At 46.1% G+C, this 230,686-nt stretch carries 206 protein-coding genes and 1 pseudogene (2 of these 207 only partly in view); 109 read left to right on the top strand and 98 right to left on the bottom strand.

Translation table 11 applies throughout. The features are described 5' to 3' along the window. The 10 genes in view from FCU94_RS13095 to FCU94_RS13140 are tightly spaced (at most 2 nt apart) and all read left to right on the top strand, a layout consistent with a single transcriptional unit that may run on beyond the window. Window positions 1-217, top strand: the end of a protein-coding gene (locus FCU94_RS13095; protein ID WP_176288961.1) for an ATPase. Its footprint begins 245 nt before the window's first position; the window shows 217 of its 462 coding nt (coding positions 246-462); its start codon lies beyond the left edge, outside the window; it ends in the stop codon at window positions 215-217. Between the two features lie 2 nt (window positions 218-219). Next, window positions 220-1,413 (top strand): AAA family ATPase, encoded by a 1,194-nt coding sequence (locus FCU94_RS13100; RefSeq protein WP_176288962.1) that lies wholly within the window; start codon window positions 220-222, stop codon window positions 1,411-1,413. Next, window positions 1,410-2,675, top strand: coding sequence for a CpaF family protein (locus FCU94_RS13105; RefSeq protein WP_176288963.1), 1,266 nt, complete (start codon window positions 1,410-1,412; stop codon window positions 2,673-2,675). The genes FCU94_RS13100 and FCU94_RS13105 overlap by 4 nt, the downstream gene beginning before the upstream one ends. Next, the gene (locus FCU94_RS13110; protein WP_176288964.1) at window positions 2,672-3,586 is read left to right on the top strand and encodes a type II secretion system F family protein; all 915 of its coding nucleotides are present in this window, start codon (window positions 2,672-2,674) and stop codon (window positions 3,584-3,586) included. Before FCU94_RS13105 ends, FCU94_RS13110 begins: the two co-directional genes overlap by 4 nt. After that, the gene (locus FCU94_RS13115; RefSeq protein WP_176288965.1) at window positions 3,586-4,449 is read left to right on the top strand and encodes a type II secretion system F family protein; all 864 of its coding nucleotides are present in this window, start codon (window positions 3,586-3,588) and stop codon (window positions 4,447-4,449) included. The genes FCU94_RS13110 and FCU94_RS13115 overlap by 1 nt, the downstream gene beginning before the upstream one ends. Continuing rightward, window positions 4,449-5,567: a tetratricopeptide repeat protein gene (locus FCU94_RS13120; protein ID WP_176288966.1), complete on the top strand. Its 1,119-nt coding sequence runs from the start codon at window positions 4,449-4,451 to the stop codon at window positions 5,565-5,567. Before FCU94_RS13115 ends, FCU94_RS13120 begins: the two co-directional genes overlap by 1 nt. Continuing rightward, window positions 5,564-6,094 (top strand): TadE/TadG family type IV pilus assembly protein, encoded by a 531-nt coding sequence (locus tag FCU94_RS13125; protein WP_176288967.1) that lies wholly within the window; start codon window positions 5,564-5,566, stop codon window positions 6,092-6,094. The genes FCU94_RS13120 and FCU94_RS13125 overlap by 4 nt, the downstream gene beginning before the upstream one ends. After that, a complete protein-coding gene (gene tadF, locus FCU94_RS13130) occupies window positions 6,084-6,668 on the top strand; it encodes a tight adherence pilus pseudopilin TadF (protein ID WP_176288968.1) in 585 nt (194 codons plus the stop codon). The genes FCU94_RS13125 and tadF overlap by 11 nt, the downstream gene beginning before the upstream one ends. A gap of 1 nt (window position 6,669) precedes the next feature. Beyond that, the gene (locus FCU94_RS13135) at window positions 6,670-8,001 is read left to right on the top strand and encodes a pilus assembly protein TadG (protein ID WP_176288969.1); all 1,332 of its coding nucleotides are present in this window, start codon (window positions 6,670-6,672) and stop codon (window positions 7,999-8,001) included. Between the two features lies 1 nt (window position 8,002). After that, window positions 8,003-8,569, top strand: coding sequence for an OmpA family protein (locus FCU94_RS13140; RefSeq protein WP_176288970.1), 567 nt, complete (start codon window positions 8,003-8,005; stop codon window positions 8,567-8,569). A 98-nt stretch (window positions 8,570-8,667) separates the two neighbouring features. Here the strand turns inward: FCU94_RS13140 and FCU94_RS13145 are convergent, their stop codons facing one another. Further along, complete coding sequence (locus FCU94_RS13145) at window positions 8,668-9,378, bottom strand: TetR/AcrR family transcriptional regulator (RefSeq protein ID WP_176288971.1); 711 nt, start codon at window positions 9,376-9,378, stop codon at window positions 8,668-8,670. A 177-nt stretch (window positions 9,379-9,555) separates the two neighbouring features. Here FCU94_RS13145 and FCU94_RS13150 point away from each other — a divergent pair, with 177 nt between their 5' ends. From FCU94_RS13150 to FCU94_RS13190, 9 genes are all read left to right on the top strand, one after another. After that, complete coding sequence (locus FCU94_RS13150; protein WP_176288972.1) at window positions 9,556-10,632, top strand: efflux RND transporter periplasmic adaptor subunit; 1,077 nt, start codon at window positions 9,556-9,558, stop codon at window positions 10,630-10,632. Window position 10,633: 1 nt separating this feature from the next. Beyond that, window positions 10,634-11,689 carry an efflux RND transporter periplasmic adaptor subunit gene (locus FCU94_RS13155; protein WP_441351744.1) on the top strand — a complete coding sequence of 352 codons (1,056 nt, stop codon included), beginning with the start codon at window positions 10,634-10,636 and terminating at the stop codon, window positions 11,687-11,689. Next, window positions 11,686-14,745: an efflux RND transporter permease subunit gene (locus tag FCU94_RS13160; protein WP_176288973.1), complete on the top strand. Its 3,060-nt coding sequence runs from the start codon at window positions 11,686-11,688 to the stop codon at window positions 14,743-14,745. The genes FCU94_RS13155 and FCU94_RS13160 overlap by 4 nt, the downstream gene beginning before the upstream one ends. 623 nt (window positions 14,746-15,368) lie before the next feature. Next, the gene (locus FCU94_RS13165; RefSeq protein ID WP_176288974.1) at window positions 15,369-16,109 is read left to right on the top strand and encodes an SDR family oxidoreductase; all 741 of its coding nucleotides are present in this window, start codon (window positions 15,369-15,371) and stop codon (window positions 16,107-16,109) included. A gap of 11 nt (window positions 16,110-16,120) precedes the next feature. Next, on the top strand, window positions 16,121-17,329 hold the full coding sequence (locus FCU94_RS13170) for an acetyl-CoA C-acetyltransferase (RefSeq protein WP_176288975.1): 1,209 nt from the start codon (window positions 16,121-16,123) through the stop codon (window positions 17,327-17,329). A gap of 35 nt (window positions 17,330-17,364) precedes the next feature. Next, window positions 17,365-17,712 carry a phasin family protein gene (locus tag FCU94_RS13175; protein WP_176288976.1) on the top strand — a complete coding sequence of 116 codons (348 nt, stop codon included), beginning with the start codon at window positions 17,365-17,367 and terminating at the stop codon, window positions 17,710-17,712. A 56-nt stretch (window positions 17,713-17,768) separates the two neighbouring features. Then, a complete protein-coding gene (gene phaC, locus FCU94_RS13180; protein WP_176288977.1) occupies window positions 17,769-19,544 on the top strand; it encodes a class I poly(R)-hydroxyalkanoic acid synthase in 1,776 nt (591 codons plus the stop codon). Window positions 19,545-19,665: 121 nt separating this feature from the next. Continuing rightward, window positions 19,666-20,364, top strand: a complete 699-nt coding sequence (locus tag FCU94_RS13185; protein WP_176288978.1) for an aspartate/glutamate racemase family protein — start codon at window positions 19,666-19,668, stop codon at window positions 20,362-20,364. Beyond that, the gene (locus tag FCU94_RS13190; RefSeq protein ID WP_176288979.1) at window positions 20,357-21,529 is read left to right on the top strand and encodes an MFS transporter; all 1,173 of its coding nucleotides are present in this window, start codon (window positions 20,357-20,359) and stop codon (window positions 21,527-21,529) included. Before FCU94_RS13185 ends, FCU94_RS13190 begins: the two co-directional genes overlap by 8 nt. A 57-nt stretch (window positions 21,530-21,586) precedes the next feature. Here FCU94_RS13190 and FCU94_RS13195 read toward each other — a convergent pair whose 3' ends face one another. Genes FCU94_RS13195 through moeA form a run of 4 tightly spaced genes read right to left on the bottom strand, consistent with a single transcriptional unit; the run spans window position 21,587 to window position 24,754 of the window. After that, on the bottom strand, window positions 21,587-22,420 hold the full coding sequence (locus FCU94_RS13195) for a sulfurtransferase (RefSeq protein ID WP_176288980.1): 834 nt from the start codon (window positions 22,418-22,420) through the stop codon (window positions 21,587-21,589). Between the two features lie 17 nt (window positions 22,421-22,437). Further along, window positions 22,438-22,740, bottom strand: a complete 303-nt coding sequence (locus FCU94_RS13200) for a hypothetical protein (protein WP_176288981.1) — start codon at window positions 22,738-22,740, stop codon at window positions 22,438-22,440. Window positions 22,741-22,756: 16 nt separating this feature from the next. Beyond that, a complete protein-coding gene (gene moeB, locus FCU94_RS13205; protein ID WP_176289189.1) occupies window positions 22,757-23,509 on the bottom strand; it encodes a molybdopterin-synthase adenylyltransferase MoeB in 753 nt (250 codons plus the stop codon). A gap of 9 nt (window positions 23,510-23,518) precedes the next feature. Next, the gene (moeA, locus tag FCU94_RS13210) at window positions 23,519-24,754 is read right to left on the bottom strand and encodes a molybdopterin molybdotransferase MoeA (protein WP_176288982.1); all 1,236 of its coding nucleotides are present in this window, start codon (window positions 24,752-24,754) and stop codon (window positions 23,519-23,521) included. Between the two features lie 156 nt (window positions 24,755-24,910). Between moeA and folE the strand changes: the two genes are divergently transcribed. Together folE and dbpA are read left to right on the top strand one after the other, a co-directional pair. Beyond that, on the top strand, window positions 24,911-25,564 hold the full coding sequence (gene folE / locus FCU94_RS13215; RefSeq protein ID WP_176288983.1) for a GTP cyclohydrolase I FolE: 654 nt from the start codon (window positions 24,911-24,913) through the stop codon (window positions 25,562-25,564). 105 nt (window positions 25,565-25,669) lie between these two features. Then, on the top strand, window positions 25,670-27,046 hold the full coding sequence (gene dbpA, locus FCU94_RS13220; protein ID WP_176288984.1) for an ATP-dependent RNA helicase DbpA: 1,377 nt from the start codon (window positions 25,670-25,672) through the stop codon (window positions 27,044-27,046). Between the two features lie 51 nt (window positions 27,047-27,097). Here the strand turns inward: dbpA and msrB are convergent, their stop codons facing one another. Together msrB and FCU94_RS13230 are read right to left on the bottom strand one after the other, a co-directional pair. After that, window positions 27,098-28,231 (bottom strand): peptide-methionine (R)-S-oxide reductase MsrB, encoded by a 1,134-nt coding sequence (msrB, locus tag FCU94_RS13225; RefSeq protein WP_176288985.1) that lies wholly within the window; start codon window positions 28,229-28,231, stop codon window positions 27,098-27,100. Between the two features lie 148 nt (window positions 28,232-28,379). After that, window positions 28,380-29,582 (bottom strand): aromatic amino acid transport family protein, encoded by a 1,203-nt coding sequence (locus FCU94_RS13230; protein ID WP_176289190.1) that lies wholly within the window; start codon window positions 29,580-29,582, stop codon window positions 28,380-28,382. 566 nt (window positions 29,583-30,148) lie between these two features. On the opposite strand from FCU94_RS13230, the gene FCU94_RS13235 reads away from it, so the two are divergent. From FCU94_RS13235 to FCU94_RS13250, 4 genes are all read left to right on the top strand, one after another. Beyond that, the gene (locus tag FCU94_RS13235; RefSeq protein ID WP_176288986.1) at window positions 30,149-30,727 is read left to right on the top strand and encodes an acyl carrier protein phosphodiesterase; all 579 of its coding nucleotides are present in this window, start codon (window positions 30,149-30,151) and stop codon (window positions 30,725-30,727) included. 32 nt (window positions 30,728-30,759) lie between these two features. Next, on the top strand, window positions 30,760-32,019 hold the full coding sequence (locus FCU94_RS13240) for a DEAD/DEAH box helicase (protein ID WP_176288987.1): 1,260 nt from the start codon (window positions 30,760-30,762) through the stop codon (window positions 32,017-32,019). 59 nt (window positions 32,020-32,078) lie between these two features. Further along, window positions 32,079-32,588: a GNAT family N-acetyltransferase gene (locus FCU94_RS13245; RefSeq protein WP_176288988.1), complete on the top strand. Its 510-nt coding sequence runs from the start codon at window positions 32,079-32,081 to the stop codon at window positions 32,586-32,588. 155 nt (window positions 32,589-32,743) lie between these two features. Further along, complete coding sequence (locus tag FCU94_RS13250; protein WP_176288989.1) at window positions 32,744-33,517, top strand: substrate-binding periplasmic protein; 774 nt, start codon at window positions 32,744-32,746, stop codon at window positions 33,515-33,517. A gap of 51 nt (window positions 33,518-33,568) precedes the next feature. Here FCU94_RS13250 and FCU94_RS13255 read toward each other — a convergent pair whose 3' ends face one another. After that, the gene (locus FCU94_RS13255) at window positions 33,569-34,696 is read right to left on the bottom strand and encodes an acyl-CoA desaturase (protein ID WP_176288990.1); all 1,128 of its coding nucleotides are present in this window, start codon (window positions 34,694-34,696) and stop codon (window positions 33,569-33,571) included. A 269-nt stretch (window positions 34,697-34,965) separates the two neighbouring features. Here FCU94_RS13255 and FCU94_RS13260 point away from each other — a divergent pair, with 269 nt between their 5' ends. The 3 genes from FCU94_RS13260 to FCU94_RS13270 all read left to right on the top strand — a co-directional run bounded on the left by FCU94_RS13260 (window position 34,966) and on the right by FCU94_RS13270 (window position 39,901). After that, entirely contained in the window at window positions 34,966-35,526 is a 561-nt protein-coding gene (locus tag FCU94_RS13260; protein WP_176288991.1) for a GNAT family N-acetyltransferase, read from the top strand. Window positions 35,527-35,621: 95 nt separating this feature from the next. Continuing rightward, entirely contained in the window at window positions 35,622-36,737 is a 1,116-nt protein-coding gene (locus FCU94_RS13265) for an efflux RND transporter periplasmic adaptor subunit (RefSeq protein ID WP_176288992.1), read from the top strand. An 11-nt stretch (window positions 36,738-36,748) separates the two neighbouring features. Next, window positions 36,749-39,901, top strand: a complete 3,153-nt coding sequence (locus tag FCU94_RS13270) for an efflux RND transporter permease subunit (protein WP_176288993.1) — start codon at window positions 36,749-36,751, stop codon at window positions 39,899-39,901. Window positions 39,902-39,959: 58 nt separating this feature from the next. Here the strand turns inward: FCU94_RS13270 and FCU94_RS13275 are convergent, their stop codons facing one another. Beyond that, entirely contained in the window at window positions 39,960-41,720 is a 1,761-nt protein-coding gene (locus FCU94_RS13275; RefSeq protein WP_176288994.1) for a methyl-accepting chemotaxis protein, read from the bottom strand. Window positions 41,721-41,868: 148 nt separating this feature from the next. Between FCU94_RS13275 and FCU94_RS13280 the strand changes: the two genes are divergently transcribed. Continuing rightward, window positions 41,869-42,483: a beta-phosphoglucomutase family hydrolase gene (locus tag FCU94_RS13280; protein ID WP_255199269.1), complete on the top strand. Its 615-nt coding sequence runs from the start codon at window positions 41,869-41,871 to the stop codon at window positions 42,481-42,483. Between the two features lie 15 nt (window positions 42,484-42,498). Here FCU94_RS13280 and FCU94_RS13285 read toward each other — a convergent pair whose 3' ends face one another. Together FCU94_RS13285 and FCU94_RS13290 are read right to left on the bottom strand one after the other, a co-directional pair. Continuing rightward, entirely contained in the window at window positions 42,499-43,803 is a 1,305-nt protein-coding gene (locus FCU94_RS13285; protein ID WP_176288995.1) for an inosine/guanosine kinase, read from the bottom strand. A 111-nt stretch (window positions 43,804-43,914) separates the two neighbouring features. Then, the gene (locus FCU94_RS13290) at window positions 43,915-44,385 is read right to left on the bottom strand and encodes a CreA family protein (RefSeq protein WP_176288996.1); all 471 of its coding nucleotides are present in this window, start codon (window positions 44,383-44,385) and stop codon (window positions 43,915-43,917) included. 156 nt (window positions 44,386-44,541) lie between these two features. Here FCU94_RS13290 and FCU94_RS13295 point away from each other — a divergent pair, with 156 nt between their 5' ends. Both FCU94_RS13295 and FCU94_RS13300 read left to right on the top strand, forming a co-directional pair. Continuing rightward, complete coding sequence (locus FCU94_RS13295; protein ID WP_176288997.1) at window positions 44,542-45,045, top strand: flavodoxin; 504 nt, start codon at window positions 44,542-44,544, stop codon at window positions 45,043-45,045. 160 nt (window positions 45,046-45,205) lie between these two features. Next, on the top strand, window positions 45,206-45,886 hold the full coding sequence (locus FCU94_RS13300; protein ID WP_176288998.1) for an HAD-IA family hydrolase: 681 nt from the start codon (window positions 45,206-45,208) through the stop codon (window positions 45,884-45,886). 438 nt (window positions 45,887-46,324) lie between these two features. Here the strand turns inward: FCU94_RS13300 and FCU94_RS13305 are convergent, their stop codons facing one another. Beyond that, a complete protein-coding gene (locus tag FCU94_RS13305; protein WP_176288999.1) occupies window positions 46,325-46,780 on the bottom strand; it encodes a methylglyoxal synthase in 456 nt (151 codons plus the stop codon). 12 nt (window positions 46,781-46,792) lie between these two features. Beyond that, the gene (gene torT / locus FCU94_RS13310; protein ID WP_176289000.1) at window positions 46,793-47,806 is read right to left on the bottom strand and encodes a TMAO reductase system periplasmic protein TorT; all 1,014 of its coding nucleotides are present in this window, start codon (window positions 47,804-47,806) and stop codon (window positions 46,793-46,795) included. Window positions 47,807-47,886: 80 nt separating this feature from the next. On the opposite strand from torT, the gene torS reads away from it, so the two are divergent. Both torS and FCU94_RS13320 read left to right on the top strand, forming a co-directional pair. Beyond that, window positions 47,887-50,793, top strand: a complete 2,907-nt coding sequence (torS, locus tag FCU94_RS13315) for a TMAO reductase system sensor histidine kinase/response regulator TorS (protein WP_176289001.1) — start codon at window positions 47,887-47,889, stop codon at window positions 50,791-50,793. After that, a complete protein-coding gene (locus tag FCU94_RS13320; protein WP_176289002.1) occupies window positions 50,790-51,311 on the top strand; it encodes a GNAT family N-acetyltransferase in 522 nt (173 codons plus the stop codon). The genes torS and FCU94_RS13320 overlap by 4 nt, the downstream gene beginning before the upstream one ends. 90 nt (window positions 51,312-51,401) lie before the next feature. Here FCU94_RS13320 and FCU94_RS13325 read toward each other — a convergent pair whose 3' ends face one another. Then, window positions 51,402-52,550 carry an iron-containing alcohol dehydrogenase gene (locus FCU94_RS13325; protein WP_176289192.1) on the bottom strand — a complete coding sequence of 383 codons (1,149 nt, stop codon included), beginning with the start codon at window positions 52,548-52,550 and terminating at the stop codon, window positions 51,402-51,404. A gap of 133 nt (window positions 52,551-52,683) precedes the next feature. Between FCU94_RS13325 and FCU94_RS13330 the strand changes: the two genes are divergently transcribed. Beyond that, window positions 52,684-53,571, top strand: a complete 888-nt coding sequence (locus FCU94_RS13330) for an AraC family transcriptional regulator (protein WP_176289003.1) — start codon at window positions 52,684-52,686, stop codon at window positions 53,569-53,571. 374 nt (window positions 53,572-53,945) lie between these two features. Next, window positions 53,946-57,089 carry a chitinase C-terminal domain-containing protein gene (locus tag FCU94_RS13335; protein ID WP_176289004.1) on the top strand — a complete coding sequence of 1,048 codons (3,144 nt, stop codon included), beginning with the start codon at window positions 53,946-53,948 and terminating at the stop codon, window positions 57,087-57,089. 65 nt (window positions 57,090-57,154) lie between these two features. On the opposite strand, the gene glgC is transcribed toward FCU94_RS13335, so the two are convergent. From glgC to fruB, 5 genes are all read right to left on the bottom strand, one after another. Beyond that, window positions 57,155-58,369, bottom strand: a complete 1,215-nt coding sequence (glgC, locus tag FCU94_RS13340) for a glucose-1-phosphate adenylyltransferase (RefSeq protein WP_176289005.1) — start codon at window positions 58,367-58,369, stop codon at window positions 57,155-57,157. Window positions 58,370-58,523: 154 nt separating this feature from the next. Further along, window positions 58,524-60,425: a sensor domain-containing diguanylate cyclase gene (locus FCU94_RS13345; RefSeq protein ID WP_176289006.1), complete on the bottom strand. Its 1,902-nt coding sequence runs from the start codon at window positions 60,423-60,425 to the stop codon at window positions 58,524-58,526. 197 nt (window positions 60,426-60,622) lie between these two features. Then, window positions 60,623-62,362 carry a PTS fructose transporter subunit IIBC gene (fruA, locus tag FCU94_RS13350; protein ID WP_176289007.1) on the bottom strand — a complete coding sequence of 580 codons (1,740 nt, stop codon included), beginning with the start codon at window positions 62,360-62,362 and terminating at the stop codon, window positions 60,623-60,625. 19 nt (window positions 62,363-62,381) lie between these two features. Continuing rightward, window positions 62,382-63,356: a 1-phosphofructokinase gene (gene pfkB / locus FCU94_RS13355; RefSeq protein WP_176289008.1), complete on the bottom strand. Its 975-nt coding sequence runs from the start codon at window positions 63,354-63,356 to the stop codon at window positions 62,382-62,384. A gap of 9 nt (window positions 63,357-63,365) precedes the next feature. Beyond that, a complete protein-coding gene (gene fruB / locus FCU94_RS13360; protein ID WP_176289009.1) occupies window positions 63,366-64,502 on the bottom strand; it encodes a fused PTS fructose transporter subunit IIA/HPr protein in 1,137 nt (378 codons plus the stop codon). Between the two features lie 345 nt (window positions 64,503-64,847). Between fruB and cra the strand changes: the two genes are divergently transcribed. Continuing rightward, entirely contained in the window at window positions 64,848-65,825 is a 978-nt protein-coding gene (gene cra, locus FCU94_RS13365) for a catabolite repressor/activator (protein WP_255199270.1), read from the top strand. 41 nt (window positions 65,826-65,866) lie between these two features. On the opposite strand, the gene FCU94_RS13370 is transcribed toward cra, so the two are convergent. After that, entirely contained in the window at window positions 65,867-66,385 is a 519-nt protein-coding gene (locus FCU94_RS13370) for a hypothetical protein (protein WP_176289011.1), read from the bottom strand. Window positions 66,386-66,479: 94 nt separating this feature from the next. Then, window positions 66,480-66,848 carry a YgiW/YdeI family stress tolerance OB fold protein gene (locus tag FCU94_RS13375; protein ID WP_176289012.1) on the bottom strand — a complete coding sequence of 123 codons (369 nt, stop codon included), beginning with the start codon at window positions 66,846-66,848 and terminating at the stop codon, window positions 66,480-66,482. A 156-nt stretch (window positions 66,849-67,004) separates the two neighbouring features. On the opposite strand from FCU94_RS13375, the gene FCU94_RS13380 reads away from it, so the two are divergent. From FCU94_RS13380 to modC, 4 genes are read left to right on the top strand one after another with little or no spacing between them, the layout of a single operon-like run. Beyond that, entirely contained in the window at window positions 67,005-68,459 is a 1,455-nt protein-coding gene (locus FCU94_RS13380) for a cobyric acid synthase (RefSeq protein WP_176289013.1), read from the top strand. Beyond that, a complete protein-coding gene (modA, locus tag FCU94_RS13385) occupies window positions 68,459-69,238 on the top strand; it encodes a molybdate ABC transporter substrate-binding protein (RefSeq protein WP_176289014.1) in 780 nt (259 codons plus the stop codon). The genes FCU94_RS13380 and modA overlap by 1 nt, the downstream gene beginning before the upstream one ends. Next, window positions 69,238-69,933, top strand: coding sequence for a molybdate ABC transporter permease subunit (gene modB, locus FCU94_RS13390; RefSeq protein ID WP_176289015.1), 696 nt, complete (start codon window positions 69,238-69,240; stop codon window positions 69,931-69,933). The genes modA and modB overlap by 1 nt, the downstream gene beginning before the upstream one ends. Further along, complete coding sequence (gene modC / locus FCU94_RS13395; RefSeq protein WP_176289016.1) at window positions 69,926-71,041, top strand: molybdenum ABC transporter ATP-binding protein ModC; 1,116 nt, start codon at window positions 69,926-69,928, stop codon at window positions 71,039-71,041. The genes modB and modC overlap by 8 nt, the downstream gene beginning before the upstream one ends. A gap of 34 nt (window positions 71,042-71,075) precedes the next feature. On the opposite strand, the gene FCU94_RS13400 is transcribed toward modC, so the two are convergent. After that, the gene (locus FCU94_RS13400; protein ID WP_176289017.1) at window positions 71,076-71,513 is read right to left on the bottom strand and encodes a DUF3069 domain-containing protein; all 438 of its coding nucleotides are present in this window, start codon (window positions 71,511-71,513) and stop codon (window positions 71,076-71,078) included. A 215-nt stretch (window positions 71,514-71,728) separates the two neighbouring features. Here FCU94_RS13400 and FCU94_RS13405 point away from each other — a divergent pair, with 215 nt between their 5' ends. Continuing rightward, on the top strand, window positions 71,729-72,655 hold the full coding sequence (locus tag FCU94_RS13405) for a GGDEF domain-containing response regulator (protein WP_176289018.1): 927 nt from the start codon (window positions 71,729-71,731) through the stop codon (window positions 72,653-72,655). 29 nt (window positions 72,656-72,684) lie between these two features. Here FCU94_RS13405 and FCU94_RS13410 read toward each other — a convergent pair whose 3' ends face one another. After that, window positions 72,685-73,920 (bottom strand): GGDEF domain-containing protein, encoded by a 1,236-nt coding sequence (locus FCU94_RS13410; protein WP_176289019.1) that lies wholly within the window; start codon window positions 73,918-73,920, stop codon window positions 72,685-72,687. A gap of 232 nt (window positions 73,921-74,152) precedes the next feature. Between FCU94_RS13410 and FCU94_RS13415 the strand changes: the two genes are divergently transcribed. From FCU94_RS13415 to FCU94_RS13460, 10 genes are all read left to right on the top strand, one after another. After that, window positions 74,153-74,518 carry a late competence development ComFB family protein gene (locus tag FCU94_RS13415; protein WP_176289020.1) on the top strand — a complete coding sequence of 122 codons (366 nt, stop codon included), beginning with the start codon at window positions 74,153-74,155 and terminating at the stop codon, window positions 74,516-74,518. A 16-nt stretch (window positions 74,519-74,534) separates the two neighbouring features. Then, window positions 74,535-74,813: an HlyU family transcriptional regulator gene (locus FCU94_RS13420; protein WP_176289021.1), complete on the top strand. Its 279-nt coding sequence runs from the start codon at window positions 74,535-74,537 to the stop codon at window positions 74,811-74,813. A 299-nt stretch (window positions 74,814-75,112) separates the two neighbouring features. Beyond that, a complete protein-coding gene (locus FCU94_RS13425; RefSeq protein WP_176289022.1) occupies window positions 75,113-76,663 on the top strand; it encodes a Re/Si-specific NAD(P)(+) transhydrogenase subunit alpha in 1,551 nt (516 codons plus the stop codon). Window positions 76,664-76,676: 13 nt separating this feature from the next. Next, the gene (pntB, locus tag FCU94_RS13430; protein ID WP_176289023.1) at window positions 76,677-78,053 is read left to right on the top strand and encodes a Re/Si-specific NAD(P)(+) transhydrogenase subunit beta; all 1,377 of its coding nucleotides are present in this window, start codon (window positions 76,677-76,679) and stop codon (window positions 78,051-78,053) included. Between the two features lie 141 nt (window positions 78,054-78,194). Then, on the top strand, window positions 78,195-79,658 hold the full coding sequence (vxrA, locus tag FCU94_RS13435; RefSeq protein WP_176289193.1) for a sensor histidine kinase VxrA: 1,464 nt from the start codon (window positions 78,195-78,197) through the stop codon (window positions 79,656-79,658). Next, window positions 79,633-80,292, top strand: coding sequence for a response regulator transcription factor VxrB (gene vxrB, locus FCU94_RS13440; protein ID WP_176289024.1), 660 nt, complete (start codon window positions 79,633-79,635; stop codon window positions 80,290-80,292). The genes vxrA and vxrB overlap by 26 nt, the downstream gene beginning before the upstream one ends. Then, window positions 80,292-81,170 (top strand): DUF2861 family protein, encoded by an 879-nt coding sequence (locus FCU94_RS13445; RefSeq protein ID WP_176289025.1) that lies wholly within the window; start codon window positions 80,292-80,294, stop codon window positions 81,168-81,170. The genes vxrB and FCU94_RS13445 overlap by 1 nt, the downstream gene beginning before the upstream one ends. Before the next feature lie 60 nt (window positions 81,171-81,230). Further along, window positions 81,231-82,439, top strand: coding sequence for a conjugal transfer protein TraF (locus FCU94_RS13450; RefSeq protein WP_176289026.1), 1,209 nt, complete (start codon window positions 81,231-81,233; stop codon window positions 82,437-82,439). Between the two features lie 77 nt (window positions 82,440-82,516). Continuing rightward, the gene (locus FCU94_RS13455) at window positions 82,517-82,669 is read left to right on the top strand and encodes a YoaH family protein (protein WP_176289027.1); all 153 of its coding nucleotides are present in this window, start codon (window positions 82,517-82,519) and stop codon (window positions 82,667-82,669) included. Window positions 82,670-83,206: 537 nt separating this feature from the next. Beyond that, on the top strand, window positions 83,207-83,671 hold the full coding sequence (locus FCU94_RS13460; protein ID WP_176289028.1) for an ASCH domain-containing protein: 465 nt from the start codon (window positions 83,207-83,209) through the stop codon (window positions 83,669-83,671). Between the two features lie 15 nt (window positions 83,672-83,686). On the opposite strand, the gene FCU94_RS13465 is transcribed toward FCU94_RS13460, so the two are convergent. The 3 genes from FCU94_RS13465 to FCU94_RS13475 all read right to left on the bottom strand — a co-directional run bounded on the left by FCU94_RS13465 (window position 83,687) and on the right by FCU94_RS13475 (window position 85,082). Continuing rightward, window positions 83,687-83,971, bottom strand: coding sequence for a hypothetical protein (locus FCU94_RS13465; protein ID WP_176288828.1), 285 nt, complete (start codon window positions 83,969-83,971; stop codon window positions 83,687-83,689). 416 nt (window positions 83,972-84,387) lie between these two features. Continuing rightward, window positions 84,388-84,699, bottom strand: a complete 312-nt coding sequence (gene yciH, locus FCU94_RS13470) for a stress response translation initiation inhibitor YciH (RefSeq protein WP_176289029.1) — start codon at window positions 84,697-84,699, stop codon at window positions 84,388-84,390. Between the two features lie 5 nt (window positions 84,700-84,704). Beyond that, window positions 84,705-85,082 carry a DUF3319 domain-containing protein gene (locus tag FCU94_RS13475; protein ID WP_176289030.1) on the bottom strand — a complete coding sequence of 126 codons (378 nt, stop codon included), beginning with the start codon at window positions 85,080-85,082 and terminating at the stop codon, window positions 84,705-84,707. Between the two features lie 98 nt (window positions 85,083-85,180). Here FCU94_RS13475 and FCU94_RS13480 point away from each other — a divergent pair, with 98 nt between their 5' ends. Then, window positions 85,181-86,137 (top strand): tyrosine-type recombinase/integrase, encoded by a 957-nt coding sequence (locus tag FCU94_RS13480; protein ID WP_176289031.1) that lies wholly within the window; start codon window positions 85,181-85,183, stop codon window positions 86,135-86,137. Here the strand turns inward: FCU94_RS13480 and FCU94_RS13485 are convergent. Then, window positions 86,134-87,126 (bottom strand): D-alanine--D-alanine ligase, encoded by a 993-nt coding sequence (locus FCU94_RS13485; RefSeq protein ID WP_176289032.1) that lies wholly within the window; start codon window positions 87,124-87,126, stop codon window positions 86,134-86,136. The two genes, FCU94_RS13480 and FCU94_RS13485, sit on opposite strands and share 4 nt — an antisense overlap. A gap of 151 nt (window positions 87,127-87,277) precedes the next feature. After that, window positions 87,278-87,844 (bottom strand): SPOR domain-containing protein, encoded by a 567-nt coding sequence (locus FCU94_RS13490; protein WP_176289033.1) that lies wholly within the window; start codon window positions 87,842-87,844, stop codon window positions 87,278-87,280. Window positions 87,845-88,062: 218 nt separating this feature from the next. Between FCU94_RS13490 and FCU94_RS13495 the strand changes: the two genes are divergently transcribed. Beyond that, entirely contained in the window at window positions 88,063-90,747 is a 2,685-nt protein-coding gene (locus tag FCU94_RS13495; protein WP_176289034.1) for a bifunctional acetate--CoA ligase family protein/GNAT family N-acetyltransferase, read from the top strand. Window positions 90,748-90,779: 32 nt separating this feature from the next. Here the strand turns inward: FCU94_RS13495 and FCU94_RS13500 are convergent, their stop codons facing one another. Beyond that, window positions 90,780-91,676 (bottom strand): LysR family transcriptional regulator, encoded by an 897-nt coding sequence (locus FCU94_RS13500; RefSeq protein WP_176289035.1) that lies wholly within the window; start codon window positions 91,674-91,676, stop codon window positions 90,780-90,782. A 246-nt stretch (window positions 91,677-91,922) separates the two neighbouring features. Between FCU94_RS13500 and FCU94_RS13505 the strand changes: the two genes are divergently transcribed. Then, complete coding sequence (locus FCU94_RS13505; protein WP_176289036.1) at window positions 91,923-94,061, top strand: TonB-dependent hemoglobin/transferrin/lactoferrin family receptor; 2,139 nt, start codon at window positions 91,923-91,925, stop codon at window positions 94,059-94,061. Between the two features lie 446 nt (window positions 94,062-94,507). On the opposite strand, the gene FCU94_RS13510 is transcribed toward FCU94_RS13505, so the two are convergent. From FCU94_RS13510 to FCU94_RS13525, 4 genes are all read right to left on the bottom strand, one after another. Next, entirely contained in the window at window positions 94,508-94,759 is a 252-nt protein-coding gene (locus FCU94_RS13510) for a hypothetical protein (protein WP_176289037.1), read from the bottom strand. After that, a complete protein-coding gene (locus tag FCU94_RS13515) occupies window positions 94,746-96,467 on the bottom strand; it encodes an SgrR family transcriptional regulator (RefSeq protein WP_176289038.1) in 1,722 nt (573 codons plus the stop codon). The genes FCU94_RS13510 and FCU94_RS13515 overlap by 14 nt, the downstream gene beginning before the upstream one ends. A 76-nt stretch (window positions 96,468-96,543) precedes the next feature. After that, complete coding sequence (locus FCU94_RS13520; protein WP_176289039.1) at window positions 96,544-96,777, bottom strand: DUF3389 domain-containing protein; 234 nt, start codon at window positions 96,775-96,777, stop codon at window positions 96,544-96,546. Then, entirely contained in the window at window positions 96,774-97,217 is a 444-nt protein-coding gene (locus FCU94_RS13525; RefSeq protein WP_176289040.1) for a hotdog fold thioesterase, read from the bottom strand. Before FCU94_RS13525 ends, FCU94_RS13520 begins: the two co-directional genes overlap by 4 nt. 88 nt (window positions 97,218-97,305) lie before the next feature. Here FCU94_RS13525 and FCU94_RS13530 point away from each other — a divergent pair, with 88 nt between their 5' ends. Beyond that, entirely contained in the window at window positions 97,306-98,091 is a 786-nt protein-coding gene (locus tag FCU94_RS13530) for a M48 family metallopeptidase (RefSeq protein ID WP_176289041.1), read from the top strand. A gap of 222 nt (window positions 98,092-98,313) precedes the next feature. After that, on the top strand, window positions 98,314-100,092 hold the full coding sequence (locus FCU94_RS13535) for a choice-of-anchor I family protein (RefSeq protein ID WP_176289042.1): 1,779 nt from the start codon (window positions 98,314-98,316) through the stop codon (window positions 100,090-100,092). Window positions 100,093-100,223: 131 nt separating this feature from the next. Here the strand turns inward: FCU94_RS13535 and FCU94_RS13540 are convergent, their stop codons facing one another. Continuing rightward, the gene (locus tag FCU94_RS13540; RefSeq protein ID WP_176289043.1) at window positions 100,224-101,306 is read right to left on the bottom strand and encodes a site-2 protease family protein; all 1,083 of its coding nucleotides are present in this window, start codon (window positions 101,304-101,306) and stop codon (window positions 100,224-100,226) included. A gap of 264 nt (window positions 101,307-101,570) precedes the next feature. Here FCU94_RS13540 and FCU94_RS13545 point away from each other — a divergent pair, with 264 nt between their 5' ends. Beyond that, entirely contained in the window at window positions 101,571-102,128 is a 558-nt protein-coding gene (locus tag FCU94_RS13545) for a PhnA domain-containing protein (protein ID WP_176289044.1), read from the top strand. A gap of 59 nt (window positions 102,129-102,187) precedes the next feature. On the opposite strand, the gene pulA is transcribed toward FCU94_RS13545, so the two are convergent. From pulA to FCU94_RS13565, 4 genes are all read right to left on the bottom strand, one after another. Next, on the bottom strand, window positions 102,188-108,229 hold the full coding sequence (gene pulA / locus FCU94_RS13550; protein ID WP_176289045.1) for a pullulanase-type alpha-1,6-glucosidase: 6,042 nt from the start codon (window positions 108,227-108,229) through the stop codon (window positions 102,188-102,190). Window positions 108,230-108,642: 413 nt separating this feature from the next. Beyond that, entirely contained in the window at window positions 108,643-108,834 is a 192-nt protein-coding gene (locus FCU94_RS13555; RefSeq protein ID WP_176289046.1) for a hypothetical protein, read from the bottom strand. A 289-nt stretch (window positions 108,835-109,123) separates the two neighbouring features. After that, a complete protein-coding gene (locus tag FCU94_RS13560) occupies window positions 109,124-110,077 on the bottom strand; it encodes a TerC/Alx family metal homeostasis membrane protein (protein ID WP_176289047.1) in 954 nt (317 codons plus the stop codon). Window positions 110,078-110,528: 451 nt separating this feature from the next. Further along, the gene (locus FCU94_RS13565; protein ID WP_176289048.1) at window positions 110,529-112,280 is read right to left on the bottom strand and encodes a bifunctional metallophosphatase/5'-nucleotidase; all 1,752 of its coding nucleotides are present in this window, start codon (window positions 112,278-112,280) and stop codon (window positions 110,529-110,531) included. A 230-nt stretch (window positions 112,281-112,510) separates the two neighbouring features. On the opposite strand from FCU94_RS13565, the gene FCU94_RS13570 reads away from it, so the two are divergent. Next, window positions 112,511-114,142, top strand: a complete 1,632-nt coding sequence (locus tag FCU94_RS13570; protein ID WP_176289049.1) for an ATP-dependent endonuclease — start codon at window positions 112,511-112,513, stop codon at window positions 114,140-114,142. Between the two features lie 122 nt (window positions 114,143-114,264). On the opposite strand, the gene FCU94_RS13575 is transcribed toward FCU94_RS13570, so the two are convergent. Beyond that, the gene (locus tag FCU94_RS13575; RefSeq protein ID WP_176289050.1) at window positions 114,265-114,750 is read right to left on the bottom strand and encodes a DUF1097 domain-containing protein; all 486 of its coding nucleotides are present in this window, start codon (window positions 114,748-114,750) and stop codon (window positions 114,265-114,267) included. A 177-nt stretch (window positions 114,751-114,927) separates the two neighbouring features. After that, entirely contained in the window at window positions 114,928-115,833 is a 906-nt protein-coding gene (locus FCU94_RS13580) for a LysR substrate-binding domain-containing protein (RefSeq protein ID WP_176289051.1), read from the bottom strand. Window positions 115,834-116,090: 257 nt separating this feature from the next. Between FCU94_RS13580 and focA the strand changes: the two genes are divergently transcribed. Continuing rightward, window positions 116,091-117,533 (top strand): formate transporter FocA, encoded by a 1,443-nt coding sequence (gene focA / locus FCU94_RS13585; protein ID WP_176289052.1) that lies wholly within the window; start codon window positions 116,091-116,093, stop codon window positions 117,531-117,533. A gap of 94 nt (window positions 117,534-117,627) precedes the next feature. Here the strand turns inward: focA and FCU94_RS13590 are convergent, their stop codons facing one another. From FCU94_RS13590 to FCU94_RS13600, 3 genes are all read right to left on the bottom strand, one after another. Further along, window positions 117,628-118,197 (bottom strand): YceI family protein, encoded by a 570-nt coding sequence (locus FCU94_RS13590; RefSeq protein WP_176289053.1) that lies wholly within the window; start codon window positions 118,195-118,197, stop codon window positions 117,628-117,630. Continuing rightward, window positions 118,194-118,733 (bottom strand): cytochrome b, encoded by a 540-nt coding sequence (locus FCU94_RS13595; RefSeq protein ID WP_176289054.1) that lies wholly within the window; start codon window positions 118,731-118,733, stop codon window positions 118,194-118,196. The genes FCU94_RS13590 and FCU94_RS13595 overlap by 4 nt, the downstream gene beginning before the upstream one ends. Window positions 118,734-118,873: 140 nt before the next feature. After that, the gene (locus FCU94_RS13600) at window positions 118,874-119,122 is read right to left on the bottom strand and encodes a DUF2164 domain-containing protein (RefSeq protein WP_176289055.1); all 249 of its coding nucleotides are present in this window, start codon (window positions 119,120-119,122) and stop codon (window positions 118,874-118,876) included. Window positions 119,123-119,225: 103 nt separating this feature from the next. On the opposite strand from FCU94_RS13600, the gene FCU94_RS13605 reads away from it, so the two are divergent. From FCU94_RS13605 to dcuC, 4 genes are all read left to right on the top strand, one after another. Further along, entirely contained in the window at window positions 119,226-119,861 is a 636-nt protein-coding gene (locus FCU94_RS13605; protein WP_176289194.1) for a hypothetical protein, read from the top strand. A gap of 69 nt (window positions 119,862-119,930) precedes the next feature. After that, window positions 119,931-120,719 carry a lipase family protein gene (locus FCU94_RS13610; protein WP_176289056.1) on the top strand — a complete coding sequence of 263 codons (789 nt, stop codon included), beginning with the start codon at window positions 119,931-119,933 and terminating at the stop codon, window positions 120,717-120,719. Between the two features lie 245 nt (window positions 120,720-120,964). Further along, window positions 120,965-121,786: an EAL domain-containing protein gene (locus FCU94_RS13615; RefSeq protein ID WP_176289057.1), complete on the top strand. Its 822-nt coding sequence runs from the start codon at window positions 120,965-120,967 to the stop codon at window positions 121,784-121,786. A gap of 256 nt (window positions 121,787-122,042) precedes the next feature. Continuing rightward, window positions 122,043-123,410 carry an anaerobic C4-dicarboxylate transporter DcuC gene (gene dcuC / locus FCU94_RS13620; protein ID WP_176289058.1) on the top strand — a complete coding sequence of 456 codons (1,368 nt, stop codon included), beginning with the start codon at window positions 122,043-122,045 and terminating at the stop codon, window positions 123,408-123,410. A 48-nt stretch (window positions 123,411-123,458) separates the two neighbouring features. Here the strand turns inward: dcuC and FCU94_RS13625 are convergent, their stop codons facing one another. Together FCU94_RS13625 and narQ are read right to left on the bottom strand one after the other, a co-directional pair. Beyond that, window positions 123,459-124,091 (bottom strand): response regulator, encoded by a 633-nt coding sequence (locus FCU94_RS13625; protein WP_176289059.1) that lies wholly within the window; start codon window positions 124,089-124,091, stop codon window positions 123,459-123,461. Further along, the gene (gene narQ / locus FCU94_RS13630) at window positions 124,078-125,811 is read right to left on the bottom strand and encodes a nitrate/nitrite two-component system sensor histidine kinase NarQ (protein WP_176289195.1); all 1,734 of its coding nucleotides are present in this window, start codon (window positions 125,809-125,811) and stop codon (window positions 124,078-124,080) included. Before narQ ends, FCU94_RS13625 begins: the two co-directional genes overlap by 14 nt. 229 nt (window positions 125,812-126,040) lie before the next feature. On the opposite strand from narQ, the gene napF reads away from it, so the two are divergent. The 6 genes from napF to FCU94_RS13660 all read left to right on the top strand — a co-directional run bounded on the left by napF (window position 126,041) and on the right by FCU94_RS13660 (window position 130,615). Further along, entirely contained in the window at window positions 126,041-126,523 is a 483-nt protein-coding gene (gene napF, locus FCU94_RS13635; protein WP_176289060.1) for a ferredoxin-type protein NapF, read from the top strand. Window positions 126,524-126,537: 14 nt separating this feature from the next. Beyond that, complete coding sequence (locus FCU94_RS13640; protein ID WP_176289061.1) at window positions 126,538-126,849, top strand: chaperone NapD; 312 nt, start codon at window positions 126,538-126,540, stop codon at window positions 126,847-126,849. After that, window positions 126,846-129,335, top strand: a complete 2,490-nt coding sequence (napA, locus tag FCU94_RS13645) for a periplasmic nitrate reductase subunit alpha (RefSeq protein WP_176289062.1) — start codon at window positions 126,846-126,848, stop codon at window positions 129,333-129,335. The genes FCU94_RS13640 and napA overlap by 4 nt, the downstream gene beginning before the upstream one ends. Before the next feature lie 71 nt (window positions 129,336-129,406). Beyond that, entirely contained in the window at window positions 129,407-129,862 is a 456-nt protein-coding gene (locus tag FCU94_RS13650) for a nitrate reductase cytochrome c-type subunit (protein WP_176289063.1), read from the top strand. A 29-nt stretch (window positions 129,863-129,891) separates the two neighbouring features. Next, window positions 129,892-130,470 (top strand): NapC/NirT family cytochrome c, encoded by a 579-nt coding sequence (locus FCU94_RS13655; protein WP_176289064.1) that lies wholly within the window; start codon window positions 129,892-129,894, stop codon window positions 130,468-130,470. Window positions 130,471-130,480: 10 nt separating this feature from the next. Further along, on the top strand, window positions 130,481-130,615 hold the full coding sequence (locus FCU94_RS13660) for a TIGR02808 family protein (RefSeq protein ID WP_176289065.1): 135 nt from the start codon (window positions 130,481-130,483) through the stop codon (window positions 130,613-130,615). A gap of 68 nt (window positions 130,616-130,683) precedes the next feature. Here the strand turns inward: FCU94_RS13660 and galE are convergent, their stop codons facing one another. After that, on the bottom strand, window positions 130,684-131,703 hold the full coding sequence (gene galE, locus FCU94_RS13665; protein ID WP_176289066.1) for a UDP-glucose 4-epimerase GalE: 1,020 nt from the start codon (window positions 131,701-131,703) through the stop codon (window positions 130,684-130,686). 262 nt (window positions 131,704-131,965) lie between these two features. Between galE and FCU94_RS13670 the strand changes: the two genes are divergently transcribed. Genes FCU94_RS13670 through FCU94_RS13680 form a run of 3 tightly spaced genes read left to right on the top strand, consistent with a single transcriptional unit; the run spans window position 131,966 to window position 134,354 of the window. Further along, window positions 131,966-132,721, top strand: a complete 756-nt coding sequence (locus FCU94_RS13670) for a 5-oxoprolinase subunit PxpA (RefSeq protein ID WP_176289067.1) — start codon at window positions 131,966-131,968, stop codon at window positions 132,719-132,721. Next, window positions 132,718-133,425, top strand: coding sequence for a 5-oxoprolinase subunit B family protein (locus tag FCU94_RS13675; RefSeq protein ID WP_176289068.1), 708 nt, complete (start codon window positions 132,718-132,720; stop codon window positions 133,423-133,425). Before FCU94_RS13670 ends, FCU94_RS13675 begins: the two co-directional genes overlap by 4 nt. Beyond that, window positions 133,422-134,354 carry a biotin-dependent carboxyltransferase family protein gene (locus FCU94_RS13680; RefSeq protein WP_176289069.1) on the top strand — a complete coding sequence of 311 codons (933 nt, stop codon included), beginning with the start codon at window positions 133,422-133,424 and terminating at the stop codon, window positions 134,352-134,354. The genes FCU94_RS13675 and FCU94_RS13680 overlap by 4 nt, the downstream gene beginning before the upstream one ends. A gap of 53 nt (window positions 134,355-134,407) precedes the next feature. Here the strand turns inward: FCU94_RS13680 and FCU94_RS13685 are convergent, their stop codons facing one another. The 3 genes from FCU94_RS13685 to FCU94_RS13695 all read right to left on the bottom strand — a co-directional run bounded on the left by FCU94_RS13685 (window position 134,408) and on the right by FCU94_RS13695 (window position 139,250). Next, entirely contained in the window at window positions 134,408-135,847 is a 1,440-nt protein-coding gene (locus FCU94_RS13685) for an FAD-dependent oxidoreductase (protein WP_176289196.1), read from the bottom strand. Between the two features lie 287 nt (window positions 135,848-136,134). After that, entirely contained in the window at window positions 136,135-138,576 is a 2,442-nt protein-coding gene (locus FCU94_RS13690) for an ABC transporter permease (RefSeq protein WP_176289070.1), read from the bottom strand. Then, window positions 138,576-139,250, bottom strand: a complete 675-nt coding sequence (locus FCU94_RS13695; protein WP_176289071.1) for an ABC transporter ATP-binding protein — start codon at window positions 139,248-139,250, stop codon at window positions 138,576-138,578. Before FCU94_RS13695 ends, FCU94_RS13690 begins: the two co-directional genes overlap by 1 nt. Here FCU94_RS13695 and tesA point away from each other — a divergent pair. The 5 genes from tesA (at window position 139,249) to FCU94_RS13720 (ending at window position 145,576) form a co-directional block, all read left to right on the top strand. Next, on the top strand, window positions 139,249-139,848 hold the full coding sequence (gene tesA, locus FCU94_RS13700) for a multifunctional acyl-CoA thioesterase I/protease I/lysophospholipase L1 (RefSeq protein ID WP_176289072.1): 600 nt from the start codon (window positions 139,249-139,251) through the stop codon (window positions 139,846-139,848). The genes FCU94_RS13695 and tesA overlap by 2 nt on opposite strands. Before the next feature lie 75 nt (window positions 139,849-139,923). Further along, the gene (fabV, locus tag FCU94_RS13705) at window positions 139,924-141,114 is read left to right on the top strand and encodes an enoyl-ACP reductase FabV (protein ID WP_176289073.1); all 1,191 of its coding nucleotides are present in this window, start codon (window positions 139,924-139,926) and stop codon (window positions 141,112-141,114) included. A 226-nt stretch (window positions 141,115-141,340) separates the two neighbouring features. Beyond that, complete coding sequence (locus FCU94_RS13710; RefSeq protein ID WP_176289074.1) at window positions 141,341-143,251, top strand: sensor domain-containing phosphodiesterase; 1,911 nt, start codon at window positions 141,341-141,343, stop codon at window positions 143,249-143,251. A 79-nt stretch (window positions 143,252-143,330) separates the two neighbouring features. Next, window positions 143,331-144,983 carry an ABC-ATPase domain-containing protein gene (locus tag FCU94_RS13715; protein WP_176289075.1) on the top strand — a complete coding sequence of 551 codons (1,653 nt, stop codon included), beginning with the start codon at window positions 143,331-143,333 and terminating at the stop codon, window positions 144,981-144,983. Between the two features lie 62 nt (window positions 144,984-145,045). Further along, window positions 145,046-145,576: a GNAT family N-acetyltransferase gene (locus tag FCU94_RS13720; RefSeq protein ID WP_176289197.1), complete on the top strand. Its 531-nt coding sequence runs from the start codon at window positions 145,046-145,048 to the stop codon at window positions 145,574-145,576. A 9-nt stretch (window positions 145,577-145,585) separates the two neighbouring features. Here the strand turns inward: FCU94_RS13720 and FCU94_RS13725 are convergent, their stop codons facing one another. Beyond that, window positions 145,586-146,200 carry a DNA-J related domain-containing protein gene (locus FCU94_RS13725; protein ID WP_176289076.1) on the bottom strand — a complete coding sequence of 205 codons (615 nt, stop codon included), beginning with the start codon at window positions 146,198-146,200 and terminating at the stop codon, window positions 145,586-145,588. A 119-nt stretch (window positions 146,201-146,319) separates the two neighbouring features. Beyond that, on the bottom strand, window positions 146,320-147,159 hold the full coding sequence (locus FCU94_RS13730) for an isopenicillin N synthase family dioxygenase (RefSeq protein ID WP_176289077.1): 840 nt from the start codon (window positions 147,157-147,159) through the stop codon (window positions 146,320-146,322). A gap of 233 nt (window positions 147,160-147,392) precedes the next feature. On the opposite strand from FCU94_RS13730, the gene FCU94_RS13735 reads away from it, so the two are divergent. Further along, window positions 147,393-147,998 (top strand): DUF2238 domain-containing protein, encoded by a 606-nt coding sequence (locus FCU94_RS13735; RefSeq protein ID WP_176289078.1) that lies wholly within the window; start codon window positions 147,393-147,395, stop codon window positions 147,996-147,998. On the opposite strand, the gene cutA is transcribed toward FCU94_RS13735, so the two are convergent. Together cutA and helD are read right to left on the bottom strand one after the other, a co-directional pair. Then, a complete protein-coding gene (gene cutA / locus FCU94_RS13740) occupies window positions 147,962-148,282 on the bottom strand; it encodes a divalent-cation tolerance protein CutA (protein ID WP_176289079.1) in 321 nt (106 codons plus the stop codon). The genes FCU94_RS13735 and cutA overlap by 37 nt on opposite strands. 11 nt (window positions 148,283-148,293) lie before the next feature. After that, window positions 148,294-150,351 carry a DNA helicase IV gene (gene helD, locus FCU94_RS13745; RefSeq protein WP_176289080.1) on the bottom strand — a complete coding sequence of 686 codons (2,058 nt, stop codon included), beginning with the start codon at window positions 150,349-150,351 and terminating at the stop codon, window positions 148,294-148,296. A gap of 243 nt (window positions 150,352-150,594) precedes the next feature. On the opposite strand from helD, the gene yccS reads away from it, so the two are divergent. The 4 genes from yccS (at window position 150,595) to FCU94_RS13765 (ending at window position 154,809) form a co-directional block, all read left to right on the top strand. After that, entirely contained in the window at window positions 150,595-152,760 is a 2,166-nt protein-coding gene (yccS, locus tag FCU94_RS13750) for a YccS family putative transporter (RefSeq protein ID WP_176289081.1), read from the top strand. Window positions 152,761-152,893: 133 nt separating this feature from the next. Then, window positions 152,894-153,118, top strand: coding sequence for a hypothetical protein (locus FCU94_RS13755; RefSeq protein WP_176288829.1), 225 nt, complete (start codon window positions 152,894-152,896; stop codon window positions 153,116-153,118). A gap of 55 nt (window positions 153,119-153,173) precedes the next feature. Beyond that, complete coding sequence (locus FCU94_RS13760; protein WP_176289082.1) at window positions 153,174-153,458, top strand: hypothetical protein; 285 nt, start codon at window positions 153,174-153,176, stop codon at window positions 153,456-153,458. 91 nt (window positions 153,459-153,549) lie between these two features. Next, the gene (locus tag FCU94_RS13765) at window positions 153,550-154,809 is read left to right on the top strand and encodes a hydroxymethylglutaryl-CoA reductase (protein WP_176289198.1); all 1,260 of its coding nucleotides are present in this window, start codon (window positions 153,550-153,552) and stop codon (window positions 154,807-154,809) included. 32 nt (window positions 154,810-154,841) lie between these two features. On the opposite strand, the gene luxQ is transcribed toward FCU94_RS13765, so the two are convergent. The 6 genes from luxQ to FCU94_RS19315 all read right to left on the bottom strand — a co-directional run bounded on the left by luxQ (window position 154,842) and on the right by FCU94_RS19315 (window position 161,039). Next, window positions 154,842-157,388 carry a quorum-sensing autoinducer 2 sensor kinase/phosphatase LuxQ gene (luxQ, locus tag FCU94_RS13770; protein ID WP_176289083.1) on the bottom strand — a complete coding sequence of 849 codons (2,547 nt, stop codon included), beginning with the start codon at window positions 157,386-157,388 and terminating at the stop codon, window positions 154,842-154,844. Window positions 157,389-157,396: 8 nt separating this feature from the next. Beyond that, window positions 157,397-158,494: a substrate-binding domain-containing protein gene (locus FCU94_RS13775; protein WP_176289084.1), complete on the bottom strand. Its 1,098-nt coding sequence runs from the start codon at window positions 158,492-158,494 to the stop codon at window positions 157,397-157,399. A 138-nt stretch (window positions 158,495-158,632) separates the two neighbouring features. Then, window positions 158,633-159,790, bottom strand: coding sequence for a conjugal transfer protein TraF (gene traF, locus FCU94_RS13780; protein ID WP_176289085.1), 1,158 nt, complete (start codon window positions 159,788-159,790; stop codon window positions 158,633-158,635). 66 nt (window positions 159,791-159,856) lie between these two features. After that, the gene (locus tag FCU94_RS13785; protein ID WP_176289086.1) at window positions 159,857-160,165 is read right to left on the bottom strand and encodes a GIY-YIG nuclease family protein; all 309 of its coding nucleotides are present in this window, start codon (window positions 160,163-160,165) and stop codon (window positions 159,857-159,859) included. Continuing rightward, complete coding sequence (locus FCU94_RS13790) at window positions 160,165-160,812, bottom strand: YceH family protein (RefSeq protein ID WP_176289087.1); 648 nt, start codon at window positions 160,810-160,812, stop codon at window positions 160,165-160,167. Before FCU94_RS13790 ends, FCU94_RS13785 begins: the two co-directional genes overlap by 1 nt. Window positions 160,813-160,847: 35 nt before the next feature. Beyond that, window positions 160,848-161,039 (bottom strand): hypothetical protein, encoded by a 192-nt coding sequence (locus tag FCU94_RS19315; RefSeq protein ID WP_255199272.1) that lies wholly within the window; start codon window positions 161,037-161,039, stop codon window positions 160,848-160,850. Between the two features lie 184 nt (window positions 161,040-161,223). Between FCU94_RS19315 and FCU94_RS13795 the strand changes: the two genes are divergently transcribed. After that, window positions 161,224-161,541: a DUF496 family protein gene (locus FCU94_RS13795; RefSeq protein ID WP_176289088.1), complete on the top strand. Its 318-nt coding sequence runs from the start codon at window positions 161,224-161,226 to the stop codon at window positions 161,539-161,541. 293 nt (window positions 161,542-161,834) lie between these two features. Beyond that, complete coding sequence (locus FCU94_RS13800; RefSeq protein ID WP_176289089.1) at window positions 161,835-162,080, top strand: YgjV family protein; 246 nt, start codon at window positions 161,835-161,837, stop codon at window positions 162,078-162,080. A gap of 61 nt (window positions 162,081-162,141) precedes the next feature. Here the strand turns inward: FCU94_RS13800 and FCU94_RS13805 are convergent, their stop codons facing one another. Beyond that, window positions 162,142-163,293: an HD-GYP domain-containing protein gene (locus FCU94_RS13805; RefSeq protein WP_176289090.1), complete on the bottom strand. Its 1,152-nt coding sequence runs from the start codon at window positions 163,291-163,293 to the stop codon at window positions 162,142-162,144. A gap of 289 nt (window positions 163,294-163,582) precedes the next feature. After that, window positions 163,583-164,200, bottom strand: a complete 618-nt coding sequence (locus FCU94_RS13810; protein ID WP_176289091.1) for an OmpA family protein — start codon at window positions 164,198-164,200, stop codon at window positions 163,583-163,585. 250 nt (window positions 164,201-164,450) lie between these two features. On the opposite strand from FCU94_RS13810, the gene FCU94_RS13815 reads away from it, so the two are divergent. Together FCU94_RS13815 and FCU94_RS13820 are read left to right on the top strand one after the other, a co-directional pair. Further along, on the top strand, window positions 164,451-165,071 hold the full coding sequence (locus tag FCU94_RS13815) for a thiol:disulfide interchange protein DsbA/DsbL (RefSeq protein WP_176289092.1): 621 nt from the start codon (window positions 164,451-164,453) through the stop codon (window positions 165,069-165,071). 16 nt (window positions 165,072-165,087) lie between these two features. After that, window positions 165,088-165,561: an FKBP-type peptidyl-prolyl cis-trans isomerase gene (locus FCU94_RS13820; protein WP_176289093.1), complete on the top strand. Its 474-nt coding sequence runs from the start codon at window positions 165,088-165,090 to the stop codon at window positions 165,559-165,561. A 36-nt stretch (window positions 165,562-165,597) separates the two neighbouring features. Here the strand turns inward: FCU94_RS13820 and FCU94_RS13825 are convergent, their stop codons facing one another. The 5 genes from FCU94_RS13825 to nrdD all read right to left on the bottom strand — a co-directional run bounded on the left by FCU94_RS13825 (window position 165,598) and on the right by nrdD (window position 170,990). Further along, entirely contained in the window at window positions 165,598-165,999 is a 402-nt protein-coding gene (locus FCU94_RS13825) for an NUDIX hydrolase (RefSeq protein ID WP_176289094.1), read from the bottom strand. A gap of 231 nt (window positions 166,000-166,230) precedes the next feature. Then, complete coding sequence (locus FCU94_RS13830; RefSeq protein ID WP_176289095.1) at window positions 166,231-166,905, bottom strand: ATP-dependent zinc protease family protein; 675 nt, start codon at window positions 166,903-166,905, stop codon at window positions 166,231-166,233. Window positions 166,906-166,969: 64 nt separating this feature from the next. After that, on the bottom strand, window positions 166,970-168,151 hold the full coding sequence (locus FCU94_RS13835; RefSeq protein WP_176289096.1) for an amino acid aminotransferase: 1,182 nt from the start codon (window positions 168,149-168,151) through the stop codon (window positions 166,970-166,972). Window positions 168,152-168,326: 175 nt separating this feature from the next. Then, window positions 168,327-168,794 carry an anaerobic ribonucleoside-triphosphate reductase-activating protein gene (gene nrdG / locus FCU94_RS13840; protein WP_176289097.1) on the bottom strand — a complete coding sequence of 156 codons (468 nt, stop codon included), beginning with the start codon at window positions 168,792-168,794 and terminating at the stop codon, window positions 168,327-168,329. 75 nt (window positions 168,795-168,869) lie between these two features. After that, window positions 168,870-170,990: an anaerobic ribonucleoside-triphosphate reductase gene (nrdD, locus tag FCU94_RS13845; protein WP_176289098.1), complete on the bottom strand. Its 2,121-nt coding sequence runs from the start codon at window positions 170,988-170,990 to the stop codon at window positions 168,870-168,872. Window positions 170,991-171,282: 292 nt separating this feature from the next. On the opposite strand from nrdD, the gene FCU94_RS13850 reads away from it, so the two are divergent. Further along, window positions 171,283-172,170: an endonuclease/exonuclease/phosphatase family protein gene (locus FCU94_RS13850; protein WP_176289099.1), complete on the top strand. Its 888-nt coding sequence runs from the start codon at window positions 171,283-171,285 to the stop codon at window positions 172,168-172,170. A gap of 34 nt (window positions 172,171-172,204) precedes the next feature. Here the strand turns inward: FCU94_RS13850 and FCU94_RS13855 are convergent, their stop codons facing one another. Genes FCU94_RS13855 through FCU94_RS13875 form a run of 5 tightly spaced genes read right to left on the bottom strand, consistent with a single transcriptional unit; the run spans window position 172,205 to window position 177,639 of the window. After that, the gene (locus FCU94_RS13855; RefSeq protein WP_176289100.1) at window positions 172,205-175,354 is read right to left on the bottom strand and encodes an efflux RND transporter permease subunit; all 3,150 of its coding nucleotides are present in this window, start codon (window positions 175,352-175,354) and stop codon (window positions 172,205-172,207) included. 2 nt (window positions 175,355-175,356) lie between these two features. Then, window positions 175,357-176,361, bottom strand: a complete 1,005-nt coding sequence (locus FCU94_RS13860; RefSeq protein ID WP_176289101.1) for an efflux RND transporter periplasmic adaptor subunit — start codon at window positions 176,359-176,361, stop codon at window positions 175,357-175,359. A gap of 42 nt (window positions 176,362-176,403) precedes the next feature. Further along, a complete protein-coding gene (locus FCU94_RS13865; protein WP_176289102.1) occupies window positions 176,404-176,862 on the bottom strand; it encodes a YeeE/YedE family protein in 459 nt (152 codons plus the stop codon). An 18-nt stretch (window positions 176,863-176,880) separates the two neighbouring features. After that, complete coding sequence (locus FCU94_RS13870; RefSeq protein ID WP_176289103.1) at window positions 176,881-177,300, bottom strand: YeeE/YedE family protein; 420 nt, start codon at window positions 177,298-177,300, stop codon at window positions 176,881-176,883. Window positions 177,301-177,327: 27 nt separating this feature from the next. Further along, the gene (locus tag FCU94_RS13875) at window positions 177,328-177,639 is read right to left on the bottom strand and encodes an ArsR/SmtB family transcription factor (protein ID WP_176289104.1); all 312 of its coding nucleotides are present in this window, start codon (window positions 177,637-177,639) and stop codon (window positions 177,328-177,330) included. A gap of 164 nt (window positions 177,640-177,803) precedes the next feature. Here FCU94_RS13875 and FCU94_RS13880 point away from each other — a divergent pair, with 164 nt between their 5' ends. The 6 genes from FCU94_RS13880 (at window position 177,804) to FCU94_RS13905 (ending at window position 184,229) form a co-directional block, all read left to right on the top strand. Continuing rightward, window positions 177,804-177,989, top strand: a complete 186-nt coding sequence (locus tag FCU94_RS13880) for a YgaP family membrane protein (protein WP_176289105.1) — start codon at window positions 177,804-177,806, stop codon at window positions 177,987-177,989. A gap of 11 nt (window positions 177,990-178,000) precedes the next feature. Continuing rightward, entirely contained in the window at window positions 178,001-179,704 is a 1,704-nt protein-coding gene (locus FCU94_RS13885; RefSeq protein ID WP_176289106.1) for an FAD-dependent oxidoreductase, read from the top strand. A gap of 190 nt (window positions 179,705-179,894) precedes the next feature. Beyond that, a complete protein-coding gene (locus FCU94_RS13890; protein WP_176289107.1) occupies window positions 179,895-180,422 on the top strand; it encodes a hypothetical protein in 528 nt (175 codons plus the stop codon). A 117-nt stretch (window positions 180,423-180,539) separates the two neighbouring features. Then, window positions 180,540-180,722, top strand: a complete 183-nt coding sequence (locus tag FCU94_RS13895) for a hypothetical protein (protein WP_176289108.1) — start codon at window positions 180,540-180,542, stop codon at window positions 180,720-180,722. Between the two features lie 393 nt (window positions 180,723-181,115). Further along, window positions 181,116-181,364, top strand: a complete 249-nt coding sequence (locus tag FCU94_RS13900; protein WP_176289109.1) for a hypothetical protein — start codon at window positions 181,116-181,118, stop codon at window positions 181,362-181,364. 108 nt (window positions 181,365-181,472) lie between these two features. Then, on the top strand, window positions 181,473-184,229 hold the full coding sequence (locus FCU94_RS13905; RefSeq protein WP_176289110.1) for an immune inhibitor A domain-containing protein: 2,757 nt from the start codon (window positions 181,473-181,475) through the stop codon (window positions 184,227-184,229). A gap of 71 nt (window positions 184,230-184,300) precedes the next feature. Here the strand turns inward: FCU94_RS13905 and FCU94_RS13910 are convergent, their stop codons facing one another. Continuing rightward, window positions 184,301-185,740, bottom strand: coding sequence for an aerolysin family beta-barrel pore-forming toxin (locus FCU94_RS13910; RefSeq protein ID WP_176289111.1), 1,440 nt, complete (start codon window positions 185,738-185,740; stop codon window positions 184,301-184,303). Window positions 185,741-186,156: 416 nt separating this feature from the next. Here FCU94_RS13910 and FCU94_RS13915 point away from each other — a divergent pair, with 416 nt between their 5' ends. Then, window positions 186,157-187,401 (top strand): SGNH/GDSL hydrolase family protein, encoded by a 1,245-nt coding sequence (locus FCU94_RS13915; protein WP_176289112.1) that lies wholly within the window; start codon window positions 186,157-186,159, stop codon window positions 187,399-187,401. A 76-nt stretch (window positions 187,402-187,477) separates the two neighbouring features. Here FCU94_RS13915 and FCU94_RS13920 read toward each other — a convergent pair whose 3' ends face one another. Beyond that, entirely contained in the window at window positions 187,478-187,897 is a 420-nt protein-coding gene (locus tag FCU94_RS13920; protein ID WP_176289113.1) for a VOC family protein, read from the bottom strand. A gap of 76 nt (window positions 187,898-187,973) precedes the next feature. Next, window positions 187,974-189,170: a benzoate/H(+) symporter BenE family transporter gene (locus tag FCU94_RS13925; protein ID WP_176289114.1), complete on the bottom strand. Its 1,197-nt coding sequence runs from the start codon at window positions 189,168-189,170 to the stop codon at window positions 187,974-187,976. An 89-nt stretch (window positions 189,171-189,259) separates the two neighbouring features. Between FCU94_RS13925 and FCU94_RS13930 the strand changes: the two genes are divergently transcribed. Then, window positions 189,260-189,820, top strand: a complete 561-nt coding sequence (locus tag FCU94_RS13930) for a helix-turn-helix domain-containing protein (protein WP_176289115.1) — start codon at window positions 189,260-189,262, stop codon at window positions 189,818-189,820. 215 nt (window positions 189,821-190,035) lie between these two features. Here the strand turns inward: FCU94_RS13930 and trpS are convergent, their stop codons facing one another. The 4 genes from trpS to FCU94_RS13950 all read right to left on the bottom strand — a co-directional run bounded on the left by trpS (window position 190,036) and on the right by FCU94_RS13950 (window position 192,975). Continuing rightward, window positions 190,036-191,058: a tryptophan--tRNA ligase gene (trpS, locus tag FCU94_RS13935; RefSeq protein ID WP_176289116.1), complete on the bottom strand. Its 1,023-nt coding sequence runs from the start codon at window positions 191,056-191,058 to the stop codon at window positions 190,036-190,038. Window positions 191,059-191,357: 299 nt separating this feature from the next. Next, complete coding sequence (locus FCU94_RS13940; RefSeq protein ID WP_176289117.1) at window positions 191,358-191,702, bottom strand: YajD family HNH nuclease; 345 nt, start codon at window positions 191,700-191,702, stop codon at window positions 191,358-191,360. 121 nt (window positions 191,703-191,823) lie between these two features. Then, window positions 191,824-192,417 (bottom strand): DJ-1/PfpI family protein, encoded by a 594-nt coding sequence (locus FCU94_RS13945; protein ID WP_176289118.1) that lies wholly within the window; start codon window positions 192,415-192,417, stop codon window positions 191,824-191,826. A gap of 234 nt (window positions 192,418-192,651) precedes the next feature. Further along, a complete protein-coding gene (locus FCU94_RS13950; protein ID WP_176289119.1) occupies window positions 192,652-192,975 on the bottom strand; it encodes a Fis family transcriptional regulator in 324 nt (107 codons plus the stop codon). 157 nt (window positions 192,976-193,132) lie between these two features. Here FCU94_RS13950 and FCU94_RS13955 point away from each other — a divergent pair, with 157 nt between their 5' ends. After that, entirely contained in the window at window positions 193,133-193,471 is a 339-nt protein-coding gene (locus FCU94_RS13955; RefSeq protein ID WP_176289120.1) for a cytosolic protein, read from the top strand. Window positions 193,472-193,768: 297 nt separating this feature from the next. Here FCU94_RS13955 and FCU94_RS13960 read toward each other — a convergent pair whose 3' ends face one another. After that, window positions 193,769-194,755 carry a YARHG domain-containing protein gene (locus tag FCU94_RS13960; RefSeq protein ID WP_176289121.1) on the bottom strand — a complete coding sequence of 329 codons (987 nt, stop codon included), beginning with the start codon at window positions 194,753-194,755 and terminating at the stop codon, window positions 193,769-193,771. A gap of 241 nt (window positions 194,756-194,996) precedes the next feature. Then, window positions 194,997-195,407 carry a hypothetical protein gene (locus FCU94_RS13965; RefSeq protein ID WP_176289122.1) on the bottom strand — a complete coding sequence of 137 codons (411 nt, stop codon included), beginning with the start codon at window positions 195,405-195,407 and terminating at the stop codon, window positions 194,997-194,999. Window positions 195,408-196,065: 658 nt separating this feature from the next. Between FCU94_RS13965 and FCU94_RS13970 the strand changes: the two are divergent. After that, window positions 196,066-196,248 (top strand): annotated as a pseudogene (locus FCU94_RS13970) (transposase); the annotation flags it as partial. A gap of 535 nt (window positions 196,249-196,783) precedes the next feature. On the opposite strand, the gene FCU94_RS13975 reads toward FCU94_RS13970, so the two are convergent. The 3 genes from FCU94_RS13975 to FCU94_RS13985 all read right to left on the bottom strand — a co-directional run bounded on the left by FCU94_RS13975 (window position 196,784) and on the right by FCU94_RS13985 (window position 200,708). Next, on the bottom strand, window positions 196,784-197,977 hold the full coding sequence (locus tag FCU94_RS13975) for an acetate/propionate family kinase (protein ID WP_176289123.1): 1,194 nt from the start codon (window positions 197,975-197,977) through the stop codon (window positions 196,784-196,786). 359 nt (window positions 197,978-198,336) lie between these two features. Then, complete coding sequence (locus FCU94_RS13980) at window positions 198,337-198,627, bottom strand: DUF2218 domain-containing protein (protein WP_176289124.1); 291 nt, start codon at window positions 198,625-198,627, stop codon at window positions 198,337-198,339. A gap of 83 nt (window positions 198,628-198,710) precedes the next feature. After that, a complete protein-coding gene (locus FCU94_RS13985) occupies window positions 198,711-200,708 on the bottom strand; it encodes a TonB-dependent siderophore receptor (RefSeq protein WP_176289199.1) in 1,998 nt (665 codons plus the stop codon). Between the two features lie 82 nt (window positions 200,709-200,790). Between FCU94_RS13985 and FCU94_RS13990 the strand changes: the two genes are divergently transcribed. Together FCU94_RS13990 and cueR are read left to right on the top strand one after the other, a co-directional pair. Beyond that, window positions 200,791-201,798 (top strand): helix-turn-helix domain-containing protein, encoded by a 1,008-nt coding sequence (locus tag FCU94_RS13990; protein ID WP_255199273.1) that lies wholly within the window; start codon window positions 200,791-200,793, stop codon window positions 201,796-201,798. 44 nt (window positions 201,799-201,842) lie between these two features. Next, entirely contained in the window at window positions 201,843-202,229 is a 387-nt protein-coding gene (gene cueR / locus FCU94_RS13995) for a Cu(I)-responsive transcriptional regulator (RefSeq protein ID WP_176289125.1), read from the top strand. A 67-nt stretch (window positions 202,230-202,296) separates the two neighbouring features. Here the strand turns inward: cueR and vctC are convergent, their stop codons facing one another. The 5 genes from vctC to FCU94_RS14020 all read right to left on the bottom strand — a co-directional run bounded on the left by vctC (window position 202,297) and on the right by FCU94_RS14020 (window position 206,568). Further along, the gene (gene vctC / locus FCU94_RS14000) at window positions 202,297-203,052 is read right to left on the bottom strand and encodes an iron chelate ABC transporter ATP-binding protein VctC (protein WP_176289126.1); all 756 of its coding nucleotides are present in this window, start codon (window positions 203,050-203,052) and stop codon (window positions 202,297-202,299) included. Between the two features lie 7 nt (window positions 203,053-203,059). Then, a complete protein-coding gene (vctG, locus tag FCU94_RS14005) occupies window positions 203,060-204,010 on the bottom strand; it encodes an iron chelate uptake ABC transporter permease subunit VctG (protein ID WP_176289127.1) in 951 nt (316 codons plus the stop codon). Further along, on the bottom strand, window positions 203,994-204,932 hold the full coding sequence (gene vctD, locus FCU94_RS14010) for an iron chelate uptake ABC transporter permease subunit VctD (protein WP_176289128.1): 939 nt from the start codon (window positions 204,930-204,932) through the stop codon (window positions 203,994-203,996). The genes vctG and vctD overlap by 17 nt, the downstream gene beginning before the upstream one ends. Before the next feature lie 75 nt (window positions 204,933-205,007). Beyond that, on the bottom strand, window positions 205,008-205,919 hold the full coding sequence (locus FCU94_RS14015) for a siderophore ABC transporter substrate-binding protein (protein ID WP_176289129.1): 912 nt from the start codon (window positions 205,917-205,919) through the stop codon (window positions 205,008-205,010). Between the two features lie 196 nt (window positions 205,920-206,115). Beyond that, a complete protein-coding gene (locus FCU94_RS14020; RefSeq protein WP_176289130.1) occupies window positions 206,116-206,568 on the bottom strand; it encodes an RNA-binding S4 domain-containing protein in 453 nt (150 codons plus the stop codon). A gap of 101 nt (window positions 206,569-206,669) precedes the next feature. On the opposite strand from FCU94_RS14020, the gene FCU94_RS14025 reads away from it, so the two are divergent. The 3 genes from FCU94_RS14025 (at window position 206,670) to FCU94_RS14035 (ending at window position 210,861) form a co-directional block, all read left to right on the top strand. Then, window positions 206,670-207,476 (top strand): substrate-binding periplasmic protein, encoded by an 807-nt coding sequence (locus tag FCU94_RS14025; RefSeq protein ID WP_176289131.1) that lies wholly within the window; start codon window positions 206,670-206,672, stop codon window positions 207,474-207,476. A gap of 173 nt (window positions 207,477-207,649) precedes the next feature. Then, on the top strand, window positions 207,650-209,416 hold the full coding sequence (locus FCU94_RS14030; protein WP_176289132.1) for a sensor domain-containing phosphodiesterase: 1,767 nt from the start codon (window positions 207,650-207,652) through the stop codon (window positions 209,414-209,416). A 233-nt stretch (window positions 209,417-209,649) separates the two neighbouring features. Continuing rightward, a complete protein-coding gene (locus tag FCU94_RS14035; protein ID WP_176289133.1) occupies window positions 209,650-210,861 on the top strand; it encodes an insulinase family protein in 1,212 nt (403 codons plus the stop codon). A gap of 34 nt (window positions 210,862-210,895) precedes the next feature. Here FCU94_RS14035 and yejF read toward each other — a convergent pair whose 3' ends face one another. From yejF to FCU94_RS14070, 7 genes are all read right to left on the bottom strand, one after another. Next, the gene (yejF, locus tag FCU94_RS14040) at window positions 210,896-212,488 is read right to left on the bottom strand and encodes a microcin C ABC transporter ATP-binding protein YejF (RefSeq protein ID WP_176289134.1); all 1,593 of its coding nucleotides are present in this window, start codon (window positions 212,486-212,488) and stop codon (window positions 210,896-210,898) included. Further along, window positions 212,485-213,531, bottom strand: coding sequence for an ABC transporter permease (locus FCU94_RS14045; protein WP_176289135.1), 1,047 nt, complete (start codon window positions 213,529-213,531; stop codon window positions 212,485-212,487). The genes yejF and FCU94_RS14045 overlap by 4 nt, the downstream gene beginning before the upstream one ends. Then, entirely contained in the window at window positions 213,531-214,619 is a 1,089-nt protein-coding gene (locus FCU94_RS14050; RefSeq protein WP_176289136.1) for a microcin C ABC transporter permease YejB, read from the bottom strand. Before FCU94_RS14050 ends, FCU94_RS14045 begins: the two co-directional genes overlap by 1 nt. 12 nt (window positions 214,620-214,631) lie before the next feature. Next, entirely contained in the window at window positions 214,632-216,428 is a 1,797-nt protein-coding gene (locus tag FCU94_RS14055) for an extracellular solute-binding protein (protein ID WP_255199280.1), read from the bottom strand. Window positions 216,429-216,636: 208 nt separating this feature from the next. Then, window positions 216,637-217,155, bottom strand: coding sequence for an NUDIX hydrolase (locus FCU94_RS14060; protein ID WP_176289138.1), 519 nt, complete (start codon window positions 217,153-217,155; stop codon window positions 216,637-216,639). A 74-nt stretch (window positions 217,156-217,229) separates the two neighbouring features. Beyond that, complete coding sequence (locus FCU94_RS14065) at window positions 217,230-218,867, bottom strand: methyl-accepting chemotaxis protein (RefSeq protein ID WP_176289139.1); 1,638 nt, start codon at window positions 218,865-218,867, stop codon at window positions 217,230-217,232. 195 nt (window positions 218,868-219,062) lie between these two features. Continuing rightward, window positions 219,063-219,536, bottom strand: a complete 474-nt coding sequence (locus FCU94_RS14070; RefSeq protein ID WP_176289140.1) for a GNAT family N-acetyltransferase — start codon at window positions 219,534-219,536, stop codon at window positions 219,063-219,065. A gap of 158 nt (window positions 219,537-219,694) precedes the next feature. Here FCU94_RS14070 and FCU94_RS14075 point away from each other — a divergent pair, with 158 nt between their 5' ends. Next, the gene (locus tag FCU94_RS14075; protein ID WP_217906445.1) at window positions 219,695-220,693 is read left to right on the top strand and encodes a 2-hydroxyacid dehydrogenase; all 999 of its coding nucleotides are present in this window, start codon (window positions 219,695-219,697) and stop codon (window positions 220,691-220,693) included. A gap of 51 nt (window positions 220,694-220,744) precedes the next feature. On the opposite strand, the gene FCU94_RS14080 is transcribed toward FCU94_RS14075, so the two are convergent. Then, complete coding sequence (locus FCU94_RS14080) at window positions 220,745-223,105, bottom strand: Lon protease family protein (protein WP_176289141.1); 2,361 nt, start codon at window positions 223,103-223,105, stop codon at window positions 220,745-220,747. A gap of 203 nt (window positions 223,106-223,308) precedes the next feature. Between FCU94_RS14080 and FCU94_RS14085 the strand changes: the two genes are divergently transcribed. Both FCU94_RS14085 and FCU94_RS14090 read left to right on the top strand, forming a co-directional pair. Then, window positions 223,309-223,803, top strand: a complete 495-nt coding sequence (locus FCU94_RS14085) for a hypothetical protein (protein WP_176289142.1) — start codon at window positions 223,309-223,311, stop codon at window positions 223,801-223,803. A 12-nt stretch (window positions 223,804-223,815) separates the two neighbouring features. Further along, on the top strand, window positions 223,816-225,438 hold the full coding sequence (locus FCU94_RS14090; RefSeq protein ID WP_176289143.1) for an ABC transporter ATP-binding protein: 1,623 nt from the start codon (window positions 223,816-223,818) through the stop codon (window positions 225,436-225,438). A gap of 72 nt (window positions 225,439-225,510) precedes the next feature. On the opposite strand, the gene FCU94_RS14095 is transcribed toward FCU94_RS14090, so the two are convergent. Beyond that, complete coding sequence (locus FCU94_RS14095; protein ID WP_176289144.1) at window positions 225,511-226,107, bottom strand: outer membrane protein; 597 nt, start codon at window positions 226,105-226,107, stop codon at window positions 225,511-225,513. 273 nt (window positions 226,108-226,380) lie between these two features. On the opposite strand from FCU94_RS14095, the gene FCU94_RS14100 reads away from it, so the two are divergent. Then, window positions 226,381-227,217 carry a winged helix-turn-helix domain-containing protein gene (locus FCU94_RS14100; RefSeq protein WP_176289145.1) on the top strand — a complete coding sequence of 279 codons (837 nt, stop codon included), beginning with the start codon at window positions 226,381-226,383 and terminating at the stop codon, window positions 227,215-227,217. Continuing rightward, window positions 227,201-227,686: a hypothetical protein gene (locus tag FCU94_RS14105; RefSeq protein ID WP_176289146.1), complete on the top strand. Its 486-nt coding sequence runs from the start codon at window positions 227,201-227,203 to the stop codon at window positions 227,684-227,686. The genes FCU94_RS14100 and FCU94_RS14105 overlap by 17 nt, the downstream gene beginning before the upstream one ends. 16 nt (window positions 227,687-227,702) lie before the next feature. On the opposite strand, the gene FCU94_RS14110 is transcribed toward FCU94_RS14105, so the two are convergent. Further along, window positions 227,703-228,602, bottom strand: a complete 900-nt coding sequence (locus tag FCU94_RS14110) for a LysR family transcriptional regulator (RefSeq protein ID WP_176289147.1) — start codon at window positions 228,600-228,602, stop codon at window positions 227,703-227,705. Between the two features lie 155 nt (window positions 228,603-228,757). Here FCU94_RS14110 and FCU94_RS14115 point away from each other — a divergent pair, with 155 nt between their 5' ends. Both FCU94_RS14115 and lldD read left to right on the top strand, forming a co-directional pair. Continuing rightward, entirely contained in the window at window positions 228,758-230,446 is a 1,689-nt protein-coding gene (locus FCU94_RS14115) for an L-lactate permease (protein WP_176289148.1), read from the top strand. A 148-nt stretch (window positions 230,447-230,594) separates the two neighbouring features. Beyond that, a protein-coding gene (lldD, locus tag FCU94_RS14120; RefSeq protein WP_176289149.1) for an FMN-dependent L-lactate dehydrogenase LldD crosses the window boundary here: on the top strand, window positions 230,595-230,686 show its 5' portion. 1,048 nt of this gene lie beyond the right edge of the window; 92 of the gene's 1,140 nt are visible here — the first part of the coding sequence; the start codon lies at window positions 230,595-230,597; the stop codon falls past the right edge of the window.

Consider the following 230,686-nt stretch of genomic DNA (forward strand, 5'->3'; position numbering starts at 1 on the left):
GTTTAAATCCGAAGGTATCGCCAAAAACAGGTACAAAGTTGCACTCGCAGAGTCCACCCAAGAAAAGAACATCGTAATGACGGCTCGTTATTTGCGCATAAAAAGTAGTGACTGCGGGACACTAGATTTTACAAGCCGTAACAGTTACCAGTTCGGTTGTGTTGTAGAACACAACCGCAACCTCAGTCTAGTTAATCCTGTAAAACGAGTAGAATAAAAATGGATCTCGATATTTTATTTAAAAACTCGTCCTCTAAAATGGCATCGAGTATTGAAGCGACCGATCTGATTGTGTCTGATGACCATGACTTGATCGAGGCGGTGAATGAACTGTATGCCATTGAAGGTTACGCTAAGCCCATTGAAGTCACCGATATTGATAACGATAGCGCTTGGAATCGCTCTGATATCAAGCTAAACAATGTGATTTTGGACTTTCGTGGTGATGGCAACATTGTTGAACAGGTGTCTGAAATTGCGACGCGCTTGGATGTGAGCATTTCTTTGCTGGTCCTTTGCGACCTTGACTCTTTGACACTGCGTAACCAAGTTCACTCACTCGGGGCGTCCTACGTATTATGGGACAGTGAGCTTGACGGGTTACTTGCGGCAATTAAATCGAATGATCAACACGAAGTGACCAACAAAAGAACACGGGTCGCTAAGCGTGTGTTAGTGCTTGGAACCAAAGGCGGCGTGGGAGTGTCGAGTGTGAGTGCTTTGTTATCACACGCGCTAGCCAATCAAGCCAGCCTAAAAACCTTGATCGTCGATCACGATTCTGGAGCGCTGAATAGCGATATTTATTTGGGCATAAAGGGTTTAAAGCCCAAGCAGAATAGTATCGATTTAAATCAAATCGATATTGATGACGCTATCGCGAAAACGTATTTGCATAACGTCTCTGACAAGTTAGATTATTTGGTTCTCGAACGTAATGTTGCTTGTTTATCGGATCATTCGACTACTCTTTACAACTTGTCGAGTCAATTGGTTGACCAATACAACTTCATCATAGATTCAGTGCCACTCTCATCATATGAAGAGATCCACGATCAAGAATTACACGAAAAGTACCACCGTATTTACTTGGTCTGTGACCCCTCGGTTTCCTCACTACGTTCATACAACGTTTTGTTGAAGAAACTCGGCAAAGTGGATCATCAAATCATCTTCAACCTTAATCGTCCGGCAAAAGATTATATGGTGGGGCTAAGCAGTGCCAAAGAGCGTATCCGTGCGAATAAAAGCATAGATTTTGCGTACGAGCCGAATTTCGAAAAACTGCTGATCCAGCAGGGCGCTCAGCAGTTTGTCAGTTCCAAATCCGCGACTCCTGTTGCCGATATGGTCGCGGGACTCACGGGTAAAAAAATCAAAACCAAATCACGTTTTTCACTGTTTAGAAAATGAATCAATTAAAAGACATTTATATCCAACTGCGCGACGAGATATTTGACGCGTTAGATGCGGCAACTTTGGTTGAGATCAGCAACGATGAGCTTGAAGAGCAACTCAAAGACTCCGTCAACATTCTGATTGACCAGAAGCAACTACAAGTAAGCTCAATCAAGCGAGTTGAGTTGGTCAAAGCGCTGCTTGACGAGTTAAAAGGGCTTGGACCACTGCAAAAGCTGGTTGATAACGACGACATATCGGACATCATGATCAATGGGCCGACGGACATTTTCATCGAGATCAGCGGTAAAGTGGAGAAATCGCCGATTCAGTTTGTCAATGAAAAGCAGCTCAACACAATTGCAAAACGAATCGCCTCCAATGTCGGCCGTCGGATTGATGAGTCAAAGCCTTTGTGTGATGCGCGCTTGGCCGATGGTAGCCGTGTTAACATCGTTATCCCACCGCTAGCCATTGACGGTACATCGATTTCGATTCGTAAGTTTAAAGAGCAAAAAATCAAGCTCGAAAACCTGGTTGAATTTGGTGCGATGTCGGTAGAAATGGCCAAATTGCTCTCTATCGCAAGTCACTGTAAGTGCAACATCCTCATTTCAGGCGGTACCGGTTCGGGTAAAACCACGCTGCTTAACGCTTTGTCAGGGTTTATCGGCGAAACCGAGCGCATTGTAACGATAGAAGACGCCGCGGAACTGCAACTGCAAAAGCCTCATATTGTACGACTTGAAACACGTCAAGCGAGTGTCGAAGGGACGGGCGAAGTGACGGCACGCGACTTGGTGATTAACGCTCTGCGTATGAGACCGGATCGCATCATTGTTGGTGAGTGTCGTGGTGGCGAGGCGTTCGAGATGCTGCAAGCGATGAACACAGGTCACGATGGCTCTATGTCCACGCTTCACGCCAATACGCCGAGAGATGCCATTGCACGTACCGAAAGTATGGTGATGATGGCGACCGCCAGCCTGCCTATTTCCGCTATTCGACGCACTATTGTCAGCGCCGTCGACTTGATTGTTCAAGTTAAACGACTCCACGATGGTAGCCGAAAAGTGATGTACATCTCCGAGATTATCGGAATGGAGGGCGACAATGTTGTAATGGAGGATATCTTCCGCTACGAGGCGAACTCTGAGTTCAAAGAGGGCAAGGTTGACGGTCAATTCAGAACGCCGGGTCTCTCTACTCGCTCCATTATCTACGAGCGTGCGAAATTTTTTGGTCTTGATGAAACCGTTAAGGAGATCTTTGCATGATGTGGGTTGTGATTGTCTCTTGGTTAGCGCTGTTCATCTATTGGCTAGTTTATCGCAGCAAAAAAAATCGCGAGCTGTCTCAGATTATAGATATGCAAGCTGAGTTCGAGGGCGTTAAAGGCATACGTTCTGTTATTGATGCGCAGCAATTCGAAAAAAGTTTTAAAGCCGCACTCTGGCAGCACTATAAGGCAACAGTCGAAGTTTTCCAGCCAAATATGGCGCTGAAATTGACGCTATTTTTCTCAATCAGTAGTGTCGCAATCTACTTCGTTAACAATATATTCTTTTATCAAGACTACCTGACGTGTCTATTGTTGATTGAGCCTATATTGTTCGCGGTATTTTTTATTAAGCTTAAACAAGCACGGGCTACGCGTTTTAAAAATGACTTTCCCGATGCACTAAATATTCTCAGTGGTGCGGTGTCATCGGGCCAGAGTATCGTTCACGCGTTTGAGTATGTAGGCAAGCAGCTAGATAACGAGGTCGGAAAAGAGTTCAAATATATGGCGGATCGTTTACTCATAGGTGAAGATCCGGACGATGTGCTGGAGAGAAGCAGTGCGACCTTCCCCTATCTTGAGTATTTCTTTTTCGCTTCTACCATACGTATTAACCTAAAGCGTGGTGGTCAACTGAAAGAGGTGATTGGGCGTATCAACCGATTGATGTTCGACTCGAGAGCGATTGAGAAAAAGAAAAACGCACTCACTTCAGAAGCGAGAGCATCAGCTAAAATTGTCGCCTGCTTACCGGTTATCTTTATTATCATTCTTAAGTTCTTCAGCCCAGAAAACTATAACTATGTGATGTTTGAACCTGACGGGAAGGTGATCTTCTATTACGTGCTAATCAGTGAGTTAATCGGCTTCTTTATCATTTGGATGATACTGCGGGGAGTAAAATAGTGGCTTCGTCATTTAACTTATTTCTCATTGTCGGTTTTGTTGTTTCTTTGCTGTTAGCGACAATTTGTCTGCGTATATGGGAAAGTAGCCGAGCAAATATTGCGACGCGTAAGATAATCGGTTCTACCAAAGAAGAAAAAGCGCGCTCTGAACTCATCAAGTCTCTGTTACCCAAAGTCAACTTTAATCGTGAAGAGACCAAAAACAACTTGGTTGCTGCGGGTATCTATAACGATTTTATTGCAGATATTTACTATCTCATCAAAATTGTGCCTTTTTTATTGGTACTTGCTTGGATTGGTTACGGTTACTTCCTCGATAATAACGAGCTAACCACTTGTTTGCTGTACTTAATGGTCGCGCTGTTAGTATTCATCATTGGACCAGACGCCTATTTGTCGAGTCGCGCCAAGGCTAATGTCAAGCATATTAGTTCTCGGTTACCATTTTTACTAGACCTAATGAACGTCTGTGTTCATACCGGGATGACTTTGGAGTCGAGCCTAGAATATTTGTCTAAAGAGCTAGAGACAGTCGACAAACATTTGGCTTATGTGATTCGAGTGACGGTAGAGCGATCGCGTTTAGTCGGCCTCGAGAAAGCGTTAGAAGAGTTTAGGCTTATGGTGCCTAGCAGTGAAGCTCAAAGCTTTGTGATGACGTTAGTACAGAGTTTGCAATTTGGCTCTTCTGTAGGGCCAGTGCTCGCCACACTGGCGGCCGATATTCGAGAGCTGAACATTATGGTTCTTGAGGAGAAGATTGGCAAAATGGGCGCCAAAATCTCGATTCCACTGATCACTTTTATTATGTTTCCGATCGTTGTTTTAATCGCAGCCCCAGGCATTATGAGGATGATGTAATGACGAAAACAACACTACTATTTACTCTCTGTTTTTCCCTGGTCGGTTGCGCGACGATTGATAGTGAGCTGGTAACCAAAGAGAAGTTATTAATTGGCTCTAGCAATAGCCAACAGCTAGTCGAGTTTTACAAAGCCAATCTTAAAAATGACCCGAGTTATAAAGCCAAACTAGTTAACTTATATCTCGACCAAAAAGACACTAAGTCTGCAGAGCTCTATAGGAACACTTACAGTCAAGACGAACTGGATGAACCGGCATACATTTTCACTAACGCAAGACTGAATTATCAGAATAAACGTTACGAACAAGCACTTGGCGATCTCGAACTCTATCTCGATGAGGGGGGAGAGGAGAATCAGTATTACCTACTCAAAGGCAAAGTTTATGCTCAGCAAAAGCAGTTTAAATTAGCCATTGAACAGTTTGAAGAGAGCCGAAAAGAGGGCGCATCGGATAGAGAAGCGGGCAACAATATTGCCGTTGTTCACATGATGCAAGGTGATTACCTATCTGCAACAGACATTCTCTACGATTTGTACATTGCCAGTCCGAGTGACTCCAAGGTGAGGTCGAACTTGATTGTCTCTTCTGTTCACTCTAAGCGGCCGGACATTGCTTTGGAAGTGCTCAAACAATCGAATAGCGATGAGCAGGCAAGAAGACAACTCGCCGCACTACTCGACTCGCTGGGTAAAACGAAAGGAAAGGCAAAACACGTGAATCAACAACAAAACCCAATTAGCGCAAAAAATCGATCTGATACCAGCTTTGTAGCCCCAACACAAACAGTCAGCCATCTCGTCGGTTCTGACGAACGTCTGCTGGGAAAACACAGTTCAGATGGTTCAACACTCGATCCGAAAAAGCTCAAGCCTGGAGCAGAGCCTATTTACCGGGTGCAGGTGTTGGCGACTTACACTGTGATTCCTGCAGACTATCTCAACTACCTGAAGTCAAATTATGGCGCTGTCTATTCTTATACCCACGGCTTATGGAAGCGTTACTGCATCGGAGAATTCGATAATGTGACCGATGCGCAGGCTTTCTTAGACAGTTTGGATATCAAAGGCGCCTTTGTGGTTGATTACACCAAGAAAAGGTATGTTCAGCTGTGAAGATAAAGCGACATAAAGGGGCTTTCACAGTCGAAGTAGCAATAGGGTTGCCAATTCTACTGATGTTTGTTTTCGGGTGGATTGAAGTGTGCTTGATGACGTTCAACGTAAGCATGACGGACCATGCGCTGACCACCGCGGTTATTCGCACCAAAAAAGCGGGAGATTCGAGTGGCAGAGATACCGTCAATTATCGGCAACAGATCAAAGATGAGCTAACTAAAGCGGGTGGTTACTTGTGGGGGCGCGGCGTTAAACCGGGAAGCGTCAAAATTGACGTTGATTACTTTCGTGATTTTGGCGGCTTTTTGAAGTGTACGGACGAGTATAACTCGGCAGCCGAATGCCCAGAGCGGCGAAATGACCCGGAAAACATGGCACTTGCTGTATACAGCCTTGAGTATGTGTATAACCCCCTTTCATCGATTTGGTTTCCGGAAACCACCATTAACCGGGAAATTATTACCATTCAAGAGTATGAACGGTGCTCATTCAAAATCGGCAAAGGAGCGGGATGTGCGAAGTAGACAAGTGGGAGCATTTACGGTTGAGTTAGCATTGGTTCTGATGGTGTTTACTGGTCTGTTCGCTGCGATTGCCAATCACTTGCTCGTTGTGGACAGAAAAGGCCAGCTAGATCGAGCGACTTACTCGCTAACCACTATCTTGGCTGAGCGGAAGCAGCTGTTTGATGCCAACTTAGATATTTGTGCAGGTGACTGCCGAGAGACGGAGCATGTGACCTTTTCAATCGTCTCGGCTTCGTTAAAGCGTATGTCACAAAGCTTTGATAAGACAAAGCTCGGCATGCGTATTGACGAAATAAGGCTTGAAGAAGAGCTCGATGCCAGCGGCAAATTGGTTTATAAGCGCGTGCACAAAACCTTGACCAAAGGCGCGATTCACGGCTGCAATTTTCCCAATATGAGTGACATGACCAAAGAAAAAGCACTGGAACTTTTGCCTGTGACTTCGAGGGGAAGGCGACTGCCTATGTATCAAGTCTCTCTTTGTTATGAGACTCCGCTTGATGTATTGGGAGTGGCGACGGGAGAAGTGCTCAGAATAGTAAGTAGTTCTTACTCATTTGCGAGGGTGTAACATGAGTTCGATAAAAAGGAACCGAGGCGCGGCAGCCGTGATATTTGTTGGCCTATTGCCGTTTCTCGCTATGTTGGTGGTGTTCTCTTTGCAGGCATCTCAAAGGGCGCAAGCGCATGCGCGTTTACTTGAAGCAACCGAAGTCGCCAGCTTGGCTTTGATTGCTAGCCCAAAAACGAATCAAGATGACAACGTCAAATATGCGCGCCAATTGGTTGATCGCTATATTGACAATAACATTAACGACATTGATGTCCGGGTGTACACCAAAAAGTGTGAGTACAAAGACGGTTGTGTGCAAGCGAGTGGAGAACTCGCACCCTTTAGTGACTTTGTTGTTGGTGCAACTTCTAAGCACAAGTCTTGGATTTCCTATGCTGACACTGCGATGACGTCTGAGTTTCAAGTTGCGGGCAAGTCCGTTACGCGCAAGTACCTGCCGCAGCCTGTCGATGTGTATTTTATTGGTGACTTTAGTAGCTCAATGACATATGACTGGAAAGGAGGTAAATCCAAGCTCGATGTGGTTAAGCAGACTATAAAGCGTGTGGTAGAAGATATTGAAAACTTCAATACCGAAGAGAAAAGTCGTGTTGCACTAGTTGGATATAACACTCATCATGTCAAGCAAACTGACGAAGTTGTGGTCATGCACCACGCTGAGAGTACAGAAGGCATTAAGAGTGGCCGTTGGCCGAAAAAAACAGTCTATGACTATAAGCGCAACATGCCGAGTGAAACTGTACAAAAGATGTTTGATAAACCACAAATACGTTTTCAAACCATGGATTATCGGCCCGGTATGAGTCGAGATGAAGTATATAGAGTGTGGTACAACAATGAACAGATCCTTGCTGACTACTATAATTATTATGATATTCCGTTAACCGAAGATTACAATGAGTTTAAACAGCGTTTGATGAGCAGCGAATTGGGAGCAGCAGGTGGTACTGCCTCTTGGAACGGTATTATTGCTGCGGCGCAAGAAGCGAGTAGAGCAACCAATATCAACCCAGAGCAAGTGTTTATTGTTTTATCCGACGGTCATGATAATGAGGAAGAATATCTTCAAAGGCTAGTTGATAAAGGACTGTGTAAAAAACTGCGCGAAACGATTTCATCGAAACGCAACCGCTTTCAAGGTAAAGGTAGTGCGGCGGGGAAAACCAAAGTCACTATGGGGGTGATTGGTATCAACTATATCGTCAATGAAACCAATGGATTTGGCGATTGCTTCGGCCGCAAAAACATCTATCACGCCAAAGATGGCGATGACGTTTATAAATACATACTCAATCTTATTAATGAAGAAACAGGAAGACTTAAGGATTAACATGAAATACCCAGTTATTATTGCTTCAATCATACTCTCACCGCTGGGTTATGCGAACTGCTTAGGCAGTGTGGATGAGTACGTAACTTCTACCACCTTAGTCGCTTCTCATACCGTCAAAACGCAGGTAACGGGGCAGTTGTTAGAGCGTGAGCAAAATATTGAAAATACGGTATTAAACACCGAACGCGATGTCGTTCATGTGCAAAATCAGGATGAAGCTTGTTTTTATGACAAGGCGACGCAGTCATTGGTACTTAACTACGCGGTTGATGTCTACACGCTTTCTGATAGCCACAAGCAGGTATTGCAGCAATATTTAGACATGGTTGATGCCAATGCCAAGATATACATTGAAGGGCATGCAGATAGCTTAGGCAGTGATAGCTACAATAAAGCGCTATCGGCTCGACGTGCCAAACAGGTGACCCAGTATCTGCAAAGTGACCTTAAGCAAGGCAACCGAATTGTGGAACATGCTTATGGCGAGAAGGCGCCGATATGTCAAGTTGCTGAAAATAAAGCAACGGGGTGCAATCGACGTGTCGTCATCACCGTACAGTCATAATGCGTTGTTTGGTGTTCGCTTTGCTTTGTATTTTATGGGCGATGGCGATGAGTGGTTTATAGCGAAAAAGAGCCAGTAATAACACTGGCTCTTTTTGATCATTCCTGCTCACACTCTACGTCATAGACCAAATCACTTACGTGTTGCGGCTTAAGTATGTATTTATCGTCGACTTGGAATCGGCAAGACATCATGGTGTTATACATTTGCCAATGGTTTAACAAACACACTTCAATATCGTCGGTCTCGTCGCACCAAGTTTCTTTCATAAAGGGGGTTAGACTGGCCGCGCCGTGAGCAAACATGATCATCTGCCATTTGACTTCCCAGATTTTGACTGGGGTCTGAGGATGTTCTTGGTTGTACTGTTCTGCGAGCTGATTTATCAGTGCTTCGATCTCACCAGAGTTATCGATGAAGTAATCGAACAGGGCGTCTTCTTGACGAACGGCATCAGCGATAAGCTGGATCGGTTGTTTAAACTGCAGCATATGAGCCAACAAGCGAACAGAAAATAGGTACAGCTTGACGTTTGAACCCACATTGCTTGGCATGTGTTTGATGATAGTTCGCATGTAGGCTTCCATGTAGCGGTGTAATCCATCGCTAATCGCATACCAAATCTGTTCTTTGCTACCAAAGTGGTGACGAATCAAGCTGTGAGAGACACCAGCCCTATCGCTGATGTTACGCAGTGACACTCTTTCATATCCCAGCTCACAAAAGAGTTCGGTCGCGACACACATAATATCGCGCTTAGTTTTCTCTGCGTCTTGCGCACTTCGTCTGCCTTGTTTTCTTTCAGCCATAATACCAATCAACTTTTTTTGACTTGCTCTTTCTACCAGAAAAGTGCCGCGATTTCATTAACTGGCGAGCTAAATCTGAACGTTTGTGTGATTTTATTGCACGGCTGGAAAATATATTGATCTTGCTGATGCGATCTATATACTGCACGAATGTACAATATAATGTGATGATTGGTTATGAATGCATCAAGAACAAGATTGAGTACGCCGTTACGTAGTATCGGAGTGCTTGTGTTAGGGCTTACATTGATGGGGTGTAACAAAGCAAACTCGGAAATTGCTCAGTCGTTAGTCACACCGGTGAAAGTGATGGTGATTCCTGATCAAACGATGCCTGAGTACGACTCGTTTATCGCAAGCATTGATGCGACTGAGAGAGCGCAGCTTTCGTTTAAAGTGCCAGGACAAATTGACAAGATGCCAGTTCGAATGGGCAGTATGGTCAAAAAGGGGCAAGTGTTAGCCACGCTCGATCCAACCGACTATCAACTCGCGTATGACGCCAAACTGGCGCAGTACGACCTCGCCAAAACGGCGTATCAACGATCTTTAGAGCTGTATGCAAAAAAGCTAATCAGTGCCGATACCTTTGATCAGCAAGAAACTCAATACAAAGCAGCGAAAGCCGGATTAGAGAAAGCCAAAACCGACCTCGATGATACGAAAATCATTGCGCCTTTCGATGGCGTGGTGTCCCTTACCTTAACCAAACCTCATCAGGTGCTCGGCGCCAACCATACGGTTCTCAACTTAATCGGCAACAGACAAATGGATGTGACTTTTACCGTGCCTGTTAGTTACGTCAGTCAATATGGTTTGCAGCAAATAGAACAAGCCTCCTTCGCGTTAATAGTCGATAGCCAAAACCAAGTAGCAATTGACGCCAAGTTCAAGGAAATCTCAACTCAGCCCGACACTGATACCAACAGTTACAGCGCAAGTCTGACGTTTCAACGTCCGCCAGCGATGAACCTGTTGCCTGGTATGACGGGAGAAGTGCGCTTAATCGAACATAATCAACACACCGGGCTTTTGCTTGCAGACACTGCATGGGTGTCGAAAAGCGACGGCCTTGGCCAAGTATATCGACTCGTTCGTGAATCACAGACGATTGAAACGGTAAAGGTTGAACTGGATGCTCAAGGCAGAGTGGTCAAAGGCCTTAATAGCGGAGATTTGATTGTTGAAGCTGGGGTCAATCAGCTTGTTGCTGGTCAGCAAGTGAAAGCGTGGAGTAAAGAAAGTGGAATTTAAAATCTCGATGTCTCGAGTTGTACTTTTAGCGACAACGGTGTGTCTATTGAGTGCGTGTATGCCAGAAACCCCGCACCGCGCTGCACCGGCTTTGTCGTTTGATACCTACACGGTAGCCAAGGCAGAGCAAAGTCACTATCGCTCTTTTAATGGTCAAGTCATGCCAGCAGAACTGACACCGCTCTCGTTTCGCATTAGTGGAGAGCTAATGTCGGTGCTCGTAAAGGAAGGTGACAATGTCACAAAAGGCCAAACATTGGCGATACTGACTGATAGCAAAGCGAAACAGGACTTGTCCGATGCTCAAGCACGCTATGAGCTCGCCCTAAAACAAGTCAACAGGGCCAGTGAGCTTAGGGCCAGTGCGATGATCTCGAGTGCCGAGTACGATCAGTTAAAAGCAAACTATCAACTCGCCAAGGCAAACCTTTCTGCTGCGAAAGCGCAGATAAGCTACACCCGCTTAAAAGCGCCATTTGCAGGGGTTGTTTCTTCGGTCGATAAAAAGAGGTTTGAAAACATCTCTGCAAGTGAGCCCGTGGTATCGATTTATCAAGCCGATCGTGTGCAAATTAAGCTTGATGTTTCAGATTCGGTGCTGGCCTCACTAAACCCTCAAGTGCGTTACAAAAGCTATCAACCGACAGCAACTTTTACTGGTTATGACGGTGAGTATTCGGTTTCTTACTTAGAGCATACCAGCGAGCGTCACCCTGAATCGCAAACCTACCAACTCTGGTTGACGATGCCGCAAGTTCCAACGGAAATCCTACCCGGAACAAGTGCCAAGGTCACCGTAAATCTCCGAGAGGCTGGAATGGCGCCGTATCAAGCCTATCAAGTGCCTTTGACCGCCATAGAGGCAGGTAACGAAGCGCATCAGTTCTATGTGTGGAAGCTAGAACAAGGTCGAGCCTCTAAACACAGAGTGAATATCGAACAAGTGACAAAGGGTGGTGCCACTGTGTTGACTGGAGTGAAGCAAGGTGACTTGTTAATTAATTCAAATCTTAGAAAGTTACGTCAAGGTATGGAAATTAAGGGAGCGCAAGGTTGAACATTGCAGAGTATTCAATTAAAAACAAAGTCATCAGTTGTCTCTTTCTGATCATACTCGCGGTAGGGGGCGTTACCTCTTTTACGGATTTAGGACGCTTGGAAGATCCCGCGTTCACCATTAAAGACGCGATGATTATTTCAACCTACCCAGGCGCAACGTCACAAGAGGTAGAGGAAGAGCTGACTTATCCTTTAGAAAAAGAAATTAGGCAGCTTCCCTACATAGACCGTATTACGTCAATATCATCCAACGGGTTGTCTCAAATAATGGTAAGCATGGACATGCAGTACGGGCCAGATGAGCTACCACAAATATGGGATGAGATGCGACGTAAAATTAACGACCTCAGGCCTGTGTTACCAAGTGGTGTCGACTCAGTGCAGGTCTTAGATGATTTTGGTGATGTCTACGGCATTATGTTAATGCTGACGGGAGAGGGCTACGACTACGTTGAGTTAAAACGGTATGCCGATTACTTGCGTAGAGAGCTTGAGCTGGTCGATGGTGTTGGCAAAGTGGCGGTTGCGGGCGATCAGCAAGAACAGGTGTTTGTTGAAATCTCCTTGGAGCGCTTGGCTTCTTTGTCTTTAGACATGAATCAGGTAGTTGGACTTCTCACTGAGCAAAACAGCGTATTACCTGCTGGTGAGGTGATGGTTAATGGGCAAAGCTTGACCATTCGACCGAGTGGCACATTGAACTCTGAACAAGAACTCGAAGACTTAGTGATTCACGGTCGCGACAGCGGCAATCTCATTCGTCTGAAAGATGTCGCGACAATCAGTCGTGGCGTACGTGAAAAGCCAGATAATGTGATCACTTTTAACGGTCAACCAGCAATTAACCTCGCAATCTCGTTTAGTTCGGGAGTTAACGTCGTCGAAGTCGGGAAGCAAATTGAAACTGAACTCGCCGCCCTAGAGAGCATTCGTCCCGCTGGACTTAACATCGACTACTTCTACAACCAGTCGGCTGAGGTGGAACGTTCGGTGAATGACTTTATCGTGAGCCTGGGTCAAGCCGTGGCCATCGTCATTATTGTTCTTTTATTTGCGATGGGATTGCGTAGCGGGTTAATTATTGGCGCGGTACTTCTGTTGACCGTATTGGGTACCTTTATCTTAATGAAGCAAAATGACATAGAGCTACATAGGATTTCCCTTGGTGCACTGATCATCGCCTTAGGTATGCTGGTGGATAATGCGATTGTGGTTGTGGAAGGTATTTTAGTAGGCTTGAAGCGAGGCCGAACTAAACTGCAGGCCGCGATCGATATTGTTAGGCAAACCCAATGGCCTTTGCTGGGTGCAACGGTTATTGCTATTACCGCCTTTGCCCCCATCGGTCTTTCAGAAGATGCGACCGGTGAGTTTATGGGCTCTTTGTTTTGGGTGCTCTGCTATTCACTGACGTTAAGTTGGGTCACTGCATTAACCCTAACTCCATTTCTTGCTGATCTACTATTAAAAGAGCAAGGAGCTGATCAGACTCAGCAAAGCGACCCGTATCAGGGCATGTTATTTATGTTGTTTGGCGGATGCTTAAAGATTGCTTTGCGCTTTCGCTGGTTAACCTTAGCCAGTATGGTCGGGCTGTTGGTATTGACGGTAGCCGGATTTAGCCAAGTCAAACAACAATTTTTCCCCCCTTCAAATACACCGATGTTTTATGTCGATATGTGGATGCCTGAGGGAACAGATATACGCGAAACAATTCAACAAGCAAAAAAAGTTGAACGGTACCTGCAAGGTCAAGAGGAAGTTGACTTTGTTTCAAGTTCGACCGGACAGGGACTTCAGCGTTTTGCTTTGACTTATGAACCAGAGAAAAGTTACGAGGCATATACCCAGTTTCAAGTACGCACCTACGATAGGGAAACCATGTTTGTGTTGCTCGACAAGTTGGGTCAAGAGCTCAGTGGCAACTTTAGTCAGCCGACATTCCAGTTTAAGTTGATGGAATTTGGCCCGTCTCCTGCGTCTAAAATTGAAGCTAGGATCACAGGGCCAGATCCGCAAATATTGCGAGAAATCGCCGTTCAAGTTGAGGATATATTGCGCCTTGATCCTGGTGCGCGAAACGTTCGACACGATTGGCGTGAACGCACTAAACAGCTTGTGCCCGTATTCAATGAGTCGAAAGCAAGACGTTTGGGAATCTCAAAGCAAGAGCTGACCAATAGCTTGCAGATGGCTTTCGGCGGGACGCCCATTGGATTATTGCGCGACGGTACTCATAGTCTACCTATCATTGCTCGCTTACCAGAAAATGAGCGGGTAGATTTCGAGTCGTTGACCAACGTGAAGTTGTGGAGTCCGAGTTTACAAAGTTATATCCCCGTAGAACAGGTTATCGATGGTGTCGAGCTAGACTGGCAAGAGCCTTTGATTCAAAGGCGCGACCGTAAACGCACCCTCACCGTGCTAGCCGACCATGACGTATTGGGAGCAGAAACGCCAGCAAGCTTATTTGGTCGTGTCCGGCCGCAAGTTGAGGCGTTACCTCTTCCCGAAGGATACCGAATTTCTTGGGGTGGAGAGTACGAGTCATCAAAAGATGCTCAAGAGGCCTTGTTTGGTTCATTGCCAATGGGTTACTTGTTGATGTTTATTATCACTATGCTGTTGTTCAACTCGTTAAGAAAGCCGCTGGTTATATGGTTTACCGTACCTTTATCGATTATTGGTGTCTCGATTGGTTTGTTAGCGACCAACATGCCGTTTAGTTTTACCGCGTTCCTTGGCTTATTAAGCTTAAGCGGTATGATTATGAAAAATGGTATTGTTTTACTTGATCAAATTAACATTGAACTTAGCACAGGAAAGGACCCTTATCAGGCTGTCTATGATAGTGCAATTTCACGGGTTAGGCCCGTTAGTATGGCGGCGTTGACCACTATTTTGGGGATGATCCCACTAGTGTTTGACGCATTTTTTGGCTCGATGGCGATTACAATTATGGCAGGACTCGGTTTTGCTACGGTATTGACACTTATTGTGGTGCCAGTATTGTTCGCCACATTTTACCGAATCAACCCATCCACTGCCGGATAATTCATGGATTGAATACCGATTCGTTTGAGCTAGCCCGGAAATATCCGGGCTTTTTTAGTTCAAAATTTATTTAAACGTATACACTCAATAACGAATTACATTACGACTAAAGTGTATATCTAAGGTGGTTATTAACGAACTGATAAATAAAGTTTATCACTATCTAGTGATGAAAATGTTATTAAATGAACCTATAAAATAAGACCAAAGTAAATATAAAAAATTTACTTCAGACACAGCAGTTATTGGTGGTTATGTTAATGACATCAGTTCTCAATAAAACAGTGATAAGTTCTCGCAAATTTATGTAACGTATTTTTCTGTTTATAAAACAAAAGGATACATTTAAGTGATAAATGTAAATTTAAATTATTTTTCATTTAAATCAATAGCTTGCAGTTGGTTAACATTGTAATAACATTTCATTCCGTATGAGATCTTGTTCAACATTATGCATTTAATTTCTCAAATTATTTGAAGTGTAACAAATAAGGTTTAGCTTAAATTATAGAAAGGCAATGGAAAGTCTTAGCCAGAAATATGATTTGCATAGGTTGATACCATCAGCGCTATGACAGGGTTACTAATCTATATTTATATGCTGTTTAGAATGGAGTCTCTAAATGAAAAAACTCGCTTTGATCACAGGATCGAAAGGCGGAATTGGTTCTGCAATTTCCACACAATTAGTTGATGATGGGTATCGCGTAATTGCCACTTATTTCACGGGTAATTATCAGTGCGCACTCGATTGGTTTAACTCTAAAGGTTTTAACGAACAACAAGTGCGTTTGTTTGAACTGGACGTGACTGATACTGCGCAATGTGCTGAACGTTTGGCGATGTTGCTTGAAGAAGAAGGGACGATCGATGTCATTGTTAACAATGCTGGCATTACACGCGATTGTACCTTTAAAAAGATGAATGCGTCTGCGTGGAAAGATGTTATCGAAACCAATTTGAACAGCGTATTTAATGTGACTCAACCGCTTTTTGCCGCTATGTGTGAGAAAGGCAACGGTCGTGTGATTAATATCTCCTCGGTAAACGGTCTGAAAGGTCAGTTTGGACAAACCAATTATTCTGCGGCGAAAGCGGGGATGATCGGATTTTCCAAAGCGCTCGCTGCAGAGGGGGCAAGAAGTGGCGTGACTGTCAACGTTGTCGCGCCGGGTTATACCGCGACTCCCATGGTTGAAGAGATGAATTCGGAAGTGCTTGAGTCGATCAAAGCACAAATCCCCATGCGCCGATTAGCTACTCCAGAGGAGATCGCTAAGTCTGTTTCTTACCTCGTTAGTGAAGCCGGAGCCTATATCACAGGAGAAACTCTCTCAGTGAACGGCGGCTTATACATGCATTAAGGAGAGTTGAGATGGGACGAATATTTATTGTAGGTGCAAAAAGAACACCGATTGGTGCGTTTGGTGGATCACTCAAAGACATTTCTGCAGGAAACCTCGCGTCGATTGCGATCAAAGCTGCGATAGCTCAAAGCGGAGTTTCGCTGGACAATATTGATGAAGTGATTGTCGGCAACGTCGTCAGCGCTGGTCAAGGAATGGGGGTTGGGCGTCAGGCCGCGTTGTATGCGGGTATTCCAAACGAGGTCCCGGCTTACTCCGTCAATATGGTTTGCGGAAGCGGGATGAAAACAGTAATGGATGCGGCGAGTCACATCAAAGCTGGCGATGCTGACGTGATAGTAGCGGCTGGTGTTGAAGTGATGTCACAAATTCCGTTCACTGTGCCAGCTCGCGTACGTGACGGAAACAAAATGGGAAACATGTCATTGACTGACCTTCTGATAAATGATGGTTTGACCGATGTGTATAACCAGTATCACATGGGCGTGACGGCGGAGAATGTTGCCAAGCACGTTGGCATTAGCCGAGCGCAACAAGATGAATACGCCTTGTCTAGTCAGCTAAAAGCGGTCTCAGCAATTGAAGCTGGAAAATTTAAACATGAGATTGTTGGGGTTGAGGTTAAAAAACGTCGAGAAACGGTGCTCTTTGACACGGATGAGTACCCCAAACCAGAGGCGACGTTGAGCGGTTTAGCTAAGCTTCGTCCGGCGTTTGACCGAGAGGGCACGGTGACCGCGGGTAATGCGTCAGGCATTAACGATGGCGCGAGCGCGATTGTCGTTGTCAGCGAGGCTGCGCTGCAAAAATACAACCTTGAGCCCATTGCTGAAGTCGTGAGCTACGCGCAGTCTGGTTTAGCGCCCGAAATAATGGGGCTTGGGCCGGTTGAGGCTGTCTCACAAGCGCTAGCTAAAGCCGATTTGACCGCAGAGCAAGTTGGTGTCTATGAGCTAAATGAAGCATTTGCGGCTCAGGCGTTGGGCGTTATCTATCAATTGGCAGAAAAGCATCAAGTACCGGTTGAGTCGATTTTAGACAAAGCAAACTTAAACGGCGGTGCGATAGCACTCGGCCACCCGCTTGGTGCGTCGGGAAATCGAATTTTGGTTTCCCTAATCCATGAACTCAATCGCAGCAAGCATCAATACGGTGTCGCATCACTTTGTGTGGGCGGCGGTATGGGCACGGCAGTTGTGATCAAATCAATTCACTAACCTTAATAAATGGACTTTCATTAGGAGTATTACCCATGTACACAGATTTTTTTAAGACTTTTACAGACCAAACAGAAAAGACGCTTGAACCGTATGTGAACTTTAATAAGCTGGTGACTAAAAATGTTGAAGTACTCACCGAGCTTCAATTGAACGCGATTCGTACGTATAGCGAAATGGGCCTTACGCAAATGAAGGCAGCGAGTGAAGTGAAAGATGTCACTTCATTGACGGCGTTCAATAGTCAACAACTATCGGTCCTAACTAAGCTTTCTCAGCAAATGATGGACGATAGCAACAAGCTACAATCGATTGCCAAAGAGTTCAAAGATGATGTTGAGAAAATGACATCGGAAAACCTTAAGACAGTGACTCCTGCATAACACTGACTTGTTTTGCCGCCGCAAGGCGGCATTTTTCCGATCTTAGGAGTAGTAATATGTTACAGCACTTCTTTTCGGACTACCTTGTTAAGCTCCAAGAGACCAATCAAAAATGGTGGGATGATCTAGAACTCAGCAGGGCAGCCGCGAATACCCCTCTCAATAAAGCAATGCAGGAAGTCAATTTCGAAGATACCGCTAAACTCTTTGAAAGTGCCGCAAATCAACCTGCAGCATTGTTAAAAATTCAATCAGACTGGTGGCAACAACAGCTTCAAATTTGGCAAAATGTCGCGTTGGCCGCCAATACACAAGATGAAGTGGTTGAGGCAGAAAAGGGCGATAAGCGCTTCACCAACGAAGAGTGGCAAAAAGACCTATTCTTCAACTTCATCAAGCAATCTTACTTACTGTTTAGTAAAACGTATTTAGACACCATCGATAGCATCGAAGGTTTAGATGAGAAGAGTAAAGAAAGAATCAGCTTTTTCTCTCGTCAGGCCATCAATGCTCTTTCACCAAGCAATTACATTGCGACCAACCCAGAACTGCTTAAGCTCACGTTAGAACAGAATGGCGAGAACCTTTTGGCAGGACTAGAGAAGTTGAAAGAGGATGTCGAATCGAGCGCCGATATTCTAAAGATTCGCATGACTAACAACAATGCGTTTCGAATCGGAGAAGACATCGCGAATACTCCCGGAGAGGTGGTGTATCGCAATGAACTGTTTGAACTGATTCAGTATCGACCAATGACCGAAATGGTTAACGCGACCCCCTTGTTGATCGTGCCGCCGTTTATCAACAAATACTACATTCTTGACTTGAGAGAAAAGAATTCTATGGTGCGCTGGCTTCTTCAGCAAGGTCATGCGGTGTTCATGATTTCTTGGCGAAACCCGAGTGAGGCGCAGCGCGATGTTGAATTTGGCGATTACGTAACCGAAGGCGTGGCCAAGGCGGTGAGTGCCATTGAAGATATCACCGGACAAGACCAGATTAACGCTGCTGGCTACTGTATCGGTGGTACGGTACTGGCGAGCACCATCGCCTACTACGCGGCGAAACGGATGAAAAAACGCATTAAAAGTGCCACTTTTTTCACCACGTTACTCGACTTTTCACAACCTGGTGAAGTTGGCGCGTACATCAACGACACTATCATCAGCGCGATTGAAGCTCAAAACAAGGCCAAGGGTTACATGGATGGACGCTCGTTGAGCGTGACATTTAGCTTGCTACGAGAGAATAGTTTGTACTGGAATTATTATGTTGATAACTATTTAAAAGGCCAAAGCCCTGTCGATTTTGATTTGTTGTACTGGAATAGCGATAGCACTAACGTGGCGGCGAATACGCATAACTTCATGTTGCGTGACCTCTACCTCAACAACAAGCTTGTACAAGATAAAGGCGTTAAAATTGGTGGTGTTTGGATTGATCTAAATAAGATCAAAATTCCAAGTTACTTTGTGTCGACTAAAGAAGATCATATCGCTCTATGGCAAGGTACGTATCGTGGTGCATTAAACGTGGGCGGCAACAAAACATTTGTATTGGGTGAATCAGGACATATCGCTGGCATCGTTAATCATCCAGATAAAGGCAAGTATGGTTTTTGGATTAACGATTCACTCGATGACAATGCGGATGAATGGTTAACAAATGCTGCTCATCATGCTGGTTCTTGGTGGACACATTGGGATCAGTGGCTACGAGGCTTTAACCCAGATGAACAAATTGCACCGTTTAATATCGGTAGCGAGCAATTCCCAGTGCTAGGGACTGCTCCGGGGGATTACGTGAAACAGGTGCTCCCAATTAAAGCCTAACCCATTGTTTAGGTCACCTAAGCCTCTAGCTGACGCTAGAGGCTTTTTGTTTGTATTCCGTTAACTAATCTGGTTAATTAGCTGACAGGGAAGTATAAATTGACCTTGTTAAGGACAGAGTATGAAAACAATCGGAGTGATTGGCGGAATGAGTTGGGAGTCGACGGCGACGTATTATCGCTATCTCAATCAAGGGGTAAAACAGGCTAAAGGCGGCTTGCATTCCGCGAAAGTTGTGATCAATAGTGTCGACTTTGCCGAAGTTGAGAGTTTGCAACGCCAAGGCGAGTGGCATAAGAGTGGTGAGTTATTAGCGAGCGCTGCGCGATCACTTCAATCGGCGGGGGCGGACTTCATTCTTATCGCCACTAACACCATGCATAAAGTGGCGTCACAAATTGAACAAGCTGTCGATATTCCTTTACTGCACATAGCGGATGCCACTGGTGAGGCATTAGTAGAACAAGGGATCACGACGGTTGGACTACTTGGTACGGCATTCACCATGGAGCAGTCATTTTATAAACAGAGGCTGACGGAAAAATTTGGCATAGAAGTACTTGTGCCCAACGGTGTACAGCGCAAACTGGTGCACGACGTGATCTACCAAGAGCTCTGTTTAGGCAAGGTGCACCAGCGTTCTAAAGATGACTATTGCACCATTATCGAAGAATTAGCGTCTAATGGCGCGCAGGGAGTAATATTGGGTTGCACTGAAATTGGGTTGCTTGTCGAGCAAACTGACAGTAGGGTGCCGCTGTTTGATACGGTTGCGATTCACGCCAGAGCCGCGGTTAAAGAGGCGTTAAGTATTGAATAAGAATGTTTGGCTGCTGTCGTTGTGTCAGGCCCTACTGATGACCGGAAATATTTTGTTGATTTCAGTCGTTGGTCTAGTGGGCAAGACGTTAGCTCCCAACTCCAGCTTGATTACTATGCCAGTCGCATTGCAGTTCCTGGGTTTAATGACAGCGACGATTCCAGCTTCACTGATCATGGGGCGTTTGGGGCGCAAGAAAGGTTTTAGTATCGGTAACCTTATCGGCATCAGTGGTGCTTCAATCGCTACATTTGGTTTATCACAACAACAGTTTTCGATGTTTTGTGTCGGTACGTTTTTACTCGGCATTGGTATTGGATTCGGTACTTTATATCGTTTCGCTGCCATTGAAGTGTGTGAGGCACATGCACGACACCGTGCCATCTCTATTTCTATGGCGGGTGGTGTATTGGCTGCAGTATTGGGGCCAAATTTAGCCATCTATTCACAGCAGTGGTCGAATGATGGCTTGTATGTTGGTGCCTTTATCGCGCTAATTGGGTTAAACATTCTTGCTTTGGGTCTACTACAGACGATTCGCTTCCCAATTCCAGCGAAAGCAAAAGTGCAGGGAGAAGGCGATTCACTGGTCACGATTGTTTCACAGACCAACTTTTTAGTGTCGGTGTTTGCAGCCATGGTGGCTTACGCGGTGATGAACATCTTGATGACAGCAACACCTCTAGCGATGATTGGCTGTGGATTCGACTTCCATAAAGCGGCTGGCGTAATTGAGTGGCATGTTTTGGGCATGTTTGTACCTGCATTTTTCACCGGACGATTAGTGGAAAAATTTGGCCCACGCTGGATGATACTGGCTGGAGGTGCGCTGTTTATCCTCTGTATTGCCATCAATATTCATGGTCAATCAATTTGGCACTTTAGGTTCGCTTTAGTATTACTTGGAGTCGGGTGGAACTTTATGTTTATCTCGGCTACTGGACTGTTTAGTCAATCATACCGCACCGAAAACCAATCTAAAGCGCAAGCATTTAATGAGTTTTTTGTTTTTAGCTGCGTAACCATTACGGCGTTGTTGTCTGGTTGGCTGGAAGCTGGGGTGGGGTGGCAAGCGATGAATCTTTATGTATTGCCATTTGTGCTGGCGGTGATGGTAGTGTTTGTAATCAATACCTACCGCGCTAAGCAGTATCGTTATCAGTAATGGTTAAAATAAGCGAAAGGACGCCGCGTTCAAAGTGATTGAGCGCGGCAGACAGAGTTAGCGAGATGCTATGGGTAGCCATGGATTGGCGCCCCATTCAGTCCAAGAACCGTCGTACACGGCAAGGTTTTGAACACCACAAATATGATAAGCGAGTAGAAGGATACAGGCCGTGACGCCAGAGCCACAACTAAAAATGGTTTGCTCAAACGCACTAGGCTCGAGTTTGCTGATCGCCTGTTCTAACTGGCGTACCGGCTTGAATTTATGACCTTCTATTAACTCTGCAAAGGGTAAACATACTGAATTTGGAATATGTCCACTTCGAACTCCTGGGCGAGGCTCTGCGGTTTCTCCGTTAAAACGTGCTTGGCTGCGGGCATCAACGGTCAGGCTTTTGGCGTTATCTATTTGTGATAGGACGTAATCGGCATCGACGAACATATTGGGGTTTAGTTTGCCAGAAAAATTCCCCAAACTTGTTGTTTCACAATAGCGTTGAGTAACGTCTAAACCTTGCAGTTTCCACTCGGTCAGCCCTCCATCTAACACATAGACGTGTTCGTGTCCCATCGCTTTCAGCATCCACCACGCACGAGGAGAGGCAAAGGTACCACTATTGTCGTACACGACAATAATAGAGTCATTGTTTAATCCTAGTTCACGCGCACGCTGATTGAATAAAGTTTCACTTGGCATCATGTGCGGAAGAGAGGCACTTGGGGCACAAAACACTTGGTCGTAGTCAAAACGGCGTGAGCCAGGAATAAGGTTGTGGCTGTCTTTCTCGATTTCACCAGGAATTTGAAATTCAATGCTGGCATCAAGTATCACCAGGTTGGGATTATTGAGGTGCTGGACAAGCCACTCAGTGTTTATAAGCGAAGACATAGTGATTCCTTTCTTGATCAGTTTTTTAGGCAACGTATTAAATGAAATGAGTTAACCTTGCTAAATAGACTTTGCCGTTGCTCGATAGCCACTTCTGATCCAGCTGGGCAATCAATTGTCGCTGCGACCTGCAGCATCAGTTCACCTTGAGGTGACGTCACTTTTAAGTAGCGTCGATGACCGTCGAGTGATTGCGTCACGGTTTGAGAAAGCACGCGGCCATTAAATTGCTGACCGTGATCGGTTTTCAACCACAACAGAGTAACAAGTACGACACACGCGACGGCCAATGTTGCGAGAAAAATCTTGGGTGTATCCATGCTGATTCCCGTTGGCTCACTCACCGCATACCGGGCAGTTTGCAATTTTGACTAAGTTCATTTCGCGCCAAGACATAGACAGAGCATCCAAAATCAGCACTTTACCACGCTTGGGCGTTCCATAGCTGGCGAGTACCTTTATTGCTTCCATTGCTTGTACGGCACCAATGATCCCAACGACTGGCGACATCACACCCGCTTCAACGCAACTGAGTGCACCGCTACCAAATAACGTGCTGAGGCATTGATAACAAGGTTCGCTGCTTTCTTGGTAAGTAAAGACGCTCACTTGGCCTTCCATACGAATTGCGGCGCCTGACACAAGCGGCGTTTTATGACGATAACAGAGTCGATTAAGTTGGTTGCGTGTTTCAACGTTGTCGCTGGCATCAATAATCAAATGATGCTGGGTGATGAGTTCGCTGAGTTGGTCGTCATCGAGGCGACAATCAACTGTTTCAATCTTAATAAAAGGGTTGAGTTCGCGCAGTGATTTGGCTGCAGAGGTCACTTTTTTGGTTCCAATATCTGCGTCATGGTGTAGAACCTGACGCTGTAAGTTGGAGAGTTCAACCACGTCATCATCAACGAGGGTTAATTGACCGACGCCAGCGGTCGCGAGATATTGGCTAGCGGCGCAGCCTAATCCACCTGCACCTAAAATGAGCACTGCACTTTGTTTGAGTGCTTCTTGACCATCAAAATCGAAATTCTTTAGTACGATCTGACGGTTATAACGCAGCATCTCTTGGTCAGTTAAAATATTCAGATGACACCTCTAATACAGCGTTGAGTTGAAAAGCTGAATGTTGACCGTTTCGCCAGCTTCGACGCGGCCACGCTCACGCTCTAACACGACAAAACAGTTAGCCAGACTCATAGAACGAAAAGCGCCAGAGCTCTGATTGCCGGTCGTTTCGACAACAAATTGTCCGTTTTTGATAGAATATACGCCGCGCTGGTAATCGGTTCGACCTGGGGCTTTTTTGAACGCGCTTCGGGTAAGTGCTGGAATAGACTCGGGGGCTTTCCATTGTGTGTGACCTCCAAGCTTGGCCAATAATGGCTGAACCAAGACGTACATGGTGAGCACAGCGGAAACAGGGTTGCCAGGCAGTCCACAGAACCAGGCCGTCGACAGCTTACCGAAGGCAAAAGGTTTGCCCGGTTTAATCGCCAGTTTCCAAAAACCAATTTCTCCTAGCTGTTCGAGAATGTCTTTAGTGTAATCCGCTTCGCCAACGCTGACTCCTCCCGACGTCACGACGACATCGGCGAGAGTTTGCGCCTGCTCAAAGGTCGCTTTGAGAGTCTCGGGACAATCTGGAACAATGCCTAAGTCGATAGCTTCACAGCCAAAATTTTCGATTAACGGTTTAATCCCGTAGCGGTTGCTGTCGTAGATTTGACCTTCAGCTAATGGTTCGCCCAGAGCCTTTAGTTCATCACCGGTCGAAAAAAACGCCACGCGCGGTTTGCGTACTACCGTGACGTGACTGATACCTAAGGTGGCGATCATTGGAATGTCGCGAGCTGTGAGGCGGGCACCTTTATCTAACACTACATCGCCTTGGTTAATATCGTCTCCAGTTGGTCGGATGTTGGAGTTAGGTTTGACGTCGATTTGATTAAACTGGATACCGTTTTGGGTTTCTTGGGTATTCTCTTGCATGATCACCGCATCACAGCCCTGAGGGATCTTGGCTCCGGTCATGATTCGAATGCAAGTGCCGCTTGGCCATTCTCCTTCAAATGGTTGGCCAGCAAATGACTTGCCCGCTACTGGCATAACATCATTGTTCTTTAAATCGGCGATACGAATGGCGTAGCCGTCCATCGCTGAGTTATCAAATGGCGGCACAAAAATAGGAGACAGGATCGCTTCGGCGAGTACGTAGCCGATCGCGTCGGCCAAAGGAAGTTGTAACGTCGTTTGGATAGGTTTAATCGGCGACAGCATTTTTTCCATCGCTTCTTCAATTGGCATCAAGCCTGGTGCATCGCAGCAGCCCATATCAGAATCCTACTTTATTCTCTCGTTATTATCGCTGGGCCACTTTACCACAATATCGCTTAGGCAATAATGACCCCTGTAAAATATGGGTGTAATTATTCAAAAATCCGAGTATCCTTGTCTGCCATCCTAAAGGGGTAAATAAGAGGAAGTGGAATGTCAGGTCTTAGCGAATCCGCAAAGTTGGTCAAAGATGCGCTAGAACGACGAGGATTAGAGACGCCTATGGCGCCTAACCCGTTTAGTCGAGAAGAGAAAAAAGAAAAAATTCAGCATCATATGCGTGAAATTCTCTCTCTGTTAGAGCTTGACCTCACCGACGATAGCCTAGAAGAAACGCCACATCGCATTGCTAAAATGTACGTCGACGAGATTTTTTCTGGTTTAGACTATGCCAACTTCCCCAAGATCACCGTCATCGAAAACAAGATGAATGTGAGTGAAATGGTCCGTGTTAAAGATATTACGGTAACCAGTACCTGTGAGCATCATTTGGTGACCATTGATGGTCGCGCGGCGGTCGCTTACATTCCACGCGGTAAAATTATCGGCTTGTCGAAAATCAACCGTATTGTGCGCTTTTTCGCTCAGCGCCCTCAGGTTCAAGAACGCATGACGCAGCAGATCTTAGTAGCGCTGCAGGCATTGCTAGAGTCTGATGATGTCGCCGTTACCATTGATGCGACGCATTACTGCGTGAAGTCTCGTGGTGTCATGGATGCGACCAGTGAAACCACCACAACCGCTTTAGGTGGTATTTTTAAATCTAACCCTGCAACCCGCCACGAGTTCCTGCACGGAATTCGTTAGGCAGAGCTGCAACGATTGACCGAATTCAAAACCGCTTCATTTGGAAGCGGTTTTTACTTTTTACGCCAGTTCAATTGAACTGGTTGATCCTTAAAGGATAATACAGTGACAACTTCGTTTAAAACACTCGCTTTGCGCCCTGAGTTACTCGAGACTCTTGACAGTCTTGGCTATACCGAAATGACACCGATTCAACAGCAAGCATTACCGCTGGTACTTGCAGGCACGGACGTTATCGGCCAAGGCAAAACAGGGTCGGGGAAAACCGCCACTTTTTCTCTAGGTTTGCTAAGTAACTTGAACGTTAAACGATTTCGCGTGCAGACCTTAGTGTTATGTCCTACCCGTGAGCTTGCTGATCAAGTCGCAAAGGAAATTCGCACCTTAGCACGGGGTATCCATAATATTAAGGTATTAACCTTGTGTGGTGGCATGCCAATGGGGCCGCAAATTGGCTCATTGGAGCACGGCGCGCACATCTTAGTGGGTACGCCGGGTCGTATTCTTGACCATCTGTCTAAGGGAAGAATTAACCTAGATGAGCTGAATACGTTCGTTCTTGATGAAGCTGATCGTATGCTCGACATGGGCTTTGAGGAAGCGATCGATACGATTATCGACGCCGTTCCAGAAAAGCGTCAGACGCTGTTATTCAGTGCGACTTTCCCGAGCAACATTAAATCACTGGCTAAGAAAGTGATGAATAAGCCGGAAATGGTTAAGGTAGAATCGACGCATGAAACCTGCACCATTGAGCAGCGTTTTTACCAGTTAAATAGCACTGAAGAGCGAGACGATGCACTAGAAGCTTTGCTTTTGACTCATAAGCCAGAGTCTTCGGTTGTGTTTTGTAACACCAAAAAAGAAGTGCAAAATGTTACCGACGAACTCAAGCTGCGTGGGTTTAGCGTGGTTGAGCTGCATGGCGATATGGAGCAGCGCGAGCGCGAACAAGCACTGACAATGTTTGCTAACAAAAGTATCTCTATTCTGGTCGCGACGGATGTGGCTGCACGTGGCCTCGATGTCGATAACCTAGATGCGGTGTTTAACTTTGAGCTGTCTCGCGATCCAGAAGTGCATGTACACCGGATCGGTCGTACGGGCCGCGCTGGTTCAAAAGGTATCGCGTTCAGTTTTTACAGCGAAAAGGAACAGTATCGAGTGGCTCGCATCGACGAGTATATGGATATTGCGATTTCTCCTGTTGCGCTACCTGAAAAACCGATTGAACGCCCGTTCTACCCAAAGATGCAGACAATCCAGATTTTGGGTGGTAAAAAGCAGAAGGTGCGTGCAGGTGACATTTTAGGCGCGCTGACAAAGCAAGCGGGTTTAGATGGTAAAAAAATTGGTAAAATCAATATATTAGCAATGGTTTCTTATGTTGCTGTTGAACATGATATAGTTAAGCCCGCCCTGAAACAGTTACAAACGGGCAAAATGAAAGGGCGCAATTTTAAAGCTAGGGTCATGCGCTAAATTGCCGCCGTAGTTCATAAAGCCAACTCGCTTGAGTTGGCTTTATTGTTTTTACTGCTCGAACAAGTAGAGATATTCGCCATATCCCTCTTTAAGCATATCGGCTGCGGGAATAAAGCGCATAGCAGCAGAGTTCATGCAGTAGCGCAATCCGGTAGGGGCGGGGCCATCTTTGAACACATGGCCTAAGTGAGAGTCAGCAAATCGACTCCTGACTTCAGTTCGAGGGTAAATGAGATGATAGTCTGTTTTGGTGACAATGTACGCCTCATTTAACGGCTTGGTAAAACTCGGCCAACCTGTCCCTGATTTGTATTTGTCTGTCGAAGAAAACAGCGGCTCACCCGATACGATATCGACGTAAATACCGGGCTGTTTGTTATCCCAATAAGCGTTGTCAAACGCACGTTCAGTCCCTTCTTCTTGAGTCACATAAAACTGAAGGTCGGTCAGCTGGGCGCGAATCTCGTCATCAGAGGGTTTGCTGTAGGGTTTAACACTCTGGGCTTTGTTGTGTTCGTCAATCATGGCGCGCAGTGTGACGGGATTTTCATTTCGGTCGTCGCCAAATATTTCATCGAGGTACTGATCACGACCAGAGGCATAACGGTAGTAGTTGTAACGTATTTTGTTGCGAAGGTAGTAATCTTGATGATAATCCTCAGCGGGCCAAAACTTGTCAAACTCGATCAGCTCGGTTTTTAACGGTTTACGGTAAATACCGAGTTGTTCAATTTCATTGATGAAGCGCTCAGCAATCTCTTTTTGCTGTGAGTTGTGATAGAAAATCGCTGGTCGATATTGTGGCCCTCGGTCGACAAATGAACCTTTGTCATCGGTCGGGTCGATATGGCGGAAGAATTGATCCAGCACTTGCTCATAAGTGACGGTACTGGGGTCAAATGTCACTTTAACCACTTCGATATGTCCTGATTTACCCGAGGAAACCTGTTTGTAGGTTGGGTTTTCTAGCGCGCCCCCCGAGTAGCCAGACACAACGTCAAGTACGCCGGGCAACTTTTCTAGATCCGACTCAGTACACCAAAAGCAGCCACCGGCGAGCGTCGCTACTTCGCTGCTTTGGTTGCTTGCTTCACCCATGTGGTTGTCAGCAGCACCGAAAAAAGAGACCAGTGCGGCCAGTGCAACTGCAGTGGACAGGGCTAACTTTACCTTCACTTTCATTTCAACCTCATCGATTGTTTTTTTGTTATCGATAATTAAGAACGGGCGACGACCAAAAAAATTGCGTGCTAATGACAGTTTTTAACGAAAAACAAAGGTAAAAGATCAAAAAAGGCGCTCGAAGAGCGCCTTAAAGTTTGAGGTAAAATCAACCCAAAGAGGGAAGCAGGCCTGCGGTAATGCAGATTTGTGTTGTGACGATAATGATGCCTACTCCTGTGCTGACAAGCAACGCAATGTTACCCCCTGCCACTTGATAGGTGGCTTGTTTCGTTCCGCTTCTTGCTTTTTTTACCATCATAATCGGCAAAAATATCGCTAGTACAACTAGCGCAATGGCGGCATAGCCGAGCGCTGTGATAAATCCTTGTGGGTAGAATAGGGCAAAACCCATAGGCGGTAAAAATGTCACTAACCCCACGCTCATACGAGAGCTGTTGATGCCGCGTTGCTTGAGGCTGTCACCCAGGAACTCAAACAGGCCCAGGCTTACGCCAAGAAATGAGGTCAACAAGGCTAAATCTGCAAAGACTCCAATGGTTTGACTCAGGTTTGATTGATGAACCGTGGTTGCCAAGGTCGATATTAATGCATTCAGCCCTTGGTTTTCTAACAGGGTCGCTTGATTGACAACACCGAGTGTAACCAATTGCCAAAATACGTAAATGAGTAACGGAATTGCAGAGCCGATGACAATCGCTTTGCGCAGCGATGGGGTATGGCCATCTAGGTAGTTCACAATCGCAGGAATGCTGCCATGAAAACCAAACGATGTGAAAATAACCGGGATGGCAGCAATAATAAGACCTTGTTCGACAGGCATGCTCAGAAGATAGGATTCCGTGACGTTCGGAGCGAGAAACGTCAGCACGATCGCCATAGCAACCACTTTCAAACCGAACAAGACTCGGTTGACCTTATCCACGGTCGAAGTGCCAATCGTTACAACCGATGCGACAACCAGGGTAAACAGTAGTGTCGCGTTAGTTGCAGAGATATTCACTCCTATTAGAGTGTCAATACGTTCGGCAAACTGAGCGCCACCACCGGCAATATAAGCGGCGCATAGCGCATAAAACAAAAACAACATCGCGAAACTGGCTAACCATTTCCCTTTTCTGCCAAGAAATTGGCTCGCTAACGTATGCAATGTAGCACTTTTGTGGGCGTGTTGGTGAACTTCTATCATGAGCAACGCGGTGTAGGCCATCAATGCCCACAATGCGAACATGATCATAAGCGAAGTGGTGAAACCGATTCCGGCGGATGCTAAGGGAAGAGCTAACATACCAGCACCAATAGTGGTACCCGCGATGATCAAAGTGCTACCCAATACCTTTGAATTTCTAATTGTACTCATTTTTTTACGACTATATGTTGTGTTTCGAGTTAATGGCTAGTTAATGCGCGATAATTGAATGAATTAGCTAGCACGGGCGACATTGTGGAGAACTATATGGGGATTTTCAAGCGAAATGTACAATATAATTACCATTGGTGTAAATTTATCATTACATCCTGTTTGTGGTGGATGGGGAAACGTTTGCTTGAGAGTTGAATCAAATCACGATCAGATTTTTCTTTAAGCTTTCAAAAAACTGTCATATAAGAGGTTTAAAAAGGAAGCGTAGGCCCGCATAGTAGGTAATGGACTTACATAGTCTATATTGTGTGTTATTAAGGAGGTCCCGATGAGTGACCAAACAAGAAACGAAGAATGTCTTGAGCTTCTTGACGCAATGGAAATTGGTTTCGAATTGTCTGAGTATGAACAGTCAATTGAAGAGCTCGCACAAGAAATTTTTAAATAGTTAGCGTTAAATTCAAAATAGGCGATTTGAGTCGTCCAAGTTAAGCCAGTGTATTAGCGCTGGCTTTGTGCTTTTATTAAGGTTTCAATATGACTGTTGACTCTCTATGAATTATCTCGCCCATCTGCATATTGCCGATCATTGTCAGTCGAATCTTCTGGGGAACTTACTGGGAGACTTTGTTAAAGGTGCACCAGAGCGACACTATCCGCTAACAGTTGCTCAAGGTGTGCGATTGCACCGTTTTGTTGACTCTTATACCGATCACCACGATGAGGTGACAGCGATAAAAGCGTTGTTTCCAAATGGCACTAGGCGTTACGCACCGATCGCACTCGATATGTTCTGGGATCACTGTCTTGCCGCCCAGTTCAATCACTATCACGACCAATCATTGTCGTCTTTTTGCCGCGCCGCTCACCAAAGGGTTATGCAGGATATGGGAATCGCATTGCCCCCGCGTTTTGTTCACACTCATGCAGCCATGGAACAAGGACGTTGGTTGGAGTCCTATCAGCGTTTAGACAATATTGGTTTTGCGCTCGAGCGAATGTCACATCGGTCACCGAGAATGGCACCTCTTGTTGACTGTTTTGCATACCTTGATCGGCATTACTCGTTGTTAAATGAGGTATTTACGCGCTTCTATCCCCAGGTACTAAACGCTAGCAAAAGTTTCTGTTAGAATCGTCGCCCTCGTCACTATAGGTACTCCTTATGTCATCACCATTTTCTGCGCTTGGGCTTAGTTCAACACTTGTTACCACACTCGAATCTATAGGGTTCAATGAGCCAACAGATATTCAAAGTCAGGCTATTCCTCATGTCTTAGCGGGCAGTGACGTGCTGGCGGGGGCTCAAACGGGGACTGGAAAAACCGCGGCATTTGGACTACCGATATTGCAACAATTACTAGAACAAACCCGACGCAGAGACCCACAAAGTAACGAAGTGACCGCGTTGGTACTGGTGCCGACTCGAGAGCTTGCGCAACAAGTGTTTGATAGTATTAATCAATATGCGGCGAACACTGAGCTCCATATAGTGACGGCGTATGGTGGCACTAGTATGAACGTACAAACGCGTAATTTGATTCATGGCTGCGATATGTTGATCGCGACACCAGGTCGACTGTTAGACCATATGCATTGTAAAAACGTGACGCTAACGAAGACTCGTCATCTGGTCTTGGATGAGGCGGATCGTATGTTAGATATGGGTTTCATGCCAGATCTCAAACGTATTCTCAAACAGTGTAACCCAGAGCGTCAAACTTTGTTCTTTTCTGCTACGTTTGATAAGCGGATTAAAAATATCGCCTATAAAATGTTACAGCAGCCGATTGAAGTACAAGTGAATGCATCAAATTCGACAGCAGAAACGGTGAAACAGATGATTCATCCGGTGGATAAAAAGCGTAAAGCGGAGCTGCTTGCTTATTTGATTGGTTCGCGCAATTGGCACCAAGTGTTGGTGTTTACTAAGACCAAACAAGGCAGTGATGCGTTGGCGAAAGAGCTCAAGTTGGATGGGATTAAAGCGGTGTCAATCAATGGCGACAAGAGTCAAGGCGCGCGGCAAAAAGCACTCGACGACTTTAAATCTGGGCAGGTGAGAGCCTTAATTGCGACCGACGTAGCGGCTCGGGGCTTGGATATTCAGCAGCTCGAGCAGGTGGTCAACTTTGACATGCCCTATAAAGCCGAAGATTACATTCATCGTATTGGACGAACAGGACGAGCCGGGCAACCAGGTTATGCGGTTTCTTTAATGAGTAGAGACGAAGAGTATTTGCTCGAGGCGATAGAGCGTTTACTGGATGTCAAACTCCCTCAAGAGTGGCTCGCGGGCTTCGAGCCGAGCTTGGTCGAAGAAATCGAGTCTGACAAAGGTCCGAGGCGTAAAGGACGCGGAGCCGATAAACGTAAAATGAAAGCAAAACTGAAAATACACGCCAATCGCGGCAAAAAGAAATAACCGAAGGGTTCCTATCGTGCACGATAAGTCCGTCTGTTTTATTCATTAAGGAGTCACTCTTGAAGCTTGCCTTACTCAATCTGAAGGATGCCGCCGAGTTACTCAAGTTTGAGGCGGAGAATAGAGAGTGGTTTGACCGTTTTATTCCGCCTCGTGAAATAGGCTTCTATACCTTAACTGGGGTGAAACAACACATTCGCGAGTTTTTACTCGACTATCACTGTAGTGAAATGCTGCCGCTGCTGATTAAAAGTGATCAAGATGAAATTATTGGCCGACTCAATCTGACCAACATAGACACCAACAGACGTACTGCGCATCTTGGTTATCGAGTTGGGCAATCTTCGGTTAATCAGGGAGTGGCTAAGTGGGCGGTGGCCCAGATGCCTGAAATGCTTAAAAGATATGGCATTGAGCAGCTTTATGCTTATGCACAAACGAGCAATCTCGCCTCACAGAACGTGCTATTGGCAAGTGGCTTTGTTTATACAAAACGGGTGGCTAACTTCGCTGAGTTACATGGTAAGCCTATCGATTGTTTGGAGTATAGGCTAGAGGTTGGTGTTTGAACTAAGAAATACAAACAATTTAATATCAGGCTGTTATAGTGATACTAATAGTTAACATATTGAATCATCGGTGCTGAGCTTGACTTGACCTACCATTGAACTATTACTTACCTGTAGCGGAAAAATGTGGCTTTCCGGCCATTTGGGAGGAAGTAATGCGTTATATTGTGGTCTTAATCAGTGTATGGTTAACCAGTTTGTCCGTGCAGGCAAAGACGGATATCACTATTTATGGGGATGACTCATACCCTCCGTATTCCTATGTAGAAAGTGGACGTTTAACGGGAATATATACGGTGATACTGGAAAAGATTTTTTCCAAGATGCCTGAATACAATGTGACATTAAAAGGCACGCCATGGAAGCGTGGGCTCTCTGAAATTGAAGCAAGTAAAATTTTTGCACTTTATCCTCCCTACAAAAGGCCCGAGCAACGCCCCTATATGGAGTACGAGGTTCCGATATTAGACGAAAAACTCGTAGTCGTCTGTCAGAAATCGGTTTTGAGTAACCCAAGGCCAAATTGGCCCCAAGATTATATGGGTTTGCTCATAGGGAATAATTCAGGCTTTTCAGCTGGAGGAGATGAGTTTAGAGCGGCGGTGAAAGCAGGTGACATAAAGCTAACAGAAACGAAAGGAACACCAAAAAACCTACTCAAGCTGATTGCTGGAAGAGTCGATTGTTACATGAATGATGCACTTTCAATTCAATGGGAGCTTAAAAAGTTAGCAAACGAAGGCAAATACGACGGGAAGAGTGTTGTACAAGGGGCAACTATTAGCTCTGAGCAAGGCTTTTTAGGCATAGTTACGGATGGCACCGCCTTCCCATACAAGCAGGACTTCAAAACCAAGTACCATGAAGTTCTAAACCAAATGAAAGCGAGTGGTGAGATAGATTCAATCGTAAGTGACTTTATCCAATAGGTTATTATCAATAAAAACGGAAGCGTTCAGCTTCCGTTTGCGTAGGTGAAGTTAAGAATATTGAGCGATAAGGTTATCCCAACTTTTACGTTGTTGGGCTAGGTCTTGTTTGATTTGCTGGTATCGCATTTTCAACAAACTGCGTTCATACTTTTCTACCAAACCATTTCGCGTTGCCTCTAGCATCTGCTTTTTCACCTCATAGTAGTCAGACATTTTACCTATGAGCTGTTCAAACTCTTTATTTAACGCTTCATTAAGCAGCCTAGCGTTGGGAAGTTGATGAATTTTACTGGTTGCCGTTAGTAATGCTTGTTTCGCTCGCGCTTTCTCTATCTTGAGCTTAGGGGTGATCCTGAGTTTTGAAGTCAAACCAAGCCATGAGCAGCTTTTAATCAACCACTTGGTTGGGTCGTATTGCCACCAATAAATGCCGTTGCGATAGTCATTTTCGAAAATGTGGTGGTAGTTATGATAACCCTCTCCAAAGGTAAACACGGCGAGCACAGCATTGTCGCGAGCGGTGTTTTTATCGGTATAAGGTTGAGAACCCCAGATATGCGCCAACGAGTTAATAAAGAAGGTTGAGTGGTGACTGAGCACCAAGCGCAATACGCCGACGATCAACAGCATTCCCCATACATCTCCATAGATCAACCCTAGCGCGATAGGCACGCCAAGGTTCATGACCAATGCTAACACGACGTAGTACTTGTGCTGCCACATCACGATGCGGTCTTTTTGCAGATCACGACAATTGCTGTAGTCGGAATATTGGTTGGCGTTGTACTCACGCAACATCCAGCCTATGTGTGAATACCAAAAACCGCGTTTGGCTGAATAAGGGTCTTTGTCATTATTATCGACGTGTTTGTGATGAATACGATGGTCAGAGCTCCAATGCAATGCACTGTTTTGCAGTGCGAATGCACCACCTAATGCAAACAGGCTGCGCAACGACCAATGGGCTTGATAGGTTTTGTGCGCCCAAAGCCTGTGATAACCGGCTGTAATTGAAAGATTACAAAAGGAGAAGCTAATCAAAAACCAGGCAAGATGCTCGCTACCATAGCCATAGTGAACGCCATACCAAGGCACGACAATCACAGCCACTAAGAAAGACGATAAAAACAGGGTGATATTTAACCAAATCAGAGGGGGCTTTTGAGGATCCGACATGGTGATGATTTCCTTTCAGCTAACAGTTGTACGCCAGAATATCAGCGTACAACTGTAAGTCAAATAAATTTCTATTCATTGGTGTAATCGATCACGAGCCGGCAATGACATGCTGATAGGAATGCTATCTAACTCAAATTAGTACTCGCTTATATGCATAAAAATTCGAGACTTTCGATAGGATTCCTTAGAATGTTTGGCTTTTTGTTAAATGTTTTATAGTATGAAGAAGTTAAATAATCCTTACAGGAAGTAATAAGGAACTATAAATGGAATTAAAGTTAGCTGAATATAGTGATTATGAGCGTATTGCCACTTTGCATGCTCAGAGTTGGAAGTTGTTTTATCAAGGCATTTTGGGCTCAGACTATTTGCAACAAGAAGTGGACGAAGAACGCAGCGCTATTTGGCAAACCCGTCTTATCAATCCTCCTTTTAATCAACATGTCGTCCTAATTGAAGAGGGCGGTTTGTTGTGTGGTTTTATTTGTGCCTTTGGTAATCATGATTTTGAGAAAGGTACGATGATCGATGCTTTGCACGTTGATCCCGCCTATCGTGGTAAGGGCATTGGGGCGAAGTTGCTGGCTGAAATGGCCAAATGGATTGCCCAGTACTTCCCAGATAATGGCGTGTATCTCGAAGTAATGAAAGACAACAAACAAGCTATCGACTTTTATCGCCACATCGGGGGTAAATACGCGGTTGAGAGGCTGTGGAATGCACCTTGTGGTAACCAAGTGCCTGAACTTGTTTACACTTGGGGATCTGGCCAAGAACTATTAGACAGTGTTTTACCCCACACCAAACCATCGCTTGTAACAGGTTGATACAAACTCGTTCATATCCCTGATATTTCTCGGACAATCTATCAAAGACCGTTGAGTAACGTGAACTCGCCATTTTGTTATCTAACGGTCTATCAATGAAAAAAACTTTACTTTCTACTGCACTACTCAGTGCACTTTTTCTCGCAGGATGCGGCGAAACCAGTAAAGGACACCAAGACACTCAGGCACAGCTGGTAGTTGCTGACCCAGCCAAAGTTATTCAGCATCAGCAAGGTAAAACATATATTGGTCGTGTAGAAGCGGTTGAAGATACCAATATTACCGCCCAAATCTCAGGGTATCTCAAACAGCGTCATTTTGAAGAAGGTCAAATGGTCGAGAAAGGGCAATTGCTCTTCACTATCGAACCGGCATCATTTGAAGCGCAGAGAGCCAGTGCCAACGCGGCACTCGCGCAGGCTCAAGCCGGGTTAAAGAAAGCAGAGCTCGATTTTGCTCGCGGTGAAAACCTTCTTCCTAAAGGCAGTATTTCCCAATCAGAATTTGATCATCTTAACGCAGCACTGTTGGGCGCGCGTGCGCAATTAGAAGCGACTAAGGCGCAGTTACACCTAGCAGAGGTCAACCTTTCATACACCGAAATTCGCGCGCCTTTCTCGGGCCGAATAGCACAGAGTAAAGTCAGTACTGGAGATCTTATTTCTCCTCAATCTGGTCCGCTGACCACCTTGGTCAGTTTGGATCCTGTGCATACCAGTTTTAGTCTCAGTGAACGTGAACGTCTCGAACTAGGAATTGATCAAGTTCAAGGCAATGGCAGCGGTGAGCAGGTTGAAGTCCAGGTGATGTTGGAAAACGGAAAACCGTTTAATCATATCGGCAAACTCGATTTTATTGGCAATCGAATTGATTTAAATACTGGCACCATTGCCATGCGTGCAGTTATCGATAATCCCCAATATCGTTTGTTGCCCGGGCAACATGTCAAAGTAGAGTTACGAGAAGCGCAAGCAAAAGACGTGGTCGTTGTCCCAAGACGCGCAGTACAAACCGATCTTGAAGGTCACTTCGTGATGGTGGTGGCTGAAAACAATGTCGCTGAGCGTCGCAATGTAGAGTTAGGTCGTCAAGTAGAAAGCGGTGTGATTATCCGTAGTGGTTTGAGTAAAAACGAGCGGGTAATTACTCAAGGGTTGCAACGTGTTCGCAACGGTGTCCCTGTGCGTTTTGCTGAATCTGACGTGAAATAGGAGGCGGCGAAATGTTAAGTCGATTCTTTATTCAACGTCCAAAATTTGCGCTGGTTATCTCCATCATCCTGACTCTTGCCGGCCTGATATCCTTGGCTTTGTTGCCGATTGCGGAATATCCAAAAATTAGCCCACCGTCGGTCAGCGTGACAGCATACTATACGGGTGCGAGCGCCGAAGTTGTCGAACAAGCGGTTGCAGACCCGATAGAAACGTCGGTAAATGGCGTCGAGAATATGCTTTATATGTCATCAAAAAGTGCTAACGATGGCTCCTATAGCTTAAATGTGACCTTCGACGTTGGCACGGACCCAGATATGGCACAAGTGAATGTGCAAAACCGCGTTTCGCAGATCGAATCAAAGCTACCCCAAGAAGTACGTATGGTTGGCGTGACGGTAAAAAAACGCTCTCCTGATCTTTTAATGGTGCTGAACTTCTACTCCCCAGACGGAAAATATGACGATCAGTTTTTGATCAACTACATCAACCTTAATGTTAAAGACCAGCTCGCTCGAGTCAAAGGGATCAGCGAGGTTAATGTGATTGGTGGCGGTGAATACGCGATGCGTGTGTGGCTGGACCCTGAAAAAATGGCCAACCTAACCCTGACAACCTCCGATGTCCATGCAGCGCTTGCCGAACAAAATGTTCAAGTGGCCGCAGGGCGGGTCGGCGCAGCGCCGTATAGTCGCGCACAAGACGTTCAGTTTAACCTTGTCACCAAAGGGCGATTAGAGAGTGTCAGTGAGTTCGAGAATGTCGTGCTGCGAGCTAACCCGGATGGTTCATCGGTCTACCTCAAAGATGTCGCACGCGTCGAGCTAGGTAAAAAGTTTTACGATGGCAGTGGTCAATTCCGTGGTCAAGACGCGTCAATTGTTGCCCTGTCTCTGCAATCAGACGCCAATGCGCTAGAAAGTGGTCAAGCTGTGATGGATTTGCTCGATCAATTGAGCGTTAGCTTTCCTGAAGGCATGGCCTACGAGACCAGTTACGACACCACTGTATTTGTCGCAGAATCGATCAAAGGTGTTGTAAAAACACTGATCGAAGCGATATTGCTGGTGATTGCCGTCACTTATCTATTTTTGGGGAGTATGCGAGCAACCTTGATTCCCGTAGTGGCGATTCCTGTCTCCCTGATAGGCACGTTTGCCGCTATGCAGTTGACTGGCTTCACCATCAATACCGTGACCTTGTTTGGTTTGATTCTGGCGATCGGTATCGTGGTGGACGACGCAATTCTGGTCATTGAAAATGTCGATACCACGATGGCAAAAGACCCTACTCTTAGCCCGAGAAAAGCAACGCTCATTGCTATGAAAGAGGTGACCGGTCCGATTGTGACGTCGACGCTAGTATTATTGGCGGTATTCCTTCCCGTGGCCATGTTGCCGGGCATTACAGGTATTATGTATCGCCAGTTTGCATTGACTATCTGTATTTCGGTTGTGATCTCTTCGATTAACGCGTTGACCTTGTCGCCAGCTCTGTGTTCGTTGGTTCTCAAACCCGGAGGAGGAAACACCGCCCGTTGGTTCAACGCTTTCAACCGAGGATTAGAGCGATTGACCCAAGGATATGGAAAACTCGCCGGAGTGTTCGTGAAAAAAACGTTATTGCTCGGCGCCTTCTTTGGTCTCGCTCTGCTACTGGTTGGCTTTTTTGCCAAAACCACGTCAACGGCGTTCGTTCCTCAAGAAGACAAGGGGATCTTGTTGGTTAACGTGCAGCTACCGGACTCCGCTTCTTTGTCGCGTACCGAACAAGCGACTGAAAAGCTCATTGATATAGTGCAACAAGAGCCGGGTATCGATGGCGTTACTGTGGCCAATGGTTTTGCGTTTATGACCGGTGCGGCAGCATCAAATGGAGCCTCACTCTTTATCAAGTTGCATGATTGGGAAAACCGCAATGCTTTGGGCGAAGGACATTCGGCCAATGCCATCGCGCAGAGAATCAATACCCGTGCAGCGACCGAACTTCCTCAAGCGACTGTGTTCGCCATGGGACCTCCGGCAGTACCGGGCATGGGGGCAGCATCAGGCTTTGAGTTTGTGTTGGAAGACTCACTTGGGCGAAGTCGCAATCAGCTCGCGATGGTGATGGGACAAGTTATCGAAGAGGCCAATAAGCAACCGGAAATTGCATATGCTTTCAGTACCTTCCGTGCCAATGTTCCGCACTATTACCTCGATATTGATCGAGAGAAAGCCAAACAGCTAGGCGTCTCTCTTGCAAATGTATTCCAGACGCTACAGGGTAACTTAGGCTCACTATACGTCAACGACTTTACCATGTTCGGTAAAAACTTCCGTGTCACTATGCAAGCCGACGGGCAACATCGAAATAGTATCGAAGATCTGGAACGCTTTCATGTACGTTCAGCAACTGGCGCTATGATCCCACTCAGCACTTTGGTCAGTAACGAACAAGTGTTCGAGCCCGATGTTGCTTGGCGTTACAATATGTATCGCAGCGCGATTATCCAGGGGCAGCCTGCACCTGGTTACTCGAGTGGTGATGCAATTGCTGCGATGGAACGCGTTGCAGCACAGGTTTTGCCCCAAGGTTACCAATACGAATGGACAGGCATGGCTTACCAAGAAGTCATGGCTGGTAACCAAGCGATATTTGCATTCGCACTCGCCTTAATCTTTATTTATCTATTTATGGTGGCTCAATATGAAAGTTGGACGATTCCGTTAGCAATCATTTTGGTGGTACCGATAGCCACGCTAGGCTCATTCTTAGCGCTCAACGCAACTGGCACACCGTTAAACCTTTATGCGCAAATTGGATTGGTGTTATTGATCGCGCTAGCGGCGAAAAATGCCATACTCATCGTTGAGTTCGCCAAAAGCGAACGTGAGGATAAAGAGGTTGAGATCGATCAGGCGGCGGTGAATGGGGGTAAGCTGCGCTTTCGTGCGGTCAACATGACGTCTTGGTCATTTATCTTGGGGATCTTTCCGCTACTATTTGCAGCGGGGGCAGGGCATGTGAGTCAGAACTCGCTTGGGGTTTCGTTAATTGGTGGACTGCTTTGTGTGTTATTGGCGGGGACGCTTTTGATCCCTGGTTTCTATGCATTCATTCAGCGTAAACGAGAGAAACTTCACGGTGGAAGCACTAAATTGATTCCTCTAGATGACGAGTAGCTAACGACAAGATAACGAATAAATATCCCCTTACCATCCGGTAAGGGGATATTTTGTTTTACGATGTTTTGAACTCAGCAACGGCACTGTCCATATCCGCTGCTTGAGCAGACACGCGGTCAACTTCGCTCAGGCACTGTTGCGCTGAACTCATGTTTCCTTCTGATATTGAGTTAAGCTCAGTAATCGACTCGCTAACCTGGTTCATCACAATACCCTGTTCTTCGATGGCAGAGGCAATGCGCTCAGAGTTGGCTTGAATCGTTTCCATATCATTGATGATTTGGCTCAAGCTACTATCTAGAGTGCGTGATGCCTCCAGCGTTTGCACCCCTTGCTCGTTACATTGATCGATATTGGTCACCACTTCCGCCATTTGGCTTTGAATGGCCGAAACCACTTTGGTGATTTCTTCCGTTGATTGATGAGTGCGGCTAGCGAGAGCGCGTACTTCGTCGGCCACTACCGCAAAACCGCGTCCCTGTTCACCTGCACGCGCTGCCTCAATAGCGGCATTGAGCGCGAGCAAATTGGTTTGCTCGGCGATTTCTTGAATGATATTGACCGCATCGCCGATTTTATCTACGTGATTATTGAGCGAACTGATCGACGCTTGGCTGCTACCAAGAATGGATGACAGTTGGTCGATATTGTTAACAGTAGAGTCCACCACCTTACGTCCATTTTTCGCATTGACCGACGCTTGTTGAACCCCTTCGACTGCAACGGCAGTGCTTTCAGAAATCTCATTGATGGTAAGCACCATTTCTTGCACTGACGTGGCCATCGTACCAGTATGGTCGGCTTGAACATGGAACTGTTCGATAACGTTTTGCAGCTCGTTGTGCATGCTCGAGGTGCTATGCGTCAACTCGCGAGATTTGGTTTGAGAGCCTGAGATGAGCTGTTCGAATTTATCGAGTAACTCATTGAAGAAGTTACCGATAACAGACAGCTCGTCTTTTTTGGTCAACTTGGCTCTTAACGAGACATTATTGGTATGCGCAATCTCTTGGATAGCCTGTAGCAGATTGGCAACTTGTTGGTTGATTGTGCGAGAAATTTGGAAGATAAAACCGAAAATAATCAGTATTACGATAGCGGTGACAACAAGTTTGAGAGTGTTCAACTGTTCGCTGGTGGTTTTACTTTGCTGTGCCAACGCGCCTGAGAACGACTTAAACTGCTCTTCGACCGTGTGAGAAAGCGCGCGAGTATTGCCAAGTAGCCCCTGATTGTATTTCAGCCCAACTACTTTGGCTTGATTAATATACGCTGTTGCGGCATTGATGAGCTCTGTCGCGCCAGATGGCAAGAGATTGGACTGAAGTTCACCTTTGAGAACATTTTCGTTGAACTCGGCTAATTGCACTAATTGTTCACTGCTTAGCGATGGACGAATTTGATCGATTGTTCGGTTATACGCACCGATTAGATTACTTTCTTCATCGAGTCCGAGCTGTTGAAAGGCTTTGACGAGCTGGTTGAAGCCCTGTTGGTAATTGACGATATCAACACGAAGTTGCTGACTAGAAGGGAGTTGGTATTCCTTGAGGATAACCGATAGCTCTTTTTCTAAATCGAGGAACGTTTGCATGTTTTTATTGAATGTATCTAGGTATTTCGTGTCTTTGCGGAGCAAAAAGTCCTTTTCATTACGTCGTAAGTTGAGCAAACGGATTTCGAGTTTTGCGACTAGCAGCGTCGCTTGGTTAAGTTGAGAAGTGGTTTGGGCAAAATGTGTGGTTGCGAAAAGTACAGCGACAACCCCAAAAATGGCTACAACACCCAATGAATAAAGTTTATTCTTAATATTCATGAGATTACCTTAGTTCGTAAACAGCGCATAGTTTATTAGTATCAGTTTTGATGGTAGATGCTATTTATATATATATCAATTAAATCAATCTACTCGCCGATTAAATTTATGTGAATAATCGAACTAAAGCGACAAAGAGAGTAACGTTTTGGAACGGATCGAAAAATATCAGGCATTAATTTTTGATATGGATGGCACACTGCTCGATACCATGCCCGCTCATTTACAAGCATGGGAAATGACGGCAGAACACTTCGGCTTTCCCTTTAACCAGCATTGGTTACACAGCCTTGGTGGAATGCCGAGCTACAAAATTGCGGCTGAAGTCAACACTAAATACAGCCTAAGCTTAGACCCAGCTCAAGTCTCGCGGTTTAAAATGGAGACGTTTGCCTCTATCGATCAACCAGGCCAACCGATCGAATGCACGCTAGAGGTGCTGAAACAGTTCGTCGGTAAAAAGAAGTTGGCGATAGGAACCGGAAGTCAGCGAGAAAGCGCACTACGGCTACTGACCATGACAAATCTATTACAACACATGGACACCGTAGTTACAGCGACAGACGTAGAGCGTCATAAGCCAAATCCAGACACATTTTTACGAGCCGCCGAACAGATGGGGGTGATTGCGTCAAGTTGCGTTGTGTTTGAAGATACAGCGCTAGGTTTAGAGGCAGCACATGCTGCGAATATGGACTGTTTTTTAGTCGAGGATGGCCAACTAGTGTTCTATCCCTGCCCAAACAACAAAGAGCCGCATTAAGCGGCTCTTTATGCACTAACGGTCCCAATAGGCTTCTTCTAAGCTATCTTCTCGCTCTGGCAGAGCGCGAGCAAGCCGAGGCGAATGCTGAGTGAGCACTTCATAGCTGACGCGGTTCGCGTACTTACAAATTTGGGATAGCGAGGAATAAGTAAGGTAAGGTTGATCGTGCTTAGACGAGTTCGGCACGTTGACCTTGTGGTGGCTGTTTGCTGCCATATCGTGAAGCAATGCAGACAGTGCTGCATCACCCGCGCCATTGGTGTTTTTGATCTCCAGCGGACCACCTAAATACGGGCCTATGTGAGAGTAGACTTTGACCGGAGTTTGACAGTCTGCTTTACGCATCGCTCGGCTAAACTCGTACTTATTGAACTCGGCAATATTGCCGGGTAGTAAAGGCAATTCGGTTTCGCGTTTTACGCTGTCTTCGATATAGCCTGCCATGTACAAGCCTACCGCGCCGGCGGTGCATAAGACCAAATCAACCCATTCGAGCGCTTTGTCCGCGGCAAGAAGCGGGTCTTTCTCGCCCGTAAGAGCTTCGCCTTCTTCCTCGTTCATGGCGATAATTGAGATATTGTCTTTAATGTAATCCTGCCACCACTTGGCGTTGCCCTCGATAACCCATTTCGTGCCTAATGTCAGAACGACAGGAACATTTTTCGATTTAGCGATCTCAATCGCTCGCGCGACAGCTTGAGGCATTGGATCCTCAGGTTTACCGCGCATAAGGTAAGACGAGACAACCAAGGCTGACGCTTTATCAAACACCTCTTCAGGAATACTCTCAGGGCGAAGCTGGTTCATATGACCTTCGTTGATTGCAAAGGTGCGTTCGCCGTTTTCTGAAATTAAGGTGTAGCAGCGACCAATTGAGCCTTCGACCATTTGCAGGTGGTTAAGGTTCATACGAGATGAGGTACGACACAGGTAGCGGTAAGCAAACGAGCCGACTTCGATATTTCGCGACATCACGCCAAGCAGTACGGACTTGCTGTCTGCTAACACCGAATAGTTGTGCAGTGTATTACCTATAGTGTCACCTGGATATTGATGAGTGATGAGCTCACGCTCCACTAGCTCTTTATAGAGCGCGTCCGCTTTGCTCTCTTCGAGAACCAGAGAGTGTCCTTTACTCAGTTGGTATTTGCTCAAAAACTCATCATCAACTCTCGCTTCGATGTCGACAATCGTTTGACCAACGCCGACCACGATTGGACGGTACAGTCTCGGAGTTTGTTTCATTTGATTGACGAGAGGATCTCGAGCGTGAGTAGGAAAGTAATGCTTTGATTTGCGCTGTCCAGGAAACTTCATTGTGTGTGTAGAGTTAGAAATTTTCCGGGATCATATCACAGAAATGTAAGAGGGCTTTCATATTTATTACATAAAATAGGTGGCAAACCCCGTTTGCCACCTACATGAAGATTACTTATCGCCTGAATAAGCACCGTACGCTTTGGTACCCCACAGCGGCACCGTCGACAAACTGTGTTTGAAGCTGCCTGAGGTCTCCTTAGTCGAGTAGGAGAGGTACATGATCGTTTGATTTTCGGCGTCTAAAATGCGGCGTATTTTCATACTTTTAAAGAAGATACTTTTAGACTTTTTGAATACCACTTCACCATCGCTAGACTTATCGATCTGCGCTATCATTTCTGGCGTAATTTCACCGGTTTGACGGCAAGAAATCGAACTATCACTCGGGTCGGCAAAGCTAAAGTCGGCTTCTATAGAGGCGACATGGCAAGTCACGCCAGTGACGATAGGATCTTGCATGTGGTTGAGTTTGATATCTTTCATGGTGAACAAGCCTAAACTGACATCACCGACCTCGTCGCCGGAACAAGCGGTTAAAGTTAAGCCTAAAATCGCGATGCCCACTGCCTTTTTAAACATATTGGTTTTCTCCAAATTCTATATTCTGTTGCTTTTTACTATATCAGCTTTTATCGACCCATAGTGGATCGTTAGCCAAAAGACTTGTGGCCTCAAGCGGTTATCGAGTAAGCTTCAGCAACACTTCTCGATTTTGCAATAGGTAAACTCTTAATTATGTCGATACCAAACATCGCTGACATCAAAAACCAATGGCTTTATCAGCAAGTAGAAGTGGAATTTCCGACCCAAGAGAGCCTAGCGGGCTTAGCGCTTTATCGCTCAGATGCTGCTGAGAAAGAGTTCGTTGAACTCGCTAATAGACCGATACCCGATGCCAGCTTTGATCAAAACGATATCTTCTTAGTTGATTTTCACCGTTTGACCGTAATGTTTGCTCTGCTACAAGCCAGTCGATGGCAACAAGAAAAACACAAAGAGCTGATTGTTGAGTTCCTCACTCAAATCATCTATTCAGACCCTTGCGAGCTCTATCTTGGATTCGAGCACGGGGAGCCTGTTGCTGCCGCTATTCTAACCCTGAATGGACAAGATGCTCTGATATCAGACGTGGTGGTCAAGCCACAAGCGGATGCAAGTGAACAGGACTTTATTGATGCCTTGGTGATGAAAGAGTCCCATAAGCTACAACAGGTTCAACATCTTTGGTTAGAAAAGTAGCGCTAGTCTACTCATTCTTCAATTCTCTACCCTCAAAGAGTGATGTGCTCTAAAATTCTGCAGCTACAACGTTAAATATCCAACAAACTGTTAAGCACATCATTTCATTCTAACAATCGTCGCTTATTATTTGCTAACTGCAACTGATAAGGTAAGTCAAATGAATGAGCCTCAGACCAAATGTGTAATATTCGATTGTGATGGAACTTTGGTTGACAGCGAAAGACTCTGTTGTTTGGCCTTGTGTGCCACGTTTAAGCAATTTGGGGCCACTCTGACAATGGACCAAGCGGTAAAACATTTTGAGGGTGGCAAGCTGGCTGATATTCTCAGTTCTACCTCACAACGTCTTGGAGTGCAGGTCTCGCTTGACAAGCTTGAACCAGTTTATCGCCAGTTGTTAGATGACTTATTTGCTCAACAGCTCAAACCCATGGATGGCGTGTTTGAGCTGCTTGAATTTCTGATTCAACACAACATTGAATACTGTGTTGCATCAAATGGACCTAAGGTAAAAATTCGCCGAAGCCTTGAACTGACAGGGCTCCTACCATATTTTGAAGGGCGGATTTTCTCCGCATTTGACACCAATAGTTGGAAGCCTGAACCTGACTTAGTTCTGTATAGCGCGATGTCCATGGGGTTTACTACTGATGAGTGTCTCTACATAGATGATACGCCGAAAGGGTTGGAAGCGGGGATTCGCGCAGGGGTAAAAACAGTGCAGTTACGCGGACTGAACGACAAAGGCCACGCCAGCGCAAGTCAAAGTTTCGATGACCTACACCAGTTAAAAGATTGGCTTTCTCAGTCTAGTGATATTGCAATCCAACAAATGTGATCGATTCAGTGCCATGACTTAAGCTTGGAGATAGGGGAGTAATTTGAGTTACCGACTCAAAAAACGAGCCGCATTCGGCACACAACATGTTGTCACTCTCCGATAGCAAGTATTCTTGGCTGCCGCATAGCGGACAACAGAGTGTTGGCTGTTCATTTAGATTTGTTTTCATAGTAATTTCTCAGCAGCAAAGCAATATTTAAATCGTTATGTAATTATTCTGGTGCCAAACATCGACGAGAGCACCTTAATCCCTTAATTGGACTAAAACCATTCTATCTTAGTCTAATAAGGACCGGGATTTGAGATTTGCGTGAAGAATTACTCAAGAATGGGAAGCAATTCATAGATTAACGAATGCTTATGTATGTGGGCACCATAGAAAGAAAATAGTGAGAAATCGATATAACGCCCGCACACGAGGCGGGCGTGGACAGTTTAGGTGCGCTTAGCTAAATAAGCTTCATAGTCCGGTATCTCAATTTCTACTTCTTGATTCATTAGGTCAGATTCGATGATGAATTTTGCCGTCGCGCGGTTGGTGGCGACGGGGATATTCCATACACTGGCGATCCTTAATAGCGCTTTGACATCTGGATCGTGAGGGACGGCATTTAGCGGGTCCCAAAAGAAGATCAGAGCGTCAATTTTGCACTCGGATATCATGGCGCCAAGTTGTTGATCGCCCCCCATAGGACCACTGATCATGCTTTTTATCGCAAGGCCCGTTTCTTTACTCAACATGCTACCCGTTGTTCCGGTTGCGAAAAGAAAATGCCCTTGGAGTTTTTCTTTGTTCTCTTTTACCCAGCGCAGTAGCTCTGGTTTATAGTTATCATGCGCGACCAAAGCAATATGCTTATGAGATGGTAGAGTACGAGTTGTTTTTTCCATTAAAGATAGTTCCTAATTGTTTTCGTTATAAATATAAAATGTGGGACGATATTCTGAGGGCGAAAGAGAGTTAGCAATGACCTCAGGAGATAGTTGAGTAGGAGTTAACGGCTCAATTATTGGCGCTTGAACATGTTCATAGGGTTGGTTGCGCAAATAGCGGACAGCTTGCTTAACGGACAAGCGGCCTTGAAGAACCATCTTATCACTTGGCGCAAACTCAATACGATTACGCAGTAGCCCGCGATAGACTCCATGACTTAAGTAGGTTGAAATTAAACCAATCTGTTGCTGTTTACCACTGCTTCTCAGCTCACTGACCGCCGCTTCTATCGCCACCGCACTTCCAACGATATATTGGACATCAGATTGTTCAATAACTTGCTGAACAAGGTTACGCTGTAACTCTTTATCATTATCCGCCCAGTAGGTTTCTTTGATCTCGATGTCACTATTTTGAATTGCCGAGTAGAAACCTTGAATGACAGGTTTGGTACCACCGCTAGACTTAGGCCCAGGTAATAGCGCGATCTCAACAATGCCGCTGCCTTTGGGGTGTTTCTTTTTGAGATACTCACCGGCGTAGTAGCCCATCCAATACCAGTCGACGCCGACTTCGCCTTTAACGACCGATTGATTTTCTTGGTCGGTAATCAGCTTATTAACCGTGGCAAACACCGGTGTCTGATTGACTTCATATTTGAGTGATTGAGCGTAAAGGTCGGGAGCCACAGTACCAAGAATGATAGCGTCAGCTTGCCATTCGGTGCATAGCTCCAACTGCTCTCTTTGCTTATCGAGGTTAGGGTAGCCACCCGCTTCCAATACGCGCAAATCTACCCCTTGAACTCGCGCTTCATCCACCATGCCGTAATTGACGGATAACCAATAGGAATCTTTTAAGTGTGGATAGACGGCGCACAGGCGTTCGACCTGCTGCCCAACAGCCCTCGGCGTTATTGATATCGCGAAAATGGCGGCGATAGCGAGCCAAGCAGGGTTTTTCAGTGTGAAGATCAAAGGCATGCAGTAATTCGTTGGTAAAGGCAATACAAACACTGCAAAATATAGCGCATTATCGAATAGTTAAGAAGTGATGAATCTCAATGTTGCTTGCTAAAGCCAGTATCGGGCGTAAGTTATTACTGGCATTTCTAGCTATGGCTCTACTCGTACTGACATCAGCGTCGATCGGTGTTTCTGGCTTTAGCTCCGTGGCGAAAACCGAGCGTAATGTAGTCAACTCTGCAATCCCGTCGATGCTCGAAGCTCGCCAAGTTTCTGAGTTGAGTTCAAAGATAATCTCGTCAGTGCAAACCTTATCGAATGCAAAGACCGAAGCGCAGCGCCAGCAATCAGGCAAAGAGCTCTTTACTCAGCTTGAGTCTCTACTCGATCATATTAAGCGACTTGGGTCTGACGCGTTTGATGCTGAGCTGTTGGGTCGTTTGGAAAGCAACGTTCAAAGCGTTATTGATACCTTAGCCCAGTTGGGAATTGCCGTTGAGCAGAGGCTGTTACTCAATCAAGATTTAGCCCTACAAACAGAAGCGTTGCGCCGGTTGGCGCAAGAGTTGGAGCAATTGACGCGAACTCAGGTTGCCAACACCTCTACGATCGCGGTGGCTAATGTGACTCACATTTATTCGCTGCTTGACCAACAAGACCTCTCTCAAGCTTACCAAGCGTTAGATACGCTGGTGGAAGTCGATCTCGATCTTGCCGAGCGGTTGCACGAATTTCACTTGTTGGCGTTTAAACTGCTTAATTACATCGAAGAATCGCGCACGGTGTCTGACATTAACCGGATTACCACCATTCGCGATGAGTTTAACCAACATCTCACAATTATGAATCGGCGTGTGAACGCGGTAGAAGATCCCACTCGATCAATGCAGATGGTAGCGTTACTGCAGCGCATTCAAGAGCGCTCAGACGTGTTTGATACGCTTATTAAACGCCATCAGAATGAACGCTCCGCCCAACAATTAATGCAAAATACTCTTACTCAGTTCTCTGCCTTGAATACGACCGTGAACAAGTTAGTCGATGAGTCAAACCTGGCTACGACACGTGCTGTCGAGGCGCTCAAAACAACGCTCGAATACGCTCAACTAACCCTAACTATCATCACATTGCTTGGTATGGTTATCGTGGTGTTTATTGTTTGGAAAGTGGTGTATGTGTCGGTGGTTAAGCGTCTTGCTGAATATTCGTCGGCTTTAATGTCTATCGCAAAAGGTCAGTTGCAGGTTGAGATAAACGCCGAAGGCAACGATGAACTTGCTCATATGGGGCAAGCGATCATTACTGCTCAGAACACAGCGAAAGCGCTAAAAGTGGTCGCAGAGAGTGAAACCCAAGCCAAGCGAGAGCTGCAAGAGCACAAAGAACATTTAGAAGAACTGGTAGCACAGCGTACAGAGCAGTTACAACAAACGAATCTGCGTTTAAATGAAGAAGTGGCAAATCATGCCGAAGCGAGGGTGGCCGCAGAACAAGCGAGCAAAGCGAAAACCGCATTCCTTGCGACCATGAGCCATGAAATTCGTACCCCGATGAACGGGGTACTTGGTACTGCACGGCTACTCAAAGATACTGAACTGAATACTCAGCAACGTCATTATGTTGATGTGATTAATCGAAGCGGTACCAACCTCCTTGCGATTCTTAATGATGTGCTCGATTATTCGAAAATTGAGGCAGGGCATATGGCAATTAGGCCGGTCAATTTTAATCTCCACGCCATGGTTGATGATACGTTGCAGTTGATGACAGGAAAGGCCAACGAAAAGTCGCTTGAGCTCAGTTGCGTGATTGAGAGTGACGTTGACAAGTTTTGGTATGGTGACGTCACCCGAATCAGCCAAGTGCTTAATAACTTAGTGGGAAATGCGGTTAAGTTTACCGACAGCGGTTATGTCGACTTGTATGTTGCCAACGATCCTAACCGCTCCCAATGGGTCTGTTTTGAAGTGTCTGATTCTGGCATTGGCATCGCCGCCGACGCTCTACCAACACTGTTTGACGCCTTCACTCAGGCTGGGCCTTCTCAAGCCTGTAAGGGGGGGACGGGGTTGGGGCTTGCGATCAGCAAGCGTATCCTTGATGCGATGGACGGTGAAATTACGGTTGAATCTGAACTCAACAAAGGCAGCCGTTTTTGGTTTTCTATCCCGCTTGAACAGGGTGAGGTGATAGAAGAAGCCGAAATCTCTCAAGATTGCAGCGTCAAAGCTCGAGTCTTGCTGGTTGAAGACAATCCGGTTAACTGTATGGTCGCAGAAGGGTTTCTTAACAGTTTGGGCCACCAAGTTGTCACTGCCGTGAATGGGGCAGAGGCAAAACAGGCGTTTTTAACCCAAGCGTTTGATATTGCGTTGCTTGACATCAATTTGCCAGACTGTAACGGTGTAGAGCTGCTAAAAGAGCTCAAACGGTGTGCAAAACAACAGGAAGTGAATCACGGTATTCCGTTAGTCGCGATATCCGCTCATGTTTACAATGAAGAGGTGGCCAGTTATCTGTCTGCTGGATTTGATGGTTACCTTCCTAAGCCCGTTGACAAAGAGGCGTTGCGGCATTTGATCCAAAGTCGTCTGGAGGGGAAGCCTTTATTGTTGGCGCAACAAAGCGACCAAGCATTGGATAAGAGCGCCGTTTCGACACACCAAGTGATTAACTCAGCGCTGGTACTGGCCGACCTTGAGGTGTTGGGTATAGAAAAGATGCAAGACATCGTGGCGTTATTTGATCAAGGAGCTGAACAAATCTTATTGCAGCTTGTGCAAGCTTATGAGCAAAATGATGCATCACAGATCAAACAATTAAGCCATAAATTGAAAGGCTCTGCTGGCAGTTTGGGGTTAGATGCGCTGTTTCAAGTGTGTTTGAGCATCGAACAGTCGGCGCAGCCAATTCAGTGTTATTGGGACCAGCGCCAAGCACTTATAGATAACGTCACCGCTGCTCAGCGAGCGTTGACCACTTTAATAGAAAGAGAGGGCAAATGAATTACCTAGAATCAGAACAGTTGCAAATGAAAGCGTTGACTGAGCAAGATTGGCCTCTTTTCCAACGCTTGCATCAAGACGATGAGGTGATTCGTTACGCTTTTGATCAACCCAGTGTCGAGGAGATCCGCCAACGGTTTGAATCTCGTTTGCCTACGTGGAATTGGCCAGACAAGCACTGGTTATGCTTAGTAATCCGTGAAAAACAAAGTGGACAGGCGGTTGGAGTTACAGGGCTTTGTATTGCAGAGCAAGATAAGCAACAGGTAGAAGTGGGTTACTTACTGCTACCCGAGCATCATGGTAAAGGATATGGTACCGAGTCTCTGATTGCCCTAATAGAGCATGCAACTCACAATCTGCCTATCAGCGCCGTTAACGCAATTGTCACAGATGGCAATATTGCATCGTGCAAAGTGTTAGAAAAAGCCGGTTTCACACTCAGAGAGCGTGAAAAAGATGCGTATCAGATTGGCGGCCGTTACTACGATGATCTTATTTATCGCTATCAGGTCTAATCATTCTTGCTGGAGCCATGTTGGCTCATGGGTCGACGAAACACACAAAAAAGCAGCTTGCGCTGCTTTTTTATTACCGACGGGTTTAGTCTAGGCGATTGCCAACTCTAAGATTTTGCGGCTTTGCTCTAGGTCAATGGCTTGATTTTCACCCAGTGCAACCATGCCATGTTGTTCTAGTTGCTTAACCACTGAATTAACAGCGTGTTGTTTATCTCCTTGGTAGTCACTGAACTGTACCTGAACCCCCAACGATAAATAAAACGCCTCAATGGCCTTAATAGTTTCTTCGGCGAGGTTATCAGACTGAGCCAAACCAAACACGTTTTGTCCCATTTGTTCGAGCTTCGCCTTCTTAACCGCGAACTGATTACGTAGCAGTGAAGGTTGAACAATCGCGAGTGAGCGAGCATGGTCGACGCCCCAAAGCGCGGTAAACTCGTGACCAATCATATGCGTTGCCCAGTCTTGCGCTACACCAGACCCAATTAAACCGTTTAATGCTTGGTTGGCGGTCCACATAAGGTTGGCACGCCACTGATCATTGTCGCGTTGATCGAACTGATCGGCTAAAGTCTTGAGGTTTTTCAGCAGCGTTTCTGCGTAACCGTCTTGCACCATCGCACCATGAGGCACGGTCAAATATTGTTCGCAAACGTGAACCCAAGCATCAACTAGGCCATTCACCAGTTGCTTTTCAGGGAGTGTTTTCATCACATCCGGGTCCATGATCGCGAACTTTGGTTGGACGTGCGGCGTCATGAACGGCAGTTTATCGTGTGTTTCTGCTTTCGTGATCACAGCGCCCATATTCGACTCAGAGCCAGTCGCAGGTAAGGTCAGAATGGCGCCGAGTGGCACTGCTGACGTCACTTGGTGTTGACCGACCATAATGTCCCAGCCATCGCCATCATATTTAGCCGCCGCTGCCACATACTTTGAACCATCAATAACGGAACCACCACCTACTGCAAGAATAAAATCGATGCCTTGCTCTTTCACAATGGCAACCGCTTTATCAAGTGTCTCTTTAGTTGGGTTGGGTTCTACACCGGAAAATTCCGTCCACTGATGATTGGCTAAGGCTTGGGTGACCTGGTCGTAAACGCCATTACTTTTGATTGAACCGCCACCGTAAATGACCAATACTTTTTGATCGACTGGCACGGCACTTTCTATGGCTTTGATCTGGCCTTGGCCGAAATGAATTTGAGTAGGGTTTACGTAGGAAAATTGCATCATTGATTGCCTCTTATTTCCGTGTAGGAACATTGTGTTCATATTTCATTGTGCATATTAGTATTGACAATGGGCCAAATAAAGGTCAATTTCTCCTTTAATCATGCCTAATTCTATTTTTATGGTGGTCAGTGTGTCATTAGCCTGTTGGATGCAACTTTATGTAGAACAAAACAACCTTGAGCAGTTAGAAGGCGTAACCAAAACGGCGATTGATGGTGTTCATTTCTATCGCAGTAGTAAAGGAAATCAGCGTCATCCGTTTGTTTATCAATCAGGCGTGATTGTACTTGGTCAAGGGACGAAGAATATTTATTTGGGCAATGAGCCAGTGCGCTATGGCCCCGATGATTATCTTGTCGTTGGGGTTCCTATGCCATTGGAATGCGAAGCCATTGCTGAAAATGGACAACCCTTGCTGGGATTAAGTATTGATATTGATACCTACGTATTACATCGACTAGTGAATCAACTCCAAAGCCAAGCGGACTACCCCATATGCGACAATCATGGTGCGTGTTCTGGGTTAAAATCCGTGGCAATGGATAATGATATGCTCGATGTTTGCCAGCGGCTTATGAAAGCATTATGTCATCCAATCGAAGCCTCGATTCTCGGGACAAACTTGATGGAAGAGCTGACACTGCGCGCCTTAATGAGCAAAGAAGGGCATGTGTTGTTTGAGCTTGCACGCCACGAAGGTCATTACGCTAGAGTGGCAAAGGCACTGGAGTATTTACATCAAAACTATACGCAGACGGTTACCGTGCAAGACTTAGCGCAAAGCGCGAATATGAGCATTTCAGCCTTTCACAACGCGTTTCGCAGTGTAACGTCGGCGTCACCAATACAATATATTAAGAAAGTTCGCCTCAATAAAGCGCGAGAACTGATTCAACTCGAGGGATTAAAGGTTGGTGATGCAGCGCGCTTGGTTGGGTACAATAGTACCTCACAGTTCTCGCGTGAGTTCAAACGTCATTTTAACGCGACACCAACGGAAAATAACTGGAGCAGTTAAACGAGGAAATGCTATTTAACATTATTTACAGTGTTTTTCCTGGGTAATTTCAGTAGTATGAACAAAGAGAATTATTCTCGTTTCCCCTGTAGGAGACTTAGTCACTCTCCTCAAAAAAAAGCCTCTCTTATCTTTCGATAGAGAGGCTTTTTTTTAATGAAAGAATTAAATCGTTTTTTAGTTATCGATACAAAATAAGTGTGATGTTGTTGCAAGCCTGATCAACCGACTTGCGAGGCATTTTGGATTATAACGATTCTTTACGTGTCATTTCTACGATCTTATCTAAGGTTATTTCACGAAGTGTTTTAAGTGCTTAATTCTAATTGAGCACAATTTAATACGTATAAACAATAACTTAAGGATACGGTAATATGCACAAAGCGAAGGCAAATGCAGCAAAACGAGTTTTTACACTCAGTACGCTCAGCGCATCGTGTTTAATGGCGTTTAATAGTTATGCAGCGGTAGACTGCTCGAGCATGAACAGTTGGCAAGCTAGCACCATTTACAACACAGGTGATCAGGTCGAGCACTTAGGCCAGGGTTATCAGGCTAACTATTGGACTCAGGGCAACGATCCGGAAATAAGCTCCGGAGATTGGGCGCACTGGTCAGAACTTGGAAGCTGTGACACCGGCGCAGTTAACGAGGCGCCCAGTGTATCACTCGTCTCTCCTTCGGCTAATGACCTCATCACTGAGGGCGAGCTTGTCACCATTAGCGCAAGCGCCGCGGATAGTGATGGCGAGGTAGTTAATGTCGAGTTCTTAGTCGATGGCGCAGTGGTTGCGCAAGTTTCGAGCGCTCCGTACTCCTCGATATGGACTGCAACTGCTGGTGATCACCAAATTAGCGCTATTGCTATCGATGATAAAGGGGCAAGAAGCGTTGTCAGCAGTGTCAACATTGGGGTAGATAGCAGTACGCCAGGGAATGTAGCACCCGCTGTTGACGTCACATTGTCAAGCAACACGGTAGACATCGGCGGCGTGGTTACACTCAGTGCCAATGCGACCGATAGCGATGGTAGTATCGAAAAGGTAGATTTCTACATTAGCGGAAACTTAGTCGGCACGGTAACCACTGAACCATATCGTCTTGACTACACAACAACACAGGCCGGCAATCTCTCAGTATCAGCGAAAGCAACAGATAACCTCGGTGCGAGTTCCACTTCAGCGTCGGCCAGTCTGACCGTCAATGGGCTACCAACCGTGGCTAGCTGTCGCCCTGATGGCCTCTACCAAACGGAAGGGGTTGATGTTCCTTACTGTACGACGTATGACGAACAAGGTCGCGAAATGATGGGAGCCGACCACCCAAGACGTGTCATTGGTTACTTTACCAGTTGGCGTGCAGGTGACGACCCACAAGCAGCTTACTTGGTGAAAGACATTCCTTGGGAACAGCTTACTCATATTAACTATGCGTTCGTCGGTATTGGTCCTGACGGTAAAGTCAATCTAGGCGATGTGACCGACCCCAACAATGCGGCGACCGGTAAAGAGTGGCCAGACGTTGAAATCGACCCGTCTCTCGGGTTTAAAGGTCATTTTGGTGCACTGGCGACCTACAAGAAACGTTATGACGTAAAAACACTCATCTCAATTGGCGGTTGGGCTGAAACCGGTGGGCATTTTGATGCGAATGGTAATCGCGTGGCTGATGGTGGTTTCTACACCATGACGACCAATGCTGACGGTTCAATCAATCATGCAGGGATAGAAAAGTTTGCCGCGTCTGCCGTCGAAATGATGCGCACCTATCAGTTTGACGGCCTGGATATCGACTACGAGTATCCAACATCGATGGCAGGGGCAGGTAACCCATACGATAAAGAGTTTATGGAGCCTCGTCGCCAATACTTGTGGGCTTCTTATCAAGAGCTGATGAAGGTGCTGCGTGAAAAACTCGACGCCGCTTCAGCACAAGATGGACAGCACTACATGCTAACCATCGCAGCGCCGTCATCAGGTTACTTATTGAGAGGTATGGAAACATTTGATGTCACCAAGTACCTCGATTACGTGAACATTATGTCCTACGACTTGCACGGAGCTTGGAATGATCACGTTGGTCACAACGCTGCTTTATACGATACAGGTGAAGATTCAGAGCTAGCGCAATGGAATGTATATGGAACCGCAGCGTACGGCGGTATTGGCTACCTCAATACTGATTGGGCTTATCACTACTTCCGTGGCTCTATGCCTGCAGGACGCATCAATATCGGCGTACCGTATTACACCCGCGGATGGCAGGGTGTGACAGGTGGAACCAATGGTCTCTGGGGACGCGCGGCGCTCCCTGATCAGACGCAGTGTCCAGAGGGAACAGGTGAAGGAGAGAAGAACAACTGTGGCAACGGCGCAGTGGGTATCGATAACATGTGGCATGATACGGATCCGAAAGGCAATGAGATGGGCGCAGGCTCTGGTCCAATGTGGCATGCTAAAAACCTTGAAAAAGGAATCTTTGGCTCTTATGCCTCCGCATACAAACTTGACCCAGTCAATGATCCTGATGATCGATTGGTGGGCAGCTACCAGCGCCACTATGACAGCGTTGCAGTCGCCCCTTGGTTGTGGAATGCGGAAAAAGGCGTGTTCCTCTCAACCGAAGATGAAGCTTCTATTGCAGTGAAAGCCGACTATGTTATCGATAAAGAGATTGGCGGCATCATGTTCTGGGAGCTCGCAGGTGACTACAACTGTTATGTGCTCGACGAAAATGGCCAACGCGGTGCGGTCGATACCAGCGAGCAGGCGTGTAATAGTGGTAATGGTGAATACCATATGGGTAATACCATGACCAAAGCGATTTACGACAAGTTTAAGTCTGCGGTGCCGTATGGCAATAAGGTAGCAACAGGGGCAATACCGAATGAGACAGTAGACATTGCGGTTTCCATCGGTGGCTTTAAAGTGGGCGATCAGAACTATCCGATTAATCCAAAAATCACCTTTACCAATAACACAGGTCAAGCGATTCCAGGGGGAACCGAGTTCCAGTTCGATATTCCTGTTTCGGCACCAGATAATGCCAAAGATCAATCTGGAGGCGGGCTCACGGTCATCGCATCAGGTCACACTCGCGCGAACAATATTGGCGGCCTAGATGGCACCATGCACCGTGTGGCGTTCAGCTTACCTGCGTGGAAATCCCTTCCTGCTGGTGGAACGTATGAGCTCGACATGGTCTACTACTTGCCTATTTCTGGACCTGCCAATTACTCTGTGAACATTGATGGTGTGGATTACGCGTTTAAGTTTGAACAGCCTGACTTACCGCTTGCCGACCTCGGTTCTGGCAGTGGTAATAGCGGTGGCGATAACGGCGGCGACACGGGAGGTGGCTCTGGTACAGTCACACCATGGCAGCCAGGCACTACTCAAGCGGTGAATGGTGATATTTATTCATACAATGATAAGTGTTTCATTGCTAAAAACAGTCCTGGAGTTTGGGAGTCGCCAACCCAATCGAACTGGTTCTGGGAAGAAGTGACTTGTCCTTAACTCATTGATAGTAAGTAGATGATAGCAAAAAGCCTTGAGATCTCTCTCAAGGCTTTTTTATAGGATTAAAACTGATAGCTTTCTGGCACGACGACGATGCCGTTCTCAGAAATATGGAAGCGCTTGGCATCTTCTGCGGGATTGAGGCCAATTTCAGTATAAGCAGGAAGCTTAACGTGTTTATCTATAATGCAGTTGACCAACTTGCACCCTTCACCCACTTCGACGCCGCCAAAGATAATGCTGTCGACTATGGTGGCACTATCATTGATCGTCACATTTGATGAAATGATCGAATGCTGTACTGAGCCCCCCGAGTTAATCACGCCACTTGCTATCATTGAGTTGATAAAAATGCCCTCATTACCTGTGGCCGACGACACGGTGCGTGCAGGGGGAAGCTGTGCTTCATAGGTTCGAATGCCCCAATCCGGTTGGTAAAGATTCATTGGCGGCATCGGTTCGAGCAAGTCCATGTTGGCTTGATAGAATGAGTCAATAGTCCCGACATCTCGCCAGTAGCAGTCACGTGCAACGCGTCCTCGGTCAGAGCAAAAGTTATAGGCATATACCTGCTGTTCATCGATCAGTTTAGGGATAATGTCGTTGCCAAAATCATGCGATGACTGAGCGTTATTAGCATCGTCTCGAAGGACTTTTTGTAGTGTTTCCATTTCGAATATATAGATACCCATCGAGGCCAAACTTTGATCTTGGTTGCTGGGCATGGGCTCTGGGTTAGCGGGCTTTTCGCTAAACGTCCTGACACGCTGGTTATCGTCAATAGAGAGTACACCAAAAGCACAAGCCTCTTGCCTTGGAACGGCCATTGACGCGATGGTCAGATTTGCATTGGTTTCGATATGGGCTTTTAACATTTCGGCGTAGTCCATACGGTAGATGTGGTCGCCGGATAGGACGATGACGTGTTTGGCATCACTGCGCTCAAGTAGCCATAAATTGTGATAGATAGCGTCGGCGGTCCCTTCGTACCATTTGCCTCCTCCGCGCATTTGGGGCGGAACCACCGTGATGAACTCACCGAGTTCAGGATTAAAAATAGACCATCCGTCGCGTAGGTGTTTTTGTAGTGAGTGCGACTTGTATTGAGTAAGAACAAGGATTTGGCGTAAACCTGAGTGAAGGCAGTTGGTGAGGGTAAAATCGATAATGCGATACTTGCCCCCAAATGGTACAGCGGGTTTGGCACGATCATCAGTAAGGGGGCTTAATCGTGAACCCATACCACCGGCGAGGATCACGGTGAGAACGTCTTGCATTGGAATCTCCATATAGCGCGTCGGGAATACGTAGGTATTAAGCTTAGTTCAAGAAATGCGCCAACTACAAAACAACGTGCGAATAAGGACTTAGCGAAGTAGGTGAGGTGAAATGTGATATTTTGGTGCGCCGCTGAGTGCAGGCGCACCAGATTTATGCAATGGAGTCAGCTTCGTTGACCGATAGCGTGGAGACTTGATTGCGGCCCAGAGTTTTTGACTCATATAGTGCAATATCGGCACGTTTGTAGGTCGCTTCTGGCGATCCGGATATTTCCGTTAGGCCCGCACTCACCGTGATATTCAGTTCGCTCTCTAGGTTGATTGCTATACGAATGCGGTTCAGTACAGACTCAGCTTCACGCAACTCAGTGTGAGGCATAATGATGGCAAACTCTTCTCCGCCTATTCGAGCGACCAAATCGGTTTCTCTTAAGTGGTATTTAAGGGAACGCGCGACGTCTTTAATGACGTCGTCACCTTTATCGTGTCCATACTTATCGTTGATACGTTTGAAATAATCGATATCAATCAAGCCCAGCGTGGCGGTTTCGTGTTTGCGATAACGGCGTATGCGAGAGGTTTGGGTTTGCATTTCTGAATCAAACTTACGTCGATTCCAAAGCGAAGTCAGCGGATCTTTTTCGCTCAACTCGCGCAGTCTGTCTTCGAGCTCTTTTCGGTGAGAGATATCGACAAACGAGGCGACATAAAATTGAATGGTTCCGCGACCATCTTTGACCGTTTGAATACGAAGAATTTCGGTAATTAGCGATCCATCGCGCCGTTTATTAATGACTTCCCCTTCCCATAAACCTTGCTCTTCGAGTACTTTCCACATTTTCATGTAGAACTCTTGTTGGTGCCGACCAGAGGCAAAAACAGAAGGCGGCTTACCTTTGACGTCTTCAAGGGTGTAGCCACTGACCCGCGTAAACTCACTGTTGACTTGGATAATTCGGTTGTTTCTATCAGTGATAACCACCGCTGACATACCATTCATCGCAGCGCGGGCAATTTTGCTGTCTAGGCTATTTTTCACATGGTTATGATTCCAGGCGACAAATGTAAAAGTGAGCAGAAATAGGATAATGAGAATAAAGCTCGCTTGAATGTAAAGATCACGGCTTTCCATGTCGGTAAAAGCCTGTGCGGTCGCTAGATCAGTGGCGATGAAGAACGTCAGCTTTTCAATGTTTTCAATATTGTCGAATGTGGCGTTAGTAAATGACAACCAATGGTCGCCAGTGCGGAAAGTACCGGAGTCTTGCCGTTGAATCTGTTGCCAAAGCATAGGGAATTGGTTGGCGATATTATGTTGCTGATTGGCCGCGACGAGATGCCCCATAATGCCGTCATTGGTCGGAGACATAATATAAAAGCCATCTTTATTGACAATATTTGGCAGGTAGTCGACGTTCCGTTTGTAAGCTAAGCCGCGGTAAATACGTGGCAAATCGAGATTGGCAATGAAGTAGCCAAGCCTTTGACCGTTTAACGCAATAGGGTAAATCACTCGGTAAGCTGGAGTGAGCGGGGTGGTGATTTGTCCATGTTCTGACTCTAGATCAATGCCAAATTCACCCACTTCGGTGTTGGTCAGTGTTTGCGCGTACTTAAAGTAGTTTCGATCGCCTTTGTACTGCAGTTGACCAGGTTCCACGATTTCAGCAAAACCTTCCTTACTGTTAATTCGCACGATTTCCATGCCTTGAGCGTCAATAAATCTCAGGTGTGAGTAGTAGCCTTGCGTGCGAACGATCAACATCCAAAAATCTTGTAATGCGTCGATGTTCTCTTTGGTTGGTTCTGACAGTGCTTTGTTGAGCATGCCATTGTTAGACAAATAGTTTAACGACGTCGAGACTTTAGCGAGAGAGGCTTGAAGCTCCGCTTTGGCGTATTCGAGTTTGTTACGATTTAACTGCTCGACATATTGCTCAGTTTTAGCCTCTAACTGACCAAACTGAGTGTAAAAATAGAGAAAAGGAACAAACGCCAGCGCTGAAAATACAACGAGGAATTGAACAATAAGCTTTGAACTGCGTCTATTCATTATCAGGTCTTCAACATCCTTGGCGACAATATCTCGGCCAATATAGCGGAACATTGGGCGCTTTGCAGTGAGCATAATTGAATAGTGTGGCCTTAAGCAACTGATTTTATTTGGAAGACAGAGCTATAGTCAGAGATAACAAAAAAAGCACCTTCGTAGTGAAGGTGCTTGAGCCAATCATCGGGGGACGAGGCAAGTTAAACGGTTGCAGCAGTGGCTTGCTTCGCGTCAGCTTTATTTTTAATTAGCGCATAGACAAAGCCAGTTACAGCAGTACCTGCAGCTATAGCGACTAAGTACATGACGACTGGAGTAATTGCGTTCGGGATCAGTAGGACAAACAGACCGCCGTGGGGAGCCATCAACTTAGCGCCGAACAACATAGATAGGGCTCCAGTTAATGCGCCACCTGCCATACACGCAGGGATAACGCGCATAGGATCTTTGGCTGCAAATGGGATAGCACCTTCAGAGATAAAGCAGAGACCGAGAACAAATGACGCTTTACCTGCTTCACGCTCGCTTTGGTCAAACTTGTTCTTCGCGATGAATGTCGCTAATCCCATTCCTAGCGCAGGCACCATACCCGCTGCCATGATTGCTGCCATTGGTGCGTAAGTCTGAGAAGCCAACAAGCCGACACCAAACGCATAAGCTGCTTTGTTCACTGGGCCACCCAGGTCAAAACACATCATCGCACCCAACAATACACCAAGTAGAACAGCACTGTCTGAACCCATGTTGTTTAGGAACTCAGTTAAGCTGTTCATAATGCCAGAGACAGGACCGCCTACGATGTAAATCATCACCAGGCCGGTAAACAGCGTCGCGACAAAAGGAATGATCAGGATAGGTTTGAGCGCTTCCATTGACTGAGGTAACGTTACTTTTTCAGCAAGCAACTTGGCTGCGTAACCGGCGATAAAGCCTGCAGCGATACCACCGAGGAAGCCTGCACCAGTTGAGCTAGCAAGCATGCCACCGACCAAACCTGGGGCCAAGCCTGGGCGATCAGCAATAGAGAAAGCGATGTAACCCGCTAGAACGGGGATCATCAACGCAAACGCAGAGCCGCCGCCTATTGTCATCAGAGCGGCAGCCAATGTGCCTTCTTCCTTAAATGCTTCGATACCGAACACAAAAGAAAGCGCGATGATAAGACCACCGGCCACTACGACGGGCAACATGTGAGAGACGCCGGTCATTAGGTGCTTGTAGGCGCCTTTTTTCTCGTCACTGCTGGCCGAGCTTGTGTTGCCGGTGTGCTGATATATCGTCGCGAGTTCGAAAGCATTGTCGATTTCTTGCGCGGTTTTCTTTAATGCAGGCCCCGTTTTGGTGCGATACATTTTTTTGCCATTAAAGCGGTCTAGTGGAACTTCAATGTCGGCCGCAATGATGACCAAATCTGCCTCCGCAATGTCTTGTTCGGTGAGCTGATTTTTAGCGCCAACAGACCCACGGGTTTCGACTTTGATTTGATGACCACGTCGCTTACCTTCTTCTTCCAGTGCCTCGGCGGCCATAAATGTGTGCGCGACACCTGTTGGGCACGCAGTGATTGCGACAATTTTTTTACCGGTCGCGTCAGTTTCTCGAGCGCTTGGTTGTAGGGTAGTGGCTTGTTCAAGTAGTACGGCCTCATTGACCGCCTGCTGTAAAAAAGCGCTTGGATCGGCAATGACTGATTCAATCTCTGCTTGATACACTTTTTTACCAATGAAACGGTTAGTCTCTACCCGGCAGTTTGCAGCGATAATAATCGCTTGCGCTTGGTCAATGTGATCTTGAGTAAGATGTTGTGGTTCGACGACCGTTGATTGGCATTCAATCACCGCATTCCAACCCAAAGATTCCGCCGCTTTTTCAAGTAGTCCGGCGGCTAACAGACTATTCGCCACGCCACTTGGGCAGGCGGTAACAATCGCAATATTCATACTGGTAACCCTTTGTCCTTTAGTTTCCGTTATCATTTTTTGCTTGTTCAAGTTTTACAACTTGGGTTTCAAGCGTGATTCGTTCCAGTTCTTGCTGACTGGTTACTCCCACGCCTACCTGATTTACTGCTAGAGCCGACAGTGCGGTGGCAAAGCGAAGTAATTCAATTTTTTCCAGGTTCTGCATATGTCCCCAACACAACCCGGCAACTAATGTATCGCCTGCACCAACGGTGCTAACCACTTCCATTCTTGGAGGTTGTGCACGAAGCCATTGGCCTTGGTGGAGCCACATCACTCCGTCGGCACCCATAGAGACGACGATGTTTTCAATGCCCGATTGATTAAGCTGCTGCGCGGCGTTTTGGCACTGCTCAGGCGTAGTTAACTCTTCTCCAACGAGGTCACTAAGCTCTTCGTCATTGGGTTTAATTAACCAAGGTTTGGCTTCAATCCCAGCGCGCAGCGCGGCTTTACTGCTATCAAACAACACTTTTTTTCCAAGTGTGTTTAAGTGTGCGATCCATGCAGCATATTGATGTGGAGAAACCCCTAGCGGGAGACTACCGGCAAACACGAAATAGTCATGGGATTGGGCTAGGCGATACAGTGTCTCTTCAAATTGAGCGATTGCCTGCGCACTTACGTGGACACCGGGAAAGTTAATATCGCTGACTTGACCGTTTGACTCGACCAGTTTGACGTTGATTCGCGTTGCCCCGTCAACCTCAACAAATTCGTTTTCTGCTCCGATTTGGCAAAAGAGCTGTTGGAACAGCTCGGGGTTGTCTTTACCCAAGAATCCGGTGACCGTGACTTGTGCGCCCAGGTCGCAGAGTACTTTTGCAACATTGACGCCTTTGCCTGCCGCGTGAAGGTTACTCTGTTCAACTAAACTCACACTGCCAAGGTTAATAGACTCAACGTTACCGGTGAGATCGAGAGCAGGGTTAAGAGTGACGGTTACAACCCGTTTTGTCGTTAGATTGCTCATTGTGTCCCCTTAACTTTCACCTAAACCAGCATTAATCGCGCAACCAATTGATTCCAGTGCTTGAGCCGCATCGTGACCTTCGGCGGTAAACTGCAGCTGATGGCCATGTTTGACGCCCAAAGCAATCACCTTCATTAGGCTTTTCGCGTTCACAGGTTTGCCATCACCATCTAAGTTGGCCACCCGGATACTCGACTCAAACTTCTTCGCTTCGGCTACCAACATAGCGCCAGGACGAGCGTGTAAACCATGAGCATTTTTGATTTTAAACACAGCCGATTGGTCACCAGTTGCTGGTGTACTCGTGGCAATAGTTTGCTCAGTTAGAAGCTCAATCAATCGTTCCGCTGTGGCGTCGACAAGTGTGTCTTGCTGCTGTAGATAAATAAGGTCAGTAATGCGCTTTAGAATGGCAAGGTGTGCGTTGTTGCAAGCAGAGAAAGCAATCAACGCTCGTACTTTGTTCCCTCTATGTTGACAATCATTATTGGTTGATACAAAAGAGAGACCGGTGCGCAACACATGCTGATCACTACCGACCAACCAAAGGCCTTTACCTAAGTGGGTCGGCTCTTTAGTCACCAAATCTGCAACAAAACCGCTTTCAGCACACCCAGTGTTTTTGAGTAATCCACCCGCTACCGCCGCCATTTGTATCATGTCGCTGGCAGGGAACTGGAGCTGGATCAATGAAGGATCGAAGTCGACGTCCAACTGAACTTCGCCATTAAGTAGCGCAATGATTTGCTCCTCGGTTTTGGCATCACGAAGGCGTTGTTCAATCCCGTCGGAACTCAATACTTTGGTCAGTTGTTTTAAAATACCCAAATGTTCATCGGATTTTGCTGCGATACCAATCGCGAGATAAACCGTTTGGCCGTCACCCCAGTCAACCCCTTGAGGGAAATGGTGTATCGCCACGCCTGTGGTATTGACTTGATCTCGAGTGTCAGTCGTTCCGTGAGGGATTGCGATACCATTGCCAAGATATGTCGAGTTTTGATTCTCACGGTTTAACATGCCGTCTACATAGCCAGGTTGCACCAACTTTAGAGAGGCAAGGCTCTGTGCGATGTTCTTAATTGCATCGATTTTATTACTGGCCGATTGCGATAGTGTGATATCGCGTGAATTGATTTTAAGCATGGGGCTCTCCAGCTTGATAATAATTGTTCGATCGATTGCTCGACTTAAGCAAATCACTTACTGCTGATTAACGACGCAATTGTCATTGTTTAGTGCAACTGAATCGATTCAGCAAAAAGTTAAAATATATTGGAATCAGCAGTTCTACTCATTCTCGCCTCTACAATCTCAGTTCAGAGAGAGGGCGCTAAGCAAAAATGGGCCTATAGTTGACCACCTTCACTTTTTGAACTCTTGCTGAATCCTTTCAGCTTTTATACTGAATCGTTTCAGCGTATAATTCAACTCCAGCTTGGATCATTTGCTTTGTTCTATGATCCGGCGCACAGAACAAAGGTTGAAGAAATGACTCTGGATGAAATCGCGAAACTTGCTGGTGTGTCGAAAACGACAGCCAGTTACGTCATTAATGGCAAAGCGCAGAAGTATCGAATCAGTGAGAAAACACAGCGTAAAGTCATGGCTGTAGTGGATGAGCACAATTACCGTCCTGATTTAGCTGCGAGTACATTGCGTGTGGGGCAGAGCCGCTCATTTGGATTAGTTATTCCTGATCTCGAAAACACCAGTTATGCTCGCTTAGCCAAACTTCTCGAACAGAACTCACGTTCAGCTGGCTATCAAATATTGATTGGATGTTCAGATGATGAACCAGATACAGAAAAGCAGGTGGTTCATGCATTGATCAGTCGTAAAGTGGACGCACTGTTTGTCGCGAGTGTTATACCAGGTGCTAGCGACTACTATTTAGCGCTACAAGATAAAGGTACGCCAGTAATCGCACTCGACCGCCCGTTAGATGACGAACATTTTTCATGTGTACTAAGTGAAGATTTCAGTGGTGCGCTCGAACTGACAGAATCTGTACTCAGCAATAGCGTGAACACGGTTGGCCTCATCGGTGCGTTACCTGAACTGAATATTTCAAAAGAGCGGGAGTTGGGCTTTAAGTCTGCCGCCGAAAGTGCCTGCGTTGTAACGCAAATCAGTTACGGGGAGCATTTTAATCGGGAGAATGGTAAACAAGTATTTGAACGTTGGTGCGAGGAAGGCAGAGTGCCCGATGCCATTGTAACGACATCTTATACTCTGCTTGAAGGTATTTTAGATGTATTAGCCAAAAAACCGCACCTTATGCCTAAGCTGAAGTTGGCGACATTTGGTGACAACCGTTTACTCGACTTTCTGCCAACGAAAATTAACTCGCTACCGCAACAGTTTGAACTTATTGCCGATAGTGCCATGGAGCTCGCGTTGAATGCTACTGCTAAGCGTTATAAACCGGGGATTGAACTGATACCAAGAAAAATTATCGTACGTTAAGGCAAACGTCCCGCCATGTGGCGGGACTGACGCGAACTATTTTAGAATTGAAAACGTGCTGACATAGTGATTTGTGGGCCATACAGGCCGTTGTTGCGCGTTTCTGCTGAGAGAGAAAGCTGGGAAGTCGAATGGAAACGTACGCCAGCGTGGAAAACTGAAGCGTCTTCGTTGCGTCCTACGCGCCCGGTCACTTCGAGTTGATCGGCTAACCAAACACGGCCGCCAACATTGATTTCAGCTCGAGTTTCACTGCCACCGCCAGATTCTCTGTCGAATCTGACTCGGTGAATCAGTAACTGACCATAAATGTCTGCAAACTGATTGATAGGACCATTGAAGCCAATTCCACCCGCTAAGTCGTAATCTTTATCAAATTGGCTGTCAGCACGAAAGACAAAGTGTGAGTTTTCGGTAAAGTAAGTACTGAACTCGGCCCCAAAAGTCTCGGGCCCCATTGCCGTGCGGAACTCTAGGTAATTATAGTTAAAGTTGTTCGCTTGAACGCTTCCACTGAACCCAACAAAGGCGAGGGCACTGGCCAAGATGATCTTTTTCAAAGTGGTCTCCGACTGGCAATAAAAAATTGACTAAAAATTTGGCTTGCAATAAACAAGCCAAATGATAACGCAATCAGAGAGTAAAATCAGTCATTTATAAAACATGGATACGCTCAACTTCTATTTCTGGCGTGCTTCCCCCTTCATACTCGCCAAATAGGCGCACATGAGTCTCACTGTCGAGGGGTTGCATGAGCGTAATGTCGTCATCCAGTTCGACTTGAATCTCTCCACTTCCATCTGAGAAAATGAACGTATCGTGATTCACTTGGCGCGACAATACCCCTTCAACCACGACATCTTTATCGGTCAAAAAATTGGTTTCTTTTAACAAGGATGCCACCTCGCTTATTTCAATGGGTCCCTTGTAGTCAACGCCCTGATTGATGCTCGTTTGTTTGGCTATGACCAATGAGGGGGCCAAAACGATGCTCATTGCTGTGACGAATATAACTTTGTTCATGCTTTTCTCCTGTGGCGATGAATATTTGACGATGTGATTAAAGCAAAGCGTTGTTGAATTCATGCTGAGCACTCAGTTCATATTCGATTCAGATTATTGAGAAATTTGGTAAAAAGTCGTTATTATGGCGCTTCGTTTAATAAGTAAATCAGTCTCATGCTAGCAACCAATCAAGCGTTAATGGTCCAAGGAACAACATCAGATGCAGGGAAGAGTGTTCTGGTGGCAGGCTTATGCCGGATTTTGGCCCGCAAAGGGGTGAATGTTGCCCCATTTAAGCCGCAAAATATGGCGTTGAACAGTGCCGTCACGCCCGATGGGGGAGAAATTGGCCGTGCTCAAGCTGTTCAGGCAATGGCGGCCAACGTGGTTCCAACTGTAGATATGAACCCTGTACTGCTAAAACCCAATAGTGACATGGCGGCGCAAGTCATCTTTCAAGGTAAAGCAACCACAACGGTTGATGCTTTCGGTTACCAAAGCTATAAACAAGTGGCCATGCCTGTTGTCATGGACTCTTTTGCGCGTTTGCAAACAGAGTATGATTGCATCTTAATCGAAGGGGCGGGAAGCCCAGCTGAAGTCAATTTACGTGAAAACGACATCGCCAATATGGGCTTTGCTGAGCAAGCCGATGTCCCCGTTATTATCATCGCAGATATTGATCGAGGAGGCGTGTTTGCCCACTTATATGGCACCTTGGCGCTATTGTCTGAAAGCGAGCAGCGACGTGTCAAAGGCTTTGTAATTAATCGCTTTCGTGGTGATATTGGCTTGTTGCAGTCAGGCTTGGATTGGTTGGAGAAGAAAACGGGTAAACCCGTGTTAGGCGTACTGCCATACTTGCACGGGTTTGACTTAGAAGCCGAGGATGCGATTGACGTACAACAGCGCCGCGGCGGCAAAACACAGTTAACAGTTAAAGTGCCTGTGTTGCCTAGGATCAGCAACCACACTGATTTTGACGCTTTGCGCTCAAACCCTGATATCAACTTGGTATACGTGGGTAAAGGTGAAAGCTTATCTGGTGCGGATGTCATTATTTTGCCGGGCTCTAAATCTGTGCGCAGCGATCTTGACTATTTGCGCAGCCAAAGTTGGGACAAACAAATTAGGCGACACCTGCGTTTTGGCGGGAAAGTGGTCGGTATTTGCGGTGGGTATCAAATGTTGGGCCATTGGTTACACGACCCGTTAGGGATTGAAAGCGCCGCAGGTTCGAGCGCGGGGTTGGGATTGCTCGATATAGAAACGACACTTGCCAGTGAGAAAAAGCTTACTAATGTCAAAGGCAGATTAACCCTCGGAGAAGTGACCGTTGATGTCAGCGGCTATGAGATTCATGCTGGGGTGACCCAAGTGACAGGTAAGCAACCAATCGTTCTCAATACCAATACACGAGATGGTGCGCTTAGTGATTGCAATCAGGTGTTTGGCACCTATCTCCACGGTATTTTTAACCAGCCAGATGCAGTGACCGCGCTTGGTCGCTGGTGCGGCATCGAACACATTGCAGAGGTTGATCATCAGCAAAACCAGCAACAAGCAATAGACCGCATCGCAGATGCAATTGAGCAACACTTAGACCTTAATAAACTATGGCCACAATAATGTTCGCTTCTTGTTTTTTGAAACGCAGGCTGCTTTTGTCTGTTTGTCTGTCGTTAATCAGCTTGTCGTCCAATGCTGCCGACACCTTACGCGTCTATGCGGCGTCATCGATGACTAACGCGGTGTCTAGTTTGGTTGAACAGTTCCAATATCAGCATAAGGTGAATGTTGTCACCGTGTTTGGCGGTACTTCATCACTCGCACGCCAAATTGAGCATGGTGCGCCAGTCGATATCTATATCGCGGCGAACAGAAAATGGGTGGAATATCTTATTCATCAACAAATAGTCAAAGGTGACAACGTCACTAATTTGGCTTCTAATCGACTGGTGGTGATAAGTAAGCAACGCAAGTTAGCACTTGATGTCACGCAAACACAAGATTGGTTGTCTATCCTTGGCGAAGGAGAAAGGCTCGCCATCGGTGATCCGAGTTCCGTACCAGCAGGCATGTATGCAAAGCAGTCGCTGCAAACACTCGGTGTATGGACTAGCCTCGAGGCGAGCTTGGCACCAACGAATAATGTCAGAGTCGCCTTGACGCTTACAGAGCGGGGAGAAGTGCCGTTAGGAATTGTTTACCAAACTGACGCGCTGCAAAGTGATGATGTTGCCATTATCGCTGAGCTGCCCGAAAACAGCCACGAACAGATAGTGTACCCCATGGTTCAATTGACCCATCAACCGAGCAGTGCGTTGTTTGCAAACTTTGTAAACAGTGCCCAAGGCCAACAAATTTTAGCTCAATACGGTTTTATATCGCCTAAGGAGTCTCTCTAGTGCTGTCGGTATACGAGTCTCAAGCGCTGTTGCTTAGCCTTAAAGTCGCGGCGTACGCGCTGATTTGGTTGATTCCAATTGGGATTGGGCTTGCTTGGCTGCTCGCCCGTAAACAGTTTTTTGGTAAAAGCGTGATAGACAGCTTCATTCATCTCCCCTTAGTGCTCCCTCCTGTGGTGATTGGCTACTTACTGCTCATCACCATGGGACGTCAAGGTTGGCTTGGGGCTTGGCTTTATCAACAATTTGGGCTGGTGTTTTCGTTTAGTTGGAAAGGAGCGGTATTGGCCTGCGTTGTGGTGGCGCTGCCTTTAATGGTGCGAGCTATTCGATTAAGCCTAGAAAGTGTGGATACTAAACTAGAACAAGCGGCTGCGACACTCGGAGCCTCGCCGTTGAAGATCTTTTGTACCATCACGCTGCCATTAACATTACCTGGCATCATTACCGGTAGCATGCTTTCGTTTGCCAGAAGTCTTGGCGAGTTTGGCGCAACTATTAGTTTCGTTTCAAATATTCCGGGTGAAACGCAAACCATTCCCTTGGCAATGTACAAGTTTATTGAAACACCTGGCGCGGAAGATCAAGCGATGCGTTTGTGTGTGATTTCGATTGTGATTGCTTTGGGGTCACTGATGGCCTCGGAGTGGCTGGCACGTTCGAGTGCAAAACGCGTGGGGGCTCCCCATGAGTAACTTGGTCATTCAGTACCGACAACGGCTAGGCAGCACTGATTTTGATGTTGATCTGCGCTTACCCGACAAAGGTATTACCGCGATATTTGGTCGCTCTGGGGCGGGCAAAACATCGCTAATCAATGCAGTCGCTGGGCTTACCACACCGCAACAAGGCGTAATTAAAGTGGGGCACGAAGTGCTGTATGACTCGAGTCGTCGTATTGATGTCCCCGTTCACCACAGGCAGATCGGCTACGTGTTTCAAGACGCCCGACTATTTCCGCATTACAAGGTAAAAGGTAACCTTTTGTATGGTGTTGAACAATTTGATCCTCAACACTTTGCTCAAATTGTTGATTTGCTTGCTTTAGCGCCACTGTTAACTCGCTATCCTAATCAACTCTCTGGCGGTGAAAAGCAACGGGTAGCGATAGGCAGAGCATTACTGTCTAAGCCACGTATATTGCTAATGGACGAGCCTCTCGCCTCGTTAGATTTACCGCGCAAACGCGAAGTCATGCCCTTCCTTGAACAACTGGCTAAATGCGTGCAAATCCCAATCTTGTATGTCTCTCATAGTCTTAATGAAGTGTTGCGATTAGCAAGTCAACTGGTGGTGATTGATCTGGGCAAAGTTGTCGCCTCTGGGCCCATAGAGCAAATTTGGGCGTCGCAGGCGATGAAACCTTGGCACAGTTTTTCTGAGCAAAGTTCGCTGTTTGAAGGACGCCTGATCGCTCACAACGAGTCTTACGCACTGTCACAAGTCGAGCTCGCGCCAAGGGTTTCACTTTGGGTACAAAAAATCGAAGGGGAAATAGGCCAATCAGTCCGCTTGCAAGTGAGAGCAAACGATGTATCTGTGGTGTTAGATAAACCACAGCGCACCTCAATTCGAAATGTATTACCGGCAACGATCGCCGACTTAGAGCTACGTAGCCACGGACATGAAAGGCAAAGTATCGAGTTAAAAATTGAGCTCGCGCCTGATTGCCTTTTGAATGCGACGATTACCGCCTGGGCACGGGATGAGTTAAAACTCGAAAAAGGAATGCCAGTGTATGTGCAAATAAAAGGGGTTAGTGTCACTCAAAGAGACATCGTCGTGAACTCGTCAACTCAGTGAACAAAGAAAAACGCCGCAAGAGCGGCGTTTGATTTTATTTTGCGAACACGTCAGTAAAGTCGCGTTTTAGAATAGGATCGCGACGTGCTTTCTTAATCTGCTTTACCATGTCTTTAACACAGTTATGTAGCACTTGATCGAGCAACTGCGCTCGGTACTCTTCTTTGTCTTGTTCTGTCATCTCTTTTGGCAAATCTAGGCTCGGAAGCTCTTCCATGACATTAAGCCCTGCAAATGCCTGACTGACAGAAATGAGAGCATGAAACTGCTCGAAGTTATCCAACACATTCTGTGCACTATTCGGTAATTCGCTCCAAGCTTCGCGAACCGCTTCTTCTGAGACTTCGTGAATAGAGGTCACCATGTGGTGCATTGCTTCTGGCACTTCATCAAATTCAATAACCTGGCGAAGCTCTGCCGAAACCTCTGCTAAGTCGACTTTCGGTTGCTCGGTTGGATTAACATCAGACATGTCGTAATTCTCTTAAAATGTGTATGTATCGGCGCTATCGTAAAAAAAAAGCGCTAAATGTCAACCATGGTTGGCTGATTGGTTTAAGGTAGAGTATGCTTTTGTTTAGCGGTATTGTCGATTTTTGTGTAAGCAAATCAATTTACTAGCTGCTATTACCTTTACCAATTCATTCAGTTTGGGGTAGTGATCGCGTGAAAGTGACCGGTTCTTCAATGAAGATTTTGTTGGTTGATGATGTCCAAATGGAACGAATTCAGCTAGCCATTCGATTAAAACAGCTAGGGCACACGGTTGAAATGGCTGAGTCGGGTCAGCAAGCTCTAGCCTTGTATCCCGAGTTTGAACCTGATCTAATCTTATTGGATGTCACAATGCCTGATATGGACGGGTTTGAGGTCTCGCGTAAAATTCGTTCCCGATTTCCTGACTGGGTACCCATAATCTTTTTGAGTGGTCACGATGAGCCGACCATGATTGCGACAGCGATAGAAGCGGGGGGCGACGATTATCTGATCAAACCCGTCGATAAGCTGGTGCTCAATTCAAAACTCATTGCCATGCAACGTATCGCTTTTATGCGACGTGAGTTGAAACAAAAGTCTGCCGAGTTAGCCAAAGCCAATGAGGAACTCGAGAAGCTTGCGCAAGAAGATGGGCTGACCAAGGTGAAAAATCGTCGCTATATTGATAGTAAACTGCAAGAGATGATCGCTCTGCACGGACGGCACCAATTGCCACTGAGTGTGATTCTACTCGATGTTGACCGTTTCAAACTATACAACGACAATTATGGCCATATCGAAGGTGATAAATGTCTGATTAGTATTGCCAAATGCTTAAATCAGTTATTTGTTCGCAGCGGTGAAGTGGTAGGCCGCTACGGAGGCGAAGAGTTCGTTATCTTGCTTGGCCATACCGATAGCGACAAAGCGAAAAACGATGCGTTGCGAATTCAAATCGCCCTTGCCGATTTGGCTATTCCTCACCAATTCAGTGATGTGTCGTCACTGGTGACAGTGTCACAGGGGGTGTTGACCCTCCAACCTAACGGGCACGAAGAATGTGCGGAGCTGTACAAGCAGGTTGACAATAAACTCTATCAAGCCAAGTCACAAGGACGTAACCGTTTTGTTGTGTGATCGAAACGGTTTAGCTTGCGGCCTTTAAATTAAGCCAGACAGACGCGGTTTCGCCCAGCCTGTTTGGCTCTGTACAGTGCGCTATCGGCACTTTTTAGCACCTCTGACACCTTGTTTGATTCGCTACTATCGGCAACGCCAATACTAATGGTAATGGTGACGCTGTCACAATCCTTCTTGGCGCCGCGGGTTTTGCTGCCTTGTTTATCATTTTTGGGGCGTTTCTGCTGATCACGAATCACCATTTCGTAACACTCAATGGATAATCTCAACTGCTCGAGGTGCTCATGAGCCTGTTGGGCGGTCTTCCCTTTGAATAACACGGTAAACTCTTCGCCTCCGTATCGATACACCTTTGCTTTTCCACCTACGTGCTTGAGCTTTGACGCCACAAGCTTAAGTACATCATCCCCAGTGTCATGACCGTAGGTATCATTGAATGATTTAAAGTGATCAATATCGAGCATTGCGATGGTATAGCGACGGCCTAGGTGGCGCATATCCGACTCTAGCGCTAAGCGCCCGGGAATATCGGTGAGCGTATCCATGAAAGCCAGCTCGTAACTGGCTGACAGTAATTGAACCAGAAGCAAAATCCCAGCAAGCGAGAAGAGTGTACTGGATATATAGGTGATATCGAAAAAGACGAATGTGACTGATGACAGTAAAACCGCGGTATATACAACGGAATCGATAATTCGGTTTTGGCTCAAAACACAGATAGCCAGCAATAACACCATAGCGAGACTGTATAGTGTCAGGATGAATGGCAGCTTAGACACTTGTGGAATGACATAAAGGAAAGTGTCGTTAATGTTTTCAAACCCGCCTTCATAAAAATACGTCAACGTCACGTAAGACCAACAAACCAACATTGCTAATATCAAGCAGTAAATCCCGAAACCACGAGACAACAAGTTGGCATTCTTGTAGCTATAAACCAGAATTAAAGCAACGGGCAACAACCCGGCTAATAACGATAACTCTAATATGGTGGTGCCGGAAGAGAGAGGGCTCTGGAGTCGAGTCTGAATTATCCAATACGCGAGCATCATAGCGCACGCTACCATGGCGATGCGACTTTGCTTAAACACATGACCTAAAACAACGGCAACTGAAAATAAAACTAACGGCAGGTTGGAAACGATGTCTAAGTTGGTTCGTGTGAGGTGGATAACATTGTCGATACCTAGCGCGATAAACGTCATAAGGAGCAATGGCAACGACAAGCGAAACCCATTTGTAGTGACGAGCGAAAACGACATTTAACCTAGCCTAAATAATTCGTAGATTGGTAGCCCGTTAAGAATACTTTTATTTGATGAATTTCCAAGCTTTTTACTAAACTTAAGAGTGAAAATTGCCAAGATGGGTAGTTTACGTGCAAAAATAGCCGAAACCGTATTCGGTGTTGTGTTATTCGTTGCTAGAGTGCGGAATAGATAAGTAGCGATAAATGAATTCGTAATATACGAGTCACTAAAGGAGCCGGTGAGCATGCAAATAAGCGTAGACGTACATAACTACATGGAAACTCTCGTTGGACAAGAGTTGGCCAAACCAGAATACACGGACCACTTTGATAATGAACAACTGGCCGATCTTGCCTGTTTAGCGCTCAGCCAGTTGAGGCCTGTCTACATTCGTTATGATATCGATTTTCTTTCTGCTTTACCGGAGGAAAGACTAGTCACACTCAAAGAGTACGCTGCAAACGCGATTGAAGCCGCGAAAACAATGATAGTTGACGATCGGCGCAAAAACCGCAAAGATGAGGTTCCGGTTATGTTTAGTCGTCAAGCGTTTGATGATGACGTAGAACTGGAGTGGTTTGAGAAACCGATATTGCAGAAAACTAAATAGAGACTAGGAGCAGTGTGTGGGACTTTTTTCTCGCTTTTTTGGTGGGGCCAAAACAAAGGTGGAGCCTCAAGTAGAACCTGTTGAATACAAAGGATACTTAATTTATCAAGAAGCGTTATCTGAAGGGGGACAGTTTCGGATTGCAGGAAAGATTACCAAACAATTTGGTGATGAAACCAAAACCCACCGTTTTATTCGCTCCGATGTTCTGGCCAGTGAAACTGATGCGAATGAATTCATGCTTAAAAAAGCACAGATGTTTATTGATCAGATGGGCGACAACATTTTTCAGTAGATCCTGTTCAAATTGATAAACATCATAATTTTGAGAGCCATTAGCCGCTATGCTGATGGCTCTTTTTTTCATTTTGGACGCAACATAATCTCTTGTTTTTGCGTAATTTTATCTATACTGGTTAGACCTCTGTTCATTGAAAAGAGTGTTGTTAGGTAACTAGATGGGAAGCACAATAATCGATTACCAATGGTTATATGTAATGATATTTTGTGTTTTTGTTACAAAATGCTTGAAGTATCGGAATACGTTGGATAAAAACAGAACAATCATTGTTGCCAATAGTCAAGGAATAGCTAATGCAAATTGGTGTGCCAAAAGAAATACTTGCGGGTGAAACGCGAGTGGCTGCATCGCCAAAGTCGGTTGAGCAGTTATTAAAATTAGGTTTCGAGGTCAATATCGAAACCGGAGCGGGAGAGCTAGCGAGCTTTGATGACGCGGCCTTTACTGCCGCGGGCGCAAATATCGTCAGTGCTGAGGAAGTCTGGAACTCAGATCTGATTCTCAAAGTGAATGCGCCACTCTCAGATGATAATCACGATGAGATTGCGTTATTGAAAGATGGCGCAAGCCTAATTAGCTTTATCTGGCCTGCACAAAACCCTGAGTTGATGGAAAAGCTTTCGAGCAAAAACATCAATGTCATGGCGATGGATGCCGTGCCTCGTATCTCGCGCGCTCAAGCACTCGACGCGCTATCATCAATGGCGAATATCGCGGGTTATCGAGCTGTAGTCGAAGCGGCGCATGAGTTTGGGCGCTTCTTTACCGGGCAAATTACCGCAGCAGGTAAAGTACCACCAGCAAAAGTATTAGTCGCTGGCGCTGGGGTCGCAGGCCTTGCAGCCATCGGCGCAGCAGGTAGCTTAGGTGCCATCGTTCGCGCGTTCGACGTTCGACCTGAGGTTAAAGAGCAAGTCCAGTCTATGGGCGCTGAGTTCCTGGAAGTTGACTTCAAAGAAGAGTCAGGCTCAGGAGATGGCTACGCGAAAGAAATGTCGGATGATTTCAACAAAAAAGCCGCTGAGCTCTATGCTGAGCAAGCAAAAGACGTTGATATCATCATCACAACAGCGCTAATTCCTGGCCGTCCGGCACCGAAGCTTATCACCAAAGAGATGGTTGATAGTATGAAAGCGGGCAGTGTGATTGTTGACTTGGCTGCAGCCAATGGCGGTAACTGTGAATACACTGTGGCCGACAAAGTCATTACCACTGAAAACGGAGTCAAAATTGTCGGTTACACCGATATGGTAGGGCGTCTTCCAACCCAGTCCTCACAACTTTATGCAACCAACATCGTTAACTTGCTTAAGTTATTAACCAAGGAAAAAGATGGCAACATCAACATTGATTTTGAAGATGTTGTTCTACGTGGCGTGACTGTTGTTAAAGAAGGCGAAGTGACTTGGCCAGCGCCACCGATTCAAGTTTCAGCGCAACCTGAACAAAAACCGGCACAACCGAAAGCAAAACCTGAACCGCAAGTCGAAGCGCCTAAATCTCCGGTGAAAAAAATTGCTGGTTTAGTGGCCGCTGTCGGCGCATTCGCTTGGGTAGCATCAGTTGCACCAGCGGCATTCCTATCTCACTTTACCGTATTCGTTCTCGCTTGTGTGGTCGGTTACTATGTGGTTTGGAATGTGACACACGCACTTCACACCCCGTTAATGTCGGTCACTAACGCCATCTCAGGAATCATCGTTGTCGGTGCTCTGTTGCAGATTGGACAGGGTAATGGTGTGGTTTCTGTGTTGGCATTTATTGCCGTATTGATCGCTAGTATCAATATTTTCGGTGGTTTCACCGTGACCAAGCGTATGCTTGAAATGTTCCGTAAAGACTAAGGAGTAACAGGGAATGTCTGCAGGATTAGTACAAGCCGCATATATTGTTGCTGCTTTATTCTTTATTATGAGCTTGGCGGGTTTGTCCAAGCAAGAGTCGGCGAGATCGGGGAACTATTACGGCATCGCGGGTATGACGATCGCCTTAATAGCAACGATCTTTGGCCCTGAGTCTCAAGGTTTCACTTGGATCATTATTGCTATGGTGATTGGTGGTGGTATTGGTATCCACTACGCCAAAAAAGTTGAAATGACTGAAATGCCTGAACTGGTCGCGATTTTGCACAGTTTCGTTGGTATGGCGGCGGTTTTGGTAGGCTATAACAGCTATCTTGATGCACCTGTGGCAGCGACCCATGCTGAACACGTTATTCACCTTGTTGAAGTCTTCCTTGGCGTGTTCATCGGTGCGGTAACGTTCACAGGATCTGTGGTTGCGTTTGGTAAGCTTCGCGGTGTGATTTCTTCTTCACCACTGAATCTGCCACATAAACACAAAATGAACTTGGCGGCTATCGTTGTTTCGACATTGTTAATGCTTCATTTTGTTAACGCTGACGGTAGCATGTTCGCCTTGATCGTGATGACACTGATTGCGTTTGCTTTTGGTTACCACTTGGTCGCGTCGATTGGCGGTGCGGATATGCCAGTCGTGGTTTCTATGCTTAACTCATACTCAGGTTGGGCTGCCGCCGCAGCGGGTTTCATGCTAGCTAACGATCTATTGATCGTCACTGGTGCCTTGGTCGGTTCTTCTGGTGCCATTCTGTCCTACATTATGTGTAAAGCAATGAACCGTTCATTTGTCAGTGTCATTGCCGGTGGTTTTGGTCAAGAAGTCGTAATTTCGGGCGATGAAGAGCAGGGCGAGCACCGTGAAACAACGGCAGAAGACGTGGCGGAGATGCTGAAGAACTCTAAGTCAGTCATCATCACTCCGGGATACGGTATGGCCGTGGCGCAAGCTCAATATCCGGTACATGAAATTACCGAGAAGCTACGTGCACAAGGGGTTGAAGTACGCTTTGGTATTCACCCTGTAGCGGGGCGTTTACCAGGTCACATGAATGTGTTACTTGCTGAAGCGAAAGTACCATACGATATCGTATTAGAGATGGATGAAATCAATGACGACTTCCCAGAAACCGATACGGTACTTGTGATCGGCGCTAACGACACGGTCAATCCAGCAGCACTGGAAGATCCAAACAGCCCGATTGCTGGTATGCCAGTATTGGAAGTATGGAACGCTCAAAACGTGATTGTCTTTAAACGCTCAATGAATACAGGTTATGCTGGTGTGCAAAACCCATTGTTCTTTAAAGAAAATACACAAATGTTGTTTGGTGATGCGAAAGAGAGCGTTGATGCGATTTCTCGCGCCCTATAGTTGTTAGTTTACCGACTAAGAAGCCAGCCTATGCTGGCTTCTTTTATTTCTGCATTTACATTTCTGACATTAATATCACATTTCAATTTTATATTTTTGCAATAATGTTTTATTCTGAGTCATAACTAACTGATTTAATGAATTTTTGCATTGATTAAGACGACAATTACCGCATTGATATTGAGTTCAGCTGTTTTTAGCACAACCGTGCGCGCTGAGTCATTACCGGAACGCATTGATAAGTTTGTGGATCTTTTTGATCAAGCTGACGCGACGGCTTCTTACGACATCCGCAGCTTACAGTCAGACTACCCAACGCGATTGCTAACGCCTCAATCAATGCTCCCTCAAACGTCGTCTTATCCATTAAAAGATATTCAGCGCCTTTACCAGTTAGCACAAAATTGCACCGGCAAACTACCGCTCAGCCCATTGATCACTGAGCCTTTAGTGTTTACCCGTGCGTTGTGCAAGGGCAACACCTTAAGTGATAAATGGTTTGCTCGAAGTGCATTGATTCATCCGGGCGGAGGCACATACGCGAGTCGATATGTGCGTATCTACCCAGAAAAGCTCGACCCACTGCAGCAATATATGCATATTAAAGAGCGCTCATTGGCGGCCGAAAATACACTTCTAGGCCGATTACAGCGAATGAAAGAAGATTCCATTATTGCGTTAATTTCTGGTTCTAGCATGTTCATCGAAAGCCGGGAATTGTGGTTACGCAAAAATGACAACTATTTGATTTATCCTGAGTCGTTGTGGCGCCAAAATTTAGAAGCCGCAGAACTTATGTTTAAGCTTAAGAGTGAATCAAATAGCTGTTTTGTCCAGCGCGGTAATTTGTGTTGGGATGTAGAGGATCATTCAGACCTACTGCGTATCTCGATGATCGTTTTGGTTATTGCGAATATACTCTTGGTGATTGGTTGGTCCGCGTATCGTTGGAACACAAAGCGTCAAGAAATGCGCAGCCGTATGCTGGTGTTGCAGATCTTAACGCATGAACTGAGAACCCCGATTGCCAGTTTATCACTAACGGTTGAGGGCTTTAGGCGTGAGTTCGAGAAACTTCCCGAGTCGGTGTACGATGAGTTCCGGCGTCTTTGCGAAGACTCAAGACGTTTGCGTCAACTTGCAGAGGCGAGTAAAGACTATTTGCAATCGGATAATAAGCCGCTGGCTACGGATTGGGTATCCTCAGTCCAAGAGTGGCTGGAGTTTAAAGTAGAAGAAGAGTTTGGTGACAACGTGGAATTTGTCATCAACCAGGATATTGCTGCCAAGTTAAATGTGTACTGGCTTGGAACGTGTATCGATAATTTGATTAGAAATGCTGTTAAATACGGTATTGCGCCAATCGTCATCGACGTCACGACAGCAAAAGAGAAAATTACGGTTAAAGTGATGGACCAAGGTGAGTTGACGGCAAAAGATTGGCGTCAACTTCGCAAACCGTTCGTAAGTAAAAGCGGCCTTGGGCTCGGGTTAACAATCGTCGAGTCGATGGTCGGAAGGATGGGTGGTAAAATGTCCCTAGTTGGTCCACCGACAACGTTTATTTTGGAGATACCTTGTGAAACAGACACTGCTTCTCGTTGAAGACGATAAAAACTTAGCGGATGGGTTACTTGTTAGCCTAGAACAAGCGGGATACGAATGTTTCCATGCCGAAACCATCGCTGAAGTTGCGCAATATTGGGAAAAGGCAGACTTGGTCATTCTCGATCGTCAACTGCCAGACGGAGACTCTGTCGAACACTTAGTCGACTGGAAACTGTTAAAAGATGTACCAGTCATTCTACTGACAGCATTAGTTACCGTAAAAGACAAAGTCATGGGGTTAGATGCGGGTGCCAACGATTATTTGACCAAGCCTTTTGCGGAAGCGGAACTGTTCGCGCGTATTCGTGCGCAGCTACGCTCACCAGAAGGTGACGCCAATGATGACTCGCGCGTAGTTACCGAGCATTTAGTCATCGATAAATCGACTCGCGAAGTTTTTTACAAAGACGATTCGATTACCTTAACCCGAACAGAGTTCGATTTACTGCTGTTTTTGGCCAGTAATTTGGGCCGAGTGTTCACCCGTGACGAACTGCTCGATCATGTTTGGGGCTACAACCACTTTCCAACTACACGTACCGTTGACACTCACGTTTTGCAGCTACGTCAAAAGTTGCCAGGGCTTGAGATTGAAACCTTGCGCGGTGTTGGCTACAAAATGAAGGCGTGATGGTTAAACGTTCCCTGTTAATGGGTGCACTGATCAGTAGTGGGCCCTTATTCGCTGAACCGGTGCCTTGGTTTGACACCAATTCACCCTTGATTCAGGCTCATAAGAACCTACTTAACGGCGACCTTACCGGCATGTTTGGTTCGCTGGTTGAAGTGTGGCAGTTAGAGTCCAATCAAAACATCACACCACATCTAAACGAACTATTTGTTCAGTCTCTTCAAGTCGATTGTGGTAAAAGTCTCGACAACAACCCGTTGCCCCAATGGTTAAATAATGTTGTTGTACGACGTACCGAGATCCAGAGCCCAGGGCGTGACGCTTATAGGGCGATTATTGAAGCGACTTCGAACAAAGATATCGCCGATATTAGTTTGACCAAATGGGTATCGAAAGTCGTATCCACTGACAACACATTTACCATATCTAAGCCTGTTAGTGGCAATGAGCTCAAAACATTCATCAAGCGATACAATCTGAACAGCCGTGTTGATATGGGACTTTACCGGATCGACATTACCGCCGAAGATCAAACTACCTGGAGTTCGTGGCTAGTTCTTGGTGAACCATTCTCTTCCACCACGGTAAGGTGGAACGCGAAGGCCGAATGGCAAGTCGAAAGAAACGCATTGCTCAACCCACATTGTCCACTGCCTAAGTTGGACGTATCGCTCTATGATTATATCGATGGTAATTACATTCAAGTTTGGGGTGAGCGCTATGAATCTGACTATCCTACGTCTATAGAAAAAATAGACATCGAACCAGGCCGATACGTTCTTGCCGTTTCGGTCAATAGTCAGCGTTGGCAAGGGCCAATAATCGTTGAGCAGTCACAAATAATTAGTAAAACGTATGATGTTTCAGTAGAGGAATAACTAAAGATAATAGACAATAGGTCGATATAAGCCCATGGAACCAAAAAAGTTTATATCGCTATGGAAAACAAAACAAAACTTCTAGCACTGTCTATTGCGTTGGCTGCAACATCGGCATCTGCGGCCAATTACGCCATTGAAGCCCGTGGTGATGCGATGGGGGGAGTTGGTGTCGTATCCGCAAACTTTCTCACCGCCCCATTTTACAATCCTGCTATTACAGCGATTTACCGACGAAACGACGACGTAGGCATGATCACCCCGAGCTTCGGCCTTTCATATAGCGATGAACATATGATGGTTGACGACTTGGATAAGGCATCTGGCATTATTGACCAAGCAATCGCTGGTGACTATTCAAGTGTTTCAGAGCTAGAAACGACATTGAACGCATTAGAAGGTGATATCGCAAAACTTGAACTGGGTGGTGTCGTTGCATTCGCGATCCCAAATCGATTCGTCGCGGCTAACTTAGTTGGTAAAGCCTACGCGGAGTCTTTCGCTCAGACCGACATCTACACCGGTGCTAACAGTGGCTTAGATTCATCTCTTAACCCCGCAATTAACGCGGAGCTCAGCGCAGTCAATGCAGTTGGGGTCGGTGTAGCTGAAGTAGGATTGTCTCTTGCCAAATATCAAACTTTTCTTGGCCAACACATCGCATTCGGTATCACTCCCAAACTACAACGAATCTATACTTATGTATACCAAGCAAACTTAAATAACTACGATATAAAAGATATTCGTGAAAACGGCACTGGTGAAACCATGTTTAACATGGATGCTGGTTTTCTCTGGTTTCATGGACCATTACGAATTGGCTTCTCTGCAATGAACTTGGTCTCTAGGGATATTACGACGCAATCATTGCCAGGCACAACGGTGACATCGAGAATAGACCCAAGTCAAAGCCGCACATTTTCGGCAACCAATTATGCTTACCAAATGCGCCCACTATATACGGTTGGGGCAGGGCTGATTGGTGACTACGCGTCGTTAAGTGTTGATTATGATTTAAACGAGGAAGAGCGCTACACCAATTTCGATGATAACACGCAGATGCTTCGAGTCGGTGGCGAAATCGATATACTTCGTCAGCTCAAGTTGCGCGCAGGTTGGAAACGTAACCTTGCCTACGATGATCTAGACGACACGGTAACCGCTGGTATTGGTTTGTCTCCTTTGAATTTATTCCAACTAGATGTTGGCGCTAGCTATACCAATGAAAATTCAATGGGCGCCTATATCAACTTTTTGACCAGCTACTAAAGTATGAATCCGACAAGGCTGGTTTTTCAAAATAATTCGTAATATAGTCGGCTCCTACTTGTTTAGGAGCCTTTTTTATGTTCGATGATTTACCACCCCTCTCTCACGAAGAGCAGCAAAAAGCTGTAGAAGTTATTCAACGTTTAATGGCAGAGGGGATGAGTACCGCACAAGCAATCAAAGTAGTTGCTGAGCAAATTCGAGAACAGGCGGCGAAGCAGCAGCAGTAAATACACACACGGATACGATTAAAGAGCGCAATAGCGCTCTTTTTTTTCAACCAAGTGCACTATAACTAATCACAACTTAGAGAATAGAATTAAACCAGCATGAGGGTTCTAAAAGACAAGCAGAAACTCAAAACTATAATTCGTATAGGATAGGGCGGTGGCATTAACGCATCCTAATCGGTATAGCTATAAAAGACGTTAAAACAGAGACTTACATTAGTTGAATGTGCTACCCAATACCGTTCTGTTACGGGAGTTGTAATTTTATTACAACACTGAAAGTTGTGAATGAGCGCGCACTGCTCGAGGTAGTATTTTATCCTGCGTGGTGATGGTGTAACAAATATCAAAACTAAGGGTGTCAGTTCAGTGACATAGCCAGTGTTATACACGCTATGCAGTTCCAAATAATACCTCTCCTGATATGATCAATGGTGTTGTATAGACACGTTGATGATGTCCACGAGAATGGAGCCGGTCTTTATAGACCGTCATAGTTTAAGCGTGGTGACAATGTCACTTTATAGGAAGGTAATAATGAAATCAGAACACAAGCGTTATTTAGAGCGCTACACATCGCTGCTGTCCGAGCATCAACTCGCCGAAATACCTGACACTATTGCAGAGTATTTTTGTGCCGATGAATACAACGCTAACGAATGTGCTCGCTTGGTAAGTGCTGGGATTAAACGAGCCTCTTGCAGTTTAAAAGCTGCTTATGATATCGAGCAAGAGCCGATGCCCAAAGTAGGCCGTCTTACTGTCGTACTCGATTGGAATGAAAAACCAGTATGTATTGTCAGATTAACCGAGGTTTCTTATTGCCCATTTAACCTAGTGCCTGAGGAGTTCGCAAAGCTTGAAGGTGAGGGAGATGGTAGCTATCAGTGGTGGTACAATGCACATCTCGAGTTTTTTACTAAGTACGCTGAATCCATCGGTACAACGTTTTCGCTAGACGATGAACTCGTATTGGAGCGGTTTGAGAAGGTATATCCATAGCGTAAAGATGTACAGTTATTCAACTGTGACCTGGTAACGCAATGTGTCTGGATAAGCGTCTAGCCAAAGAACACGATCGATATTTTGAGTCATCGATTCAAGTATCGTCTCTACACCAGCTTGGTATTCACAGCACATTGCATGTACAACGGTCTCATCGGTGAGTGTCGAATTGTCGATTCGTGTAAAGGTTTTGCTATAGGTGTTCTTAACAGCTTCATCAGCGCTGTTCGCCTTAACTAGATAATAGCTCTTCCAGTCAGTAACGCTAAATAGCTTCAAATCTTCTTTCTGGGTCATGTTAATACCTTCTAATACTATTCAAGCTCAGCAGCATAACCAAAGGGGCTATAGAATAAAGCGATAACTCTAATCTAGTCTGCACAATTCGACTCATACGACAAAACTGAGCCTTGTATTTACGCTACTACGAATTTGAGCAAATCTAATCGACAGCGGCAACGTGTCGTATTTGAGCGCAGAATGGACATTTTATAGTTATCTAAACCGTATATTACTAAACTTCACTCATACCTATAGTGCGTATTATCTATCTTATGTTAAATATTTAACGAAATGATAAAGAGCGCCAAAGCGCTCTATTACAAATTTGCTCGACTAGGTTCAATGTAACCAACTCATTAAACATAAGCATTTACCATAAAATACCTAATAATCAGTTTGTTAATCAGAGATTGCCAAACCAATGATTAGGCTTAGCCTCCAGCAAGTTTTACTGTGTAGCCTTTCTTTTCTAGCAATTGTTTAATTTTATCACGCGCGTCACCTTGAATTTCAATGGTTCCGTCTTTCACCGAGCCACCACAGCCGCACACTTTTTTTAGCTCCGCTGCGAGTAGCTTGAGCGGCGCATCGTCAAGATCTAACCCTGTGACAATACAAACGCCTTTACCTTTGCGTCCTTTCGTTTGGCGTTGGATACGGACTGTGCCGTCACCTTTTTCGCGCTGTGGTTTGTGTTCTTCAGGTTTAATACGACCTACATCAGTGCTATATACAAGAGTCATATAATTTACTTCTTCTGTTGCTGTTCTGCTTTCTGTTTGGCAACCAAGTATGCCTCTATGTGCTTCTGGATGGCAAGCTTTCCACCTTTAATGAGTCTCCCATTAAAGAAACAATACCAAGCGTTTGCATCGCCGGTGTCGTTTTTAATTGTGTAGCCGTGGAAATTTTCTTGTGAGGGGTGTCCGTCGCCCTTTTTGGCGTGATCTAACGAGCTAAACTCTTTAGGGTCGATGATGGTCGCAGTGTCGCAAAACCAGTCGATACTTTTTTTGACTGCGGCCATATTTCCAGACAGTACATGGTTTTTAATTTGAACTTGCCAAATTTCAGTCGAATTCCCAGCAGTTTTGAGGTGGAAACCTCGGTAAGTCGCAGCAGCCATAAGCATATATCTTTTTAATTAGTTAGTTTTAATAATAATTGTAAATCGCTCATTATCAAGTATATTTAGTTTGAGTTTTTTGGTTATAGTGCGTATCAATGAGAAAAAATGTTCGTGTCATCACATGTGATGCTGCTCGCAAGCTAGCTATCGGCAGGTTTAATAGTTTGGTGGACTTAGAAGATTTTCGCGATCTTACTGATAACCAGTATTCGCATAACTCGTTGCTGGCAATGCGCAAAGATTGGAATTTGTTTGTCCAATTTTGCGTCAGTAAACATGTCTCTGCACTCCCCGCTTCAGCGACCGCAGTAAGGCTATTTCTCGAGCGAGAATCCAAACAGAGAAAATATGCCACGCTAAAACGTTACGCTGTCACTGTATCTTTGGTCCATAAACTGGTTTCTTACTCTGACCCGACATCAACGACTGTTGTGCGCACGCTGCTTGCTCAACTCCGTTTAGAAAAAAAACTCGACGCCAACAGCACTACTCCATTCTCACGCCAGCACTTAGATAAATTGACCAACATGTTAGCGTTGTCGTCCAGCCCATTAGAAATCAGAAATCTTGCGATCTATCACCTTATGTTTGAATGTCTACTCAAGCGTGTTGAGTTAAAAAGGCTACGTTTTGAGGATCTCTCACTTGCCCAAGGAGAAACTACCATGAGGCTCGGTGATAACCGCTACCCCCTTTCTCTTTCTGCTCGGTTATATTTAGACAAATGGTTGCAACTGCGTGGCTATGCAAACGGGCCGCTGTTTTCCGCGATTGACAAGTACGGTAACGTCAGTTGCGCTTCCCTTGATGATTCATCCATTTACCGTATTTTGCGCACCGCCAGTGATAAGTTAAAGCTCGACGTGAAGTTTTCGGGTCAGTCACTGCGTGTGGGTGCAGTGGCAGAGATGGCGTCGCAAGGGGTTAAAGTTAAAGATATTCAACAATACGGCCGCTGGCAAAGCGCTGCTATGCCCTATCAATACCTTGGCAATCGAGCGCAAGCAGCGGCTGAAAGATTCGTTTTTAAAACGTTTAAACCGTGGAACTAAAGTGAGCGACGTACACAGTCGGCTAGAAACTCAGAAAAACTATGACCATTGTTCATCACCATCTTAGGGAACATGGAGATCGGCGTCATACCGGGAAAGGTGTTGACCTCATTTAGGTATATATCGCCTTGTGGCGTTAGGAAGAAATCGATACGCGACAAATGACGCAAACGCATCTGAGTAAATACTTTTTCAGAACTTTCGCGAATAATGTTGAGTTGTTCTTCGGTCAGGTTCGACGCTTCAATCTCTGTTTTAGAGTGGCTAGTTGAACTGTACTTTTCTTCGTAGCTGTAGAAAGCATCTTCCGGAGCGATTACCTCACCAGGTTTAGTAATGTGGAGCTCACCGTTAAACTGATAAGCAGCTACTTCAAGCTCGCGTGGTTTCACCGCTTGCTCTACTAAAACTTGATCAGAGTATCCGAATGCATTGTCGAGAGCAGTTTTTAGCTGGTCAATATCAGTTACCTTGTAACACCCTACCGAAGAACCTTGTCTTGCTGCCTTAACAAAAATATTGCCCCATTTTTCGAAAGCCTGTTTGCTTTGTTGATATGCCGCTTCGTTATTTTCCGATAGGAAAATATATGGCGTGTTGGGTATATCAAGCGCGTCATACCATAGCTTTGATGTGATTTTGTTGAAACTATTAGTACTTGCCTCTGGCCCGCAGCCTAAATAAGGGATTCCGGATAATTCCAACATGGATTGGATGTTGCCAGTTTCGCCTGGGAAGCCATGAATACATGGCACGACGAAATCTAACTTCACCGAACGACTATCGGTATTGATCGTGCCTGAATTGGTATCGAGATAAGCAAGTTCACCATTAGCGGTGTACCAACCGTCAGATTTCATTTCAACACGAATGACATCAAATTCGGCGGTTAATGAAAGCTGAGATTGTAGGAAATCAGCTGAGACCAAAGAAACTTCGTGCTCAGAAGAGCCACCGCCGCATAGCAGCAAGATTGTCGTATTTGTCATTAAAAGATCTTTCCATGATACAACAGGAGAAATGTTGTCCCAATCATAATAGAAACTATGTCGAGTTACACGAGTTCGAACGAATAATTGGTGAACACTTGATTAAGTGTACAACGAGTAGACAATAAAAAAGGGCTTACGCCCCTTTTTATTAATTGAGTTTGTTCAATGTTGGGTATTGAGAGTTCTTAATGGCATCAATACTCTTAACGAAAGGTTTTAAATCTTGGAACTCAGTTGGGAGCTCATTGATAGCGGCCTTCGCGTCAGAACGTGTCGCGTAGTCTCCATAAAGCACAGTGTACCATTTGGTTCCATTGACAACTTTGTAGTTTTCCCAAATCGGTTGATTATCTCTAGGTAACTTACGAGCAAAGTGGTCGACTTTCGTTTGTGAGCCAACTGCCACAACCTGAATTGTAAAGCCGTAGCGCGGATTCATCGCTTTTTGCTTTGCCGTAGGTGGAATAATTGTCACCGCTGGCTTCGCTTTAGGTTGAACCTTAGTCATAGGCTCAGAAGACATGGTTACCATTTTAGGCTGCACGTTGTCTTCAACGATAGCGCTGGTCGTTCCTTGCTGTGAAACAACGGGTTGTTCAACCTTCGCTGTTTTGTAATCCTCACGATAACTTTCTGAACTTACGTCTGTTACGTAGTCGCTTGATACACAAGCAGAAAGCACCACTGATAAGCCAACAATCGCTACTTTTTTCATGAACTCTTCAAATGCCTTTACTAGAAATTACTGTAAATCATGCCGTTTGCTCGGCGGATAATCAACCCGACATTTTAATTATATATCAATACTCTGTGACAAATGACACAAAGTTTGGTTCAACCTCAGTGATCTGATTAAAAGTACATCGAAATCAGTGAGAATTCTTTGATTGGGTTGGTTAGGATAATGAGTATCTGCCTTGCAGGAGTCACTGTATGAGTCAACTCAATCATCTGTTAAAACCCCGTTCCGTTGCCGTTATCGGCGCATCGTCTAGACCGATGCGCGCCGGCAATATCGTTATGAAGAACTTACTTCATGGTGGGTTTGAAGGCGCGATTATGCCTGTCACACCGAAATACGACGCCGTCTGTGGTGTGCTTGCCTATTCGTCGATCGAACATCTGCCCATTGTCCCAGATGTCGCCATCTTGTGTACACAGGCCAAATACAACCAACGTATTTTCACCCAGCTCGCTGAAAAGCAAGTTAAAACAGTGATTGTACTCTCTGCCGATATGCACCTAGCCAACGACGAAGGCGAAAGCATTCAATCGGCCTGTTTGGCCATCGCTAAGCAAAGTGGCATGCGAATTCTTGGCCCTAACAGTCTTGGTTTGATTTTACCGTGGGCAAACTTCAATGCTTCTTTTTCGCCGGTAACAGCAGATAAAGGAAAAATAGCCTTTATCTCCCAATCTGCCGCGATGTGTACCACGATCTTGGATTGGGCCAACGACAAAAACATCGGCTTTTCTGCCTTTATATCGCTAGGTAATGCGCTCGATGTTGACTTTGCTGATCTGCTCGACAAGTTAAGCACCGACACTAATACAGAGTCTATCTTGTTGTATGTCGATACCATTAAAGACGCGCGGCGCTTTATGTCAGCAGCCCGAGCGGCGTCGCGCAACCGAAGGATTTTGGTGCTTAAAGGTGGACGGACCCACGCAGGTCGGTTGGCCGCCCAAGCGCATACCGGTGGTGATAACACGCTAGATATCATTTATGACTCCGCCATACGCCGGACAGGTATGCTGCGTGTTAACAATTCTCATGAACTCTTTGCAGCAGTTGAAACACTCACCCATTCTGTACCACTGCGCGGAGAGAGATTGGCGATTATCACTAACGGAGGCGGACCTGCCATTATGGCGGTGGATACCTTACTTGAACGAGGCGGGAAACTTGCCGAGCTGTCTCAGACGACATTAGATGCGCTCAGCGACATTTTACCCGTGAGTTGGAGCCATAATAACCCCATCGACATGGTAGGTGATGCCGATCATCACCGCTATGTGAATACACTCAACGCGCTGATGGACACAGATTGTGCAGATGCAATATTAATTATGCACAGCCCGTCTGCTGTTGCGCATTCTGAACAAACCGCGCGCTCCATCGTTGAAGCTATCAAGGCTCACCCAAGACACAAGCGATTCAACTTCCTGACAAACTGGTCTGGTGAACTCACCGCAAAACCCGCGCGCGATATATTTACTCAAGCAGGCATTCCGACTTATCGCACCCCTGAAAGCGCCGTGGTCGCATTCATGCACTTGGTCGAATATAGGCGCAATCAAAAACATTTGATGGAAACCCCCACAACTGCAGAACCTGTACATATCACCGAACTCAACGAAGCCAAAAACTGGATTGCAGAAAAACTACTGGACAAAAACACAGTCTCCCTTGATACCCACCAAATTGGACCATTTTTACGCTGTTTTGACTTTAATGTTTTGCCAACTTGGATCGCTTCCGATTCGAGTGAAGCGGTTCATGTTGCCGAGCAAATTGGCTATCCGGTGGCTGTCAAACTCCGTTCCCCTGATATTGCGCACAAATCTGATGTACAAGGGGTGATGTTAAACCTGCGTAACAGTAACGAGGTCGCGAGTGCTGCTGAAGCGATTCTAGATCGCACTAAGTTATCTTATCCTTCTGCGAATATTCACGGTTTATTGGTTCAAGGTATGGCCAAGTTAGCTGGAGGAGAAGAAATTCGAATCAAGGTGATCACCGATGAAACTTTTGGCCCGGTCATTTTGATCGGCCAAGGCGGCTCCGAGTGGGATGAATCTCTTGATGCCGCGTCTGCTTTACCACCGCTAAATATGGCACTGGCGCGCTATCTCATTGTAAGAGCGATTAAAAATGGAAAGATTCGATTGCAGAAACTCCCAGAACCTATGGATATTCATGGATTGTCTGAGCTGCTAGTTCGTATATCGCAAATGGTAGTCGACTGCCCTCAAGTTCATGAGCTGGATATACACCCAGTGCTTGCAAATGGTGCCACGTTTACCATTCTCGATGCTGATCTGGTGCTCAAGCGGTACGATGGGGATGCGCAGCAACGTCTGGCGATTCGACCATACCCGGTTGAGTATGAAGAATTGATCACGCTTCGCGATGGTGAGGAAGTATTGCTCAGGCCTATCTTGCCAGAAGATGAACCTCATCATGCCGACTTTATCCATAACGTATCGAAAGAAGATCTCTATAAACGCTTTTTCACCGATGTTGGTGAGTTTAATCACGAAGCATTGGCCAACTTGACCCAAATTGACTATGACCGTGAAATGGCTTTTGTTGCGGTAAGCCAGTCTCGTCCTGGTAGCCCCATTATCGGAGTTTCGAGAGCGTTAATAAATCATGATAATACCGACGCTGAGTTTGCGATTTTGATTCGTTCCGACTTGAAGGGGAATGGGTTAGGAAAAGTATTGATGAACAAAATCATTCAATACTGTCGCCACAAAGGCACGGCACAAATGTCTGGAATGACCATGCCCTCTAACCGCGGCATGCTAATGTTAGCGCAAAAACTTGGTTTTAAGCTTGACGTTCAGTTCGAAGACGGGGTGGCAGATATGGTATTGCCACTTAACAAGTGAGTATGAAAAGGGAGCCTTATGGCTCCCTTCTACTAAACTAGCGCGTTGGCTTTCCAGGTTTTCATCAAATATTGAATACACCATGATTTTGCTTCGCCAATTTTATTGCGCTTCCAAGCCAGAATGATGTCCATTTTCATGGGAGGCGCATCGCTAATCGGTTGAAGTTTACCTTCATTTATCAACTGCTGCGCCCGCTGTTTGGGCAGGGTACCAATACCAAGTCCCGAGGTTAACGCATCCACTTTCGCACTGAAATTGGTTACGGTCAGTCGTGGCTGACGCTGAGTAATATTAACACTGATCGCTGGCTGCTCTCGTGCGGTATCGGCGATAGCAATCACGCGATATTTTTCACGCGCTTTATCATCAAATTCGCCATTTCGTTTATGCACATAATGATCCGTTGCTGCAACCCAGACCATTTCCATACTGCCAATCACTTCCGCTTTGACATCTTGAGGCAAAGTATCAAGCTTAGGACACACCAACAGGTCGGCTCGGCCACTGTTTAATGACTCCCAACACCCTGCGAGGATCTCCTCTTGTAGTTTGACCCGAGTTGAACTGACATTGCTTAAGTCCGTAACGAGTTGAAAAAAATTGCTGATTGGAATAATTCCATCGTACGCCAAAGTAATATCCAGCTCCCAGCCATTGGCAAGTACACTGGCATCATTAACCAATTTTTCAGTCGCACTTAATATCGAACGCCCGCGCTCCAAAATCAGTTGGCCCGCTTCAGTGAAGTTCGCCTTGTGCCCAGAGCGATCGAAAATCATTATATCGAGCTCTTGTTCAAGTTTCTGGATCTGGTAACTGAGTGAAGATGGCGCCCTATCGAGCTCGTTGGCCGCCGCCGCGAAACTTCCTCTGCGATCTATCGCATCAAGAATATGTAACGCTTCCAACGTAATTGGACTTTGCAAATGCCTTCCCTCCAAGATTTATTGTGATTTAAATCACACTATAGCTACGCGTTTGATTTTTTAAGACTGACAGAAACATTCTCTATCTATCTAATAAATAGAGTATTTTTCTTTCAGTGGTCAGATAACTAGCAAAATAATCAATAAACACGCAAATGCAAATGATAGTAATTATTATTTAGATCAAATAAAATGCCGCCCATCCTAAGAACAACGAATATGGATTAAGGATTAAGGTAGCTCATAATGTACAATCGCTCACTATTGTCAGCATCAATTGTTTTTGCTTTGACGTCAACCGCATACGCTCAAGACTATGCCCTTTTTGATGAAGTTGTTGTTTCTGCAACTCGTACAGAACAAAACAAATCAGACGTTAGCTCTTCTATAGAAAAGGTTTCATCTGAAGATATCGACAACGCGCTTTCAACAGACGTAAAGCAAGCGCTTAAATATACGCCCGGTGTTAATGCTCAAGGTTCAGGTCGTTTCGGCATTTCTGGTTTTAATATTCGCGGGATGGAAAACAGTCGCGTTAAGGTTATGGTTGATGACGTTCAGCAGCCAGTCCCCTACAACCCTGGCGCTTCAGAACAACGTAAATATCCTAACAATATCGAAATTGATACCCTACAAGCAATCGAAGTCAACAAAGGGCCTTCCTCTACGCTATACGGTTCAGATGCGCTAGGTGGTGTGGTGCTCTTTCGCACTAAGAACCCAGAAGATGTGTTAATCACCGATGGTGATGAACACAGATTTGGTATCAAAAGCAGCTATTCGTCAGTCAACGAGGAGTTTAAAAACACCCTAACTTGGGCAATGCGTCAAGACAAATTAGAAACCCTACTCATAGCTACTTACGCAGATGGACAAGAAACGCAAACACACGGTTCAGGTTCAGACGTTGAAGGTCCAGATCGCGGCGCGGCTAACCCAGCAGATAGTGAGCTAGGTAACTTGCTGGGGAAAGTTTTTTATCAAGCGAACGATTATCATAAATTAGGCATCACGGTTGAATACTTCAACAAACAATACGATGAAGACGAGCTTAACTATAACGGTCATTCGATGTCACCCATGTTTACCTATACTGACAACTTCAACGAAGATACCAACGAACGCTTAAGAATTGGCTTTGAACATGAATGGTTATTAGCAACGGCGATCACCGACAAAGTTGATTGGTCGATTAACTACCAAGATTCGAGCTCATTGTCTAAAAACTACGATACGACACCATACTATGGCAAACGCATGCGTGAACGTGATTCAAGCGATCAATCGATTCAAATCAATGCGCAAGCGTCTAAACTGGCTGAACTAGCATCAACTGCGCATGAGTTTACCTACGGTATGAACTATGTTTCGACCAAATTTAGTTTAGACAATACCGATTATAAATTTGACCAAGGCACTTCCGGCCCAGGTAGTACCGGGATCCCTGATGCTGATCTCCTTCAGTGGGGTGTGTTCCTTCAAGATCAAGCCTATTTCTTAGACGACGCGTTGGTGATGACAGCAGGTGCACGTTACGATGCATTCAGTGCAAAGCCTAAGACGGATGAGGGTTACACAACAGAATACGATAAAAACCAAGACAGTGCATTAACGGGCAAACTTGGCGCCGTTTACCACCTGAACGACAAGCTATCGCTATTTGGCCAAATCAGCCAAGGCTTCAAGGCTCCTACCGTTTACGACTTGTACTACTTCTACAATCACGGTGCCATTATTGAGGCGAATCCTGACCTAAAATCTGAAAAGAGTGTCTCTTATGAAGCGGGTCTACGTGGTCAAAATGACAGTGCTAAATTCGAGCTGACAACGTTTTTCTCTGATTACAAAGATTTCATCGTCCAAGAGAAAACAGGCGAACAAGGTGGCAAAGATGTCATTTCCAAGAAGAACCTCGACGAAGTTGAGATCTTCGGTGCTGAGTTCAGCTCAACGATTCTCATGGACAAGGCATTTAACGCACCGCAAGGGGTCTACACTCGCCTAGCGATTGCATATGCTGACGGTGAAGATAAGCAAACCGGCAAGGCATTAGACTCTGTTGCACCACTGACTGCTGATTTCGGTGTTGGTTTAAATCGCGATACTTACGGTGCACTAGCGAACGTTAAGATGGTTGCTCGTAAATCAGATTGGAATAACGATACAAACGTTGATGCCGCGGGTTATACCTTGGTGGACCTAACAGCTTACTACCGTCCAATGCAAGATTTAACGCTGCGCGCAGGCTTGTTTAATGCACTCGATAAAAAATACTGGCTATTCGACGACCTTTCTGGCCACGATGCAACAGGTGAGACGTTTAGTATCGACTCGAAGAGCCAACCGGGTCGAAACTGGGGTGTTTCAGTTGACTACCAATTCTAATTTAAACACATAAAACAAAAAGCCAGCGACAACGCTGGCTTTTCTATACTTAACTATAATTACTTAACATTTACAGTTGGTTAGATACAAAAAAACTCCAGTTAAGGAGCTTTTTTTAGCACGAATTCATCAAAAAGTTGAATAAAAATGGGACGAATTGGTGTCTTACTTAGCTGCTGCCATCTCTTTCTTCACCATTACAGCTGCTGAAACGATGAAAGCGATGATAAGACCTAGCTCCATTGTGAACCTCTAAAGTAAAGTTGGAAATACCGAAAAGAAACTGCGGGTATTCTAACACCTTTACAAAACAATGATAGACGTTAACGAGATTTTTACGTTTTTTATCGACTCAGGTCAAAAAAGGTCTGGTATCGCTCATTTTCAACAATTTCTTGTATTGTTTGCCGAGCGACAAAATACCAATTGTTTGTGCTAAATCTGAGCTATTTCATGGTTACCTTTCCGCCGATCATTTTATAAGCGGGGGTTCCTCTAACTAAAGTCTCTCTTGCAAACTCACCGCCACATTTGGGACAAATACACGCTTGTTGAGTAAAGTCTTCGCTGATCCGCTCTTTGAAACACTTTACTAGCGCCCCTTTGCCCCCTTTCCGATACTTGAACAACTGGCTTTTGCACTTCGCACAAAACACATCCACAGTTTTTGTTGGTTGCTTCTTATTAGGTTTCGCCACGTTCACCTCGCGATTCATTGGTCAGCAGTGCAGGTTTGACCCAAACTTGGCTAAAGTCGAACCAACCCAACGCATTGCATTTGGCATTTTGCAAGGCGCCACAGTGATCTTTACTGATCCCTAACCAACAGTGAAACATTGGGATCAATTGTTTTTGTTCGACCAGAGATTTACCCAGTAATTTAGCTGGAAATGGCGCGTTTTCTGTGGCTTGCCACTCTTTAACCACGTGTGACCAATAATCGAAATCTTCACTTCGACTCAATGACTGAATATCGCTGTAGTTGAGTAACCATCCTGCGAGCGCATCGTCTCGATTGGTAGCAATCCCCATAGGTTTGATCCAAATGTCGACCTCTTGAGTGCTTTCGACAGTTAAGTCGTACTTAATAAGTTGAACGCTCAACCCATCTTGCTTAAGGATAGCTTCAATGCATTTGACAAGAGTGGGAAACATGGGGTGCTGCGCATGATAGGCGACTGTGACACTTCGTATGCTAGGTGGCACTGCCTCTCCTTGCCTGGTGTGATGATACCAACCGGGTTTTAAACCGAGCGCTGGTAACACGCCTAAATCCACGATCTTGTCTTGAGGTAATAACTGATAGAGGGCGAGCGAGTTAAGCCTTTGACTGAAATAATTTGCCCACTCATCAGCTGCGGCCAGGCCATTGTTACGATTAAGCAAGAGTAAGGTACTGCCGGGGTCTAGCTCTACCTCGTCACTGTAGTTCACCACATCGGGTTTGATAGGTTTACTCAAACTGGGAAAGACCATAGACGAATATGCTTCATCGATGACCCACACCTCGACGCGATCCAGCAACGGCCGAAAACCAAAATATCCATCAAATGCTTGCAAAACGAGGCGCTTGTCATCATTTTGGATAACTTTATAGGGCCCAGTTCCCACAGGAAAACGGTCAAAGTTCTCTGCCCTACGCTCCTTGGGCAGCACCACTTTGGCGCAAGACTCTGCCAGCAACAGCGCCAACTGATAATCATCTTGGCTAAGATAGACATCGACCACCAGCTGGCCGGGCGACTCAATCCTCTCAATATGCGAGAAAAGCGGTTTATGCTGTAATTGCTCTAGGCAATCTTTGATGATGGCCGTCGTCAGTAAGTCACCGTTATGAAAGCGAACACTAGGACGGATGTAAAATCGCCAATGGCGCGGTGTAAGCATTTCCCACGTGTGGGCCAAATCTGGTTGCAGTGCTTCTTTTTCATCTAGCTGGGTTAAACCGCTAAAAATTTGCCGAGCGATATGGAGCTCCGAACGACGCATCTGTACATTGGGATTGAGATTACTAAGCGGACGATAATAAGGTAAGCGCACAACTTGCTGCCCTTCCTGGTGGACAATGCCAAGGTAAGTTTCGACCACTTGAGCAAGCTTGGCGGTATCATTGTCGAGTACTTTGAGCGCTTGGCCAATCTTTCCTTCATCGAGATAACGGCGAGCAAGGTTCTCGCTTACATCAGAACGACTGCGTTTAAAAATTAACTGAGAGAGCTTGCCGCGTCCTGGCGCTGGATGCCACTCGATCCAACCTTCCTCTTCCATTTTATTGAGAACAATTCGGGCATTACGACGAGTACAAAATAAGATCTCTGTAATGTCTTCAAGTTGTACACCAGAGTCTTGTCCTTTGTAGTGTTCAAACAAGGTTTCAAACTGAACACGTAAACGCGGGCTACTCATAAAGGGGAAATCTCAGTTAAGTTATGATAGAGAGAGTTTCCTCATTTAGTTGGCGACGATCAAGTGTTGTCGAACATTATTGTATATCGATGCCAATTTGTTGGGCGATGTCGCGTAACTGCTGTTCATCATCAAGCTTGATTGACCAAGTGGTTTCGCTGCCATGGGCGGCAATGACATTGGCCCCTCGCCCAATTAGAGAGATGGCATCGATTTGAGACTGGAGCGAGACCATATGAGGCCCAGTCAGCTTCACCACTAACTCATGCGCGGACGCAATCACTTTACCGCCACTGAATGGAATAATCATATCGTACTCGCTTTGGTTTTTTTGTGCTTTTTCACGGCGATAGTCAGCCGACTGGTACAAACGAGCCGTTCACGCTCATCGGTAATGGTGATTTGCCACACTTGAGTTGACACGCCCAAATGGATTGGTGTCGCGGTCCCAATGACTTGTCCAGTGCGCATCGAACGCACATGGTTTGCATTGATATCCAGTCCAACACAATAACTCTCTTTGTCTACACAAAAATTCGCAGCCACCGAGCCTAAGGTTTCCGCCAGCACAACAGAGGCGCCACCATGTAGCATTCCTAATGGTTGATGAGTAAAAGAGCACACTGGCATAGTGGCTGAAATATAGTCTTCACCCACATCGCTATATACGATCTCAAGGTGTTCAATCAAGGTATTGCGAGAGGTTTGATTGAGAAGGTTTAAATCGATCGGTCGTTTCCAAATACTCATATTTGTTCCCGTTATATTCATTTAACAGCGATTGTAACCTAATGTTATGATTAGCCAATTGTCATTTTACTCTGAAATGGAGATTTCAATGCGTGCCTGGCTTAAAATTTCGACTATCGCCGCTTCGATACTGGTGTCTGCGTGCACTTCTTCGCCGACTGGCCGTAATCAGTTGCTGCTGTTTTCCAACGCTGATATGAGCAGTTTGGGCGCTCAATCATTTGAACAAATGAAGCAGCAACAGACCATCAATCAAGACCAAGAAACCAATGCTTATGTTCGCTGCGTCACTCAGGCGATTACCGCCAATGTTGCACCACTCCCGGGTGCTCAAGCTTGGGAAGTGGTGGTGTTTGATAGCGATCAAGTCAACGCATTTGCGCTGCCGGGCGGTAAAATTGGCGTCTATACTGGGCTACTAAACGTTGCAGTGAACGCCGATCAACTAGCGACTGTGATTGGCCATGAAATTGCCCACGTACTGGCAGACCATAGCAACGAGCGTTTATCACAGTCACAACTTGCCAACGCCGGATTGCAGTTGACCAATGTCGCCTTGGGCAGTTCCGAATACGCCCAGTATCGCGGCATGACGATGGCGGCGCTTGGGTTAGGTGTCCAATATGGGGTTCTTATGCCCTATGGGCGCACGCAAGAGTCAGAAGCCGACATTGTCGGACTAGAGCTGATGGCAAAATCAGGTTTTGATCCCTATCAGAGCATCGAACTGTGGAAAAATATGGCAAAAGCCTCGGGCGGTAATCAACCACCGGAGTTACTGTCTACTCACCCATCACACAGTACACGAATTGAAGACTTGGCGAATAAGATCAAAGCACTGCCTAACTACAAGGTGGCTAAGCCCAAGTGTTAAAGGCTCTAAGCCGCTGATCTAAATCCGTGATTGCAGCAATTTTGATGTGACCAACAATCCGATAAACCTCGTTTATCGGATTTTTTATCAGTAAACTCGTATCAGATCGCTATGAAGCCGCTCGTTGTTCAGCTTGACGTAACCTCATTGCAATCAATGTTAAGCTCAATTGTCATATAAGTGCCTTATTTTATTTCACTTATTTTTCATGGAGGAATTAAAGTGAAATATGCAGTTAAGGCTCTCTTGGGCCTAGCCGTCACTAGCCAGCTTATTGCCTGCGTCAGTGCAGACAGACCATCTCACGACCTAAGTATCACCTGTAAAAATAGGGCTGATACCCCAATAGACGTATTGGAGTCAAAAGTTAGTGGTCTTTCTTTGCGAGGGAGTTATGTTTCTGACAGCCCTTTCGATAGCTCAGCGGCTGAAATTGTCAGTTACGATCAATGTTCAGATAGACTCTACGTCGTTAATGCACACGCTAAGCATGTCGACGTTATTGGGTTCGATGACAAAGGGGCACCAACCGGCTCTGGAAGCCTAGATCTGAGCGTTGCCGCAACATCAGCGGGAATTGAGATTGGCGCAGCAAACAGTGTGTCAACATTTGATGGTTTGCTCGCGGTCGCTATCGAAAACAAAATTAAGCAACAGCCTGGTATTATCGCGCTGTTTCGCACCGATACGCTCGAACTGCTCACAACGTACCCGACTGGCGCCCTTCCTGATATGGTTAGCTTCTCCCCGGACGGGCTGATTCTTGCTACTGCCAACGAAGGCGAACCCAACGGTGAATACACCGTCGATCCTGAAGGCAGTGTGACCTTGGTAGACATTCGCGATGGGGTCAACAATCCAACCGTTCATCAAATCACCTTTACCGAGTTCAATCAGGGCCAAGCGAGGCATCATCAACTTAGCTCCAAAGTTAGAGTTTCGGCTCATAGCAAAACGGTGGCACAAGACTTTGAGCCAGAGTACCTCACGTTTGACAACAAAGGTCAGCTGTTTGTTGCGCTACAAGAAAACAACGCCATTGCAGTCATCGATGTCGACACTGCGAGTATCAAATCTGTGCTTGGTCTTGGCGCAAAACATTGGAGTGCCCACACGCTGGACGCGTCCAATAAAGATGGTGTCATTGGCAACCTTATGCCCTATCAAGGCCTTGAAAGCCTATACATGCCAGATTCGATTGATGCGTTCAGCATGGATAATGTCAGCTATTTCGTTAGCGCTAACGAAGGTGACGGCAGAGAGTATGGAATAAAGACCACGCAAGCCCAATGTGACAGTAAAGGGTTCAAATGGGATGGCGACGATTATACGGGCAGCCCGGATTACACCCAAGAAGTGGATTTTTGTATCAGTTATACAGACGAGGTGCGCGGGAAAAAACTTGATGTACCAGACGATCACCCTCTCGCCTCTCAGTTAAAAGACGGCGCAAAGCTCGGTCGAATTAAACTGATTAAACCAGATAACCCGTTACAGGCGGATGATCCTATTACAGGATTTGGCGGACGTTCGTTCTCTATCTGGAATGAACAAGGCGAATTGGTTTTCGATAGCGCAGACGAATTCGCAAAAATTGTCCTCAATGCTGAAACGGAGCATTTTAATAGCAGCAATGATAACAACGACAGTGCAGATGACCGCAGTGACGACAAAGGCGTCGAGCCAGAAGCCATTGAAGTGGCGATGATTGGCAATCGCACCTATGCCTTTATTGGTTTAGAGCGTCAAGGAGGCATCATGGTCTACGACATTACAACCCCAAAAGCCGCCCAATTCATTACTTATGTGAACAACCGCAATTTTGACCAGCCAGTCTGCACGCAAGTCGATGACGGCGATTGTGACAATGACACATATAATCCTCAAGCCGGAGACCTAGGCCCAGAATCGATTCATTACTACACCCGAAACGGCGTGCACTACATTGCGGTGGGTAACGAAGTCAGCGGCACGACTTCGGTTTTTGAGCTTCTATTCTAAACTCAGCCAAACGTGACGAAAGATGTAGAAGAGATAGTCACTGAACACCGCGGTACTTAAGTGAGACTGCCAATAAACCAAAAATCCGATAAACACTGTGTATCGGATTTTTAATCAAAGTTTTTCGAGGCTTAGGTACCTAAAATCATTAACGGCAAGCGAAGCAAGTCGTCTCCGGTCGAGGCAAAGAACCAAATAATCCCGACTAAGCCTGCCACTAAACCCAAGTACCAAATGGTTGCGACCACCTGGCCATATCGGTCTAGAGGTAACAAGTGGCTATGATGCCGACCGCGCCATTCAAACAGTATCTCGGCCATGCCCATGATTAACAGAAAACCGAACAAAGTTAATCCCAGCCAATAACTGAGTAACACACCCCCAGCGGCAGCCAGCGTACAAAGTACGATCCCAGCAAGGCTATTCATAGAAAAACTAATACTTTTCAGCACGTGCCCACCGTCAAGCGGTAAGATAGGCAGTAGATTAAATAAGTTCAGAAATGCGTTGAAAACGGCAAGTCCGGCAAAAAACATCTCACCGCTTATCAGATAAATGACCAGCAAGATCAACGATAAAATGAAGCCAAACATAGGGCCTGCAATGGAGATAACCACATCTTGCCAACGTGTGTTGATCTTTTCATCGCTAAGTGCAAGCCCGCCCAGAAATGGCACGAGATAAATGCCTTTGGTTCTTAGCCCAAAATACTTCATCGCCCGCACATGGCCGTACTCGTGAAACACTAAACAGGCGAGAAGCGCGAGCGCAAACTGAAAGGAAAATAGCCATGAGTAAGCCGCCAAACTGGCTGATGCTAACATTACCTTGATCAATTTGGCGCTTTTTAGTGCTTTCATACCGAGCGACACCAAACCAATCAAGCTAAAGCGCTTTTCTGTGGCGGGAGGAGTAAAAGGGACTTGCTGTTCAATATCTTTAGTGTCGCGACTGCCCTGCTCAATCACTTCGTCATCGACTTGAACTTGGTATCCGAGTTTAAAGGGTTGCCATACTAGCGAAAGCTTAAGTTGGCACACTAGCGGCCTTTCACCAGCCATCAACGTAAACGTATGCTCAACATGTTCACCACGCTCAGAATTTGCATCCAATTGTGACACTAATTGGTTGTCCCAAAACAGTTGCTGCCAACCAGCCATCGAGCCTTCAAGACGCAGCGGTTTGTCAAACAAGTTGATGGAGAGTAGTTCCAACTTTCGACCTATTAAATTGATATAAAGACGATTCTGATTATGCCTATCAAGTCTAAAGAGGTAAAGATAATCAGTTTTTAGTGACGCCGTCACAAACCTTAACATGCTGATAGATAAGTAGTTCAACTAGTACGCAGGCACTAATGCCGTATTTGTATGGTTTTGGAAGCTTAAGTAAGAGTAATTGGGCAAAGCCCTTTATTTTCGTCGGATAAAGTGCATAATATCCCGCTTCAATTACACCCTATAAAATGTGAGTCCATTATGTCTTCTCAAGCTACTATGCTAGAACGCTGCCAATCAAAATGTGAATTGTGTGCTGCTGATGCACCATTAACGGCATACGCTGTTCCTCCGCACAGCCATGTGACAGTGGATTACGGGATCATGGTTTGCGATAAGTGCCTAAGCGAAATCGACGACCCTAAAGATATTAACCACTGGCGTTGCCTAAACGACAGCATGTGGAGCCAAGTTCCACCAGTACAAGTCACGGCTTGGCGTCAACTGACACGACTGAACAGTGAAAGTTGGGCTCAAGACGCGCTAGACATGATGTACATGGAAGAAGAGCAAATGAACTGGGCCATGCAAGGCATGTCTGCTGACGACAAACCATTCGATTGCAACGGCGTTGAACTTAAAAAAGGTGACGACGTAACGGTTATCAAAGACCTACCAGTTAAAGGCACTAACCAAGTCATCAAGCAAGGTACGGTTATCCGTGGTATTAGTATTGGTGACGACCCTAAGCTTGTTTCTGGTAAAGCGAACGGCGGCCAATCTATGTACGTGATCGCTGAATACTGCCGTAAGAAGTAATGATCATCCCATTCAATAAAAACGCTCCTATAAGGAGCGTTTTTTGTTTTGTGGTAGCGTTATTTCACCAAAAGTATTCGACCTGTCAGCGCTGGCACTTGTACAGACGCATTGTCAGCCGGTAGCTCGATAGTCTCACCCGTCAACAAATCGACCAGTTGGCTCGCAGGTTTAAGACGCGATAGGTCCAGAGTGAGCGTTCTGCTTTCATTGCCCGTATTTAATGCATAAACGATTTGTTGCTCACCGTTGACTTTAAGATCAGCGTACAAAGTATCGTCAATCCATAGGCTTCGTCGCTCGCCCATGCTCAGTGCGGGGTACTCACTGCGGATACGCATTAGTTGGCTGGTATACGTTTTAAGTGACTGCTGCTGTGCAGAGAGAGTCGCCACAGTAACGCCCTCGACTTTGCCACTTGAACGCGCAACATGATCGTCACACACTCCCACCTCGACACAGCTTAAAACCTGCTGGTCAAAATTTTCGACCTCGTCGCCAATTTCTTCGCCGTAGTAGAGGGTTATCGGACCCGAATACGCGGCGAGGAAACTCAACGCCGCTTGATGGCGTTTGACGTAATCGCCCAGTTTTCCGCGCTGAATCAAATCGCCAAAGCGCACCAAATCATGATTACCTATCATTAGATTTGGCATCGCGTGATACGGCGACTTGCTGCGTGTATTCCAACTGGCCGCTAAACCGCGTGCATTTCCTTTCGCACCAGATTCTTCGGCCGCTAAGGCTTGAACTAGGCCATAGCGAAGTGGGAAGTTAAAGGCTGAGGATAAACCGGGCTCTAGATCGCTGCCATATACAGTGCGTGTAATTTCATCTGCCCCGCTCCAAGCCTCGCCAACCATATAGCCCAGGGTGCCCCACGCTTTTCCGGCAACGAGGTTGTCCATTGACACTTGCTCCACTGCACTACGGATCCGTCGCCAGCTCTCTAAAGGGACTTGATACGCTTGATCAAGCCGCCATCCATCAATGCCATACTCCTTGATCCAATAAGTCGCAACTTCGGTAAAAAAGGCTTCGCTCTCGCGGCTTGGGTACACAACATATTGGCCTGGATAACCCGATTGTGCCTTTAAGTTGGGCAGCTTACCTGTCGGTGACGGTTTTACGCCATTGACGTGAGTATGTCCAAATACCCCATCAAGAAATACGTACATTCCCCGCTGGTGCGCAGCATCAACTAACGCTTTGAGGGTTTGATTCGAGCCAAACTTAGGGTCGACATTAAAGTAGTCACACGCGAAATATCCGGTTGCATCAAGTTTGTTGTCTTCCCCTTCTCCGGCACATGAATCGAAGACTGGCGTCAACCACAGCGCATTCATATTCAGGCTGGCTATGTAATCCAAGCTGTCTATAACACCTTGTAGATCCCCCTTGTGATGCGAGTTGCCGTATCCAACGCCGTAGTCGCGGCTCTTATCTCCATCGACAAACGATTCGACCATTACTTGATAGATGCGTAAATCGCACGCGGGCTGCGCATTGTTGTAGCACGCGTAATCGATTTGGGTGTTAACCACCGAAGCCGTCAATGACGCTTGGTTACGGGCATCCAGCACAAATTGATACAAACCTTGCTCTGTGACCACAAGTTTGAGGTTGCCGTTACCAGCATCGAGCAAGTCAAGCGAGTCATCAGTTTGTGTGAACGCGCCAAAGCCAAGATTGACAGAATTCCAATCAGAAGACGCTATCTTGAACTCATATTCGCCCGGTGTGAGGTAGCCATTAAACTGGTAGACCCCATCCCCTTGATAAGTGAGTTCATCATCAGTGCTCCAGCCATTCATAGACCCACGTAGGTACACTTGAGTATCACCAAACGGGGCCACATCGACGGGTGTCACCTCGCTATCGAGACCTAGACCTTGCTCATTACCTTGTGGAATAACGAATACCGCAGCTGTTAATGCAGGCACACTAAACGTTCCGTTTGCAAACTTGGCTTGTTTGACACGTGTATCTGCCGAACTCATCAGCGCTGGATGCAGCTCGAAGCCCGCTGCATTTGCAACCTGCAGCTGCTGGGCTTGAGTGTTAGCGTTGATGATCACCATAATGGCGTCGTGCTGACCATCTAGATCGGCGCCAACCGAAATACCATCATTGACTGACATCGCAATCAATCCGCCAAGCGCACTTGGCCCCGTATTGTGGAAACGAACTCGTTCGATGACCTCTTGTTCGCTGACCAAACGCAACAAGGGTGTTGATGCACGCACTTGGAGCAGTGCTTTAAATGCATTGTCGGTCCATTCAATATCGTCTGAACTGGCTTGAGTATTTGGGTTACTGATCACCGATTTAATCGCATCCCAGTTAGCCTGATCTTTATCTGCTCGCGGCAACCCTACATTCCAGTTATTGGTTTGCTTGCTAAAGTCGACTTTGTTATACCAATCTCCACTGTCGTAACTGTCGCGTTCCATCGATTTTGAGCGCAGTAGTTCAGAACCCATGTGTAAGAATGGCACTCCTTGACCGAGCATCACCGTCGATAGACCGACGATTTGCATCCGGGCGCGATCGGCCGATGTCACCTCTGCAGACGCTTTGTATTGATTAAAGTCCCACAAAGTTTGGTTGTCATGTTTGGAGACGTAGTTAATCGACTCTTGAGGATCCAGCGTATAAGCGGCGCCCTGTCCGCCATATTGGAAGTCTCTACCGTACACGACGCTACCGCTTGAGGTTTGCAATGGATAGTTCTGCAAGTTTCCCGTCATACCGTAACGAATCAGATCCATTTTGGACTTTAGTTCAGCGCCAAAACGATCGCCTGCATTGGCAAAACCGGGGGTTTCGAGCAGGGCGTCGCCACTATCGAATGGACCGCCCCCTCGCACGCCATCACGTAATCTATCGTTGTAAGTACCAATACCAGTGCCCGCCATTGGCCACTGGGTGGCGTTTTCCCCACGTTGACCGTTGGCCACTTCGCCAAAATTCCACCCTTCACCGTAGAACCAGGTGTCAGGATCGACGTGTTGAGCTTGCTCGTAAATGTGTAGCATGCTCGATTTCATCAAGTGGCCCATAAGATCGAAACGGAAACCATCGATCTTATAGTCTTGTGCCCACATCATGACACTATCTGCGACCAGTTTTTCAAACATTCGGTTTTCTGACGCGCTGTTATCACAACAAGTTGAGTTCTCGACTGCTCCTGTGATTGGGTTGAGTCGATGGTAGTAACCCGGCACGGTTTTATCTAGTACAGATTTATCGTAAAGGCCTGACGAGTAAGTATGGTTGTACACCACGTCTTGTACGACTCGAAAGCCTAATTGATGGAGCTTTTGCACCATCTCTCGATATTCACGAATCCGCTCATGACCATCACTCGATACTGCATAGCTCCCTTCTGGGGCACTGTAGTGGAATGGGTCGTACCCCCAATTGAAGCTGTCTAAAGGACGTATGTCGGCTAGCAACGCTTGGGCTTCGCCGCTTGAAGGCTCCGTCTGCTCAAGAAGTTCAACAATGGTGATGCTTTGGTTTGTCCCATCACTACACAATGATGCTTTCGGGTTGATTCCACATAACTTGGCAACCGTATCGGTTAAGTTCACCGTTTTAGCCTCATCTTCTGGAATCGACGCAAGATCGTAACTCGGCAGCAGATGAATGGTGGTTAACCCAGCTTCTTTTAATGACTTAAGTTGCTTAACACTATCGCGCTCTTCTTCTAAGAACGCGCCGTACTTACCGTTTCGCTCAGGGGAACCCGATTGATCGCTGGCACTAAAATCACGAATGTGCAGCTCGTAGATTATATTATCTTCTGGATTTTCCAACTCCGGTACAACTTGACTATCCCAACCAACAGGCTTTGTCTCAGGCGCATTGAGATCGACTAACTGCGAGTATAAGCTGGATGTGCTGAGCGACAATGAGTACGGGTCTGTGGTCATCATCCATTCTATTTGGTCCGTTTTAGGGTGATACGCCTTGACACGATAGCGGTAGAACACATTCTCAAGCTCGCTTGAACCTTGATAATGCCAGACACCCGAATTCGGGTTAAGGACCATTTCGACCGGAGAAGATGGAATGAGCGATTTATCTTGATCATAGAGATAGAGCTCAACCTGCTGCGCTGTTGGGGCCCAAAGTGCAAAATTAGCGGTCTCTTCATCAATCCAACTGCCTAGTTTTGCTTCATCGGCATCATTACTCGCTGACGTATAGACGGCATCGATAACTCCAGGTATTTGCACTCGAGTCGCCGCCAATGGTTGATTATCACTGTCAAGTGCAACTGCAATCAGTTGGCCTTTGAGCAACGCTTTGGCTTCCGAGTCACTCAGATCAAGCATAAATTCTGCGCGATCATCTAAGTGCGGAAAGCTTGGATGAGAGAGTGCCCCCACATGGCTCAGTTCTCTTTTGGCAAACAGGTGAGGTTGCGTGATCTCTGCGCCGCCTTGTTGATTTGACCATAACTGATATTTGGCGGCTTGCGAATGGTCAAACCAGGCAAAGGTGTTAACATCGATCCAATGCGCGGACGCGCCACTCAGTTCAACGATGTTTTGTTCATTTGGCGAATATTTGAGCGTAGAGCTGCCGTGCTCTGTATATAGGGTGTTGCCTCTGTTGAACTCAATTTTCAAATCGTCAGCGCCTAAAGCCTTATCGTTCCCCTTGTGGACGATAAAGTTCATACACGTCCCATGGGCGTCTTTAAGTGGCACTAGGAATTTTGCCCCAAACTCTGGGTCTATCTCCTGCCATTGATACGGACTGCCCCAATCCACACCTTCTAGTGCTGAATTAGCTACAGCATCACAACTGCCATTGTTCCAAAGGTGTAATCCCCACCCTTCATAGGCAGTATCTGAACGTTTGTAATAAATGACGGCTTGTTGGTACGTTGGCGCCGGCTCGGTTGAACTGTTGTCCGGGCTTTTAGGGTTAGGATCGATGGAATCAGGGATACCATCGCCATCGTCGTCACTGGAGGCAAAGTCACCCAAGCCATCTCCGTTGGTATCTCGACTTTCAAAGCGATCGTTAGGAAACGCATCTAAATCATTAACCGCACCGTCTCCGTCGATGTCAGGATCTTCACTGTCGGCAATGCCATCTTGATCGTAATCGCCGGGTTGATGTTGTGCTGAAAAAGGATCGCTGCCAAGACGAAGTTCATCTTGATTGCTCCAGCCATCGCCATCGATATCAGGATCAACACCATCAGGCACCTTGTCGCCATCAAGATCGGCGGGTTGGCTATTGGCATTGTAAGGGTCACTGCCCTCTGAGAATTCGATGACGTCACTAAATCCATCGTTATCGTCATCTAGATCAGCATGATCACCAATGCCATCACCATCGAAATCAGCCGACTCCTGGCGATTGAATGGGAAACGATCATCGCGATCCGCAATGCCGTCTGAGTCACTATCTTTTGCGACTATCGGTCGGTTCTCATCATCAAGCGTTAAGGTCAAATTATCTAGCTGACCTCGGTGTTGCTTAATCGCTCTACCCAGTTCTTTGCTGCCCTGCTCTAACTGTTGTAGCAATTGGCTCTCGTCATAGTCATTTCTGTTATCCGAAAGTAGCTGGCTGAGTGCTTTGGCGGCTTGTGCGGTCGTTGTTTGCTGCGCTTGCAGATAATCTAAGTCCAGATTCAGTTTGGGTAGTTTGAGATTACGACGCAATTTTTTTATCGCACGTTTTTCACTCATGCCCGTTTTCATTTGCAACGCAACATAGGTTGAAAACGGCGTAATGTAAGCGTGGTCGGCCGGGGCCAACATGACATAATCACGCGTCGAAGTAACACCGGGAATATCGCTATCAATCGAGACACCTCTTTCGACTCGGGCAATAAGTAGCGATTGCTGCTGCTGGCGACTCACGCCACTGAGCGATAGCGCTGCGTGACCTTGTTGGTCGGTGGTCGCGTTAGGTTCATTGTCATTCAACTGATAATCGCCGTTGGTGTCTAACCAGACTTGTGCATTTTCGATGTAGCCATCCATTACTTGGACGTCAAGTTGGTCGTTGCAACCGGCAAGCAACCCTAGCGACGCCATCGCGAGGCTGAGTTGTGTTAGCTTGATGTTCATTATTTGAAATCCATTATTAGTTCACGTTCTTGTTATTTAGGCTGTCTTAAGCACACGCTTAGAACAGCACCACTCAACCTTATAATTGGGCCAATATTAATTACCTCATCCTATGTAACTGATTTAAAAGGCGTAGATCCAAAGGAGGAGAAAAACGATTGGACTGGAGATCACATTGGGGGAACGAAGTTAGTTAGTGAGTTACTAATAATCGAGGAAATTAGTGAGTGAAGTGACATTTTGTAGTGGTAGGTAGGGGCAAACCTGTAGGAATAGCACAAAGTGTTGCATATTTGAGAAGTATGATCTGTTACCAGTAATAGACAACGCACCACTCAACAGGGATTCAACTTTCTAAATAGCTGAACACAAAAAAGCCAGCAGATGCTGGCTTTTTAGAACGGGTTACCAAATTAACGGTATAAACCGATGTCTTTTTGCAGGTGACCAGACAAATCACTCGCATAATGTGCGCGTGGTTCGCTGTTGTCTGTGAAAAGAATATCGAGTAAATGAGCAATCAATCCTTTGAAAGAAACCGAATAGGTTTTTTTATCCATAGAGATAGGAGCATTGATGCTACCCATTTGCATTACTTGTGCCATGATTGCCTCTCTATAAACTGGTGTAATTCGTTTCGATGGGCTAATGATAGGCAATATTTTTGTGCTCAAAAAATGACAAATTTTCCATTTTTAAATTAGAAAATCTAATGAAACAAACCATTAACAGCCGTTTTTTTAGACTATCTTGCCAGAATGAATATTAATGCCAAATACTCAATTATTGGTGAATTATTATTTTACCCCTTTGCTACCCTGCCATTTAATTTCACACAACTTTTACAACTGTTTGTGATTGAATGCTCAGGGTAGCAATAACGACTAAGTGCCCCTAATCTAATAACGATTTAGCTTGTGCGAGAGTACGTGCCTTCACTACTGAAGCCATCATCGCGCTAGCCATTGTCATTACAAGCACCATCAGTGACCAAACCGTCGGTATTTCCCACTCACTCCCCACAAGAAGCATCTTAATGCCAATAAAGACCATGATGAACGCCAGCGCTGGTTTAAGATAAATAAACTTATCCATCATACCTTGCAGTACGAAATACAAAGAACGTAACCCTAATAAGGCGAACACATTTGCGGCTAGGACCAAAAACGGCTCTCTAGTCACGGCAAATATCGCGGGAATCGAATCAAGTGCAAACATCACATCCATACACGCGATCACCGCAATTACGATAAACATCGGTGTTACCACTCGACGTCCTTCTTCTAAAACCGTCAATGCCCCGCCCGCATAATCTCTAGTCACGGGCATCAAACGTCGAATAAGGCGCTCTGGTAATGGATTGACCTGGCTCTCACCTTGTGAACGCACCAGTTGGATCCCGGTCCAAATCAGGAACACAGCAAATAAATACAGAAGCCAATGATACTGCGCCAATAGCTGCGAGCCGACCGCTATCATCACTGCACGCAGGACTAAAGCACCAATCACTCCCCAGAGCAAAGCTCTTGGACGTAAGTCATCAGGCACCAAATACTGATGAAAGATAATCGCAAACACGAATAGGTTGTCGACGCTCAGCGATTTTTCGAGCAAATAGCCCGTCACGAATGCTATCGTCGCTGTTTTCGCACTGTAGCCACTGTTGGGAGCATAAAGATCCCAAAAGAAATAGAGGGTTGTGGCAAATACAAACGCCAACATGAACCAAAACAGGCTCCATATTGCCGCTTTTTTTAAAGAAACTTTGCCTGTGCGAGTTTGCCAGATGTCAATCGTAACGAGCGCTAAGGTAAAAAGCGCAAAGAGAGTATAAGTGAATGGGGTCATGTGTCCTCCTACGACGGAGGGATCGAGTGAGAAAGGTGAATGTGACGATCCCTACCGTAAACAAACCACCTGCAATACTCAGTAAGCGTTGCAGAATCTGATTACGTTGGTCTCGTCGAAGCCTTGCTGATAAACATCATCAGCAACACTTATACTTACCGGATAGCGTAAAACTATCGAGATGACGATAAGTAAACCAAAGGCGACTACTCCCCAAACAGCGCGGATAATAGGCTGCAATTGCTCAGTCGTCTAGTAAAAAAATCAAAAAGGAGCACATAATGCTCCTTTTACTGGTCGGGGCTGCTCAAACGCCGCCAACTGGGACAAAATAGACGAGCGCGGACCAAGCACTGATCCAACCCACCACTACCATTACATCAACCCAATCTTTACTCCACATAGATCCCCCTTTACTGTGAACTTGCGCGAGTTTGGATTCATTGATGGATTAGCAACCTTTATGCCATTTCTGGTTGACCGTTGTGGGACAACGACGGTTAAGCGCATTGGGTTGATCTTGCAGTAAAGTGATCAGGCAGTCTGCCATAGAGAACGAAGTGATGGTCCCTTCACCTTGCATATTGGTGATGGCCTCGTAGCCCTCTTTTCCTTTCATGGTATAAGCAGACGATGTGCCGCAATAGATCTTATCGTCTTCAACCGACACCCATTCGCCACTTGAATTGAGCAACATCAGCTCTTTAATTCGTGAGCCCAACGGCGCGTCACAGCAATACTTAAAGCTCAATTTGTGGGTATATGGGTAGGAGCCGTCACCCGTACCTACGACGCCATTGTTGAGCGCATTGTTGATCGCCCCCTCAAGAATTTTGCTGATTTCTCGACCGGCGATATGGTAAATACCGATCGGAACGGCAAAAGGCAATAATTTGCCTGCTATATCGGCAACCGATACCTCACCTGCACTGAGTGAGTTGCGTACCCCACCCGCATTGTGAATGGCGAAATCGATGCTATGACCCAGAGTTTCCATTTGGTAGGTAAAGGACTCCGCTACCAAAGGGGCAATTTCACTCGGACCTTGTTGATCAGGAATCCGAATATGACGCAGTTTGTGCTCACAAGTCGCAATTACTTGCTGTTGTAATTGCCGGACCTGACTGGTGTATTTTTTCTCGAGTAATGTTTGTAGTGACTGCTGCTTTTTACACACGACAACGTTCGGGTGAGCGTCGATATAGCTGCGAGCAACTTGATACGGGGAGTCGTTATGAGTTTCGTTCATACTGGCATCGATAAATAGCCGACGCCCCAGCAACAACTCATTTTTACCCTCGAAACGAACAAGCGTGCCATCTGGGGCAAACTCTAAATCACAGTGGCCCAAACTCAGGGCATGCATTCCCGCCTGCACCACGTACGTTTGATTCACTTTCACACCATAAGGGTCATCTTTGGCGAGTCCAAGTTGACTAAAGTCACCCTGTAACCTGTGACTATGTCCACCGACGATAACGCTGATCCCGTCGACATGATTGGCTAGGTCGAGGTCTGATTCATAACCCATATGGCTAAGCAAGATAATTTTATTGATGCCAGCTTGTTCGATGGCGGCAACCGTATTCTTGGCGGTTTCAATCGCATCGACAAATGGTGTATCCCAATCAGGGTTGGAGATATCCGCCATTTTATCGAGCGCCAGCGAGAATATGGCGACCTTATCGTCACCAACTTTTTTCTCTATCCAATCGGCACAACGTTTTTCAGCATCGAAAGGCACGATATTCCTATGGCCTCGCAAGCGCATACGTTTACTGGTTGACTCATTGGATAAGTCCCAATTGCCCGCCAATAACGGAAATTGGATGCGATGAACAAAATGCGCAACAGGCTCATTACCCATATCAAGTTCATGGTTTCCGAGCGCCATCGCATCTATTTCAAGGGCGTTTAACAGCGTCGCGTTAGCTTCTCCTTTGAACAAGGAAAAGTAGAGCGTACCTTGAAAGCAGTCCCCTGCGTGCAGAAACAAAAAGCCTTTTTGGTCTTGTTCTGCTTGTTGCTTTAACTGTTCTACCCGTGTCGCAATTCGGGCGAACCCGCCTGCACTCACGAAAGGTGATAGCTCAACACCATCGACATTAATGGCGAGTTGAAGTGAAGTAGGTTCGAAGTACGAGTGGGTATCGTTGATATGCGCAAGACGTAGTTTGGTTACGTTATAGTTTTTATTTGTCATAGTTTTTCTCTCTTTTCCGCTACATCGTACCGCATTCAATGTGACAGATTCATTATATTTCACATTAATTATGCAAAGCGAGGTGTAACTACATCGCAAAACTTGATCTACCGACGAGTCAAAAATTCTCTCTGAATTTTAATAACTTGTCACACTGTGAGCTAAATGTCTGCTATCACAAGAGTTTTCTATTATGCTTAACAGTAACAACAGCGTAATGGAGCCACTCTATGAAGCTAGAGCGCATTGAGATTTCCGGTTTTCGCGGCATTAAGCGCCTGTCTATTGCATTCGATGATCTCACCACTTTGATTGGTGAAAACACTTGGGGTAAATCCTCGCTTCTTGACGCATTGAGCGTCGCCCTTCCGCCTGAAGGCATTCCTTACACGTTCGAGATGACCGACTTCCACGTTGACTATTCCATCGCTCATCCTCAAACCCAGCATTTACAAATTGTGCTCAGTCTGGTTTCCACCGAGAAACAAGAAATTCATGCAGGTCGTTATCGTCGTCTTAAACCCATTTGGGTGGATGACCCGCAAAATGGTCACCGTATCATCTATCGACTTAGTGCATCGCGTGAGGGGCACAATATCACTACTCGCTACAGCTTCTTAGATTCTGACGGTAATGCGCTCGCGCTTCATCACAGTGAAAAACTCGCGCAGGAGCTTATGTCGTTACATCCGGTTATTCGTCTCAAGGATTCACGCCGTTTCGAGCGCCCTATCGGAAATGGCAACAAGCACAATACTCGGATTGAAAAACGTATCGACAATACCTATCGACGATTAATGGCAATACCTGGCCATGTCAACAAAGGAGAAATGCGCAGTAGTATCAACTCAATGAACGCGCTGGTTGATCACTATTTCTCATTTAAATCCAACAATCGTAAAAATGTACGTAAACAGAGAGATGGGATCTTTTTTAATGCCGCGCCTGGGACCAAGAGCCTATCCCAAGTTGTTGAAGAGACGAAAGATAAACAAACTCGTTTGTTGTTAATGGGGTTACTGAACGCATTCTTGCAAGCAAAGGGGCCAACCACGTTGCGCCGCTGCGCTCGGCCGCTATTGATCGTTGAAGATCCTGAAGGTCGCCTTCACCCCACTCACCTTGCTCGGGCATGGGGTTTACTGCAACTGTTGCCTATGCAGAAGATCTTGACGACCAATAGTGGTGATCTTCTACGTCAAGTCCCCCTCTCAAGCATCCGCCGATTGGTGAGGCAGTCTGACCGCACCATTACCACTTACCTTTCTGATCAAAAGTTGGGGCACGACGAACTCCGACGTATCGGCTTTCATATTCGTTTTCATCGCTCTGGTGCGTTGTTTGCGCGTTGTTGGTTGTTAGTTGAAGGGGAGACAGAAGTCTGGTTGTTCAATGAGCTGGCGAACCAATGTGGTTATAACTTAGCGGCAGAAGGGGTGCAGATCATTGAGTTTGCCCAATCGGGACTCAAATCACTGATAAAAGTGGCCAAAGCCTTTGGTATTGACTGGCACGTGGTCACCGATGGCGATGCGGCGGGCAAGAAATACGCGACGACGGTACGCAATCAACTGGGTCACGACCAAGAACGACACCGCTTAACAGAGCTGCCTGACCGTGATATCGAACATTTTCTTTACAACAATGGCTTTGAACCATTTTTCAAAGGTATGTTGAGAATTCCACTGGATCACCCAATTCCAGCGAAAAAAGTAGTCACGCGAGTGCTGAAAAAGTTTGCCAAGCCTGATCTTGCGCTGGCGATTGTGTCTCATTGCGAATCGAAAGGTATAGAGGGCATCCCAATTCTATTACGTTGGACCCTTAAGCGTGTCGTGACGATGGCCAATGGCAATACATAAACAAAAATCGACAAAAAAAAGCGACATCTGGTGTCAGATGCCGCGTATCAAATATGCTGCTGATACAAATCAATCGGGGGTTTCCTAATGACTTGGAGCAGTTATTAGGAATGCATCGCAAACTAAGAGTGACTTTCTACGCCGCTAGTAGCTTGAGATTGGGTTGACCTTTGATGTAACCACACACCACTCGTTTTCATCAGATAACCGAAAATCCCACCCAGAATCAGCGATGGAACCACCAGTTGCCAGTGACCAGAAGCGGCGAAAGTCGCACAACAACCGATAAACGTACCCGGAATATAACCGAGCCAGGCTTTCTTGGCTTGAATACACATCAAGAACGCGACAACTGCAGTAATCATGTAGCCAAGAATTTCTAATGAAGCGAACTCAGACGCTTTGATAATCACCATCGCCCAAAACACACCACTCATATTGGTTATCAAGCTTTCTGATAGCCCTTTTAAACCATCATTTGGGGAAGCAAAATAGCTAGTACACCCTAGGAAACCCGCCCAAGAGAGCAAACCAAGTGATACGGCTATCCAGCCCCATAAACCAGATAAGATACCAGTAGTAAGTGAAATTGCGATTAAAGTGCTCATAACGTCTCGCTTTGTGTGGTTGATTCACACATCAAGTGTCCAAGTACGCATATTAGGCAAAACAGCTCGATACACACACCGTTTAGATCACATTATTTAAGAAACGAAATGAATGTTTATACATATATTTGTGATGCAATCGATATTTCAACAGAAATAGGAAATATCATAATTGCGTTAAAGCACGCTTGGTTTGCCTTTCATCATTCGAGCTCCTTCCCGTTTGATACACTCAACCAAAGGGTTTTCGACCATATCAGCGCGCCAAATAAAAGAGAGAGTCCGCTCCATATTTAACTCAGGGACATTGAGAGCCACAAGTTTGCCGCTTTCAATGAAGCGCTCAACGTCTAGGTATGGCAGGCAGGTTAAGTATTGCCCATGTTCTACCATGCTACGCAAAACCGGTACGTGTTCGTACTCTCGCCATACATCCAAGTCTTCAATTAGGTGATGGATAGAACTGTCGAATATCATGCGCGTTCCGCTGCCGTGCTCACGTAGTACCCAGCGAGCTTCCTCTAACTGAGCTCTACTCACCTTCTCATGCCTCGCATACGGATGGTGCGCAGCCGCAACCACCGTCAGATGGTCGCGACACCAGACTTCTTGGTCAAGTCGGTTATCATCGCAGCGGCCTTCAATAATACCGAGGTCATATTTGTAATCGAGTACCCCCTGAATAACGCTATCAGTACTTTTCACACTCAGAGCAATACGCATCTCGGGGAATGAGTTATCAATAATACTGATAAGGTCAGGAACAAGATGTTCTGCGGGGGTTTGACTCGCCCCCAGCTTAATTTGACCACTCAGTAAATGTTGTTCATAAAAACCCATTTCAATCTGTTGCGCGTCTTGCAATAAACGCTTGGCTTTCGGCCTGAGCCACATTCCCCAATGAGTTAAAGCCATCTGCTTACCCTGACGCTCAAATAGAGGGCGACCCAGCATTTTTTCAAGTTGCGCTAGAGACATGCTGGTCGCTGATTGAGTCAACGCCAGTTTATCGGCTGCCTGACTGACACTCCCCGAATCGGCCACTGCATCGAAAACCGCGAGCTGTTTTAATGAATATCGCATCGTGCTTCAAATCCTTGTGAATTAATGATCATGCCATGCCGTTGAATTTAATAATGAATTCGACACTAAATTGTCGGCGATAAGCACACCATTTCATTCTACCCGCCTCTGCGCCTATATCAATAAATTTGATGAGGTTTTTAAAGATTATCAATTTTACCTCTAGCTATGGTCGACGTAATTTGAATGAGCAGCAGCGCTTTCTGCTGACAGATTGAAACAAGGAGTTTTTATGAATATGAAAGTCGGGAGTCCATATGTCGACACTACCAGCGAATAATCAATGCTTTTCGCCCAGCGAAATGATGGCGGAAGCTGAAAGGTTCGCCTTAAGTAAAGCCAATAAGACCAGCGCAATGACACTGGGTTTAGCCGTTATGGCTGGCGCTTTTATCGGGCTTGCGTTCCTATTTTACATCACTGTCACTACGGGCACCGAAGCAACGGGTTGGGGCCTAAGCCGTCTCGCGGGTGGCCTGGCCTTTAGTATGGGGCTAATCCTTATCGTGATCTGCGGTGGCGAGCTGTTCACCAGTTCGGTGTTGTCGAGCATCTCATGGGCCAATCGCCAAATTAGCTTATCGAAAATGCTCTCGATTTGGGGCAAGGTTTACCTAGGTAACTTTATTGGCGCCATGTTGCTTCTGATGATCGTCTCGGCTGCCGGGCTGTACCAAATGGACCACGGTCAATGGGGGTTAAACGCTCTCAATATCGCACAACACAAACTGCATCACACAAGATTGCAGGCCTTCTCACTAGGGGTGCTATGTAACTTACTCGTTTGTCTCGCAATTTGGTTGACGTTCAGCAGCACAAATGCCCTAACCAAAGCGGCCATGACGATACTTCCAGTGGCGATGTTTGTCTCAAGTGGCTTTGAACACTGTGTTGCCAACATGTTTATGGTGCCGCTTGGCATCGTCATCCATAACTTTGCACCGGAAACATTTTGGCTCCAAGTCGGAGTGGATGCGGCTCAGTATTCAGACCTTAACATTTCTCAATTCATTGTCGCCAACCTTGTCCCTGTCACGCTAGGCAATATCGTCGGAGGCGCTGTACTGGTCGGTCTAGCGAACTGGACCATTTACCGTAAACCACAACTTCATTCATCAAACATTTCGCCAATCACCACAACTCAGATAGCAACGACTAAGGAAATCACCATGAACAATAACGTTACCGCGCAAGACATTATGAACACTCAACCATTGGTCCTAACTGCTGACACCCTCGTGTCTGCGGCGATTGATGCACTGCTTGAGCATCAACAAATGGGCGCTCCAGTATGCGATATGAGTGGTCGCGTGGTGGGTTTCTTCTCTGCTCATGACGTTATGGTCGAACTTTGGTGCCAAGATTACTTGCCCGACTCCGAGCAAAAGGTGGTCGATTTGATGTCACGCGATGTGGTTGCGATTGATGCACAAGACCGATTAGTCGATATTGCAGAGTTCTTGTGTATTGACAAAGATCAGTTGTACCCGACCACAAGTATGGGAATCGCGACCCAGTTGACAACCCTATCACTCGAAGAGCGTGCGAAAACCATGCGTGTCAACAAGCCTCACTCGTTACCAGTGTTGGATAATGGTGTACTGGTTGGGTTAGTCGGACGTCAGGAAGTACTGCAAGCACTGCGCCCGATTTATGGTGAGCGAATCCAAGTGGTTGACTCTCAGTTAGAAACGGCTTAACGCTGTAGAATCTCAGATTTTGGTCAGGAAATAAGTCGCTTGATCAAAAAGCCCCCAACTGATGTTGGGGGCACATAACGTTTACGACTACTAATTACTTTTTAATGCCTTCTACGTGAAGTTCCATATCAACGTAGCTTGAGGTTCCCATTACGGCGATGTTGAAATCCGCAAGCTCTAAACGTGTGGTTCCGTAGAAACCGGCGCGCTGTCCACCCCAAGGGTCTTGACCCGCACCGATAAATTCGGCGTCGATAGTGATAGGCTTAGTCACACCATGCAGATTAAGATCACCGTTGACCTCGAGCTTACCGTCGCCCTTGTCAACAACACCTGTACTGGTAAACGTAGCCGTTGAGAATTTTGATGCATCAATAAAGTCAGCGCTACGGATATGCTTATCTCGCTCCGCATGGTTAGAATCTAAACTCGTGGTATCTACGCTCACCATCACCTTGGACGCCTCGACGTTGGCAGGGTCGTAAGAAAACTCACCATCAAATTTGTTGAAACGTCCTTTGATGTAACTATAACCAAGGTGACTCACTTTGAAGTTCACCGATGCGTGTGCCCCTTTGGTGTCGATAACGTAGTCCGCCGCGCTTACACCAAATGGCAACGCCATTGCCATTGCTAGTCCGGTAGCGAATAAAGTCTTTTTCATTTTGAAGCTCCTATCATTTTGCGTAGCGTATTGTCTTTATTGATAAAATGGTGTTTTAGAGCCGCCAAAGCGTGGACGGCAGCGAGAATGATCAATCCCCAGGCCAGATAAAAATGAACTTGTCCAGCAAGATCAGCCTGACCTTCAAAAAGTGCGCCCAATCCTGGCACGGTGAACCAGTTGAACACATCAATGCCCCGACCATCCTCAGTTGAAATCAGATAACCAGAGATAAACAGTGCAAACAGCAATCCGTACATGGCGAGATGCGCTAACTTGGCCCCAATCACTTCGTGGGCAGCCCCCTCTACTTTGGGTGACGGCGTAACAAGTTTCCAAATTAATCGAAACAGAGTCACACCTGCCAAGAGTAAACCGACCGACTTATGCCAATGAGGTGCGGTGCGGTACCATTCGCTATAGTAAGAGAGATCAACCATCCACAAACCTACGGCGAACATGCCTATCACCACCAACGCTGAAAGCCAGTGAAGAGCACGGGCTATCGGGTTATAGTTGTTAACTTCTGATTTCATTTGACGACCTTAATTACAATGACTCTGATTCGTGTTCAGAGTACATGTTGTCTCCGAGTTAAGACAAAGTATTTACCATTATTTACTTTGCTGACAGCGCTTCAGCTTGATGAACTCGTTCGAAAAATTTGAAGAAACTTTTAGAAGTCGCTGATCTGCTCAATTTCATAAATCTCATCACTGATATCTGCCATTTTTCGAAGAACGACAGTTTGTGCATCGGTTAAACCCTGATTATAAAAAGCAGGACCAAATTTACTGACAATAAAATCAAACATAAAATCTGCGTCAAATTGGCCAATCTCAATGTCGAGTTCGTCTTCCATGTAGCGCTGAAGCGCACTCGACATTGCCTGTTTTTGTTGTGACGTAAATTCAATCTTAGACATAAACCATTAAAGCTCCGTGATATTTTGACGAATAAGTGTAACGAATGATGACCAGCGCGTGTTAATCTTGTCGCGCATAAAGCTCATAATGGAGAGATGGATCTTGTTATTGGACGTGCTCGTTCAGAGCGTTAATGAATTCCAAGCTGATTGCATGGCACTGTGCGAAAAACACTACCCGACCATTCACAACAAAGGCATGAGCGAACACCATCTGGGGTTGGCATTTGCACGTCGCTTATCGCGCACCTTGAATGAGTTTGGTCATGATTATGAGTACAAACCACTCGACAGTACCGTCTCGCCCGAATTGCCTCACCACTATCGCGTCAGTTCAGAAATAGGCACGGTTTGGATACTGACGTCGCATCTGGTCAGCGCAGGGTCGTCCTGCCGCAATAAGCTGTTTAAAACCGTGGCACAGTGGCAACAAGAGTATGGATATGCGGTTCAGCCTAACGATCTGCTGCTACTGTTGACTGACCACTGGATAAGCCGCAGCAAACAGAGTCGAGAGCTTTTACATTGGTGGACCGGTCAACTCCCCGATGAAATAGACGAGTACAAAGTTCAAGGTATCACTCTCTATGAAAGTGAATCACAACTCGCGCAATCTATGGACAAGCATTTTAACCTCAGCCCCTACTTTGTTAAATTCACTCACCCCTTAAAGCGCGCGACTGATAAACAGCTAGTGCGCAAATACATTCAATTGTATTCGGTCATTCAGCTCAGCTAGCTCGGCTTGTCATGCCAACGTCACGCTATTTGTAGACAATAGGGTTTTCTCACCGCCAAATCCAGTGACGTGAAAACTCTCAAACGCTATCAATACGAGCGCTATGCTGTACTTTGCAACCTCGCCTATCAGCCTGTCCTTCGCCAAACTCTGTACGGTTTTTCCCCGAGGGGCCAGCGAGTCGTCGCCAATCGATTCGGGCAACCTGCAATACGAGTTTTGTGGAATGAAGCGCAAGAAGAAGTCATCGTGGTTATAAAAGGGTCACACAACCCCGCCGATTGGTTAATCAACTTATTGCTATGGCAACGGTCGTGCCATTCACTCTCTTTGCCCTATGCCGTTCACAGCGGCTATCTATATTTGTTAGAACAAGAAAGCTCACCTACCCATAACTGCGACCATTTGGGTATCAGCGTTATCGACAAGCTTGTTGAGGTACTGACCCCGTTAATTGAGAGCGATAAACGCATCTCACTGACTGGACACTCTTCAGGGGGTGCGCTCGCTTGCCTGATTGCCGACCGCCTCGAGCGCCAATGGCCAAAGTGTATTAAGCGCGTCGTCACTTTTGGACAACCCGCTCTCGGTGGACAACAATTTTACCGCGCTTATCGACTTCACCATCGTACGTATCGGATCTGCTGCGATCTCGACGTGGTCACCTTTCTTCCACCTTTCCCGTTTTACTATCGTCACGTAGGTAAGATGCTATGGCTGTACGACGGTAAGATCCATGAGAACACCCCCACCTGGTTACGCTTGTCTAAATCCTTGACATCTTGGCTAATTCGCCCATTTTCTTACCACCTGATGTCTAAATATATTCGCAACAAAGATTTCTTCGACGAGCGATGATGGGATCTTCATCCAAAAATTTCATTGGCTGCGTAGTGGCACTCTTCCATTCATCAATAGGCTCCTATAACTTGAAATATCAATATAAAGATTGAAGTTGGTTGGGACGAAACCGTTGTAATTATTAGAATAATTCGGTTGACTAAACGCTAACCTCCGTTCATTTATCGTCTTTCAAACCATTGCGGTGCTATCTCGAAATAGCACTTAAATTGCGCGTGTGCGTACAGAGGTCAGTAGTAGATATGATTCTTTCTACTCAACAACAGTTCGTTGATTGTTTGGCAATGAATAACCAAGATCAGTACATTGCTTACTATAAGCAACTGACTTTGAGCAGTGTTTATCAGCCTATTTTCGATTCAGCAGGAACCATAGTGGGGGTTGAAGCCTTAGTTCGTATCCAGCACGCTCAACAAGGCACCGTTCGGCCAGACCAGTTTTTCCATTCCTCGCAATATCAATTTGAAGACAAGATGAATGTCGAACGATTAAGCCGTGTCATTCATATCCGTAACTTTGCCCGTTCCAAGTACCGCCATTTAAAATTGTTTCTCAACGTGTTGCCTTCCACAGGTGAATACTTAGCACTTAAAAACATTGATACTAGCCTCCTGGCCCAGCGCATCAAAGCGCTCAATCTTGACAACTCACAGATAGTGATGGAAGTGGTTGAGTTAGATGCACCTGATGAAAACAAACTCAAACAGGCAATGAACAAGCTGTCACTCAGTGGTTTCCGGGTAGCCATAGACGATTATGGGGTTCAAGCTTCTAATCGCCAGCGTGTCGAGCAATTGTGCCCATCGATCATCAAACTCGATCGTTCATTGCTGCTCGCGTACATTGAGGGGGACCAGTTTCCTCTGTTATCAGGTATCCAGCTTGCTAAAAAAGTGAACGCCCAAGTAGTGGTCGAAGGGATAGAAACCGAGCAGCAGCTTAGCGCAATGCGTCAGTTGGATATCGATATGTTCCAAGGTTATTACCTTGCCACACCAGAACCGCTTGCCGCCATCTATCGCGACGAAAATACCGAGTTACGTGCTATTGGCTGCCAAATGTAACGCCTAGCGTTCGTTTGCTCCCCAGCGAAAACAAACGAATCTATGATACGGCCGACCAGAATCAACTCCTTATCCTTAACATCTACAAAACTATATTCTATCAAGATATCTATCTAGAAATAACACACCATCCATTATATTGCTCTAGATCATGAGTTATTTAACTTATACTCGTGCTACAAGATGGATCTCTGTACATTAACTGACACACTTTGAAATAATCTGTATCAGTTGTTTGTAATTTCAGGAGATATCTATGTTGGAGCTCGTCATTGGGCTGGTGGTCACCATTGCAGTTGGCTACTTTATCGTTAAAGGATACAAACCCGCCGGAGTACTATTGACGGCCGGTGTTTTGTTACTGATCCTCACTGGTTTCATTGGTCACGATGTATTACCAGCCAAAGTCGCATCAACGGGTAACATGTTTACCGACGCACTAGAATACGTCAAATACATGCTCCAGTACCGTGGTGGCGGTTTGGGTATGCAAATCATGTTGTTGTGTGGTTTTGCCTCTTATATGACGCATATTGGCGCAAACAACGTGGTCGTTAAGCAGTTTTCCAAACCCCTTTCCGTGATTAAATCGCCATACGTCCTTTTGGTCGCCGCCTATATTGTGGCTTGTTTAATGTCGCTTGCGGTCAGCTCGGCTACAGGACTTGGCGTGCTGTTAATGGCCACACTCTTCCCGATGATGACAGCGATGGGTATCTCTCGCCCAGCGGCAGTCGCAGTTTGTGCATCGCCAGCGGCGATTATTCTGTCGCCAACATCCGGAGACGTCGTGATCGCGGCAGAAAAATCGGGGTTGGCTTTAGACGTGTTCGCGGTTCAAACCGTACTGCCAGTGTCTATTTGTGCCATCATAGTGATGGCCGCAGCCGCGTTCTTCTGGAACAAGTATCTGGATAAAAAAGATAACTCTCCGATGGAACGCGTCGACGTATCCGAAATTGAAGTCAAAGCGCCGGCGTTTTATGCCGTATTGCCTTTCTTACCGATTATTGGTGTGTTCCTTTTCAACGGCCGTACCATCCCAGGTTTGAGCCTCGACATCTACACGATAGTTGTTCTCTCAATCTTTATCGGCGCAGTTGTCGATTACGTCGTCAAAAAATTTGATGGTGAGAAAACACTGGAGGATCTTGAATCTTGTTACCAAGGAATGGCGGATGCATTCAAAGGAGTTGTGATGCTTTTGGTGGCCGCTGGCGTCTTTGCTCAAGGTCTGATGTCGATTGGTGCGATTGACAATCTGCTCCATCTCGCCGAAACAGCGGGCGCGGGAGGTATTGCGTTGATGTTGATCCTCACTGGCCTAACTGTTGCCGCTGCTATTGCAACGGGGTCAGGTAATGCTCCTTTCTATGCGTTTGTAGAGCTGGCGCCATCATTGGCGGCTAAAATGGGCCTTAACCCGGCTTTCTTGATTATTCCGATGCTTCAAGCCTCGAACCTAGGTCGAACTGTTTCACCGGTATCTGGCGTTGTCGTTGCGACCTCAGGTATGGGTAAAATCAGTCCTTTCGAAGTCGTGAAGCGCACTTCTGTGCCTGTACTTTGCGGATTAATCACCGTCATCATCGGTACACTCGTATTGGTTCCTATGCACGGTTAATTGGAAATCTTAATAAACAAAGGGCGCGAATGCGCCCTTTGTTATTTGCTATTTGTTATCACCATAACGTTCGAGATAGAGCACGGTGGCAGCAGTGCGAGACGGGACATTGAGTTTTTTCAGTAAGCTTTTCATATGCACTTTTACTGTCGACTCTGAAATAAACAAGGTATCCGCAATTTGTTTATTGCGCAGTCCTTTAGCAACTTGCTGCAAAATTTGAGTTTCTCGATCAGTCAGTTGATCAAAGATACTGGTCTGATTGTGGCGGTCAGATAAATACTTTGCCACTTGCTTACTATAGGCCTTATCCCCGTTTATAGAGAGCTTGAGCAGATCCACCAGCTCTTCTGGCTCGGTATCTTTTAACAAATAGCCATCTGCGCCAGCTTTAACGATAGCTTCAATATCTGCCGGACTATCCGATACCGTAAGGATCACTATGGTTGCTTGGCAAGCATCGGCGCGAAGCGCCTTAAGCGTATCGAGCCCTGACATTCCCTTCATATTAAGATCGAGTAAGATCAAATCAGGTTCAAGTTGGTGGTTAAACGCCACCGCATCGGTGCCATTACTCGCTTCACCGATCACATCAAACTCTGGTTCAAAACTTAACAGTTGCTTGATGCCGCGTCGCATCAATGGATGGTCATCGACCAATAACACGTTACAGTCTGTCAATGTTTGCGTCCTTTATTTTGGGGTATGTCAGCGAAACCTGACATCCATTTTCTATACTGGTCTTGATTGAGAGCTCCCCATTCAATCGCTCGGCTCGCTCCTGCATGATGCTAAGCCCATAATGGTTGGTCTTTTCTTGGTTGGGATCAAACCCATCACCATCATCACGCACGACGACCCTAATGTCTAAATCGTCTTCGATGCACTCAATCTGAATTTTACTCGCGTTGGCATGTTTAATTGAGTTGGTTGTCGCTTCGCGGATTAACTGCAGTAAATGCACTTGTTGATTGGTGTCGAGCTCAATGGATGACAACTCATTATGAAGCGCAATCTCTGCATCAGTTTGTTCGGATAACTGCTCGACCATACTGTTTAATGCACTACCGAAACTGCCTTGTTTAATCGACAGCCTAAAGGTTGTGAGTAACTCTCTCAATTGGGAGTAGGCGGAAGATAACCCTGTATCGAGTTCAGTCAATAGTGGGACTGTGCTTGCCAGTTCGGGCGTATCGGGGAGCTTATGCATACTACGCTTGAGCAGAGACACTTGAATTTTTAGGTAGGAGAGCGACTGAGCCAACGAGTCATGCAATTCACGAGCAATGGTTGCACGTTCTTCCATAACAAGTAGCTGCTCGGCTTGGCGTTGTGCTTGGTTGTAATACACAGCTCGCGATAAAATTTGCACAAAGTTATCAATTAACGCTTGATCAGGACATGGCAAGGTTGCCTTCCAAAATAAGGTGCCTAAAGGTAATCCATCTAAGATCAACGCCTCTTTCTGGCACGCCTGGTCACATTCCTCACAACACTCCCCTTGCGTCAATATCAGCGGCTTTTCACCAGGTTGTGTGATTTCGAGCCTTACAGCTGCGATTCCCTCTAGGCTCACGATTTGCTTCAAAATGGCAGCAAAGTTGTCAGGCGTAATGCGCGCAGCGGTTAACTCTTGCGATGAGCGATAGAGCACCCGCAGCGAATGATTGGCATGTTGCAACTTGTGCGTTTTTTCGCTCACCGCCTGTTCCAAGCCGCGATAAAGGTGGCCGAGTTCACGCGCCATATCATTAAACGCACGAGCGAGGATACCCATTTCGTTGTCAGTTCGGGTATCTAACTCAACCTCAAAAGAGCGCGCTTGGATCTGCTCACTCGCTAACACTAGGGTATTTAACGGCCCAACGATATGACGGCGAGCGTAGTGGACCACAAACATGCTGATCAACAATACGCCGCCAAGACCCAAGCCACCGACAATTGCCAATGAAATCAGTTTGGTTTCTGAGTAATCCTGCAGTTTGTAAACAAAGGCATCGATCTGTTGGACAAATCCAGCCACTAAGTCGAGATAGTCTGCCTTGTTGTCACTGGTCAACACGCGTTTCAGTTCATGCCAGCGGATAATAATCTGATAGTAATCGTCGGTAATGTTTTGTGGTACCGACCAATGCTGAAGCGCTTTCATCGACGGTGAGTACATAGAATGCTCAAAATCAATAATATGTTGTAGGTAATCGTCCGGCTCGTTTTGAATGTCATAGGCCAGCCGATAGCTCTGCATTCGCATCGAGCCCGACACATTGACAGCTTCTGCATCATTTAAGCTCGACGCCAGAGTAAAAATGGCAAAACCTGTGGTTGCCACCGACAACAACAAAATCAACACCATTGCTTTAGCAACGGTGGTTGTTACCGAACTCCTGACCTGTTTTTTCAACAATGTAATGACCTTAATGAACGATTGTGCGTTGAACTACTGAGCATAGTGCTATTTGGCTCAACAATATGTGATCACTTACAGGTAAGTTTATTGATCTAAAACAACTTACTTATCCAATTACCCCCTTGGAGGTATTTATACAATTATGTCAAAAACTAAACTTTCTATATCGAGAAATGAAAAATAATGAACAGACTCTCATTTTGCAATTAGTCGAGGTGAATCGGTGGTAGATCTCACGAAACGGCGTTGGTTTAAAGCCAACCAACCGCAAGATACTTTTTCACGTTTACCGTGGTTAAAGGCGGCTCAGTCGTTTACCGATATCTGCACGCGTTGTGGTCAATGTGCTGACCATTGTGACGCCAACATCATTATCAAAGGTGATGGCGGCTTCCCTCAAATAGACTTCTCTCTTGGAGAGTGCACGTTTTGCTATCAGTGCGCCACTGCCTGCCCAGAGCCCTTATTCATCGCCAAAGAGGCGCAGCCTTGGGCTCTAAAGGCCAGTATTAATGAGTCGTGTTTAGCTCAACAAAATGTTGAGTGCCGTAGCTGTGGCGATATGTGCGAGCCCATGGCGATTCAGTTTAGGTTGGCGATTGGCAAAGTTGCTCAGCCCCATATAGAGATCGATACGTGTAACGGCTGCGGCGCTTGTGTTGCCGCGTGCCCTACTGCTTCGATTTCTGTCAGCGATTCAGTTTAGAACAGGAATGTCCTATGTCACTTAATGAAGTGCATATCTCAAGTTTAATCGTGCACTGCTTACCAGAGCATCTCGAGGTGGTGAAACACCAAATAGAGCAATTCGATAACGCAGAGGTCTATGGTGATAACCCCGATGGCAAGGTCGTTGTGGTTTTGGAGACCGAAAACCAAGGTTTTATCACCGACACTATCGAAGCGATTAATCGCATAACGAATGTTTTGAGTGTCGTGCTGGTGTATCACCAGATTGAAGCAGGCCTCGAAGACGAAACGACCAACCATAACACTGGAAATCAACACTCCCATATTGAGGGCGAAGTATGAAGATGACAAGACGCGCGTTTGTGAAGGCAAACGCAGCAGCATCAGCAGCGGCGGTGGCAGGTGTCACACTCCCTGCTACCGCGGCGAACCTGATCGCGAGCTCAGAGCAAAGCACAATTACCTGGGACAAAGCGCCTTGTCGTTTCTGCGGTACCGGGTGTTCGGTTCTGGTAGGCACGCAAAACGGAAAAGTGGTCGCAACGCAAGGCGACCCTGAAGCGCCAGTTAACAAGGGCTTGAACTGTATCAAAGGCTATTTCTTATCAAAGATCATGTATGGTCAAGACCGTTTAACACAACCTTTATTGCGGATGAAAAATGGCCAATACGATAAAGAGGGAGACTTCACTCCCGTCTCTTGGGATGTTGCGTTTGACACCATGGCCGATAAATGGAAACAAGCACTGAAAAAGCAAGGTCCTAGTGGCGTTGGCATGTTCGGCTCTGGCCAATGGACAGTCATGGAAGGTTACGCCGCGGCGAAAATGATGAAAGCGGGCTTTCGCTCAAACAACATCGACCCTAACGCACGTCACTGTATGGCTTCTGCGGTAGGTGCATTTATGCGCACTTTCGGTATCGATGAACCTATGGGTTGTTACGACGACTTCGAGAACGCAGATGCATTCGTTCTTTGGGGCTCAAACATGGCAGAAATGCACCCCGTGCTTTGGACTCGTATCACCGACCGCCGCTTAAGTCACCCCCATGTAAAAGTGAACGTGCTGTCCACCTACTATCACCGCTCTTTTGAATTGGCGGATTCGGGTTACATCTTCACCCCGCAAACTGACTTAGCGATTGCAAACTTCATTGCCAACTACATCATCCAAAACGACGCGGTCAACTGGGACTTTGTCAATAAACACACTCACTTCAAGCAAGCAACAACCGATATCGGTTATGGTCTGCGTGATGATGATCCTCTGCAAAAAGCCGCAGCCAATCCTAACTCGGGCAAGATGTCTTCAATCAGCTTTGAAGAGTATAAACAGTCTGTTGCTCCTTACACGGTTGAAAAGGCGTCGGAGCTGTCTGGGGTATCTGAAGAAAAACTGATTGCACTCGCCAAACAGTACGCCGATCCCAATACCAAAGTTATGTCACTCTGGACGATGGGCATGAACCAACATACCCGCGGCGTTTGGATGAACAGCTTGATTTACAACATCCACCTATTAACCGGAAAAATCGCCACCCCAGGTAACAGCCCGTTTTCATTGACAGGCCAGCCTTCGGCTTGCGGTACAGCGCGCGAGGTAGGGACATTCTCTCATCGTCTACCTGCTGATATGGTCGTTGCGAACCCCAAACACCGTAAGATCGCAGAACGCATCTGGAATATTCCCGATGGCGTCATCCCACCCAAACCGGGATTCCATGCGGTTTTGCAAGACAGAATGCTCAAAGACGGCAAACTGAACGCCTACTGGGTAATGTGCAACAACAACATGCAAGCAGGGCCGAACATCAATGGTGAACGCCTACCGGGTTATCGCAATCCCGAAAACTTTATTGTTTGCTCCGACCCTTATCCGACAGCAACGGCACAAGCTGCGGACTTGATCCTTCCTACCGCGATGTGGATCGAAAAAGAAGGCGCATACGGCAACGCAGAACGTCGTACTCAAGCTTGGTATCAACAGATTAATACCGTCGGTGAAGCCAAGTCTGACTTGTGGCAGGTCATGGAGTTTTCTAAACGCTTTAAAATGGAAGAAGTCTGGACGGAAGAGCAACTTGCCAATGCGCCGCAATACCGAGGTAAAACCATGTACGACATGTTATTTGCCAATGGCGTTATCGACAAATACCCACTTGACGAAGCCCGTGAACTCAACGATGAAGCGCACCACTTTGGTTACTATGTACAGAAAGGGATCTTTGAAGAGTACGCACAGTTTGGTCGCGGTCATGGCCACGACTTAGCGCCATACGATCGTTACCACCAAGTGCGCGGCCTGCGTTGGCCAGTCGTTGAGGGTAAAGAAACATTATGGCGCTTTAAAGAAGGTTCTGACCCTTATGCCAAGAAAGGCTCGGGCTGGGATTTCTACGGAAAACCAGATGGCAAAGCACTGATTATTTCAGCGCCATACGAGGCACCACCTGAATCTCCAGACTCAGAGTACGACATGTGGTTATGTACTGGCCGAGTACTCGAGCACTGGCATACTGGCACCATGACAAGGCGCGTACCTGAACTCTACAAGGCGGTACCAGACGCGGTTTGCTACATGCACCCTAGCGACGCCAAAGCCAAAGGCGTTCGTCGCGGAGAAGAAGTCTTGCTGTCTAACAAACGGGGGGAAGTGCGAGTTCGCGTAGAAACTCGCGGACGCAACCGCCCACCGCAAGGCTTGGTGTTTGTCCCATTCTTTGATGCGCGCATTCTAATCAACAAACTGATTCTTGATGCAACCGATCCGCTGTCGAAGCAGACAGACTTTAAGAAGTGCCCAATAAAGATAACCAAGATCGCGTGATCAACCGCAGTTGGCTGCCCGGACAATCAGGTAGCCAATCAAGAATTAATGCCTTAGGCGGAGAATGAATAATGAAAAAGATGTTCCTTGCACTGTTATCAATCAGTGCGGTTCTCAGCGGTACTGCAATGGCCAAGCTCGACAACCCGGGCGGTATCGGTGGATTAGAATCGTTACGCGGCGCGAGCCAACTAGAAGATACGCGCCCTGCTGATGAAATGAAAAAGTATCCCAAAGATCAGCTCGTCGCAGACAGTTATGTGTATCAACCACCACTCATCCCTCACAGCATTCGCAACTATGAAGTGTCGCTCAACGCCAATAAGTGCCTCGCGTGTCACAGTTGGAAAAATGCCAAAGAGATGGGGGCAACGAAGATCAGTGTCACGCACTATGTCAACCGTGAAGATGCGGTACTCGCTGATGTTTCACCCCGTCGGTACTTCTGTCTTCAGTGTCATGTTCCTCAGGCCGATGCGAAGCCACTGATTGAGAATGACTTCAAAAAAGTTGACTCGCTCAAGTAACTCGTGCGTGACAGATTAAGAGGCTATTTATGAAATTAATTAAAGCGTTTTGGAAGCGACTAACAACCCCGAGTAAGGCAGCCGTAGGTGTGGTTCTCTTTATGGGGTTTACTGGTGGTCTTCTATTCTGGGGCGCGTTTAACACAGGTATGGAAGCGACCAATACAGAAGAGTTCTGCTCTGGTTGTCACGCACCTATCGTCGCAGAAATACAAGAGACTATTCACTACTCTAACCGCTCTGGTGTGCGGGCTATCTGTTCAGATTGCCACGTCCCTCATGAGTGGACCGATAAAATCGTGCGCAAAGTTCAGGCGTCGAAAGAGCTATTCGCTCACTTTGTAACAAAAACCATTGATACGCCAGAGAAGTTTCAAGCTCGCCGAGCGCATCTCGCGGAACGTGAATGGGCACGGTTGAAAAAGAACGACTCTTTGGAATGTCGAAACTGTCATGAATTTGAATACATGGACTTTTCTGAGCAGGGCCAACGCAGCGCCAAGCAACATTCAACCGCGCTCGCCGCAGGTGAAAAGACGTGCGTCGATTGTCATAAAGGCATTGCGCACAAACTGCCGGACATGCACGGTGTAGAAGGCTGGCAATAAGGAGGCCAATATGAGTACGTTAGAATCCATTATTTGGCATATCTTAGGTTACGGTGCCATGCCTTTTATCATCCTCAGCGGGTTTGCTGTCGTGGCTGCTATTTCGCTCTGGTTGCTATCACTCGGCAAAGACAAACATCTGTAGTTATCGATTGACTCTCGCTAATTAGCGAAAGCGACAAAAAGCCACCTACAATTTAGGTGGCTTTATTTCTATTCACTATCGGGGTAGCCCAACGGATTTTGTGACTGCCATCGCCAGGTGTCTTCGGTCATCTGCTGTAACGTGCGCGTCGACTTCCACCCCAACTCATCCAACGCTTTTTGTGGGTTTGCCCAGCACTCGGCAATATCGCCAGGCCGTCTAGCTGCAATTTGATAAGGGATTGTTTTTCCGCTCGCGGCTTCAAAAGCGTGAACCATTTCAAGTACGCTTGATCCATTCCCCGTACCCAGATTGTAAATGTGCAAGCCAGCCTTACTGCCAATTTTTTCCAGTGCTGCAATATGCCCGTCAGCTAAGTCCATAACATGAATGTAGTCACGAACGCCAGTTCCGTCGACCGTCGGGTAGTCGTTACCAAATACCGATAAGTACTCGCGTCGTCCAACGGCAACCTGCGAGACAAACGGCATCAAGTTGTTAGGGATCCCTTGAGGATCTTCTCCTAAATCGCCACTCGGATGCGAGCCCACTGGATTAAAATAGCGCAGCAGCGTGATGCTCCAGTCAGGGTTGGCCGCTTGAAAATCTGTTAAGCACTCTTCGACCATCAGTTTGCTTCGGCCATACGGGTTAGTCGCACTGGTCGGAAAATCTTCGGTAATTGGCACGCAAGCTGGGTCGCCATACACCGTGGCTGAAGAAGAAAAAACCAGTGATTTAACACCGCTTTCTCGCATTGCATCAACCAAAACCAGACTGCCGTTTACATTGTTATCATAGTATTGAAGCGGCTTTTCAACCGATTCCCCGACCGCCTTTAAACCAGCAAAGTGAATCACGGCTTCGATATTATGTGATTTCAATACATCAACGAGCTGGGTTTTATCACGAACATCGCCCTTGATAAACTTAAGCGACTTGCCTGTGACTTTCTCTATTCGAGAGAGTACCGTCGGTTTGCTGTTATACAGGTTATCAAAAATGACTGGCGTCATACCCGCTGCCAGCATTTGAATACACGTGTGACTACCGATATAACCCATGCCGCCAGTGACTAATACATTCATACATTAAAGCCTTATTGTTATCTATCTTGTGATGATAGCGAATTCAACGTCAATCTAACAGTGTCTACATTCGTTAAGCTGAACGTTGATTCTATTGACAAAACCAACCTGCAAAGCGCGGGTTAGCGCGCATAATCCCACTTGCGCCGCTTTATCTTGCATTGATGGCTCATCGATTCACCAAATAATGAAACTGATCACTGAATAATTTACGCATTTGCAACATGTTACCTAATGATATGCATAAGGATTTGAGTAATTAATGACAAAACGTTCAATCAGTCTTAATTGTGATATGGGCGAGAGCTTTGGCGCTTGGACCATGGGCAATGATGCCAGTGTGATGCCTTATATCGATATGGCGAATGTCGCATGTGGCTTCCACGCCTCAGACCCGCAAGTCATGAGTCAGACCATTCAACTCGCGGTAAGTCATGACGTACAAATCGGTGCGCACCCCAGTTATCCCGATCTACAAGGATTTGGTCGTCGTTCGATAACCATGGCTCAAGATGAAATCAGCAATATGTTGATCTATCAAATCGGAGCGTTAAAGGGGCTGTGTGAGAGCCATAATACTGATGTTAACTACGTCAAACCCCACGGGGCGCTTTACAACGATATGCAAAAAGATCCGGTTATCTTTGAAGCGGTTCTCGATGCCGTCTCCAGCTTTGGTCTGCCTTTAATGACCTTGGCGATCACAGACAACCAAACCCTACTTGACCTTGCTGACCGTTACGATGTCCCCTTGCTGTTTGAAGCGTTTGCCGACCGGCGCTATCAGGCCAATGGCCAACTCGCACCCCGCACTCATCCCAACGCCGTGTTGCATACAACCAGTGATATCTTGAGCCAAGTTCAGCAGATAGCCAAGTATCGCAAAGTACGCACGATCGATGGCTTTTCTATCGACATCGAAGCCGACACACTGTGCGTCCACGGTGATAACCCACAGGGTATCGCCGTCATTGCCCAAATACGAGAATTACTGGCGAAGGAAAATTTAACGCTATGAAGCTAACCACCTCAGTCGACCCAGTTGCCGAATGCTCGATCTTAATTCGTTTCGATAGTGAGCCGAATGACCACCTATCATGGGTGATTGGCGAAATCAGTCACTATTTGAGTAACCAACTGGGAGTTTGGGTCATGAACGTCACTCCCTCTTTCAACACCATATTGATCGACTACCTCCCCCACCGGATTTCAATATTTGAGTTTGTCCCCTATCTAGAACATTTGGTGACGGAAGCGCTTGAGAATATGCCAGAAGCGCACCAAGCCGAAGTGATTACCTTACCAATATACTATGGTCTCGATGTGGGCCCTGATTTAGCCCTCTATCAAGACAAAGGGATCTCCATTGAGCAGTTTATCGAACTGCATCATCAAGTTGAATACACGGTAGGGGCAATTGGTTTTTCCGCAGGCTTCGCATTTCTCACCGAGGTTAACGCACCACTTCAACTGCCCCGCAAAGCCTCCCCACGAGTTCGAGTGCCAAAAGGGAGTGTGGGTATCGCGAACCATCAAACCGCGGTCTACCCTGTCGAGTCACCAGGCGGCTGGAACATTGTCGGTAACTGTCCTATTCCGCTATATCATCCTGATCAAGCGAAAATACTGCCATTTTCCATTGGTACTCGTGTTCGCTTTGAACCAATTGACCGAGAACAATTTGTTGAGTTGGGTGGAAAGATAGAAAAGGATTGGCAATGACATCAACGAACTTCATAGAAGTAATCAAGCCCGGACAGCAAGCCTTAATTCAAGACTTTGGCCGCTTTGGGCTGGCTCATCTCGGGATCGCTCAAGGCGGACCTGTCGATGACTATGCCTATAGTTGGGCGAATCACCTACTCGGTAACACTGTCAACGTTGCAACCCTTGAAATTACCTTAGGCCAAGCTGAATTTCTTATCCATGCTTCGTGCGAAATGGCGATCGCCGGGGGAGATCTCAACGCTAAACTCGACGGTGAGTCCGTATGTAACTGGTCGACATTTCGCGCCGTGAGAGGGCAAACTTTGTCGTTTGGTTTACCACGCAACGGGCTGCGTGCCTACTTAGCGATCAAGGGCGGGTTTAACGTTCCTCAGCAACTGGGTAGCGTCGCCACCGTGACAAGAGATCAACTAGGCGGCTTAGCGTTCGGCAATCCCCTCGCGCTCGGTGATGTACTCGGTTTTAACCCTCACTCGATGCGTGCAAAGCCCGTTCAGATGACGTTTCGCTACAAGCCGGATTACGATCTTCCACTCGAACTTCGTTTCATCGAGGGTTATCAAGTCAATGACTTTGACCGTGATGACGTAGATTCGTTTTATAGCCAGCAGTTCGAAGTCAGTCAGCTAATCAATAGAATGGGATATCGGCTGACAGGTGCTCGTATCCAAACTCCGAACAAAGAATACTTGTCTGAAGGGATCGCCTTGGGTGCCGTTCAAATACCGCCGAGTGGTGAACCGATTATTCTACTCAATGATCGTCAGACCATCGGCGGCTATCCTAAGATCGGTTGTGTTGCTCGCATTGATTTACCCCGACTTGCACAAGCCAAGCCGGGGCAAAAGGTGTCGTTTGTTCGTGGTGACTTACTAGGGTTACAAGATGTTTGGGGCCAATGGGCTCGGTTTTTCGGCTACTAATCTTTGTACACTACTGGCAAAAATAAAGGGGCGACTTAGGTCGCCCCTTTATTTCACTCACCATAATACTGCGCTAACTGCTCGGGATAGGTTCTTGAAATCGCCAATTGTTCGGCTCGTCGCTCCACTTCCTTCGCGGTTAAACCGTTGAGCACGGGGTGCAGCTCTTCGATGCTTTTGTTCGTGTCGTTTGTCAGCTGCCACTGTTTGACCAGCTTCATCGCTGCCTCCAGCGCAGATGACCCTTTTACCACCTCTATGCGAGCATAGTGTTCGCCTTCAAACGTCACGTCCGCAGCCCTTAATGTTTCATCATGCCCTGGGATTTGCTGAGCTCCGAACAAGGGCGTGCCATGCTCATTCGCACTGGCATAGTCTGGAATAAACTGGGCCATATGCTCAATCGCACGGCGGCTACGCTGCGTCATCACCTCTGGGTCCCAGCCTTTGTGGATCTTATTCAACAATCTGGAGGGTAGTTTCGGTTGAGATGATCCATGCTGACTCGCCACCAAACCATCGTCAAATAAAGTGATATCTTTGGTCATACCATGCAACTGAAATACACCGTCTGGGTAAGGGGTCAACTGGGCCATGCCCTTATCAGTGCCCCTTGGCCCATGAAATATCACTTCAGGCCACTGCTCATCATTATGCTGCCAACGAGTGACATACGCCGCCTTAAATTCCACTAATCTCTGGCGCGACTTTTTAGCCAGATCGTCTATCGAGCCAGTTTCATAGCCACAAGCATTGACCAAATAATCAACCTCTAGGCTGTCAACGTGTTGCTGCTCGTTGAGAAACTCTATTCTCCAACCATGAGAGGCCTCTTCAATACCAACGACCTTAGTGTTCAACATCAACTGACAATTAGCAATTTTCTCGAGTGCTAGTGTGGCTGAGGCAGCCAGACGAAATACACTCCACCCCGGCTCTGAGACCGCAACAACGGGAAATTTCAGTGCATTGAGGTCAGCGTGTTTTGCAAACGGAATCAGCCATTCATCCATCGAACTCGGCTTCAAAGGCTGCTGCTGTTTTGCCAACGACTCAATTTGAGATCGAGTGTAAAGCTTGTAGTAGCTCTGCGGATCACCCAGCACTTGATTAGCAGGATCTGACTCAACTAACTGCTGATAGCATCGCTGTATGGTGTCCAAGCGAGCCAATAGATGTTCAGGGCAACCACCATCGCTATGTGGCACGGCGATAACAGTAGGCCGGTTATTGACGGTTTGTGGATAGAGACGAACGGTATCTATCGACTGTTTGAGCAATACGACACACTGCTCAGTCGAAATCTCTCTGTACAAATTTCCACCAGCGTGTAAATGACAGATCGGTGGGCCGCTGACTAAGCTGGAGCCCTTTTCTATCAACGTCACATCGATACCAAGCTCGGCAAGGTGAACCGCCGCGGTTGCGCCCGCAATACCGCCACCGATCACCGCGACTCTTGAACCAGTTGAAGGCTGTTGTTCAGATTGCATTTGTTTTGCTAATTCGTTCATTATTGGAACATTTTACTGCTTATGTTGGGCGAAAAAAATCACATTTTTTACAGGGTAAAAATGCGAACTTTAAACCTAAAAAAATTGAAAAAAAAACTTGACTCAAATTTTGATATTTAAGAAATAATCATCTTTGTGAATAACAAATCCGCCAAGGACTATACCGCTATTGGGCTATGGCAAAACTTCACTTATCTACAGGCTAAGTTATCCCAAACTTTATCCACCGTTTTTGTGGATAACTGAACAACTTAGCCATTTACGTATTAGCTAACTGCTTTATTTATAGGGATTAGTAGCCGTTTTATCAGACTATTCACAACCAGTGCCAGTGTGAAGAAGGTGCTAATCGGCAGGACTAACCACAGCATAGCATGAAGGTTCGGTGACAGTTCAAAGCCAAACCACATGATAGCTGCCACAACAGATTCCGAGCCGAGAATCGCAATCACACTGGCGATCAATGCCATCAATCCATACTCAGCCCAAATCGTTCTCTCTACCCGCTTTTTGCTCGCCCCTAACGTCCGATAAAGTTGAATCTCATCTTGACGTTGGCCTAAGCTCAGTCTAAGCAGAGTAAAAATTAGCAACAATCCCGACAACACACCAATCCCTGCCAACAGGGTAATTGACCACACAATCTGCGCTAGGAGTTGTTGGATTTTTTCCCCCATTACACGTATGTCCATCAAGCTAACGGTGGGATGTTGACGTGACAATTGATTGAGCAACCCATCGTTACTTTGCTCCACTCTGAAACTCACTAAATACGTTGCTGGGATGTCGGTCAGCACATCAGGAGTAAAGATAAAGTAGAAGTTCGGCTTCATATCGCGCCACTCAACTTTTCGGATAGAATTGACGGTTGCACTCACTTGCTGACTATTAATCACAAAACTCAACTCATCACCAATTTTGAGTCCGAGATCCCGAGCAACGTCCGACTCGACAGACACTCCGCCCTGCTGGCTCCACGAGCCAAGTACCACTTCATTATGTGCGGGAATATCGGATGCAAAAGTAAAATTAATTTCTCGCCGCAATGCATCACTCGCTTCTTCACCGTGAGCAACCTGTTTGGCGTCGGCACCATTTACTTGAGCTAAACGACCACGAATAATTGGGTAGTCATCAGAACGTTCGATGTTGTTGTCATCAAGCACTTGTAAATAGGCATCTTTTTCGTAGGGAGCAATATTGAGTGCAAACGCGTTCGGCGCATCCTCGGGGAGTGTGCGCGACCAATCAGAAAGCAGATCCGTGCGCACTAGCCACATTGTAGACAGCAACATCAAGGACAATGCCAAAGCGCCAAACTGAATCCCCGTCGCGGTCACTGAGCGGTTAATCCGGCTCAATGCCAGTTTAAACGAGGTATTAAGGGGCGCTTTGGCAAGCAGGCGAGTCAGCGTAACACTGACAAGCGCCAGAATCACAAAGAGCGCAGCGATACCTGCCAACACTATCCACACCAACAGGTTGTCATAATACGCAGCGATCATCGGTACGATCGGAACCAACACCAACCAATAACGAGTACGTTTTTGCTCGTTGTTCGTTTGTGGCTGCATTACGTTGACCGCGCTAATGTTGATTAACCCCAGTAATGGAATGCCAAGGGCTGGAACGGCAATCAAGGTACTGGTCAGCACAGACACCACCACTGGCTTGATGCCGTAACTTGGCAAAGGGTTAGGCAACAGATCAACCAAAGGAATACGCAGCAAGTACTCGAGTAGTACCCCGAGCCCAACACCAAGGATGACAGCGCTTACCAGTAAGATCAGAACCTGTATCGCTAACCAGTGGGTTATCCAACGCTTACTCGCGCCAAGACTTTTCAGCATAGCAATGGTTTTACGGCGAGTTGCGACATAATGCTGGCAAGTGAGCACCAAGGTGGTCGCGGCCATGATCACAACTATCGCCACTGTGAGCGACAAATACTGCTGGGTGCGTTGAAACACTTCATTGGTGCGACTGCCGCTGTTTTGATCTCGCCAACGATCGCTTGGCGTCAGCTCAACTGACTGCTTTAAACGCTCGATGGTTTGTTCATCGCCGTTAATGTAAACATTAAACCTCACTCGGCTACCAAGCTGTACTGCGCCAGTTCTCTCCAAATCGCTGCTGTGGATAAACGCAGAGGGCATTTGTTGAAAAGGATTAAAGCTAAGACCTGGCTCCTCACTAATGCGACCACTGACGGTAAAATCCGCATCGCCAACAGTGACAGCGTCACCAATAGAAACATCTAACTGAGCGAATAGACGCTCGTCCAACCAGAGCTCCCCAGGGTTGACGCGCGAGAACTGCTTCTTGTCATCGGTCAGAACCATTTCACCTTGCAGAGGATAGAGACTGTCAACCGCTTTAACCGTAATCAGCTTCATCGCTTGGTCACTAAATGCCATAGTGCGAAAACGGGTTTGCTCCGAAGTCACCAAGCCTAGGTTTTGCGTGGCCTCCAAAAATTGCGGGTTGATGGGGTTCGACGAGACAAACATCGTATCTGCAGTTAATGCTTGCTTGCCCTGTTTGACGATAACTTGCTCCATCCGCTCGGCCAAAGCCGTGAGTGCAAAAATACACGCAATGATAAGAGTAAGCGCAATACTCACAGGCCATAACTGGCCATGTCTAATCTCACTAATGCTCCAAGACCACAAACGTTTGTTCAACCCATTGGCGGTTGCTTTTGCCATTATGACTCCTCCAACAGACCCGATTTCATGGTAAATGTTCTATCACAGCGTTGGGCAAGTTTAGGATCGTGAGTGACTAAGACGAGCGTGGTGCCATGCTGATGGTTGAGTTCGAACAGAAGCTCGATAATTTTACTCGCCGTTTGTTGGTCTAAGTTGCCGGTAGGCTCGTCGGCAAATAATATTTTTGGCTGGATCATAAAAGCACGCGCTAACGCAACGCGCTGCTGCTCCCCTCCCGATAACTGAGACGGCGAGTGCTGAAGGCGATTACCAAGGCCAACAGAATCGAGTAGCATCCGTGCACGCTGCTGATCTTCGTCATCACCTTTGAGCAAACAAGGTAAGGTGACATTGTCCATCGCGCTCAGACTTGGAATTAACAAAAAACTTTGAAAAACAAATCCCACCGATTCACTGCGTATCGCCGCGCGTCTCTCGTCATCAAGCTGATGAATGGGTTGGCCGAGAAGCTCGATCTCACCGCTGGTTGGGGTATCTAATCCTGCTAGCAGTGTCATAAGGGTTGACTTTCCTGCCCCTGACGTGCCAACAATAGCGACACTCTCTCCTTCTTTGATCTCGAGGTTAACGTCCTCAAGGATAGTTAATTGCTCTTGATTAGTAGAGACTCTTTTTGACAATGAATGAGCTTTAATAACGGACGTTTGCATGATGCGACTATTTTCCCTTGTCTTATTAATTCTGTTTATGAGCCCTGTGTATGCTAAGAGCCTGTTAATTGTAGGTGACAGCCTAAGTGCAGGATATCAAATGCCAATTGAAAACGCATGGCCCTCCCTTCTTACGCAAGATCTGGCTGAAAAAGGTCAAAATGTCGAAGTTATCAACGCTAGTATTTCTGGTGACACCACGGGTAATGGCTTGGCTCGCCTGCCCAATTTGTTGCAACAACACCAGCCAGATTACGTGTTGATCGAACTTGGTGCAAACGATGGTCTGCGCGGGTTTCCTCCTCGCCTCATTCAAACCAATCTCGAGCAACTGATCGATATGGTTCGTGAGTCCAACGCAACACCACTGTTAATGCAAATCCATGTATTGCCCAATTACGGTAAACGTTACACAGCCGCGTTTTCAGCTATCTACCCTAAAGTCGCTGAACATAAGTCGGTTCCCTTACTCCCTTTCTTTCTCGAAGAAGTCATTATTAAGCCGGAATGGATGATGAGCGATGGGTTACACCCTAAGCCTGAAGCCCAACCTTGGATATCGAATTTTGTTGCTAATCAATTAATTAATCATCTCTAGTTGCCCTAGCTCAATAAACGTTCAACCACTTTAGGTTAGTGTAGTGTGACGCTTATGCCCGTTAGAGGAAGAACAATGATTATCGAACCCATTATCCAAGGTGTGGTTGCACGAAGTGCCCATCCTCTTGGTTGTAGACAGGCTCTCATCAATCAAATTGACTACGTAAAATCAGCACCTGCCATTCATGATGGCCCTAAACGAGTTCTGATCCTTGGCGGTTCTTCAGGATTTGGTTTGGCCGCTCGCACAGCATTGACCTTTGGCGGCGCTGACGCAGACACCATCAGTGTCTCTTTTGAAAGGCCGCCTACTGAGGGGAAAACCGGGTCAGCGGGCTTTTATAACGATCACTATTTCAAACAACTCGCTCAGCAGCATGGTCGTCAAGCCATCAATATCCATGGCGACGCTTTCTCTAATCAAGTAAAAACTGACGTCATCGAAGCGATTGAAACCTACTTTGAAGGTGAAGTGGATTTGATTGTTTATAGTGTAGCTAGCGGTGTTAGACCAGATCCGGATAGCGACAAAGTGTGGCGCTCCGCCATCAAGCCAATGCTTGAACCCGTAACTGGCGCGACACTCCTGCTAGAAAACGATCACTGGCAACCTTCGCAACTCGACGTCGCGTCAGAGCAGGAAGCGAGTGAAACAATCAAAGTCATGGGCGGAGAAGATTGGGAGAGATGGATTGATGCACTGATTAACGCCGAGTCAATTGCTCCTGGCTGCAAAACCCTCGCCTTTTCGTATATCGGCCCAGATATCACCCACCCGATCTATCTTGACGGCACCTTAGGCAGAGCAAAAGTCGACTTGCACCAAACAAGTCATTCACTCAATCTCAAACTGGCAAACTTTGGTGGCGGCGCTTACGCAGCAGTGTGTAAAGCTTTAGTGACCAAAGCTAGCGTGTTCATTCCCGGCCTGAGCCCATATCTGATCGCATTATACAAAGTGATGAAACAAAAGGGCACACACGAAGGGTGTATCGAGCAAATGCACAGGCTCTTCACCACCAAGCTTTATGGTCAGAGCCAGGTTCCCCTTGATGGTGAACGGCTGATTCGTATTGACGATTTAGAGCTCGATACTGACACACAAAATGAAGTAAAACGCCTGTTGGCCCAAATGAATGGTGATAACTTCCAGCAACTGGGTGACTATCAGGGGTTTAAACGCGAATTTTTAAATCTAAACGGGTTTGGTTTCGATAACATCGATTACGCTCAACCAATAGATATTGACAAACTTATTAAATAAAAATACTGTTCTATAAGTGGTTCTCATAATTAAGACAGTATAAATTGAATAGCCCAGAGCCCTGCTCCGGGCTTTTTTTTATTGGATTGTTGATGCATTCTGGCAATAGATAAGAGTGTGAGCATGACGCTGACGTAAAGTTTACCTGCAAACGTATCACAACGACTATTATTAGATTGAGGAGCAAGGATCGCTTCCCTTTTGTTTACTGCCTATGGAATGTTTTATGTCCAAATTGAATACCAGCTCCATGATTATTCCGACGGAAATGAGCCTGGCTTGGCAAGAAATCGTCAATTTGCTCGCCGAAATCGTCGAAGTCCCTGCGGCTCTGATCATGAGAATCCACCAGCAACATATTGAAGTTTTTTCTGCCAATAACAATCAAACTCACCCTTATAGAGTGGGCGATAAAGAGACTCTTGGCCACGGCCTTTATTGTGAAACTGTCGTCAAAAACAGGCAGCAACTCTTGGTCAGTAATGCTGAAAAAGAGCTTCAGTGGCGCAACAACCCAGACATTAAACTGGGAATGGTGGCTTATTGCGGCTTACCGCTTATGTGGCCCAATGGCGATGTATTTGGCACGATTTGCGTTCTTGATGACCGTGAGAACCCGTTCAGTTCTACATACCAACAATTGTTGGCCTCCTTTCGCGACTCTATCGAAGCCCAACTGACCACTCTGTACCAAAACCACCGGCTACAACACGTGAACGCCGAACTCAAATCACGCGTCAAAACTCGCACTCAAGACTTGGTTGAGCTCAACTATTCACTCAATCAAGAAATAGATAAGCGACGCGCTGCTGAACGCAAAATTCGTTATCAGCAGAGGCATGACATCGGAACTGGCTTTCTCAACCGCGCCGCACTTGAGTCTGAAACCACCCGACGTTTACTGTCACTACCAGAGAACAGTAAACGTCGGGTTGCTGTTTTGCATATTGGCTTTACTAATGGCCGCCGCATACAAGCCAAATATGGCTATGCCGTGTGGGAATCAATTTTGGTTGAGTTTCGCAATCGCTTAATCAAGCATGACGATCTTAACGTCACCACTGCTCGGCCTTCATCAAACGATTTAGTGTTTGTCCTTGAGAGTCGTCAACTCGATCGTGATACCCACATACTGTGTCGCGAGTTGGTTGAAGTAAGCCAATCAGAATTTATGGTGGAGGGTGAACACCTTCACCTTCATAGCTATATCGGTGTCGCGAGCTCAGAGGATACCCGTTGCGGGAAAAACTTACTTAAATACGCAATAGAAGCGATGCAATCTTGTAAAGATTCGGGACATAAATTTAGCTTTTATTGCCAAGACATCGCAGATACTCAAAAAAACATAAATCAACTCGAAAGTTATCTGCTGCAAGCCGTGCGTAACGACGATTTATTGCTTTACTTTCAACCAAAAGTCGCTCCCGAAACACATCAATGGGTAGGAGCAGAAGCATTACTCCGTTGGCGTCACCCTATTCTTGGCGATATCTCCAATGAAACTTTGATCCACTTGGCAGAACAAAACGGATTGATTTTTGAAGTAGGAAGCTTTGTGCTGCGCAGCGCCATTCAAAAGGCTTCAGAGTGGCTTAACCACGTCGATAATTTTAAAGTCAGCATCAATATTTCTGCCGTGCAGCTGCAAAGCTCTCAATTTGTCAGTCAACTTAAAGACTTGCTCACTGCCTATCAACTGCCTGCATCCTATATAGAGTTGGAGGTCACCGAAAGTGGCTTGATCGCCGACGAAATCGTCGCGCGTAATACGCTTAGCGCTTTGAGCGATTTAGGTATCACCTTATCGCTGGACGATTTTGGTACCGGCTACGCATCGTTCAACTACCTAAAAAAATTCCCATTTGATGCGATTAAAATCGACAAGAGTTTTGTTCACCAACTAGACCATAGCCAGCAGGATAAAGAGATTGTTCGGTCGATCATCAATATTGCCAAAAAACTGCAACTGCTGGTAACGGTGGAAGGGATAGAAACAACCGAACACGAAAATTTCATCATTCACGAAGAGTGCGATTTCGGTCAAGGCTACTTATATGGTAAACCGATGCCATGTGATGAGTTCGAATATCATTTTCTCAATCAAAACCTTCATCCCAATCACTTAAGCTATTCCTAGTTGACCGTGAAAACCTTTACTCTGCGGCGAGCGATTCCTATAATCCTCGCCCCAGTCGCCACTTACAATTGAACTCAATATGGACAAACTGACCAATACGCTAAAAAAAATCGAAAAGCAAAACTACCGTGCCTACCAGCAGATTAAAGGGCAGTATGACTTTAGCGACTTCACGCTCCATGTTGACCACGTTCAAGGAGACCCTTACGCATCAGCATCACGAATGCGGGTTATCCGTCCTTGGTCACTGACCGGACTCTGTTGGCTCCAAGATAAATCGTACGCATATCAAGTAGCAGCCCGCGACTTCATCGCACGCTGCTTTGCTCAATTTGTCAAACAAGAATCCGCGATTGATATTGCTTTAAATGGTCAAACGGTTCTTGATAGCACAGCGGTGCTGTTTACCGACTTAGGCATCGAACTGAGATTCCGTGTTAACCTCCCTGCTGAAGGTCGTTCCGTACTTGGCAAGAAGGCCACGAATCTGCTTACTTTTCACCTTCCTAAGTTTGTTCGCCGCTCGACCATAGAACGAGAGCTGGATGTCAGTGCGCTTAAGCAACACTGTGAAATAGTTGAAGATCAGCAGGCTCTGCGCCAACAACTTGATGCCCATAACTTGATCGCGTTTGTCGGTAACGGGTCAGTTTTACCGCGTATCGCAGGAAACTGCGACCTACCGATGAAGCAAGCCGTGGCGTTCATTTCACCGCCGTCGTTGGAAGTAACACTAACAACGCCTAACCAGGGTACGATTACTGGCATGGGAATCCCTAAAGGCATTACCCTGATTGTTGGGGGCGGCTTTCACGGCAAATCAACCTTGCTCAGCGCAATAGAGCGCTCTATTTATGACCATATCCCCGGTGATGGGCGAGAACGAATTGTTACAGACTTAAATGCCGTTAAGATTCGCGCAGAAGACGGGCGCTGCGTGCATAGCTTGAACTTATCGAATTACATTAATCATTTGCCGATGGCGAAATCGACCGATAATTTCTCAACACAAGATGCCTCCGGTTCAACATCGCAAGCGGCGTGGTTACAAGAGTCTATTGAAGCAGGCGCTAGCTCTATTTTAATTGATGAGGACACCTCCGCGACCAACTTTATGATTCGTGACGAACGTATGCAGGCACTTGTCAGTAAAGGGGATGAACCTATCACCCCGCTCGTCGACAGAATCGGCCAGCTCAGAGACGAGCTCGACATTTCGACCATTATCGTTATGGGCGGGTCTGGTGACTACCTCGATGTTGCCGACACCGTCATTCAAATGAGCGACTACCAGGCGGTAGACGTAACCGAAAAAGCGCAGCAAGTTATCGTGCAACATCCCACTCAGCGTGAAAATGAATCTGAGTCGAGTTTGGCGACCTTCCCACCTCGCTCGTTCAACTGCTCTGCCCTGCAAACTCTGCTCGCTGAAGGGAAATTTAGAATTGGGGTCAAAGGTGTCCACTCGCTTCGCTTTGGTAAAGAAGTTATCGATCTGTCTGCGCTTGAACAATTAGAGTCAAGCAATGAGCTTCATGCGATGGGTTGGCTGTGGTTTCAGTTCGCCCAACAACCTGACTGGAGTCACAACCCGGCTAAGCAGTTCAATCAATACTTGAATGAAAACTGGTCTGCAGCCATGCCCCAATACGGCGACTTAGCTAAGCCGCGCGTGATTGACGTCATGGCAGCGCTCAATCGTATGCGAAAGTCTCAGTTTAAATCAGTCTAGCCTTACTCGTGACCGTTAATCGTGTATAAAGGCACCTCTGGGTGCCTTTATTTTTTATAACTATGTTTACTATCGAGACCGAACGATTTCGTTTACGCGACTTTAATGACCACGACTTGGCGCATTACACGGCTCAATGCCAAGATCCTAAGTACCAACGTTTCTATAATGATGAAGACTGCTCGGCGAAAAAGTGTCGACAGTTGGTTGAGCTGTTTATAACGCAAGCTAATCAAGTGCCGAGGTTGCAGTATCACTTGGCGATTGAAGAGCGTCAATCAGGCAAGTACATAGGCATCGCTGGGTTGCGACTCGAGGACGAACGTCAAGCGTCTGTTGGTTGTGGATTAGTTCGCCAACATCAATCTCAAGGAGCAAGCGAAGAAGCGATGCGCGCATTGTTGAAGTTTGGCTTTAATCAGCTCAACATTCACCGAGCTTACGCGGAGACCATTTCCGACAATCGGGCAGCGATCCGGCTGTGCCAAAAGATAGGCATGAAGGCTGAAGGCGAGTTGATCGAACATCGTTTCTTTAAGCAAAAATGGTGGAACACAACAATTTTGGCCATTCGCCGCGATGATTTTTTATAACAAGCGCTTCTAGCGCAGCACATTCCAAGCTTCACATAAGATGCGAAAACGCTCACTGTTGCCGGCTTCTCTATCGGGGTGCCACCTTAGGGCAAGTTTACGCCAAGTCCGGCGAATTTCGGCTGGACTTGCATCCCAAGGAAGCTCAAACAGACTCAACGCTTTCGCTCGATCCATATCTTTACCGTTGGTACTCCCCACAAACTCACGGTATTTTGACCAAAACTCATTCAACAAGCGTTTCACTTCGCCCTCATTGGCCTCATAGTTTTGCCATTGAATGTAGTAATCACGCAGAGGATCCTGAAGATCAACCTGATGACCGGACACATGGTGAGACGACATTAATACGATATCCATTGCCTCAACTTGCAGCCAATTGTCGGGATAAAGTGTCTCTTGTAACTGGTACAAGGCATTCATGATCAGAAAGTTACGTTTGAACAAATCTTTTTCCGGGCTTGGGTCAAGAGCCGGGATATAACCGAGTTCTCCAAGGTGAGACGCGAGGGTATGGACTTTCCAGCCGCTCGGTTGTTTTCTCAACACATCTAAAATCGGCCACAAGAGTGGATTTTCCATGTAGTGCTGAAATTGCGCGGTAACTTGATGTGCTTGTTTCATAAACCAACCTAGCTGTTTTTAGTTTACTTAAATCTATTCACTCGCATTTGTCGAGCAAGAGCCCTCACATTTGTTGTCTGCGCCAAAAAAAGAGCCGCTATGAAAAGCGGCTCTGTGATTTAAATAACGCCTAACTCTCTCAGGCGCTCCATCAGATAACTATCAGCTGTGTAGCGCTCAGAGAGCACCACCTCTGGCTTAGGGTGGAGGAAAAGTGGCAAAGAAATTCTCGATTGCTCTTGACGTTCTCCCGTTGGATTAATAACTCGGTGAGTCGTCGATGGGAAATAACCACCGGAGGCTTCTTGCAACATGTCGCCAATATTAATGATAAGGTTACCAAAGTCGCATGGAACGTCGAGCCATTCTCCCTCTTTACTCATTACCTGTAATCCAGGTTCGTTCGCAGCGGGTAAAACGGTCAGCAGGTTAATATCTTCATGTGCTGCGGCGCGAATTGCGCCTGGCTCTTCATCCCCCGTCATTGGTGGATAGTGCAAAATTCGTAGCAATGTTTTGTCACTGCCGTCGATCATTTCAGACAGTGCAATCGAAAATTTTTCTTGCACTTCTTTTGGCGCATAGGTTTCAACCCAACCGAGTAGCTGCTGTGCGAACTCGTTTGCGCGCTGATAGTAATCCAAGATCTGTTCACTTAACTCTTGTGGTATTTGCCCCCATGGGTAGACATGAAAGTACTCTTTAATGTCTTTCACCGAATGACCCTTAGCCACTTCTGACACCGACGGCGGAAAGTATCCGTCTTGAGTTTCAACGTTAAAATGAAACTCGTTCTTACGCTCAGAAGTAAAAAATTGGTACCAGTTTTGGTAGATTGACTCGACCAACTCTTTGGGGATTGGGTGGTTTTTGAGTACGCCAAACCCCGTTTCTCTTAGTGACTTTACAAACAGTTCAGCGGCATTCGGCGCTAAATAATCGACGGTTTCCAGTTTCATGACTTTACTTTTTATTTTGTTATTAACTTGGGCAAACGATTGTAAATGTGACATTTTGTTAAGGCAAACGTTAAGGTCACAAACGACACTGCCCGCATAAATAGTGTGCAACAGCACAGGTTTTCAACACAAATTGTGAATTGAACTTTATCAGGGTATCAAAAACCCAATTGAACAGTGTTTTATATAGTGTCATCATAGCTGATAAACTTCCCTACATTGAGTTAACGACTATGAAGCTTGCTAACACGCTCATCGCACTGTCACTTTTCTACTGTGCTGTGTTTATTTTTAGTGCCATCGACCCTTACTCACGCGCAGTGTGGGTAGCTGAGATCATTCCAGCAGTGCTGATATTAACTCTCATTGTCTTACTATCATTGCGCTTTAGATTCTCAAATACCGCCTACTTACTGATGTTCATTTGGCTCTGTTTACATACAATCGGTGCGAAATATACCTTCGCCAATGTGCCTTTCGATTGGTTCAATGACGCCATCAACTCTGAACGCAACAATTTTGACCGACTCGCCCACTTTTCTATTGGATTGTATGCCTACCCCATTGCCGAATACTTGTTACATCGTCATAAGTTGAGCATAAAGATTGCCAGTAGTTACGCGTTATTCGCCATCATGGCGCTCGCTGCAGGCTATGAAATCGTTGAATGGTGGTATGCGGAGTTAGCAGGTGGTGATGAGGGGATCGCGTTTTTAGGTTCGCAGGGAGACATTTGGGACGCACAAAAAGATATGCTGATGGATACTTTAGGCGCCCTTATGTCATTAATTCTTCTATGGGTTCAGCAGCGTGTATTTTGCTCCAGCCATGCAAGGTAGGGGTTGAATCCTTCGCTGAACGGTATCTGCACCACTTGCGGTACGCCGTAATCATGCTGTTCGACAATCGTCTGCTCCAGTTCGGCGTAACAGCTGCGTTTGGTTTTCATGACTAGCAAGATTTCATCATCACAACAGACTTTGCCCTGCCAGATATAGTGACTTTGAATTGGCATGGTTTGAATGCACGCGACCAACGACCTACTAAGAACGCTTGAAATGATTTGTTGGCTATTTTGCTGGCTGTTGGTCGTCGTTAGGGTAATACAGTATTGTCCACTCATCAGTGCCGCCTCTATTTCGCTGTGATTACGGGATAATCTTGCTCTAGTAATTCTTTAACAAAGCACGATCCAGAACCATTGAAGGCAACCCACACCTTCTTTTTCGCTCGGGTCAAAGCAACATAAAAAAGGCGTCGCTCTTCAGCGTATGGAAACTGATCACTCGACTGAGTGAGCGCGTCATTAAGATGAAGTGCTTTGACTCGTGCCGGGAACTGGCCTTCATCGACCCCGACCACAAACACAAAATCGGCTTCTTGGCCTTTGCTAGCATGGCAAGTCATGTAACGAATATCGAGCAGCGCAAACTGTTTTTTCCACTCGGCGAGTAAGTCTGGACAATGATAGTGATTTCGCCCAAGTAACAGCACGCTCTGTATCGACTTGGCACTACGGTTAAGTTGCTCTAAAGTTTTTTCGATGCGGTTTTGTGCGATCAATGTCACCGCCTTACTCTTTTGCTGCTTATGGCTATTGAGTGGCTTGGCGAGTTGAGCTGGGTTTTGCTGAATAAAACGATTCGCCACATCACCGATACGATCATTGAATCGATAGGTCGTATCTAAATAGTGAATGGTTGAGTGCGCAAAGCGAGTCGAAAAGTCGATGGTAAGGTCAACACTCGAGCCCGCGAACTGATAGATAGACTGCCAGTCATCCCCGACAGCAAATAGCACGCTACCTGAGTTTTGCTTGCACAAAGCTTCAACCAGGGCTAAGCGTTGAGGAGAGATATCTTGATACTCATCGATCATAATGTAGCGCCAAGGTGACTTAAACTTGCCGCTTGTGACGCGCTTCGTCGCTTGAGTGATCATCAAGTTGAAATCAATTTCACCCTGCTGCTTGAGGTGCTGTTGCCAAGCTTGATAGCAAGGCCATACCAACGCAAGTTCGCTATTTAAGCGTGCGTAGTCTGAGTGTTCAACTAGCTGTTGTTGAATCTCTTTCTTGGTGGTCGCGATCGCAGCTAGCTGAGCTAATTGCTTTTCCAACCAAGCAATCAGTTTGGGATTCTCCACGTGGCTACCAAGTTCATCATCACCCGCTAAATAAGCGATGGGCCACTTGTTCAAATGCTTTTGCCAACGTTTGAAATTGGTAGGTGTCATCCAGTGCTTTTTAAGCCAATCAATACACCAGTTTAGACGCTGATTATCATCGATCGCTAACGGCGAAATAGTGACAGTGTCACCTTGACTGTTGAGTATCTTCAATCCGAGTTGATGAAAAGTGTTTACCTTGACCGATTCTGCACTTAAACCAATTTTATCGTCTAGTCGCTGTTTCATCTCTTGCGCAGCGTCGCGTCCAAAAGCGAGTAACAAGATTTCATCAGGCCGTGCCAAATGACTTTGCAGCAAATATGCAACGCGGGCGGTCAATACGCTGGTTTTGCCAGATCCTGCGCCTGCTAACACTAGATTATTGTCATCGTTGAGTAAGACCGCCTGTTTCTGGCTCAAGTTAAGTGGCGATGACTCGACTTGTGAAAACAACACTTGCCAGTTTTCAAGTTCCGTTGCCATCCAGCTTTGGTTTCTCATTGTGAGTTGCTGATCAGGATCGATAATCCAAGGTTCAACGCTCGCCATGCGCTTTGGCATTCTGAGTCGTGCGTCTTCAAGGGTCATACCCATTTCCTGCAAATTATCTTCAACTTCCTTACGCCACAACTCGACCTTAGAGTGAGTCAAAAAGCTTGGCTGACGCTGAAAATCGACCACCGCCTCTTCCCAACGAGGAAGGAATTTAAACAACTGTTGACACTGATGTTTGTGCCATTGCTGATAACTGGCGACTGCGTGCCTGGCGAACTCTCGGCACTTCTCTCTTGGTAGGCCTTGTACAAACCATCCGAGACGTTGTTGCTGATGGGGATGAGCATAAAAGAGCAAACCGCACCAGAATAGTCCGTGCTTAATGTCTACCTGACCATTCCACACATTAAATGGAATGCGTTCTTCGAGCGATTCAGAGCCAATAATTAGGGAATCTGAAGCTACTTCGACTTGAAAATACTCTTGCTGAATAAAAAAACGAGCAGTCTTGTTTGCCGATAGCTGCATTGCGTCACTTATCTGTAAAATCCGTTGCCAGCATGATAACTGAATTAGGTTTATTTTTGCGTATTGGGTCGAAAAATTGTTAGCCCAAAGTCGCGATTCACGCATGATTACGATCTTTTGCTCATGGTCAAGTCCTATTTGACTATTTCGTGAGCAAACTGCAAGGTATCTTTATTTAGATCAGGGCGTTACCATATAAAGCTGTTAAGCTATTACTTGGTCGTCGATAAAAGAACCGTTCACGTGAATCTAACCAGTCAGCTACGCCATCTTTGGGCTAATCAAACTGTTAACTATAGCCTGCTTATCCTCGTTACTTTGTTGGGCGTGGTGATCCCAACTTGGTATCTGAGCCTAAATACATGGATTGTACCGCTGATTTTAGGTGTGATAGCGGCAGCGTTGGCCGAGAACGATGACAACTTTACCGGTCGTCTCAAATCGCAATTGCTCACTCTTACCTGTTTCGCCATCGCCGCGTTTTCTATCGAGTTACTGTTTCAAACTCCCTGGTTATTTGCGCTTGGTCTGTTCAGTTCGACATTCGGTTTCATCATGCTTGGCGCAATTGGACCTCGTTACGCTAGTCTCGCTTTCGGCTCTCTTCTTATCGCGATCTACGCAATGTTAGGGGCACATCAAAGCACCAATCTTTGGTTCCAACCGCTATTATTGCTCGCCGGCGCCACTTGGTACTACCTCGTTTCGATGATGTGGTATCTCATCTCACCAATGAAACCTGTTCAGCACAGTCTAGCCGGGGTATTCGAGCACTTAGCCGATTATTTAGAGTCCAAAAGTCAACTATTTCACCCTGCCGAAAACTTAACCCCTCAACCTTATAGAATCGAAGAGGCAAGGCTAAATGCCGCGACAGTCAATGCTTTAAACCAATGTAAAGCGACCTTTCTCAGCCGTTCTAAACGTGGCCATGTCGATGGCGCCAGCGATCGTTTTCTCAATACCTACTTTCTTGCGCAAGACATTCATGAACGCATTAGCTCCACCCACTATCGGTATCAGGAGTTAGCACAACATTTTGCTCGCAGCGATGTACTGTTTCGATTCAAATACCTGCTCGAGAATCAAGCCAAATCCTGTCGTCAGATTGCCCAAGCGATCCGTCTCGGCAATGAGTATCAGCACAGCGGTGAATCAATCGTCGCTCTCGATGAGTTGCAAAATTCCTTACACTTTCTCCAGCAGCAGAACCACCCAACGTGGCGGTTGCTACTGGCGCAACTTGGCTACCTGTTTAACAACTTGGCGACGGTCGAAAAGCAGCTGAGTCAGGTCAATAACCCTGACGCTAACCAACTGGAAGAAGATGTGCTTGACGACACTGAAGCGCATGGTTTCAAAGCCATGTGGCAGCGAATTTCAGCCAACTTTAACCGCGACTCAATGCTATTTCGTCACGCAGTCAGGATGTCGATTGCCTTAAGCTTTGGCTATGGTGTTATTCAGCTATTTGATATTGAGAGAGGGTATTGGATTTTGCTCACTACCCTGTTTGTTTGCCAGCCAAACTACAGTGCTACGCGGCAGAAACTCGTGGCTCGTGTCATCGGTACTGTGGCAGGCTTATTGGTCGGAGTCCCCCTACTCGCCCTGTTTCCATCGCAAGAAAGTCAACTGCTGGTGATAGTGATCTCCGGGGTGGCTTTTTTTGCGTTTCGATTAGCAAATTACGGCTATGCCACTGGTTTTATCACCATATTAGTCTTGTTCTGTTTCAGTCAGCTCGGCGAAGGATTTGACGTTATTTTACCTCGCATCGCCGACACTTTAATTGGTTGTGCGCTCGCGGTCGCGGCTGTCGTCACTATTTTCCCAGATTGGCAATCCAAACGATTGCACAAGGTAATGGCCGATGCGATATCGGCAAATCAAAGCTACCTCGCGCACATCATTGGTCAATATCGTATCGGGAAAAATGATAGCTTGAGTTATCGGATTGCGAGACGCAACGCCCACAACCAAGACGCGAACCTGACCACTGCGATAAGCTCGATGTTGGCAGAGCCGGGGCGTTATGTCTCGGCCGTTGAGGAAAGTTATCGTTTCTTAACTCTCAATCACGCGCTATTAAGTTATATTTCAGCACTAGGCGCGCACCGAACACAAATCGCAGACGATGCCACCCATAAATTGATTCTCGATGCGCATCGTGTGATTCATCAGCATTTAGACGTTTTATTTAACCAACTGAATCAACACAGTGAAGTCTGCGATACGTCAAACATCAACGACACGGCGTTGGAATCGAGACTAAGTGAATGGCGTGACGACGATGACGGTTCTGTACGTATGGTGCTGCAACAGCTTCATCTCATCTACCGAATGCTGCCCGAACTTCACTCATTAGCCAGTAAGTTTGCCGCCCGCGTCGGGCCTAACACGCTCTAATCCCATCATGAGATACGCCCCAACGGGCGTCTCTGACACGGCTCGGACACAATTTCGACATTTTTCCGACACTCGTCAATTAAATCTTCTTTACTATGCCAGAGTGATAATTAAATCCTATAGGGGCAAGGTGATGAACGGAGATATCTCTTACCTATATCAAGGTGAACGTAATCCGTTTGAAGAGCGTATCAATATGACACAACAACAATTTGAACTCATGAAATCTCAGCTTAAAACACTAACGCCACAGCAACTGCGTGTACTAAAAGGGGCGATCAACAGCACCCTTAACGATACACAAGGGGCAATTATCAGTGACGAAGAGATGAAAATGATAGCTAGCCTTTTTTCGTAGCACAACTTGCTCAAATTGCAAACTGATCTTAAGCTTATTGTAAGAGAGGTGTTGTATGTCAGTATCTTCAGTTCAGTCGGGTTATCAGATTGTCGATATGTCATCCAAGATGGCTGAAGAAGCCGCGGCTGAAATTCAGCGCCAGCAACGCAACCTTTCAATGCCAAACGACGATAGCTACGAGTTCAATCAAGTCGAGTTTAAGGCGCCCGTCCCAGAACCATCCGAAATAGAAGCGTTAACGAAACTCTCTAGTGCTGAGCGCTACAGCCAAATTGGTACTAACGTCATCCAACGCGATCAAGAAATGATCGGATCGTTGTTGGATATCCATGTTTAATCCGCTCGAATTTGTTGCAAACCATTAAACCCTTATTGAGTTCACGACAAGTTCGGTTAGAATGCTGACAAATTTATTTCTACAGCTCGTCATGCCGAAACTCAATCTCTCAAAGCACGCAAGACATCAATTTTTTTCCCCAGATAATAGCGCCAACACACTAGAACAAAAACTCAGCCCCAAGTATCAACGTGCGACACAACGATTGACACCTAGTCCATACATATCGGACAAAACCATTGCTAAACGCTGGAGTAAGCTGGCGCAGAGCACCGAGCAACACTTGCTGCTTGATGAACAAACCCAGCGCTATGCTCACGACTACAATAAAAACATCGAGCATTTTATCGGCACAGTAAAAGTTCCTGTCGGCATCGCCGGGCCTTTGAGAGTGAATGGCCTGTATGCAGACAACGACTATTTAGTGCCTCTCGCCACAACCGAAGCGGCGCTGGTTGCCTCATATAACCGAGGGGCGCAATTGATTACGGCAGCGGGGGGCGCCAGTGCCATGTTGATCAATGAAGGAGTCACAAGAACCCCCGCGTTCTTGTTCGACAGCCTAATCGATGCCGGGCAGTTTGTCGCTTGGGTGGCAGGACAGTACGATGGTTTCAAGCAAATTGCCGAATCCACCACTTCTCATGGCAAGCTCCAAGATATTAATGTCAATATTGAAGGGAACCAGGTCTATTTGGTATTTGAGTACCAAACTGGTGATGCGTCTGGTCAAAACATGGTCACCATTGCGACCAATCAAGTCTTTCAGTATATCTTGCAGCACTCGCCAATTGAGCCAAAAGAGGCTTTTCTTGACGGCAACTTATCGGGTGACAAAAAACCCAACTCGTACACCATGCGCCATGTGCGAGGAAAGAAAGTAACCGCAGAGGTTCACCTTTCGAAAGCATTAGTTGAAAAGTATCTTCATACTAGTCCAGAAAAAATGGTCCGTTTTGGTCAAGTCACCACCACTGGTGCAGCGCTGAGTGGTGCAATCGGCGTAAACGCACACTACGCAAATGCGCTTGCGGCGCTTTACATTGCATGTGGTCAAGATGCCGCGTGTGTGGCGGAGTCTGCAGTGGGTATCACCCGCATGGAGCTTAATGCACAAGGGGGGCTGTACGCCTGTGTCACCTTGCCCAACTTAATGTTAGGCACTGTTGGAGGAGGGACAGGACTGCCTAGTCAAAAAGCGTGTTTGGATATTTTAGGTTTACACGGACAAGGTAAGTCTCAAGCCTTGGCTGAGGTAGCCGCCGCACTCTGTTTAGCTGGAGAGCTCTCGATAGTGGGTGCCTTTTGCGCTGGCCACTTCTCTCGTGCACATCAAAAGTTGGCCCGCTGATTGAACGAGCAACCTCAAGGAAGCGCGCAGTTTTAGTGTGCTTCCTTATAGTAACGCTGTTTAAAGTGGATTAATGCTTTATTGAGCGCGAGCTCTTTAATCGGTTTCACAATGACATAGTTTGCACCAGCTCGAAGAAATTCCTGCTTGGTCTCTTCCATTCCATCTGCGGTACAAGCATAGATGGGTATATCGAGTTTTAGCTCATCGCGAATGATTTCGGTCGCTGCGATCCCACCTAGACTTGGCAATTGGTTATCCATCAAGATCAAGTCAACATCGGCATCATTTTGTAAGAACTCGATAGCATTCAATCCATCTTGCACCCAAGTCACTTTCATCCGGTACTTTTCACAAAATGCCTTAGCGATAAAAGCATTGGTATGGTTATCTTCTACCAACAAAACATGTAAGCACTCTTCAAACAACAGTTTAGGCTCAACGAGTAAACCGTTATCATTTTCCGCAACAGGTGGTTTTTGAGTGACTTCTAACGGGATCTTGACCACAAAGTGTGTGCCCCGCTCTACCTTACTCGTTACCGAAATATGGCCATTCAAAATGGTTACTAGGCTGTGAACAATTGCCAAACCCAATCCACTTCCTCCGTACTCACGTGTCGTGGTTGACTCAGCTTGAACAAACGGCTCGAAGATATCCACTAATCGCGCCTCCTCGATGCCGATGCCTGTATCATTGACCTCAATCGTCAAATCACACTGCTTGGGTTTGATGTTGGCATTGAGCAACACATCTATTTGTCCACGGTGAGTAAATTTCACCGCATTACTAACCAAGTTAAAAATGATTTGGTTTAAGCGTACTTGATCACTGTGAACGTAAACGCCAGCGAGATTGTGATGCCTTACATTCAGTTTGACCTGCTTATCACTACATAGAGGCTCAAAGATCTTTTCAACCGTTGTGGTCAGTTCAATCAATTTAAAGGTCGAGTTTTCTATATGAAACTTACCTTGTTCGATTTTCGAAAAGTCTAAGATATCATTTAACACCGCTAATAAATGCTCACCACTATGACACAAAACTTCCATATGCTCTTTGTCTTGTTGATCGTGCATGCGATTTTTTAGCAGTTGTGAAACACCCAAAATACCATTCAAGGGTGTTCTTAGTTCATGACTCATTTTAGCCAAGAAGTCTGCTTGTATACGAGCAGACTCCTCTGCTTGTTCGCGGGCCGCTTGGCTCTGTTTCTCTGCCTCGACAAAGCTAGTAATATCTTGCCCTTGAGCCATCACTTGGACAACCTTACCATCACGCAATATGGGCGATATGTTCCAACGAAACGTAGAACGATAAATACTGGTATTGATTCCGGTTAAGGTCGCCCCTTGAGCCGACATTTTTATCTGCCCTTCTAGCTGTGCAATTAAGCTCTGTCGAGCTTGTTCATGCGAGAAGCAACGTTCACTGGCTGCGTTAACACGTTGCAACTCCCCGTTAGTGCTCCACAAAGTTATCGGAGTAAGTGAGTAATTAAACAAATCCGAAAACTGCTGCTCTTGTTCATTTAGACGTAAGAAGGCGTTATGAAATGACTGGCCTAATCGGTCAAATTCTTCAATATTGGCGCCTTGAAACCGCGCCAACTCTTTTTTATCAATGCTAGACCCCGTGTACTCAAGCAACTTATTAAGTTCAGAGGAGATACGCTTTGCAAGCCAAAAGCGGGTAATGAGCGCAATGGTGACCAGCAAGAGTATGGTCGCAACGACCCACCAATAATGGTTACGAACAAAATTGAGTACATTGGTGTTGTCTTGTACCGTGTAGACAGAGAGAAACGTCGGCACGCCATCAATCAGCAAATCCGTTCTCGATACCATGTAACGACTCGCGTTGAGCGAACTGGAGTACTTTTCTAACCACCCGATTTGTTGCATTTCGGGAACTTTGCTGCTGGTGGCGATAACTTGGTTGTTCACCACCAAGACCACTTCATCAGCGTTGCTGCCTTGGAGTACAGAGTTGACCAATGAAAAGTTATTATTCAGCACAACACCGACGAACAACATGGCTACCACTTCACCACTTTGTGGATCGATAACTGGCGCGCGACGAATCATTAAATAACGCTTGCCTAAGCTAGATGTCACTTGAGATAAGTACCAGTCAGAGCCTGTCGAAACCCCTTGAGCCATTTGACGCATTTTGTCGCGACTGATGCCATAAAAGCCAACACTTTCATCATCCCAGAGAGTCTGTCCGCTGCGAGTAACAAAACGAAAATCAGGAGACAGCTCCGGTGACAATTGGTCAAAGCCATTGAAAAAGCTATTCAACGCAGCGTCGTCATTTTGCAACACTCCCTGAAGTAAAAATGCGCTCCGACCGTGGCTGTCTTGTTGAATTTCTAGTGACTTAAGTCGGTTGTCAACAATCTCTTGGACCAAGCTCTGAGTTTGCTTTTTACTACGGTCTATCTCTTGGGCGACGACTTGTCGGTTAACTTGGTAGTTCTGGATCACAATGATCACTACCAACACTGCGATAATCAGAAATATCGAACGTGTAAGTAGCTGTGCTAAATGCCGTTGGCGGCGTCGCAGTGATCCCATACTCAACCCTACCGATCCGAGTATCGAAATGCGTGTTGCTTTAATTGATTGACCTTGGCCGCACTATCTTTACTTGTAACCAACTCAAAGTCTCCAGAATACACTTGGGGTACAGGCTTGCCTTCAATATCCCATTTGATGGCTTCTGCCATCGCTATACCCGTGTCGTCATTCATACGCATTACGGTGACATCGAGTGCACCGCTGGCGATAGCATCTAATTCTGCAGTGCCTCCTCCCCAACCATTGATCAATACTCCTTCTCTGTTCAAATCTTGCAGCGCATCGGCGGCGCCCAAAGCCACATCTGTTGAGCAGGCATAAATAAAGCTCAGATCTTGGTCTTTTTGCAATGCATTTTTAGCCGCTTGATATCCCGACTCTCTTGTCGCTTGAGTGTAAAATGAAGATGAAAGTTGGTAACGTTTGTTATGACTCATCTCTTCGATAAAACTGTCCCCTCGCGCATCACTGACGTAGCCTTCAGAGAAGTACAGTACCGAATAGCGATTTCCTTCGGGTACCGCAGCTTGGTAATACTGCTCTAGAATTTTTGTACCATTTAAATGATCAAACCCGATATACATAAATGGCTGTCTTTCTTGCCAAGCTCGCACTGGAGTGGTGATATTTTGTAGGATCAGCTTGGTCTCAGTTGAGCTTAACAAGTGCTCGATAAACTTGCGATGTCGTGTCGTATCTAAGGTAAAAATCAGATAGTCAGTATTGTTTTGAATCGCATCTAACAGCGATAAGCTTTGTTGTCTTACGTCTACGTTTGGACGAGTGAATACCTGGTTGATGCTATACCGAATTCCTAACTCCTCTAACCTCAGTTCGAAAGCCTTTATGTTGCGGACCCAGTAATCAGAAACCTGTTGACCTGGGTAAACAACCGAAATTGAAATCGCTTTATCTTGAGGCGCATCGAGCGCCATTGGAGGTAACCGTACCGCTTCACTCAACTGTTCGGTTAACTGCTTTTGCTCTGGGTACGCATTAAGGTAGTCATTGTACTGCCAATAACCATTGAGAACTTGCGTCGCATGGCCGAACACAGCTGTTGAAAAGAGCGAAAATAAAGAAAAGATGAGTTTTTTTGACATACTGAACTCTCATTAACCAACTAAACCGATGTATACGTTTTATCTATAAGATGGTGTTTAGTATAAAAAGGGGCCGGGACTAAGAGTGGCCATTAAACCACTCTTTTATCTCGGTTTTTTCATTATGCCGTATAGTATTCAGAACGTAAAAGACAAATTCCCAGAAAGACCAAATTGGTTATCACCGGCATAGCTACCAGCCAAGTCAATGCTCACTAAGTCTCCAGGACTAATGCCAATACCCAACGTCACTTCATCATCCAATGTATCTTGAACATCGGTCTGGTACCCCGCACGCAGCTGAGCCCAGCCGAATGCATTGCCTTCCACACCAACACGGAGGAATTGAGTTTCATCATTGAGGTCTAAAAACCGCTCTTGTTTGGTCATGTCAAAGTCGATCGTTGCTGAAAAATACTCCATCATGTAAGTCCCTGACACGGTCAACTGGGTATTCAGTTTATAACGACTCACACCACCAATATCTTTGGTATCAATCTCTTTTGAAAACAGATCTTTCACTGCAACCCCCAGACGATAGTTGTCGACCAACCAGACTGCCCCTAAATCGAGGTTGAATGCACTCTTTTTGGTTTCACTTTGATCGTAATCGTCCAAGTCGAAATCTTCGACAGACAGGCTCTGTTTATAGGTCTTTAACTGCTGATATTTGGGTGTGACGCCCAACGAGACATCCTGACCAGCAATCGCGACGCGCTTGGCTAATGCAACACCGAACTCTGAGTAGCCAAAGGCGATCATATCAACGTTTGAGTTTTCGTAACGGGTTTGCACTGCGGACGGCGTATTGCCTCCATCGGCGGCGATTTCTGGTGAAGCGACAACCTCAGCATACCCGCGCAAGAACATATTCGCAGACAAGGTGTTAATCGGTAGAGCAACAGCCATGGCCGCGCCACCGGTGACAGCCAAGGGTTTGTTGTCCGAGAGTTGAGTGAGATAATTGTTGAGCGTTGTTGCTTGAGTAGGGTCGCTGCTCCCGCCATTTTCAAATTGCTTGATGGTGTCTTGCAGCGAATCTATGGTATCGAGTGATTCGTCGGTATCACGTAGCGTTGCCCCAACCGCGGGCAATAAAACACCAAAATCGTCACTGTCTCGGTAAATCGCCGTCAGTGCGGGGTTATAGAAAGGTGCCAAGACATAATCTGCACTACTTACACCCGTATTTCCCATGCCGTTTCCACGACCATCGGGGACGACAGTAGCGGCATAGCCCGCACTTGAACAAACCAACAACCCGATGACCACTGTTATTTTATTGAATTGATTCATATCCGTATCAACCTTCTTTTTTAAGATGCATTATCAAGGTTAATACAAAAAACGACACTTTGAGTGCTATAAACCAACCAGTAGCATATCTAGTGTGATCGAGGAATCAGTTTGGAAGGAAATTAAATGTTCTTTCTTTGACTTGGGGAGTTTTTTAATTCGCCACTCATATTTGGACGCCTCACTGCGATTTTCCCCAGCAGGATAACACCACTCTAAAATCAGCGGTGCTTTCCCTTTGAGGGCCTTCGCGCCTTGACCATTTTGATGTTGAGCGAATCGGCGTTCAACATCGGTCGTAATTCCGCAATAAAGCGCTCGACTGGGCATGCGAACCAAATACACATACCACGTATTGGCAGTCTGTGTAGACATTATGCCGTCAATTGCTCCACCAGCGTTTTGAGCTCTGAAAGCTCTTGCTGTAGCGCTTGGACTTGCTGCTCCAACGCGTCAATGCGCTCATCACCACCTGTTGATGCAGTCGGCACGGATAGATTATCGATATCGACATCACCACTAAACAGATGCATGTAACGCGACTCACGTTTTCCTGCTTCACGTGGTAGTTTCACCACTAACGCCCCTTGCTCTCGAGCCGCCATAGACTCCAAAACCGCTTCAACTTCTTTGACATCATTAAACTCAGCTAAGCGATTGGTACGGGTTCTCAGTTCACCTGGCGTTTGCGCGCCGCGCAACAGCAAACAGCAAACGACAGCTTTCTCTTGCTGAGTAAGCTTGAGATCACCAAACTCGGTATTGCAGAAACGGTGTTGGAACTTGCTAGCACGACTATTGAATCCGCTCTCGTCACTGACTAAATGCCTCGCGCTCAAGCTGTCAATTGCCGCTTGTACCTCAACGTCTGACAGGGCCATCACGGGCTCACGATTGCTTTTTTGGTTACACGCAGACGTTAGGCTGTTCAACGTCAGTGGGTAATAGTCCGGAGTCGTCACTTCTTTTTCAATCAGCGCACCGATAACACGCGCCTCTACAGGGGTTAGCTCGATATTCATACCATTTCCTTATCGTTCTTATCTGGGCGCTATTGCTAGTGCTCGGAAAGGATGGGAACTTTCTTAATTTTGCCGTTCTCATCAATCATTATAATTTTGCTGCGGTTTAATTCGACTTCCGTCATTTCTTGGCGGCTGCGCTCGCGCTTGTAGGCTTTGACCAATCTTGCGGCGCGATCTGAATTCCTTTCAGACGATTTGGGAATCACAATGTCTGACGTATGCATCTTAGTTTTAACTCACTGTCACAATAGGTGAATCATATATCGATACTTTTATCGGCTCAATGACTAGCGCGGAGATTGGCGATTATTGCGTCATGCTAAAGTAATGATTGATCTAAAGACTGTTATCACGTCAGATGTTGTGATTTAATCCGGTGAGTTGTTCAAAAAATTAGGAAAGGAAACTATGAGTGGTGTTTTTGAAATCGTAGCCCAAGCACGTCGTAAGAATAAATTAAAGCGTGAGCTTGTTGATAACGAAAAGAAAGTTCGTGATAACCGCAAACGTGTTGACTTGCTTGAAAACCTTATGGATTACATTAAGCCAGACATGAGTAACGAAGAAATCGTTGCTATTATCAAAAATATGAAAGCCGATTATGAAGATCGCGTTGACGATCACATCATCAAGAGTGCAGAGATCTCGAAAGAGCGCCGTGATATCAGCCGACGTATCCGTGAACTGACTGAAGAAGACAAACTAATCCAAGGCAAGAAGAAGTAACCGCCCTCCTCGCTTTGCATCTAGCCTGCCTTGTCGCAGGCTTTTTTATTGCAGCAAGACTGCGTTTATACCAACAAATTTGGTTATTATAATGATGTAAATAGCGTAAAACGTTTGCGTAATCGCTAACCTTCTCCGTTCATATTTTTGGGGCTTTCATCACACATTTAGCCCTGTTATATTTCATGTTAGTGAATCATTTAGACCATTCGAGGCACGGAGCTTCCTCACTTATCTCAAGACGAGAAGAATTGGTACCGACGTAGGGTCGGCAAAATTAAGAGGGTCAAATTATGGATATGGTTGAAATTCTAGGCTACGCAGCTTCTATCATGGTTGCAATCTCACTGACAATGAAAGATATCGTCAAACTGCGCGTACTTAACTTTATCGGTTGTGCGTTGTTTACGGCTTACGGCTTAATGATCGATGCATGGCCTGTTGTCGTAACCAACGGTTTCATTGCTTGCGTTAACGTGTACTTTCTAGCGAAAATGCAGAGCGAAAAAAAAAGCGAGCAAATTAAAAACGCCGCGTAATCGTTAGCCTTACTCTGTTATACAAAGCTCTTGTGCCGTAGGTGCGAGAGCTTTTTTATTATTAGCTCGCCACCACTTCTTTCGTGTCCGTTTTATCGAGGTAACGTTCGCGTATGTGCATGAACTTATCGATATTGTCGAGCAGAGCGTCGACACAGATTGGATCAAACATCTCGCTCTTGTGTTGCTTGATATAATCCAGCACCTTACTGAGCTCCCAAGCCGGCTTGTATGCACGACGACTCAGTAGTGCATCAAAGACATCAGCCATTGTAACAATTCTCGCTTCAAGCGGTATACCTTCATCGCTAAGACCATCGGGCAGACCTTTACCATTGTAGAGTTCATGATGGTGTCGAATAATATTCTTAATGAATGTCACCTCTTGATCACTCACCATTTTCGCTTGTGCCACTTCAATCACTTCGTCAATAATCTGTTCTCCATAAACAGTATGGTTATTCATGATGTGACGTTCTTGGGGGGTAAATCGCTTGGTGCTATACAATATTTCATCTGGAATCATGTATTTACCAATATCATGCAAAGGTGCATACAGTCGAATTCTATGGATAAACTGATGTGTTATGTGCGGGTACTTGGCCGACAATATCCGCGCGATAAGCTCACTGTACATACCCATTCGAATTAAATGTTCTTTGGTTTCAGGATCGCGAGCGTGACCCATTTTCAGCGCAATATTCAAACTCGATTGAAAGTGACGCTGCCCTTCGAACAGTTGAACAAACAGGCCCGATATCACTTGGCATACAAAGGCAAAGTCGCGCTCGACAAATGAATGAGAAAAATAGCCAGGCTCAGAGGCATTAATAAAAATAAAACCAATAGTTTTACCTTGATAACCAATAGGATAGGTATAGCTACTCACATGGCCGTGTCGCAATAACTCTTTCACTCTGTCGGTCTGTTGCATCTCGGTGATATCGTCAATAATGCGCACATGAGCGGTATAGGCGATGCTGCTCAGAGAAGAGTTGTCCGCGAGTGGGTGTTCATCGTAATCAAAGCAGCCAGAAGCAACGAATCTATCCTTCACGTAATAATTGGAGACTCGGTTTTGCTCAATAAGAGCAATGGAAAAACGTGACAGGCTCGTGCTACGCGCCGCTGCGTGTTCGTGAATAGCGTCTAATTTAGAAATTAGCCCGCTTTCTTGTGACGCTATCTGATTTAGAAAACCATAGTCGAACATGCGAATACGTTACCTATTTTGTGTTTTCGAGGACAATATCTCAGAGTTGAGAAAGACTGTATCAAATATTTAACAAAACCCTAACCAGCTGATTTATAAAGTTAGAATTTCATCATAAAATGAAGGGTTATTAAAAGTAGAACGTGAGCGCGGCGTTATTCTTTTGGCTGGTAACGATGCAACATACATGAGTTTATGTCGTTACTATCATGAGAAGCTGCAAAAATCCGCCCGCCAAGTGTTGGCGGGCGGAATCAGTTAGTGATCCGTTTGTCGTGAAAATGACACGCTAGTTGTTGGCCACAATAAACAAAACCTCAACACGTCGATTACAGGCTTTTCCTGCTTTTGTTTTGTTACTACACGCCGGTACATATTCGCCATAGCCTCGGGTAAAAATCGAGTTCATCGCAACATTGTTACTCACCAACTGTTGCTTGACGGCTGTAGCACGTTTCATCGAAAGCGTATCGTTAAAAGTTGGTGCACCAGTGCTGTCGGCATGCCCGTCTATCACTATATCTATACCAGGTTGCGAGGCAAGGTAGCGCCCCATCATATTGAGCCACGCTTCTGAGTCTGAAGAAACACGTGATGATCCCGTATTAAACTTAATGGTGTCTTTTAATTTCACCATGACATGATTTCCGGGTAATAACTCATAGTCGACACCGTTATTGACTAAGAAGTTCTGTAAGTCGCTGTAACTCTGTGTACGTTGTTGACCAAAGGGACCTTTCACACCAGAGCTCGCAATGACGGGTTCACTGCCCCACTCTGGATAGCGAACATCAAAGTCTGACTTGGGCGCGGTATCGAGCAAGTTGTCATCAAACATAGCAATAGTGTCGTCTAAAGTCCCACACCCAGTGAGTAGTAATATCAGTGGTAATACAAAGTGCTTCATTGATTCACCATCGGTTCCTTTTTCATACACCTCTATATCGGCCAACACGCCAATACTTTAGCGCTTTTTACTGCTACTCCCTTAGTAGGCTTTTTCACCCTCCGGTGTGAGCGATAGTTTTCTTCGACACACATTGTTATGTGTTTTTATCAACATCCCTGTTTTACTCAAGAAATGGAACAAGTAGAATTAAGCGACTGTTATGACTCCAATAACCTTCACCCACTAGGTGAGCCTAAGAGGCAATTATATGAACAAAATTTCTTCATTTCTGCTGTTTGCATGCGTGGCCATTCTTGCAGGTTGCTCAGACGATAGCCAACCCCAGCAAGGCAAACAATACACGCAACTTCCTGCCAGTCTAGCCACATTCAGGATGCCGCCGGTCGTGGAAGTGTTTTCCCTCAATTGTGGTCATTGCCGAAAAATGGAGAATGAACTCGCCACTATCGAACAACTGACAAACCAGAGTATTGGTAAAGTCCACGTTACTTTTAATGAAAGCGCCCAGATCGGTGCCATGATTTATTACACTGCAGAGATGCAGTTAGGCCAAAAACCTGACCACACTATGATGACCGAACTGTTTTCAGCCACTCAATTGGGGGATGGCGCGACTCTAGCCGACAAGAAAGCCGCCATCGACCTGGCATTTCATAGTCGCAACTTAACCAGCCCATACGACTTTGACGAGTCACAACAGAAACAACTGTTCGCCGCAATGCAAGTCGCCGATGACATCACCACCCAAGGTGAGATTAACGCGGTTCCAACCTTTATCGTTAACGGTAAATATCAGGTTATCACTAGCGGTCATCAAGACGTTCAAGGCATTGCCAACACCATCAATTTCTTACTTACACAACCCTAACTATCGGAACGGATTTATGTCGAAGATGACCATAGCCATTATTATTTTTGTTTTAGCGTGCTTTTTTATTTACCGCACCTGGACCACGAACAAAGCGGGTGAGCAAAACTTTGCACAAGGACAAGCCTTTTTAATTGAGAATGGCCAAAAGGAAGGCATCGTCACCACACAAAGTGGCCTGCAATATCAAGTGCTGCATAAAGGAGAAGGTACCACCCACCCAACGGCGTCCAATACAGTGAAAGTTCACTACCACGGCACGCTGATTGACGGTACTGTGTTTGATAGTTCAGTCGATCGCGGTGAACCGATTAGCTTTAAACTCAACCAAGTGATCAAAGGTTGGCAAGAAGGCTTAACTTACATGTCTGAGGGTGACAAGTTTCGCTTGTTCATTCCAAGCACATTGGCCTATGGAAAAAGGGGAACTGGCCCTATTCCACCCGCCGCTACTTTGATATTCGATGTGGAATTATTAGAGATTCAGTAACAATAACAAGGCCAATCTTCTCGATTGGCCTGTTTTCTATGCGTTGGACGAAGGTTGAGGTTCGCCGAAACCTATCAAGTGCTTTTCTACAAACTCAACGTCTGCAGCATGTAAGTCATTGAGTGGCAGTTCATTAATCTTGCACCACTCAAACTGGTTGGCATTTGAACTTGGTGTGACTGGTTTAGACCGATTAAAAATCGCGTAATAGATCCGGCCTCCAAAATCGTTGATACCACTAAACGTCGCGACGTGCTCGCCCGCCGCTATCCCAGCAGCTTCATAAAATTCTCGCTTCGCCGCATCCGTCCCTGTTTCATTTGACTTTACGGCGCCACCCGGAAACTGATGTAACTCACCTTGAGTTGAGCATGGGCGTTTTTGAACCAACACCTTACCATCATCATCAACAATGATAGCCATGGCTAAATGCTTCATATCTGACTCCTTTATATTTTTTATTCCATACTGCTTGTAGAGGGTATTTGTTCGCTGACGGCAAAGCTCAGCGATTGAGGGAGTACACAGTATGGTTGACCGACTTAGGCGGCTAAATAGTAACCTAGCAGAGAGTGGTTCGCAGAGGTGAAAGGTAAAAGTATGATCTGAGAAATAAAAAAACCAGTGACATCTAATGCCACTGGTACTGTTTTGTGCGCTAAAACACTATTATTGGTGTTTATCTTGGATGTATTTTTGGCTCACATCGACAACGGCAATATCTTTAAAGAAACTGCGGCCTAAAAGTAGAGGATAGGTAAGATGCGTTCTGTCTGCCAAAGTGAAATCTGTCTTTTCTTTTAGGTCACCGATTTGAATCCAGGCTTCTACGACTGCTCGTTCATGGGTTCCTTCTGAGCTAGACTGACGAATTTTCACCCATCGTTTTACTGGTAAGGCGATTTCCTTACTCTTGATGTTCTCATGCTCAATTTTAAATTTCACCCAGTCTTTACCGTCTCTTTCAAATGGAATGATGTCGACGGCACTTATCGACGACGTCGTCGCCCCTGTGTCTATGCGTGCTCGGAAGTTCTGCTCAAGCCCCGGTACGTAAACCCATTCTTCTTCGCCAAGAAACAGTTTTCCATCGGCCGTTTTTTTAATCGGCTCTTGGACGACTGGCGGTTTGGGTTTTGGCTTAGGTTCGATAGGCGCTTCAACTTCGGGTGTTACAGGCTCTAGCGCGGGTGGTTCAATTTGAGGAGTCTCAGGTTGCGGCTCTACGGGTAACTCGGTTTGAGGTTTTTGTTCTGGTTCGGTCGGGGCTGGCCCTGTGGTGGAACAAGCGACTAAGCCGCCGCTTAACAGAAATGGAATAAACACTTTCCAGTTTTTTTTCATTGGTTCACCTAATCATGATAAAACGGATCTAGATGAAACGGGGCTATGAATAGCCCCGAAAGGTTTAAGCGACGTGGATAATAGCTTGGGCAACGTAAGGAATATCCTTCTCTGTCAAACCCGCAATATTAATTCGACCATCACCAACACCATAGATCCCGAACTCTTCGCGCAAACGCGCCATCTGGTCTTGGCTAAATCCTAGCACAGTAAACATTCCCTTGTGACTTTCGATAAAGTCGAATTGTGAAGTATTATGGTTATTTCTCAACTCGTTACACAAAGTTTGACGCAGGTTTAACAATCGTTGCTGCATTTCACTCAACTCTTGCTTCCATACCGTCGTCAACGATTGATTTTGCAAGATGGTTTTCACCAAAGCGGCCCCATGATCTGGCGGCATGGTGTAGGTAGAGCGTGCCAGAGTAAGTAACTTGCCCTTGGCATTATTGACATCGCTTTGTGATTGACCAACCACAATTGCCGCTCCGGTACGCTCACGATAGAGACCGAAGTTCTTAGAGCATGACGTGGTGATCAGCATTTCTTCGACATTGTCTGCCATGTAACGCAGCCCTTTGGCGTCTTCTTCAAGACCATCGCCAAAGCCTTGATAGGCAATGTCAACAAACGGCGTAAAGCCATTTTTTTGTGCCAACTCAGTAATCGCTTGCCATGCATCAAAATCAATGTCAGCGCCCGTTGGGTTATGGCAACAACCATGTAGAAGGACGACGTCATCCGGACCTGCTGTCGCGAGGTCATCCATCATACGTGCGACATCCACCTGCTTAGTCTCAGGACTAAAATAGTGATAGTGCTTCACTTTTAGCCCCGCGGCTTCCATCACAGGTCGATGGTTGACGTAGCTAGGATTAGAGATCCAAACCGTTGTATTCGGCTGAGCCACCTTCATTAGGTCGCCTAACATGCGCAATGCCCCACTTGCGCCAGGGGTTTGCACCGCAGCAACGCGGTCCATTGCGGAAGTCCCGTCAAGAAGCAGATTAATCATTGATTGGTTAAACTCTTCGCAACCGGCCAGTCCGACGTATGATTTGGTTTTTTGTGTCGCCACGACGATATCTTGTGCTTGTTGAATCGCCTTCATCACAGGCGTTTCACCGGCGCTGTTTTTATAAACGCCAATGCCAAGGTCAACTTTTTCGTCACGCGGGTCGTTGCGGTATGCAACAGAAAGAGAAAGAATAGGATCCAGTGTTGGAGTCGGTAAATGAGAGAACATGAAAGTCACAACCCTTTGAAATTCAAGTAACGGCCATCAACTTATCATCTAACTAATAAATCTAGAAATAAAATTTCAACTAAAAACAGTAAAACAGGATAAAAAACCAAGACAGTTAACAACTATTTAACCTTTCACAACGGCGATAGGTATTTATGCTGCTACTGACCACTATTCACAGTGTAAATTTGTGGATTATCTGATTGGAGCTCCCCCGCCACTCTAAGTTGAGGTCCTTTTTATCTTGTTCAAACTTTCCATCGATCAAGGTATCGATATGACGGATCACTTCTCGTTGAGCATCATCTAGTTCCTCGAGACGATAGCCTGTCCATAACCAAATGTCTTTGCCAGGACACTCTTCCCTCACCCGCTTAACCAAGGCAAGCACTTCATTCACATTGGCCGGATGCAAAGGATCCCCACCAGAAAGCGACAGTCCGCGGCGCTTAATGCGTGTATCATTCAAATCGGCAATGATTCTATCTTGTGCCTCTTGGGTGAAAAATTCACCCGAGTCGACTCGTTGCGTCGATTGGTTGTAACACCCTTTGCACTGATGCACACAGCCAGAAACAAACAGCGTACACCGTGTCCCAGGACCATTAACCACATCAATCGGGTAGTACTGGTGATAATTCATTGCGCTTTCTCAAAATGATAACAACTAAATCCACCAGAGCCCTACTTGTAGGGCCCTGGTAATTGGTGAGCATTATTACAGGTGTTTGACGCGTCGTTTGACTTCTTCCTGCTTACCGAAGTTAAACGGTCTGGCGTCAGGGCTACCGAGATAACCACACACACGGCGTGTCACAGAGACTTTGGTCGAGTCATGGTTGCCACAACTCGGACACGTAAACCCTTTACTTGTGCAGTCAAACTCTCCGTTGTAACCACATTCATAGCATTCATCGATAGGCGTATTGGTTCCGTAGTATGGCACTCGGCTATAGCTGTAATCCCACACATTTTCTAACGCTTCAATATTACGCTGCATGTTCGGGAACTCGCCGTAACAGATGAAGCCACCACTTGAGATTTCTGGGTACGGCATCTCAAAGTCAATCTTGTCGTATGGGTTGACCTTTTTCTCTACGTCTAAGTGGAAACTGTTGGTGTAGTAGCCCTTGTCAGTCACGCCCTTGATCACGCCATACTCTTTGGTGTCGATTCGGCAGAATCGGCTACACAAGTTCTCGCTTGGCGTTCCGTACAAACTGTAGCCGTAGCCAGACTCTTCAGCCCATTGATTCACTTTATCTTTTAGGTATTTGACGATAGCGACGGCTTTTTGTCGTAGCGTCTCATCATCATATAAATGACGGTCGTCACCGAACAGAGCGTTGATCGTCTCATGGATACCGATGTAGCCCAACGAAATAGAAGCGCGACCGTGTTTAAAGATATTGGCAATCGGTTCGTCTGCTTTTAGACGAACACCGCACGCCCCTTCCATGTAAAGAATCGGAGCGACACGAGCTTTCACGTTCTCTAAGCGCGAGATGCGTGTTTCCAAGGCGCGGCGAGCAAGGTCGAGCTTTTCATCCAGTAGTGCGTAAAACGCACTCTCATCACGACTCGCGGCCAAGGCAATGCGTGGCAAGTTAAGGCTCACCACACCAAGGTTGTTGCGCCCTTCATGGATAAGCTCACCATTCTCTTCGTATGTACCAAGGAAACTGCGGCAACCCATAGGGGTCTTAAATGAGCCCGTGATCTCTACCACTTTGTCGTAGTTTAGAATGTCTGGATACATGCGCTTGGACGCACACTCAAGCGCCAGTTGCTTAATGTCGTAGTTCGCATCTTGAGGCTTATGGTTAAGGCCATCTTTAATACCAAAAACAAGCTTTGGAAATACCGCTGTCTTACGGTTCTTACCCAGACCGGCAATACGGTTCTTAAGAATCGACTGTTGGATAAGACGAGATGCCCAACTTGTACCTAGACCGAAACCAAAAGTGACGAATGGTGTTTGCCCATTCGCGGTGTGCAGTGTATTGACTTCGTACTCTAGTGATTGGAATGCGTCATAACACTCTTTCTCGGTGCGTGAAGCCGCGAACTCTTTAGGATTTGGGATATCCCACTCTTTAGCGATCTCAAGATGCTTATCGTAGCTTGTCATCACATAAGGCTCTAACACTTCATCAATACGATTGATGGTTGTACCGCCATAAATGTGGCTTGCTACTTGAGCGATAATTTGTGCAGTAACAGCTGTCGCTGTTGAAATAGATTTAGGCGTATCGATCTCCGCGTTACCCATTTTAAAGCCGTGGGTTAACATGCCTTTCAAATCAATAAGCATGCAGTTGAACATTGGGAAAAACGGCGCGTAATCGAGATCGTGATAATGAATATCGCCCTCTTCGTGGGCTTGAACGATATCACGCGGCAAGATGTGGGTTTTCGCGTAATGCTTTGCAACGATACCTGCTAACAGATCACGCTGAGTAGGAATCACTTTGCCATCTTTGTTGGCGTTCTCGTTGATGAGATCAACATTGCTCTCTTCGATCAGTCCTTCGATTTCACGCGTTAGCGCGCTTTGTTTTTCACGAGCGGTATCGCGATCATGGCGATATTCGATGTATGAACGTGCGAGCGACTTGTACGGTCCCTGCATCAACTCGTTTTCGACTAGGGTTTGGATATCATTAATGTGCACTTCATCGTGATCGTTAAGCTGTAGCTCCACCGCTAACGCGACGTTGAGCGCGTAAATAGCGATTTCTTTATCAACGTGCTCGGCTGCTGATTCCACGGCAGCTTGTATGCGATCCCTGCTAAACGGAGCCCTAGAGCCATCACGCTTGATTACGATTGGTTTCACCTTTTCTCCTTACCCCAGCATACCCACAGACTTATCCACAAACACACTATATAGGGCGATTTATTATTCAACTGACACTACATATTGTGGCGTATTTAACGAAATGCCACTCAATAGAGTATTGATTTTGATCAATAAAAGGAGAGCCTCGCTCAAGATCAAATCGATCTTAGTGGCACTGATCTCAGATAGAAAGAAAATGATGAAAATTGAAAAAATGGTACTAAACCTACTTGATTTTTGTAGACCTCTTATTAGATAAAGGCTGCAACTATTGTCAGGGATTTATCTTATGTTGAACGCTAAAAATTGGCTGCTTCAGGGCTGTTTATTGGTCTTGTTACCACTCTACGTAGTGGCCGATGATCAACTCACCTTTGCCAGTTGGAACTTGGAATGGTTATCGAGTCAGCCTTCTGCTAAATTTCCCAGCTCCCAGCGTAACCACCTTGACTATCAAGCCCTTGGTCGCCATTTTAACGCGCTAAACAGTGACGTACTCGCGTTTCAAGAAGTCAATGACTTGGAGTCTTTGGGTAAGGTGGTGGGGAGCGACTATCATCTCTATCTGTCTGAGCGTTCTCAGCCAGAGTACCGACAACGGCAGTTTACGGATATCAATCAGTACACCGGATTTGCGGTGAGAAAAGGCGTCACAGTCGAGAATAAAGCGGATTTAAAGCTTGATCGTCAAAGCACGAGTAAACAGAGGTTCGCAGCGTATCTTGTGGTTAACCCAAACAGCGACTCCCCACTGCATTTGCTATCGGTCCACCTCAAAGCGCGCTGCTCTGGCGCATACAAGGACAATCCATCCTGCCGCACCTTAAACTCACAAGCGAAAGCTCTCAACCGTTGGATAATACAACGTGAGAAACATCAGCAGGCGTACATGATTATCGGCGACTTCAACCACAATCTTGCCTACCCTAACGATTGGTTGTGGCAAACCTTAACCTTGGGAAGTAAAGCGAAGTTAGCCACCGCCAACACGCCAGCTGTATGTAAGGTACGTTCACGTAAGCAACCCAATAAAACCCATCAGTTCCGCTCGCTTATAGACCATGTCGTGACCAGCCAACAGTTACATGTAACACAAGTGGCGCAAGTCACTTATGATATCAACGAGCTACTCCGCTACCGTTTAAGCGATCACTGCCCTTTGCGTATACGCTTGTAAAAAAGCCCCGTCTTAATGACGGGGCGGTACTGAATTACTCGAATCGCTTACGCATCGCGACGTAATAGAGAACTGGTATCACTAATAAGGTCAGAATCGTCGAGACGAAAATACCAAATATCAAACTGATCGCCAGACCATTGAAAATGGGGTCGTCGAGAATGAACACGGCCCCTATCATCGCTGCCAGCGCAGTCAGCATGATAGGTTTAGCTCGAACCGCCGCCGACTGAATCACCGCCTCTGCAAACGCTTCCCCTTGTTCCACTTGCTGATTAATAAAGTCCACCAACAAAATCGAGTTACGCACTATGATGCCCGCTAAGGCTATCATGCCGATCATCGAGGTCGCGGTAAACTGTGCGCCCAATATCGCATGGCCCGGCATAACACCAATGATAGTCAGTGGGATCGGCGCCATAATGATTAAGGGGACTAAATAAGACTTAAACTGAGCCACCACGAGTAGATAGATGAGTATCATCCCCACCGCATAAGCAATGCCCATATCTCGGAACGTTTCGTAAGTAATCGTCCATTCTCCATCCCACAAGATAGAAATCCCTGCTAATCCATCGGGCTGATTAATGTAGTGTTGGTCGACCTGCATTTGCTGATCGATTCTGCTACCAATATTAAACATGCCGTAAAGTGGGCTATCGACAGATCCCGACATATCCCCTACCACCATCACCATAGGGACAAGGTTTTTGTGGACGATATAGTCGTCCATTCGAGTCTGTTGCACACTCACTAAATCAGATAAGGGGTACGCATTGCCGTTTTGGCTCCCCACTTTCATATTAAGGACTTGTTCCATGCGTACTTTAGCACTCTCGCTTGCCTGTATCTGAATAGGAACTGGGTACTTATTGTGCTCACTATGTAAGTAACTGATTGGCTTGCCTCCCACCGATGTGGCCAAGGCATCGACGATAGATGCGTAAGGAACCATCAGATGTGACGCTTTACTGCGATCAATCACCACTTGCCATTTTTGGTGCGCTTCGGGTAGGTACATATCGACGTCGACAATATCGTCCGTCTGCCGAAATATTTCGCGAATGGCTCTAGCGGCTTGTTGGCGCAGCTCCGGAGTCGGTGCATACACTTCGGCCAAAATAGGCGACCACACTGGAGGTCCGGGTGGCACCTCGACGACCTTCACTTTGCCGCCAAATTGTACTGCGACCTCGTTGAGAATCGGACGCACCGACGCGGCAATCTCGTGGCTATCGCGCGTGCGTTCCTTTCGACCAACTAAGTTGACTTGAATATCCCCTTGATGGGATTGGCTACGCATAAAGTAGTGACGAACCAAGCCATTAAAATTAATCGGTGCTGCTGTCCCTGTATAGATTTGGTAATCGGTGACTTCGTCAACATCATTGAGCTTTGCCCCCATCTCAAACAATACACGCTGCGTTTTCTCAAGTGACGTGCCTTCCGGCATATCGAGGACCACTTGAAATTCTGATTTGTTGTCAAAGGGCAGCATTTTAAGCACTACTGCTTGCATCACTGGCAACATGACAGAGCCGGCAATTAATGCCAATACCGCCAGAAGCAACATAAAGCGATTTCGCGTTTGGTGTTTCGCGGTGACAAAAGGCGCCATAAGCCGATGAAAGATGCTATCGGTTTGACGCGATTCTTGGTGCTGTGCCGGTTTTAAAAAGTGGCTGGCTAACCATGGAGATACAACGAACGCGACAATGAGTGAAATCAACATTCCCATCGATGCGTTGATAGGAATGGGGCTCATGTAAGGCCCCATCAACCCGCTAACAAAGGCCATCGGTAGCAAAGCAGCAATCACAGTTAGCGTCGCCAGTATGGTTGGCCCCCCGACTTCATCGACGGCTTGAGGGATCAGTGCTTGCAACTTAGCGTGACCTTTTGACATGTGGCGATGAATATTTTCGACCACGACAATCGCGTCATCGACCAAAATGCCGATCGAAAAGATCAGGGCAAACAACGAGACACGATTGAGCGTAAAGCCCCAAGCCCAAGAAGCAAATAAGGTGATCATCAAGGTTACGACAATGGCAAAGCCAACCACAAACGCTTCTCGCCATCCCATGGTCAACAAGACCAAAACAACCACGGCGGCAGTGGCAAAGGCGAGTTTGCCCATCAGTGTGTTGCTTTTATCTGCGGCCGTTTTACCGTAATCGCGGGTAATATCAACTTGGATACTTTCAGGGATCAATTGGTTTTGCAGTTCAACCAAACGACTCTCTATCTCGTTGGCAACGTTGACCGCGTTTTCACCAGCCTTTTTAGCGATCGCCAATGTCACCGCTGGGTAGATTTGCTGTTTGTCGCTGGTCCACACATTGTGTGCAGGCGTGTTGGCACCCAGTTCCACACTGGCAATGTCTTCTAAATAGACTGGCGCTCCGTTATGCAGCCCAACAACCAGTTGTTTTACCTCTTCAATTCGCGTTAAGAACTGGCCAATTTGAACGGGGAACTCTTGGTTGTCGTGGGTAAGACGCAACATGGGAGAACTGGTGTTTGCGGCCGGTAAATGTTGATTGAGCTGATCGAGAGTGATCGCAAAGCTATTCATTTTTGCAGGGTCAAGACGAACATCGACAATAGTGTTATGCCCACCGATAGTGTAGATATCGCGCGTGCCAGCAATTCTTTTGAGTTCAGTCTCAAGACCATGAGCAACCTGAGTCAGTTGTTGTTGGTCAAGACGACCACTACGATCGCTCAACGTAACGCTCACTATCGGGACATCTTCGATACCTTTAGGTTTAATGATCGGCTCTCCGACTCCCACTCCTTGAGGCATCCAATCTTTGTTTGAATAGAGCTTGTTGTAAATGCGCACCACCGCGTCATTGCGACTCACCCCCACCTCAAAGATTGCCACTATCATGGCACCGTCAGGTTGAGAAAAAGAGTAAAGCTTATCGATTCCTTGGATCTCTGAGATAATTTGCTCTGCAGGGGTCGTGACCAGGCTCTCTACTTCACGAGGTGACGCCCCTGGAAACGGAATGTACACATCGGCAAATGTGACATCAATTTGGGGTTCTTCTTCTTTCGGCGTTACGATGACCGCAAACAGCCCCATAAGAAGGCCAACGAGAGCGAGCAAAGGCGTCATCGCCGAATTCTGAAAGGCCGCTGCAATGCGACCCGAAATACCGAGTCGATTGTCCATAATCACTCTCCTTCCATCGCAAGTGCGGTTGTCGCAATAACATCACCCTCTTCGAGCCCAGACAATACTTCCACATATTCTCCATACGTTTGGCCCAAACGTACCGGGTTTAGCACCCGGTGCTGTTGATCAATCCGGAAAACCGAGCTCAACTCGCCACGACGAACAACGGCAGATTCTGGAATCAATAAAGTCTCTCTGTCGCCATAATGAAATTCAGTCTTGACCCACATTCCAGGAACAAAGGTGGCGCTGTTTTCAGGTAGCTGTAATCGCACTTTAAAGGTGTGAGATTGTGGATCAGCGTATTGAAACAAGCTCATATCGGTGGGAGTGATACGTTCACCGTTCGCGCCGAGCACTGTAAACTGTTCAATCTCGTTGACCACAGGCTGATGACGCTGCGCAATATCGGTTTCGACACGAAGCAAATTCAATGCAAATCCACTTAATAGAGGCGTGCCTGGTGCGACTGTTTCGCCAAGTTGGACATGTCGTTTGGTCACAATGCCGTCATACGGCGCTGTCACATTTGTGTAGCCCAATGACTCTTTCGCTTGCGCCACACTCGCTTGCGCAGATTTCACCGCCGCCGCCGCACTGCGTGCTCGAGCTTCGGCGCTATCCATTTGATCTTGAGAGATCGCTCCTTTAGGGAACAATTGTTGATAACGTTTTAGTTGAGATTGGGCTTCACGATTTTGCGCCGTGGCGCTCACCAGTTGCGCCTTCGCTGCATCAAGCGATGCCGACTGTTGAACGTCGCTGATCTCAAGCAACACCGTTCCTTGTTTGACATAGTCATTAACGTCAACATATAAACCGACAACGCGTCCCGATGTTTGCGCCGCAACCGTCCCTTGGTTTACAGGCTGCACCACACCATCAAGATGGATGATTTGCGCAAGTGGCTCTCGACTCACAGTGTAAAGCTGTTCATTTTGCTGCGCATTGGCATGAGACACAACTAACCCCATCAATGCGATGTTCCAACCGATCCATTTCATCTTCACCACTCCCTGTTCCACCTATCTCATCAATAGTAGTCACTATGCAGTTTGCGTTTGTGACTCACGGCTATTTTTCATACAAATCAGTAAGTTTGTGATACCTAATCCCACCATCATACTGGCAAAAAAGATCCACACCCCTATGTTTCCAAGTCCGAGACTCGACATCGCTGGGCCAGGACAAATCCCGGCCAGTCCCCAGCCAATACCAAACAGAACAGCGCCACTTAACAAACGTTTATCTACCTTTTTGTGGTGGGCCAAACAGAATGACTGTGCGGCAACTGGAGCCTTTCTTGGCTTGATGAGCCAATGATACGCGGGCATAAACACCATCAGTGCGCCGCCCATAACAAATGCCAAACTCGGATCCCACACCCCTGCAATATCTAAAAAACCGATGACTTTAGCCGGATTCGCCATGCCCGAGATGATCATGCCAAGACCAAACAAAACACCGGCAACGAGTGACGTTAGACGAAAAACAATCTTATTCATTATTGATACTCACTGAACTTATAAGAGGTGAAGGCGAACAAATACTGTTGCTGCGGCGACTAGCATAAAGACAATAGTGGCGACGAAGGAACGTTGTGATAATCGTCCGATACCACAAATCCCGTGACCACTTGTACAACCATTCCCCAAGCGCGTACCAATCCCAACCAGCAAGCCCGCAGCCGCAAGCATGAAAACGCTGCTCTCATAGTGAGTCGGGACACTACTATTAAATGCTAATACTCCCATCACACCGCCTGACACCATGCCAACAGCAAACAACAAGCGCCACGCAAAATCAGACGATTTTGGTGTCAGCAACCCTGTCATAATGCCGCTGATGCCAGCAATTTTTCCATTCAGTAGTAGCAATAATGTTGCCGAAATACCGAGTAAAATGCCTCCTGCCAATGATTCCCAAGGAATTTCAAAAGCCATAGTTACCTCTTAGCTATAATGTAAAAATCATTCGCCACAAAACGTGGCTTGTAAATTGTGAATTAGCTGAACAACGCGTTGGTCATCCAACGAATAAAAAACTTGTTGAGACTCTTTGCGCGACTTGATTAAGCCATGTTTACGCAACACAGTCAGGTGCTGAGAAAACGCCGACTGGCTCAAGCTTGAACTACTTTGCAATACCCCAACGCCGACCTCGCCTTCTGTGAGCTGACAAAGCACCATAAGCCGCTCAGGATGGGCCATAACTTTCAATAAATCAGCCGCTTCCACCGCTTTGCCTTGCATTTCGACGATATTCACTGTTTGACTATTCATGGCTCGCTTCTCCTAAACCGTTAAATTAGATAATACTAAACAAATGAAATTAGTCAACACTAATTTAGTAATTACAAATTTAGATTAATTAACATTAGACTTTTCTAATTGATGTGACTATAGTGATTAGCAACTAAGGCAAATAGTCACGTAAGGAGAACGTTATGAGTCTTGAAAATGCAATCAGAGTATTAGCGGGAAGTATGGTACTGCTCTCGGTGGTTCTCACCGTTACGGTTCATACTGGTTTCGTATGGTTAACCGTATTCGTCGGTGTAAACTTGATTCAAAGCGCATTTACAGGGATTTGTCCTGCGGCCTATTTCCTGAAAAAACTGGGTTTCCAATAACGGAGTGAAAAATGACTAAGATTTTAATTGTTGGCGGTGTGGCAGGCGGCGCGTCTGCGGCGGCTCGAGCACGTCGCTTGAGCGAAGAGGCTCAAATCATTATGTTTGAGCGTGGTCCTTTTGTCTCATTTGCTAACTGTGGCCTTCCTTATCACATCGGTGGTGACATACAAGAGCGCAGCAAGCTACTTCTCCAGACTCCAGAAAGCTTCCTATCACGCTTTAATGTCGACGTTCGAGTGATGAACGAGGTCGTATCGATTGACCGCCACAACAAACAAGTGACGGTGAAGAATCTACTCGATGGCAGTGAATATAGTGAAAGCTACGATTTTCTATTGCTGAGCCCTGGCGCAGGCCCTATCGTTCCACCAATCCCAGGAATTGATAATCCACTGACCCACTCTCTGCGTAACATTCCAGATATGGATCGCATCATTCAAACCATCCAGATGAACAAACCAGAGCACGCAACGGTTGTTGGCGGCGGATTCATCGGTCTCGAAATGATGGAAGCCTTCCACCAATTAGGAATTAAAACCACGTTGATTGAGATGGCTGACCAAGTGATGACGCCTGTTGACCGTGAAATGGCAGGCTTTGCTCACGCTGAAATTCGCGATAGAGGCATTGATTTAAAGCTGGGCGTTGCGCTTCAAGCGGTTGAGTATATGCCCAACGAACATATCGCCAGCTTTGGCTCAGGTGAGGATGAAGAACACCAGCATATTGAAGGTGAGCTAAATCTTACTCTCAACAATGGCGAGTCATTAACCACCGACATTTTGATCATGGCCATCGGTGTACGTCCTGAAACTAAGCTCGCACAAGAAGCCGGGCTGCAAATTGGTGAGCTAGGCGGCATCTATACCAACCAAATGATGCAAACCAGCGATCCTAGTATCTACGCTGTGGGTGATGCAGTCGAAGAAAAAGACTTTGTCACAGGTGCACAAACTCTCGTTCCACTTGCTGGCCCTGCCAACCGTCAAGGTCGTATGGCTGCCGACAATATGCTCGGTCGCCAAGAAGCCTACCAAGGTACACAAGGCACGGCTATCTGTAAGATTTTTGACCTAGCGGTTGCCTCAACAGGGAAAAACGAAAAGCAACTTAAGCGTGAAGGTGTGGATTATGAGAAAGTCTATGTCCATACTGCCAGCCACGCGAGCTACTACCCAGGCGCCGAGATTGTCTCATTCAAAATGTTATTTGACCCGAAAAACGGCAAGATTTTTGGTGCACAAGCGGTCGGAAAAGATGGTGTAGACAAACGCATTGATGTGATGGCGGTTGCTCAGCGAGCTGGCATGACTGTCGAGCAGCTTCAACACCTTGAGCTCACTTACGCTCCGCCGTATGGCAGTGCCAAAGATGTCATCAACCAAGCAGCGTTTGTTGCCAACAACATTATCAAGGGCGACGCCACTCCGATTCACTTTGATGAAATGGACTCACTGACAGACGAGCAAGTCCTGCTCGATGTACGTAACCCAGGCGAACTCGAAAATGTTGGCTTTATCAAAGATGCGATCAACATTCCTGTAGACCAATTGCGCCACCGCATGGACGAACTACCAAAAGACAAGGAAATCGTGATCTACTGTCAAGTTGGGTTACGCGGTAACGTTGCATACCGTCAGCTAGTTAATAACGGCTTCAAAGCCCGTAACCTGATTGGCGGATATCGCACATACAAGTTCGCGACCGCTTAATCCAACCCAACACTGCCCTTTTAGTTTTGGAGCACGTAACGTGCTCCTTTTTTAAGTCTATTTCTCAAGATTGATGCAACACGTAAGTCAAACTTAGTGTTTTTCAGAATGAAATACGTTGATTTTTAAGCACACTCTTATATACAATTTCGTCAACAATCATGGATCTGACTGACTATTACAACACGCGATGCTAATCACTATTACACTTCTACTGATCGCCGCTCTTATAACCGCTCTTCTCGCTTTCTACTATCAAAAAGCCGCCTTCGAGAAGAAAAGTCATCAACAAGCTAAGCAAGCATTACTCAAACGTTCCAATCAAATTAAAACGAGCTTCAAAAAAAACTTAGAAAGAATTGCCGCGAGTGGTGCCTTATGCCCAAAAAGTGAATCTGCCATCTATCGTATAGCCAACTACTACTTTGTGTTCCAATCAGTAAATTCACAAACCGTTGAACATTTCTCCCAGTTGACCAAAGACTTGGTCCACGCTATCGACGATATAATTGACACCAACCAAAACGAAGACAATCAAGCCATTAAGCAACAGCTCGAACGTTTTGCCGCATCATTGCCGCATGCCGCTGGTGGATACACGGCTAATTTCTATCGCAGTGACTTACCTGTGCTTATTTTTCATCTCAAGCAAGAGCCTCAATCAGAGCCAGTTCAGGTAAGCGATACGCCAAATGAAGAAACCCAAATGGCCAGCTAGCTTGGGCTTACTACCTTAGTATAGAGTTTACTCTTTATTGATTTCGATCAATTACGCCTCAATAGGTTATCGATACGTTATCTTTAGGTTAACGACTAATTAACACGGAGGTGACCTATGGAACTTAAGCAGGACTCTCGTTGCTATACAGATGTTTGTGTCGATGGTAAATGGTTTCATCATGACCACGGAACAACCCAAGCCTACATGCTAAAAGGGGGAGCCCACTGCTCTATCGAGCTCAATAAACTTCCGCTCACAGAAAGTGAACTGATCGAATTGATCAATGCCCAACTTTAAACCCGTCGATGCTTCAAGGTTGTTGCTCAATACCCACCTAGAAGCATCGTCCATATTTTTAACACAGTTCAAATTTCTCACTTAAAGCTAATATTAAATCTATCATAAATAAGTATTTATTATTCCATTCCCTAAATTAACTATTGCTCAAAAACCACTACCTGTATATCTGCTTTATCTAGTCATTTACTTTAATTAATAACAACTCGATCAATTATTCAGTCAATTTAGCTACATAATTAGCTGATCAATCTATTAGTTAAGAATAAATTCGATGTTCACTAAATATGTTTAAATTCGTACAGCAGTCCACTCAAGCCATTTGCCTAGGTTACATTTAAGTGAATTAAAATATATTTTGTTACAAACAAACGAAGCATTCGTAAATATATAATGAAAACAGTCAGTGGTATGTTATTTCTTTTGAGCACTTCTTCCTTAGCGAATAATCCTGTAGATGATCAACGCTTACTTGATGCTCTAATTAAGCAAGGGGTTATCTGTGAAGATCAAACCGAGCTTGAAAAGCAGGCTTCTTTACAAATCTATCTTGAAAAAAAATTCGCTTCCCCAGCGGATAAAAAACAACATCCTCAAACTAAAGAATCACCAGACTGTATTTCTGTAAAAAATAACGAGTAGTCCGTTTTCAATCATCATTCTTTTTTGATGCGTTGTATATCGGCCTAGCAACGTCGTTATCGCCCGAATTGATGGGCAGTTGGCAACTAAAATAAATAAGGAAATACAATGAAAACCATGAGTAAATCACTGCTTGCAACCGCAGTGCTCACTCTGCTTAGCACTGGCGCGTACGCGAAAACGCCAGTGGATTTAGGTGTAATTAACGAAGACAAAGTGATCGAGATGTTGATCGCTCAGGGCAAACTTGAACAAGACGCCTCTATCGACGAGCGCCAAGAAGCGCTCGACCGTTACATCGCAGCAAAGCTAAATCGTGGCTTTAAAGGAGACGCTCAGTTCGGTAAAAAAGCACTAGAACAGCGCGCAAAAATTCTTAAAACCATCGCTTCAGAGAAGGGGCAACATAAAGCCCACGTGTTCTCTTTCGATAGCAACGACAAGCGCACCGACAAAGTACTAGCGGTATTGGTTGACTTCCCAGACTTACCTTGGAATGACAATCGACTCACCGAAGAGCATACCGAAATGCTCTATGAGAGCTACGAGCCTGCTCACTACCAAGAGCTACTCTTCTCCGACAGCGGTTATGCTGGCCCAAATGGTGAAAATCTTATCTCAATGCGTCAATACTATGAGAAAGAGTCCGGAAGCAGCTATAGTGTTGCTGGCCAAGCCGCTGGCTGGTATCGCGCTGCCAATAACGCTGCATTTTATGGCGGTAATTCCCCCACCACCGACAACGACATTAACGCCCAAGAACTGGTGCGCGAAGCTCTCAACCAACTGGCTAAAGATCCATCAATCAATTTAGCCGACTACGACATTGAAGATCGCTATGATTACGATGGCGATGGCAACTACCGTGAGCCTGATGGTGTCATTGACCACCTCATGGTGTTTCACGCGTCAGTGGGTGAAGAAGCCGGTGGCGGCGTACTTGGCCCTGATGCAATATGGTCACATCGTTACAACTTAGGTCAGTACCATGTACTCGATGGTACAAGCAGTACAGTGCCAGGGCGATTCGGCGGCCAATATGCTGCTTTCGATTACACTATTCAACCAATTGATGCCGCTGCTGGTGTGTGTGCGCACGAATACGGTCATGATTTAGGTCTACCCGACGAGTACGACACTCAATACACAGGTAAGGGCGAACCCGTTTCCTATTGGTCGATTATGTCTTCTGGTAGTTGGGCAGGTAAAATTGGGGGAACTCAACCCACCGCGTTCAGCTCGTGGGCCAAGCAATTCCTCCAAGCGTCTATTGGTGGACGTTGGGTTGTGAATGATGTTGTCACACTTGATGATTTGAATCACAAGCCAGTCGAGTTCACCTTACATCAAACCACAGATAACGAAAAACCGAACATGGTGCGCGTCGATCTTCCGGTAAAACGTACCCAAGGGCTAGCGCCATTTGCTGGTCAGTTTAATTTCCATAGTGGTAAAGGGGATGACCTTGACAACCGAATGGAGCGTGAAGTCCAAGTTCCTCAAGGTTCGAATGTAAAACTCACCTTTAAAGCATGGTACCAAATCGAAAAAGACTACGACTTTGCGCGTGTGTTGGTTAATGGACAGCCTATTGCTGGTAACATCACAACAATGGACGACCCATACAAGACAGGTTTGGTGCCCGCTATTGGCGGCGAGTCTGACGGTTGGATTGATGCTGAATTCGATCTATCTGATTACGCTGGACAGACTATCACTCTCGGTTTCGACTACGTCACCGACGGCGGCCTGGCAATGGAAGGCCTGCACCTCGACAACATAGCTCTCAACGTTGATGGAATCGAGACTCTGTTAGACGACGGAGAGTCCCAACCTAGCTTTGCGCTCAATGGCTTCCGAGTCAATGACGGCTTCAACCAAGCTGCCCACTATTACTTGCTACAGTGGCGCAGTCACAATGACGTCGACCAAGGGTTGAACAACATCAAGCGCTTCGGTCAAATGATGTCGTTCGAACCAGGTCTCATCGTCTGGTATGTAGACGAGTCGATGACAGACAACTGGGTTGGCAAGCACCCTGGAGAGGGTTGGTTAGGCGTGGTTGATGCAGACCAAAACGCCATGGTTTGGGCGAACTCTGGCACCGCAGCGCAAACGCGCTACCAAATCAGAGATGCGGCGTTTTCTCTTGCCGATCAAGCGAGCATGCGTCTCGTGAATTCCGACGGTGATGTACTCGAAGATACAAGCCTGATTGCTAACAGCGAGTTTGCTGATAATCAAGACTACTCGAATCCGGGTGCACCCGATGCGGGGCGTTTATTAACGGAGTTGGGCTTAACTGTCGAAGTTATCGAACAGTCACCGAACAATGAGTATGGCGTTATCAAACTGTCTAAAACAGAGCAGCCCAACATCGACCCTGTGGCCAGCTTCGACGTCTCGATTGATGGTTTGAATGTGTCGGCGACAAACTCAAGTGTTGATTCAGATGGTACGATTAGCGCCTATCTGTGGGACTTTGGTAATGGTGAAAGCAGTACAGAAGTAGCCCCGTCTTGGCAATATCAAGATTCTGGCGAGTATACAGTGACACTCACGGTTACCGATGACCGCGGAGCTTCGCATAGCGTGTCTCAATCAGTGTCTGTCCTGGCGCCAAACCAAAAGCCGATTGCAAAAGCACATTACATCCATCTTGGTCGTTGGGTCACCATGTGGTCAACCAGCACAGACTCAGATGGTCGGATTGTCGATACTGAATGGGTATTGCCGAATGGCAAAATTAAGCGCGGTCGAATCTTTACTAAGATTTTCCCAAGTTATGGTACTCATGAAGTGACGCTCACCGTGATGGACGATGACGGTGCAAAAACCACTGAGACGATCATCGTTGATTTATAACGCTCCTTTTCTTCTCTATTCCCATACTTCCACGTGAAGTTTTGCGCGGCCCGAAGGCCGCGCTTTTTTTATTACAGTTTAGGAACAGGCACCACTTCAACGCTAAAGTTCTTAATCCCGTACTGTTCTAACTCTTGGTCAGAAAGCGAATACTCTGTTGAACGTTTCACTCTTCCATCCAAAGGAATCGTTTTACCAAAGCGGACATCGGAGCCAAACGATGCGTCAGCGAAAAACTCACCGGTTATTTGAGTTTGAATCGGTCTTAGGATCTCACCCAATAAGCTTTTCACGTTATCGGCACCATATTCGCGTAGCATCCACGGCCAATCCCATTCATTTGACGTTGCAGGGATATTGCGATGTTCATATTGATACTTAAGATTTTTATCATTGCCTCCATTACGACCAATCACCCAACGAGCTGTATAATCAGGACGGTTGTCAGGATGAGTACTTAGCGCATTGCCAGACCAACGTAAAAATCCATGCATCGCCACTTCGTAACTCAACTCCGCATTGAATGAGTATGGGTAACTGATCGATGAACGGAACACCTCCATAAAGACTTCTTGCTTGGTATTCGGCGCGACATTAACCACTATCGTATTTGAGATCCCCTTGGTTTCGGAGTCACCGTTGGTTGTAGCCCAACTCTGGTTGGCGCCAATCTCAATAGAGAGCTCAGTTTCACCGACCAATGGCCATTTAAATTTGTTCTTGGTAGAGACTTTTTGACTGAGTCCATAAGTATCGGTTTTGGACCAGTTTGTCGCCTTTTCATATTTAAAGGTCACGCGGTACTGTTGCTCGAGATCGGACTCATTGGTAACCACTTCTGAGCGGCGACCAATCAGCTCCTTATCGGATTGGGTAATCTCACCCGCGCTAAACGTTTCTGGATCAATGTGATATTCAAAGCCACTAATATCCATTTTCAAACGTTCATTACAGCGGTAACCGTCACACGAACCCGAGGTATCTGCATCGATATCGTAATGGCCGCGCCCATCTGTGGCGGTTACCATATCATCACCCACATACTGGCTACCTGTGCCCCCTGCCCAACCAAAACCAAGGTAATGAGCCAACAAAGCCAGTGGCTTATAAAATTCAGGCTTATTAATTAAGTGCCACTCGGTATAAGCTTCATCGTTTTCAGGTAGTAATAGAGGTGCATAGTTGGGAATGCTGTGATCGGGTGGGGTGAGATAAGTACACCAGGTTGTCCCGGCCAAATTGTCTTGTTTAATCGTGCCGTTATACCCAGGCCCCATCAGAACATAACCATCGGCAATGTTGGTGATTTGCCAAGGCCCCATTTGCCCAACCAGATCAGACTTAATCGGTGCGACTTCATCTTGCGTAATTGGCCTAAATCCCACTTCACAGCTTTGACCTTGCAATTTCACATCTAAAATATCTACTGCAGCATTGACTTTGACAGCTAATAATCCGCTAAACACCGAGGCAGCGACTAACGTTGTTTTAAAAACCTTAATATTATTCACGTTATTTTTCCTGTTTAGTTATTGTACAAACGTAATATTGAGTTATTACGCTTTAACGTTTTACTCCTATAAAACAGGTTAAATAAAGAACAAATACTTCGTTACTGGCAAGAACTCACGTTGATACACTAAGTTAACTTGTCCATATTGATGATTAAATATCACTCTGATACTTTTATACTATTAAACAAATACATTAGAATTAATTAATTTAACTTAACCTATTATTTTTGTTTCTAAATTAGCCTAATTAAAAACGCCATTTGCTAATTTAGTTAAGACTGAACAGGTATTTCTTTGATCTTGGTTCACCTCATATCTATTCATTGAGATTATGTTTTGACTCATATCGTTCACTTATGCCATACAGAATTAGAGAGCATATACTCTAATCCATGAAAATGAAGAGAACGTTTATGAAAAATGCACTTTTATTCACCAGTTTGGGGCTGTTCGGAGCGAACGCTTTCGCCAATGATATTCCAACCACTCCAGAAATGGTGACCTCAGCGTATGCAACCTCGGTGCAGAGCGATCAAACCTACACTTATGTTCGTTGTTGGTACCGCCCGGCACAAACTCATGATGACCCGGCAACAAGCTGGGAGTGGGCTCTGGACAAGGATGGAGACTATTTCACGATTGATGGCTATTGGTGGTCATCGGTTTCTTTCAAAAACATGTTCTACACCACCACATCGCAGCAAACCATCAAGCAGCGCTGTGAAGAGACACTTGATGTTGATCACGACACCGCTGATCTCCTCTACTACGCCGCGGACAATCGCTTGTCTTATAATCACTCTATTTGGTCCAATGACACCACAACCACAGGTAAGATTAACCGTATTGTGGCATTTGGCGATAGTCTGTCCGATACCGGAAATCTGTTCAATGGCTCACAGTGGGTATTCCCGAATGCGAACTCATGGTTTTTAGGGCATTTCTCAAATGGTTTTGTCTGGACGGAATATTTAGCGCAAAGCCGTGATCTACCACTTTACAACTGGGCCGTGGGAGGCGCAGCGGGTACCAACCAGTACGTCGCATTAACTGGCATCTATGACCAAGTCACTTCCTATCTGACATACATGAAGATGGCCAAAAACTACAACCCTTCTAAGACATTGTTTACATTGGAGTTTGGCTTAAACGATTTCATGAATTACAACCGCGAAGTGAGCGATGTTAAAGCAGATTTAAGCAGTGCGCTCATCCGCTTAACCGATGCGGGTGCAAAACATCTGATTTTGCTGACTTTACCTGATGCCACCAAAGCGCCACAGTTTAAGTACTCAACACAAGATGAGATCGATAAAGTTCAAAGCAAAATTTTTGCCTTCAACGAGTTCATCCGTCAGCAAGCTGAGCTGTATAAAAGTCAAGGCGTTAACGTAGTGCTTCACGAAACCTATCAATTGTTCGAGCAGATGACCAGCAATCCACAGCAGCACGGCTTTGAAAACGCGTCTGATGCCTGTTTGAATATCAAGCGTAGCTCCGCGATCGATTATTTATACAGTCACAGTTTCACCAGTGACTGTGCTTACCATGGGTCAGATAAATATGTTTTTTGGGGTGTCACCCACCCGACGACCGCAGCGCATAAATATATCGCCAACGATATTATCCAGCATCACCTAGGGCAGTTTCCTCTCTAAAACGAAAAAGGCAGGGTAACCTGCCTTTTCTCCCTAGCAACTGAGAACATCAGTCCACATCTTCTCTGTCGCTGACCTAACTCGAGCGGTTTCGCTGTTTGGGATCATCACTTAGGTATTCGACAAACTCCACTTCAAAGCCAGCAGGGTCGACATAATAGATATTCTTGCGAAATGGCTCTACGGCTCCAGGCTTGGCTATTGGGTACCCCGCTTGAGTGAGCCTTTCGACTAGCGCATCTAGGTTATTGGTCATAAAGGCAAAATGCGCTAACCCTATCTGATGGCCAGCGAGATCCCTATTGTTGCCTTCGCCATGATCGCTCAAAGCGATGTATTGATAGTCGTCGCCAAAGTGAAGCCAGTTTCTTGCTTTACCGTACCACTCCCCTTGCCCCTCATCACGCACAAACCAATGCGGAAAAGCCGTTTGATAAAAGGCGAGCGTTTTAGGAATGTTGTCTACCACGAGATTAATGTGTTCAAGTTGAATCATACTTTGTCCTTTGTTGGTTATTTTCCATCGACAACAAGGATAAAACCTCAACCTAAGTTGAGGTAAAGCACTAATTTCAACGATTGTTAGCCGACGAAGTATCGGCGATATTCTGCTTAGCCCGTCGCTCGCTCCCATACCAGTAACCCACTAAACCAATACATATGCCCCAAAATGCGCTCCCAATGCCCATTAGTTGAACACCGGATGCGGTGAACAGAAACGTTAGCAGTGCGGGCTCTCGACAACGCTCATCAGCCAGAGATACCGTGAGACAGTTCATCAAAGTGGGTATCACCGCCAAACCCGCAATGGCAATCACTATCGCGCTTGGCACAGCGCTAAATAGTGACACAAAGGACATCCCCAACACTCCAGCCAGTAAGTAAAAAGCGCCCATCGCGATCCCCGCCATATATCGCGTTTTTGGGTTTGCATCCGCATTAGGGCCCATACAAATGGCCCCCGTTATGGCGGCCAGATTAAACGCAAAGCCACCAAATGGCGCGAGCAAAAGACCTGTAATTCCGGTCGTTGTCATGATTTGAGACGACTTAACGCGGTATCCGTTGGCTTTCAGAACCGAAAATCCAGGTAAATTTTGCGAAGCCATGGTGACGATAAAAAGTGGAACGCCAACACTAATCAAAGAGAACACATCGACCTCAGGCGCCATAAAAACAGGTGTCGTCAAACCCACGGCCACCTCACTCACATCGAGCTTGTCCATAGCAAAGCATAGGATCAACGCAACAATGACAATGCCGGGAAGTAATAGAGTTCCCCAACGTTTCTTTGCCACGATGTATAAGGCCAGCATAATAATCACTACCCAACCTTCTTCCACCAGCGAGTTAAATAGCCCCAAACCAAATTGCAATAAAATGCCCGCTAACATCGCCGATGCAATCGCAGTGGGGATTTGCTTCAAGACTTTGTCAAACACACCCGCAATACCAACGAACGTCATTAATAAAGAACTAAACATGAATACGCCAATCGCTTGGTTGATGGTTAACCCTTCTAAGGAGGTGATCAACAAAGCTGCGCCAGGCGTCGACCAAGCTGTCACTATAGGCTGCTTGAAGTAGGCAGACAGCAGTATCGTGCTAACCCCCATCCCCACACCTAATGCCCAATACCACGACGCGATTTGCACGTCTGTTGCGCCAGCGCTCAACGCAGCTTGGTAAATAATCGCAGCCGCACTGGCATAGCCGATAAAAACGGCAATAAAACCAGTGCTGATATGAGAAAGTTTTAGCGTAGTCATATTAATCTCGTCCCTTGTGCGTTATAACGTCCATTACAATCAACATAGCACTCGTGCGTTATAACGCACAAGGTATTTGTCAAAAATTTATGCAAACAGAGATTAAAGTCGGCGATAATTTAAAGCGCCTTCGCCAAGAAAAAGGTTGGAGCCTAGATAAAGCGGCCAAAGCGACCGGAGTAAGCAAAGCGATGTTAGGACAAATCGAGCGGGGCGAATCCAGCCCCACGGTCGCTAAGCTGTGGCAAATTGCATCCGGCTTCGATGTGTCGTTTTCCAGTTTTATAGCCCGCAGTGCCAATACCGAACTGACTAGCCTGTTTAGAGATGCGAATGCGCTAAGACGTGAAGACTATAATGAAGGCTTTTTTGTCAGCTTACTGTTTCCATTTGAACCGACGCTCGGATTTGAAGTGTACGAACTGACCCTAGCGCGCGACTATCAGCATCAGTCCGAGCCTCATAACCTAGGCGTGATTGAACATATTGTTTGTATTTCTGGTGAGATGGCAGTCCTGTTTGACGGCAAATGGCATACGTTACGCCCAGGACAAGCCGTCCGTTTTAATGCGAATCAAAAGCATGGATATAAAAACACCGGCCATGAGAACGCGGTATTTCACAATATCATTCACTACGAGAACAAGTAGTGCGCTTGGTACTGCGCTCGGTCAACAAAGATAACAGCCCTGCAAAGGTGGTGAGCGAGGTAATAAACATAGCTCGGAATCTTTCATGCACAGCCTTACGGCAAGGCTGCAGGATGAGCTAGCGGCGATAGCTAGCTCGTGATTTTACGGCAGCCTTGGCCAGTTTTCTCTACTGGGTTGGTCTCATCTACGCCATCACATAGAGAAAGTGGCATTCAAATAATATTGAGTCCAAAAATCTCTTTGACGTCAAAAAGTACTTTCGATGTTTTTTCTCTAGAGACTTCGCTTCCCTGAACCAAAATATCAACCAATTGTGCTTTATCATCCAAAAACTCTCTTCTTTTCTCTCTGATTGGTCGAAGCATATCTTGCAAACACTCTTCCAGAATTTTTTTCGTTGCACCGTCACCTAGACCTCCGCGTCGATAGTGATCTTTTAATTGTTTGATATCGTTCTTATCCTGATAAAAAGCGTCAAGGTAGGTAAACACTACATTACCTTCTACCTTACCGGGATCTTCAACTTTTAGGTGGTTAGGATCGGTATACATTGATTTTACCGCTGCGGTAATCTCTTTTGCCGTCGCCCCAAGATTAATAGCGTTACCCATCGACTTAGACATCTTATTTTTCCCATCGGTACTAGGGAGCCGAGAAGCGTTACTGAGTAAAGGTCGACATTCATTTAAAACTGTGTGTCCCGCCAAAGAGTTTATCTTTCTCACTATCTCATTGGTTTGTTCAAGCATCGGTATCTGATCATCACCAACAGGAACTAAAGATGCGTTAAAAGCCGTGATGTCGGCAGCTTGCGATACAGGGTACGTTAAAAAGCCCGCTGGAATCGATCGTTCAAACCCTTTGTTCTGTATTTCACTTTTAACGGTCGGGTTTCGCTCTAACCGACTGATGGTGACTAGGTTGCTGTAATACATGGTTAACTCTGCAAGCGCAGGAAGTTGTGATTGAAGACAAATCGTTGTTTTTGACGGATCGATACCAACGGCGAGATAGTCAGCAACGACATTTAAAATATTGGATGAAACTTTTTTGGGGTTGTGGGCATTATCAGTAAGCCCCTGCATATCGGCAACCAGGATTGTTTGCTGGTGAATGTCTTGTAAAGCCACACGCTGCTTCAAAGACCCGACATAATGACCGAGATGCAACGGGCCTGTCGCTCGGTCACCGGTCAAAATTATTTCTGGATTGTTCGTCGTTGGGTTGGTACTCATGAGATATCTCCTAGTTAAAATAAAACGCTACTGGAGATACAAAAGAGATGACATTCTTAGCTACCTTCCAGCAGCTAAAGAATGTAAGCATTCAGTGCCGCTCTAGAGAGAGCGCCACCAGATGAAGAATGATGTCAATGCTGAAATGTATTTCATACACACAACCTAACAGCCATGATGATAAAACTCAACGACTAAACATGATTGACGGATAGAAACACTACAAACTAAAAAGGCCTCTGTGAGGCCTTTACTTTGAACTGGCAATATTTGCGTACCAACCGCAAATCAGTGGCCAATCACTTTTTCATCATGTTTGCCAAATCAGCAAAAGGGTTGTACGTTGCCGCTTGATGATCATCATCACCGGGCTTTATTTCACTACCATAACGCTCATGTTCTAAGTATTTGCTGTGCTCATGGTCGTGACAGTAGAGACACAACAGTTCCCAGTTACTGCCGTCTTCAGGGTTATTCGTATGATCGTGGTCTTTATGATGAACCGTGAGTTCACGTAGGTTTGAGTAAACAAACTCTCTCGCACATCTTCCACATACCCAAGGATACAGTTTTAGAGCTTTTTCTCTATAGCCTGCTTCTTTACGTGCGTAATTGGCGCTGGTTCCGTAATGATCTGACGACATATGTGATTCCTAAGTAGTGTATTACTGCCGATGCTAGCACGTGAACTCACCGTGAAAAAGTGACCAATGTTAAGCGCTAAGTTATCGCTCACAATAAACGGCAAGCCGAAGCCGCAATAGATTATGCTTCAATACGCTTAACAGACGCTGGCCAGCCTTCGTAATAAATATGGTCTGCCTGCCAAAGAATATGGTCCGGGTCATCGGTACGAAGTGTGTGAGCAACCGTCAGGGCAAAATCAAAGCTAACACCCAAACCTTTGCCGGTAATGAAGTTACCATCCACCACCACTTTGCGGTCTAAGTACTCTCCTTTCTCAACTAAGGTTTCCAAACCACTCCCTGTTGTGAAGTGTTTACCTTCAAGAAGACCATGTTTACCCAATACTTTTGCGGGTGATGAGCAAAGCGCGCAAATGTACTTGCCTGCGTCTATGTGGCGTTTCAAAAACGCAATCACCTGCGGGTTACTGGTTAAATTGTCCGTTCCCTCAGGGCCACCCGGCATCATGACCGCATCGTAATCCTGTTCGAATTTTTCTGCCAAAGTGAAGTCAGCGCTGATACGCGTATCAAAATAGGTTTTCATAACAACATCGTCTTTACAAGCCAGCACGTCAACTTGCATACCGCTGCGTCGTACTACATCGATGAACACCACCGCTTCGCCTTCTTCAAAACCATCTGCTAATAACACAGCCACCGTTTTCTGCATGGGAATCCCTTTTCATTTCAATCAAGTAAAATCTCCCGTCATAATAACACAAAAACAAAACATCGTTTCAAATTAAATTTTTAATAGGTGGTATTTTTAAACACTTCGCTTGGGAGGCCAAACGCCGAGTAAGCGTTGTGAATTGCCCACCAAGGAATGATAAGTTACACAAAACTTAGGAAAGAAAAGAGGTAACGACGAGTTAGTCAAAGGCCGCAGAGGTTCACTAGCAACTCATTTTCTATGACGGCCAGAATCAAGATTTTGCTGTGTCTCGTAACGGATATGCTTGCTTGTGTTCTTTAGTTTCACTCCCACCTTATTAAACGCCTTTTGAACTGCGTCTGAAATATGCGGTTGGCCTTCTCCCGCTAAAAAGTTGGCTCTGTCTTGGTTCGACTCGAATACGCAGATGATTTCTAGGCTTTGTGGAAAAGATGAGAATTTGACTGTGTGAGTCACCCATAGAAAACCATCGTAACCTTTTAACGACTCTTCACAAACTTCGGTCAGTACTTCTCTGATTAGATTCTCGACCTTCTTATCTGACTTGCGCATAAAGAAAACTTCCATTTGACACTATTAAAAACGTTTCAAGTCTACATGGTCTTACACACTATTGGGCAGTAGAATTTACTCAGCAGCCATTGCCTAGACTATTCTTCACTCCCTCGATAGTGATAAAATTAGCCGATCAGAATTATCGAGACCCTTTATGTTTATCCATCATGTTAACGGCATCGACTGGCTAGTGATTACCGCTTTTGAAGAAATCAAGCCTCTATTTATTGAAGAAGCCGGTGCTATCCCCTCTTATTTCTCGAGCATCAGTGAATTGAGCCTGATTGATCAAGCCAAGCGCGCTTATGGTCACTTACCCAATCTCAGTGGCGTTATCACCGATACCGGAACATTTCAAAGAACGAACAACGAAGAAGACTTGAACCCACAGCTCGCCTGCTTAGTTGAGGGACGCGGTCGAGTGTTTATCTATCACGGTGGCTTTGTCGCTTTTTTCGATGACGCGCAAACCTTTATTACCCGGATGGATTAACAACAATTAATCATGGCATTCAAACCAAAAAAGCGAGCCACATTGGCTCGCTTTTCCCATCTGATTTGTTGAATCAACTACAAAAGTTCAACTGACTGCTGAGCGATGACAAATTCTTCGTTGGTCGGAATGATATTATTACAGCACACAAATTACAGCTTACCCCAACAAACTTTTGGACAATTCTGTGTCAGTGACTTTGCTAAATTAGCATTTTACGGATTACCAGAGGTACGGCAAAACCTCGATCTTAGTGCCCATTTTTGTTCATCCACTACACTCACTTACTCAATATTCTTACTGACCACCTTCCACCGACTTAATCAACCTTACATTCGCAGCTTCAATCGTGGACAGCTCAACCGAATCAAAAATCGGGTAATACCATGTTCTTTTTGAAAAGTGTTCTGTCAGATCTTCAGATTTGAATATGTAGCCATGCCGCGCGAATATCTCGTTCCGGATCAAACGTAACTCCTGAGCAGAGAAACCCGTCAGTTCACTTTTCTTCAATGGCCTTATATCAGAACCCGGCATTAATTCGTCATCGGTATAGACTGGGCGTTGTTGATTGGCTTTGGGTGATTGAAACTGCGTTTCTTGTTCCTTCTCCAGCTGCTTGAGGAACATAACATTGTACTTTTCAACCTCAGTTAACGACACATTTTTTGTTTCAGGTTTGTACCAACTGGTAGTGGAAAAATAATAGGTAAGCTCTTTAGAGCTAAAAATGTAGCCATGGCGAGCAAAAATTTCGTTTCGTGCCACTCTTAGTTTTTCTGGTGAAAAACCCGATATATTCGTATAGTTTAGTTTGGTATGTTTACTGGCTGGAAGTACCATTTCATCGTCAAACTGTTTATCCCACAATATGACTACAGAAAAGCCTTCCTCACGGATATCATTTGATGAGTAACGAACTTCTATCCCCTCTCGTTCATCAAGTTCGTAATCATGATTGATATAAACTTGGCCACCTTGAACATCAAACCGCTTATTCGTTGCCAACTGGGTGATTGTTTCTATCGACAGTAATTCGGACATATCATAATAATTGAAGTCTTCTTTCGTCTTCCTACCAACAGCCAAACCATTGAGATGAAATAAGCCTTGAGGGATATGCTGCAAGTTCTTTCGGTCCATCATCCTTGCATTCCAAAGTTCATCACCTTCTCTAAGTAACACAATCGGCGGTTGGCCCGTACCCAAAGCATAAAACCTGTTGTGCTCCTCTGGGAGAACTTCTCCTGTAATTGCCAATGCTATGAGTAACAAATAAAACATACACTTTCCTTATCCTGTTATGTCCAAAGTTCACAATGAATCATTGGAAATGTTGGGCACTAAAACAGCTTAATAATATGTGTATCAAAACTGTTAAATCTTAGTAGGCACATAGCCAAATTAAGGTGTGAGCCACGCAACCACCTTAGCTAAAACATTGTGTCATAAACACTAAACTGGCTTGAAGTGAAAACGCCAAGCGTTGTGAATCACTCTTAAATTTATTGTTATGCGAATTTTCTTAGGTGAGATCTCTAAATCTACTTGCGACCAAAACACCCTCGACAAACTCTAGCTCTACTGCCTTTGTATAGTTTAATTTGAAACCCAGCTCCACATTACAGTCAACCAAGTCTCCCTGAGGCAGTTCAAACACCCCTGAATACCAAGACGCTAACAAAGGGCGATTATCAACAAGTCGATATTTCCCTTCTAGCTTAGCCAAATATAACTTGTCATCTTGAACTTCCCATGTCGCAATATAATTTCGCCAACAAGCTGTGGAAAGGTAGATACCACTTGAATCTATACTTTCTAACTCACTAGGACTCAACGCCTCAATCGTTGAGTTATCGACAGGGAACCCCAAGCAAACGGGCATCTGATATTCAAAGCCTAGATATTTACAGCTATCTTTCACTTGTTCTGTCATCTAGCCTCCCGGAAGATAGTTCGCATAACGCCGCTTTAAGTAGTGAGCAACGCCATCAGCCAAACCTAACGCATTGTGCCATAAACACTAAACTGACTTGAAGTAAGTGCGCCAAGCGTTGTGAATCCCTCTTAAATTGCCTGTTATGTGTATCTAGTCAAACTCCCCATTTAAACAATATCTTTTCAGTGTGTTTTTAAGTGAGTTACGTTGGGCTCTCAACTCGGACTTTGGAATATCAGGGTCTAACCTCTCTAATACACCACCAATAAGGTGCACTATTTCTTTGTCTCGAAACGACTTACCCGAAAGGTTATCTTCAACGATATGGTGTATCTGCTCCCCTTTCCAATAGGCTAGATACATATTACTAGCTGTTATCCCTACGTCTGTGCAAGACATATCTTTCTCGGCATATACTACTGTCGTAAATAAGCTAGCTAACAGTAAAACAACATACCAAACTAATCTCATATCCATTCAATCCTAATAACCAAAAAACTTAGAATATCTGACTTATAGATATGCCCGTTGATATAAATCAGCTTTAGCTAAGCACTAGTGCACGTAACGCCCAATTAAGTATGTAGTGGTACGGTGAATTTGGCCACCTGATTAGAGGTGTTAATATACACCTCATAGCGTTACAGGTAAAACTATGACCAAGCGTACCAGACGCACTTTCAGTGCGGAGTTCAAACTCGAAGCTGCACGACTTGTTCTCGACCAAAACTACACCGTTGTTGAAGCCGCCAAAGCCATGGGGGTGGGAAAATCGACCATGGATAAGTGGGTAAGGCAGCTCAAGCAAGAAAGAGAGTGGTGTCAACCTAGTGGAAACACTGACAGCATATGATAACGAAGATATGGTCAGAGAATTAGAGAGGATAACTAAGCTAACAAGTAAAGCTCTTCAAGATCTACTATTTGATTTGGACAAATTAACCATCTTAACTGGCTCTAAGCTTCCCGATTCTTTTCACTCAAGACACGAGTGGCACATACAAAAAATAGAGTCCAACACGGACTAATTGTAGACACCAAAACGTCCACAATATGTCCATCATTTTTCGAGTTAGTTATTCTATGGTAAGCCTGCATGGTCTTAGAGTAATTTAAGGCTGCGCGTAACACTGAATGGGGCATATACGCGTTAAATACTCCATAAATTTATTAACCGCTAACGTAAAGGGCGTATTTCATCCTAAACTTGTCATAAGCACAGTAAGTGACGATAAGCTCATTATATAGGTACAGGCTAAAAGCAATTTCTATACAAGACAGCATCTACTGATAGTTGTGTTGCATAGCCTATCCAACGTACAAAAAAAGCGAGCCACATTGGCTCGCTTTTCCCATCTGATTTGTTGAATCAACTACAACAGTTCAACTGACTGCTGAGCGATGACAAATTCTTCGTTGGTCGGAATCACCATAACTTTGGCACCCAACAAGGCAGACTCACCAATCACACCCGCTTGACCAAATCTCGCTGCTTCGTTACCTGCAGTATCTTCAGCAAAGCCAAGCAACCTCAAGTTATTGAGCACTTCGCGGCGAATGTCTAAAGAGTTTTCACCGATGCCACCCGTGAAGATAATGGCATCAAGTCGTTCAAGAGGAATCATATAAGAGCCAATGTACTTCGCTACGCGGTAGGTGAACACTTCAAAGGCAAGCTTTGCCCCTTCGTGTCCCTCTTCCATCGCTTGCAAAATGCCACGCGCATCAGAAGTCACACCAGAAACACCTAAGAAGCCCGATTTCTTGTTGAGGGTTTCGAATACTTGCTCTTGCGTCCATCCCTTTTTCATCAAGAACTCGATAATGCCTGGGTCTAGGTCGCCAGAGCGTGTGCCCATCATCAAACCCGCTAACGGCGTAAAGCCCATAGACGTATCGACAGATTGCCCGTCTTTAATCGCGCACACTGACGCACCATTGCCAAGGTGTACAGTGATAAAGCTTGCCGTTTCAACAGGTTTATTAAGCATTTTTGCCGCTTCGCGACTCACAAAATAGTGGCTAGTGCCGTGGAAACCGTATCGACGAATGCCGTATTCTTTGTATAGCTCGTGGGAAATCGCACCGGTGAATGCCTTTTGCGGCATAGTTTGGTGGAACGCAGTATCAAAGACGGCAAATTGAGGTAGGCTCGGGAATGCTTGCATTGCAGCTTGAATACCTTTTGCGCCTGCTGGGTTGTGGAGCGGAGCCAAGTCAGACAGGTTTTCAATCTCTGCGAGCACGTCATCATTAATACGAACCGTTGAAGTGAATTTTTCACCACCATGGACAATACGGTGTCCCACGGCAACTAAATCTTGCGTGAAACCTAGGGTTTCCATCAAAGCAACAATACGGTTGATCGCATGTTGATGGTGGTTATCTGGGGCGGTAATCGCTTGTTCGGTTTTCTCGCCATTGTATTTCCAACTGATGACAGCTTCTGGAAGACCGAAGCACTCACCAAGACCAGAGACAATCGCGTCACCCGACTTAGAATCGATAACAGCAAACTTAAGTGATGAGCTACCAGAGTTAATAACCAGCACATACGAATTTGACATGAGGGATGTATCCTGTTTCAGACCGTGTATTGAAAGCACTAAGCTTGTATCGTTATGGACAACATTATTCAATATTTTTTGAATCTTTCAACTTTATTTAATGGCATTTGGCTCAGTCATTCAAATTTTGTTGATCTAACACAAGCCTCAATTTAATTTGAAGTTAGAAATTAATGTTTCGCTCACAAAAGAGAACACGTTATTTCCCGAACCTTGTTATGCAACTGCAACTCCCAGCCCCCTATTTTGCTAGGAAGTTGTGAAAGTGAGCCATTTCATGAGCCACGTCAGTTTAAAAAGCCACCACTCAACTATTTTTGAATGATGGCCACTCCTACTCTTTAATCCACCGTCAATCGTTAAACCGATGACTGCCAAGTTAAGCTTAGGGTTTCTCGCCTTGAAAACATATCAACGTGTGAGTCAATAATCGCGATGACGCCTTTGAGCTTTTCTTCGCTTTCAGCGACGCAGCGAATAGTTAAGCTGCTTAGCTCAGGGTTTAGTGTCATGTAAGCCTGCCCGGTTGGGAACTGAACTTCGCCATTTTCGTCATCCCATGTGGCGGGAACTTTTCGCCCAAAGTGTCGACACAGCACAACCAAATACTTACTGACGTGCTCTGATTGGATAACCGTGAACTGCTCCATGTGACTTCCTTCATTTTTATTGGTGGTTGTTACATATAAAAAGCTGCTCTTTCGAGCAGCCTTACTAGCCGATTTGAGTCGTATTAGAATTGATAAGCTGCTGACAGCTTAACGTTGCGCCCTGGCTCGTAGTCATTAGCAACAAAGCCGCGTGCATCACCGATTCTTGACGAATGAGATACGTAAGCTTCGTCGAAAATATTGTCGACGCCGAAGGTCAATGAGAAATTTTGGTGACTCGAAGGCACCCACTGAGCATAAATGTTGTGTACATCGTACGCTTCTTTTGGATCTGTGCCTTCTAGCACGTTATCTTCCTCAAGAACGACCAGTGATGTCCAACCAAAGATGGTGTTAATACCATCGGCGGTGTAGTCTAGGGTTAGCGCGATGCTGTCCCCCATATCCATACTGCCGTCGACACGCATTACCGGCCCGCCATTGGTTGTGTCTTCTACATCTGAACGCGAGTAAGAGACTTTAGCGTTGAAGAGTTCATACCCGTACGAGGCACTGACTTCAAAGCCTTCGATTTCTACGTTGCCCATGTTCACGAACGTGTAGCCACTTCCACTCCATTCTTCGTTAATGTAGTCGTCGATATCGGTTTTGAACACGGTGACACTCGCGCCAACAAAATGACCACCGAACTGAGATTTGTAGCGGATACCACCTTGGCGGTTTAAACCAGTTTCCGCTTTAATGTCATCCGCTAGAACAGAGGCTTGTTGGAACTTAACAAAGGACTCAAGTAGCTCCGGGCCTTTAAATAAGCTGCGAACACTCGCAAATGCGGTCCAGTCTTCAGTCATGTCCCATTCTGTTGCCAGCGCCCATGTCACATCGTCAAACGTTTTGTTGCCTGTCTCTGCTTTACGCTGGTAATGGTCGTAGCGAAGACCAGCCGTCACGCTCCAATCTTCGAGGATGTAAACTTGGTTTTCGGCAAATACAGCGGTCGAGATAGCGGTTTCGTCCATGTACTTCACGCCGCCGTACTGACTGGCGCTGTTTTTGTCCATGTAGTCCGCACCGTAAATCACACGGTTGTCCACGCTCGCTAGTGTGTAGTCAGATTGGAATTTGGCATTGATACCTAAATTGTGGTTAGTCGCTTCGTTTCTTGAAGCTCGCCCCATCCGCTCCCACCCCGTTTCACTTTCATCACGGTCAATGGTGGTTTGGCTGCTGTACGCGACCACTTTGCCTGAGTGGTTATCGCTATCTAACTCATAGCTAAGTGTGATGGTGTCTCGGTCATAATTAGTCGGTAATAAGAGGTCTTGAGATAAACCTAAGTTCGCATCTGCCCCCATATCCGGGCGTGGGCGGTAGTCACCATTGTCACGATAGAGATCGTAAACGAGTTCAAAACGGTGATATTCAGAAGGCTCAAAGCCCAGTTTGCCAAGAATGTTGTAAGTGTCCCCTTCGGTGCCGAAAGCGTCGTTACCATAGCCATCTTCAAAGTCGTCACGGCGAATAAAGTGCCCGTAAAACATCGCGTCAACCGAGTCCGTCAACAAGCCGTATACGGTTAATGAGCCTTGTCGATTCGCGTTCGATGCATAGCCGCCAAATACGCGCGCGCCGTATGTTTCGCCGCTGCGCAGCAAGTCTTTGGCGTCTTTGGTTTCAAAGTACACCGAGCCACCCATGCCGTTTTGCGTCACCGAGTTGTTCCCCACTTGAATATCCGCCGCTTTAAGGATATCTGGGTTCAAGGTTAAGTTGCCTACATGGTGAAACATGTTGGCGTGCTGCGACGCGCCGTCTAGACGAATATCGAGGTCTGTCTCACCTAGGCCACGTATGTTAATTCTTTGGTTGACCGAGTGCGTGCCACCCACGTCGACGCCTGGAATATCACGCAGTAGATCCGACATATGATCGGCCTGTTTCAACGACATATCTTGCGTGTCGACCATTTCAGTGTTTGAAGACACTTCGGTTCCCCACACCAGCACTTCGTCGAAATAACTAGTTTCGTCACTTGCCAAAGCGGTGGTGGCACTTATCGCGATACCGATCGCGTAACAAAGCATTGATTTGTTTAGAGGTTTGCGAATAACCCTTCCCATGTTCTTAACTTCCCAACTGGTAATGATAATAATTCGCATATATAATAATTATCAATATTATTAACGAGAAGTCTTTCCTGTTATGCAAAAACGCTTAACGGTTATGAAGAATCGCCAAAAGGAGTCTCGTCATTTGCAAACCAATGTCCCTAAGGTCGTTTTAACCCAAACCGTGGTAGAAAATGACAAACAGGTGATCATGAGTCAAACCCGCTTTAACAACACTCCGATTGTGGAAGGCAAACTGATCAACTACGAAGTACCGCAATGTTTCGCTATCTATGGTGGGCAAAGCATCGAGTTGTTGGATTCGCATGTTGTCGCGTCGACTTCTGCGGCAATGATCATCACAGTCGTGCTAGAAGGAAGCTTGACTTTCGGCTACGACGAGCTTGAGTTCACTGTCGACGGGAACGCACAACCTCAAGCCATACTGGTTAACCTCACCCAAGCGGCGAGCTTTCATCGCAGCATTGAAAAGCACAATCAACTACTGAAAGTGAACTTGCTGTTCCACTCTCAATGGGTGACGTCGCGTTTGAGCGAACTTGGCAACCCGTTCTCTTTCACTAATCGGCACCTCAATTATGTTCGCTCGCACGTCAGCCCAAAAATGCGCCAGTTGGTGTTGTCCCTATTGCAGAGTGAACAGCCGCAATCTTTCAGCGCTCGCTTGAAGCTAGAATCGCTCGCGTTGCAAATCGTGCAAGAGATGTTTGATCATTTGCCTGCGAGTCATGGCCCATTCGAGCAAAGTGCGCTACCGAACGCCGGCAGCAACCGAGTTAAAGACGTGCTGAACTACATTGAAAGGCATTTAATGCAGACGTTGACCATTGATGCTATCGCTACGCACTTTTCAATGAGCAGTTCAAATCTACAACGGATATTTCGCTCTAGCGTTGGGGTGACCATTAACAGTTACATACGCCAGCGGCGCCTAATGCTGGCCAAGCATAATCTGGAAAAAGGACTCGTCACGATAACAGAAGCCGCTTATGAAGCAGGATACAACCATCCTGCTAACTTTACCCATGCGTTTAAAAAAGCATTTGGCGTTCCACCAGCAAAAGTAGTAAAACATGTGTAGCCAAACTGAAAGATTATGCTCGAACGTTAGGAGTGAAGAAAAACATGAACATAGGCGCCGTCGCTAAACTGACAAACTTGTCTAGCAAATCGATTCGTTTATACGAAGAAAAAGGCTTGATCACGCCGCCTTGTCGCAGTGAAGCGGGCTACCGTGAATACAGCGAGCAGCATGTTCAAGAGCTCAACCTGATCTCGCGGGCAAAAAACGCCGGGTTTTCTCTACTTGAATGTAAAGAGTTCGTCGAGCTCGCGCAAAACCCCAATAGGAAAAGCAGCGAAGTCAAAGCCAAAGCGCAAGAAAAACTCCTCGAAGTCGAAATCAAACTTCGCGAACTCAAAGAAATTGAAAAACAACTAAAGCAGTGGATATCAACCTGCCCAGGTGATGAAGGGAGCCAATGCCCTATCATCGAGGATCTCACCAAATAAAACTTAGCGGTAACAAAGTGAGACCAGAGTGAAGCACTCTCCCGAAGACTTCACTCATATTTTAACGTTAGTAGTAAGTACACATCCGCTTTCCGTCCACTTCAACAATGTTGAACGGCGTTTCATAGATGCGCTCAAGAATATCGGCTTGAATCACTGCTTCGACGTTACCCTGTGCGACCACTTTTCCCTTTTTCAACGCGATAATCTTGTCCGAATAACAAGCCGCGAAGTTAATATCATGGATGACCACCACAACGGCTTTGTTCATTTCGTGAGCCAACTTGCCGACATTTCGCATAATCTGCAGCGAATGTTTGATGTCTAGGTTGTTCAAAGGCTCGTCGAGAAACACGTAGTCGGTGTCTTGGGCCATCACCATCGCGATAAATGCGAGTTGGCGCTGTCCCCCGCTCAACTCATCCAGATATTGGTGTTGAATGGATTCGAGATCCAAATAGCTGATCGCCCTATCGATCACCGATTGGTCGTAGTCATCTAAGTTGCCTTGCGAGTAGGGAAAGCGGCCAAATGAGACCATTTCACGCACGGTAAAACGCATCGTAATGGTGTTGGCTTGGCGAAGCACCGCGAGTCGTTTGGCGAGTTCTTTGTTGTCCCATTCGGAAAGTTCTTTGCAATCAATGTAGACCTCGCCCGAATCTCTTGATACTAGGCGGCTTGCCATAGAGAGAAGCGTACTCTTCCCTGCCCCATTTGGGCCGATAATTGAGGTCACTTTGCCTTTCTCAAACTCTGCGCTCGCATTGTCTACAACCGCCGATTGGCCAAATACCTTGTTAAGGCTTTTTAAAGTAATCATATTCAACCTAAATAATCTTATTGCGCAGCAGCATCGACAAGAAGTACATACCACCGACAAAGTTAATCACGACACTTAGCGTCGTCGTAAAACCAAACAGATTTTCAACAATCCATTGCCCAGCGAGCAGAGAAGCGATGGCTAACAGAGACACGGCGCCAAACAAAACTTTGTGCTGATAACTGGCGAACATTTCTCTTGTCAAGTTGGTCACGAGCAAGCCGAAAAACAGCAGTGGCCCGATTAACGCAGTCGATATCGAGATCAAAACCGCCGACAAAAGTAAGATCTGTAACGTGATTCTTTTTACATCAACACCCAAGCTGATGGCGTTGTCTTTATCCAGCCAGAACACGTCTAGCCATCGATGAAGCGTATAAAGTCGCCACGAAATCAAACACAGTAGTGGCGCGCTCAAATAAACCAAATCAACATTAATATTGTTGAAGCTAGCAAACATGTTGGCCTGAACAGTTGCAAAGTCATTCGGGTCCATGAGCATAATCAGAAAGGATGAACCGCTATCAAATACCTGCCCTAAAATGACGCCGAGTAACAGCAGTACGAGCAAGTTCTGACGCACACCGCGAAAGTAGAAGCCAAACAGCAGCACCGAAAAACCCAACATCGCTGTCACTGACACAGCAAAGTTGACATAGCTGTTCATCGCGATACCACTTAGCCCACCAAACATCACCACCATCAGAACCTTGGTGAACAAGTAAAGCGAATCAAAGCCCATGATACTGGGCGTCAGTATCCGATTGTGGGTAATGGTCTGGAACGAAAGCGACGATAAACCAATCGCGACGCCAGCAATGACCATCGCGAGCACTTTTGGTACGCGGCGAGACAAGAAGTACTCATAGTTGTCAGCATTAAGCCCAACTCCGATGAAAAGACCAGCAAACAACACCGACACCAACGCCAAACAGAGCAGCTTATGACGATCGTGCATTTTTCTCACCTTGTAGAATGAAGTAAATAAATACCGCGCCACCAAGCAAACTGATGATGTTTGAAATAGGCAACTCATACGGGAAAATGATCAAACGTCCGGCCAGGTCGCAGACTAATACGATGAGCGCTCCAAGAAGCGCAGTAAGGGGGATGTTGCGCCTTAAGTTGTCGCCATAAAAACGACTGACGAGGTTAGGAACAATCAATCCTAAGAACGGGAGCTTACCAACAATCATCACCACAGACGCCGACATGACCGAAACCAGTAACACGCCGACAACCAATACTTGCTGGTAGTTTAAGCCCAAGTTCAGCGCAAAATCTTTGCCCAGTCCCACCGCGGAAATACGCGTTGCGTACAACAGGCTGAAAACGGCAAACGGAATCGCGACATAAAGCAGTTCATAATCGCCTTGCAACAAGTTGGCAAAGTTAGCCACTGCCCAACTCGATAAGTTTTGAATGGCATCGTATTTATAAGCAAAGAACGTCGCGACCGATTCCACCACGTTGCCAAAAATGATCCCTACAAGAGGCACAAACACCGCATTTTTAAATTGGATGCGATTAATAAACTGAACAAACACCAGGGTGCCCAGCATAGAAACGGAGAATATCAGCCACAGTTGGTTGCCGTTACCAAACAAGACCAAACTCAAAACATAGCCCAACATCGCGCACTCAATCGTTCCCGATGTCGATGGTGAAGCAAATCGGTTTTGGCTAATTTGCTGCATGATAAGGCCGGCAATACTAAGACCAGCCCCTGCCAAAAGCACCGCCGCTAAACGGGGAACTCGGCTGGTAAACAGTAGATCCCAGCTTTGGGGATCGCCCGCCAACAGTTGTGCGGCATTGAGCTGGCCAATCCCAACAAACAGAGACAAGACACTCAAAATCAAGAGCGTCCAAGATAACATCTTCAAAAGTCTATCACCTCTTGAACCTAAAAAACCTCAAGCGTGAACTTGAGGTTCTTCATACTTACTCAACAATCAGTTAAGACCTGTCGCCGACTTAACGTCACTCAACATTTGCTCAGTCGCTCGCATACCTGCTATCGATAGGTACCATGCATTGATGTCTAAGTAGGCCATTTTTTGATTTTGGTATGCATGGGTCGCTTTCACCAAATCATTCTCAAAATCGCGCTGAACTGTGCTACCTTTGCCTTTATTGATCAAGATATCTTTATCTACGATCAGCAAAGTTGATGGGTTATGTTCGCGAATAAACTCATAAGAAATTAGATCACCATGTCGACTCTCTTTAATACCCTTCACGGTTTCAGTGAATCCAAAATCTTTGTAGATTGAGCCAAAACGCGATTTGGCTCCAAACGTTGTGATGTTACCGCCCGCACTCATAACGGTCAGCGCATCAACACTGTTTGTTTGGTTGTAGCCTTGAACTTGTTTGAAGTCTTGATCAACTTGGGCAATTTTCGCTTCAACGAAATCTTGTTTCTCGAACACTTCACCCAACTTACGCCACTCTTCTTGGGTGGCTTCCCAGTAACCTTTGTTTTTATCTAGGGCATATACGATGGTTGGCGCGATTTCAGACAGTTCTTGGTATTTATCGGCGCCACGTGGGCCGACGATAATTAGATCAGGTTTCTGGCTATAGATGGCCTCAAAATCTGGTTCAAACAGGCTGCCTGCAGAAACAAACTCCCCGCTTCGATATTGTGACAAATAATCAGGAAACATACTGACCGTTGAGACAGCGACCGGTTCAACGCCAAGCGCCTTAACGGTGTCCAATGGTCCTAATCCAATAACCACTACGCGCTCAGGTTTAGACTCTAATGTCGTCTTCCCTTGTGCGTGCTCGATTTCTACCATTTTTGCGTGCGCATTAAGCGCGGTCATCACCAACGCAAGTGTCACAACTCTAAGCTTCATTTGTTCACCCTTATCAATTAAATGCAACGCATTATCATTTAGATTTGCATTATTGTCACTAGTCGATTGAAAGAATGCGCTTAAGTGATGAGATTGTAACCAGTAGAGTCAGAGAAAATGGGATGTAGCGTTGGTAAGAAAAGACAGGAGCAAAGGTAGCGAGAGACAGCGAAAGCTGGGACCCTTGCCCCAGTTTCTAGAAGAAATCGATGGAAGAGCGGCCGTTACCTTTGCCACCTTGCGAGGGTTTTGATTCCTTACCCGTGGCGTCACGATTCTTCTTCGGCTTACTCTTTTTAGCCGACGATGAACGATTATCGCGTTTCGGCTGGTTTGCGTTTGAGCGCTCTTTAGCCTGTGGTTTTGTGGCTTTCTCCTCTGGTTCGGTTACGGGCGCATCACAGACAACAACGTAATATTCTTGATTGAATTCAAAGAAGTCACCGTCATACATTTTGCGACGTTTTCGTGTTTCCAGCTCACCGTTAACCGCCACATACCCTTCGGCAATCAGATGCTTTGCTTCTCCACCACCGCCAACCAAATTAGCGATTTTGAATACCTTGTACAACTCAATGGGATGAGAAGACACTTCGATACCAATCGCTTCAATCTCGATCTCTTCGCCTTCTTGATACTCTTCAGTCATAACGAACTCTGTAGAATGTTCACAAAGCGAAGAGTTTAATCTCTAAACGGCGATTAATAAACTAAAGTTAAGGATAAGTAGAGAAAAAGCCGAGGAGCAGTATGTTGAAATGGAGTCTGTTATTGATGTCATTTTTGCTGCTGATCAACTGTGCCTTCGCTTACCACCCCATCAATAAGGTGACGATCTATGGCGACGATGCCTACCCCCCTTATAGCTATGCAGAAGGGAATCAAGTGAAAGGAATCTACGCCGATATCCTCGCAGCAGCGTTTGAGCGGATGCCAAAATATCAAGTGACCATGGTGCCTTTGCCATGGCGACGCGGCCTCAAAATGCTTGAAGTCGGTGAAGGCTTTGCTCTATTCCCCCCTTATTTTTATACTGAACGACGCCCCTATATTTCGCCCTATTCTGAACCGATTCTGGCTGAAGAAGTGGTGGTGATGTGCCGTCCGGAGGCTGTGATTAACCGCGATATCGATACTTGGCCACAAGGCTATTACGGATTAACGGTCGGCGTGAATCAATCTTACGCCTTAGGTGGTCAAGCGTTCTGGCAAGCCGTTGAACAAGGCGATATCCAGCTAAAAGAGGCTAAAAGTAACCGCGCGAGCATGATTAACTTATACAAACAGCGGATTGATTGTTACATGAACGATCGTCTCTCAATCCTGTGGGAGTTAAAATTGCTCAAAAATAGCCAACAGGTTGAACGTGACTGGTCACCGGTCATCACGACCACAGTCAGCAGTGAATATGGTTATCTCGGTTACGCTCGAGATCCCGACAATCGTTTTCACTTTAAGCAAGACTTCGTCACACAGTTTAATCAAGCCTTAAATGAAATCAAACGCGACGGCACCATAGACGCCATCCTCGCCAATTACCGGCTTGATTCGAAGTAACGCCCCTTCTATTTACTTTCATATATTATCAAGCACTTATATATGAGAATAATTTTCAATTAGAACACTTATATTGAGAGCCATGTGGCATGAATAAGGCGACTATTTATGTAATACTGCGTGGATAACTTTGTCTTTGTACACATCCAAGTTGACAGGTAACGGCCAAAATCATGTCGCAATCAATTAGAAGCCTCACACCTAGCCCTAAAGTAGAGCACATCGATCACGTCGCGGTTGATGTTTCTGATGCCGGGCCAGAGAGTTTATCTGGCGCTGAACTTGATGCGTTAATGGATAACCAATTTCGCCACATGGTCGATGTGTTGAGCGACGGCATTTTTTACATGTCAGATAGCGAACACGTGTGCTTCTACAATCCCAAATTTTACCAGCGGTTTGGTATTGAATCTTCCGGTCATACTTGCCTTAAAAAGTGGCTTGCACTCGTTCATCCACTCGACCAGAAAGAGCTCGAACAAAAAGTAGGCGAACATATTCAAGAAGATGAACTTCGCGTGACGGTTCAATACCGAGTTCGTTGCACCAACGGCCAATACACTTGGCTCGAAGGCACTGCGGTGACTAAGACGGTTAACGGTAAGCGCTTTATGATCGGTTGCCATAAAGATATTTCAGACCAAAAGCTGATGGAAACTTACGTCCATCAAACCTCGTTTAAAGATGGCTCATCTGGCTTATCCAACGAGCAAAAACTGGCTATGGATATCGACAACCTCAAAGGTGTCACCACTCAACCTCACCATTTGATGTACATTCAACTGGGTAATACGCGCTCCTATCAGACCTTGTACGGCTCGCAAATCATGCGCAACTTACTCTCCCATCTCACTCGTAGCCTAGGTGAGTTCCCTGATCAGTTCGTCGATTTATACCGTATTCAATCACACGACTTCGCCATCTTGGTTCGAGGCCAATATCAAGAAAGTGAACTCAACCAGTTAGCACAGCGAGTTTGTGACGCTTACCGAGAGTCTGTAAAAACGATCGATTTTCTCTATGCGACCGATATTTGTATCGGATTTTATCCAAATATATGTAGCGATATTCATGCGGACGATCTAGTCAGAATCGCCGCTCAAACCAGCCAGTTCGCCAACGCACAAGGCGAAACCGCTAAGGTGTATGTTGGCGAAACAAAGCGCCAAGTCGACCGACATTTCTATGTTGAGAAAGAACTCGGACACGCGATTCGCAATGACAGGCTTTCGGTCAAGTTCCAGCCCATCGTCTGCTGTAAGTCGCAGCAAGTAGCCAGTTTTGAAACCTTAGTACGCTGGCGCAGTGAGGAGTTGGGCGAATTATATCCCGATGAGTTTATCGCTGTCGCTGAGCGTAAGGGACTAATAAATGAACTTGGCTATTTCGTGTGTGAAAAAGCCTGCCAGTTTATCCATAAGTATCGACAAACCCACAAAGACTGTGTGCGGGTTAACATTAACGTGTCGGTGCTTCAGTTGCTCACCGAACACTTTCCAGCCAACCTCAAACAACTCCTCGACCGCTATCAAGTTGCACCCAGCTCGGTAGTTCTTGAGCTTACCGAAACCATTATTCTCGACGACAATAAACAAGCCATTGACCAACTGCATCGACTCAAAAAGCTCGGTTTCCATCTCTCTCTTGACGATTTTGGCGCGGGTTACAGTTCGCTCAATAGTTTTTTTGATTTGCCACTATCACAAATCAAAATTGATAAGTCGGTCGCCTGGCGCTCGTTAGAAAATCCCGTCACTTTTGAGTATCTCTCGTTCGTGACGACCCTGTGTAACGACTATGGCATTTCAATCGTCATTGAAGGTATCGAAGATGCTGAAATGCAAAGAACATTTACCAATATGGGCGCCTCATACCTACAAGGTTATTGGTTTGCCAAACCCCTGTCTGTCGCCAGCGCGAGCCAATACATTAAAATCTAGCCACTTCGTTCTCACTATTAAGACATATTCACTCCAGCCATATTTATGATTGACTAATCAACTTTAGTTGTAGAAAATTCACCCAACTTTTTTAAGTCGTTCGTTATTGCTGGCTGCAATATCTGAGTGTTTCGAAGCTGACACTTCGTTACTAAGGAATAGGTAAACACTCCTCTCTCATGAGAGCTTGAACATGGAAATAAGCGCCAATCTATGTTTTTTTGGAGTAAAACGTGCCTCTACCTTTTCGACCGCTGCTTACCGCTGCACTTGCTGCAACGCTTTTCGTTTCGACCACTGGCCTAGCCGCTGAGCAATCCGCCATTTGGTACCAACACACTGACATCAATTTACCGACAAACACAACCGTTGCCAGTTTAAATAACGGCCTGCGTTACATTGTATTGCCAACGAGCCGAACCTCTGACGAAGTCTCGATTCGCGTGCGCATCGGCACCGATTTAGAACCGGCGTCGACACAGTTGATGGCGTCACGCCTTCTTGCAAACGACACCACTGCTGGCAATCAATGGCAAGCCTCAACGGATGCCTCTCAAACGGTATTCAGTCTCGACCTAGATCACGCTAACCTCAGTCAACTTGAGCAGCACCTGACGCAAATTAAAACCGCGCTCACACAAACTCCGGACTCAACCGAAAACGCTGAGCAAACCGAGGCGGCGCAAGAGTCAGATCCGCAGTTACTTGAAGCGATCACAGCCTTCCAACAGCACTATTACCAACCGAGCAACACCAGCGTGATTGTCGCTGGTGGGGTGAAAAGCCGAGAGATTATTCGTTTAGTCAGGCAGCAGTTTTCAGACTGGCCGTCAAACCGTCAGCAGCCAATTAACCTGGTAAGCAAAACCGCTGCAATGGTTGATGCAAACACATTGCGCAGTGATAACGCCTTCGCATTGATTGCCTTCAAGCCTTTGGCGTCAGCCACTGACAGTAAACAGCAACGCAAAGACATGCTTACCGCCCTGCTGGCCAACAAGTTGATAGAACAACGAATCGCAGACGCATTAGAGAAGCAGCAATCTCTGGCCACGGTGCAAGTCAAAAACGATCGTTTATTCCAACAACAGTTGATGAGTCAGATCCGTGTAACAGGCCTACCCGCCAATGATAAAGACCAAGCCCAGCAACTGGTGCGCAAAGAGATCCAACGCGCTGCTGCATCAGGGTTTACTCAAGCCGAATATGAAATGGTCGTTAGTCAGGTTCGTCAGGAGCTTCAGCGTCAGACTCGATTGGAAAACCAAGGTTACACCAGAGACCAAGCTGACCGACTGGTTGCCGCGCTTAACCAAGGTATCGTTTACACCGACCCATCGTACGATCTGGATCTGCTTAACTTCCATGTCGCCCATCTAACTGAGTTCGACATCAGTCAAGCATTTGAGAGAATTTGGAGCCCAAGCAACATCCGTGAGCTCTAATGAATCAACAAGCCACTCGACATGAGTGGCTTTTTTATAAGCAGGAGAGTTCAACCAGTTGACGCGTATAAGGATGCGACGGCGATGTGAATAGCGCTGACGTATCGCCTTGATCAACGATCTCCCCCTGCTTCATCACTATGGTGTAATGACACAATGCTCGCACCACACTAAGGTCATGGCTAATAAACAGGTAAGTGAGGCGATATTTTTGTTGTAGATGTTTAAGCAACTGTAGAACCTGAGCTTGAACAGTTCGGTCCAATGAAGACGTGGGCTCGTCGAGGAGGATAAACTCAGGTTTTAGAATGAGAGCCCGAGCAATCGCTATCCGTTGACGCTGGCCACCGGAAAACTCATTGGGATAGCGATGGCGAGTTTGCGGATCTAAATCAACTTCTTCCATCACTTGACAAATCTGCTGATCAATTTGTGCTTCGGTGAACTGTTGATGCACGCGTAGACCTTCACCAATCACTTCTGCCACCGACATACGCGGATTGAGCGCGGAGAAAGGATCTTGAAATACAACCTGCATTTTACTTCGAAATGGCAGCATCGCTTGTCGATCTAACCCTTGCAGTTCACTGTTTTGATACTGGATCGAGCCTTCCGAGTGGACTAAGCGTAGCACCGCCATTCCAGTGGTTGACTTACCAGAGCCGCTTTCACCAACCAGACCAATTGAATGGCCTCGTTTGAGGTCAAACTGCATATCAGTGACTGCTTTAATGTGTGACACTACACGCTTAAAAATGCCGCCAGTGATAGGAAACCAAACCCGCAGGTGAGCGACGTTTAACAGTGATTCTGGCTCACCATCAACAGGAACAGGCAACCCTTTAGGATCGGAGTCAATCAGCTTTTGGGTATAAGCATGCGTTGGTGCATTAAATATTTGCTGGCACTGACCCGTTTCAACCAATTGACCGTGTTGCATCACGGCCACTCTATCCGCCACACGACGTACGATGCTGAGATCGTGGGTAATAAACAGCATTGCCATGCCAAGCTCTTGCTGCAGTTGCTTGAGCAGATCGAGTATTTGCGCCTGTACAGAAACATCCAAAGCGGTGGTTGGCTCATCGGCAATCAGCAGTTCGGGTTCATTAATCAACGCCATTGCAATCATAACGCGTTGTCGCTCTCCCCCAGATAACTCATGGGGGTAAGCCGACACTTTATATTCCGGGTTACGAATACCAACTTTTGCTAGCCATTCGATGGCATGAGCATGGGCCGCTTTACTGCGCATGCCACGATGAATCGCTAAGGTCTCAACCAACTGTTTGCCAATCTTGTGCAACGGGTTCAACGACACCATAGGCTCTTGAAAGATCATGCCAATCCGGCCACCACGAATGCCGCGCAATTGGCGTTGTGAACAAGTGAGCATATCGACACCGTCAAAGTCGATGCGCCCACCTAAGTAGTGCGCCGACCCTTTCGGCAGTAGCCTGAGTATCGAATTGGCTGTGACCGACTTTCCGGAGCCACTCTCACCAACCAAGGCTAACGTTTCTCCTTTTTTGATCATCAGTGAGACATCGTGAGTCACCGCTTCCACGCGCTTATCTCGTTCAAACCCGACACTCAAGTTATCAATCGTTAATACGGTTTTTGTCATGACGTTTTCCCCTGATGATGTGGGTCAAAAGCGTCACGTACCGCCTCGCCAATAAAGACCAGCAAGGTCAACATAATAGATAAAACGATAAACGCAGAAAAACCCAACCAAGGCGCCTGCAAATTGGCTTTACCCTGAGCGAGCAGCTCACCCAGTGACGGTGAGCCCGTCGGTAAACCAAAGCCCAAAAAATCGAGTGACGTTAGCGTAGTGACTGAGCCTGACAAAATAAAAGGCATCATGGTAAGTGAGGCCACCATAGCATTGGGTAACATATGTCTTAACATGATTCGCTGGTCCGATACTCCCATCGCTTGCGCAGCGCGCACGTAATCGAAGTTCCGACAACGAAGAAACTCGGCCCTGACAACGCCCACTAAACTCATCCAACTAAACGCCACCATTATGCCGAGTAACCACCAAAAGTTTGGTTCAACGAAGCTCGACAGGATAATCAGTAAAAACAAGGTTGGCATACCAGACCAGACTTCAATAAAACGTTGCCCAAACAAGTCTAACCAACCGCCGTAATAGCCTTGCGTTGCCCCGACAATAACCCCAATCACGCTCGACACCATAGTCAAGATAAAGCCAAACAAAACGGAAATACGAAAACCGTAAATAATGCGCGCCAGCACATCGCGCCCTTTGTCGTCCGTTCCAAGCCAGTTGGTGCTATCGGGTGACGAAGGAACCGCGCCTTGGATATTAAAATTGATCGTATCGTAGCTGAAAGGGATAAGCGGCCAAATAATCTGGCCTTTTTCTTCAATCAGATCGATCACATATGGGTCGGTATAATCCGCTTCGGTTTCAAATTCCCCCCCAAATTGAGTCTCTGTGTATTGGGTCACAACGGGGAAAAACCACTGATTGTCAAAGTGGATCAGTAACGGCTTATCGTTGGCGATCACTTCGGCAAACAAGCTAACCAGAAACAGCAGTGAAAACAGCCATAAAGACCAAAATCCGCGTTTGTTAGCTTTGAAACGTAACCAACGCGCCTCATTTAACGGGTTACGAGGCTTTTTGCTCAATCTCATTAGCGCGCCTCAAAGTCGATACGAGGGTCGACCCAGGTGTAGGTCAGATCCGAAATAATACTCAAAATTAAACCCAGTAACGTCATGATATATAGTGAACTGAACACCACCGGATAGTCACGCTGAATGGTCGATTCAAAACCGAGCAAACCAATCCCTTCAAGCGAAAACATCACTTCGATTAACATCGAACCGGTAAAAAATATGCTGATAAACGCGGCTGGGAAACCAGCGATAATGATCAGCATAGCGTTGCGAAACACATGCTTATATAAGATATCGCGCTCATCCAACCCTTTCGCTCTGGCTGTCACCACGTACTGTTTGTTAATTTCATCTAGGAAGGAGTTTTTTGTCAGCATACTTAGAGTTGCGAAGCCACCAATGACCATCGCCAAGATAGGCAGAGCTAAGTGCCAAAAGTAATCAATAATCTGTTGATACCAAGTCAGTTGGTCAAAGTTGCTTGAGACCAACCCACGCAGCGGAAACCAGCTGAAGTAATTACCGCTGGCAAACAAGATAATCAGAATGATCGCAAATAGGAATCCCGGAATAGCGTAGCCGACAATCACCACGGCACTCGACCATATGTCAAAGCGGCTGCCATGATGAATCGCTTTCAATATACCGAGTGGAATAGAGATCAAGTAGATGATTAAAGTGCTCCATAAACCAAGTGAAATAGAGACTGGCAGTCGTTCGACAATCAAGTCAATCACATTGCCGCCTTTAAACAAGCTATCGCCAAAGTTAAACGTGGCGTAGTTAATCAACATGTCGAAATAACGTTGGTGCAATGGTTTATCGAAGCCAAATTGCTTCTTAATCGCCTCAACGACCTCCGGATCGAGTCCTCTTGAGCCCTTGTAGCCCGAGGCTTGCGCTTCATCGCCAACATTGAGATCCACCTCGCTTCCACCACCAGCGAAACGCTCCATAATGCCAGAATTGTGGCCTTCAAGTTGCGCAATTGCTTGCTCGACTGGGCCACCAGGCGCAATTTGAATGATAAAGAAGTTGATTGTGATGATCGCCCACAAGGTGGGAATCACCAGTAACAGTCGGCGAAATATATACGCAGCCATAGCAATCCCTTGTTAACGGCGCTTTTCAGGCAACAACTGAGCTTTTTGCTCTGAAATCCACCAAGTATCGATACCCAGATCATACTTAGGTAACACCTCTGGTCGCTCAAATTTATCCCACATCGCCACACGATACTTACCCACATGCCATTGTGGGATAATGTAAAAATTCCATTGCAGTACCCTATCTAAAGCGCGCCCTAACGACAGTAGCGCTTGCGGTTCTTGCTGACGTTTAGCGATTTCCATGGTCAAGTGGTCAACCACGGGATCAGTCACCCCTGCGGTGTTATAAGTGGAATCCAAATAGTTGGAGTTCCATACAATCATCAAATTTGGGCTTGGGTAGGCATTAGCAGAGTACGACGATGAGACCATGTCGAAATCTCTGTCTCTGAGGCGCTTGATGTATTGCGTGGTATCAACCGTGCGAATTTTCATCTCTATCCCCATTCGGGCGAGATTTTTCTGTAGTGGAATGGCGATACGTTCTGTGGTCGGGCTATATATCAACAACTCGAAAGACATTGGCTGCCCAGTAGCACTGTTGGTCATCACCTTGTCTTTTAGCTCCCAACCTGCTTGTTTGAGCAGCTTAAATGCGGTGCGCATTTGGCTGCGAATTCGGCCCGAGCCGTCAGTCACAGGTGGCTGATACTCTTGGGTAAACAAACGCGGTGGCAGTTGGGCTTTAAATGGCTCAAGAATCTCTCGTTCTTGCTCGGATGGAGTACCTTTGGCTTCATACTCCGTATTCTGAAAGTAGCTTCGGGTACGTGAATATTGGCCGTAGAACATATTATTGTTCATCCATTCAAAGTCCATCGCATAGGTCAGCGCCTCACGAACTTTAGGGTCACTGAACATATCGCGCTTAGTATTAAACACAAATGCTTGCGTGCTCTCTGGCTTTTGGTGAGGAATTTCTTGTTTTACAATGTAGCCTTTATCAAAGTTGCTGCCCGTGTATGAGTTTGCCCAAAACTTGGCCGAGTTCTCTAACCTGAAATCAAACTCCCCCGCTTTAAATGCTTCAAGCATGACGGTGTCATCACGATAGTAATCATATTGAATTTGTTTGAAGTTATGACGTCCGACATTAACCGGCAAATCGGCTGCCCAGTACTCATCAACCAACTCATAGGTAACACTTTGCCCTGGCTTATAGTCGCTTACTTTATAAGCGCCACTACCAACGGGCGGAGTGGATAACGGCTCAGAAAGGTTTTTGTCTTGCCAAAAATGTTTAGGTAACACTCGTGCGCCTTGGGCAAAGCTAAACATCTTTTCACGATTTGGATTAACCATATCGATACGAACGGTCAGTTCGCTCTTAGCCGTAACCGATTTTATATCTTGGTAATACACACGATATTGAGGCACCCCTTCGCTCATAAACTTATCAAAAGTAAACGCAACATCATGGGCGGTAATTGGCACCCCGTCGTGAAAGCGCGCTTTAGGGTTGATATCCACTTCAAGCCAAGTGTAATCATCGGCATAACGAACTCTTTCGGCAATCAGAGGATAATAAGCATCCACTTCATCACTCGGCGAGTACATTAAGGTATCGTACAGTTCACCACTGAATGCAGCGGCGACCCCCCGCGAAGCAAAACGATTGAAGTTGTCGTAAGTGCCAACCTGACCATACACCACTTTGCCATACTTGGGCGCCTGTGGGTTAACGTAGTCAAAGTGGGTAAAATCTGGGCTGTATTTGGGCTCACCAAAACCTACTAACACTTGGGTTTCTATCACGTCGGCGTACGCTGATAAGCTGACAGTAGCGGCAATAACGCTTCCCATAAACAAGCGAGACAGCATTCTCATATCCTAATCCCTCAGTCCTTTAATCTCATCCATGAGACCTTATACTACAAATTAATATTAATAATTCAATTACTTGGATAAGTATAGAAGTAAATTTATTACTAAGTGCAATAAAGTGACGTACAGTGAGGAGTCTTCGCTTTGGCACAAATAAAAAGCGCCTGCATAACGCAGGCGAACTTTATCAAAGCATCTCTTTCACGACTAGGTGCAATAGGTAGGTTTCACGTTCAATGCTCAAACCCTTTTTAGGGCTTTCTGCCATGGTTTTTTCGTTGTGGGCGATGGCATCATGAATATTGATCCACACGGCTTTCATGCCGTTTTTCACTTCATAATCTTCATAATTGGTCTCGCCAAGTTCACGAGATATCTTGCAGGTATAGCAGTACGACGTCATGTGGACCACATCCGCATCGTTTTTATACCAAGGGCGAAACTCTTCGTAGATACCAAACGGCTTGATGGCATGGATGTTTTGCGCGCCGGTTTCTTCCTCCAATTCGCGAACCATGGCAGCAATGATGTCTTCGCCATCATCCACCCCACCGCCTGGGATGGTGTAGTCGTGATAACGCTCGGTATAGAGAAGAAGAATATCCTCACCATCAACCACAATCGCTCGCGCGGCGTCGCGCTTGAAAACCGTTTTGTCGTCTAAGTGGTCAATGTCTGGGTGAACCGCTGTGGTTAAATGTCTCATATCAGTGGCTAGTGTTGGAATTTTGCTGCGATTCTAACACTAGCCAATAACGAGATGCCATTCGATGGCGTGGATTAAGCCAATTTAAATCGATTGATCATACCGATGAGGTTTTCGGATACCCGGCGTAATTCTTTACCTGAGCTCGCCATTTGCGTCGACTCCTGCGACACAGAGCTAGCCATATCACTTAAGCTGACCACATTGCGATTAATGTCGTTGACCGTCACCGTCTGCTGTTCTGCAGCGGTTGCGATATGCTGCGCCATCTCTTCAATGGTATGAACTTCTTGGTTGATCAAATTGAGAGTTTGTCCAGCTTGGGTCGAAAGTTGAGAGGCTTGATTAGCTTTTTGAGCCCCTTGATTCATAACCACCACGACATTCTCCGCTCCCGTTTGCAGCTTTTCAACGATATTTTGAATCTCAACTGTAGACTCTTGCGTTCGTTGAGATAAGGTTCTCACCTCATCAGCCACTACGGCAAAGCCACGTCCCTGCTCGCCTGCTCGCGCCGCTTCAATGGCAGCGTTTAACGCCAGTAAGTTAGTTTGCTCAGCAACTCCGCGAATCACTTCAAGAACGGTATCAACATTCTTGGCGTCATTGGCCAACTGCTGTACCACTGCCACGGCTTCATTGATTTGTTCCGCAAGAGCATTCGCCTCCGCTACATTTTTATCAACGATAACATGGCTATTTTGCGTTTCCTTCGCGGCTTGGCGGCTGGCGTCATTTGACTCCGAAGTGCGCCCCGCGACCTCCTCAACCGTAGCCAACATTTGTGTCATCGCGGTCGCGAGCATGTCTACGTCATTTTGTTGTTGATTAAGGCTGTCATCAATGTGATGCACCGAGTCAGACAGTTGAGTCGCCGATGCCGAAACTTGTGCCCCGGCGTCAGAAATATTGAGCATAATCGCCTGAATAGACGCCACAAACTGGTTGAAGTACCGCGCCAAATAGATCAGCTCTTTACTGCCCTCTTCGTTCAATCTTTGCGTAAGGTCACCTTCCCCTTGAGATAATGTCTGCATCGCTTTCAAGGTACGTTTAAGCGGTGAGGTTATCGTCTTGATAAAGTAAGCGACCACCGCAGAAAGAACGAGCAAAATACCCGCGGCGTAGGTCAACGACGCCATTTCAGAGCGAACCATTGCCGCTTCTAGCGCTTTCATGTTCATACCGGAACCGACCATCCAGTTCCAAGGTTGAAATATCGCGGCATAGCTTGTTTTTGGATCTAAGGTTTGTTTGTCGGGGTTGTTCCAGTAGTAGTCAACAAAACCACCGCCATTGCGGGCAACTTGATACAGCTCCCGGACAAAATATCGGCCCTCACTATCTTGCAGATCCATAATGTTGGTGCCCAGCAGAGAAGCGACTCCCGTCGCAAGCTGCACACCACTGCTGTCTCCGATGAAGATATAATTATCCCCATCAAAACGCATCGAACTGATCGCCTCCAGCGCCCTCTCTTTCGCCACCGACTCACTCAGATCGCCATTGAGCATTTTTTGATGATAATGGCCCAACACACCTAACGCACTTTCGACCAAGGTTTCGACACCTTGCTCGTAGTTCTCACGCATGTGTTCTCTTGATTTTTCGATATTCAGCAGTGTGTTGGCCAACAGGCCCACGGCAAACATCACTAAAATAGACCACGCCCTTACAGCGATTGAGACCTCTTTAAATTTCGTCACTATCATATCCATATTCCTAGCCATCTACTGATATTTGTGTCTAGGCTTTTTCGTCTTCATCCAATTTGCGAAAGTTACCAAGACCACGTCCAATAAATAAAACTAGCAGTAAAATGAGTACTTTGAGTGACAGAGATCGACATTCAGTACTACTTTAGAGGTAATAATATATCTATCATTACAACTCGTTGATTTGTTCAATTACTCCTTGAGTGCCAACGACATAATATGCTGAGGACCAGCGGCACCACCTAAATATTTTTCTGGGCTATCAACAAATCCAACTTTAATGTAACAGTGGTATGCCAAAGCGTTTCGACAGTTGACGGTGAGAAAGACCCGTTCAGAATCAGGGTAGTGCCGAGCAAGATACTCAGCGAGCTGACCCAGAGCTTGCTGCCCATAACCGAATCCTTGCTGCGCCTCATCAATCAGAAACGCACGAAAACCCAAGCTTGTGGGATCTGCGAACGGATAGAGCTGAAAATATTGAGTATCAATAAGAAAAATGCCCACTACGCACTGATCTTTCATCACTAGGTGTGGGTGAACTTTGTCGTCGGCATTGAGCAATACTTCGTCAATGGTGCCAACAAAAGGCCGTTGCTCTTCAGCCACCGAGAGTGTCATCACTTGCTCAAGATGAGAGGGGATCATTGGGGTTAAAGTTATCATTTCATCGTCTCGGAGGTTAAAAATCAATATGCTCTATATTTCAGTAATTTAGGCTACCAATCAAGTACAACTTAGCCCTATTAAAGTCATGGTTTATTTTCATTGCAAATAGGTATTCAATAGGGACATTGCTCTCCGACACTTTTTGAGAGGTTATTATGATAGATGTCGCTGTGTTTAGTTCTAAATCGTACGATCAAGCTTCTTTTCGCCAAGCTAACCAAGCTTACGGGCTTAATCTTCACTTCCATGAGTTCCCCCTTACGGTAAAAACCGCCAAAATGGCGCATGACTGTCAAGCCGTGTGTGGCTTTGTCAACGATGACTTAAGCCGTGAGGTGTTAGCGAAACTTGCCGAGCAAGGAGTGAAACTGGTCGCCATGCGCTGCGCAGGCTTTGACCGCGTTGATATTGAGGCCGCCAAACAGTATCAAATCCAAGTGGTACGCGTGCCTGCCTATTCACCAGAGTCTGTGGCCGAACATACGGTCGGCTTAATGATGAGCCTCAACCGTCGCTTTCATAAAGCCTATCAAAGAACTCGTGATGCAAACTTTAATTTAGAAGGTCTGGTCGGGTTTAACTTCTTTGGCAAAACCGCCGGTGTCATCGGCACCGGAAAAATTGGTGTCGCGACTATGAGGATTTTGAAGGGACTAGGGATGGAAATTCTGTGTCATGATCCTTACCAAAACGCTCAAGCACTTGAAATGGGCGCTCAATATGTGTCGAAACAAACTCTATTTGCGCGTAGCGATGTCATCACTCTACACTGCCCTATGTCTGAAGGTAACTATCACCTACTGGATGAAGCCGCATTTGAACAGATGAAAGACGGCGTGATGATCGTCAACACCAGCCGTGGTGGACTGCTCGACTCTGCCGCCGCCGTAGAAGCCCTCAAACGTGGTCGAATTGGCGCGCTGGGTCTGGATGTTTACGAACACGAAAAAGAACTATTCTTCCAGGACAAGTCCAACGACGTTATTGTTGATGATGTTTTTCGTAGGCTCTCTGCTTGTCACAATGTGCTGTTCACCGGACACCAAGCTTTCTTAACTCACGAAGCCTTGGGCAACATCGCTGATACGACGTTGGGAAACATTGCCTCTTTTGCAAAAGGGGCCACATCGGGTAATGAGATCATCGACTTATAGCGCAACAAAAAAGAGCCCCTTTCGGGGCTCTAGCGCAACGATTAATCTCAGCTACTTGCGCAATGCATTCAGCTTAGCTTGGGCGATACCGAACACGGTATCAATCGGATAGCTGCCTTCATCACTTGGCACTCCCGCCGCTTTCCCCATGAAGAGCTCAATCGCCTCGGTCACATGGTCAATGGCCCAAATATGAAACTCCCCCTTTTCTACCGCTTTGACAATGTCAGGTCTTAACATCAGGTTGTGCATGTTAGAACGAGGAATGATTACCCCTTGATCGGCAGTACGTCCCTTGATTTCACACACATCAAAGAAGCCTTCGATCTTTTCATTCACACCACCAATGGGCTGTGCTTCACCAAACTGATTCATCGAGCCGGTAATCGCGATGTCTTGACGGTTGGGCTGCTTCGAAAACGCCGAAACCACTGCACAGAACTCCGCCATACTCGCGCTATCGCCATCAACACCGCCGTAAGATTGCTCAAAGGTTATTGTCGTGCTGAGCGGGACTTTGGCAGTTTTGCCAAATACAGACGACAAATAGGCACTCAGAATCATGACCCCTTTCGAGTGGATACTGCCCCCCAAATCGACGCTGCGCTCGATGTCGATCACTTCACCCTCACCATAACAGGTGGTCGCGGTAATTCGGTTTGGCGCGCCAAACATATACTCACTGGTGCTTAACACCGACAACGCGTTGACCTGCCCGACCGCTTCACCATGAGTATGGATTAACGTCGTGCCATTAATAAAGCTCTCCATCACGCTGTCTTTTAGTCGGCTTACTCGCAGCTCTTGGTTTGCCAACGCATCTTCAACATGGCTCAAACGAATCATGTTGGAATTTGCCTGCCGCGCGACGTAGTTTGACTCACGCAAAAGGTTGGCGATATTGGCCGAGTGGAGTGAAATTTTATTTTGGTCTCCTGCCAAGCGAGAGCTGTGTTCAATGATGCGTGCGATGGCTTTTCGATCGCAGTGCAGCATTCCGTTATCATTCACCACGCTCGAGATAAAGCGAGCATATTGAAGCTCGGAGTCCGCGTCGCGCTTCATTTCATCTTCAAAGTCCGCTGTGACTCGAAACAATTCACTAAACTCTGGATCGTAGTGCTGCAATAGCTGGTAAGTACGATAATCGCCAAACAGAATAATCTTCACATCGAGCGGAATTGGCTCAGGATCCAACGATACGGTGCCCGTCAAGGTCACTTCTTTCTCCAAAGACGTTAAATTGAGCTGACGTGCTCTTAACGCTCGCTTAAGCCCATCCCATACATAAGGTTGCTCAAGCACTTTCTGCGCGTCCATCAATAGCACTCCGCCATTGGCCTTATGCAAGCTACCCGGGCGAATAAGCGAGAAATCAGTAAACACGGTACCCTTAAAGGTGGCCGTTTCAATATAACCAAACAAGGTGTGGTAGTTGGGGTTCTCTTCCACCACAATCGGGAAGAGATCTTCTTTACGGCTTACCAAGACGTTAATTTTATAACGACGCGGCAGTTTTTTATCTAACGATGCATTGGCAACCTCGCCTTGCTCAGCGCTCTGATCAAGAAAAATATCGGCGTTCTCGACAATATCCTGCTGCAGTTCGGTTAAATACGTCTTAATCACCGGATAACCGGCGTAATCTTTTTTGAGCTGTTTGATAAAGTGGGTGATGACGTCTAATGTCACTTCATCATTAAGCTTTTTAATTTTCTCGCTGTACGCTTCTTCCCACTCGGTGAGTTGGCGCACCATGTTTCTTAGTTTGACTTCAAGCGCATCGATGGTCGCACCGAACGCTTCTTGCTCTTTTTTACTCAGCGCATCAAACGACTCTTCTGTGTGAAGCTCTTCACCATTCATCGCCACAAACTGGTAGTCGCCTTGTGTCGTGATGGTCAAACTGATGCCGGCCTCTTTAGCATCTTTACTGATCTGCTCCAGTTCGGCCTCTTGCTTCGACGCCAACTGGTTTTTCAGTTTATCCGCACGGCTATAATAGAGTTCATTGTCGAATGCGAGTGGCATCGCATTGAGTAATTTCGCCATTAGCTTTTCGATATCTTGACGGAATCGACTGCCGACACCGCAGGGCAATTTCAGCACTCTTGGTGTACGAATATCTTCAAAATTGGCCACATAGCACCAGTCGAATAGCGCATTCGCGTCGTGTTGATGTCGGTTGAGGTAGCGCAAAATCATAGTGCGCTTACCCAGTCCATTTTGGCCAATCGCGTAGATGTTATACCCTTTCTCTTTGATCGACATCGCGAACTCGACGGCCTTTTGAGCTCGCTCCTGTCCCACGATTTCATCGATAGGCGCCAACTCTTTAGTCGACTTGCTCTCTAGCTTTTCTAGCTCAGCAGGAAAGTACAACTGCTCTGCTTCAAGTCTTTGAATCGTCATCACTCTATCCTTGTTGTTATTGTTCTCTTGCCTCTAGTTTAGGTCAGTTTTTATTATAATTTAGTGACTTACAGCTAATTGGAGCCTAAGCGGACATTTTTTAACCGATCAGCATAAATTTAAATTAGTAATGATATCCATTTGCATTTGATAACCAATTGCATTTAAATGTTCGCACATTGGTTAGGTTTAAGGGTATAGGTATGGATTTACACCAGTGCTGGTCGCACTATCTAAAAGCAGAACAATTGTTGCAACAGGGCCATTGGCCTGAAGCGCACTATCTCTATCACCAAGTACTCGAGTATCTACCCAGTCACCTGCAAAGTGCGCTGACGGATGGTCAGACCCAACCTTGTCAGTTTAGTTGTCTAATTACTGGCCTTAGGGACGCTGCGGTTTCGCAATCTGAGATCCTCAATAAAATGGGCCAACGTCAGCAAGCGTTTGACTTACTCAACCAGACTTACGCTCACCTTCAATTTATCTCGATTGAATCGTTTGAGCTTGTTCATGCCACACAATCTATCATTCACCAGCAGTGCGAAGATCTCCTCAAGCATATGGCGGCGTTTTGCAGTGCCCAGCGCAGTGCTGAGTGGATGTTTGAGCTCGAGCAAGTTCAAAAGGCTCACCACTATTTTTCGACCCTAAAACAATACAACGCCGCAGTAGACGGCGTACGCACGATTAATTAATAAGGAAATACCATGTCACAGACACCTTTACTCAAGGTTCGCGATCTCTCTGTAAGCTTTTCTACCAATGACGGTATTGTCGACGCAGTCAAAGCGGTTAATTTTGACCTCTATCAAGGAGAAACGCTGGCTATCGTGGGTGAGTCAGGAAGTGGAAAATCCGTGTCTACCAACGCACTCATGCAACTGCTGCCTAACAATGCCATCGTTCATTCGCAATCAAGTATTCTGTTTGAAGGCAACGAGCTACTGCAACAGTCAGAGAAACAGATGCAACGCCTACGGGGAGACCGCATTGGCATGATTTTTCAGGAACCGATGACGTCCCTCAACCCATTTATGCGAGTCGGCATTCAAGTGGCGGAAGCCATGATGTGCCATCGCAGTGTTACCCTTAAACAGGCGAAGAATCGAGTCCTTGACCTGTTTGAGTTGGTCCACTTACCCAACCCACAACAAGCTTATGCTAAGTATCCTCATGAGTTTTCCGGCGGTCAGTTACAACGAATAATGATTGCAATGGCGCTAATCAACGAACCAGATATTTTGATTGCCGATGAGCCGACCACCGCCTTAGATGTCACTGTTCAAGCCGAAGTGCTTAACTTAATTAAAGAGATCCAACAGAAGATGGGGATGTCGATTTTGTTCATTACTCACGACCTCGGTGTGGTCAAGCACTTTGCCGACCGCGTGATTGTAATGTGCAAAGGCAGGGTGGTTGAGCAGAATCAGTGCCAGGCGCTATTCGACGCTCCTCACCACGACTATACGAAAATGCTGATTAATTCCATCCCCAAAGGCAGCAAAACACCCGTCAACCCTGAGGCACTCCCCTTACTCAAAGCCGATGATATTCGGGTTAAGTTTGTCATTAAATCTCATATTCTGCCGCAAAAGAACCAGTACTTTGAGGCTGTCAAAGGGATATCTCTACAACTCAAGCAAGGCGAAACTTTGGGGATTGTTGGCGAGTCTGGTTCGGGTAAATCAACGCTTGGCCGCGCTCTGATTGGTCTGCTTCCTTCTAGTGGGCGAATCCAGTTCAAAGGCCAAGACATTAGCCAGTTGTCTGACAAACAGAGATTTGAACTTAAAAAAGAGGTACAAATGGTGTTCCAAGATCCGTATGGGTCTTTATCACCGCGTATGACAGTAGGTGACATCATTACTGAAGCGCTCACCGTCCACCAACCTCAACTAACGCAAAAGGAACGTATGGCCCGAGCCCGCCAAGCGCTCGAAGAAGTGCGTTTGGATCCCTACTCCATCAACCGGTATCCGCATGAATTTTCTGGCGGGCAACGACAACGTATTGCTATCGCTCGAGCGCTAATACTCGAACCTTCGTTTATTTTACTCGATGAACCCACCTCTGCTCTTGATCGCTCAGTGCAGTTAACCGTTATCGAATTACTTAAAGACATTCAACGCAAGCACAATATTGGCTTTCTGTTTATCAGCCACGACCTTAGCGTAGTGAAAGCCCTGTCGGACCGAGTGATGGTGATGCAAAAAGGTGAAGTAATGGAGCAAGGGAGCGCTGAAGAGATTTTCCACAACCCGCAAAGCGACTACACCAAGAAACTGATCGCCGCATCCTTTGACTTGGACGAATCAAGCCAAGCCGCCTAAGCTAAAAAGAGTTCGGTTTGGCCGCCGACAAAGCCGACGCATGGATGCGTCGGCTGTTTTACAGATTTTCAATTAAAATTTGTAGTTTGCTGCTACGTAAAAGCTGCCAATAGACTGGGTATACTCTTTATCAATAAACTCTAAGCTGTAGTAATCCGTTTCATATGCTGCGCGCAATGAAAGCCCTGGAAGTTGGCGAACATTATACTCTAGTCCTGCTCCAATTCTCAGAGCGGTTCCTGCAGTCGAGTCCGATTCATCGAGGGAAACCGTCCCTAACCCAAGGGTCCCAAAAGGACGTAGACCATTATCAAAAGTGTAACCTAGATTCGCCGAAACGGTAAAAGATGAAAGTCCGAGTTCATGCTCAAGGAATGAAGCGGAGTTTTCAATTTTGATCGGTGCATACTGAGTGTACTGACCTTCTACTGCTATCACTCGGTTAAACTGATAACCCGCAATGAATTTGTAGGTCTGTCCATCAGGCTCATTTGTCGCTGTAGTGGCAGAATCCCCAGTGAGAATATTGACCATTTCCCCGATATCAGAAGTGTAACCATCGTCGGAAAAACTGGTACTACCAACACCCGCTCCTAAATAGAAACCACTCATATCCTGAGCGCATACAACTGATGAAAAAACCATTGAAGCTAATATTATCTTTTTCATTTTCTCTTACTTACCGTGTTTACAAAGAGGCGCTAATCTATTTTTTTTGATAACAAATAACTCAACAGACGATTCATAGATTGATAATATTATTCTCATCATCAACACACACCTGAAAATAAAACGTCATAATACATTGATAAATATGCATTTATTTATGTTTTATTAATTTTACCAATGAAACTATTGCTTTTACTTGATGAGTTTATAAACTGGCCAATTTTTGGTAAGTAACTGCGCGTCGTCGCGCATCTAGGCATTTAAGTAGTTGTCATGAACCCCATCACCTTGTCCAACTTGTCTCTGGATACTGAATCAAGGACACTGAGTAACAATAATGGACGCTCTATTGTGTTGCGCCCATTGAGTTATGAAGTCTTGCTTCTATTGATTGAAAATCACGGTAGACCTGTCAGAAGAGAAGCCATCTATGAGAGGTGTTGGCAAGGTCGAGTTGTCACTGATCAAGCATTAACCAATGTCATTTCTGAAATTCGTCGACTCTTTATTTCATTAAAAGCGCGCGATGTAGAGATTAAAACGATCAGCAAGATCGGTTATTACATTGTGTTTCCAACCGATTCAGAGGCCACGTTGCCAAACACGGTGAAACATTTACCAAACCTGCAAAACACATTACCAGGCACAACTACAAACCTAATTACCCCACAGCTTAGAACACCGCCTTCAGAGGTAAACTCAACCTTATTTCATGTTGCCTTAGTTGGAATGCTGTTGGTTTTGGTTTCCGTTTATATTTCACAACCTTGGTCACCTCGTCCGCAGTTTACCGATTCAAGCCACTACCAAAAACTATCGCATGGGAATCTCCTCATCTTGTTTGAGAACACTAGTCGCTTTTCGTTGAGCATAGAATCGTTACAATATGCACTCGATGAAACACCTATCGGAAAATGTCCTGTAACCATCTATTTTAGGCTCTTTGACAGCCTCTTCGATTCACAAAAGCTTTCTAGCAAAGCATTTGTATATGATGTTTCAACCCATCGGAGTACAACCAACACCGTGTACTCTATTGACCGGACAAATCTCGTAGCGACTATCGCCAAAATGGTGGTGAGGGAGCACAACAGTGCGTGTAATTTATAGTCTGGCGTTGTTTGCCGCGTCATTAATAGGCATGTATTCGCTTCAAAGCCAACAGGGGCAAGCTCCATTGAATGGCACTCGATGGGTGTGCGCTGAAAGCAAAAGTGGTTTCACTCAACGCGCATACCAAAACATTGCTGAAATTAACGAATCACATACCTTATTTTTTACCTCAGCAGATATGATGACTCAGTACCACAAAGGAGAAGTCACTTTCCATGATGGCCGCACAGACAGCTTCGAGGTCGTGTATCTCGTCCATTATCAGCAACAAGAGAATAACCTAAAAATGAAATACGTCAGCCTGCAATGGGCTGACAAACCCAACAATCAACCACTGTTGACGGAAAACATCAAAATACTCGAGGGGCTCACCGTCGATATTAACTACTTTATTGAGGATCACTACCTTTACCTGTCGAATAGAAGTGGTAGCGAAGACAGCAATTTCGTTTGTTACTCCAGTTGATACACCTTAGACATTTTCAGAAATAGTGCGAAATCGCCAAGTACCGCGTGCGAATGTGTTCAATTAGTAACTTCACCTTATTTGGCGGCTGACGGGTAAATGGATATACCGCATAGATCCCCAGTCGTTTGCCAACCTGCTCTGGAAACAAATCGACTAACTGACCATTGCGGATATCATGATAGACCAAGCATCTTGGTACGTACGCAATACCGTGCCCACCCAGGGCGGCCTTGCGCAGCGCCGTCGCGTTATCGGTTGAAAATGACCCCGAGACTCGCACGATGTAATTGCCTTGTTGCGCTTTAAACTCCCATTCACTAGCGCCTGTGGTTTGGTAAGCGTATTGCAAACAGTTATGCATAGTCAGATCTTGTGGATCGCAGGGTTTGCCGTTACGAGCAATGTAGGAAGGCGACGCACACACCACCCATTGCGAATCGAGAATATGTCGTGCAATCAAGCTCGAATCTTCAAGATAGCCAGTACGAATGACCAAATCAAAGCCCCCTTCGACCAAATCAACAAAGCGATTATCGAGTGACATATCGACGGTGAGTCCGGGATGAAGATTACAAAACTCCGCAACGGCATCGGCGAGAATTAAGTCGCCCGAGATCGACGGCACCGACATTTTGATATGACCGCTGACTTTTTCTCCAAAGCCCGACACTGCATCCATCGCTTCTTGAGCGGCTTGCTTCACATTTTTAGCACCGTGCGTTAACGCCTTACCCGCTTCTGTTAACGTTAATTTACGCGTTGTTCGGTATAATAGCTGAACACCAATTTCTTCTTCTAAACGCGCTATCCTTTTGCTAACTACCGAATTTGTAAGGTTATTTGCTTCTGCAACCTTACTAAAACTTCCCATTTCTACGACTTGAGAGAAAAGAATTAAATCATCTGCTCGCATTGATTATGCCAATTTTGGAACTAATTATTTTCATTATTTCCCTATATCAACAAAAAATAAAGGCGTAAATTCACCCCCAATTAACAAAACCATCACAAATATAAAATCTAAGAGACTCCTAAGAGTCCTGATTGAAGAATGTAAAGGACATACCAATGAGCGATACCCTACTAGCCCTTGTGGCTTTTTCACCGATCGTGGTAGCAGCCATACTCCTGGTCGGACTCAACTGGCCAGCAAAACGCGCCATGCCCATAGCCTTTGGCTTAACCGTTGTCATAGCCCTATTTGCCTGGGACATGTCAATCACTCGCGTCATCGCCTCAGTTTTTCAAGGCTTAGGCATTACCGTCTCGGTACTATGGATTGTATTTGGCGCCATCTTCTTGCTTAACACGCTCAAGCACACTGGCGCAATTTCGACCATACGTAACGGCTTTACCAATATCTCGCCCGACAGACGCGTTCAGGCCATCATTATTGCTTGGTGTTTTGGGTCGTTTATCGAGGGAGCGTCAGGATTTGGTACCCCAGCTGCGATTGCCGCGCCACTGCTAGTCGCGATCGGCTTCCCTGCGCTGGCTGCGGTACTAATGGGCATGATGATTCAATCGACGCCCGTCTCTTTCGGTGCGGTCGGTACACCTATCATCGTCGGGGTAAATAAAGGTCTTGATACCCACAACATAGGTGAAACACTGATGGCAAATGGCTCAACGTGGGATGCGTATTTGCAACAGATCACCTCGAGTGTCGCGTTAATTCATGCTGGTGTCGGAACCATGATTCCGGTATTGATGGCGATGATGTTGACCCGTTTTTTTGGTAGCAAAAGAAGCTGGACCGAAGGTATGGACATTTTACCATTCGCCCTATTTGCCGGTCTTGCTTTCACCATTCCTTACGCTCTAACTGGCGTCTTTCTTGGTGCTGAATTCCCATCACTGATTGGTGGCTTGGTTGGCTTATCGATTGTGGTTTCAGCCGCCAAGCGAGGCTTCCTTGTGCCAAAAACAACGTGGGATTTTGAGGATGAAAACAAATGGCCAGCTGAGTGGTTAGGTTCACTTAAAATCGAGCTCGACGACATTAAAACCAAACCTATGAGTATGGCACTTGCTTGGTTGCCGTACGTGTTGTTAGCCGTGGTTCTTGTGGCGAGCAGAGTCAGCGGCGAGTTTAAAGCCATGTTGACTGGCGTCAGCGTGTCGTTTGCAAACATCTTAGGTGAAACCGGGGTCAGTACTGCAATCCAGCCTCTTTATCTACCCGGTGGTATCTTGGTTTTCGTTGCCTTGGTTGCGGTTTTGCTTCAATCACGCAGCGCTGCACCACTGGTCAAAGCGTTCGGTGAGTCGAGTAAAACTCTGATTGGTGCAGGTTTTGTATTGGTGTTTACCATCCCAATGGTGCGTATTTTTATTAACTCTGGCGTCAATGCCGCCGATTTAGCCAGTATGCCAGTAACAACAGCGAACTTCGCGGCTGGTCTTGTAGGCGATGCTTTCCCAGCACTAAGTGCCACAGTAGGCGCACTAGGCGCCTTTATTGCCGGTTCTAACACCGTTTCTAACATGATGTTTAGCCAATTTCAGTTCGAAGTGGCACAGACACTGACCATATCCAGTGCTGTCGTGGTGGCACTCCAAGCGGTTGGTGCGGCGGCAGGCAACATGATTGCCATTCACAACGTGGTCGCCGCTTCAGCCACTGTCGGCCTGTTAGGACGAGAAGGAGCCACGCTGCGCAAAACTATAATCCCAACCATGTACTACCTACTGGTCACAGGTGTTGTTGGTCTGGTGGCTATCTACGGCCTGCAGATCACCGACGCTCTGATGTAACCGTTTTCGGCGTTAATGCGCTCTTGCTTGCCCACGAATGTGAAAACGCTAGCAAAAAAAAACAGCATTAACGCCTATTGCTTTAGATGTCGACCATACTAAGCCTTCTAGAGAAAGGCGTCGTATAACCCATTAATAGGATTGAATTATGATCATCTCTGCTTCGACTGACTACCGTGCTGCGGCGAAAGCCAAACTGCCGCCGTTCCTGTTTCATTACATCGATGGCGGCTCCTATGG

It is taken from the genome of Vibrio sp. JPW-9-11-11, from assembly GCF_013369335.1.
Lineage (GTDB): Bacteria > Pseudomonadota > Gammaproteobacteria > Enterobacterales > Vibrionaceae > Vibrio.

Excerpts from the sequence above, each read along its gene's own strand:
- FCU94_RS13655 (WP_176289064.1), top strand. The coding sequence starts at position 129,892 with ATGAAATTAATTAAAGCGTTTTGGAAGCGACTAACAACCCCGAGTAAG.
- FCU94_RS13875 (WP_176289104.1), bottom strand. The coding sequence starts at position 177,639 with ATGAATAGTCAAACAGTGAATATCGTCGAAATGCAAGGCAAAGCGGTG.
- FCU94_RS13760 (WP_176289082.1), top strand. The coding sequence starts at position 153,174 with ATGTCAGTATCTTCAGTTCAGTCGGGTTATCAGATTGTCGATATGTCA.
- FCU94_RS13565 (WP_176289048.1), bottom strand. The coding sequence starts at position 112,280 with ATGACAAATAAAAACTATAACGTAACCAAACTACGTCTTGCGCATATC.
- fabV (WP_176289073.1), top strand. The coding sequence starts at position 139,924 with ATGATTATCGAACCCATTATCCAAGGTGTGGTTGCACGAAGTGCCCAT.
- FCU94_RS13450 (WP_176289026.1), top strand. The coding sequence starts at position 81,231 with ATGGAAAACAAAACAAAACTTCTAGCACTGTCTATTGCGTTGGCTGCA.
- FCU94_RS13490 (WP_176289033.1), bottom strand. The coding sequence starts at position 87,844 with ATGAAAAAAGTAGCGATTGTTGGCTTATCAGTGGTGCTTTCTGCTTGT.
- FCU94_RS13975 (WP_176289123.1), bottom strand. The coding sequence starts at position 197,977 with ATGTCAAATTCGTATGTGCTGGTTATTAACTCTGGTAGCTCATCACTT.
- FCU94_RS14070 (WP_176289140.1), bottom strand. The coding sequence starts at position 219,536 with ATGATAACTTTAACCCCAATGATCCCCTCTCATCTTGAGCAAGTGATG.
- FCU94_RS13965 (WP_176289122.1), bottom strand. The coding sequence starts at position 195,407 with ATGACAGAACAAGTGAAAGATAGCTGTAAATATCTAGGCTTTGAATAT.
- FCU94_RS13175 (WP_176288976.1), top strand. The coding sequence starts at position 17,365 with ATGTACACAGATTTTTTTAAGACTTTTACAGACCAAACAGAAAAGACG.
- FCU94_RS13640 (WP_176289061.1), top strand. The coding sequence starts at position 126,538 with ATGTCACTTAATGAAGTGCATATCTCAAGTTTAATCGTGCACTGCTTA.
- FCU94_RS13380 (WP_176289013.1), top strand. The coding sequence starts at position 67,005 with ATGCTAGCAACCAATCAAGCGTTAATGGTCCAAGGAACAACATCAGAT.
- pulA (WP_176289045.1), bottom strand. The coding sequence starts at position 108,229 with ATGAACATCAAGCTAACACAACTCAGCCTCGCGATGGCGTCGCTAGGG.
- FCU94_RS13560 (WP_176289047.1), bottom strand. The coding sequence starts at position 110,077 with ATGACCCCATTCACTTATACTCTCTTTGCGCTTTTTACCTTAGCGCTC.
- FCU94_RS13775 (WP_176289084.1), bottom strand. The coding sequence starts at position 158,494 with ATGTCAAAAAAACTCATCTTTTCTTTATTTTCGCTCTTTTCAACAGCT.
- helD (WP_176289080.1), bottom strand. The coding sequence starts at position 150,351 with ATGCAGCTATCGGCAAACAAGACTGCTCGTTTTTTTATTCAGCAAGAG.
- FCU94_RS13600 (WP_176289055.1), bottom strand. The coding sequence starts at position 119,122 with ATGTCTAAGATTGAATTTACGTCACAACAAAAACAGGCAATGTCGAGT.
- cutA (WP_176289079.1), bottom strand. The coding sequence starts at position 148,282 with ATGAGTGGACAATACTGTATTACCCTAACGACGACCAACAGCCAGCAA.
- FCU94_RS13120 (WP_176288966.1), top strand. The coding sequence starts at position 4,449 with ATGACGAAAACAACACTACTATTTACTCTCTGTTTTTCCCTGGTCGGT.
- FCU94_RS13590 (WP_176289053.1), bottom strand. The coding sequence starts at position 118,197 with ATGAAAAAGACTTTATTCGCTACCGGACTAGCAATGGCAATGGCGTTG.
- FCU94_RS13675 (WP_176289068.1), top strand. The coding sequence starts at position 132,718 with ATGAAGCTAACCACCTCAGTCGACCCAGTTGCCGAATGCTCGATCTTA.
- FCU94_RS13185 (WP_176288978.1), top strand. The coding sequence starts at position 19,666 with ATGAAAACAATCGGAGTGATTGGCGGAATGAGTTGGGAGTCGACGGCG.
- FCU94_RS13900 (WP_176289109.1), top strand. The coding sequence starts at position 181,116 with ATGAAAACAGTCAGTGGTATGTTATTTCTTTTGAGCACTTCTTCCTTA.
- FCU94_RS13985 (WP_176289199.1), bottom strand. The coding sequence starts at position 200,708 with ATGGGAAGGGTTATTCGCAAACCTCTAAACAAATCAATGCTTTGTTAC.
- cueR (WP_176289125.1), top strand. The coding sequence starts at position 201,843 with ATGAACATAGGCGCCGTCGCTAAACTGACAAACTTGTCTAGCAAATCG.
- luxQ (WP_176289083.1), bottom strand. The coding sequence starts at position 157,388 with ATGGGATCACTGCGACGCCGCCAACGGCATTTAGCACAGCTACTTACA.
- yejF (WP_176289134.1), bottom strand. The coding sequence starts at position 212,488 with ATGACAAAAACCGTATTAACGATTGATAACTTGAGTGTCGGGTTTGAA.
- FCU94_RS13855 (WP_176289100.1), bottom strand. The coding sequence starts at position 175,354 with ATGGACAATCGACTCGGTATTTCGGGTCGCATTGCAGCGGCCTTTCAG.
- FCU94_RS13410 (WP_176289019.1), bottom strand. The coding sequence starts at position 73,920 with ATGTCGTTTTCGCTCGTCACTACAAATGGGTTTCGCTTGTCGTTGCCA.
- FCU94_RS13890 (WP_176289107.1), top strand. The coding sequence starts at position 179,895 with ATGCTAATCACTATTACACTTCTACTGATCGCCGCTCTTATAACCGCT.
- FCU94_RS14065 (WP_176289139.1), bottom strand. The coding sequence starts at position 218,867 with ATGATAGTGACGAAATTTAAAGAGGTCTCAATCGCTGTAAGGGCGTGG.
- msrB (WP_176288985.1), bottom strand. The coding sequence starts at position 28,231 with ATGAAAGTGAAGGTAAAGTTAGCCCTGTCCACTGCAGTTGCACTGGCC.
- FCU94_RS13545 (WP_176289044.1), top strand. The coding sequence starts at position 101,571 with ATGTCTTCTCAAGCTACTATGCTAGAACGCTGCCAATCAAAATGTGAA.
- FCU94_RS13660 (WP_176289065.1), top strand. The coding sequence starts at position 130,481 with ATGAGTACGTTAGAATCCATTATTTGGCATATCTTAGGTTACGGTGCC.
- pntB (WP_176289023.1), top strand. The coding sequence starts at position 76,677 with ATGTCTGCAGGATTAGTACAAGCCGCATATATTGTTGCTGCTTTATTC.
- FCU94_RS13820 (WP_176289093.1), top strand. The coding sequence starts at position 165,088 with ATGTCGAAGATGACCATAGCCATTATTATTTTTGTTTTAGCGTGCTTT.
- FCU94_RS13235 (WP_176288986.1), top strand. The coding sequence starts at position 30,149 with ATGAATTATCTCGCCCATCTGCATATTGCCGATCATTGTCAGTCGAAT.
- FCU94_RS13580 (WP_176289051.1), bottom strand. The coding sequence starts at position 115,833 with ATGCGATATTCATTAAAACAGCTCGCGGTTTTCGATGCAGTGGCCGAT.
- phaC (WP_176288977.1), top strand. The coding sequence starts at position 17,769 with ATGTTACAGCACTTCTTTTCGGACTACCTTGTTAAGCTCCAAGAGACC.
- FCU94_RS13105 (WP_176288963.1), top strand. The coding sequence starts at position 1,410 with ATGAATCAATTAAAAGACATTTATATCCAACTGCGCGACGAGATATTT.
- FCU94_RS13945 (WP_176289118.1), bottom strand. The coding sequence starts at position 192,417 with ATGCAGAAAACGGTGGCTGTGTTATTAGCAGATGGTTTTGAAGAAGGC.
- FCU94_RS13870 (WP_176289103.1), bottom strand. The coding sequence starts at position 177,300 with ATGGCTTTTGAAATTCCTTGGGAATCATTGGCAGGAGGCATTTTACTC.
- FCU94_RS13170 (WP_176288975.1), top strand. The coding sequence starts at position 16,121 with ATGGGACGAATATTTATTGTAGGTGCAAAAAGAACACCGATTGGTGCG.
- FCU94_RS13795 (WP_176289088.1), top strand. The coding sequence starts at position 161,224 with ATGAGTGGTGTTTTTGAAATCGTAGCCCAAGCACGTCGTAAGAATAAA.
- FCU94_RS13255 (WP_176288990.1), bottom strand. The coding sequence starts at position 34,696 with ATGTCGGATCCTCAAAAGCCCCCTCTGATTTGGTTAAATATCACCCTG.
- FCU94_RS13270 (WP_176288993.1), top strand. The coding sequence starts at position 36,749 with ATGTTAAGTCGATTCTTTATTCAACGTCCAAAATTTGCGCTGGTTATC.
- FCU94_RS14080 (WP_176289141.1), bottom strand. The coding sequence starts at position 223,105 with ATGACGATTCAAAGACTTGAAGCAGAGCAGTTGTACTTTCCTGCTGAG.
- FCU94_RS13320 (WP_176289002.1), top strand. The coding sequence starts at position 50,790 with ATGAATTACCTAGAATCAGAACAGTTGCAAATGAAAGCGTTGACTGAG.
- FCU94_RS13200 (WP_176288981.1), bottom strand. The coding sequence starts at position 22,740 with ATGGATACACCCAAGATTTTTCTCGCAACATTGGCCGTCGCGTGTGTC.
- FCU94_RS13695 (WP_176289071.1), bottom strand. The coding sequence starts at position 139,250 with ATGCAAACGTCCGTTATTAAAGCTCATTCATTGTCAAAAAGAGTCTCT.
- FCU94_RS14055 (WP_255199280.1), bottom strand. The coding sequence starts at position 216,428 with ATGGGAAGCGTTATTGCCGCTACTGTCAGCTTATCAGCGTACGCCGAC.
- FCU94_RS13345 (WP_176289006.1), bottom strand. The coding sequence starts at position 60,425 with ATGAATAGACGCAGTTCAAAGCTTATTGTTCAATTCCTCGTTGTATTT.
- FCU94_RS13135 (WP_176288969.1), top strand. The coding sequence starts at position 6,670 with ATGAGTTCGATAAAAAGGAACCGAGGCGCGGCAGCCGTGATATTTGTT.
- FCU94_RS13495 (WP_176289034.1), top strand. The coding sequence starts at position 88,063 with ATGAGTCAACTCAATCATCTGTTAAAACCCCGTTCCGTTGCCGTTATC.
- FCU94_RS13150 (WP_176288972.1), top strand. The coding sequence starts at position 9,556 with ATGAATGCATCAAGAACAAGATTGAGTACGCCGTTACGTAGTATCGGA.
- FCU94_RS14045 (WP_176289135.1), bottom strand. The coding sequence starts at position 213,531 with ATGAGATTGAGCAAAAAGCCTCGTAACCCGTTAAATGAGGCGCGTTGG.
- FCU94_RS13960 (WP_176289121.1), bottom strand. The coding sequence starts at position 194,755 with ATGTTTTATTTGTTACTCATAGCATTGGCAATTACAGGAGAAGTTCTC.
- FCU94_RS13250 (WP_176288989.1), top strand. The coding sequence starts at position 32,744 with ATGCGTTATATTGTGGTCTTAATCAGTGTATGGTTAACCAGTTTGTCC.
- FCU94_RS13425 (WP_176289022.1), top strand. The coding sequence starts at position 75,113 with ATGCAAATTGGTGTGCCAAAAGAAATACTTGCGGGTGAAACGCGAGTG.
- FCU94_RS13405 (WP_176289018.1), top strand. The coding sequence starts at position 71,729 with ATGAAGATTTTGTTGGTTGATGATGTCCAAATGGAACGAATTCAGCTA.
- FCU94_RS13670 (WP_176289067.1), top strand. The coding sequence starts at position 131,966 with ATGACAAAACGTTCAATCAGTCTTAATTGTGATATGGGCGAGAGCTTT.
- cra (WP_255199270.1), top strand. The coding sequence starts at position 64,848 with ATGACTCTGGATGAAATCGCGAAACTTGCTGGTGTGTCGAAAACGACA.
- FCU94_RS13465 (WP_176288828.1), bottom strand. The coding sequence starts at position 83,971 with ATGACCCAGAAAGAAGATTTGAAGCTATTTAGCGTTACTGACTGGAAG.
- FCU94_RS13260 (WP_176288991.1), top strand. The coding sequence starts at position 34,966 with ATGGAATTAAAGTTAGCTGAATATAGTGATTATGAGCGTATTGCCACT.
- FCU94_RS13765 (WP_176289198.1), top strand. The coding sequence starts at position 153,550 with ATGCCGAAACTCAATCTCTCAAAGCACGCAAGACATCAATTTTTTTCC.
- glgC (WP_176289005.1), bottom strand. The coding sequence starts at position 58,369 with ATGCAAGACGTTCTCACCGTGATCCTCGCCGGTGGTATGGGTTCACGA.
- FCU94_RS13785 (WP_176289086.1), bottom strand. The coding sequence starts at position 160,165 with ATGTCTACACAGACTGCCAATACGTGGTATGTGTATTTGGTTCGCATG.
- FCU94_RS13265 (WP_176288992.1), top strand. The coding sequence starts at position 35,622 with ATGAAAAAAACTTTACTTTCTACTGCACTACTCAGTGCACTTTTTCTC.
- FCU94_RS13455 (WP_176289027.1), top strand. The coding sequence starts at position 82,517 with ATGTTCGATGATTTACCACCCCTCTCTCACGAAGAGCAGCAAAAAGCT.
- FCU94_RS13475 (WP_176289030.1), bottom strand. The coding sequence starts at position 85,082 with ATGGCTGCTGCGACTTACCGAGGTTTCCACCTCAAAACTGCTGGGAAT.
- FCU94_RS13880 (WP_176289105.1), top strand. The coding sequence starts at position 177,804 with ATGAGTCTTGAAAATGCAATCAGAGTATTAGCGGGAAGTATGGTACTG.
- FCU94_RS14100 (WP_176289145.1), top strand. The coding sequence starts at position 226,381 with ATGAACCCCATCACCTTGTCCAACTTGTCTCTGGATACTGAATCAAGG.
- FCU94_RS13825 (WP_176289094.1), bottom strand. The coding sequence starts at position 165,999 with ATGAAGCATTTAGCCATGGCTATCATTGTTGATGATGATGGTAAGGTG.
- FCU94_RS13505 (WP_176289036.1), top strand. The coding sequence starts at position 91,923 with ATGTACAATCGCTCACTATTGTCAGCATCAATTGTTTTTGCTTTGACG.
- vctG (WP_176289127.1), bottom strand. The coding sequence starts at position 204,010 with ATGCACGATCGTCATAAGCTGCTCTGTTTGGCGTTGGTGTCGGTGTTG.
- FCU94_RS13530 (WP_176289041.1), top strand. The coding sequence starts at position 97,306 with ATGCGTGCCTGGCTTAAAATTTCGACTATCGCCGCTTCGATACTGGTG.
- FCU94_RS13865 (WP_176289102.1), bottom strand. The coding sequence starts at position 176,862 with ATGAATAAGATTGTTTTTCGTCTAACGTCACTCGTTGCCGGTGTTTTG.
- FCU94_RS13815 (WP_176289092.1), top strand. The coding sequence starts at position 164,451 with ATGAACAAAATTTCTTCATTTCTGCTGTTTGCATGCGTGGCCATTCTT.
- FCU94_RS13240 (WP_176288987.1), top strand. The coding sequence starts at position 30,760 with ATGTCATCACCATTTTCTGCGCTTGGGCTTAGTTCAACACTTGTTACC.
- FCU94_RS13650 (WP_176289063.1), top strand. The coding sequence starts at position 129,407 with ATGAAAAAGATGTTCCTTGCACTGTTATCAATCAGTGCGGTTCTCAGC.
- FCU94_RS14115 (WP_176289148.1), top strand. The coding sequence starts at position 228,758 with ATGAGCGATACCCTACTAGCCCTTGTGGCTTTTTCACCGATCGTGGTA.
- FCU94_RS13165 (WP_176288974.1), top strand. The coding sequence starts at position 15,369 with ATGAAAAAACTCGCTTTGATCACAGGATCGAAAGGCGGAATTGGTTCT.
- FCU94_RS13830 (WP_176289095.1), bottom strand. The coding sequence starts at position 166,905 with ATGAAAAAAAACTGGAAAGTGTTTATTCCATTTCTGTTAAGCGGCGGC.
- torT (WP_176289000.1), bottom strand. The coding sequence starts at position 47,806 with ATGCCTTTGATCTTCACACTGAAAAACCCTGCTTGGCTCGCTATCGCC.
- dcuC (WP_176289058.1), top strand. The coding sequence starts at position 122,043 with ATGTTGGAGCTCGTCATTGGGCTGGTGGTCACCATTGCAGTTGGCTAC.
- FCU94_RS13555 (WP_176289046.1), bottom strand. The coding sequence starts at position 108,834 with ATGGCACAAGTAATGCAAATGGGTAGCATCAATGCTCCTATCTCTATG.
- FCU94_RS13850 (WP_176289099.1), top strand. The coding sequence starts at position 171,283 with ATGTTGAACGCTAAAAATTGGCTGCTTCAGGGCTGTTTATTGGTCTTG.
- traF (WP_176289085.1), bottom strand. The coding sequence starts at position 159,790 with ATGAATCAATTCAATAAAATAACAGTGGTCATCGGGTTGTTGGTTTGT.
- FCU94_RS13725 (WP_176289076.1), bottom strand. The coding sequence starts at position 146,200 with ATGAAACAAGCACATCAAGTTACCGCGCAATTTCAGCACTACATGGAA.
- FCU94_RS13525 (WP_176289040.1), bottom strand. The coding sequence starts at position 97,217 with ATGAGTATTTGGAAACGACCGATCGATTTAAACCTTCTCAATCAAACC.
- FCU94_RS13400 (WP_176289017.1), bottom strand. The coding sequence starts at position 71,513 with ATGTCTGATGTTAATCCAACCGAGCAACCGAAAGTCGACTTAGCAGAG.
- trpS (WP_176289116.1), bottom strand. The coding sequence starts at position 191,058 with ATGAGTACCAACCCAACGACGAACAATCCAGAAATAATTTTGACCGGT.
- modC (WP_176289016.1), top strand. The coding sequence starts at position 69,926 with ATGAGTAACTTGGTCATTCAGTACCGACAACGGCTAGGCAGCACTGAT.
- FCU94_RS13485 (WP_176289032.1), bottom strand. The coding sequence starts at position 87,126 with ATGACAAATACGACAATCTTGCTGCTATGCGGCGGTGGCTCTTCTGAG.
- torS (WP_176289001.1), top strand. The coding sequence starts at position 47,887 with ATGTTGCTTGCTAAAGCCAGTATCGGGCGTAAGTTATTACTGGCATTT.
- FCU94_RS13275 (WP_176288994.1), bottom strand. The coding sequence starts at position 41,720 with ATGAATATTAAGAATAAACTTTATTCATTGGGTGTTGTAGCCATTTTT.
- FCU94_RS13885 (WP_176289106.1), top strand. The coding sequence starts at position 178,001 with ATGACTAAGATTTTAATTGTTGGCGGTGTGGCAGGCGGCGCGTCTGCG.
- FCU94_RS13805 (WP_176289090.1), bottom strand. The coding sequence starts at position 163,293 with ATGTTCGACTATGGTTTTCTAAATCAGATAGCGTCACAAGAAAGCGGG.
- FCU94_RS13940 (WP_176289117.1), bottom strand. The coding sequence starts at position 191,702 with ATGTCGTCAGATCATTACGGAACCAGCGCCAATTACGCACGTAAAGAA.
- FCU94_RS13140 (WP_176288970.1), top strand. The coding sequence starts at position 8,003 with ATGAAATACCCAGTTATTATTGCTTCAATCATACTCTCACCGCTGGGT.
- yciH (WP_176289029.1), bottom strand. The coding sequence starts at position 84,699 with ATGACTCTTGTATATAGCACTGATGTAGGTCGTATTAAACCTGAAGAA.
- FCU94_RS13110 (WP_176288964.1), top strand. The coding sequence starts at position 2,672 with ATGATGTGGGTTGTGATTGTCTCTTGGTTAGCGCTGTTCATCTATTGG.
- FCU94_RS13375 (WP_176289012.1), bottom strand. The coding sequence starts at position 66,848 with ATGAACAAAGTTATATTCGTCACAGCAATGAGCATCGTTTTGGCCCCC.
- FCU94_RS13790 (WP_176289087.1), bottom strand. The coding sequence starts at position 160,812 with ATGAATATCGAGCTAACCCCTGTAGAGGCGCGTGTTATCGGTGCGCTG.
- FCU94_RS13515 (WP_176289038.1), bottom strand. The coding sequence starts at position 96,467 with ATGAGTAGCCCGCGTTTACGTGTTCAGTTTGAAACCTTGTTTGAACAC.
- focA (WP_176289052.1), top strand. The coding sequence starts at position 116,091 with ATGTCGACACTACCAGCGAATAATCAATGCTTTTCGCCCAGCGAAATG.
- FCU94_RS13990 (WP_255199273.1), top strand. The coding sequence starts at position 200,791 with ATGCAAAAACGCTTAACGGTTATGAAGAATCGCCAAAAGGAGTCTCGT.
- FCU94_RS13195 (WP_176288980.1), bottom strand. The coding sequence starts at position 22,420 with ATGTCTTCGCTTATAAACACTGAGTGGCTTGTCCAGCACCTCAATAAT.
- FCU94_RS13305 (WP_176288999.1), bottom strand. The coding sequence starts at position 46,780 with ATGGAAAAAACAACTCGTACTCTACCATCTCATAAGCATATTGCTTTG.
- FCU94_RS14050 (WP_176289136.1), bottom strand. The coding sequence starts at position 214,619 with ATGGCTGCGTATATATTTCGCCGACTGTTACTGGTGATTCCCACCTTG.
- FCU94_RS13690 (WP_176289070.1), bottom strand. The coding sequence starts at position 138,576 with ATGGCAAAAGCAACCGCCAATGGGTTGAACAAACGTTTGTGGTCTTGG.
- FCU94_RS13955 (WP_176289120.1), top strand. The coding sequence starts at position 193,133 with ATGTTTATCCATCATGTTAACGGCATCGACTGGCTAGTGATTACCGCT.
- FCU94_RS14075 (WP_217906445.1), top strand. The coding sequence starts at position 219,695 with ATGATAGATGTCGCTGTGTTTAGTTCTAAATCGTACGATCAAGCTTCT.
- tesA (WP_176289072.1), top strand. The coding sequence starts at position 139,249 with ATGATGCGACTATTTTCCCTTGTCTTATTAATTCTGTTTATGAGCCCT.
- FCU94_RS13460 (WP_176289028.1), top strand. The coding sequence starts at position 83,207 with ATGAAATCAGAACACAAGCGTTATTTAGAGCGCTACACATCGCTGCTG.
- FCU94_RS13835 (WP_176289096.1), bottom strand. The coding sequence starts at position 168,151 with ATGTTCTCTCATTTACCGACTCCAACACTGGATCCTATTCTTTCTCTT.
- FCU94_RS13920 (WP_176289113.1), bottom strand. The coding sequence starts at position 187,897 with ATGATTCAACTTGAACACATTAATCTCGTGGTAGACAACATTCCTAAA.
- FCU94_RS13615 (WP_176289057.1), top strand. The coding sequence starts at position 120,965 with ATGATTCTTTCTACTCAACAACAGTTCGTTGATTGTTTGGCAATGAAT.
- FCU94_RS13145 (WP_176288971.1), bottom strand. The coding sequence starts at position 9,378 with ATGGCTGAAAGAAAACAAGGCAGACGAAGTGCGCAAGACGCAGAGAAA.
- FCU94_RS13300 (WP_176288998.1), top strand. The coding sequence starts at position 45,206 with ATGAATGAGCCTCAGACCAAATGTGTAATATTCGATTGTGATGGAACT.
- FCU94_RS13710 (WP_176289074.1), top strand. The coding sequence starts at position 141,341 with ATGTCCAAATTGAATACCAGCTCCATGATTATTCCGACGGAAATGAGC.
- FCU94_RS13595 (WP_176289054.1), bottom strand. The coding sequence starts at position 118,733 with ATGAAATCAGAAGTTAACAACTATAACCCGATAGCCCGTGCTCTTCAC.
- FCU94_RS13680 (WP_176289069.1), top strand. The coding sequence starts at position 133,422 with ATGACATCAACGAACTTCATAGAAGTAATCAAGCCCGGACAGCAAGCC.
- FCU94_RS14085 (WP_176289142.1), top strand. The coding sequence starts at position 223,309 with ATGGATTTACACCAGTGCTGGTCGCACTATCTAAAAGCAGAACAATTG.
- FCU94_RS13480 (WP_176289031.1), top strand. The coding sequence starts at position 85,181 with ATGAGAAAAAATGTTCGTGTCATCACATGTGATGCTGCTCGCAAGCTA.
- FCU94_RS13735 (WP_176289078.1), top strand. The coding sequence starts at position 147,393 with ATGAAGCTTGCTAACACGCTCATCGCACTGTCACTTTTCTACTGTGCT.
- FCU94_RS13905 (WP_176289110.1), top strand. The coding sequence starts at position 181,473 with ATGAAAACCATGAGTAAATCACTGCTTGCAACCGCAGTGCTCACTCTG.
- FCU94_RS13950 (WP_176289119.1), bottom strand. The coding sequence starts at position 192,975 with ATGCGCAAGTCAGATAAGAAGGTCGAGAATCTAATCAGAGAAGTACTG.
- FCU94_RS13100 (WP_176288962.1), top strand. The coding sequence starts at position 220 with ATGGATCTCGATATTTTATTTAAAAACTCGTCCTCTAAAATGGCATCG.
- fruA (WP_176289007.1), bottom strand. The coding sequence starts at position 62,362 with ATGAATATTGCGATTGTTACCGCCTGCCCAAGTGGCGTGGCGAATAGT.
- nrdG (WP_176289097.1), bottom strand. The coding sequence starts at position 168,794 with ATGAATTATCACCAGTACTACCCGATTGATGTGGTTAATGGTCCTGGG.
- FCU94_RS13575 (WP_176289050.1), bottom strand. The coding sequence starts at position 114,750 with ATGAGCACTTTAATCGCAATTTCACTTACTACTGGTATCTTATCTGGT.
- pfkB (WP_176289008.1), bottom strand. The coding sequence starts at position 63,356 with ATGAGCAATCTAACGACAAAACGGGTTGTAACCGTCACTCTTAACCCT.
- vctC (WP_176289126.1), bottom strand. The coding sequence starts at position 203,052 with ATGATTACTTTAAAAAGCCTTAACAAGGTATTTGGCCAATCGGCGGTT.
- FCU94_RS13295 (WP_176288997.1), top strand. The coding sequence starts at position 44,542 with ATGTCGATACCAAACATCGCTGACATCAAAAACCAATGGCTTTATCAG.
- folE (WP_176288983.1), top strand. The coding sequence starts at position 24,911 with ATGTCAGGTCTTAGCGAATCCGCAAAGTTGGTCAAAGATGCGCTAGAA.
- FCU94_RS14025 (WP_176289131.1), top strand. The coding sequence starts at position 206,670 with ATGTTGAAATGGAGTCTGTTATTGATGTCATTTTTGCTGCTGATCAAC.
- FCU94_RS13290 (WP_176288996.1), bottom strand. The coding sequence starts at position 44,385 with ATGTTTAAAAAGGCAGTGGGCATCGCGATTTTAGGCTTAACTTTAACC.
- galE (WP_176289066.1), bottom strand. The coding sequence starts at position 131,703 with ATGAATGTATTAGTCACTGGCGGCATGGGTTATATCGGTAGTCACACG.
- FCU94_RS14015 (WP_176289129.1), bottom strand. The coding sequence starts at position 205,919 with ATGAAGCTTAGAGTTGTGACACTTGCGTTGGTGATGACCGCGCTTAAT.
- FCU94_RS13810 (WP_176289091.1), bottom strand. The coding sequence starts at position 164,200 with ATGAAGCACTTTGTATTACCACTGATATTACTACTCACTGGGTGTGGG.
- FCU94_RS19315 (WP_255199272.1), bottom strand. The coding sequence starts at position 161,039 with ATGCATACGTCAGACATTGTGATTCCCAAATCGTCTGAAAGGAATTCA.
- FCU94_RS13520 (WP_176289039.1), bottom strand. The coding sequence starts at position 96,777 with ATGATTATTCCATTCAGTGGCGGTAAAGTGATTGCGTCCGCGCATGAG.
- FCU94_RS13570 (WP_176289049.1), top strand. The coding sequence starts at position 112,511 with ATGAAGCTAGAGCGCATTGAGATTTCCGGTTTTCGCGGCATTAAGCGC.
- FCU94_RS13895 (WP_176289108.1), top strand. The coding sequence starts at position 180,540 with ATGGAACTTAAGCAGGACTCTCGTTGCTATACAGATGTTTGTGTCGAT.
- FCU94_RS13915 (WP_176289112.1), top strand. The coding sequence starts at position 186,157 with ATGAAAAATGCACTTTTATTCACCAGTTTGGGGCTGTTCGGAGCGAAC.
- vctD (WP_176289128.1), bottom strand. The coding sequence starts at position 204,932 with ATGTTATCTTGGACGCTCTTGATTTTGAGTGTCTTGTCTCTGTTTGTT.
- FCU94_RS13325 (WP_176289192.1), bottom strand. The coding sequence starts at position 52,550 with ATGCAATTTTCCTACGTAAACCCTACTCAAATTCATTTCGGCCAAGGC.
- FCU94_RS13860 (WP_176289101.1), bottom strand. The coding sequence starts at position 176,361 with ATGAAATGGATCGGTTGGAACATCGCATTGATGGGGTTAGTTGTGTCT.
- FCU94_RS13755 (WP_176288829.1), top strand. The coding sequence starts at position 152,894 with ATGAACGGAGATATCTCTTACCTATATCAAGGTGAACGTAATCCGTTT.
- FCU94_RS14020 (WP_176289130.1), bottom strand. The coding sequence starts at position 206,568 with ATGACTGAAGAGTATCAAGAAGGCGAAGAGATCGAGATTGAAGCGATT.
- FCU94_RS13715 (WP_176289075.1), top strand. The coding sequence starts at position 143,331 with ATGGACAAACTGACCAATACGCTAAAAAAAATCGAAAAGCAAAACTAC.
- FCU94_RS13685 (WP_176289196.1), bottom strand. The coding sequence starts at position 135,847 with ATGCAATCTGAACAACAGCCTTCAACTGGTTCAAGAGTCGCGGTGATC.
- FCU94_RS13800 (WP_176289089.1), top strand. The coding sequence starts at position 161,835 with ATGGATATGGTTGAAATTCTAGGCTACGCAGCTTCTATCATGGTTGCA.
- FCU94_RS13285 (WP_176288995.1), bottom strand. The coding sequence starts at position 43,803 with ATGAAGTTTCCTGGACAGCGCAAATCAAAGCATTACTTTCCTACTCAC.
- FCU94_RS14090 (WP_176289143.1), top strand. The coding sequence starts at position 223,816 with ATGTCACAGACACCTTTACTCAAGGTTCGCGATCTCTCTGTAAGCTTT.
- FCU94_RS13720 (WP_176289197.1), top strand. The coding sequence starts at position 145,046 with ATGTTTACTATCGAGACCGAACGATTTCGTTTACGCGACTTTAATGAC.
- FCU94_RS14095 (WP_176289144.1), bottom strand. The coding sequence starts at position 226,107 with ATGAAAAAGATAATATTAGCTTCAATGGTTTTTTCATCAGTTGTATGC.
- moeA (WP_176288982.1), bottom strand. The coding sequence starts at position 24,754 with ATGGGCTGCTGCGATGCACCAGGCTTGATGCCAATTGAAGAAGCGATG.
- FCU94_RS13335 (WP_176289004.1), top strand. The coding sequence starts at position 53,946 with ATGCACAAAGCGAAGGCAAATGCAGCAAAACGAGTTTTTACACTCAGT.
- FCU94_RS13730 (WP_176289077.1), bottom strand. The coding sequence starts at position 147,159 with ATGAAACTGGAAACCGTCGATTATTTAGCGCCGAATGCCGCTGAACTG.
- napA (WP_176289062.1), top strand. The coding sequence starts at position 126,846 with ATGAAGATGACAAGACGCGCGTTTGTGAAGGCAAACGCAGCAGCATCA.
- FCU94_RS14030 (WP_176289132.1), top strand. The coding sequence starts at position 207,650 with ATGTCGCAATCAATTAGAAGCCTCACACCTAGCCCTAAAGTAGAGCAC.
- FCU94_RS13925 (WP_176289114.1), bottom strand. The coding sequence starts at position 189,170 with ATGACTACGCTAAAACTTTCTCATATCAGCACTGGTTTTATTGCCGTT.
- FCU94_RS13930 (WP_176289115.1), top strand. The coding sequence starts at position 189,260 with ATGCAAACAGAGATTAAAGTCGGCGATAATTTAAAGCGCCTTCGCCAA.
- FCU94_RS14060 (WP_176289138.1), bottom strand. The coding sequence starts at position 217,155 with ATGAGACATTTAACCACAGCGGTTCACCCAGACATTGACCACTTAGAC.
- modA (WP_176289014.1), top strand. The coding sequence starts at position 68,459 with ATGTTCGCTTCTTGTTTTTTGAAACGCAGGCTGCTTTTGTCTGTTTGT.
- fruB (WP_176289009.1), bottom strand. The coding sequence starts at position 64,502 with ATGCTTAAAATCAATTCACGCGATATCACACTATCGCAATCGGCCAGT.
- FCU94_RS14110 (WP_176289147.1), bottom strand. The coding sequence starts at position 228,602 with ATGCGAGCAGATGATTTAATTCTTTTCTCTCAAGTCGTAGAAATGGGA.
- FCU94_RS13415 (WP_176289020.1), top strand. The coding sequence starts at position 74,153 with ATGCAAATAAGCGTAGACGTACATAACTACATGGAAACTCTCGTTGGA.
- FCU94_RS13980 (WP_176289124.1), bottom strand. The coding sequence starts at position 198,627 with ATGGAGCAGTTCACGGTTATCCAATCAGAGCACGTCAGTAAGTATTTG.
- FCU94_RS13445 (WP_176289025.1), top strand. The coding sequence starts at position 80,292 with ATGGTTAAACGTTCCCTGTTAATGGGTGCACTGATCAGTAGTGGGCCC.